This is a genomic window from Rhodococcus sp. ABRD24 (assembly GCF_004328705.1).
Classification (GTDB): Bacteria; Actinomycetota; Actinomycetes; order Mycobacteriales; family Mycobacteriaceae; genus Prescottella.
The window spans coordinates 1,784,178-2,014,863 of sequence record NZ_CP035319.1 but is presented as its reverse complement, the minus strand read 5'-3'; the positions used below and the strand labels follow the sequence as shown (position 1 = coordinate 2,014,863).

Sequence of the window (230,686 nt, the reverse complement as noted above, 5' to 3'; positions counted from 1 at the left end):
TCGGTGGAACGAAGCGGGCCCATGGGGTGTCGATAGCCCAATTCCATTGCACGATCTATGGACTCGGCATCGGCGACACCTTCCTCGAGCATTCGGATCGCCTCGAGTCCGAGACAGACGCCGAGCCGGCTCGTCGCGAAGCCCGGCGAATCGTTGACCAGCACCTGTGACTTGCCGAGCTGGGAGACCCACTCGCACACCCGCGCCACGACGTCGGTGTCGGTCGACGGAGTCCGGATGATCTCGACGAGTGTCGATGCCGGTACCGGATTGAAGAAGTGCATTCCGATCAATCGACGTGGATTATCCAGTACCGCACCGAGTTCGGCGATCGATATCGAACTGGTGTTGGTTGCGATCACCGTCGCCGGATCGACCGTCTTCTCCACGAGGGCGAGCACGCCGAGCTTGAGCTGCACCGATTCCGGAACGGCCTCGACCACAAGATCGAGGCCGGCCGGCAGCTCGTCCGGTGCGCTGACGAGCGACACTCGTCCGAGTACGGTCGCCGGATCGGAGTCGCCGAGCCGGCCACGCTCGTGTGCCCGGTCCAGTCCGTCCGAAACCCGGGTGAGGGCCGCCTGCCGGTCGCCGCTCTCGGCGATGGTGACAGCGGAACCGAGTGTCGCGAATACCTGCGCGATGCCGGCACCCATGCGTCCGCCACCGACGACACCGACGTGGCCGGGGATTGTGCTCATCATTTCTTCTTCTCCAGAAAGGCCGTCATACGGTCGTGTTTGTCCCGGCTCTCGAACAGCACCGCCTGGGCGATGTCGTCGGCGAAGGAGTGAGTTCCGGGTGCATCGGCGATCAGCTTGGTGAGCCTGAGCGCTAGCGGTGCGGAGCGGTTGATGCGATCGACGATGCCGTGCGCGGCGGCGATGTGTTCGCCGGGGGCCACGACGCTGATCACGAGCCCGCTGCGGAGCGCCGCCGCTGCGTCCAGGTTTCGGCCGGCGAGGAGAACCTGCTTCGCGATCGACCTGCCGACCAGTTCCTGAAGGCGATAGCTGGCGCCGGCAGCGGCCATGATGCCGAGACCTGGCTCCGGGTTGCCGAACACCGCGGTTTCCGTCGCGACCCGGATGTCGCAGGCGTACGACAGCTCAGCTCCGCCGCCGAGCGCGAACCCGCTCACCGCAGCGACGGTGGGCATGGGCAGCCCTGCAATGCGGTCGAACAGATTGCGATTGATGCCCGCGAGCGCCTCGTCGCGTCCCCGCTCCCTCAGTTCCGCGATATCGGCGCCACCTGCGAAGTGGTCGCCGGAGCCGCTGATCAGCAACGGCTTCGGTGCATCCTCGAGGAGCGCGCAGACCTGGTGTAGTTCCGAGATCATCTCGGCGTTGATCGCATTGCGTTGCTGGGGGCGATCGAGAGTGACCACCATCCGGTCGGCGCGATCGTCGATCGTCAGGGTGTTCACGGGGCCTCGCTCGGCTGGGCGAGCCCGGCGGGGGTCAGGCCCGAGCTCTCGCAGGGGATGCGGGCTCCACGCATCGGGATTGCTTGCACCACTTTCGTCTCCTTCGCGGCGTGCTCGCTTCAATTAGTAACCGAACCTTCGGTCGGGGCGCAAGGGTAAGTTCGAATCTCGTCGGATGCGTCTCGGTAGCTAGATTATGCGCCAGACCTTGACAATCAGCATCGAGTCTAGCGATTCTGATTACCGACCGAACGTACGGTGGAAAGAGGTTGTTCGTGAGCAGGTTAGTGCAAAGTTACGTCGCCGGGAGCTGGTACACGGCACCCGATGCTGGAACCCCGCTGCTGAGCGCGGTGGACGGCTCCGAGGTGGCGCGCATCTCGTCTACCGGGCTCGATGTCGCGGGAATGGTCGCGCACGCCCGTGAGGTCGGCGGGCCCGCGCTGGCCGAGCTGACCTTCCACGAGCGCGCCGCAGCGCTGAAGGCGTTGGCCTTGACTCTCATGGCCGGCAAGGAGGAGTTCTACGAGCTGTCCACCGCGACCGGCGCGACACGTCGGGATTCCGGTGTCGACATCGACGGCGGCTTCGGAACCCTGCTGAGCTACGCGAGCAAGGCGCGGCGTGAACTGCCGAACGACACCGTCTACCTCGACGGGACCCATGAGCAACTCGGCAAGGCGGGGACCTTTCTCGGTCAGCACGTGTACACCTCGCGTCGCGGTGTCGCCGTCCAGATCAACGCATTCAACTTCCCCGTCTGGGGCTTCCTCGAGAAGCTGGCACCGGCATTCATCGCCGGTGTTCCGTCGATCGTGAAGCCGGCGAGCCAGACGGCCTATCTCACCGAACTGGTGTTCCGCCGCATCATCGAGTCCGGACTGTTGCCGGAAGGGTCCGTCCAGCTGCTGTCCGGCAGCGCGCGGGATCTGCTCGACCACCTCGATGGGCAGGACTCGGTCGCGTTCACCGGATCTGCAGACACCGCGGCGATGCTGCGGGTCCATCCGAGAGTTGTCGCCGAGGGCGTGCACTTCAATGCCGAGGCAGATTCGCTCAACGCCTCGATCCTCGGTGCTGACGTCGAACCCGGCAGCGAGGAGTTCGACCTCTACGTCAAGCAACTCGTCACGGAGATGACCGTGAAGGCCGGCCAGAAGTGCACCGCGATCCGTCGTGCTCTCGTTCCGTCGGGGCTCGTCGACGACGTCGTCGAGGCCGTGCGGGGCCGCTTGGCGCGGGTCGTGGTCGGGGCTCCCGACGCCGAGGGGGTCACCATGGGCGCCCTGGCCAGCATCGAGCAGCGCGACGAGGTGTTGAAAGCGCTTCGTGGACTGACGAAGTCGGCGCAGATCGTGGTGGGGGATCCGGAGGACTTCGAGGTCGTGGGTGCGGACAGGTCGACCGGTGCGTTCCTGCCCCCGATCCTGTTGCGCTGTGATGACAAGGCCGCTGACGAGCCGCACGACATCGAGGCGTTCGGTCCGGTGAGCACGGTGATCGGATACGACGGGACCGACGAGCTGATCGAGTTCGCGGCCCGCGGCAAGGGCAGCCTCGTGGCCTCTCTCGTTACCCGCGACGTCGCGCTGGCCCGCGATATCGTGCTGGGGCTGGCGCCCTTCCACGGACGAGTCCTGGTGCTCAACCGCGACGATGCGCGGGAGTCGACCGGGCATGGTTCGCCGCTCCCCGTGCTCGTGCACGGTGGTCCGGGCCGCGCTGGTGGAGGTGAGGAGCTCGGTGGCATCCGGGGAGTCCTGCATCACATGCAGCGCACCGCGGTCCAGGCTACCCCCGACATCCTCACTGCCGTCGGCAACCGCTGGGTTCCGGGATCGCGTCGAACCGACGACGGGGTCCATCCCTTTCGGAAGAACCTGGCGCAGTTGCGGATCGGTGACACCGTCGTCGGAGGACCGCGGCAAGTCACACTGGCCGACATCGACCATTTCGCAGAGTTCACCGGCGACACCTTCTACGCGCACACCGATCCCGATGCTGCTGCGGCGAACCCGCTCTTCGGTGGCATCGTCGCGCACGGCTACCTCGTGGTCTCGCTTGCGGCCGGACTGTTCGTCGAGCCGAATCCCGGACCGGTCCTTGCGAACTTCGGCGTCGACAGTCTGCGTTTCCTGACCCCCGTGAAGGCGGACGACAGCCTCACCGTGACGTTGACGGCGAAGCTGATCACACCGCGCAGCAGCGCCGACTACGGCGAGGTCCGGTGGGACGCCGTGGTCGCGAACCAGGATGGCGATACGGTGGCGACATATGACGTCCTGACTCTCGTGGCCAAGGGTGCGTCCAGTGATGGAGGGCTCTGAGGTGGGGTGCAAAGTGGTGGTCTGTTACGGGCACCCCGAGGACCCCGAGGCCTTCGAGGCCCACTATCGCTCGATCCACATGCCCCTGGCGCGCAGGGTCCCCGGCCTGTCGGACTATACGTGGGGAAAGTGCCGTGCACTCGACGGCGGCAGCCCTGCCTATCACTCGATTGCGTCGCTGTGCTTCCCGGATGCCGAGACGATGCATGCCGGACTGGCATCGGCGGAGATGCGGGAAGCGGGCCGGGATGTCCGTAACTTCGCCACCGGGGGCGTCACGATGTTCACCCTGGAAGAGGAATCCGTCCAGGAACAGGTAGGAGAGGTATGACCGTCGAATACCGTTCGGCGCGAGAGATGTTCGAAGCCGATGTGGCCTCGCAGGCCTTGGGAATCGAGGTGCGCGAACTCGCTCCGGGCCATGCGGTTGCATCGATGACGGTCCGCGAGACCATGGTGAACGGGCACGGGATCACGCACGGGGGATTCGTGTTCGTCCTTGCAGACACGACATTTGCGCTCGCGTGCAACGGGTACGACGAACCTGCGGTCGCCGCGCGGGCGGACATTCGGTTCATTGCCCCCACGCGGGTGGGTGACGAGCTGGTGGCCGAGGCGGTTGAGCGGGAACGATACGGCCGCAACGGTATCTACGATGTCACCGTGCGGGTTCAGGGTAAGGCCATCGCTGAGTTCCGTGGCGACAGCAGGTCCTTCGCGCGCTCTCGGTGAGCCGGTTTCCCGGCCCGGGATTCCGAGACGCGAACGCACCCGTCATGGCAGGGGGAGCCATGACGGGTGCGTAGTCTGTGGGGCCTGATCAGCCCTGCAGGCCTGCCTCGATCTCGAGGTTGATGGTGATCTTGTCGCCGACCACTGCGCCGCCGCCCTCGAGCGGCATGTCGATGGTGATGCCGAAGTCCTTGCGGTTGAGGGTGGTCGAGGCCTCGAACCCGGCGACCGGGCCGTTGCCCATGCCCGGGTTCACACCGAGGAACTCGAGGGCGAGCTCGACCGGCTTGGTCACGCCGTGGAGCGTGAATTCGCCCTCGACTACGAAGTTCGAGCCGGCCGGGCGCACCGCGGTGGAGACGAACGTGGCTGTCGGGAACTGCTCGACGTCGAAGAAGTCGGCCGACTTGATGTGGCCGTCGCGCTGCTCGTTGTTGGTATCGATGGACGCGACCTGGATCTCGGCCTGGACGGACGGGGTGCCGTCCGCAGCGACCGTGATCGCGCCGGTGAAGTCGTTGAACGTGCCGCGGACCTTGCTGACGACGAGGTGCCGGACCATGAAGCCGACGGTCGAGTGGGTGGGATCGATGGCCCAGGTACCGGAGGACAGGTTGGGCAGGGCGATGGCGGCGGTCATGAGAACTCCCGAGGAAAGTAGTTGAAACTTCAAAGACTGTGTTTACAACGGTGACACTGGTCCCAGCATTCCGCAACCCGTAGTGACGCCGGTCACGCCCTGGTAGGAAGCTCGATGCGGGAGGTTGCCGCCAGCACCGCACGCAGCGCGGACGCCGTCACCGATTGGTCGAATCCGACGCCCCAGCGGGTGACGCCGCCGGCGTTGCACTCGGCATACGTCACGGCCCGGCCGTCGCTGCCCTCGCCCACCGACTGCTGGAGCAGCGACAGCACTTCGACTGGCCGGCCATGATCGGCCAGAATGTTGGTGAGCGCCTCGACCGGGCCGCTTCCGGATGCTTCGCCGCTGATCGTCTCGTCGCCGAAACCGGCCCGCACCCGCAGGTGATCGCCCTCCTCCTGGTGTTCGATCGACCACTGACCGAGGTGGCCGTCGAAGCTGTACTCGGTCAGCAGCAGCTCCCACAGCTGGCCGGCGGTGATCTCGATCCCGCTGTCGTCGGTAGCGCGCTGCACGTGCCGTGCAAAGTCGATCTGCAGTGGTCGCGGCAGGTCGATGCCGTATCCGGTCTGCAGCAGGTAGGCGATCCCGCCCTTGCCGGACTGGCTGTTCACACGGATCACCGCCTCGTAATCCCGGCCGACGTCGTGCGGGTCGATCGGCAGATACGGTACGTCCCATGGTGCCTGCCTCGGGTCGACGCCCGCAGCTTCGGCCTGCGCGTAGTGATGCGTGAAGCCCTTCTTGATCGCGTCCTGGTGAGTGCCAGAGAATGCGGTGTACACCAGGTCGCCGCCGTACGGGTGGCGGGCGTGGACGTCGATCCTGTTGCAGTATTCCACCGTTCGCTTCACGGTGTCGATGTCGGAGAAGTCGATCATCGGATCGACGCCCTGCGCATGCAGGTTCAGTGCCAGGGTGACCAGGTCGACGTTGCCGGTGCGCTCTCCGTTGCCGAACAGGCAGCCCTCCACCCTCTGCGCCCCGGCCAGGACCGCCAGCTCGGCGCACGCGACCCCGGTGCCGCGGTCGTTGTGCGGGTGTACCGACAGGATGACCGACTCGCGGCGCGCCAGGTTGCGGTGCATGTATTCGATCTGGTCTGCGTAGACATTTGGCGTGGAGATCTCAACCGTCGCAGGAAGATTGTGGATCACTGGGCGGTCCAGGGAGGCGTCCCACAGCTCGGTGAGGCTGTCGCACACCTGCAGCATGTAGTCGGGTTCGGTGAGGTTGAACACCTCGGGCGAGAACTCGAACCGCACACCGGGTTGGTTGTCGCCGCCGCGAGCGACTTCCTGGGCTGCGTCGAAGATCAAGCGGTGCAGCGATTCCCGGTCATGTCTGAGCACAACGTCACGCCAGGTGGGCGCCGTCGCGGTGTACATGTGCAGCACCACGTTCGGCAGCCCGCGCACCGACTCGAAGGTGCGCTCGATGAGATCGGTGCGGGCGGCGGTGAACACGACGATCGTGACGTCCTCGGGCACCAGATCCTGCTCGGCGAGGTCGCGGACGAAGTCGAAATCGGTCTCGCTGGCCGACGGGTAGCCAACCTCGATCTCCTTGTAGCCCAGGGAGATCATGAGTTCGAAGAAGCGGCGCTTGCGGGTCGGGTCCATCGGTTCGGCGAGGGCCTGATTGCCGTCGCGCAGATCGACCGGCACCCACAGCGGTGCGGCAGTGGTACGGGCGGCGGGCCAATGGCGTTCGGTCACCGGCACCGGGACCCGCTCGGAGTACGGGCGGTAACGGTGGCTGGGCATGGGCGACGGGCGTTGGCGGTTCCACTTCATGGCGGGACTCCTGGGCGGATCGAATGGGTCGACCGGCGCGACGGAACCCCGCGGCGGGGTGCCGGTCCGGTCAGACCCCGCCGCGGCAGCCGAGGAGCAGTCCGCGAAAAGCCACGAGGCTAAGCTAGAGCAAAACAACTTGTCTGACAACCTGAGGAGTTGGCGTGACCGCCCCACTGAGCCGCAGCCTGCTGGCCGATCAGGCCGTCGAACAGCTGCGGCGTCGGCTGCATGCGGGGGAGTGGGAGATCGGCACGAAAATGCCGGGGGAGACGACCCTGGCGGCCGAACTGGGTATCGGCCGTTCCACGGTCCGCGAGGCGCTGCGGATGCTCGCCGGCCAGGGCATGGTGCGGTCGCGCCAGGGGTCCGGGGTGTTTGTTGAACGGCTCGAACCCGAGGCCGACGGGTGGGAGGCGGTGGTCCGCACCGAGGCAATCGCGGCAGTGATCGAGGTCCGTACCGCTATCGAAGTGGAGGCCGCGCGCCTGGCGGCCCTCCGCGCCAACGATGCCGACATTGCGGCCATGCGCCGAGCGCTGCAGGTACGCGCGGACGCGGTCGACACGCCCGATCGGGGGTTCGTCGACGCCGATATCGAGGTGCACCGTGCCGTCATCGCGGCCGCGCACAATCCCGTCCTGTCGGAGTTGTTCGAGACGTTCGTGCCCCGGCTGGCCGACGCGATGGTGGAGATGATCGGCCTGCTGGGGCTCCGCGATCGGAAGACCGAGCCGAATGCCGACGAGCATCTCGCCCTTGTCGACGCCATCGCGGCGGGGGACGCCACGGAGGCAGTCCGGATCAGCCGGGCACACCTCGAGGGGATGGCGGCAGGCCTGCGTTGACCACGCCGGCTACTCGGCCGGTGGGTGTGCTCGCGGGTTCTCGGTGTGCGGCGGGATGATCGCCCCGGCCGGATCCGCCGCGCTGCGACGCTCCGGCAGCGCCGGGGTCTCGCGACGCTCGAGTTCGGCGTCCAATCCCGAATCCTCGTGCTGCCGTCCGCGGAACAGAAACAGGAAGATGATCCAGCCGACGATCGCCACGAGGATGAAACTGACCCCGCGGTAGACGAATGCGGCCGCGACCGCCTGCGAGGCACTGATGCTCGCCGCCGTCGTGAGGGTTGCGATGAGTGTCGCGTCGACATACACCAGGCCGCCAGGCGCGCCCGGAATGGTCGCGACCGCCTTGCCGGCCGCGAAGGCGATGAGCAGACCGGCGAGAACCGGGTCGGCGCCGATCGCGAAGCACGCCGCACCCAGACAGACCACGTCCGCGAGCCGGTGGACCGCGGACCAGCCCACGGTCAATGCCGCGTCGCGTTTGCCCAACCGAACCGAGTCGAGCTGCTCGATCGTCGCGCGCACCGCGTCCATACCTGTTTCGGCGGGCTTGTCGCGGAGGGAGTTCACCCGGGTGAGCACCCACCGTGCCGCACCCTCGATCGCGTCGGGATGCGCCGAGACGTAACGGCCGGCGTACAGCAGTGCCACCAGGCCGATGACGGAGAACAGCAGAGTGAACGGGCTGACCGAGCCGCCGACCAGCAGCGCACCCGCCCAACCGAGCAGCGCCAGCCCCGCCGCCGCGATCACCCCGGAAATCGCCAGCTGCCACGACGCGACCACCGGGCTCGCGCCCCAGCGCCGCGTCTCCTTGTATGTGAATGCCGTCGAGAACACCTGACCGGCCGGCAACGTCAGCGACATCGCAGTGGAGCCGTAGACCACCGAGACGGACTTGCTCTGGCTCACCGGCACGCCGCCCGCGCGCAGGAGCTGCTTCTGGACCCGGCCATAGCCGCTGAGCGAGACGGCCTGCGCGACGATGCACAGCGCCAACCAGCCCCAATGGATTTCCGAGAGGGCCTTCCACGACTCGTGCAGCCGCGGCCACAGGTAGATGCCCTCACCGATGAGGAGCGCGACGAGCAGGACCGCGGCCACCCACTTGAGCCACCGAAAGCGCCCCCGCGGACGTTCGGCCGGGGGTACGTCCCGCTGGTCGGGGACGCCGCCTCGAGGGTCGGGCTCCGGCTGTGCCACGAGCCCAGCGTAACCAAGGTTCGTCACATCACTCCGGATACAACACTGGCCATGCCAGGTGCGTGTTGCGGCGACGGCCCCGCAACTGCACCTGATCGCCCAGCTCCCAGTGCTCCTGCTCCTCATCGTCCGCGAAGTACAGGGCACTGGTCGACGCCAGGACGCGGCTCGGGCGCAGCTTCGCCAGCTCGGTCAGCCTCGACGCCTCGTTCACCGGGTCCCCGATCACCGTGTACTCGAACCGCTCGGCCGCGCCGATGTTGCCGGCCACCGCGAGACCCGCCGACACGCCGATACCGATGTCGAGCCCGGTGATCTCGTTGAGCGCGAACCTCAGCTCCCGGGCCGCGGCGAGTGCTGCCGTCGGCGCGTCCGGACGGTCCAGCGGAGCGCCGAAGATCGCCAGTGCCGCATCGCCCATGAACTTGTTCACGAAGCCGTGGTGCCGGTCGACGACATCCACGACCACACGGAAGAACTCGTTGAGCAGCTCGACGACCTCGCCGGGTGGCCGTTCCGCTGCCGCGCCGGTGGAGCCGACCATGTCGACGAAGAGCACCGCGACGAATCGGGTCTCGCCGCCGAGCTCGGTACCGAACTGCAGTGCGCGCCGGGCGACGTCCTCGCCGACGTGCTGACCGAACAGCTCCCGCAGCAGCTTGCGTTCGTCGGACTCGCGCATCATCCGGTTGAAGCCCACCTGAAGACGGCCGATCTCGCTGCCGTCGAAGACCTCCACCCGCACGTCCGTCTCTCCTCGCTGCGCCCGCTCGATGGCGCGGCGCAGCTGCCGGATGGGGTCGGAGATCTGGCTCGCGGTGAGCATCGACAGCGCGAACGCCTGGACGATCGCCATGATCGACAGCAGCAGGATTGCCCACGCCAGCGCGCTCGGTGAGAACTTCAAGTCGGTGGTCAGCTGCGTGGCGCACAGCAGGATGATGCCGATGACCGGCATCAGCGTGCCCAGCCCCCACGTCATGGCCATGCGCGTGCCTACGCCGGGCGCCATCGTCCGGTCGAACTGGCCCTCGCTCAGGGCCTGCGCTGCGACGGGCCGCAGGATCCGCTCGCCGAGCATGTAGGTGAAGCCGAATGTCGTGGTCGCCGCCATACAGACAGTCACGACGACCGCGACTGCGAGCTCGGGCATCTCCTCGACGGTCAGGATCACGAACAAGACACCGCCGAGGAACCACAGCCCCAGGTGCACGATCGCCTGCCGCAGCGGCGCGTGCAGCGCCGACATCTGTTCGCTACGGGTCGGCGGGCCGCCGCGCAGCTGCCAGCGGATCACCGACCGCAGCATCATCGCTGCCGCGGTGAGACTGACGACCCCCGCGAACACCAGATAGACACCGAAGATCACGACGTTGCGGACCCGGTCGTTGATGATCCCCGCCGAATCCGGAATCGGGACGCCGTAGCGAACGAACGCGAACACCAGGACCGCGCCGATGACATTGGCGCCGAGCATCGAGAGCATGTAGAGAGGCCAACGACTGCGAATCGTCAGCGCCACTGCTCGGTACGATGCCCACACGATCTCATAATTTAGCGGGACGCCCGACACCGTCCTGCAAGCGCACACTGTTGCCGCGCCGGGCGCCCGTGTTGTCCGTCGCGAACCCGGCTGTCCCGATAGGCTCGCGCGGTGAGCGATAAGCAGCCGGGGGAGGCCGCCGCACCCGCCGCCGAATCGGTGGAACCGTCGAGGCCGATCCGCGCGGCTTCGGAGTCGGTTCATCCCCTCGTCCGCGTCGGCGCCGCATGGACGTGGCGCCTGCTGGTGCTGCTCGCGGGGGTACTCGCCCTGGGTTTCGTAGTCTCCAAGCTCGAGACCGTGGTGATCCCGGTGGCGCTCGCACTGCTGGTGTCTGCGCTGCTGCTGCCCTCCGTGGACTGGATGGATCGCCGCGGAGTCCCGCGCGCGGGCGCTGTGCTGCTCGCTGTCGTCGGCACCATCGGAATCGTCGGCGCGATCCTGTCGTTCGTCGTGGAACAGTTCATCGCGGGCCTGCCTGGGCTCAGCGACCAGTTCACCGCCAGCATCACCAAAGCGCAGGACTGGCTGACCGACGGGCCACTCCACTTCAGCGAGGACCAGATCCGGCACGCCGGCGACAACGTCGTCAAGGCTATCCAGTCCAATCAGGAGGCTCTCACCAGCGGTGCCCTGACCACCGCCGCCGTGGTCGGGGAGATCTTCGCCGGTGCGTTCCTCACTCTGTTCACCCTGGTGTTCTTCCTGTACGGCGGTGCCCAGGTGTGGGAGTTCGTCACCAGGCTCGTGCCGAAGGGCTCGCGGAGCCGCGTGCGGCTGGCTGGCAAGCAGGGCTTCAGCTCGCTCGTCGGCTACGTTCGCGCGACCGTCGCGGTGGCAGCGGCCGACGCGATCGGTATCGGTGCCGGCCTCGCGATACTCGGAGTTCCGCTCGCGCTGCCACTGGCGTCGCTGGTGTTCATCGGTGCGTTCATTCCGATCGTCGGCGCGTTCGTCACCGGCTTCCTCGCGGTGCTGGTCGCGCTCGTCACGAAGGGACTGCTCACCGCGCTGATCGTGCTCGGCATCATCATCGGCATCATGCAGCTCGAGGGACATGTCCTGCAGCCGCTGCTGCTCGGCCGGGCGGTGCGACTGCATCCGCTCGCGGTGGTCCTCGCGATCACCACCGGAATCGTGCTCGCCGGCATCGTCGGCGGCCTGCTCGCCGTCCCGATCGTCGCATTCATGAACACCGCCGTCCGGTCGCTGTGTGCGGAGGACCCGGAGGAGGCCGAGGAAACATACGAGTCCCTCGTCAGCGCCGACCCGTCGGTGCCACTGTTCCCCGCCAGTCCCGACGAGCCGGGCGATCACGATCCTGGCGGTCTGCCGGACCCCCGGGACTGATGCGCTGCCCACTATTCTGGGCGCCATGGAGGCAAGAGATTTGCGGGTGTCCGATGCCGAGCGCGAGCATGTCGGGGAACTGCTGCAACGCGCGGTGGGGCAGGGCATGCTCTCCCTCGGCGAGTTCACCGAACGAATGGACAGCGCACTCGCCGCGAAGACCAGGGGTGAACTCAACGCGGTGCTCGCAGATCTGCCCGGCATGCAACTGAATCCGGCGTACGGCGCAGGCCCCTACCCGCAGCCCGCGGTGCCCAGTGCGCCCGTCCCTGTTCCCGTACCGCCACCTGCACACCCGGCGGTCACGGGACAGTCTGTGCCGTCCAACGTCATTCGCGGGCGCATGTCGACCGTGACCCGCAAGGGACCGTGGCACGTACCGCCCACCCTGTACCTCGACACACGAATGGGCAGCGTCACTCTCGATTTCACCGAGGCGGTGATGCAGACCCAGGTGGTGCACGTGACCGTCGACGACTACTGCAGCAGCATCACGCTGATCGTGCCGCCGGAAGCAACGGTAGACCTCAACGGCGTCGACGCTGTCGCCGGATCGGCATCGAACAAGGTCAGGACCGGTCCGCCCTACGGCCCGCTGCACCTCGTGGTGCGGGGCCGCGTACGGTTCGGCTCGATCACTGCCAAGCACCCGTTCGGCACCGCGCTGCGGAAGATGCTCGGCACCTGAAGCGGACGGATCAGTCCTCTTCCTCGTTGTGCCGGGCCAGCAGCTCACTGACGCTGACCCCGCCGCGGTGACGACCGGGAGTCGGATCCTCGGCCCCGTGGGTGGCGTTGTGCCGGGCCCCGCTCTCGGGTGCGGGCTTCGGCTTCGGCTCCGGCTCGGGTGCGGGCTTCGGCTTCGGCTCGGGCTCGGGTGCGGGCTTCGGCTCCGGCTCGGCTTGCGGCTTCACGATCGGCACGGCGCCCGTGTTCGGCGCGCGTAGCGCGGCGAGCCACGCCACCTCTTCGCCGTCTTCGGATCGCGGCGGCCGCGGCCGGCTCTCGGCCTTTGGTGCGGTCCGCTGGACCTCGACGACCGGGGCGTCAGGAACCTCGGGAGCAGCCTTCGGCGCCGGATCGGCGATCGGTGCGGGAGCGACGCGGGCGCGGGGCGCCGCGGAGATTCGCGGGATCGGCTGGGTCAACGGATCCGAATCGCGTGGCGGTGCGGGTGCGACGGCCGCCATCGCCATCGTCGGAGCCTCGGCCGGTGCCGGTGCTGGGACGGCGCCGTCCGACGCCGTCAGCTGTGGGACATCGCTGGGCACGAGTTCGCTGTCGAGGATCGGCTCGCCGAGCCCGATCTTCCGCTGAATGCGCTTCATCCAGGCCGGCGCCCACCAGCAGTCGTCGCCGAGCAGTTTCATGACGGCCGGCACCAGGAACATGCGGATCACGGTCGCGTCGATGATGAGAGCCGCGATCATGCCGTATGCGATGTACTTCATCATCACCAGTTCGGAGAAGCCGAACGCGCCGGTGACGACGATGAGGATGAGCGCGGCCGCAGTGATGATTCGACCGGTGTGCGCCGTGCCGATACGAATGGCCTCCGTGGTGCTCGCCCCCTGCGAGCGGGCCTCGACCATCCGGGAGAGCAGGAAGACCTCGTAGTCGATGGACAGTCCGTAGATGATCGCGACGATGAGCACGAGCACCGGCGACGTGATGGGCCCCGGAGTGAAGCTGAGCAGGCTCGACCCATGTCCGTCGACGAAGATCCAGGTCAGGATGCCGAGCGTTGCACCGAGTCCCAGCGCGCTCATCAGCACGGCCTTGATCGGTAGCACGATCGAACCGAACGCGAGGAACATCAGCAGCGTCGTCAGGAGCAGGACCGTGACGACCATGAGCGGCAGGTTGTCGAGGAGAGCGTTGATGCTGTCCTGCTCGATCGCCGGCGTACCGCCGACGAGCACCTGCACGCCGTCCGGGGTGTCCATCGCGCGCAGGTAGTCGATGGTGGGAGCCGAGTCGTTGCGGTCGACCAGACCGGCCTTGAGGACCTGGACGCCGTCCTTCGCCGGGCCGGTGATCGAGAACTTCTCGACCAGGCCGGGGGCGCCGCTCGCGGTCTTGAGGATCTGTCCCACCTGGGCGCCCTCGGCACCTTGGATCACCAGTTTCACCGGTTCGGTGCGGCTGCCGGGGAACAGTTCGTCGAACTGCTCCTGCGCGATACGGGTCGGGTTGTCGGTGGGGAGGTACTGCTCGTTGATACCGCCGAACTTGATGCCGGTCATCGGGATGATGAGCAGCAGCAGGCCGACCACGATCGGGATCGTCACCTTGAGCGGGTTGCGCATCACCCAGCGTGTGAGGCGACCCCAGATGCTGGATTCGATCTCCTCGGTCGACTTGGTCTGGCCGAACCGTTTGAGGCCGAACTTGTCGATGCGTGTGCCGATGATGCTGAGCAGGGCAGGCAGCACCGTGACCGACGTGAAGGCCGCCAGCAACACCGTCGCGATCGCGCCGTACGCCATTGATTTGAGGAAGCCCTGCGGGAAGAGCAACAGGCCACCGAGGCTCGCGATGACCATCGTCGCGGAGAACAACACGGTCCGGCCCGCCGTCATCACGCTGCGACGCACCGCCGCTCGGGTGTCGTAACCGTCGCCGAGTTCCTCGCGGAACCGGCTCACGATGAACAGGCCGTAGTCGATCGCCAGGCCCAGGCCGATCAGTGAGACGACCGACATCACGAACGAGTTGACGTCGGTGAAGTGCGTGATCACCCGGACGATGCCGTTGGCGCCGAGGATCGTCAGACCGCCGACGACCAGTGGTAGTGCGGCGGCGATGACACCACCGAACACGAAGAACAGCAGCACCGCGACCGCCGGGATCGCGAGCAACTCCATGCGTTTGATGTCGTTCGCGATGGTGTCGTTGATCGCGCTCGCGACCGGTTGCATGCCGGCGAGTTGCACCTCGACACCGTCGATCTGTAACGAGTCCTTGATCGCGCGGAAGTTGTTGGTGATCGCGGTGTCGTTGTCGCCCTCGAGCGCAATGCTCGCGATCGCGTGCGTGCGGTCTGCGGTCGCCATCGCCGGTAGGCGCGGGGTGTTGGGCAGCGGGAAGTAGCTGCCGTTGACCTTCGCGACCTCGTCCGGATGCTCCGCGAGCAGTCGCTGCAGGCTGTCGACGACCTGCGCGCTGAATGCGGGGTCATCGACGGTCTTGCCCTCGGGTGCCGTGTACATCGCGACGACGTCACCCGTCGTATCCCGGCCGAACGTACCGTCCGCGAGTTTCGCGGCCGCCACCGATTCCGAGCCGGGATCGTCCAGCCCGCTCTGACTGAGGTGGGCGCCGACACCGGATCCGTAGGCACCCAGCGCCAACAGCCCGGCCACCATCACGGCGATGACGGTGAAGCGGGCCCGGTAGACGAGATCTCCCCAGCGAGCGAACACGTATGGACTCCTCAGCGCCCGACGAGCAGCGCAGACAGTGGGCGGAACGGCTGCAACCAGGCACCCTCGTCAGGCAGGGACTCCAGGCTCACCCGCGGCAGCGGCTCACGGAAGACGCCGGGGATGTCCTCGAGGTCGACGAAGTCCAGAATCTCGGAGGAGACCGCCCAGCTGGCGTGCTCGCGGAATCCGAGAACCTGTACCGGCACGCCGGTTGCTGCGATGTCCTCCAACGGCTCACGGAAAGCCTGGCCGTCGGCGGAGGCGACCATGACACCGGCAAGACCCTCACCACGGCGGAGCTCGATGTGGTGGAGCATGTCGGCATCGACGTCGCTGTCCTCTTCCACCTTGGGCTTGGCGAACACCGCGAAACCCACATTACGCAAGGCTTCGACCCAGGGACGGACAACGTCGGCGCTACCAGGAGCGATGTTCGTGAAGACCGTCGCCTCGGGCTCGAGGGTCGCGGTTTCGGTGGCGGACAGCTCCGCTGTGCGGGACAGCAGCCAGCGGCCCAGGGCGTCGAAACGCGGGCGGTAGGCGGCGGTGGGTCGACCACCGAGGATTGCCCCGAGGCCCATGTCGAGATTCGGCGCGTCCCAGACGAGCAGGACCCGCTTGTTCTGGCGATTGTCACCGCCGCCGCCCTCGATGAATGCGGCCGCCGCGTGCGCGGAACCGGGCAGACCTTCGCTGAGACTCATGATTTGATCTTCCCCCAGATGAGTTCGGTGATGGAGCTTCCCACCTTGTGCGCTTTGTCCTCGAACTTCGTCACCGGACGCTCATGCGTCATCGGTGACTCCCAGTCGAGCTCGGTGAGCAGTGGCTCAGCGTTGCCGGCCTCCGCGATCGCCTCGGCGTACTCGGCGTGGTCGGTTGCGACGTGCAGCACACCGCCGGGCTTGAGCCGGCTCGCGATCAGCGCGAAGGTCGGTCCTTGCAGCAGCCGGCGCTTGTGGTGCCGGGCCTTGGGCCACGGGTCCGGGAAGAACACCCGCACACCGGTCAGCGATTCGGGAGCCACCATGTGCTCGAGCACCTCGACGGCGTCGCCGCGCAGGACCCGCACGTTCGGGATGTCGTTTCGATCGACGAGTTGCAGCAGCTGGGCCAGTCCGGGGCGGTACACCTCGACGGCGATCAGGTTCACGTGCGGCTCGGCCTTCGCCATCGCGGCGGTCGCCGTTCCAGTGCCGGAGCCGATCTCGATGATCAGGGGCGCCTCGCGGCCGAACCAGGCGGTGGTGTCGAGCAGTTCGTCGCTCACCTCGGCGCCGATCTTCGGCCACATCCGGTCCCACGCGTCCTGCTGCGGGTCGGTGAGCGAGCCGCGCCGTGAGCGGAAACTCGTCACCCGCGGGTACAAGCGTGAGCCCCGCGATTCTTCCGACGACGAAGAGGTGCCGGACTCCGCCGAACTCTCCGGAAGGTCGGCGGTGGGGTCTTTGCGCGGGGTCTCGGGCGCTTCCTGATCGGCGTCGTTCACCCGACCATTGTCACGTACGTCCTCGACCAGGAGCCTGTCGGTCCAGCGTTAAACTGGAACCTTCAGTCGGTTTGGCAGGATTTGATGCTGCGCGCGGGGGCGTTCCGGCAGGTGATTGCACTTGCGTCCGGCAGGGGGTGGGAATGGGTGCAAGAGATGGTTCCGACGCGTTCGGGCCGACTGCGGGACTGCGCCGGCTCGCCGCGGCGTGCGGTGCGGTGCGGCAGGCCGTTGCCGCGCAGGATGCCCCGATCCGCATCCAGGTCACCGGCCGGTCCGGCGTCGGGCGGACCACCGTCGCGCAGGTTCTGGAGCGGGCCGGATTCCGGGACGTCGCCGAGACGTCGCCGATCGATGCACCGGATGCTCCCGACCCCGTACTGGACGGCGACGTCGTCGTCCACGTCCTCGCCGTCGCCCCGCGTGATGCCGATATCGCAGCACTGCGGCGCGCGCCTCGCGGATCGACCGTCGCGATCCTGGGCAAGGCCGATGCGCAGGGGTCGTCGTGGGCGGCAGCCGTCGAAGCGTCGAACGCATGTGCCGCCGAGACCGGCGTACGGACCGTGCCGATGGTCGGGACCGCCGATGATGTCGAGGCAGGAGCGGAAGCGGTGACCGCGGCAGTCGCGGACTGTATCCGCGTCGCACTGGCGCGACGGACCCGGACCCTGCTCGCCACGCTTGCCGCGCAGGCCGCCCGCGGGCCCGAGCGGGAGATGATCGAGGACTATCTCCGCAGTGACGAGGCGGTGCAGGCGGCGGCGCGCTCCGCGGCCGTGGTCACCGGCCAGGCATCCGCCGAATCTGCTGCTGAACGGCGCCGCGCGGCGCTCGCCGCCGACCGGGCGCAGATTCGGGCGTCCGTCCACGATGGCATCGGCGCGGCGGTACCGCAGTGGTGACCGCCGACGGAGTGCGCGGACTACCGCCGGAGGCCGAACGGATCGTGCAGCGGTGGAACCCTGAGGGACTGCGGCGCCACGGTGCGGGACGGCCCGCCATTGCCGGTCGCGTGTGTGTCGTCGCGGTTCGCGGGATCGATGCGCGCCGACTGATCGCGGACCTGGAAACGCTCGAACCGGAGAGTGTGGCGTTCACGGACTCAGCGGACGGCGCGGCGGCGGTGCTGATGGTGCTCGACGCCGCATCGGTGCTCGGCCGCGAGGAGCTCACCGCGCTCGACGCTGCCGCCGCGTCCGTCGACCGTGTCGTGTTCACGATGGTCGGAACCGGGCGGCATCGGGACTGGCCTTCCGTGCGGCGGCGCGATGGTGACCTGCTGCGAGCGCACTCGCTGCGGTACGCCGAAGCGCGGATCGTTCCCGATGCCGAACCGGGCAGGTTGCTGGCGGAGCTGGTGCATGCGGCGTCCGGCGAGCCCGAGGACATCACCGGCCGCAACGACGCGCGGGGTCGCGAGACCCTGCTCGCGCAGACCCGACGCCTGATCGCGGCAACCGCCGAATCGGTGCGTGACGGCGACACCGCGGCCACGTTGCGTGTCCGGCGGGCCCGACTCGTGGCGGACCGGGACGGCGGCCGCGGTGAGCGGCTCGCACAGCTGCGCGGCGACGTCCAGCGCGCCCGCGTGGGCCTGCTGCACGAGGCGGGCAGCCGGGTCCGGTCGGTATCCACGACGGCCCGCTCGGAGATAGAGCGCGCAGGCCGCAAGGAACTCGCACGGTTCCCGGCCCGGCTGACCGGGTTGATCGGCGAGGTGGCCGAGGAACTGGACGCGGCCATCGACAGCCGGCTCGAGGAGCTGGTGTCGCGGTCCGGGATCGTCGGCTTCGAAGTGGTCGCACGGGGTCCGGCCGAACCGCCGCCGCCCGGGCCCGAGCCGCGGCACCGGGGTGTCGAGGACCGGATGATGGTTGTCGTCGGCGCCTCCGCCGGGGTGGGCCTCGGACGCCTGGTGGTGTCGCCGATTTCGATGGTCCCGGCGCTCGACATCGCCACCATCCCGGTCACCCTGGTGCTCGGTGGGTCGGCGGCGTGGTGGCTGACCCGGGCCCGGAGGCTGGTCGCCGAGCGCACCCATCAGCGGCAGTGGGTGGCGGACACCACGGCGCACCTGCGCTCGCAACTCGAGCAGCGGGTCCTCGGGCGGCTACTCGAGACCGAGGCCGAGCTCGGCGCGCACATCATCGCGGACTGCCGACGGCGCACCCTTGCCGTCGACGAGGAGTTGGCGGCGATCGATACGCAGCTGCGCGACCTCGCGGCTCAGCGCAGCGGAAGGCTCGCGTCGTGCGAGCGGGACCACGCCGCCCTCGGCCGGGTTCTCGCGGTCCCCGCGCCCGGGATGGAACCGATCGGCCCCCACCCACGTCCAACCACATGACGGCAGCGGTAGCCGGACGCGGAATGCGGGAGGAACCATGATCACAACCGAGCAACTTTCGGGGCCCCAGCCGGACTTCGACCCCGACGAGTTCGGCGCCGAGTCCGGGGCGGTCCAGCTGACCGAACTCACCCACGACATCGACGGGGACGGCATCCTCGACACATTGACCGTCGAATCGGACGACGCAATGATCGTTGCCACCGACATGGACGGCGACGGGGATGCCGACCATCTGACGATCGTGCACGGCCACGGCGGCTACTCGGCGTGGGAGTTCCACCGCGACGACAGCGGTCACGAGCGCTGGGAACGGATCGATCAAGGCACACTCGGCAAATAGGAAACCTGCAGGTGAACCGCACGGGATCGAACTGGATGGATTCTGAATCGGTCCTGTGACCGAACCGACTACACCCGGTTCCCACAAGCTGGACGCGCGGCGTTAACCTCTATAGCTAGGACACCCGGCACCCGTGTCCTTCGTTCGTTGTCCGCGGTGACGTTCGTGGCCGAGAGCGAAGTGGGCGGGCTGCACCCCGCCGAGAGGGGGAAATCGGTTTCAACTACCTCTCAGCCCCGTCATGAGCGGGGCTGACGTGGTTCGATCGATTCCCGGCCCCACCCCAGGAGAGTTTGATGACCTCAGCGACCATTCCCGGTCTGAACGGAACTGACGGCACGCCCCCCACTGAGCACAGCGAGCTGCTCGCCTGGGTGCAAGAGGTTGCCGAGCTGACCCAGCCCGACCGGGTCGTCTTCGCGGACGGCTCCGATGAGGAGTGGGAGCGCCTGACCGATCAGCTCGTCGAGGCCGGTACCTTCACCCGGCTCAACGCGGACAAGAAGCCGAACTCGTTCCTTGGCAACTCGGATCCGTCGGATGTCGCTCGCGTCGAGTCGCGCACCTACATCTGCTCGCGTGACGAGATCGATGCCGGCCCCACCAACAACTGGATGGACCCCGCCGAGATGCGGACCCTCATGACGGAGCTGTACCGCGGCAGCATGCGCGGTCGCACCATGTATGTGGTGCCGTTCTGCATGGGCCCCCTCGGTGCCGAGGACCCCAAGCTGGGTGTCGAGATCACCGACTCCGAGTACGTCGTCGTCTCGATGCGCATCATGACCCGCATGGGTAAGGCCGCGCTCGAGAAGATGGGCACCGACCGCCCGTTCGTGAAGGCGCTGCACTCCGTGGGCGCCCCGCTCGCCGAGGGCCAGGCCGATGTGCCGTGGCCGTGCAACGACACCAAGTACATCACCCACTTCCCCGAGGACCGCGAGATCTGGAGCTACGGCTCCGGCTACGGCGGCAACGCACTGCTGGGCAAGAAGTGCTACTCGCTGCGTATCGCCTCCGCGATGGCGCACGATGAGGGCTGGCTGGCCGAGCACATGCTGATCCTCAAGCTGATCTCGCCCGAGGACAAGGCCTACTACGTCGCCGCGGCGTTCCCGTCGGCGTGTGGCAAGACCAACCTCGCGATGATCCAGCCCACGATTCCGGGCTGGCGCGCCGAGACCCTCGGTGACGACATTGCGTGGATGCGTTTCGGTGCGGACGGCCGCCTGTACGCCGTCAACCCGGAGTTCGGTTTCTTCGGCGTTGCGCCGGGCACCAACCACGCCTCCAACCCCAACGCCATGAAAACGGTAGAGGCGGGCAACACCCTGTACACCAACGTCGGTCTCACCGACGACGGTGACGTGTGGTGGGAGGGCCTCGAGGACACCCCGGCGCACCTGATCGACTGGCAGGGCAACGACTGGACCCCCGAGTCCGGCACCAACGCAGCCCATCCCAACTCGCGTTACTGCACCCCGATGTCGCAGTGCCCGATCCTCGCCCCCGAATGGGACGACCCGCAGGGCGTGCCGATCTCGGCAATCCTGTTCGGTGGACGTCGCAAGACCACGGTCCCGCTGGTCAGCGAGTCCTTCGACTGGCAGCACGGCACCTTCCTCGGTGCGACGCTGTCGTCCGAGCAGACCGCTGCCGCCGAGGGCAAGGTCGGCGCCGTGCGCCGCGATCCGATGGCGATGCTGCCGTTCCTCGGCTACAACGCCGGCGACTACCTGAACCACTGGATCAACCTCGGCAAGAACGCCGACTCGGAGAAGCTCCCCAAGATCTTCTACGTGAACTGGTTCCGTCGTGGCGACGACGGCCGCTTCCTGTGGCCCGGTTTCGGCGAGAACTCCCGCGTGCTCAAGTGGATCATCGACCGCATCGAGCACAAGGCGGACGCCGTCAGCACCCCGATCGGTCTCGTGCCGACCGCGGCCGATCTGGATCTCGACGGCCTCGATGTCGACGCCGCCGATGTCGACGAGGCCCTCGCGGTCGACATCGCGGAGTGGAAGGCCGAACTGCCGCTCATCGCGGAATGGTTCGAGTTCCTCGGCGAGAAGGTCCCGTCGGGCGTCCGCGACGAGTTCGAGGCCCTCAAACAGCGCCTCGGCTGATCCCCGTTTCCCAGCCGAATGTCACATCGGTTCAGTGTCAACTGAACCGATGTGACATTCGGCGTCTGAGGGCCTGGTGACACCGCCCACCCGGCGGGTGGTGCAATACATGCAACCAACGCGAAGCCGGTCGCCGTCGCGACCGGGAGGAGGATCGGCCATGAGCAAGATCTACGAGAACGTCACCGAGCTGGTCGGGCGCACCCCGCTGGTGCGTTTGAACCGACTGACCGAGGGCCTGGGCGCCCAGGTGGTCGCGAAGCTCGAGTTCTACAACCCGGCCAACAGCGTCAAGGACCGCATCGGTGTCGCGATCATCGACGCCGCGGAGCAGTCCGGTGAGCTCGAGCCCGGCGGCACCATCGTCGAGGGCACCTCCGGCAACACCGGCATCGCGCTCGCGATGGTCGGCGCGGCCCGCGGCTACAAGGTGATCCTGACGATGCCGGAGACGATGTCGACCGAGCGTCGCGTCATGTTGCGCGCGTTCGGCGCGGAGATCGTGCTGACGCCGGGCTCCGAGGGCATGGCCGGTGCAGTGAAGAAGGCCGAGGAACTGGTTGCGCAGACCGAGAACGCGGTGCTGGCTCGCCAGTTCGCGAATGCGGCCAACCCGGCGATCCACGAGCGCACCACCGGCGAGGAGATCTGGGCCGACACCGACGGCGAGGTCGATATCTTCGTCGCCGGCATCGGTACCGGCGGCACCATCACCGGCGTCGGCCGTACCCTGCGCAAGCACAAGCCGGACGTCAAGATCGTCGGCGTCGAGCCGGCCGACTCGCCCATCCTCAACGGTGGCCAGCCCGGACCGCACAAGATTCAGGGCATCGGCGCCAACTTCGTGCCCGAGGTCCTCGACCGTGAGATCTACGACGAGATCATCGATGTCGAGTTCGATGACGCCATCCGCGTCGCCCGCGACCTCGGCACCGAAGAGGGCATCCTCGGTGGCATCTCGTCGGGCGCGATCATCTGGGCCGCCCTCGAGCTCGCGAAGCGTCCGGAGAACGCGGGCAAGCTGATCGTCGCCGTGGTGTGCGATTTCGGTGAGCGTTACATCTCCACCCCGCTGTTCGAACACATCCGGGGCTGAGCATCGTGAGTGTCCTGCGCACCGTCCGGGAGGATCTTCGGGCCGCACGAGGTCAGGATCCGGCGGCGCGCAGCGACGTCGAGAACGCCGTTGTGTACTCGGGCCTGCACGCCATCTGGGCGCACCGGATAGCCCACCGGATGTGGGCCGTGCCAGCGCTCCGCGGACCGGCCCGTGTAGTCGCACAGTTCACGCGGTTCCTCACCGGCATCGAGATCCATCCCGGTGCCTCCATCGGGCGGCGGTTCTTCATCGACCACGGCATGGGTGTCGTGATCGGGGAGACCGCCGAGATCGGTGACGACGTCATGATCTATCACGGCGTCACGCTCGGCGGCCGGTCACTCGCGAAGACCAAACGGCATCCGACGATCGGCAACCGGGTCACCATCGGCGCCGGCGCGAAGGTGCTCGGCCCGGTGGTGATCGGCGACGACAGCGCGATCGGCGCCAACGCCGTCGTCACCCGCGACATCCCGGCCGACTCGATCGCGACGGGGATCCCAGCGGTGGTGCGGCACCGCAGTGGCAAGCAGCACGAGCAACTCGTCGACCCGACGACCTACATCGACCCGGCGATGTACATCTGAGCGAGCGCCTTCGAGGCGGAACGGTCCCCTGGGGCCAGCCTCGTCGGGCTGCTTGGGTGCGCTTGTGCGAAGGGGTCTTTCAGCTCACTCCGGGGTCGGCGTAACGTGTCGGACTTGACGTCGTCTCCGCCGAGGACGGTCCTCGGTGCCGAGCGGCCGTCGTGGGAGGGTGTACATGGGCGTCTATGCGGTCACCGGTTCGGCATCGGGTATGGGACGCGCGGTCGTGGACAGGCTGACGGCAGCGGGCCACACCGTGATCGGCGTCGACCTCGCGGGTGCTGAGGTGGCCGCCGATCTGTCGACCCATGAGGGACGCCGGCATGCCGTGCAGGAAGTGCTGTCGCGGGCTGCGGGCAAGCTCGACGGCGCAGTGCTGGCCGCCGGGATGGGTCCGGTTCCCGGTGCCGAGCGCCTGCCTCTGCTCGGTTCGGTGAACTATCTGGGAGTGGTCGAACTCCTCGACGGATGGCGAGCCGCACTGTCGGCAGCGGGCAATGCCAAAGTGGTTGTCTTCGGAAGCAATTCGACGACGACGACGCCTGCGGTGCCGCGGCGTACGGTGAAGGCGCTGCTGTCCGGCGATGTCGACAAGGCGGTGCGGTCGGTGCGGCTTTTCGGAAAGCACGCCGCACCGATGATGTACGCCGGATCGAAGATTGCCGTCTCCCGCTGGGTCCGCCGCCACGCGACGACGAAGGACTGGGCCGGTGCCGGTATCCGGCTCAATGTTCTTGCCCCGGGCGCGATCATGACGCCGCTGCTCGAGAAGCAGCTTTCGACGCCGTCGGAGGCCAAGTTGATCCGGCGCTTTCCGGTGCCGGTCGGTGGCTTCGGCGATGCCGGGCAGCTCGCGGACTGGGTGGTGTTCATGCTCTCCGATGCTGCGGACTTCCTTTGTGGAAGTGTCGTTTTCGTCGATGGCGGGTCGGATGCCTACTTCCGTCCGGACTCCTGGCCCAATCCGGTCCCGATCTCCCGCCTCGTTCCGTATGCGTGGCGCTTCCTGAGGTATCGCGGCAACCGGTGAGCCGCGCAGGCTCGCGCCTCAGGGCTTTCCAGGCGGCGGCGGTGGTGCGGCGCGCAGGACGCCGGTGCGGCTGGCGGGGTCGAACGGCACGATGATCGCCACCGCGTGCGGGACATCGCTGATCGCGTGGGCGATGCGATCGGCGGTGCGGTCGTGCAGGACTCGGCCCAGGATGGAGCTGTAGATGCGGCGCGGCAGCAGGACGCTGATCTCGGTTCGCGGCGCGGTGGCGCGGGCGATCATTTCGAGGATTGCGTGATTGAGCCGCCGGTCCGGGCATTCGATGAGCTCGAGCGGCACCGCGAGGTCGCTGTTCTCCCACTGCTTCTTGAGTTGTTCGGCGTGCGCGCTGTCGAGCACGAAGTGCACCGCCCGCAGTTCGCTCGGGCGTAGGCTTCGGCCGTACCGCAACGCCTCGATGGTCGCGAGGTCGAGGGCGTCTACCAGCACGACGACGATGTGATGGGAGTACACCGCCTCGGCGTCGGCCTCGGCGTCACCGAGCTCGCGCAGTTCGGCGGCCTCGTCGCGATACTCGCGATTGAGCCGGATCAGCAGCAGCACCAGCGCCGGGAATACGATCACCACCACCCAGGCGCCCTCGGTGAATTTCGCGATCGCGAAGATCGCGACGACGATCAGCGATGTGATGCCGGCAGCGAGGTTGATCGCGAGGCCGCGGCGCCACCCCGGCGAGCGGGTCTTCTGGTGGTGCCGGGCCATCCCCAGACCGGCCATCGTGAAGCCGGTGAACACGCCGATCGCGTAGAACGGGACGAGTGCGTTGACCTTGGCGTCGGTGGCGATCAGCAGGACGATCGCGATCGCGGTGAGCACGATGATCGCATTGGAGAAGACCAGCCGGTGGCCGCGCCGCCGCAGCTGTCGCGGGAGGAAGGCGTCGTCGGCGACGAAGCTCGCGAGGAACGGGAAGCCGTTGAAGCTGGTGTTGGCGCCGGTGAACAGGATCAGGGCCGTCGCCGTCTGCACCATCACGAACAGGATGTCGCCGATCATGCCGGAGCCGAACACGATCCGGGCTTCCTGGCTGATCACCGACGGGTAGCCGGCCGCATACGGGGTGGCATGGGTGAGGTATGCGAGCAGTGAGACGCCCGCGACGAGGAACGCAAGGACAGACGCCATGATCACCAGCGCCCGGCGTGCGTTGGCGCCCTCCGGTTTCTGGAAGGCGCTCACGCCGTTGCTGATCGCCTCCAGCCCGGTGAGGGAGGTGCCGCCGTTCGCGAACGCGCGCAGGATCACCAGCACTGTCGCGCCCATCACCAGGCCGTCGCCTTGGCCGACCGGGACGGCACCGTCGAGCGTGGTGGGATCGATCCGGTCGAGGTTGCCCAGCAGCGCCTGGATCACTCCGGCGACGATGACGACCCCGATCGATCCGGCGAAGAAGTACATGGGGAATGCGAACGCGCGTCCGGCCTCCTTGAGTCCGCGCAGGTTGCCGTACGCGAGCAGTAGCACCGAGGCGACGGTGATCTCGAGGCTGTACGGTCCGAGAGCCGGTATCGCCGACACCACCGCGACGGTGCCCGCGGCCGACTGCACCGCGACCGTCACGACGTAGTCGATGAGCAGGGCGACCGCCGCGATCTGAGCGGTCTTGGGGCCGAAGTTGTCCCGCGCGACGACGTACGAGCCGCCGGCGCGGGTGTAGAGCATCACCACCTGCCGGTACGACAGCGTCAGCAGGATCAGAATTACCAGAATGACACCGGTGATCGGCAGCAGCAGTGTGAACGCGGCGAGGGCGGCGTATGGCAGCAGTTCGATCAGCACCTGCTCGGGACCGTACGCGGACGACGAGATGCAGTCCGGGGAGAGCACCCCGAGTGCCGTCGTCTTCGACAGCCGCTCCTGGTGCAGGCGTGCGGTGGTCAGCGGTGGGCCGAGGAGACGGCACTTGATCCGATAACTGAGCCTCTCGGGCAGGACGGGTTCGGTGCCGCGAGGGGCCGAACGGGCGAGAGGGTCCACGGGTGCTCCAGGGTTGCTCCGGGTCCGTATCGGCCATGCCCCTCCAGTTCTACTCGCCGACCGCCGGTGGCCGCACCGGAATCCGGCTGTCGGGCTCGGTGCGGGGGAGTACATGTGCCGGAGGAACGTGTCAGGCGCGGCCCCGAATCGAAACGGGGCCGCGCCTGACGGAGTGTCGTGCTCTTCTAGCCGGTGTATCCGGGCGGCATGAGGACGGACTTGAGCTCGCAGTACGCCTCGAGGCCCTCCGGTCCGCTCTCGCGGCCGATGCCGGAGTTCTTGTACCCGCCGAACGGCGATCCGGGATCGAAGGCGTACCAGTTGATCGCGTACGTGCCGGTGCGGATCTGCTTGGCGATCTCGATGCCCTTGTCGATATCGGTGGTGTACACCGAACCGGCCAGGCCGTAGTCCGAGTCGTTGGCGATCTTGACGGCCTCGTCGACGGAGTCGTAGGGGATCACGGACAGCACGGGTCCGAAGATCTCCTCGCGGGCGATGGTCATCGAGTTGTCGACGTCGGCGAAGATGGTCGGCTCGACGAACCAGCCCTTCTCCAGGCCGGCCGGGACGCCGCCACCGAGTACGACGCGGGCACCCTCCGCCTTGCCCTTCTCGATGTAGCCGAGGACCTTGTCGCGCTGCTTCTCGGTGATGATCGGACCCAGCTGGGCGGCCGGGTCGTCGGGCATCCCGACGGGCATGAATCCGGCGGACTGCACCATGGCCTCGAGGATCTCGTCGTAGCGCGAGCGCGGCGCGAGGATGCGGGTCTGGCCGACGCATGCCTGGCCGGTGTTCATCAGGCCGGACATCACCAGCATCGGCATGGTCGTCGCGACGTCCATGTCCTCGAGCAGGATCGCGGCAGACTTGCCGCCCAGCTCGAGGGAGCAGCGCTTGAGCTGCTCGGCCGCGAGTGCACCGATCTTGCGGCCGACGGCGGTGCTGCCGGTGAAGGTGACCTTGTCGACGTCGGGGTGCGAGACGAGGTACTCGCCGGTCTCGGCGCCGCCCGGCACGATCGACAGGACGCCCTCGGGCAGTCCGGCCTCGGTGAAGATGTCGGCGAGCATGTTCGCGTTCAGCGGGGTCTCCGGCGCCGGCTTGAGAACGACGGTGCAACCCGCGAGCAGGGCCGGAGCCAGCTTGTTGATCGCGAGGAACAGCGGCACGTTCCACGCGACAACCGCGCCGACGACGCCGACCGGCTCGCGGTAGACCTTGCTCTGGCCGAACGGACCCGTGCGGGTCTCCTCCCACGGAAACTCGGTGGCGAGCCCGGCGTAGTAGTTGAGCGTCACGACCGACATGGTCTTCTGCATCATCTCGACGCTCGACGCCGGTGCGCCCATCTCGTCCGAGATGGTGGAGATCAGCTCGGCGCTGCGCTCCTCGATCAGCTTGGCGACCTTGGCGAGGATCTCGCCGCGCTGAGCCGGGGTGGTCTCGACCCACGGGCCCGACTCGAGGGCCGCGCGGGCGGCCACGACGGCGGCGTCGATGTCGGCCGGTGCGGCGACGGGAACACTGCCGACGCGCTCCTCGGTGGCGGGGGAGAACACCTCCAACCGCTGGTCGGTGGTCGGAGCGACCCATCGCCCGCCGATGAAGAGTTTGTCGTAGTCCGTCATCTGTCCATCCTCGCTCTCGTGGAGTGCTCCGAGTCACACTAGAACACGTTGCAGAGAACTGGAACAGCCGGAGATCATTTCCCCGGTATCGGTTGTCGAGTGCGCGGGATAACGGGTTTCAGGACAGGTCGTCGGTTGCCAGGATCGCGGCGCCGGCGAGTGTGCCCAGCACGCCGAGTTCGGCGGGCACCAGGCGCAGTCCGGTCAGGAACGACAGCCGAGCGTGATCGGCCGCCGCCGCCGTCATCGGCTCCCACAGCGCGGGCCCGGCCTGCGCGAAACCGCCACCCACCACGACGAGCTCGACGTCGAGGAGCGCCGCCGCCGATGCGAACGCCCGTCCCAGCGCGGTACCCGCGCGCTCGAGTGCGGCAGCCGCGGTGGGTTCGCCGAGCGCGGCGTCGACGGCCAGGTCCGCGCCCGTCGCGCCGACCCATCCGTTGGCCCGCGCCCAGCGCAGGGCAGCGGGGCCGCTCGCGACGGTCTCGAGGCAGCCGTGCGCGCCGCATCCACACGGTTCGTCGGCGCCCGGTGCCACCACATGACCGATGTGCCCGGCGTTGCCGGTGCGTCCGCCCATGATCCGGCCACCCCTGATCACACCGCCGCCGACCCCGGTCGACACGACGACGCCCAGCAGGTCCGAGGTGTCGCGTCCGGCGCCGAGGCGGTGCTCGGCGAGGGCAGCCGCAGCGCCGTCGAGCACGAGGCGAATGGTCGCCTCCGGGAACAGCGTGCGTACCGCGTCGGCAATCGGGAAGCCGCCGCGCCATTCGCCGATGTTGACCGGCGCGACCGTGCCAGTCGCGGTGTCGACGGGTCCCGCGGACGCGATTCCGACGGCGGTGACCGTTGCGCCGCCGGCCACCTGTCGCAGCAGTTTCGCGCCCGCGTCCCATACGCCGGATTGCGGCGTCGAGACGGTCACCGGGTGCTCGAGCGAGCCGTCGGGCAGCGTCCGAGCTGCCGCCATCTTGGTGCCGCCGACGTCGAGTGCAAGTGCGGTCATGGTTCGAGATTAGTGGCCGCACCCGCGTCACGGCCTCCCGCGATTTGCGCACTTGTCGCGCGTTCGCGGCCCGAAATTCAGCGATAAGTGCGCAAAACGCGGGGTGGGGGTCAGCGCTTACGGACGACGAGGACCAGGTTGCTCACCAGCAGCTCGCGCAGCACCGGGATCTTCACCATCCACCACGCCCAGCGCGGGTGGTAGCGGGGGAAGGCGGCGAGGACGTCACCGCCGGTCTGGGTCTTCGCCCAGCGCAGCCCGTCCTTCGCGCCGATGTCGAACAGCGAGACGCCGTACCGGTTCTTGGGTTCCTTGCCCTGCTTGTGCTTGTACCGCTGGGCCGCGTACTCGCCGCCGAGGTAGTGCCACGGGCCGGTTTCGTGGCCGCCGAACGGGCCCCACCACAGGGTGTACGACAGCACCATCAGCCCACCGGGACGCGTCACCCGCAGCATCTCTTCGGCCATCACCCACGGCTGCGCGACGTGTTCGGCGACGTTCGACGAGAAGCACACGTCCACCGACCCGGTACGGATCGGCAGCGCCAGCCCGGAGCCGCGGATCGAGTCGCCGACGGTCAGCCCGGCGGCGTGCATCTCCGACGGGTCCGGTTCGACCGGGATGTAGCGCGCCCCGGCTGCGTCGAACGCGTCCGCGAAGTAGCCGGGTCCGCCGCCGACGTCCAGCACGGTCGTTCCGGTGAGGTCCCGCTCGGTGAGCCCGCGGTACAGGTCGCCGATCAGCTCCACCGAGTCGCGCGCGAGGGCCCCGTAGAACACGTCCGGGGCGGTCTGTTCGTACCGGAAATCGCCGAGCAGTCCGACCGACCGCTTCAGGGTCGCGCGGCGGGCGAAGTGACGTGTGACACGGGGTGCGCGGGTGGGGATGACGCGGGGTGCGCGGGTGGGGGTGATACGGGGTGCGCGGGCGGGGATCACGGGAGAAACCTTAGCGATCGGACATACCGCGCTCCCGTTCGCCGGTTTCCGCTACTTGACGGTAGGGTTCGCCGCCTCCAGCCGATAAGGTGTGTCGCAGGCAACTGTTCGAGCCATAAGGGGGCACGCCCGTGCGAGAGGTTCTCCTGCTGTGCTGGCGTGACACCGGCCATCCCCAGGGCGGCGGCAGCGAGCGGTACCTCGAGGAAGTTGGTGTCGGGCTTGCTCGACGCGGAATCAAGGTCACGTTGCGGACCGCCGGCTATCCGGGGGCGCCGCGTGCGGAGTTCGTCGACGGGCTCCGGATCAGCCGCGGCGGTGGACGTCTGACGGTGTATCCGCGCGCCCTGGGTGCGATCGTCGCCGGACGGCTCGGTTTCGGGCCGCTCGCCGGTCTGCGTCCCGACGCGGTGATCGATACCCAGAACGGCATTCCTTTCTTCTCCGCGACGGTGTCCGGCGCGCCGGTGACGGTGCTGGTGCATCATTGCCACCGTGAGCAGTGGCCGGTCGCCGGCAAGCTGATGGGCCGCATCGGCTGGTGGATCGAGTCCCGGCTGTCGCCGCGGGTGCACCGCGACAGCCAGTACCTGACGGTGTCGCTGCCATCGGCCGACGAACTCACCGAACTCGGTGTCCAGCGCGACCGCATCGCGGTGGTGCGCAACGGTGCCGACGCGATCCCGGCGGGTGTCGAGCCCGGAGACAGCCACACCCGCACCGTGCATCCGAGTGTGTGTGTGCTGTCGAGGCTGGTTCCGCACAAGCAGATCGAGGATGCCCTCGCCGCCGTCGCGGAACTGAGCCGGACCATCCCTGGGCTGCACCTCGATGTGATCGGCGGCGGGTGGTGGGAGCAGAACCTGCGCGAGAGCGCGCACGAACTCGGCATCGCCGACGCCGTCACGTTCCACGGGCACGTGCCGGAGCAACGGAAGCACGAACTGCTCGCGCGGTCCTGGGTGCATGTGATGCCCTCGCGCAAGGAGGGGTGGGGGCTCGCGGTGATCGAGGCCGCGCAGCACGGCGTGCCCACCGTCGGCTACCGCAGCTCGAAGGGGCTGACGGACTCGATCATCGACGGTGTCACCGGTCTGCTCGTCGGTGGGGATACGGAGGACGCCGTGGCAGACCGCACCGCTTCCGTCCCGGCGCTGACATCCGCCGTCGAATCACTCCTGCTCGACGCGGAGCTGCGGGCCGAGCTGGGCGACAAGGCGCGGCTGCGAGCAGCGGAGTTCTCGTGGGCGCAGACCGCGGCCGGCGTGCACGCGGTGCTGGCGGAATCAGCGGCCGGCCGTCATGTTTCGGGCCTCATCGCCGGAATCGAAGCCAGCCCGGTGGCGCCGGCGGGACTCCAGGACGCCTAGACCTTGCGTTGAGCTGCCGGCCTGATCGAGGGCCAGCCCGCTGTGGTGGTCGGGCGGTGACGTCAGTCGATCGGCATAGAAGTACCGGAACGACGCGGTTACCGGACGAACGTCCAACTTCTTCGGTCAAACTCGGCATCCAGGCATAAATGATGTGTTCTACTGCCCTGAGTCCACCTCGTGTCAATCCTCGTGCGCCTCCGAGCTTCGAGGTACTCGAACGCCACTCAAGGAGAAATCATGATGTCGTCATCGGTACGCCGGAGTGTGGCAGCTGCCGCGTCCATGGCCGGCTGCGTTGCCCTCGTGGCGGGGGGAGGGGGCGTGGCGTCGGCCGCGGCCGTGGATCTTCCGTTCACGGCGTCGTGTCATGGATGGCAGTACCCGGGGCCGATCACACACAACGAGACGCGGGATTCCGGTGTTTCCGTCAGTGCCCCAGCCGTGGTCCCGCCGAACTCGTCGTTCACGTACCGCATCCAGCCGAAACCGATGACCGTGCCGAGCGACGGATATGACCTTCGCAAGGTGGTGAACTGGACCCGGCTGAAGTTCGACTTCGATATCCCGGTGGGTACGACATTCTCCGGCGCGGAGATCGTGCCCGGTACGAGCTCGAATCTCGGCGGCGTCGCCCCGACGGTCACCCGGATCAACGACAACGGCTCCCCCGATCCGGCCGGTAGGCATCTGCGCGTCTCGGGCAACAACATCACCGCCGGAAACGGCCCCAACACCGACGACAACAGCGGCGGCGGCATCGAGGTCGGCGGCGGCCAGACGTTCCAACTGCCCGCAGTGGACGTCACGGTCACCTCCGGTGCGCCGGGTACTCAGATCAAGCCGATGCTGCGTGTGTCCGATACCAATTCGGGTTCCTACGACAGCGCCAACAACTACCTGACCTTCCTGCAGCAGGAGACCCTGCTGGGCGGCGTGAAGTACTGGCTGACGACCAATTGTTCGCCGCGTGACAGTCGCTCGGCCGGGCTCAACGCAGGCGGCCAGCCGTTGACCGTCATCAATGTCGACTCGAGCCTGGCGCAGACGCAGACCCGAATCGACGCACCGGGAACGGCCGTCGTCGGTGACTCGGTGGAGCTGAAAGCCACCGTCACGCCGTGGCCTTCGGGTGGCATGGTCCAGTTCCGAGACGGCGGTGCCGATCTGGGTGCACCGGTGCCGGTAGTCAACGGTGTGGCCACCGCGAATCGCACGATGAGCACGGTCGGCGACCATGACATCACCGCGTACTACACGGGAACCGCAGGGTTCACGGAGTCGATCTCGGGTTCGGTGACGATCAGCGTGACCGAGAAGGAGGCCGGCGGCAGTGGCGGCAGTCTGGCCGGCATCGGTTTCGGTTCCTGAGTCCCGCAACGAGAAACGGAGTTTCTGTAGATGAGTAAAGTTTTGCGTCGCGGCACCTCGATCGCGGCCGTGTCTGCCCTCGCGGGCGGTTTGCTGATGGTGGCCGGTAGCGCCACTGCCGCAACCGGATCGGTCACCAACTCAACGTCGTTCACTGCGGCCTGCCATGTGCGGGAGCTCGATAACGTTGCAAGTCCGATCACCTTCAACGAAACGATCGGATCCGGGGTCACCGTGACCGCGCCCGAGACCGTCGAGCCCGGTGAAACCTTCACCTATCGCATCCAGCCCAACGAGATGAAGGCGCACAAGGGCGGCCATGCCAGCCGCAATGTCGTGCACTGGGCCCGTATCAAGTTCGACTTCGACATTCCTGCCGGGACGGAACTCATAGGCTCGCAACTGGTTCAGGGCTCCTCTTACGGGCTCGGCTCCGACAGCGCCACCCCGACCGTGACCCGAATCGATGACGATGGCAACCCGTCGGCGAGTGGAACCCATCTGCGGATATCGGGCCAGAACCAGACCACCGGAAACGGCCCCAGCTCCGCGGGTCGCTCGAGCGGCGGAATCATTGTCGGGGCGAACACGGCATTCCGGCTCCCCGCGGTCGACGTCACGGTCAAGGCCGGCGCGGCCGGCACCGAGATCAAGCCCATGCTGCGGGTCAACGAACCGGGCTCGGCGAAGTACGACGATTACAAGAATGCTCTGACGTTCGTGCAGAGAGAGAAAGACTTCACCGGCATGGAGTACTGGGAGCGCTACAACTGCTCTCCGCGCGACAACAGGTCCTCCGGACTCAACGCCGGCGGTCAGGCACTGGCCACCACCTACGTCACCCAGCCGACCACCACCACCGTCGAGATGCCGTCGACCATCCAGGCAAGCACGCCGACCGAGCTGGTCGCGACTGTCGCACCGGCTCCGGTGATCGGCAATGTGCAGTTCCGCATCGACGGTAGCGATTATGGTGCGCCGGTGGCTCCGGGACCCGACGGCAAGGCGCGCATGCCGTACACATTCTTCACCGCCGGCACTTTCCGAATCTCGGCGGCATTCCAGGGCGTCAACGGATTCCAGAGCTCGAACTCCACCGAAGCCACGGTGACGGTGACGCCGGCGCCCGTGGTCAAGCAGACCGACACCGTCGTCACGGTTCCGGCGGAGGCGAAGACCGGGGCCTCGGTGACGTTGCGGGCCAAGGTGTCACCGACCCCGACCGGTGGGACTCTGCAGTTCAAGGATGGTTCCGTCGACATCGGTAGCCCCGTGGCGGTGGGCGCTGACGGTGAGGCCACGCTCGAACACATCTTCACCTCGGCAGGCGTGCGCCACGTGAGCGCTCAGTACTCCGGAGCGACGGGATTCATGGCGTCGATAGCACCGGCGCGGCAGGTGACGGTTTCCGACCCGGCACCGTCCGACGTGACGACCTCGACTTCCCTCACGGTCCCGGCGAAGCCGACGAAGAACGCTGCGGTGGAACTGTCCGCGACGGTCGCGCCGAACCCCGGCGGCGGTTCGGTCCAGTTCTATGACGGCGCTCAGCCGATCGGCGAGCCCGTCCTGGTCGGTCCGGACGGAGTGGCCCGGATGCAGCACACGTTCACCACGACCGGCGAGCATCGGATCACCGCTGAGTTCGCTGGGCGTACCGGGTTCACGCAGTCGGAGTCGGCCGAATCCATCGTGACCGTCGCGGAGGGTTCCGGAGGCGGAAGTACCGGCGGTGGGACGGGCAGCCTCGGTAGCCTCAGCGGCTTCGGCTCCTGATCTCGGTCCATATCCGACGCACTGCCCCTACTCCTCGTGGAGGAGTAGGGGCAGTGTCGTTTCCGGGAGTCGTTTCCGGGAGTCGTTCCGGACCGGCGAGCAGTCGTCGGCGGGTTGGCCGCTCCGGATCGGCCTTGCGGCCGAGTCGGTCCCGCAATCCCACACTCGAGGTTTCCGTGGAAGCGGTTACGTCGGAACGACGCTCACCGTTGCCGAGATGGAACTCCTGGTCCCGAGGACCGGAAGAAAGTCCTCACCGCATCGAGTCATCTGGCCGAGACGACGGAATCTCAACTCAACCACCCGAGGTCGTTCCCCCTCAGGTGCCCAGTCAAGATCGAAGAGCCAGGTTGATCGGATTTCGACATGACGATGCAGTGGTGATTCAGTCCCCCGAAGATCGCCTCCGGGAGGTTGGGGAGCTCTCGGAGGCGAGGTGCAAGCGGGACTGGCCGATCAACGGATAGTGTCGCCGTCGAACGGGCTGGTCGGGGCAGCACATCATTCGGGTTCGAGGGTGCCCCGTGCTCGCCAGATCAGGGCGTCGGAGTCACCGTGACGGTCACACTGTCGGTGTCGATCGGAGTCCGCACTGTGAGCAGCCGATTCTCCCTATCCCAGCTCACCACGTCAGCACCCTCGACGTGGACACCGCCGGGGAAGCCGCTCTTGGGCAGGTAGATCTCGGTGGGGGCGGTGACTGCCGGGTCGGGGCGCAGCGTCAACTGCAGGCGGTCGGCCGTCGATGACCATTCGGTGGGCGTGCCGGCCACCGCGCGGGGGTACGCCTTGTTCAGGGTGTCGACGAGAAGTGTCTGCGTTCCGTCGGGCAGGTACGGGCCCCAGGGGCCAGGATCGCTGGACCAGTACGACACTCCTGCCCCCAGTTCTCGCGCGGTCCCGTAGACGCGTTCGAGGTAGTCCTGGGCGCCGGGCAGCGTGGTGTCCAGTCCGAATTCGCCGAGGATGATGGGCACGTCGCCGAGCACCTTGGCGGTGTGGGTGGTGTTGGCGCGCCAGGCGTCGATGGTCACGTCGGTGAGCGTCCGTGCAATCCCCTCATGTCCTCCACCGATATCGAGCGGGAGCGGGTACAGGTGCGGGCAGTAGGCGATGCGCTGCTCACCGGCGCGGGGATCGTCGATCTTGGTGAGTCCGCTGGGCAGGCCCTGGTTGACGCCGATTGCCTGCGGTGCCACGCAAACCCAGCTGTCCTGGTCGACCTGCCGAATGGCGTTGGTGGTCCGCTGATACAGCGCGGCGAGGGGACCGGCCTCGAACGGCGACCCGATCATGGAGCCTCCCCAGGGCTCGTTCATCAGGTCGTAGGCTACGACGGCGTCGTTGTCGGCGAAACGCTCGGCAACCGCCCGCCAGGCGTTCGCGTAGTGCTCGGCGAGTTCGGGGTGCTTGCCGGTGGTGTTCCAGAAGTTGTCGAACGCCCGCATCACGCCCGGCTGAATGTAGTACAGCTCCCACCGGTCCTGGGGCTCGACCGAGAGACCATCGGTGTACGTTGCCCACGCCGGCGCACCGTTGCCGATCGGCCCTGCTCCGTTGCCGGTATCGCCGCCGGGAATGGCCGCACCGGAGTACACGTCCTGGTGCATGTCGAGCATCACCTTGTAGCCGCGCTCGGCGTACCAGCCGACCCGTTCCTCGACCCGGTCCAGATATGCCTGGTCGTACTGCCCCGGAGCGGGCTCCACCGAACGCCACGAGATCAGGAACCGCACGAAGTTCGTTCCCATGGCGGCATATTCGCGTTCGAGGTCCGCCTCGGTGAACTTCGGCATGCCGTCCGGCGCGCTCTTCGAACTCGATGCGGTGTTGAACCCGCGCAGGATCAGGGAGCGACCGTCCTCATCCTTCAGGTAGGCCGGCGTCAGTGCGGCGCCACCGCCACTGCCACTCCCCGACGTGGGCAAACTGCTTTGGGCGGCGGCCACGCCGCCACCGAGAACGAGCGAGCCGGACATGATCAGCGATACGAGCCGGATGCGACGCACGGAACCTCCTACTGGATACCTGGTTTGGCTAACGCAACGTCATCTCGCCGGCTTGCGTCGGCTGGCTGACGCTGTCCCGCCCGTTCTCGATGTGTCCGACGAGTCGGCGACGGAAGTCCGGGTCCTCGTCGACGGTCACGGTGGCCTGATACCAGCCGTCCACCGCCCGCACCGTCCACGATTCCCGGCTGCCTGCCGCGACTCGACGGCGCTGACTGTCCAGCGCAACGGTCAGCGCGCGGGTTCCCGGGTTCTTCGCGGTCAGGGTGAGCGTGCCGTCCGCTGAGTCGACTCGGCTGGACAGTTCGAGTGTGGCCGCTGGGCCATCGATCGAACCGGTGAACTCGCGCCGGAAACCATTGGGGCCCAACATGGTCAAGTCGTACTGCGGACCGGACAGGGTAACCGTGTCCTCGGCAGTACCGAGGACGTCGTAGTGCCGGGGTATGTCGAACTCTCCCGCGTACGGATACAGGCTCAGATGTGCCGATTCGGCGCCGGTGTTGACCAGATGTACCGTCAGGGAGCGAGCGCCGGAGTTCACGGACGCGTATGCGTCGGGCTGGTACGGCAGCGCCCGAGCCGGCCGGGTGCCGCTCTCCTGTAGCGGCATTCGCTGCTCGATCGGTGGAGTCGGTGTCCATCTCGGCTCCAACGGCGGGGTCGGCTGCGGGCGGGTGAGGTTCGGCCGGCTACGCGGGTTGCCGAAGTCGAATGCTGAGGTCAGATCCCCACTGACCGTGCGCCGCCACGGGTCGATTTCCGGCTGTGCGATCCCGAATCGCTTCTCCAGGAACTGCACCACCGACGTGTGGTCGAACACCTGCGAGCAGACGAATCCCCCCACGGTCCAGGGCGAGATGATCGTCATCGGCACGCGGGGCCCGAGACCGAGCGGCTGACCCGCGACCCACTCCGTACTGGCCGAGAGCGGGGGACGGGGCGGCGGCACGTGGTCGAAGTAGCCGTCGTTCTCGTCGAAGTTGACGATCACGGCCGTCTTCGCCCAGAGAGCCGGGTCGGAGGCAATGGCATCGAGTACTTGGTAGAGCAGCGTCGCGCTCGCCGCCGGTGACGAGCCGGACGGATGCTCCGAGTCGACCTCCGACGGAACCAGGTAGCTGACCTGCGGCAGCCTGCCCGACTCGACGTCCTTCCGGAACTCGGCGGCGAGCGTGCCGGGTCGCGACCGGTACAGCGCGCGGTCGTAGAGCTGCCGGTCTGCCGGTGAAAGACGATCCGCGGCTGTCTCGAGCGCGCGCACCGCCACGTCCTGGGCGGCGGTCGGCAATTCCGGAAGGGCCAGATAGAAGCCCGCGAGAGTCTGCAGCTCGTAGGGCAGCAGGCTGGGTTGACCGAGCAGTCCGGCCGCTACCTTCTTGAAGGTGGTGAAGTACTCGAGGTTGTTGTCTCCGAAGTTGTCCCACTCCTGGTACGTCTTCCAGCTGATGCCGGCGGCCTGCAGCCGCTCCGGGACTGTGGTCCACCCGTAGCCGGCGTGCCAGGGGTTGTAGGCAGCGTTGGTGACGGCGCGCCCCTCGGGACCGGCCGGTTCCGACGACCCGGACACCCCCAGCGAATCCATCGAGCCGAACGGATTGATGCCGGGGGGTTCGAATCCGGTGTACCCGGACACCCAGTAGTTGCGGTTGGGGCTGGTCGATGTCGGCACCGAGCAGTGGTAGGCGTCGCAGATCGTGAATGCGTCAGCGAGTTCGTAGTGGAACGGAATGTCCTGCCGGTCGTAATGGGCCATGGCCGTGGCGGTCTTGGCTGCGATCCAGCCGTCGTGCCAGCCGTCCGCGAGGGCCTGGTGTCCGCCATCCCAGCTGTGATCGAGGCCGGTGACGTTCTGGACGTCCATGCGCTGTGCGGCGGCGGAGTCCCGGATCGGAAACGGCAGCACCGGACCGTTCGGGCCAGGTTGTTCGAAGACGGGGGCTCCGCCCCGCAGTCGCAGCGCATTGGGATCGGCGAACCCCCGTACTCCGCGCAACGTTCCGTAGTAGTGGTCGAAGGATCGGTTCTCCTGCATGAGGAGAACGACATGTTCGATCGAGTCGAGCCCGCCCGGAGGTACGGGCGCGGCCAGGGCACGTTGCAGTGACGGCGGCAGAAGCGAGCCGGCAGCAACAGCGGCAGCCACTCCGGCACCGGCAGCGAGAAACCCGCGCCGGGAGAGGGTCTTTCGGGTCACGTCGGCTCCACTGTCGCATTGATCGATCCAACACGAGACTGTAGACCAACTGTCCAGTTCTTTCACGAGATCGGCAAATCCGACCAATGAAATAAGGATGGACCCCTGCAACCGCCGAACTCGTGCGGCTCGAAACAGGACCGAGCGCGCCCGCTATTCGCCTGCGAGTTCGATTACGGCACTGAGGAGGACATTGATCCCGTTGGCGCAGGCCTCCGGCGTCGAGTACTCCCGAGGATTGTGGCTGATCCCGTCGTAGAGCCCGGGGACGAAGACCATGCCCGCCGGACACAGTGCGGCGATCTCTCCCGCATCGTGACCGGCTCCCGAGGTGATCACCTCGTGCCGAAATCCCAGGTTTGCAGCGCATTTCGCGACCAGGTCCTGCATACTGTCGGGAAAGCGCACCGGTGGGGTCTTGGCCGTCGTTCGGTGCGTGATCGTCACGCCCACCTGCTGCTCCACCTCGTGGAAGAAGTTGGTGAGGTCGGTCTCGGCCCGCGTCATCTCGGAGTCATCGTGATTGCGGAGGTCGACAGTGAGCAGGACGTGCGAGGGCACGATGTTGATCAGGTTCGGGTGGGTCTCGTGTCGCCCGACCGTCGCCAGCATGGCCCCGTAGTCGCCGGAGGTGACCATTTCGTCGAGCCGCACCCGGACCAGTGCCGCGGCCAGTTCGGCGTCGTGGCGCAGGGCGTTGGGGGTGGCTCCGGCGTGCGCGGCCCGGCCGACAATCTCGAGTTCCAACCAGGTGATCGCCTGGACGCCTTGCACCACGCCGATTTCCGATTGATTCGCTTCGAGAATCGGACCCTGTTCGATATGGCATTCGAGGTAGGCGTACGGCGCGACCGGCATCGGGACGCGCTGGGTGCCCACGAGATCGTAGCGGTCCAGCTCCGCACCGAACGTGACACCGTCCCGGTCGGTCCGGGCGCGGGCGTCCGCGAGTTCGATCCGGCCGGCGGCCGTCGCACTGCCGAGCATGTCCGTGCCGAAACGCGCTCCCTCCTCCTCACTGAAGATGGCTACTTCGATCGGCCGCTGTGTGGTGATGCCGTGGTCGTTCAGGGTCCGGACTATCTCCAGGCCGCCGAGCACCCCCAGGCATCCGTCGAACCGCCCGGCAGTGGCGACACTGTCGATGTGGCTGCCGACCATCACCGGGGCGAGCGAGTCGTCCGCGCCGGCGCGCCGGGCGTAGACGTTGCCGGCCTCGTCGAGGCGGACCGCCAGGCCTGCCTCGTGCATCCAGCCCACTACGAGCTGACGGCCCGCGACGTCGTCATCGGTCAATGCGAGCCGGCGCACGCCTCGCAGACCGGTGTCGGCGTCCTCGAACGCACCGACCTCGCCGAGTTCGCTCAGTGAGTTCCACAGGCGATCGGCGTCCACGCGCAGTGTCGCGGTGTGCGCAGTGTTCGTGTTCATCGGCTCATCCCTTCGCCGGTGCCGTCACTGCCGCCGGTGCGGCGCCGACGATCGTTCGATAGTTGGCCACATCGGTGGCGCCTTCGGTGGAGATCACCAGGACCGAGTCGGAGGGCCCCAGTCCGAGGGCGTCGGCGTGCGCGAGCAATCCGCCGAGTCCGGCGGCACCGCTCTCCCCGGAGACCACTCCGTCGGCCGCCAGCAGTCGCATTGCGTCGGCCGCCTGTTCGTCGCTGATGGTCACGAAGGTCTGGTACCCGGACGAGACGTCCGGCCAGGCAATGATCGATGGTGTGCCGCAATTGAGTCCGGCCATCATCGACAGCTGCGGGCCTGGGATGGTCAGGACTCCTCCGGCCTCGATGCTGGCCGTGACACAGTCGGCCTGAGTCGGTTCCACCCCGACGAGGTGCACGCCGTCGTGTTCGGCGAAGCCGCGGGCGACGGCGGCGGCGAACGCTCCGACGCCGATCTGGGCCGCGACCACGGTCGGTGCGGACAAGCCCTTGTCTCGGTATTGGTCTCGGATCTCGGCGATCATCGTCGAGTACCCGTCGATGACCCACATCGGTGGATCGACGTAGCCGTCCCAGGAAGTGTCGGACACGACGAGGGTGTCGTCCGAAGCCAGTGCGGCGCTGCGCGCGATCGCGTCGTCGTAGCCGCCGTCGACCACCTCGACGTCGGCGCCCTCGCTGCGGATGGCCGCGATGCGTTCGTCGACCATGTCCGCGGGGACCAGGATGATGGCGCGCAGGCCCAGGAGCTGGGCCATTCGGGCAACCGCCCGACCGTGGTTGCCGTCGGTGGCCGCGCACAGGCGCAGGTTCGAGCCGGCCAGTCGGGTGGCGAGGGCATCGAGGGTGGGGATCTCTTCGGGACTCGAACCCAAGTGGCGCAACAGGACTCGGTAGGTGGCCCAGGAAGCGCCGAGCACCTTGAAGGACGGCATCCCGAGCCGCGCGGACTCGTCCTTGACGTGCACCGCGGCGACTCCGAGGCGCCGTGCGGACTGGGGGGACTCGACCAGTGGGGTCGGCTCGTAGCCGGGCAGCGTTCGGTGGAACGCGGTGGGATCGGCAGTCAGCGGGCCGACCTGCGACGGCGCGACGAGGGGGTTGGATACAACTCGGGGTTCACGCACGATTGGGTTCCTTTCGACTGCTCATCACGGTAGATAGTTGTATGACAACTGTCAAGATACTTATTCTGCGGTTCTGTTATGCTGCTTGTACTTCAGGCGCTGCGGGCGCCGCCGTACCCGGCAAGGATCGAGGAGGTGGATACGTGGCGCCCTCGACAACCCGGTCGAAGTCGACGCGATCGACGACGAGCAAGGACATCTCGCGGATCCGTGCCCGCCGTCCATTGCAGTCCGAGATCAGGGAGACGCTCCTCAGTGAGTTCATCCTGTCGGGGCGCCTGGCGCCCGGCGACAAGATGCCCTCGGAGGCGGAGCTGTGCGAGATCTTCGGTGCCTCTCGGGTGACCATCCGAACGGCCATGCAGGGGCTCAAGGACGCGGGGTACATCCGGATCGTGCGCGGGTCGGGGTCCTGGGTGCTGCCCAGGCCGGAGTCGATTCACTCCGGTCTCGATCGGCTCGTCTCGTTCGACACCTTTGCCGCCAACTCCGGTACCCGGATCGACACCGGTGCCGTCGAGATCGTCCATCTCGACCGCGATGAGGACGAGCTCGCCGCGGTATTCGAGTCGGCCATGGGCGTAACGCGGATCAGCCGCACCAAACTCATCGACGGGTCGGTGGTGGCCTGGATCGTGGACTACGTCCCCGACGAGGTGATGAGCACCGACGAGCTGACACGGCACTTCACCGGATCGGTCCTGGATCTGCTTCTCGAACGTGACGGCGCGGCCTACTCCGACTGCACGATCACCCCGGTGGTCGCCGACGCCGAGCTGCAGAAGCACTTCGGCACGACCGAGTCGACGGCCCTGCTCCAACTGAGCGAGCTCACCCGCGACGACACCGGGGAGATCGTCAACCGCAGCGAGGCCTGGCTGCTCCCGGATGCATTCGTATTCCAGCTGCGCCGCCGCCGGGAGGGCTGACGGCGCAGCTGGGCGAACGGAGTCACCGGGACCGCCCACCGCCGCCGAGCACCCCCCGAAAGATCGCCTCGTAACCGTCCACGCCGGAGCGCAGCTCGGCGAGCTCGATCGACTCGTCGGTGGTGTGCGCTCGATCCGGTTGTCCGGGACCGAAACCCACGGTGGGCAGTCCGCGCCGGCCGGCGCTCTCGGATCCATTGGTGCAGAATTGCCACGTCCTCGTTGGACGGTCTACCCCCGCGCGGCGCAACTGATCCCGGATCGCATCGACGGGCCAGGCGCCGGGATCCTGGAACCACGCCGCGGCGAAGACCGGAACATCCACTTCCACGCCCCGCCAGGTCCGCCACTCGGCGCGGGCGAGTCGCACCTGCACCGATGCGCCGGCTGCCGCAGCGATCGGTTCGACCATCCGCCGGACATCGTCGAGAACCTCGACATCCTGCTCTCCGACCACCGTCCGGCGGTCGAACACCGCGACGCAGCCGGACGGCACCGTCGACTGGCTCGGATACGGCGAGGATCGCACACTGGTCAGGGTGAGCTGCCCGGCGCCGAGGTGTGGGTCGGCGCGAAAGGTGAGCTCGCGCAACGCGACTATTGCCTCGGCCATCACCTCGACGGCGCTGACCCCAGCGTCGGGGTAGGCGGTGTGCGAGGACGTCCCGGTGACCTCGACGACGATCTCCGCGCGGCCACGCTGGCCCACGGCCAGCCGGTTGTCGGAGGGTTCGCCGATGACCACCACATCCGGGGTCACCCGGTCCAGGATCTGAGCGAGCGCGGGTCCTTCCGCGAGCTCCTCGTCGACCGACCCGGATATCACCAGGCTCCCGGCGAGCCCGTCAGGGTCGGCGACGAGCCGCTGGGCGGCATGGAGGGCCGCCGCCAGCGGCCCCTTGGTGTCGACGGCGCCCCGGCCCACGATTCTGTCGCCGACCCGCTCGCCGGCCGGATCATGCCGCCAGCGTGCATGATCACCGATCTCGACGGTGTCCAGATGGGCGTCGTAGAGCAGCACCGGACCGGGGCCGAAGTCGATCCGCCCGGTCACGTTGCCCCAGTCGTCGACGGTCACCTCGAACCCCGATTTGGTCAGCAGCTCGGTCAGCAAACGGGCCGCGGGTTCCGCGGAGGGCGACACGCTGGACGCGGCAATCAGCGCCAACAGTGTTGCGGCGACATCTGTTTCCTCGATATCGAAGAGCCTTTCGGTGGTCATCGAGCACCGCCCGCGGCTGGGTTGTGGGTACCTGCCCCACCCTCGACGACGCCGGGACGGCGGCCGGTGTGCCGTCCGGCTTCCACGACGGGCACGCCGCCGACAGTGACAAGTTCGACGCCGGGAGGCTGGGAATGCGGGTGGTCGTAGGTTGCGGTGTCGATGTAGCTTGCGGGGTCTATGAGCACAAGATCCGCACGCTTGCCCTCGGCGATCTCACCGCGGTCGCTCAAACCGAGTACCTGCGCCGGGCCGGTACTCAATCGCCGGACTGCCTCGGTGACGGTGATCAGCTTCTCCCGCAGGGCATAGCGGCCCAGGACGCGGGGTGCCGTCCCGTACAGCCGGGGGTGTGGGTGCGGGTTGAAGACCCCGTCGGAGCCGACCAGCGCGCCGGAGGAAGTGAAGATCTCGCGCACCACCGTCTCGGTCGAGTAGTGGTCGATCATGCAAGCGTCGAGTTCGGTATCACGCAGCAAGTCCATTACCGCGAACGCTGGATCGCTGTCGGTTTCCGCCGCGATCTGGGCCACGGTCTGCGACATCGTCTCGGTTCGCGGTGCGGCCGCCTGGGTGATGACGATGTTGTCGGGGCCGCAGGCTCCGAAGAGATTTTCCCAGTTCGGCAGTCCTTGGTGCATGTCCCTGGCCATCCGGTCGCGTTCGGTCCGATCGCCCAGCCTTTCGAGCGTCGCTTGCGGCCCACCCTCGAAGGCGTAGCCGGGCAGCAGTGCCGACAGCAGCGTGCTTCCCGCGCCGTAGGGGTACTGGTCGCAGGTCAAGCGGATACGATTCTGCGCGGACGAGAGCGTGTCGAGCAGGGCGGTGAGCAGGTGTGGGACCCCGACCAGTTTGACGTGGGAGACGTGCAGCGGGGCACCGGTGAGTTCGGCGACGCGGACGAATTCCGAGATCGAGTCGACCACACCCTCGGCTTCGTTGCGCACGTGCGGGATCAGCGGGACGTTGTACTCGGCGGCGACTTCCGCGATCTGCAGCAGTTCGTCGGTTCCGGCGTACAGACCGGGGGCGTAGATCATGCCGAAGGACACTGCTCTTGCCCCCGCGGCAAGGCATTCGGCGACAAGATCCTTCATCTCGGACATCTCACGCTGGTCGGGAGCGCGGTTCGCATTTCCCATCACGCACTCGCGCACCGCGCTGTGCGGGACGCAACTCGCCATGTTCAGGGCGGGCCCGGCCTCCTGCAATGCTGCCAGGTAGGACGACATCGACCGCCAGTGCCACCGGGCGGCGGCGCTCGGCTCCAGACCCTGCAGGTAGCGACGGCGGGTCGCCACGGTCGTATCCGAGACCGGTGCCGGGCCGAGCCCGTCGGGGCAGATCAGGTCCGTGGTGAAGCCCTGCGTGACCTTTGCCGAGAGCAGTGGGTCGTCGAACGGGCGCAGCGCGGAGTGGGCGTGCAGGTCGACGAAGCCCGGGCAGAGCAGTTTGCCCTCGGCATCGATGCTCCGAGCGGTCGAGCCCACCGGCAGGTTGGGCCCGACGCCGACGATCCGGCCGTTGTCGACGAGAACATCTGCCCGGCGGACGGCGTCCGAGGTCACGACATCGGCATTGCGGATTACCAGTGCGGCATCCATTTTTCTCCTGACTACCTGTAGGACAACTGTCATGTTCATACCATGTGATGTGTCATCTTGGGAAGGGATGGCTGCCGCTTTTCGATCTGATGACAAGGCTCCGACGTGCACCTTTTCGTCCGGTTGCGGATTTACCGAGCAATGACGGGTGGAGATATTTGACTATTGACAGTTGTCATACAAGCGGGCACAGTTGCCGTACTTCCACCGGAGGGCCCCAGTCGCCGAAGAATTCCTGGGCGGTCCGAGGTCGTCGTGGGACGTGAACTCGAGTCGCGGTCGCGTCTGATGTGACGTCCACCCGGCTGGCAATGACTAAGGAGGCCATGTGATGTCCACAGACCTGATCAAGGGGCCGGAGGGCCCCGACTCCGCCGACTGGTCGGGAACCGGCGCCCCCGCCGGACCGAACGGCTCCGGCCTGACGTACGACCCTGGCCTGACGAACGACGACCTGTTACCAGTGCCCGTTCAGCAACGGACCTGGGGCGCTTGGAGCTTCGCCGCGCTGTGGATGGGAATGGTCCACAGCGCATTCGGATTCGCGGTGATCGGCGGCATGATGGCGACGGGTATGTCCGTCGTCCAGGCCCTCGCCGTCGTCTTCGTCGCAAACATCATCCAGATGGGCCTGATGGGCCTGACCGGTCGCGTCGGCTCGCGGTACGGAATCCCGTTCGCGGTCTGGGCCCGCTCGACCTTCGGCGTGCTGGGCGCGAACATCCCTGCTGCCCTGCGCGGAGTGGTCGCCATCGGCTGGTTCGGTGTCCAGTCCTATCTGGGCGCGACGGCCATCAACGTGCTGCTCGAGACCAGCTTCTCGGCCTGGCGGGACTGGAACACCGTGGTCGGCGGGGTTGCAATGAACCTGTGGGTGTCGATGATCATCTACTGGGCGCTGAACCTGCTGCTGATCCGGCACGGTATGGAGACCATCCGTCGCTTCGAGGGCTGGGCAGGCCCGCTGATCTTCGTCGTGATGGTGCCCCTCGTGGTGTGGTCGTTCATGCAGATGGACGGCTTGGGTCCCATCTTCGACCAGGGATCGCAGTTCGGCTCCAGCAGTGACTTCCTGCTGCACGGCCTGCTGCCGGGTGTAGCGCTCTTCATCTCGGCGAGTTGGGCGACGATGGTGCTCAACCTGCCTGACATCACCCGCTACGCGAAGTCGAACCGCGCCCAGGTCACCGGACTGTTCTACGGTCTTCCGCTTGCCACGCTCGTCTTCTACGCGATGGCCGCGATCGTCGTCTCAGGTACTCAGGCCGCGACCGGCGAGCTGCTGTGGAACCCGGCGGACGTGCTGGTCGCCATCGACAACCCGTGGGTGTCGATCATCGGTGCGATCTGCATCGCGGTCGCGACAATGTCGGTGAACCTGGCGGCGAACATCATCTCCCCTGCGTTCGACTTCACGAATCTGTTCCCGAAGTTCTTGAACTTCAAGCGGGCCGCTGTGCTGAGTATCCTCGCCGGATTCGCCTTCATGCCGTGGAAACTCATGGAGTCGCCCGACACGCTGTTCTCCGTGCTCAACAATGTGGGAGCCGTGATCGGCCCTGCCACAGGCATTCTCATCGCTGACTACTACTTGGTCAGGCGAGGCCGGCTGGACGTTCCGGCACTCTATCGCCGGGGCTCACAGTATGAAGGCTACCGCGGATACAACTGGTGGACGCTCGGCGTGCTGATCGCGATGTCGGTATTCTGCATCCTCGGCCAGTGGATCCCGGCAATTGGCTGGGCCTATGAGTACGCTGCGGTGCTGGGTGTCGTCCTAGGCTTCGCCGGGTACTTCGCCATCCTGCCGCTCGCGCGTCGCAGTTCACTGGGGTCGACCTTTGTGCCGAGCGGTACCACGGGTGAAGAACTTGCCGAACTCGAATCGGAACGATCGGAGTCACAGTAATGACGGCACAGGCAGAGGACACCAGGGTCATTCTCCGAGGCGGGACCATCGTGTCCGCCGAGGGCGAGGCCAGGGCCGATATCCTCATCGAAGACGGGCGGGTGCTGGCCCTGGATGTCGACCTCTCGGATGCGGCCGGCCGAGTGATCGACGTGGGTGGGTGTCAGCTGCTGCCGGGCCTGGTCGACAGTCACACCCATCTGGAGATGCCGACGATGGGCACGGTCACCGCGGATGACTTCGACACCGGCACCGCGGCGGCAGCCGCGGGTGGCACCACCTCGATCGTCGACTTCGCGATGCAGACCGACGGGTCGGTGCTCGCGGGAATCGACACGTGGATGGACAACGCGCGCAACAAGGCTCACATCGACTACGGCTTCCACGTTGCCATCACCGATGCGTCGCCGCTGGCGATCGAGGAGATGGAGCAGGCCGTCGCCCGCGGCGTCAGCTCCTTCAAGGTGTTCATGGCCTTCAAGGGGTCGTTCATGGCCGACGACCAGCAGTTGCTGCGCGTCCTGCGCCGTACCGGTGAGGTAGGCGGCCTGGTCCAGGTGCATGCGGAGAATGGTGACGCCATCGATCTCAACATCGACGACGCGCTCTCACGCGGTGACATCTCGCCCTACTCGCACGCGACGACCCGCCCGGACACGACCGAGCAGGAGGCGACCGCGCGCGCCATTCACCTGGCGTCGTGGGCCAAGCGGCCGATCTTCGTCGTCCACGTCTCCTCGGCCCGGGCCGTGCACGAGATCCAGTCGGCGCGCTCGCGCGGGCTTCCGGTGTTCGGTGAAACCTGCGTGCATTACCTGACTCTCACCGAGGAAGAACTCGCGCGACCGGATTTCGACGGCGCGAAGTTCGTGTGTTCGCCGCCGCTGCGCCACGAACATGACCAGGATGTGCTCTGGTCCGCGTTGCGGCAGCAGTCGCTGCAGATCGTCACCACCGACCACTGTCCGTTCAACTTCTGCGGACAGAAGGAACTCGGCCGCGAGGACTTCTCGAAGATCCCGAACGGGCTGCCCACGATCGAGCACCGACTTCCCCTGCTGCACCAGCACGGTGTTCGGACCGGGCGGATGACCATGTCGGAGCTGGTGGCCACCACCTCCACCTCGCCCGCCCGAATGTTCGGCCTGACCTCGAAGGGCCGGATCGCCCCGGGCTTCGACGCGGACATCGTCGTATTCGATCCCGAAGCCACACTGGAAATCTCGGCCAAGAGCCACCACATGGCGGTGGACTACACCCCGTTCGAGAGCTGGACCTGCACCGGGGCGCCGATCCAGGTCTTGAGCAGGGGGACGACGGTGTTCGCCGACGGTGAGGTACTGAGCACCCCCGGCCGCGGACGGTACATCCACCGTTCGACGGGTCCCTTCCCCGCCGGAGAGATCACCCGCCTGTGACCACGAAAACAAGGCTGCTGCTGATCAATCCCAACACCACCTCGGAGATGACGAGGATCATCTCGAGCGCTGCCCACGGGACGCCGGGCGCATCCGCACTCGACATCGTCGCGGTCAATCCCGAGATCGGCCCCTCCGCGATCGAGACTGCGGCGGACGAACAGGTTGCGATCGGAACCATGCTGGCGTCGGCGCGCAGCTGGAGTGCGGATATTGGCTTCGACATCGCAGTCGTCTCATGCTTCGGAGATCCCGGCGTCGACGAGTTACGTTCTGCAACAGGACTTCCGGTCCACGGCATCGCACTACAGGCAATGCGGGCCGCCCAGAACGCGGGCGGCAGATTCTCGATTGTGTGCGCGATGCCCAGTGCCGTCACCCTGATGACGGAGCTGGCTGCGCGATACGGATTCGGGGATGCGTTGGCGAGCGTTCGACCGCTGGGCATATCGGTGCTCGACATTGCACGCGATCCGGCCGCGGCTCTCGAGGAGGCGATCGCAGTCATTCGTAGCTGTGTCGAGGTCGATGGCGCAGGGGCGGTCTGTCTCGGTTGCGCATCGATGGCCCCGTTGGCGCCTGCCATCGAGGCGGAGTCGCCGGTTCCGGTTATCGAGGGCGTCCGCGCGGCGGTGACGGCGGTGCTGGAAGATTCGCTCGACCGATAGGACAGCGGACGGCGATGGTCGACGGTGGCGGTGGGCTGGTGCCGGGTGCGGCACCAGCCCACCGCCGTCCGTCCATGCCGGATCCGGTCGTTCCACGGATGCCGATCGTGGGTGCAGATCACTCAGGTGAGTGAGGCCTTCGGACAACCGCGTATGCGAGCGCGCTGCCGACGAGCAGGATGGCCCAGAGAAGATGAGTCGCCACCGCCAGCCCACGTCCCTCGGCTGAGCTGTCCGTCACGTCGCCCGGAATCCGGTACAGCGCCAATTCTTCGTCTTCCCAGGATTTTTCGAGCTGATCGAGCGTGCGCCGGGAGTCGCCGAGCGGACCGGGTGTGGTGCGCTCGACGAGAACCCATCGCACCTGCTCCTCGGCGAGCGCCTTCGGTGCGGCCCCCGCCAGCAACAGCTGTTCGACGCGAGCCGCCCGCGCGCCCTCTCCGCCGACCGTGGACGCCTGGCCCACCACGAGCTGTCCGGTCTGCAGCACATCTACCGGCAGCATCCGTGGCGCCGGGTCCAGTACCGGTGCGTCCCCGCTGTAGGGGAACTTGCGGAACATGCCTGCGGGCAGCACCGCGATATCGCCCACCTCGGCCGATGCCTCCAGGTCCTCGACGACGTTCTGCCAGGACGACGGATACTGCACCGGCTTCAGCGCGCCGCCGACACCCCACGCCAGGTCGGGCAGCGCGAGCAGGATCGCGACGATCGCGGCGGCGGGGATCGCGCCGGGCAGCCGGATGCGTGAGCCGAGTGCCCGCACCCCGGCCGCGGCGGCCAGTGCGTACAGCGGAACGGCGAGCGCCACCCATTTCTGGGTGTCGCGCAGCAGCCCGGCGCCCGGCACATGCACTACGGCCCACTCGCCGACGGCCAGACCCCACCCGGTCGCCCCCAGCGCGGGCAGCAGCACCGCGGCCGCGGCGAGTGCGGTGAGTGCGACGATCACCGGATCGAGGCGTCGTCCCCGCTCCGCCGACTCGAGGCGGACATGAAGGAGCGCGGGCAGCCCGCAGGCCACGACGGCGAGCAGCAGCACGGTTCCGGCCAGCGCATACAGCGTCGTGCGCGAGTCGGGTACGGCGGTGGAGTTCCAGATTCCGCCCAGCCCGGCGACGCTGCCGAGCGTGCCCAGACCCGGTTCGGCTCGGGACGCGAACGCCGCCACGCCGGCGCGATCGGACGTCGCGCCGCTTCCGGACCCGAGCACCGCGATCAACCATGGTGCCGACGCTGCGGCGAACAGCGCCACCGTCCGCAGCAGCCGGGACGGCACGCGTCCACTGCCTCCGGGCGCGGCGAGCACCACCAGCGCGACGACCACGGCGAGCAGCGCACCGGTCGGCGTCAGGCTCGCCGCCGCGAGGCACGACGTCAGCGCCCACCATCCGCCCGGTCGCCCGCGGCGGATGGAGACGCCCGCGCACACGATCCACGGCAGCGCGGCATAGCCGGTGAGCAGGCTCCAATGTCCCTGCAGTAGCCGTTCGGCGACGTACGGGTTCCACAGCGTCACCGTCGACGCCACGAGTTGCGGCCCCAGACCGGCGTGGGGGAGCAGGACCGCCACCATCCGGGCCGCACCCCATCCGGCCAGCCACAGCGCCGCGCACAGGATCGCCTTGACCACGAGACCGCCGTCGACGACGGAGCTGAGGACCGCGATCACCGCGTCCTGCGGGACTGCGCGGGCCGCGGCGTCGGTGAGACCGAGCGCCGAGTCGGTGAGGTACGAGCGCGGCGTGGTCACCGCGTCGCGCAGCAGCAGATAGCCGGGGCCCAGTATCGGCCCGAGAATCAGCCCGGCCAGCGCCAGGCTGTACAGGGACGGCGCCGCCCGGGTGAGACTCGCGCGCCGTGCTGTCATGTGCGGCACTGTACGTGGTGCGATCATGGGCGGATGCCACGCCAATCCCTGTCCGGCTCCACTGTCGCCGGGATGACGATGGTGACCGCCGGATCCATGACCGCGAACGTCGCGGCCTACGTGCTCCAGCTGCTCGCACTGCGGTGGCTGGGCCCGTCGTCGTACGGCGAGTTCGCGAGCCTGCTCGCGGCGCAGCTGGTACTTGCGGTGCCGGCGCTGGCGCTGCAGAGCGTCGTCGCCCGCGAGGTGGTCCACGGCAAGGGTGCGGCGGCGCTGCGGGCGCTCGGCTACCGTTGCGCGGCAATCGTCGCCGTCATCGCGCTGGTGCTGGTTCCGGTGATCTCCGCAGTTCTCGACACCGGGCTGACCCCGACCCTGTGGGCGCTGGCCGCCGCGCCACTATTGGTGCTACTCGCGACAGAACAAGGCCTGCTGCAGGGATCGGGTCGCTTCGCCGAGTTGAGCATCGTGCTGGCCGGTACCGGTGTCGCCAAGGTGGTGCCGGCGGTGGCCGTCCTCGCAGCCGGGGGTGGTCCCGGGCCGATGCTGCTCGCCGCGGCCATCGGCACAGCCGCGATGGTCGTCGTCGCCCGGCTGCTCGAGCGTCGGCGCGGCGACAGCACTGGCGGCGCCGCAGTGATCGGAGTCGGTACGGTGCTGCGGGCGTCGCAGGTACAGCTCGCGATGATCGCGCTGTCGTCGGTGGATCTGCTGATCGTGCGGATGGTGCTGTCGGACACCGACGCCGGTATCTACGCGGCCGGTGCCGTCGCGACCAAGGCCGCATTCTGGCTGCCACAGGCCATCGGTGTGGTGCTCTACCCGAGGATGGCGAATCCGGCGCACTCGGCGGCTGCGGTGCGATCGGCGCTGGGTGTGCTGTTCGGGCTGGGCGCGGTCCTCGTCGTGGGCGCCGCCCTCGTCGCGCCGGTCGCGACGATGCTGTTCGGCGACGACTACGCACCCGTGCAGGGCATCCTGTGGATGTTCGCGTGGAACGGCGCGGCGCTCGCGGTGTTGCAGGGGGCGCTGCTCTCGGCAATTGCGGGGGAGCGTACGCATCTCGCGATCGTCGCGTGGGTGGGTCTCGCGGTCGAGGCCGTGCTCATGTTCACCGTCGCGGACACGGTTCGCCAGTTCGTCACCGTCGCAGCCTCGGTGGCGACGGTGACCGCCGGTATGGCCGCGATCCTCGCGCTGCGCAGTGCCCACACCGGCGACGTTCCGATCGTCCGTTCGGACAGTTGACGGCACGGTCACCCCGGCGAGAAGGCGCCCCCCGGGCGCTCGGGCGTGACGGTGGTCCTGACGATATGACGGCGAACGACAGAGCCCCCGCGCGGTGATCCGCGCGGGGGCTCTGAGGTTCGGGAGCGCCGGTTACTGCTGGCGCGGCGGCTCGGTGAAGCCGCCCTTACCCATGTCGACCGTGGGGAATTCCTCGGTCTTGTCAGTTGTCCAGTCGCGTCCGGTTCCGGGAGCTGTTCCGGACCCGCTAGGCGGATTCGCCGGGCCGCCCGCAGGTGCACCCTTCGTCCCGCGGCCACCTCGGAGGCCGAGGAAAATACCTGCGATCAGGGAGATGGCGCCGAGGATGCCGGCGACGATCGGCAGTGTGCGGCCGAACAGCGACAGCTTGTCCTGGCCGCTCTTGGCCTGGCCGATCTGGTATTCGATGGTGTTCTCGTCGAACGGCAGCGTCGCCTTGAGCACCGTGACCTCGGGCGCGGCCTTGTCGCGAGCGTAGTACTGGTAAAGCTTCTCCTGGCCCTTGATCACGACGCCGGTGACCGGGTCGACCCACACGTCACGCTCGTTCTGGTACCAGCGGGTCATCGTGATCGGCTGATCGCCACCGGGGACACCCCACGTGGCGGCAGGCAGACTCAGCTTGTTCGTCGGAGCGGCGACCACCTTCGAGAGATCGACCGGGCCGACCTTCTGATTGAAGTGGTAGACCTTCACACCGTTGATCTCGGTCTCTTCGACGAAATTGATGTCCTGGCTGCTGCGCGAGTTCAGGTCGAAGTAGGGGTAGCTCTTCTGCTCCGTATCGAACGGGAACTTGTACTGCAGGCCGGTGTGGCTGACCTCTTCGGCCGGCGCGGTCGACGACGTCTGGATGGTGCCGACGGGCGGCTCGACGGGCATCGAGCTGACGCGGTCCAGCGTCACGCGGTCGACGGTCGCGGTCAGCAGGCCCGTGTCGCCCTGCTTGTCGGTGCGCATCACCGTTTGGCCCGCCTGGACCGAGACGACGTCGGCGTTCGACGGCTCCTCGGTGATGACGTAGCGCTGCGCGACGATCGGCACGTTCGTGTCGACCTTGGCCGTGCCCTTGAGTAGAGCCGCGGAATCGAGCACGTCACCGTTGCCGGTGGCGACGGTGGTGACCTCGAGATCCAGCGGCGTCTTCTTCAGTTTGTCCACGGTGTACGCCGGGATGAGAACCGCGACGGCCAGCAGGAATGCCCCGAGACCTATCAGAATGTAAGCAAGTATCCGGCTCGGGCCTGAGCGCTCGGCCATGCTGTCTCCTAACTCAACGTTCGGCATTGAGAAACCCCCACCGGCAGCGGGCGCGCTGCACGGGTCGAACTGTGCCCTCAATCGTCGGCACTACGTGAGCCCAGACACTAACAGTCCCATCGTCCGATTTGCGTGAACGCGTGCAAATACGACCATTCACGTCACCCTTTCGGTTCCGCGGGTAGCCCGGGCACACTTGACTGCGATGAGCACTTCACATCTGAGTAGATCGGCGCCCGCCGGAAACCCTCGGGCCTTCATTCCTGCGCTCGAGGGAATGCGTGGGTTTGCTGCGCTGGGCGTGCTGGTTACCCACGTGGCGTTTCAGACCGGCGCCGCCGAGGATCCCGTGCTCGGCCGGATCTGGGGGCGGTTCGATCTGGCGGTCGCGGTGTTCTTCGCGCTGTCCGGCTTCCTGCTGTGGCGCCCGCACGCCGCCGCGGCCCGCGGGATGGGTACCCCACCGGCAATCGTCCGGTACTGGATTTCGCGGGCTACGCGCATCCTGCCTGCGTACTGGGTGCTGGTGTGCCTGGTTCTGCTGTTCCTGCCCGCGGCGGGTGGTGGTTGGAAGGTGTGGGTCGCGAACCTCGCGCTGATCCAGGTGTTCGTGCCGCTGACGCTGACCGAGGGCATGACCCAACTGTGGAGCCTGTCGGTGGAGGTCGCCTTCTACCTCCTGCTGCCGATCATCGCGCTCGCGATGGTGCGGATGCGCGGCCCGGCGGCGCGGTACCGGGTGCCGGTGCTGTTCGCGGCGGGGGTGGTGGCGCTTTCGTGGGCGTTCCTGCCGATTCCGGCACCGGACGGCATCCACCACGACAACTGGCTGCCCGGCTATCTTCCGTGGTTCGCGGCCGGCATGTTGCTGGCCGAGCTCGCGATGGGCGGCGGGACGTGGGTGCACCGCCTGTCTCAGCACCGGATGTGGATGGCGGCGATCGCGGTGGTTACGTTCGGCCTCTCGACGACGTGGCTGGCCGGGCCCGAGGGTCTGGTGCGGCCCGAACCCTGGCAATACGCCACCAAGATCGTGCTGGGCGCCGTGATGAGCTTCGCTCTCCTCGCCCCGCTGGTCCTCGCGGGGCACCGGCACCGCATCCTGGCGGGCCCGGTCGCACTGGCGGTGGGACGCTGGTCCTACGGGCTGTTCATCTGGCACCTCGCGGTGCTCTCGATTGTGTTCCCGATGTTCGGTATCGCCCCGTTCAGCGGCGACTTCGTGTTCGTACTCGTCGTCACCACGATCCTGAGCATCGCGGTGGCGTCGGTCAGCTACGCCCTGGTTGAGGAGCCGTCCCGGCGGGCTGTCCTTCGCTGGGAGAAGCGCCGCCACATCGGCGAACCGGCGAGTGGAAGCGCCGCCACACCCACCGCGGCCAGTGCGATCAGCGCCGGCAGCTGAACCAGGAACGAGTGCCCGACGTAGCCGTCGGCGGCTCGCCACGGGCCGGTCGACAGCAGGACGGCGGCAAGCGCGGCCGAGGTTCCGGCGACTCCGACGAGGACGCGGGCCGAGAACGCCGGGCCCCGCCATCGGGCAAGTCCTGCGGAACCCGCCGCCACCAGCAACGCGACGCCGGTGCCGACGGGTCCGGCGACGATGGTCACGACAGCCATCACACCGACGAACCCGGCGACGACGCTCTTCCATGGCCGCGGCGGCGCCCATTGTTCCAGGTCGGGTGTGCGGCGCCGAGGGACCAACGCCAGGAGGATCAGCGGGATCAGCAGTACCAGCCCGAGGACGATCCCGGCGCGGTACCAGCGGTCGGAGGGGAACTCGAGGGTGACGGTGCCGTCCGTCCCAGCGGGCAGGATCCAGCCCTGCTGCCAGCCGTTGACGACCACCGGAGCCAGTTCGCTGCCGTCCGCGCCGGTCGCAACCCAGCCGGAGTTGGTGCTCTCCGGCACCACCAGCAGCCGTTCAGTGTCCGATTCGGTGACGGTGAGCTTCCGCAGATTCGCGGTCCACTCGGTCGCGTCGGGCGACGGCGCCACCGCAGGCGGCGTCGTCGGTGACGCGGTGAGCTGCAGGCTGTCGACGGTGAATGCCTCGCCGGGCGCCACGACGACGTCCTGCCGACCCTGCGTCAGCGGCACCGCGTCGGCAGGCGGACACGGCATCGCGGTCACCGGGGTGCCGGACGCCAGCTGCTGCGTCGTCGCGGTGATCGAGGTCCGTACGACCCTGCCCGCGATCGAGATCGTGGGTCCGGCGTCGCAGCCGACGGTGACGGTGCGCGGTGCGGGGGTCGCGGTGCCGGGTACGGGGCGGCCGTCCGCGCCGAGCGCGACCACCTCGGACAGTCCGGCGGGCTGCAGCTGTAAGAAGCCGAGAGCAGTCCGGTCGAGCACCTCGTGCCACTTGACCAGAGTCAGGACGATGCGGTCGGTCACGTGCGGCTCGAGTGGGATCGTCTGCGGGGCAGACGGATCGGTGTCGTCCAGGTCGCGGGTCTGTGGCCCGTTGCCGAGATTGACCGCGATGCGGCTCGGGGCGGCGGGCAGGTCGCCGAGGCTCGGGGTGAGCTGCAGTCCGGTGACCAGAGTGGGGCGGGGCAGTGCAATGGTCAGCGTCGGTAGGCCACCCTTGCCGCGCGCGGTCTCCGCGGGCGCGGTCCACGATGTGGCGGGGTCGCCGTCGGTGGCGGCGTAGGCGGAGCCACGCACCTCGACGCCGTCGGCTGCGCCACTCGCGGACACCGAATTCGGTTCGGACACCAGGGTTTCGAGGGCAGGACCGGGGCGGGGGCGAACGGTCAGCCCGGGGGTGACCGAGGTGTTGTCGGGCACCGACAGGGTGCGGCTGAAAACGCCCGGCTCCTCCGGCGGCAGGAACAGCGAGTTGCTGCAGTGCACGCGGTCGGGGCCGGTGGCGCAGCCCGACCGCCCGGGCAACTCCTGCCCCAGATCCCAGCCCTGCACGCGGGCGCCGGGTGGCGTGGGCGGCAGCACGGTCCGGTGGACGATGGAGACCGGCGTCGGCGCGCCCGCGGAGTAATCGTCGACGGACAGGTCACTGATCCCGAACTGGATGCCGACCGAGCCGTCCTCGGTGTGGGTGGCAGTGATCCGCACCCACGGTGTGGTGCCCGACGGCAACGACACGTCGAGCTGCTTGCCAGGCTTGTCCACCTTCACCGACGCCGTGCCGTTGGGGGTCTCGATCTCGAGCCATTTGACGGGCGGGCCGAACGCGGCGGGGCTGACGGTCAGGTGCAGCATGCCGCGGGTGATCGGGGTGTCGAAGTCGAGTTGCAGCCACTGGCCGAGCGCGCTCTCGAGCCCGTTGCTGAGCCACGCGGTCGCGGGATCGCCGTCGATGGTGGCGGCCGGTCCGCTGCCGGGTGCGGTACCACCGAGCTGGGTGGCGTCGGCGGCGGAACTCGACACGGTGATCGTCGCGCCCGACCACTCGCCCTGCACCAGGGGCGCGTCGGCAACCGGGTAGTCCGGAACCAGGTTGTAGGTGCGGCGCGGATCGCCAGGGCTGCGCAGCGCCGAACTGTGGTTGTCTACCTGCCCGAAGTCGCTCTCGCGGGCGGTGGGGGTGTCGGTCACGGTGACGGCATCGACATCGATACCGGCCCGGCGGGCGTCGGTCGCGAGCAGCGTGGGCCCGGTGACGGTGCCGTTCTCGGCGAGCCGCAGCAGCGACTCCGGTCCGCCTTGTACGACCGGGACCCGGTCGAGGTCGACGGTGTACGGACCGGCCGGCGGCGTCGTGCCGGTGGGCAGCGTGACGCGGTAGATCTCGATCGCGGGGTACGCGGGCTGTAGGTCGCTGTCGACCACCACGTCCTCCGCCGCGGCGGGGACGATGTCCTCGCCGAACTGGGCGACCTTCTCGAGTCCCGGGGAGCCCTCGATCGTCTGGTGGACCAGCAGCGGGCGCGCCGAGCGGGACGTCTCCGGGTCGAGGTCGTTGCGGACCACCAGGTAGCGGACGCCCTGGCCGAGGAGGGCGGTTGCCAGCCCGTCGGACGGACGGCCGTCGGAGATCAGCCGCTGGACCGAGTCGAGTGCGCGGATCGCGCCGGGCGGCACCAGTGGGACGGCGTCGCGCACCGCCCACGGCGTCGAGGCCAGAGCCTGCAGCGGCTCGTCCCGCGTCAGCCCCCAGACCTGCGCTCCGAACGGTGCGCCCGGCACCACCAGTGCGCGTTCGGCGTCGGCGCCGCCGACTCCGCTCCCGGCCGCATTGTCGGCGAGCCACTGGGCGGCGTCGTGCCAGTACGACGGGACCTCGGCGTAGGCGCCGCGCGGGGCGAGCCGTCCGGTCCATGCGAGCGACGTGGTGAGGGTGAGCGCGACGAGCAGCAGGCTGGTGAGCGCCACCATCGGTTCGCGTTCGGGGTGCGCGAATGCGCTGCGCCAGCGTCGCAGCGGCACGGATCCGGGCAGCGGCACCCTGGCCAGCAGGTGCGCGAGCCCCAGCACCAGCGGAAGCCGGACCAGCGGCTCGAGCTTGTGCACATTGCGCAGTGGTGCGCCGGTGGAGTCGAGGAAGGTGCGGACCTGATCGGCGATCGGGGAGCCGAGTTCGCCGACGTAACCGGCACCGAGCCCGGCGATACCGACCAGCAGGATCAGCGTCAGCCTGCCCTTCGCCGGCATCGCCCGCATGCACAGTCCGGCCAGCCCGGCGGCGGCGATGAGCCCGGTCGCGACAACGGCGATGGGCTGGGTGACGAGGACGGTGCCGGCGACGCGTTCGGGGGAGACGAACGGGGTCCAGCTGCCGGTGCCGCGCAGTACCTCGGTCAGTGACGTCCACTGCGTCGTGACGCCGGCCGACTCGATGTAGTCGAGAAACGGGGGACTGACGCGGCCGAGTAGCAGTAGCGGGATGATCCACCACAGCGTCGCCAGCAGAAGGGACGGGATCCACCATGCGGTGAATACCCACCAGCGCCGGTTGGGCCGGTGCGCCAGCCACCACAAACCGGCTACCAGGCACGCAGCGAGTGTCGCGACGGCATTGACGGCACCCATCAGCGCGACGGCGAGAGCTGACCGGGCGGCCAGCGCCCGTGCGCTTTTAGTGAGTGCTGGCACTCCCGAAACGCGCACGGGCGACGAAGTCGCCACCACCACGACCGGGAGCAGCACCCACGGCGCGAGCATCATCGGCAGCGATTCCGACGAGATGGAGCCGATCGTGGTGAGCACCCGCGGCGACAGCGCGAACGCGACGGCCGCGATGATGCGGGAGCTGCGGCTGCCGATGCCGAGTGCTTCGGCGACACGGATGATGCCCCAGAATCCGGCGACGATCAGCAGTGCCCACCAGAATCGCTGCGTGATCCACGGCGGAATGTGCAGCAGCTGTCCGAGAGCGAAGAACGGTCCGTGCGGGAAGAAGTAGCCGTACGCCTGGTTCTGTACCTGGCCCAGCGGGGCCTGGCTGCTCCACTGGTGGGCGGCGCGGGCGAGGAAGCCGATCGGGTTCTGGGTGAGGTCGTACTTGGTGTCCGCGACGATCAGCCCGGGCGACTGCAGCAGGCACAGGACAAGCGCCACGAACCCGGCGCCGAAGAGCCAGCGCCGGGTCAGTGGTTCAACGGAAGGCCCCTCGGCGGCAGGATCGCCGATCGAGGGGGAAGTGCGGGAACGCGCGATGCCAGCGGGCTCAGCGGCTGCCGTACTCAACCTGGTTCAGCAGGGAGGTCTTGGCGTTGCCCTCGCGGTTGATGTCCGGGCGAGTGTTGTCCTGTGCGGCCGCGGTTACACCGAGGACGGCACCGACGCCGAGGAGAGCACCGACGACAGCGCTGGCAACGCCGGGGACAAGGAACTTCGCCATCTCGGATCTCCCATGGTCTCTGGCGCCGAGCACACCGGTCGAACCCCGGCTACTCGTGCGTATGTGATGTCGGGGTCAAGGTATCACCCGCGGGGCCCGAGGAGGTTCCATTCCCTCCGCGTGGCGCCAGTCCGAGGGCACCGAGCAGCGTGCCCAGCTTGGTGGTGGTCTCGTCCAGCTCGGACTGCGGGTCGGACGCCGCGACGATCCCGCCGCCCGCCCAGGCCAGCGCCGTGGTGCCGGCGGCGTCGATCTCGGCGCACCGGATCGCCACCACCCAGTCGCCGTCACCGGCGGAGTCGCACCAACCGACGGCACCGCCGTAGAAGCGGCGGTCACCCTCGAGTTCGCGGATCGTCTCGAGCGCGCGATCGGTCGGGGTACCGCAGACCGCCGGTGTCGGGTGCAGCAGCGCTGCCAGCTGTAGCGCGCCGACGGCCCCGTCGCGCAGCTGCCCGGAGATGGGGCTGGCCAGATGCCACACTTCGCCGGTTCCGGTGAGCTCCGGTGTGGGCGGTACGGAGAGTTCGGTGCACAGCGGCTCCAGGACGTCGCGGATCCAGTCGACGACGAACGCGTGCTCGGCGAGGTTTTTGCCCGATGCGAGCAGGGCGACGCCTTCCGCGTGGTCGGCGTCGGGGTCGCGTCGGCGCGGTGCGGATCCGGCGAGCGGCCGACACGTCACCGTGTCCCCGCGTCGGCTCAGCAGGATCTCCGGGCTGGCACCCACGAGGGTGTGCCCGACGAATCCGTCGCCGGCCGCACTGAGGTCGACGGCGTAACCGTTGGACGTTTCGTGCCGGGTCACCATCCGGGCGGCCAGTGCTTCGGGAGAGATGGGTGCGTCGGCGACCAGTTGCACCGCCCTCGCTGCGACGACCTTGTCGAGCTCGCCGCGGCGTAGCCGCTCGACGAGAGCTGTCACCCTTGCGACATGTTCTGCAGGAGTGGGTATTTCACGCTCGATGCGGACGCTGGGCAGTGGCGGCACCGACATCGGACGCCACGGCCCCGGGGTGCTCGACGCGGTCTCCGGCGCGGTGAGGGCGGCGGGCGCTGCGGGATCGAACGGTAGGGCCCCGACGACGAGGTCGGTGCGCCCGGCCCCGAGCGCGTCCGTCGCCGCGGCGACGCTGTCGAATCGGTCCCGCGTTCCGGTGGTGCGGAGAGTGCGGGTGGAGCGCGAGAGGAGGAAGCCGTCCATGGTGCAGCCGACGATAGTCGTGCGCCCGGAGCCGCCTGCCCGGTGGTTCGGCCGGCCGGTGGTTCGGCCGGCTACTTGCCAGGCGGGACGATCAGCACCGGGCGGTGGCTGTGTCGCAGCACGTGATCGGCGACGCTGCTCTGCAGCAGTGACCGTAGGCCGGTGGTGCCGCGGGTGCCGGTGACGATGATGTCGGCATTCAGTTCATCGGCGCACTCGACGATGGTGGTCCAGATCGCGGTGGAGGTTTCGCAGCACCGCCCGTCGGCGTTGAGGCCGGCAGCCAGTGCCAGGTCGACGCCCTCGGCGTTGGTGGACTTGGCATCGGTGAGTGCGATGTCCTCGGACTCCTCGTCGGGCACCCACTCCGGCTGCATGACGCCGGACAGTCCGGACATTCGTGCGGCCTGGCGCACCATCGGTTCCCATGCGGTGACGACCATTGCGCGATTCGCGCTGAGGAAGCGGCCCGCGTACTCGATCGCGCGTTTGGCGTTGTCGGATCCGTCGTAGGCGATGAGCATGAGATCTGCGGGCACTGTGACCTCCTGAAATCGGGGTCTGACGATGTTCGGGACCTTCGGCTTTCGTTCTTCGAGATTACCGCGTCATTACCCGTGGCGCTTGGTTCTCGAAACCGCCGTCATCGATGTCGACTACCGTCGAGTGGATGCGAATCGGACATGCCTTGGCCCTCGTCGTGTGCGCCGGGCTGGTGGTCGGCTGTTCGTCGGGAGGCGGCACCGACACATCCACGACCGTCGCGCCCTCCCCGTCGCCGCAAGCGACCTCCGAGACGCCGGAGCCGCAGGCCGCACCCTCGCCCGGTGCCGCGATGTGCGGTGCGGACTTCCTGGCATCGCTCACCGGACGTCAGAAGCTGGCGCAGTTGCTCAACGTGGGTGTGACCGGTACCGCCGATGCGCTCGACGTCGTGAAGTCGGAGCAGATCGGCGGCATCTTCATCGGCAGTTGGACGGACGAGTCGATGCTTGCGAACCGGGAGGTCGGGAAGGTCGCGGCAGCCAGCCCCGTGCCGCTGATGGTGACCATCGACGAGGAGGGTGGCCGTGTCTCGCGCGTCGACCACCTCTTCGGGGCGGACCCGTCCGCGCGGGAGACGGCGCGCACGATGACTACCGACCAGGCGTACCGGATGGCGCTGGCACGGGGCGGGCAGCTGAAGGAACTCGGCATCACCGTCGACTTCGCGCCCGATGTGGACGTGAGCAGCCAGCCGGACGACTCGGTGATCGGGGACCGTTCGTTCTCCGATGACCCCGACGTCGTCACCGCATACGCACAGGCATACGCACAGGGACTGCGCGACGCCGGAATCTTCCCGGTGATCAAGCACTTTCCCGGTCACGGTTCGGCGTCGGGCGACTCGCACACCGGCGCGGTCACCACACCACCACTCGGTCAGCTGCAGAACTCGGACCTGGTGCCTTACCGGACGCTGGTCGCCACCGACGTCGGCGTCATGCTCGGCCATCTCAGCGTGCCGGGGCTGACGACGCCGGGCGTCCCCGCGAGCATGAGCCCGCAGGCGGTGTCGCTGCTGCGTGACGGCACCGGCTACGCCGCGCCGCCGTTCACGGGGCCGATCTTCACCGACGATCTGAGCGGGATGAAGGCGATCACCGACAAATACGACATCACGCAGGCCGTCGAGGCTGCGCTGACCGCGGGCGTGAGCGTCGCGCTGTGGCTCACCACCGACGACGTCCCGCGCGTGCTGGATCATCTCGAGGGCGCCGTCGCGGCGGGGCGGCTGCCGGCCGGCACGGTCGATGCGTCGGTGCTGACGGTCGCGCGCGCGAAGGGTGCTGTGACCTGCTGATCAGAGGCTGGGTCACAATAGAGTGATCGGCAAACTTCTTACCGTAGAGTAAGATGAGCTTTCTTACCTGTGGTTGGAGGAACTATGGCTGGTGGCACCAAGCGGCTGCCCAGGGCCGTGCGTGAGCAGCAAATGCTGGACGCTGCCGTGGAGGTCTTCTCCGACAACGGGTTCCATGACGCCTCGATGGATGCGATTGCCGCGCGGGCGAACATTTCCAAGCCGATGCTGTACTTGTATTACGGTTCCAAGGACGAGCTGTTCGCCGCCTGCATCCATCGCGAGGGTGTGCGCTTCGTCGAGGCCATCTCTCCGGCCGGCGATCCGAATCTTCCGCCGCGGGAGCAACTTAGAGCCGCACTGACCGGGTTTCTGGGCTTCGTCGACGCGAACCGCAACTCGTGGATGGTGCTCTACCGACAGGCGATCGGACAGCAGGCTTTCGCGTCGCAGGTGGGTAGCAGCCGGGACCGTCTGATCGAGCTCACCGCCAAGCTGCTCGAGTCCAGCACCAAGGATCCGGATCCGAGCCTGGATTTCTCGATCATGGCCGTTGCACTCGTCGGTGCCGGCGAGGCCGTCGCCGATCGCGTCGCCGGCGGCGAGATCAAGGTGGATGCCGCGGTCGAGCTGCTCGAGAACCTCGCCTGGCGCGGCCTGGCCGGCCGCAGGAAATAGGCCGCTCAGTCGACAGGAGGGCCCGGACGGTTGACGTCCGGGCCCTCCTCGTTGGGATCAGTACCAGTGTTTGCGGCCGCCCACGGCGCGTCCGGCGGCGCCGAGAATCAGTAGCACAGCGCCAACCACGAGTGCGATGACGCCGAGGGTCCACAGAATCGGGATCTTGATGAGCAGGCCGATCACCAGCAGGATAATTCCGAGGGTAATCATGTTGTTGTCCTTAATTTTTGGAGGCTGTTGAAGTCTTGGATGGGGTCGTTCCGGCTCAGGCGACCCGACTCGCACCTCCGCGTCGCCTGTCCTTGATGAGGATCGCCCGCTCGGATTCACCGACACCGCCCCAGACACCGAACGGTTCGGGAAGCGAGAGTGAGTGCTCGAGGCACTTGTTCAGGACTGGGCACGACGAGCAGATCTGCTTGGCGCGGCGTTCGCGCATCATGCGTGCGTGTCCGCGCTCGCCGGTCGGGGGGAAGAAGACCGCCTCGTTCATGCCTTGGCAGTTGCCGTGCTGCTGCCACTGCCAGACATCGGTCAGGGGGATCAGAGTGGAGCGGGATCCGGTCATCGAAGACTCCTCGTGGGTTTCGCGAGCCCGGCGACGACGGTTCGTGGTCGCCGGCTCTGGCGAAGGGCGCCGAATCGGGTCGGCGCGGTAGGGCGCTGGTTGCGCGGGGTCAGGCAGCGCTGAGTTCGGGTGTCTCGACTGGAGCGTCCGAGTACATCTGCTCGATCCGGCGCTTGATTTCCTCGGTGCTCAGCGACCCTGTCGCTGCACTGCGGTGCGCACTCACGTGTGGTCATCCTTTCTTCTGATACGGCCCACTCGCAGTGGCGATACCCCTCGGCTGGCCACTCGAGTTCGGAAGACCGGTGGAGTCGATGTGCGGTCCCACGGCGGCGATTGCCGTCCAGGTCTGCTTTCTGCGACTCACGCTTCTTCTCGTGCATCTCGAAGTTTTGACTACCTCACCGTATAACAAAATCTATGTGCTTCAAAGCAGATAAGTTGAATTTCCGGCGAACTGTCATCTCCGCACCAGGTGGGAGGGGTGAAATCGATTTGTGTAGATCGGCGTGCGACGGCGATCCCGACTGCCGTGGGTGTCTCCGGAGTGTCTTCGTATCCCCGTGTCCCCGGGTGGCATGGAATCTTTGTCTGCCGCCACACATTCGGTGCGACTCCGGTGATACGGTGAATCGAGCGCGTAGCCGCTCCTACGACGGCCGAGTGTGTAACAGCCGACGTGAACCCGCCGCGTGCACCTCGCACCTGTTACACCTCACACCTGCTACACCCTGACGCGATATGAAGGGCACATGACTCGAGAGTCGCCGCTCCGCTCGACCCGCGGAGTCTACGGAATTTCGGTCACCTCGGAGCTGACCGGAATCGGGCCGCAGACTCTGCGGCTCTACGAGCGTCGAGGTCTGATCACTCCCTCGCGGACCGGCGGCGGCACCCGCCGCTACAGCGAGGATGACATCTATCGCCTGACGCGGGTGTCCGAACTGGTGGCGGCCGGTGTCAACCTGACCGGTATCCGGCAGATCCTCGACCTCGAGGCGGAGAACGCGCGTTTGGCAGCGGAGAACGTGCGCCTGCAGTCCACACTCGAGGGCTGATATGCCAGTGCCCGGCCCCTCGCGGTGCGAGGAACCGGGCAGGGGTCGGTGCAGCTCTACCGGAGCGTGCCGGACAGGTGTGGGTAGCCCTTCTTTGCGTTCTTCAGGGACAGATCCCAGCCCCCTGCCGTCTGCTCGGCGTAGAGGTTCACCGTGGCGGGCAGCAGGATCGGTTTGCCGAATCGCACGCTGTAGGTCACGGCGTCGGGGATCCGGCCCTCGAGCGCCTGCAGCGCGGCCGCCGCGCTCCACATGCCGTGTGCGATGGTGCCGGGGAATCCGAATGCCTTGGCGCCCAGCGACGAGACGTGAATCGGATTGCGATCACCGGACACCGCGGCGTAGCGGCTGATGGTCCGCTGGTCCACCCGAAGTGTGCGGGTCGGCGGCGGCGGAACCTCGTCCTTGTGTTCCGGCTTCGGTTCCTTCGGGGCACCGGTGGGATGCATCTTCAGGAAGGTGCTCACCTGATGCCACACGAGTTCGCGGCCTACCGAGATCTCGCTGACGAGGTCCACCTGGGTGCCCTTGGGATGCCGACGGAGGTTCTCTGCGTGGACCGACAGGTCCAGCGGCTCACTTACCGAGATCGGGCGCAACTGCTCGATCGTGTTGTCGGTGTGCACCGAACCTATTGCCGGGAAAGGGAACTCCCGCGATGTGAGTAGCTTCATCACGGCAGGGAACACCAGTGTGAAGGGGTAGGTGATCGGCAGCGTGTCACCGAAACGCAGGCCACAGACCTTCGCGTACGACGCCAGATTGTCATGCTCCACCCGCAGCCCGGAGAGCGCGAGCGTCTCTTTCGGCAGGGTGCGCTTGTTCGGTGACTTGGTGAACGGCAGCGCGCTCAGCGCCGCGCGGGCGTAGTTGTCGAGGGCGCCGGGCTGAGCGTGCAGCTGGACGAGGGTGCCCTTGCTGCCCGCCATCACGCCCCCAGCAGCGACTGGCCGCACACCCGCACGACCTGGCCGGTGACGGCGCCCGAGGCAGGGCTCGCGAAGTACGAGACCAGTTCGGCGACGTCGACGGTCTGTCCGCCCTGTAGCAGTGAGCTCATCCGGCGGCCGGCCTCGCGGGTCGCGAACGGGATTGCGGCGGTCATTGCCGTCTCGATGAAGCCGGGGGCGACGGCATTGATCGTGATCTTCTTCTCGGCCAGCACCGGCGCGGTGGCCTGGACCAGGCCGATGACTCCGGCCTTCGAGGTGCCGTAGTTGGTCTGGCCGCGGTTGCCCGCGATGCCCGCGATCGAGGAGACGTCGACCACTCGCCCGCCCTCGCGGAGGACACCCTTGGCGACGAGGGCTTCGGTGATCTTCTGCGGGGCAAGAAGGTTGACGCCGATGACGCTGTTCCAGCGGTCCTCGTCCATGTTGGCGAGCGTCTTGTCGCGAGTGATGCCGGCGTTGTGGACGATGATGTCGGCACCGCCGTGGCGCTCCATCAGGTGCTCGGCTAGATTGTCGGCCGCGTCGGGCGCGGTGACGTCGAGCGCGAGGGACGTGCCGCCGACCCTGTTTGCGGTCTCCGACAGCGCCTGGCCGGAGGCCGGGATGTCGGCGCACACGACCTGCGCGCCATCGCGGGAGAGGACTTCGGCGATGGTGGCGCCGATGCCGCGCGCAGCGCCGGTCACGACGGCGACCTTGCCCTCGAGCGGGCGATCCCAGCTCGCGGGAGCGACCGCGTCCTCGGCGCCGACTCGGATCACCTGGCCGTCGACGAACGCCGACTTGGCCGAGAGCAGGAAGCGCAGCGTGGACTCGACGCCGGACAGTCCGGCGGCGGCGTCGGGCGAGACGTAGACCAGCTGGGCCGTCGAGCCGCGCTTGACCTCCTTGCCGACGCTGCGGGTGAAGCCTTCGAGTGCGCGCTGGGCAATCTGCTCGTCGACGCCGGACGTCAGTTCGGGAGTGGTGCCGAGCACGACGACGCGGGCGGACGGCGCGAGGTTGCGGATCACAGGCTGGAAGAACTCGAACAGCTGGACCAGCTCGGTGACCTGGCCGATGCCGGTCGCATCGAACACCAGCGCACCGTAGCGGTCATCGTGCGGTTGCGCCGCAGGATAGTCCGAGAGCAGCTCGCGGATCGGTTCGACGAGCCGTCCCCGGCCGCCGATCAGGACCGGGCCGGCGAGGGGCGGCTCACCGGCCCGGTAGCGGCGCAGTTTCTCCGGCTGAGGCAACCCGGCCTGCTTGGCGATGAATGCGCCCGGCGCGGACGAGAGGAACTGTGAGTAGAGGTCGGGAGCGCCCTTGCTGGCTGCCACGGTCCACCTTCTTTGTCGCAATCGGGCACCCGTAGATCCGGGTGCGGTGTCGACATTTAACTTACTCTGGAGTAAGTTCAATGTCGAGTGCAGAACCGACAGCCGAGGCGGATCTCGAGTGGGATCCCCTACCCATCTGGAGACCGACGTGACCAGCAGAGCCAGTAACCGCAGCAAGGCGCAGCCCGCATCGCAGTCCGGCGGCCGTCAGCAGCGCCCCGTCGCCATCGTCGGCGGTAACCGCATCCCGTTCGCGCGCTCGGACAAGGCATATGCGCGCGCGTCCAATCAGGACATGTTCACCGCGACGCTGGACGGGCTCGTGAGCCGCTTCGGCCTCCAGGGTGAGCGCCTCGGCATGGTCGTCGGAGGTGCGGTTCTCAAGCACAGCCGCGACTTCAACCTCATGCGCGAGTGCGTGCTCGGCAGTGCCCTGAGCCCCTACACCCCGGCCTACGACCTGCAGCAGGCGTGCGGCACCGGTCTGCAGTCGATCATCGCGGTCGGCGACGCCATCGCGGCCGGCCGCATCGATGCCGGTGTCGGCGGCGGTGTGGACACCACGTCCGACGCCCCGATCGGCGTCAACAACGAGTTGCGCGAGTTCCTGCTTTCGATGAACCGCGCTCGCTCGACGGCGGACCGCGTCAAGCTTCTCGGCCAGGTGCGCCCGTCGATGCTCGGCGTCGAGATCCCGCGTAACGGTGAGCCGCGGACCGGCCTGTCGATGGGAGATCACGCCGCGATCACGGCGAAGGAGTTCGGCGTTCGCCGTGAGGACCAGGACGAACTCGCTGCCGCGAGCCATCGGAACATGGCGGCGGCGTACGACCGGGGCTTCTTCGACGACCTCGTCACCCCGTTCCTGGGCCTGACCCGCGATGACAACCTGCGCCCGGACTCGAACGTCGACAAGCTTGCGACGCTTCGGCCGGTGTTCGGTACCAAGCTGGGCGACGCGACCATGACCGCCGGAAATTCCACCCCGCTCACCGACGGGGCATCGACGGTGCTGTTGTCCACCGATGAGTGGGCCGCCGATCGAAACCTGCCGGTGCTCGCGCACCTGGTGGATTCCGAGACTGCCGCGGTCGATTACGTTCACGGCGGCGACGGCCTGCTGATGGCGCCGACGTATGCGATTCCGCGTCTGCTGGCCCGCAACGGTCTCACATTGCAGGACTTCGACTTCTACGAGTTCCACGAGGCATTCGCTTCGGTCGTGCTGGCGACGCTTCAGGCATTCGAGTCGGACGAGTACTGCAAGGAGCGCCTGGGTCTGGACGGGGCGCTCGGGAGCATCGACCGGTCCAAGCTCAACGTCAACGGTTCGTCCCTCGCCGCTGGACACCCGTTCGCGGCGACCGGCGGCCGCATCGTCGCCTCGCTCGCGAAGATGCTGGCTGAGAAGGGTTCGGGCCGCGGTCTGATCTCCATCTGTGCGGCCGGCGGCCAGGGCGTCACCGCGATCGTCGAGGTCTGACCACCGCCGTCGAATCGGTGAGTCCGGCCGACCCGAATCGAATTGAGGTAACAACTCCCGCCCAGGGTCGATAGTCCAATCGACCCCGTGTTGCTGCCTGACCCCCGACCTGGCAGCAGCGCGGGGTCGCTCGGTGTTCTCGGCCGGGTCTGCCGGATGGAATGATGCAGGGGAGGGCCTCCACCGGGGTTCCCGAAGGAATTGGGCGTGTTTCCGGGGTTAGGCTGCATCGGTACGACAGTGATGCGACGGCCCGGCACGGTGTCGATTCGGCAGGAGGGCCAGTGATGAACGACGAGCGCGGCGGCAACGGTTCCGGAGGGCGCGCGGACGGGCCCAGCCCGGACGAGAACCCCACCGAGATCATGCCCGCGGTGCCGTCCGAGCCGGAGGCCGACGCCTCCGAGGCGCCCACCGAGGTCTTCGCTGCGCAGCCACAGGCCGAGCCGGATCCGGCGCCTGAGCCCTCGGATCCCGTCGATGAACCCGTTGAGCACGGTTCCGGGGATTCGACATCCGGCGAATCGGCCTCGGCGGAACCAGCACCGCGTCGCCGCCCCGGCTGGGTGAAGTACGCCACTATCGCCGGCGGAGTCGTCGTGATCGCTGCGGTCGCATATGCCGTGGACTGGGCGGTGTCCGCGGATCGCGTGCCGCGCGGGGTCACGGTCGCCGGGGTGGAGATCGGCGGCGAGAGTGCCGCTGACGCCGAGGCGACGCTACGGGCCGCCCTCGGGCCGCGCGTGGATCGACCGGTGCCGGTGCGGGCCGGGACCACCGAGGGCGAGATCGTTCCGGCGCAGGCCGGTATCGGCGTCGACTGGGCGGCCACTCTGGATCGAGCCGGTGAGCAACCGCTCAATCCGTTCACCCGGATCGCGTCACTGTTCACCGCTCAGGAGATCGGTGTGGTGTCCACGGTCGACGAGGCCGCGCTCAGCAGCGCGATTCTCGGCATCCAGCAGCAGAGCGACCGCGCGCCCCGGGAGGGCAGCATCGTGTTCGAGGGCGCGACGGCCGTCCCGGTGGCACCGCTGCCCGGACAAAGCCTGCGTCAGGCCGCCGCGGAGGACACCTTCGTCGACGAGTGGGCCGACGGGACCACCGTCGATCTGCCGGCCGATACCGTGGATGTGACGGTGACCCAGGCTGGCGTGGACGCAGCATTGCGGGATGTCGCGCAGCCTGCGGTTGCGTCGAATCTCGTGGTGACCGGACGCGAAGGAACAGTGGCGACGCTGCCGCGCGACCAGATCGGCAAGGTCCTCAGTTTCGTGCCGGACGGTGGTGGCGGGCTGTCACCGCAGTACAACATCGAGGCTGCGACGGGGATTCTTGCGCCGCAGCTCGCGAGCACCGAGGTCAAGCCGAAGGACGCCCAGATCACTGTTGCGAGCGGGTCGCCGAAGGTGATCCCGTCGGTGATGGGCGATCTGGTGCAGTGGCCCAAGACGCTCGAACCTCTGCCGGGGTTGCTCACCGCGCCCGGTGAACGCATCACCCCTGCGATCTACGAACCGGCGCCGCCGGCACTCACCACCGAGGGTGCGAACGCGCTCGGTATTCGTGAGGTGATCGGCGAGTACACCACCGGCGGGTTCGAGTACGCCTCGGGCGTCAACATCCGTCTCGCGGCCAGCGAGATCAACGGTGCGTTGATCAAGCCGGGAGAGACGTTCTCGCTCAACGGTTACACCGGCCCGCGCGGTGCTGCGCAGGGGTATGTCGAGTCCGGCATCATCAACAACGGACGCCCGGACAAGGCAGTCGGCGGTGGGATCAGCCAGCTTGCCACCACTCTCTACAACGCGGCCTATTTCGCGGGCATGGACGACGTCGACCACACCGAGCACAGCTACTACATCTCCCGCTACCCGGCGGCGCGGGAGGCGACGGTGTTCGAGGGTTCGATCGACCTGAAGTTCCGCAATCCGTCGAAGACCGGAGTGCTGCTCCAGACCATCAGCACCAGTTCGAACGTCACGGTGCGTCTCTGGGGCACCAAGACTGTCGACGTCCAATCGGTGACCGGCGGCCGCACCAACCAGACGTCGCCGAACACGATCACACTCCCGGCCGGTCCGAACTGTGTGCCATCCAGCGGCGCACCTGGATTCACCACCAGCGACACGCGGATCATCACGGATGCCAAGACCGGTGCCGAAATCTCGCGCGACACCAGGACGGTTCGGTACGACCCGGTGCCGATCGTGAAGTGTCAGTCTGCCGAGCCGGCACCGAGGCCGACTCCTTCGGAAGGTCAGAACGGGCCGCCGTCACCCGCACCGGTCCGCTGACCACACCGGGCCGCTAGGCACCACCTGGCATTTTCGTTTCTTTCGTTTTACAGTTGTGTATGGCTGCCTTGATGAACCACACAGTCTTGCCGCCGGCCACGGACGATCAAGATGGTATCGCCGTGCTGAGGGATGTCCTCGCAGACCATGCGGAGATTGCGCTATTGACCTCTGATGGCGCAGTGGAGCTTCCTGAGAGTGTCCGGCAGCTGTTGGTCGACGCGGTGGATGTGTTGGCCCGAGGGCAGGCCGTCACGATCGAACCACGCCGCAAGGTACTGACGACTCAGGAGGCTGCTGAGTTGTTGGGCATCACGCGGCCGACTTTTGTTCGGTTGCTCGAAAATGGGGTGATTCCATACACGGCGCCCGGGCGGCATCGGCGGGTTGAGCTGACGGATGTGCTGGATTTCCAGCAGCGTGAGCGTGAACGACGGCGTCGTGTTCTCGACGAGATGGCACACGAAGCTGACTCGGATCCGGACGACGCCACTGACCGCTTTTACCCGACTCGTTGAGCCTGGATCAACGCGGATATGACTGCATTTCGGGTGGTGTTCGACGCATGCGTCTTGCTCCCACAGAATCTGAACAATCTGCTGCTCACTTTGGCGGATGCCGAATTGTTCCAACCCGTATGGACGTCGGATCTGCTGGATGAGGTGGAACGGAACCTCTCTGGGGAACGGTTCGGTAAGACCGCGGAACAGGCGGCGCGCCGCGTGGCACAGATGCGCGCCGCCTTTCCGTTCGCTGAGGAAGAGTCGCGAGGGTATCGGGAGTTGATTCCCGTAATGACCAACGACCCGAAGGACAGGCACGTGCTCGCGGCAGCTGTGCGCTCGGGTGCAGGCTTGATCGTCACTTCGAACTTGAAGGACTTCCCGAAGTCGTCGCTCGATCCGTTCGATGTCGATGCTATCCATCCCGATGAATTTCTTTGCGATCAGCTCGATCTGGAACCGGATACCGTGTTCGAATGCATGAACGCAATGGTCGATCGTAACCGATTGCCGCCAAGCACTATTGGAGAGCTACTGCGGTCGATGGAAGGTTTGGTGCCGAACTTTGTCGCTGCGGTCCGCGCCCTGCTGGTAGCGCAGGACGAGGCTGCGAGCGATGTGGTGTCATCGGTGGCCATGTCGTTCCCAGAGTTGACCGATGAAGCGGTTGCTTCGTTGGAACCGGGAATGCGTGAGGCGTACTTGTACCTTCGCGCGTTGGATCCCGTGGAGCGGGTCCGATTCATGGGACACACGGAGTTGGTGAGCGCAGCATGGGCCTTCTTGACTCCGGTATGCGTGCAGGGGGACCTGCTGTCGGTGTGGTCGTTGGTGGACCCGGGGTACCGAACCGTACTCGCGCGCAAGTGGGTGCGAGACAACCATCGGGACATCCTTGCTGATGGGTGGGATGGTGAGGCGGTGGCTTCGGCGCTGGCGGAGCCCGCACCGGATCATCCACTGTGGACGCACTTCGAGCGCGTGCACATCCGCGGAATCCGGTCGCTCGTTCCTGCCCCGGCCTCTTGGGGGATTGGTACGGAGACACGAATGGTGTCGCCGGACCTGGAGTTGCTTTACATCCATGACACCTCGACGCTCGAGGGAGGTGTATGGAGGTCAGGTGAAGCGCAGATCGTTTGTCCGATTTTGTTGCGTCTCGTCGATGGGAAGTGGCTGGTACGGAACCTGGGGTCGGAGGACGATTTGGTTGCTGAATCCTGATGTGCTCTGGGTCGGCCAGCGCATACCTCCGTCGGCGGGTGTTGCCGCATCGGGTTCACGAACGAAAGAACCCCCGTGCACGGCTTGGGTGCACAGGGGTTCTCGGGTCGATCAGGAAATCAGAACGCGGCCTCGTCCATCTCCATGATGTCGTTGTCGAGGTGCGACAGGATGTTGCGGGTCGCGGTCAGCTCGGGCAGCACGTTCTTCGCGAAGAAGGACGCGGTCGCGACCTTGCCCTCGTAGAACGCCTTGTCCTTGTCCGAGGAGCCCGCGTCGAGGGCCTCGATCGCGATCTCGGACTGACGGAGCAGCTGCCAGCCGACGAGCAGGTCACCGACGGCCATGAGGAAGCGCACCGAACCCAGACCCACCTTGTACAGCTCGGTGGGCTGCTCCTGCGCACCCATGAGGTGGCCGGTGAGTGTGGCGGCCATGCCCTGCACGTCCTCGAGGGCGGTGGACAGCAGCGCGCGCTCGGTCTTGAGCCGGCCGTTGCCCGCCTCGCTGTCGATGAACTTCTTGATCTCGCCGGCCACGTGGGCCAGCGCGACACCGCGATCGCGGGCGATCTTGCGGAAGAAGAAGTCCTGCGCCTGGATGGCGGTGGTGCCCTCGTACAGTGAGTCGATCTTCGAGTCGCGGATGTACTGCTCGATCGGGTAGTCCTGCAGGAAGCCGGAGCCGCCCAGAGTCTGCAGGCTCTCGGTCAGGTACTGGTAGGCCCGCTCGGAGCCGACACCCTTGACGATCGGCAGCAGCAGGTCGTTGACGCGGAACGCGGTGTCCTTGTCAGCACCGGACACCAGCTCGGCGACGACGTCGTCCTGATGCGCGGCGGTGTAGAGGTATACCGCACGCAGGCCCTCGGCGTACGCCTTCTGCATCGCGAGGCTGCGGCGCACGTCCGGGTGGTGGGTGATGGTGACGCGCGGCGCCGCCTTGTCCGTCATCTGCGTCAGGTCGGAGCCCTGCACGCGCTCCTTGGCGTAGTCGCGCGCATTGAGATAGCCGGTGGACAGCGTCGAGATGGCCTTGGTGCCCACCATCATTCGAGCGTGCTCGATGACATCGAACATCTGCGCGATGCCGTTGTGGACCTCGCCGACCAGCCAGCCCTTGGCGGGGACGCCGTGTCCACCGAAGGTGAGTTCACACGTGGTGGACGCCTTGAGGCCCATCTTGTGCTCGACGTTGGTGACGAACACGCCGTTGCGCTCGCCCAGCTCGTTCTTCTCGAAGTCGAAGTGGATCTTCGGGACGAAGAACAGGCTCAGACCCTTGGTGCCCGGCCCGGCGCCCTCGGGGCGAGCCAGTACCAGGTGGAAGATGTTCTCGAACAGGTCATCAGACGTGGCGGACGTGATGAAGCGCTTGACGCCCTCGATGTGCCAGGTACCGTCGTCCTGCTTGATCGCCTTGGTGCGTCCGGCGCCCACGTCGGAGCCGGCATCCGGCTCGGTGAGCACCATGGTGGCGCCCCAGCCGCGCTCGACACAGGTTGCCGCCCACTGCTTCTGCTCGTCGGTGCCGTTGCGGAACAGCACGTCCGCGAAGGATGGGCCGGCCTGGTACATGAAGGCGGCGGGCTGTGCGCCCAGCATCATTTCGGCGATCGCCCACACGACAGCGCGCGGAACCGGCACGCCGCCGATCTCCTCGCTGAGGCCCATGCGGTACCACTCGGCGTCCCACATCGACTTGAACGACTTCTTGAAGGACTCCGGCAGAGTCGCCTCGTGGATCTCCGGATCGAATACCGGAGGGTTGCGGTCGGTGTCGGCGAACGCCTCGGCCAGCGGGCCCTCGGCGAGGCGCGCGACCTCGGCCAGCATGTCCTTGATGGTGTCGGCGTCCAGGTCGCCCCAGGCGCCCTCACTCAGCGGCTTGTCCAGACCCAGTACCTCGAAGAGGTTGAACTCGAGGTCCCGGACGTTGCTCTTGTAGTGGCCCATTTTCGCTCTCCCAGTGAGGTTGCACTGCAGGTGGCACTGCGTGGTGCGGTCTGTCTGTCTAGTACCGCCCAAGTGGCTACTCGTCGGTAACTTAGCCGATGTTACTCGCGATTAAGTTAGCTGCCAAGCGCGGGCTTGCGGGCGACGAGGAGCGCGTCGATCGCGGTGCCGCCTGCGACCTCGCGGTAGCGTCGTTCGGCGACGTCGATGTCCAGCCTACCGTCAAGATCATCCTTCAAATCCTCCGGCGTGTAAAGGATTTCGGGGTCCGGCGGGCCACCCGTGCCCTGGGTGAAGTTCAGGGTGTCGTGGCCGAGAATCATGAGGGTTCCATCAGGTTTCAGCGAGTCGATGACGCGTCTCACAAGTGTGCGCCGCTGTGTCGGATCGAGGTGGATGAACACCATGAGAACCAGGTCATAGTCTGCGACGTCCGCGGTGGTGATGTCACCGCAGATGTAGTTCAGGCGCTGCTGTACCGATCGCGGCGCCTGTGTCGCGATCTCGCGGGCCTTCTCGATCGCGACCTTCGAGTAGTCGACGCCGGTGGTTTCCCATCCGCGAGTGGCCAGCCACAGCGCGTGGCGCCCCTCTCCGCAGGCGAGGTCAAGGGCCCGTCCGGCAGGCAGCGACGTCGCAAACTCGACCACCACCGGATTCGGGGGCGTGCCCCACACCATGCCGGCCTGTGAATAGCGTTCGTCCCAGTCGTGTGCATCCATGGGTAGACGGTATAGCTGTGCCGCACGTCGCCGACGGGTGCTCCTGGGCTCCGTAATTCTCTTCCCCGCGGCGTCACACACCGTTTGCCTGCACCACACCCGATTCCCTTCCCGAAGCCGATGTGATGTCGGCAGGAGGTGTGCGGCTCCGGCCACCTCACCCGAACCGGTTCTGTGACGGCGTCGCTCAGCGCTGCAGCGTCGTGTGCATCAGCAGGACGTTGTAGTTGGTGTGCACCGTGGTGAGGAAGTACAGGTCCGGGCCGGACGACCACGGATGCATGTACGCCCCGTACATCGTCGGGAGTTCGCTGCCGTCCACCAGGATCTCGGGTGCGCTCCACGGGCCGGTCGGGCTCGGCGACCGACGCATCACCACCGAGTTGCGGCCATCGGTGGTGAGCATCAGGTACTGCCCCAGGAGCGAGTTGTACTGCACGGACAGCTCGCCGACTCCGCCGAAGACGATCGGTGCCGCGGCATCCGCGTACTTCGGGATCCACTTGTCGCCGTTCCAGTACTCGTAGGCGTCGAGGTCGCGGATCCGCTTCTCCGGGACACGGGCGAGGAACACCAGCCCGCCGCGGCCGGGTGGGGTGCCGTACTGGTAAACGTAGCCGCCGTCCTTGACGAAGGCGCCCATCTGGAAGTTGCCGTTGCCGCCGGTGGCTGGCCGCCGGGTCTCGGGGGCCTCCGTCCAGTTCTCGCCGTTATCGGCCGAGAAGGCGAGCTGCGAGTAGTTGGTCGCCCATCTGCCCGGGTCACCCCAGTCTTTGACGGACATGAAGCTCATGTACTGGACGCCGTCGACGGCGATTCCGGCGGTGGGGATCCGGCTGATCTCCACGGAGGGGATCTTGGGGCTCGGCACCAGTTCCTTGGCCTGCCCGAGAACGTCTCGCGGCGCACTGTCGAAGGTCATGCCGTCGGCGAGGTTGCCGTCGGAGCTGCGCACCAGGATGTTGCTGCGCCACGACCACAGGCTGCCGACTAGCAGGTTGGGGATTCCGACTCCCGCGGTGTCGCCGAACGCAGTGAGGATCTGGCCGTTGCCGTTGTCCCACATGATGCCTAGATCGGTGCCGAGAACGTTGTAGTCCTGGGTGCGGTTGGGGCTCAGCAGTCCGGTGGCCTGGGCTACCGCCTGGGTACGCCCGTGCAGCGCGGGCAGTCCATTCGTACCATTCAGGACAGGGATGGGATTGACGGAATTGGGGTTGGCCCCGACGGGCGTCGAGAGTGCCAGAAAAGATGCGGCCGTACATAACAGCGACGCGGTGACGGTTCGTATTCGGGCTCGTCTCACGGATGCCCCCATCTCTCGTGAAAAGTGTTCTCTTACATGATGTATGCCTGATTTATGACCGTCCGGCTGCCTCTGTGTGCGCTAAATACACTATCGGGTAATTTGATTTCGGAGGCAGGGGATTTGGCATTTCGGTAAAGGGGATTCTTAAATTGTCTCAATTGGATGCGGAGGTGCAATTGTGTAGTAGGTCACGGCTGCTGCCATCTACTGGGGCGACGGATGCCAGGGGGACCCGAGTAACACAGAGGGGCCACCGCGCGAAGTACCGTGTCGTGGGAGACGGGCCAGTGTGGGACCCGTCGCGTGGCGCCCCGCGTCGCGAGTTCTGGCAGTAGAGGAGACCAAACATGGGTGCGCAGATCTCGAACACTACCGAGGTCCGGCAGTCCGCCATCCTCGGTTTGGGGGTTTACCGCCCGCAGCGGGTGGTCAGCAACGAAGAGATCTGCGAGTTGATCGACTCCACCGACGAGTGGATCCAGTCGCGCTCGGGTATCAAGAACCGGCGGTTCGCGAACGACGAGGAATCCGTGCTTGCTATGGCGATCTCGTCCGGCCGCAAGGCGCTCGAGGCCGCAGGGCTCACCGGTGAGCAGATCGGTGCCGTGATCGTCGCGACGTCCACCTACCCGTCGCAGACCCCGCAGTGTTCCGCGATCGTCGCCGACGCGCTCGGCACGGGCGGCGCCGCCGCATTCGACGTCACTGCCGGCTGTGCAGGCTTCTGCTACGCGTTGTCCGTGGCCTCCGACATGGTCCGGCTCGGCACCGAGAACAATGTGCTGGTCATCGGCGTCGAGCGGATGAGTGACAGCACCGAGCCGACGGATCGTTCAGTGCGCTTCATCTTCGGTGACGGCGCCGGAGCGGTGGTTGTCGGACCGAGCGAGGTCGCCGGCATCGGCCCGGTCGTGTGGGGATCCGACGGCTCGCAGTCGCAGGCTATCCGCCAGGAGCCGGACTGGCTCTCATTCGCGAATGATCCGACGCAGCGCCCGTGGATCAAGATGGAGGGCACCGCGGTGTTCCGTTGGGCCGCCTTCGAGATGGGCAAGGTCGCCACACAGGCCCTGGAGCGGGCGGGTGTCGCGATGGAGGATCTGGGCGCGTTCATCCCACACCAGGCGAACGGCCGCATCAACGAGGTCATCGCCCGCAGTATCAAGCTGCCCGAGTCGGTTCCGGTGTCCGATGACATCGCCGAGACCGGCAACACGTCTGCGGCGTCGATTCCGCTGGCGATGGAGGAAGTGATCCGCACGGGTAAGGCGAAGCCGGGCGAGCTGGCGCTGCTGGTCGGCTTCGGTGCCGGCCTGTCCTACGCGGGCCAGGTCGTCACGCTGCCGCCGCTCGCGCAGGACTGACCCTCCACAGGCCCAGACAACGGGGCGCGGGCCCGGCTCTTCGAGGAGCCGGGCCCGCGCCCCGTTTGCCGTGCCGAGGATCCGCACCGGGGGATCACATATTGCATGGGTGTGGATGGCGGGGACTGAACGTTCGAACCATGAAGTTCCACGAGGCCGAATTCCGGTGTGCGGTATCGGGTCGCAGGACCGTCCCCAGGGCTGTCTAAGATCTGTCCTGCGAACGTATGTACGACAGATGAGGATTCGGGTCACCTTCGTGAATGCACTGAAAATCGACAAGGCGTGGGTGGCCGGGTTTGCGGCTGTGACGGTGTTGTTCGCCGGTGGTTGTACCGCGGCAAATCAGTCGGACGAACCGGCTTCCGGCGCCGAACCACCTCTGGGAACAGCGAATCTGCTTGCAGCGCCGCAGCCACAGACCGGCGATCCGGCAGCGGTCGGCGGCGCACTGGCCCAGCTGGCGTCGTTGCCGATCAGAGGCCGCGCACCGAAGGCCGGGTACGACCGGGCCGAGTTCGGCCAGCCCTGGACCGACAATGTGACGGTCGACGGCGGCCACAACGGCTGCGACACCCGCAACGACATCCTCAAGCGCGATCTCGTCTACACCACCACCGATCCGATGACCCGCGACTGCACGGTGATCTCGGGGACCCTAGATGACGTCTACACCGGCAAGTCCATCCGGTTCGTCCGTGGTGCGGAGACGTCCAGCGCTGTGCAGATCGACCATGTCGTCGCACTGTCGGACGCGTGGCAGAAGGGTGCACAACAGCTCGACGACGCGGCCCGCCGCAACCTCGCCAACGACCCGCGCAACCTGCAGGCCGTCGACGGCCCGACCAACCAGGCCAAGAGCGACGCCGACGCCTCGGCTTGGCTGCCGCCGGTCCAGGGCTACCGCTGTACCTACGTGGCCCGGCAGATCGACGTGAAGGCCGCCTATGGACTGTGGGTAACGCAGGCCGAGCACGACGCCATGGCGCGTGAGCTCGGTTCCTGCGGGGCAACCGCTTCCATTGCGCCGGCTTCTGCCGCCCCGACCTTTGCGCCCCCGGCATCCACGCCGGCGGAGGCGGCGGGCGGCGTGCACTACGCGAACTGCAAGGCGGCCCGTGCCGCTGGTGCCGCACCGCTGCGTGCCGGGCAGCCCGGCTACCGTGCCGCGATGGACAGCGACGGCGACGGAGTGGCCTGCGAGTAGCACCGGCACCGGCGGTGTTTCACGTCGAACACGCCCGGCGCGCCCGCTACGCTGCCACATGTTCCACGCCGATGCCGGTGGTGGGCGGGTGATGTGGAAGGTGGAGTGGATGTCCCATCCGGAAGGTGCGCGGCCGGACGCGTCGATCGTGCGGTCGCCGCGGTTCTGGCTGGCGCCGATCGCAGTGGTGACACTGCTGATGTCGCTGCTCGCGGCGCTGTACATGGGCAGCATCCTCGACCCGAAGAGTCACCTGCGCGGGTTTCCGATCGCGCTGGTCGACCAGGACGTGGGCGACGTCGTCGACGGCCCGGACGGGCCGGTGCACCAGAATTTCGGCCACGACATCGCGGCGGGTCTGGTGGCGAACATTCCGTCCGACAAGGTTGATCTGCAGCAGATTTCGTGGGCTGAAGCGTCGTCGCGGCTGGACACCGGCGACCTGTACGGCGCCATCGTCATCCCGAGCGATTTCACGAAGCGGACCGCGATCCTCGCGCAGGCCTCGGTGGTGCCCGGTGATGTCGAGAGGCCGGTCATCACCGCCTACACCAACCCGCGGGCCGGGAGTTTCGGTGTAGGAATCACGCAGAGCATCACCGGTTCGGCGTTGGCGGCCGCGAACGAGACCATGGGCAAGCAGCTCTCTGCGACCGTGACCGAGCGGCTGGCGGCCGTCGCGCCCGACGCCACAGTGTCTGGAGGTGCGGCGATTGTGCTGGCGAACCCGATCGATATTCTTGCGCTGCCGCACAATCCGTTGCCCGACGGTACGGGGAATGGGCTGTCGGCGTTCTATTTTGCGCTGCTGTTGGTGCTCGCGGGATTCACCGGGGCAACAGTTGTCAATACCGTCGTCGACGGCATGCTGGGCTTCGCTCCCACGGAGTACGGGCCCTGGTTCGTGCACCGGGATTCGGTGGGAATCAGTCGTTTCCACACACTGCTCATCAAATGGGCGATCATGGCGATTCTCGCGGCAGTGGTGTCTGCGCTGTACATCTGGATCAGCTCGGCGTTGGGGATGCCGGTGCCGAATGCGCTGGAGCTGTGGGAGTTCGGAGCGTTCGTGATCGCGGCGATCGGGATCACCGCGGTGTCGGTGATGGCCGCGTTCGGCACGGCGGGCCTGCTGGTCAATCTGCTGGTGTTCGTGGTGCTGGCGCTGCCGTCGTCGGGCGGGGCGGTCCCGATCGAGGCGACGCCGCCGATCTACGGGTTCCTCGCACAGTTCGAGCCCATGCATCAGGTGTTCCTGGGTACCCGCGCCATCCTGTACTTCAACGGCAGTGCCGACGCCGGACTGCTGCACGCGGTGTCGATGACGTCGATCGGTTTGCTGATCGGCCTCGTCATCGGCATCGTCGCCACCCGGTTCTACGACCGGCGGGGATTGCATCGGGTTCGGCGGACCCCCCCGTCGGCGCCCGCGGAGGTCTAGAGAGTGTCTCCGATTTCGTGAGGGACCTCAGCCAGATACAGACCGCTGAGAGGGCCACTTCGGCCCGGTAGGTGAGTGCGAGCTTGTTGTAGCGGGTGGCGAGCCCGCGCCACGGTTTGAGGGTGGCGAAGGATCGTTCGACGACGTTGCGGGCCTTGGCTCTCTCGGCATCGAACCCGACCGGGCGGCCTCCGCGGCTGACCCGCCGGAGGCGGTGACGTTTCTGGTCGTTCGGTTCGGCGATGATCGCTTCGATGCCTCTCCCTCGCAGGTGGGCGTTCCGTGTGTCGCGCACCGAATACCTGACTGGTGAACTAGGACAAGAGGACGGCCGTGTCCATCGGCGAGCTGCCATGTCACGGTCATGTTGAGGCTTGCCGTCGCTGCTTATCGCGGTCTGCTTGGAACAGAACAGGGTTCGGGGTGTGCCCGGAGACGATCTCGCCCTGGTTGAATTCCGTCTCCACCGACCCGTCACCGGGTTGACGGCCGTTCGTTCCACTGCCACATCAGGTTCACTTCATCGAGAGTTCTCACGCGCGTGAGCCTGCCCACAAATCACGACATCCGGGGTCACTTTGGCGTCCAACTCGATTCGCTTGGGCGGTGTGGAGGAGACTGGCCATATATCGTTGGCGGGTACGGCTGCCTGGTGTTAGGTTCGAGCTTCCGAGTTCGAGTGGTGCGAGAGATTGGGAGGTGAGTTGATGATCGCGGTGAAGACCGCTGCCTTGTGCAGCGCCCGGACCATCCTCACGTCCCGGGCTCCGGTCTGACTGATTCCCATCGCCGATAGTGACGCGAGCCGTGTCGGCACGTAGTCGCGGTGGATTCAGTGTTCGGACGGGGCCCCTTTTCCAAGGGTCTCACTATGTATTCATCTCAATGTTCCTCATCCCCGTTCGACCTGTCCGCGCTCGGTTGGGACGACTCGTTCGCGGCGCTGTTCGTAGAGCATGCGGCCGATGGTCTGGTTCCGGCTCGCGTCGTGCGGGTCGACCGCGGCCGCTGTGACACGTTCACCGCATCGGGTCCCGTCCGCGCGAACAACGCGGCCGTGGCCTCCCTCGACCCCGCCCATACTGTGTGCACAGGTGACTGGGCAGCGCTGCGCCCGGGTCCGGAACCGGAACTAGTGGCACTGCTGCCACGGCGCAGCGCAATCACCAGGGCCTCCTCGGATCGCACCTCCCACCAGCAAGTCTTGGCGGCGAACGTCGACTCCGTCATCATCGCGGTATCGCTTGCGGCACCGCTGAACGCGGGTCGGGTCGAGCGCCTGCTCGCGCTGGCCTGGGACAGCGGTGCGAAGCCGGTCGTTGTACTCACCAAAGCAGACGTCGTCGACGACCCGGGTGAGGCTCTGGCCATCATCACCGACCTGGCTCCCGGTGTGGACATCGTCGCCACCAGTTCCACGACAGGTGCGGGTCTCGACGTTCTGTCGGAGGTGGCGACCGGGACCGCGGTCCTGATCGGCCCGTCCGGGGCAGGAAAATCCACCCTCGCCAACGCCCTGCTCGGACGAGAACACATGAGCACCAGCGAGGTTCGGGCCAGCGACGGGAAGGGGCGGCACACCACCGTGCACCGCGAGTTGCTGCCGCTGCCCGGCGGCGGAGTGCTCATCGATACCCCGGGCTTGCGAGGTATCGGCTTGCAGGATTCCGCCAACGGGGTCGAGCGGGTGTTCGCCGAAATCGAGGCCTACGCCCGGGGCTGCGCCTTCGGTGATTGCGAACATCGCAGCGAACCAGACTGCGCCGTTCAGGAAGCCATAGTCGCCGGCATGTTGGATGTGGGCCGACTCGATCGGTACCGCAAGCTGCAACGTGAAAGTGAGCGGTCAGCGGCCCGGGGGAGCGCCCGCCAGTCGAGCAAGGGCAGCAAAACCAAGAAGCAGATCACGCGGGACCTCCGCGCGACCTATCGATTCCGCGACCGCCAGCGCTGACGCCGCGGGCACGCACCCGGGGACCTCCCGGCGCCGCCGCCGTCGGCTTGCCACAGGCACCCCGCCAGTCTGCCTGCCGACGCCCGCACCGTACAACCCACCATCACAAACGGAGAAGAACTGCTTTGAGCACTCATACCAACTGGATCACTCGCGCCGAGACCGACGCCGACATTCCAGCAATCCGCGCGATCAACCTCGGCGCATTCGAAACCGCCGAGGAGGCCGACCTCGTCGATGCCCTGCGCGTCGATCCGGCGTGGATAGCCGACCTGTCCATCCTCAGCGCCGGGCCGGACGGCAAGCCCGTCGGGTACGCACTATTGACTCGCTGTCACGTCGACGACACCCCGGCGCTGTGCCTGGGGCCATGCGCGGTCCTGCCCGAGCACCAGAAGACCGGGGCGGGTTCCGCCGCGATCCGCGCCGCTCTCAAGGCCGCAGCACAGGCGGGCGAGCACTTCGTTCTCGTTCTCGGGCATCCGACCTACTACCCGCGGTTCGGGTTCACCCGCGCATCGCAATACCGCATCCGGCTGAGTATCGATGTCCCCGATGAGGCATTGATGGCACTGGGCCTCAACTCCGAACAGCTGCCAAGCGGCACCGTCCGCTACGCAGCACCCTTCGGTATCTAGTTGTATGAGGTCTGACCGTGTTGGTGACGCCGTCCTGCAGGCGAGACGCCGGTGGCCGTCCGACTGCTCCGCTGTGCGGTCGACAGTTGTAGGGGATGTTCCATACTTCGATCGTGGCTGAGCGGGCGTTTTCGCTGGTGAACTACGCCGGCGTAGAAGCAATTCCTCAGAGGGCGCCTGTATGTCTCCGAGGTTCTTTGTTTGTTACTACCGCCCGGCGCCACTACCGCCTTCTCGTCACGCACCGCCTCCCATCAGGTGTCGATCGCGCTATTGGGCTAGCCTTTTCAGTTTTCCCGCACGCAGGGCGGCGCATACAAGCGTGACAATGCCCAGACCTACAGTCAGGCCGATCATCGAGAGACCGACTCCGATCCCTTCTTGACTTGTCACCCCATATGACAAGCCGACAGACATGGCTGTGGAAAATCCCGCTGCAGAAAACAGCGGAGATATCAGAGCTCCGGACGTCACTCTCCTCGCATACATCGAAGTCAGCACAGCGAACACTATGAGCGTCACCCCTAACGCCGCAATCTGCCACGCGGGAAAATTACCCGGAGGTGGATAACTGGGCCCTTGAGCGCCGCCGCCCTTGTCTTCAGCTGTCCAACTCAGCCAGCCCGCACAAGCGATGAATCCCAGAACGAAGGCCAGGACGCCGATTTGGAACCGCGATAGTTTCCCCGGACGGTCCCATCGGGGCCAGAATCCGCGACTCACGGATCCGTCGGGCCATTCGGAAACCTCGAAACTGGGGGACCTGCCCATCCCCCAGATCACCAGAGACGCTACCGCTGTCGGAACTACGACCAGAGGGATTTCCAGGGAGGCAAAGTGGGACGGAGAAAAACCACTCCACGACATTGGGTGATCCCTTCGTTTTTGTGCCCGGACACATGCTGCGTCTTTCAGGGACATTACCGAAGCGAATAGTTCCGCTTATCCTGGAGTTCACTGAAGACGAGATCGACTCGCCGAAAAGGCAGACTCAGGATAAGAGGATCCATGTCCATCACCGCGACGCTCGACTCTGATCCTCCCGTAATCATTCTGGGCCCCAGCACGCTGGAACCGTACGTCCACAACTCCGGGAAGCGTGCATCTTCGCCGCGGGCTGACGACCTCGACGCCGTCGCGCCGCACCAGGCCAACAGTCGCATCACCGACGCCCTGATTCAGACCCTCGGGCTGCCCGATACCGTCGCGGTGGCCCGCGACATCGTCGAGACGGGCAGATGGTCGCTGAGGTGCGCGGTGAGTATTCGTCGGAGTGGGCGGCGATCGAGTCGGTCGCGGCGAAGTCGGGTATCGGGTCAGCGCAGACCTTGTACCTTCTGCCTCCATTAGCGATGCGGCCTCTGGCTTCGGTCCACCACCGGCACCGTTGACTACGTTTGATTATCAAAAAGTACGCTAAAGTGGCTGGTGTTCGCGATTATGGCCGGATTGAGGAGAAGATCGTGTGATTTGGCCGCCGCACCGCACCGAGACCCGGGACTGGAACCCACGGCACCGGCAGGGTTCGCGTGCTGACCGCACCCTCGAGACTGTCGAGGTGTCGATTCCCCCGATGATCGCCGCCCTCGACTGTGACCTGGTCGGCACTGTCGCCCGGGTGCACGAGGAGGCAGTCATCGCAGTCGCGCGTCTCGAGGCCGGCTTCGGTGAGCACCTGGCGCCGCTGTCGGATTTCCTGTTGCGCAGCGAGTCGGTGGCGTCGTCGAAGATCGAGCACATCGACGCGGGCTGGCGGGCGTTTGGCAAGGCCCTGGCCGGGGGGAAAGCCAGTGACGAGGCCAAATCCCAGCTCGCCGCCGTCAAGGCGTTGATCGCGATGGTCGACGCCGCTGGCGACGGCCCGATCACGCTCGATACGGTGCTCGGTGCGCACCGACTGCTGATGGCCCCGGACTTCTATACCGCCCGCGACTCCGGCGAAGTTCGTGACGTGCAGAACTGGATCGGCGGAAGTGACTACACCCCGATCGACGCGCTGTTCGTGCCACCACCACCGGAACTGGTTGCCGAGCTGATGGCGGATCTGCTGACGTTCGCGGGCCGCACCGACTTGCCGATTCTCGCGCAGGCCGCGATTGCGCACGCCCAGTTCGAGTCCATCCATCCGTTCACCGACGGCAACGGCCGCATCGGTCGAGCCCTTATCAGCGCAATTCTGCGCCGCCGGGGCCTGACCGGCCGGGTTACTGTCCCGTTGGCATCGGTGATGCTCGCGGACATCCGCCGCTACTTCGACCACCTGACTCGCTACCGCACCGGTGATGCCGATGGGTTCGTAGAGTACGTCGCCAGCGCCGCGGTCGTCTCGAGCGAGGCCGCGCAGGACTCCGCCCGTGCCCTGGCCGAACTCCCCGGCCACTGGCGGGATCTCGCTCGCCCTCGCAGCAACTCCGCGGATGAGAAGATCATCGAAGCCTTGCTCGATACCCCGATCCTCAGTGCGGATACCGCGCAGCAGATCACTGGCACTACCGACGCGAGCACGTATCGTGCCCTCGGTCGGCTCACCGCGGCAGGGGTACTCGAGGTGCTGTCGGAGAGTAAGCGCAACCAGATTTGGGCGGCCACCGATGTGCTCGCCGAACTCGATGCTCTGAGCACGACCATCGGCAAACGCTCCACGGATCACCTGTCGCCATAAGATTCGAGAGGACTGCGTGGCGGGCCAGGTCGTGAGAATGCAGATGACCCGGCGGCGGTCGACGAGCAGACCTACCTGATCGTCATCGTTGTTTGGTGATCAGCCTGTAGAAGTGGAACCTCACATCGTGCTTTCCTGCGTCCCAGCGGGGGTATCCGAGGAGAGGCGGGAGTGGCTGACCATCGTCGAGCACGGTGAATCCGTGTCGGCGGTAGAACCGGCGGAGCGGTTCTGCGTCAAGGTCTTCGGTGACGCACCCGAACCACACTCGGACACCGGTCTGCGCGAGCGGGTTTCCGCCTCGGCGAGCAGTGGCAACTTGATGGGGGCAGCCGCATTGGTTCGAACGGAGGCCCTCTGGAAGAAATGCGTCGATCTCACCCGGGTTGAATGTCAACTCCTCGTTGCCTTTCAGAGCCTTCTGTGCCTTCTCGTAGGCGGCAGCGCTCGTGTCGGGAGCATGTTGGTAGAGGTCATCGAGTTCCTGCTGCAGCTCGTCTCGCTGGGCACGAACCTCTTCAGGTGATATTCCCGCGGCCGCGTCCTACAGGAGCTCGAGAAGGGGCTGTACCGAATTCGAGTGTCTGTTCGTGGCCGCAATTCGGCAGACGTCGATCCGGAGGCGCTCATCCAGGTGTGGCCGGTCGACGAACGCGAGCCGATCCACGTGTGGAGGTGGACCGACGGCATGGACACCCGGGCGGTGTACAGCGAATCGCAAGAGCTGGTGATTCCCCGGCGCTGCTACTCCGAAAACCCCTGTTCGAGTGGACCATTCCTGTGGATGGCTTCGGATGCCGATCGATGTCGAAACAAGCGCTAGCGACCGGCCGGTTCGCCAGTGCGGGTGCGGTGCCGAACCGTCGAGCTGGGAGTGACGATCAGCGGCGCCGCGATCGCGGAGGACCTCACGTGGATCGAATGCCGACCCGCCGAACACGATCCGACCTGTCGCTCGTGCGGGCAACCGGGTCGATCACGTCGACCGCGTCCTGACGGACCTGCCGGTGGTCGGGCACCCGACCCGGCTGCAGGTGCGTTTGCCCCGCTTCAACTGCACCAATGATGGCTGCGAGGTGAGCATCCTCCGGCAACCCATCGACCCGCGTCGCCGCTCTGAGAGCGACCACCACGCCCGCCGGATCCTGCAGCGCCAGGCGGTCGAGAAGATGTCCGTTTCGGCGGTCACCCGCGAGCTGGTGTTCGACCGGCCCGGCCATCTCGACGGTGTCCGCTACCTCGGGGTGGACGAACACAAGTGGAAAGATCGCCGTGGACAGGGCGACCCGGACTTCGTGACCGTGATCGTCGATCTGTGTCAATCGCGCCGGTGCGGGTGGTCCTCGTATTCGATAGACGTGTGGTTCCAGTCGAGTGTGGAGCCGAGTTCTTCGCGATCAGCGCGACGGACTCCGCGCCCGATCAGCACTGCAGCACCGAAGGCAAGCGCAAGCCAGGCCCCCAGCGCAATCCACAGCCACCACATCATTCTTTTCTAACACTGGAGTCTGTGAAGTATCCAAGGATGAGCTGAGAGGCTGCTCACGTCGGCGACACCAGCTCGGTTGCGATACGGAACTGGTTGCGGGCGTCGTCGACGGTGAGGACGGGGATGCCGAGGCTCCGGATGCGGACCAGCAGCGCGGCCTGCGCCGCTGTGCAGATGCCGTCGAGGACGTCGTCGTCGACCACCGCGCAGTGGAGCTCGCCCTCCGCGGCTACGGCGTGGCCGTAGCCGAGTCCGATGATCAGATCCCGGAGGCCGTCGAGTTCGGCCGCATTGCCGATGAACACGACATCGCCCTTGACGGCTTCGACGGCCTCGGGACCTGCGACTGCGTTGCTCATGTGACTCCTCTGCGACTTGTGGCGGCGCGGTAGAACAAGGCACCGGGATGGGGTGCCCGGCTGAGGATAACCCCCTGGCGCCCAGAGAGGTTGTAACGCTTGTACTCCGAACGGGATCGCGAGAACGGTCTCAGGACGGGATCTCCGGGCGTTCTTGCTGGGAAAACGCCCGGCGGCGGTGCCTGCGTCATCATGTGCCGCCTTCCGTACGTGCGACGGCTCTGCATCGGTCAAGGTGTCGCCGCCCACTGTGGCGAGGCGGAATCGACAATTCGGAAGTTGGGGACAGACCAGCCTGTTTGCCGTATCTTTTGGCTGCCGCTCGGCTGGGGTCGTCGACCCGTGGTGGGTGCGGTCACGAACTGGACGGCACCTAATCGAGGGATGGCATGCACAAGAGTCTGGCGCGATGCGCCGCAGCGGTCGTGGTCGCAGTTGCGGTGGCCGCATTGTCGGTTGCTGGCACGGCGCAGGCCGCACCCAGTGGTCCTTCGCTCTCGGCGGCGGATGGGCTGCCGGCCGACCTTGTCGCGGCCCTGCAGCGGGATCTGCAGCTGACTCCCCAGCAGTACCTGGACCGGGCGGCCGCCGCGCAGCAGGTGGCCGGGTATGCCCGTGATGTGCGCCGAGCGGACCCCGGCTCGTTCGGTGGTGCCTGGCTCGACGCCGACGGTACGCCGACCGTCGCGGTCACGACGCAGGCGGCTGCAGATCGGGTCGTCGCGGCGGGCTACCGCCCCGAGATCGTTCCCTTCTCGGCCGATGGGCTGGAACGCGCACTGGCCCAACCGAATCAGCGGATGGGTACCCCGCCGCCGATGCCCCGATTCCGGGTCGCGTCCGGAACCAGCCCGATCGGCGGCGACGCGTACATCTCCACCCCCGTGCCGATTGCCGATGCAGGCTCCTACCTGGTGTGCTCGTTCGGATTCACGGCTGCGGACAGTGCGGGCACTCCGTTGGCGCTCAGTGCGGGGCACTGCGACCCGAGCCGCGCCACGACGGGCACCGCGAATGCCGCGCAGGTGTACGTGCCCGATTTTGCCGACCTTCGCAGCAGCCAATTGGTCGGCAGCTTCGCCGAATCCGGGATCGGCGAGACGGGCGGAGGCCTGGACTACGCCGTGATCAGGTTGACGCCCGATGCCGCTACCACCGGCCTGGGCCAGCCCACGGTCCGCAGCGTGGGCGGCAGCACCCTCACGATCACCGGGACCGCCGTCCCTGTGGTGGGTGCGCCGGTGTGCAAGTCCGGACAGACGTCCGGCTACACCTGCGGGACAGTCCTGGAGTCCGACTTCACCACCAATCTGGAAGGTGACGCCGGTGAGATCTGGAGCGTGCGCGGATTCACCGACAGCGCATGCACCCTCGCCGGAGACAGCGGCGGCGCGATCATCACCGGCACCCTCGCGCTGGGCATCACCAGTGGGTCCAATGTGGCCGATGCCCCGGACTGTGCGCGTGCCGCCACCGTCAGCGGCGGCACGATGACCTTCGGCATCGCGGTGCGGGACGTCCTTGCCAGGGTCAACGGATCGATGGAGTGCCCCGCAGTACCTGGTATCGGCCTGCGGACCGGTGCGAATCCGGCCGGAAGCTGCGCCACCGAGCCCGAGCCCGAGCCCGAGCCTGAGTCGCCGGCCGGTGGGTTCGGTTCGGGAAGCCTCGGCAGCCTCGGGTCCGCATCGTAGGACGCCGAGTCGTGTCCTAGCCGCGAGTGCGGGACCCGCCGACGTATCGCGCATCGAGGCCGCCGTCGACACGAGCTGGGTCGGCGGCGGGGGTCGAAGCACCGGCGCCTTCGGGTACGTACTTACCGGTGTACGCGGTATCGGGCTCGTGGTTGCCGAAGATGGCCACGATCGCGATCGTGAGACCCGCCGCAGCTGCTATCCCGCTGACAAACATGCGGTTTGCGCGCAGGACGCCTGCAATTTTGCTCTGCTTGCGTGGACGCCTTCGTTTCCCCATGACCGGACATCATGCCGTATCACGCGCGCGGGACAGTCGGGTTGGTCGGTTTTCTGTGGGTTTGCCGATGGTGCGACGGCCGCACTCAGGGCCTCGCGTCGGTCGTGGGACTCGATGACCCGGCCGGGGCCACGCGCCAAGCCGGGGGCCTTCGCCTGTAGCCTCTGATCCAGAAGACTTGTTCCGGTCACCACAACGGCGCAACCCGGCATATTCTCGGGTGCAAGCTCCGGAATTCTGCCCGCGCCATTGCATGTTTCGGCTCTCGCGCGAACACCGGTCCTCGCCGCCCTTCATGACGGGCGTCCCGCGATTCCCGGACCCGGAAACTACAGGCTCCTGCCTGGCATTTCGACCCGCTACTGACGAGAGACAGACACGTGAACAACCCCATCACGCTCGGGGTCATCGGCCATTCGAGCAAACCTGACGAACGCCGACTGCCGATTCATCCAGCGCACTTCGATCGGATCGACGCCGAACTTCGATCGCGTATCTACCTCGAAGAGGACTACGGTCGCGATTTCGGCTACTCGGACGAGTATCTGTCCCGGCTGCTCGCGGGCGTCCGCACCCGCGAGCAGATAATCGCGGAAACCGATGTGGTGCTGCTGCCGAAGCCACTGGCCGCCGATCTGGAGGGGCTGCGCCCGGGCCAGGTGCTGTGGGGGTGGCCGCACTGCGTTCAGGACAGTCGGCTGACCCAGATCGCCGTCGACAAGAAGCTGACGCTCATCGCGTTCGAGGCGATGAACCATTGGAGCCGGGACGGCTCGTTCAATCTGCATGTGTTCCACAAGAACAACGAGCTGGCCGGCTATTGCTCGGTGCTGCACGCGCTGCAACTGATCGGTTCCACCGGAAACTACGGGCGTCGGCTCAGTGCCGCCGTCATCGGCTTCGGTGCTACCGCGCGGGGCGCGGTCACCGCGCTCAAGGCTCATGGGATCCACGACGTCGACGTGCTCACCCAGCGTGGCGTCACGGCGGTGGGTTCCCCGATCCACTCGGCTCGAATGGTCTCGTTCGACAAGGATGGCGGTGACGTCCGGGGCAGCCACGTCATGCTGGACAACCACAGCGTTCCGGTGCCCGGATTCCTGGCCGAGCACGACATCGTGGTCAATTGCGTACTGCAAAACACGGATTCGCCATTGATGTTCCTCACGGAGGAAGACCTCGTGGACTTCCAGCCCGGCAGTCTGGTTGTGGACGTCTCCTGTGACGAGGGCATGGGGTTCAGCTGGGCCCGCCCCACCTCGTTCGCTGAGCCCACCTTCATCGTCGGCGACAACATCACCTACTACGCCGTCGACCACAGCCCGTCGTATCTGTGGAACTCCGCATCCTGGGAGATCAGTGAGTCGCTGCTTCCCTTCCTGCCCGCCGTCATGGCTGGGCCGACCGACTGGGAGAGTGACAGCACCCTGTCCCGGGCCATCGAGATCCGGGACGGCGTCATCGTCAATCCGGCGATCCTTCGGTTCCAGAATCGCTCCGCCGACTATCCGCATCGGGTCATCGAGGGTTTGCTCCCATGAAGGTGGAGGGCGGCTTCCACTAAACTAAGCCCATACCCCGTACCTGTATCCACTCGATCGGAGGGTGGCCGAGATGTCGGCTGACAGTTACTTCAGGAGGCAAGGGGCGGACATCGCCTACCAGTTCAGCGGCAGCGGCTCCGGCCCCGCGGTGGGATATGCACATGGTGTTCTGCTCAGCCGTGCTGCGGTTCGCGATCTGCACCTTCTCGATATCGACGGTGCGGCCCACGGGCGTAGATTGCTGACCTACGATCAGCGTGGGCATGGCCGATCGACGGGGCGCCCGATTGTGGACGACTATCGGTTCGACAACTTCAGCCGAGATCTCCTGGGATTGATGGATTTCGTCGGCATCGAAGAACCGACGGATTTCGTCGGCTCATCTCTAGGCTGTGATGTGGCGCTGCGGTCTTCGATCGCCGCACCCCACCGGTTCCGTCGTCTGGTGCTGATGATCCCACCGGTTGCGTGGGAGAGTGGCCCGGGTTCGGCTCAGCATTGGTACGTCGACGCCGCGGACGCGATCGAATCTGCGGGACCGGACGCATGGATCGATCACTGGGCTCACAGCGATCCGCCAGCCATTTTCGCCGACTACCCGGAGTTCGGCTTCACCCCGGATGTCCCGCACTCGCTGCTCGCTCCGATCCTCAGAGGGATCGGATTGTCCGATCTGCCGGCACCCGAGGCCATTGCGACACTGAGGCATCCGACCCTGATCCTGGCCTGGGATACCGACCCACTGCATCCGGTTTCGACCGCGAGGACTCTGCACAACCTCATTCCGGACTCGATGCTGCACGTATCGTCCTCAGTGGAAGATGTCAGGACCTGGACCGAACGCATCGCCGCATTTCTCGCAATCTGAATCTCCTTCCAGCGTCACCCGTCTGGCGTTGGCAGGGCGATCACTGTGCTGGCCGTGCGCGGCGCCATGCGCTGGCGGCGATTGCCACCGCGGCCACCGACAGGAGGTCGGACATCGTAACGCCGTGGTCTCGGGAGAAGCTCCAGAGGATGTCACCCTCGAGCTTCCCGCTGGCGAAGACCCACACCACCGCTACCGCCGTCAGTGCGAATGCTGCACGTCGATCCGGCTTCGCGAGACACCACGCTGCGAGGACGATCAACAGGTTCATCGTCAGGACGGAATAGAAGAGGTCTCCCACGCGCACCATCCTGACGCATATGCGGCGGTGGGGCATGGAATGCGGGGCGTGGCGAGAAACGAAGTGCCGCATCGCCGTCCTCGATCACACGTGGTCGGTCACTTCCCGGTGCGCAACTGGTCTGTGCGGATGCGGTATTCCTCGGCATCGATCTCACCCCGCGCGAAGCGTTCGTCGAGGATCTGTTGGCCGCTCGGACGTTTCGGGTCCGGAGGAGTTCTGCGATCCTCGCGCATGGTGCGGAACAGCGCCATCACCCCGACGACCACCAGCGTCCAGAAGAGCACCATGACGAGGATCATCAGCGCCCAACCGCCCCATCCCATTCCGTAGCCCATGCCATCGTTCCACCACATCATCACGACTCACCGTCCCTTCACCTCCCACAGTGACCGGCGACCCGAGGTGAATCGATGATGGTTTTGTGAAGATTTACTGAAGGGCGCCCAACGCTGCGTCGTCTGCCGCATCTACGGGCCGAGATACCGGCACGATGGAGACTATGGACAACACGACGGTTCACTCTTCTGGCCGCACCGCCGCGGGATACCGGGCCTTGGTGGTGGACGACGAGCGCCCGTTGGCGGCCATTGTCGCGAGCTACCTCGAGCAGGATCACTTCGAGGTCAGCGTGGCACATGACGGAACGGATGCACTCTCCGCTGCCAAGGAACTCGACCCGGACGTTGTGGTCCTGGACCTTGGGCTGCCCGGCATCGACGGCGTAGAGGTGTGCCGGGAGCTCCGCAGGTTCTCCGACGCGTACGTTGTGATGCTGACCGCGCGGAACAACGAGATCGATACCCTCATCGGGCTGTCGGTGGGCGCTGACGACTATGTCACGAAACCCTTCAGCCCACGCGAACTGGTCGCCCGCATTCGCGCGATGTTGCGGCGGCCGAGAAAGGTCCCGGGGGCCGTCTCAGGTGACTCCGATTCGGGTGCGGGTGAACCGCCGGCTCGGCAGTTCGGCGACCTGCACATAGACGTCACGGGGCGGGAAGTTCTTCTCGGCGACGAGCCCGTAGTCCTGACCCGGACGGAGTTCGATGTGTTGGCCGCCTTGTCTTCTCGGCCCAGGATGGCATTCAGTCGCCGTCAGTTGATCGAGGCCGTCTGGGGCGAGTCCTGGGTCGGCAACGAGCATCTCGTCGACGTGCATGTGGGCCATCTGCGCCGCAAGCTCGGTGACGACCCGGCCTCGCCCCGCTATGTCAGCACCGTGCGGGGTGTCGGGTATCGGATGGGAACCGGGCGATGACGGCTGATTCGTCGGCGTCGCCGCGTGTGCAGGATCGCGTGATACGCCGTCGGCGAGTTCCGGGTCTCGGGGTGCGGCTGCTGTTGGCGCAATCCATGGTCTTGGCGGCAGGGGCCGCGACGTCTTGGGCGGTCGCCGCTTTCGTCGGTCCGCCGTTGTTTCGTGATCATTTGCGCGAAGCAGGGGTGGCGAACTTGCCTGAGGAGCAGTTGCATGCCGACCAGGCGTACCGCTCGGCCACCATTGTGTCTCTGACCGTTGCGATCGTGGTGGCGGTGATGGCCGCGTTGGCCGTTACCTGGTATTTCAGTCGCCGATTGCAACGCTCGGTGACCGAAGTGTCGTCCGCGGCCACGGCCGTTGCTGCCGGTCGCTACGACATCCGGGTCTCACCTCCGCACCTCGGTGAGGATTTCGATGCCCTTGCCCAGGCGTTCAATCAGATGGCCGCACAGCTCGATTCGGTCGAGACCACCCGTCGGCAGCTTCTCGGCGACCTTGCGCACGAGATACGCACCCCTGTCGCGGTGCTCGAGGCCTACATGGAGGCGCTCGAGGACGGCGTCGAAACCCTCGATGCCGACGCGATCACGATGCTCCGTGATCAGACTCACCGGCTCGCGCGCTTCTCCGACGACGTCAACGCACTCGCTCGTGCGGAAGGCGATCGGACGTCGATCGAGTGCACGTGGGTTGCCCCCGAAACTCTGATTTCGACGGCTCTGACCGTCGCGGCCGACCGGTACACGGTGAAGGACGTCTCGCTGACCGCTCACGTTCCCTCGGGCCTTCCATTGCTCTGGGCCGACCCGGAGCGGCTCGGACAGGTACTCGGGAACCTTCTCGACAACGCCCTGCGCCACACCCCACCGCGAGGGCGCGTGGAGGTGACCGCTGAGCAGGGGCCCGAGCTGGTCGTGATCGAGGTGACCGATACCGGCGACGGCATCTCGGCAGACCACCTGCCGCATGTGTTCGAACGCTTCTACCGTGTCGATGCCGCGCGCGACCGCACTCATGGAGGAGCGGGAATCGGGCTCGCGATCGCCAAAGCCCTGGTCGAGGCTCAACATGGCCGCATTGCAGCTCGCAGCGATGGGCCGGGGACCGGATCGACTTTCATCATCACCGTTCCCACTCGTCCGGCGGCATGATGGGAAGTGCTCGCTGACGGCAATCGCGTGCCCCGTTCCACTGCAAGATCGCGCGGTACGTCCTACGTGGCACTAGTGGGCGTGGACTCCGCATGCGTCGGGGCACTGGGTTGTGATTCGGGGGTAGGAAGCGAAAGCCGTTTGAGCATCAGGGCATTGACGGCCACGATGAAGCTGGATCCGGACATCGAGAGCGCGGCAATCTCCGGGCGCAGCACCAGGCCCAGTGACGGCTCGAAGACTCCGGCCGCGATCGGCAGCGCGATCACGTTGTAGCCGACGGCCCATCCGAGGTTCTGGCGCATCTTGCGCAATGTGCCGCGCCCGATCCGCAGCGCGATCGGCACGTCCAGCGGATCCGAGCGCATCAGCACCAGGTCTGCGGTCTCGATTGCGACGTCGGTACCGGCCCCGATCGCGATACCCAGGTCTGCCTGTGCCAGTGCGGGAGCGTCGTTGACACCGTCCCCGACCATTGCGACCTTCCTGCCCGAACGCTGCAACTCGTCGATCTTGGCGGCTTTGTCGCCGGGAAGCACCTCGGCGATGACGGTGTCGATGCCCAGCTGTTCGGCGATTCGCTGAGCGGTTGCCTCGTTGTCGCCGCTGAGCATGACCACCTCTATGCCCAGCTCGTGGAGTTCGGATACGGCGTCAGCAGAGGTTTCCCGTGCGGCGTCAGCCAACGCGATCACCCCGGCCCCGCGGTCGTCGACGGCCACCAGGACAGCAGTACGCCCGCTCGAGGCCAGCTGGTCGCGCCGATCCATCAATGATCCGAACTCGACTTGCCTGTCCTCCATGAGTTTGCGGTTGCCGACGGCGACATTGTGGCCCTGCACCTCGGCGGTAGCGCCGCGGCCAGGAATGCTCTCGAACGCGCTCGAGTGCAGTGACGCGACCTCGCGGCCGGCGGCGTATCGGACGATCGCACCGGCCAAGGGATGTTCGGATTCCCGTTCTACTGCAGCGACGAATGCAAGGAGCTCGTCCTCGCTGATTCCGTCGGTGACCACGTCCGTGACCTCCGGCTCACCCTTGGTCAGGGTGCCGGTCTTGTCCATCACCACCGTGTCGATACGTGCCGACGTCTCGAGCGCAGTGGCGTTCTTGAACAGCACCCCGCGCTGCGCGCCGAGCCCGGTGCCCACCATGATCGCGGTAGGGGTGGCCAACCCCAGCGCGTCGGGGCAAGTGATGACCACGACGGTGATTGCGAACAGCAGCGCCGTCTGGACCCCGGCACCGCCGGCCCACCAGATGAGGAAAGTGCCGGTGCCGCCGATCAGTGCAACGAGGACCAACCAGAACGCGGCGCGGTCGGCCAGTCGCTGCCCAGGGGCTTTGGAATTCTGGGCCTCCTGGACCATCGCGACGATCTGCGCCAGAACGGTCTCGGAACCGACCTTGGTGGCCCGCACGCGCAGGGTGCCGGTGGTGTTGATCGACGCGCCGATCACCTGTGCCCCAGGCGCTTTGGTCACCGGCAGGCTCTCTCCGGTGACCATCGACTCGTCGACTTCGGAGTCGCCGCTTTCGACTGTTCCATCGACCGGGATCTTCGCGCCGGGGCGGATGAGCAGCAGATCCCCGGCCACGACTTCAGCTGTCGGGATCTCGACGGGTTCGCCGCCGCGCAGCACCACCGCCATCGGCGGAGCCAGTTGGAGGAGGGTGCGGATGGCGTCGTTCGCACCTCCGCGGGCCCGCATTTCGAACCAGTGTCCGAGCAGCACGAATGTCGTCAGCACGGAGGCCGCTTCGTAGAACACCTCCCCTCCACCGGTCAGCGTCACGCCGACGCTGTAGAGCCAGCCCGCCCCGACCGCGACGGCGACGAGAACCATCATGTCCAGGGTGCGGGCTCGCAGCGCCCGGTAGGCACCGTCGAAGAAGATCCACGCCGAGTAGAACACGACAGGCAGGCTCAGTAGCAGAGTGAACACGTCGTCGCGCAACCCGAACGGTGCCGGCACGCCGAATCCGAGCATGTCGCGGCCCATCGGGGACCACAACATGATCGGAATGGACAGCAGCAGCGCCACCAGGAAGCGGTTGCGCATGTCCCGGACCATGTCGTCCATCGACATGCCGGCATGAGCGCCGCCGTGACCCATCATTTCCTGCTGTGAGCGACCCTCGAGTGCCTCGTGCTGGGCAGGCATCTCGTGCGGAACCGGTTCGGTGAGCGCCGTGGCAGTCGGTTCGGGGTGCGCGTGGTCGGCCTCGCCGGAGACAGTGACCGGCTCGGACATCGGGTCGCACACGTGATCGGGCACCGAGCGGCCCGAGCAGTGGTAACCGCAGTCCCGCAACCACTTCGACAGATCCTTCACCGAAGTGAGGTCGGAATCATAGCTGACGGTGGCGGTCTGGTTCACCAGATTCGCCTCCACCGATGTGACCCCGGGGCGCCGGGACAGAACGGCCTCGATCGTTGCCGTCGAACTCGCCCAGTGAAGTCCGCCCACCTCCAGAACGGTCGTTCGGTTCATTCGCGCGCGCTCCCTGTCCAGTCGATGGCGCCGGTAGTCGATGGCACCGTCGAGCATGCCCCCACCCGGTATGGCTTGGCTAGTCGTTCGATGAAGATTCGATGAAGAACGCCGCCGCGGAAGGTCAGGCTGGTAGACGAGTGACTTCTGTTACCTGGCGAGAGCGCGTTCAGGGAATCTTCACAGAACTCTCACCGATTTGCAGGTGTAGACCGCCGACCATGGGGCACGAGAGATATCGAATCATGCGAGGAGTTCCGTATCGGAAAGTGCACTGCCCGATGGGGATCGGGCTGCGTTGCCGATGTGTGAAGAGGCCCTTGCTGGAGAGGAGTGAATGAGCAATGTCTGACCAAATGATGGCCATGTGTCACCACATGATGATGTGGCTGCACCATATGGGGGTTCCCATGCCGATGATGCCTGGCATGTGAGCTTCGAGTGCTCCACGGACAGCGATCAGTTCCGGTAGTCGAGGCGGGTCATCATGCCTGCCTCCTGGTGATACCCGTTGTGACAGTGCAGCATCCAATCTCCGGGGTTGTCCGCGACCAGATCCACAGCAATCCGCTGCATCGGTAGCACGATCACGGTGTCCTTACGTGGCCCGGGTGAGCCGTCGGGGCGGATCACCTGGAAGGTATGCCCGTGCAGGTGCATGGGATGCCACATCATCGACATGTTCGTGAAAGTCAGTCGCGCTCGCTGGCCCTGTTGGATTGTCAATGGCTGCATCTGGTCGAAGGTGCGTCCGTTGATGGTCCAGCGATAACTCATCATGTCGCCACCGAGGTCGGCAGTGAGATTCACATCCGGCGGCCCCTGCGGCAGCATCACTTCGCCGGTTGCGACGAAGGTGTCGACGGTACCGACCCGCCCGCCGAGCTCGGTGGGTCGGGAATCCGGGGCGGGCACAGTCCCCGCGCCGGTGCGCAGCAGAGCGCGGGCCTGGGTGTTCTGCCCCTCCTTCCCCTCGGCAGCGGCGACGAAGGGAAAAACCCCGTCCTGTGCCGTGACGATGACGTCGTAGCGTTCGGACATTCCGATCAGCAGGGCGTCGACCTCGGTAGGGGCGACAGGGAAGCCGTCGGTGTGGGTTACCGTCATTCGGTGCCCGGCGAGCGCGACGCGGAATGCGGTGTCGGCGCCTGCGTTGATGATCCGAATTCGGATCCGCTGGCCGGGCTTGGCGTCGAACGAGGTGGGAGCGGTCGGCACCCGGCCGTTGATCAGGTAGAAGGGATAGTCGACGTCACCGGCGTCGCCGCCGAGCAACTCACTGCTACCGGCTCCACCGGACATCATGCCGCTGCCTGGTTGTTCGCTGCTCTGCGTGCTCGAACTCCCCGAGCCGCCCATGCCCGGCATGTTCATCCCAGGCATGGAACCGTGGTCCATGGAACCCATTCCGCCCTGGCCGAGGTCGTCGAGGACCTCCTGCGGGCTAGGGCCCACGCCGTCGGTCCAGTCGTCGAGAACGACGATCCACTCGGCGTCGTAGGCCAGGCTTTCGTTGGAGTCATCGACGATCACTGGCACGTAGAGCCCGTAGTCGGTCTGCAACCCCACGTGTGGATGGGCCCAGTAGGTGCCCGAGTGCGGTACCGAGAACCGGTAGGTGAACGACTCGCCCGCACCGATGTCGGGGCTGGCGGGAGCGGCGCCGTCCATATCGTTGCGTAGCGAAATGCCATGCCAGTGCAGCGATGTCGAGTCCGGCATCTTGTTGTCGACCGTGATGGCCAAGTCGTCCCCGATGTTCGCCCGGATCACCGGAGCCGGAATCGAGTTGCCGAAGGCGAAGGAACGTACCGTCGGGCCGCCGAGGTCGATGTCGGTGAGTTGTGGTGCCAGTGCGCCGGTGACGGTGCGCCCGGTGTGGGGTCGTCGTGCCTCTGCGGCGAGGATGGCGTTGAGGTCGACGCCGGACGCCGGTGTGCTGGTCGTGGTGGTGGACGGTGTGCTGCATGCGGCCAGCGTGAGGCTGCCGAACCCTACCGCTGTCGCGGTGAGGAAGGCGCGCCTGTTCACGACGGGGCCGAGGTTGCCGGAGGTGGTCACGAAAGTCTCCTCATGAGTGTGTGCTGCAACCGAATTGGCGCAGCGAGGACGGGACTGTCTGAGCCCGATGCCGTGCCGGAAGGCACAGGTCGGGGGAGACGGTCACGTACGCAGGACACACTCGAGGCGCAGCACCTGCACCCCAGAAGTTGGTGGGGCCCGCCACTGACCCCACCGGCAATAACTCTGGAGAAGACTGCTGAGTCCGATACTGCTGCCGAGTAGGGCCAGTGCGATGAACCCGATCAGCAGAGGATTCGATACGCCCACCAGACGAGGGAGTGTTGCCATGCACGTCGCGCCAGCGAACTCCGTCGCCGGTGCCGACCGGGCTGCGGGTCCGTGATGATCGACTGCCGGGGAGTCGGCAACCGCCAGAGCGGGATTGCCATGGCAGGCGCCGGTGGAGCCGGTGCTGGCAAGGCCGTGCATCGCGAGCAGCCCAACCAAGATGACGAGAGAGATCAACGCACCGGCCCACATTCGGGTCAGGGCTGCGGTGAGACTCATCGCGACGGACCTTCCGGTTCCGGTGAGGATTGGTCACTTCGACTATAGACCAGTCGGGGAGATACCCCCTATGGGTGTTTTGTGTCAGGAGGTGGACCGCATGGTGGAGCCGTTGCTGACCGTGCCGTACCGACGACTGGGGGCCGGAGGCGCACATCCAGTCTGGCTGTGGTGCTAGACAGTGACGTCGTACTCCACCCAGAGCAGTAGGTCGCGGGCTGCCGCGAGCCGGGTTGCGTCGTTCCCCTTCGTGACCGTGACGACCATCGTCGGAGGGATCGACACTCCGGCAGCGGCATTCAGAGGGAGCGCGGTGAGCGGGTTGCCATCGCCCAGCACGCCTGCATTCGACATGGCCAGGCCATCGTCCAGAATGAACGGGATGGAGGCGCCGCCGCCGGTGCGTAACGTCGCGGCATAGCTTCCACCGTCGACTCCGGGCACGAGGATCGCTAGATTGGTGATCTTTGCGGGGTGCGGAATCGGGAGCTCACCGAGGGGGAAGGTGACCTTCGCAGTCGCGTTCTTCTTTCGCAACGTGGCCAATCCTGGGCTGTCGACAGCGAGCGCCGAAACGAACAGGGATCGTGACGCCGTCGCGGGCGGGTTTGCAACCTCGACGCTGTCAGTTCCATACGCTGCCTGGAGATCGAAGGTGATGAGCACGTCGGTGACCCGGTGAAGGCCGGCAGGGTTGGCGCGTGGCGGCAATTCCAGGGACCATGTGGTCGTGAATGCGGTGCCCTCGAAAGGCAACAAGCTCTCTCCAGGCATTCCGTGTAGGGCCAAGTCGGAGTCGGAGTGGACCCGGAACTCGCTGATGGGTTGGGCGTCGGCGAACCGAAGCAGCGGGACCCGGGCCGCGTCGGAAGCCCTGCGCAGCAGTGAGAAACCTTGGTTCGTGAGGATCCCTCGGGTCTGTTCGACTGTCCCAGGTGTCTCGACTCGAACGTCGACCGCTCGGATGCGGTGTGCGAATGTACCCGGATGACTGGTGGTGAGGTCGTCGTCGGTAAGTGTGAAGGTGCATCGGCCGGACTGCTTGAGTTGACCGAACGCGAGCGGTAGATCGCGGGCCATGGAGTATGTTCGCTTGATCGGGACTGAAACCCGGGCAGCGCCCAAGCGAACGGCCTCGAGCTCAGCCAGGTCCAGCGCAAGCCGATCGACTCCTCCCAGATCCCGCATGCGGGCATCGAAGTAGTCGAGTTTGACAATGCGTATCGGTGTGGCGAGCTGGTAGGCGAGTGCTCGTTCTGCGAACCATGCGGCCTGGCTGGCCAGGCTGAGATATCGGTGCATGCCGCGACGGGCGACACCAGCCAGTGCATCCCAGAAGTCTCGGTTGAGGAACCGCTCGTTTTGGTAGGCGGCCAGATCGCGCGCATAGGCAAGGTCGGTGGCGGCGATTCGACCCTGCAGATCGGCGATCGCGGCGTGCCGCTCCTGGACCTGGACCGCTGCCTGAGCGGCAGGCAGTATCTCGGTTTTCAGTGCGTTCAGTTCAGCCTCGCGTTTCGTGGCGGCATCGGCCATGCCTTGCAGGGCCGTGGTGCTCAGGACCGCGAACGCGGCAAATCCTCCCACCACACCCAGCCCGCCCATGGCGCTGCCGAGCCCACTCGTGTTTGCAGCCGCAGTTGTACCGGCGTTCGCGCCCAGACCAAGCGCTTCGCCGACACCACTGGTACTGACCGCGGTGTATCCCTCGGACGCCGTTTTGCCGACGTCGACCATGGAGCTGACGCTGGACTTCATGCCGCTGAAGTAGTCGGAGAACTGATTGAATATGGAGTTCTTGTCCGCAATCTCTGATTCCTTGGCGGCTATCAGTTTGTCGACGTCCGAAACCAGCTTCTGCGCTACGGCTACACCGGCTTTCGCGATCTCAACCTGCTCGGCAGCGATCACGACCGCAGCTTGGGCCCGACGCTCCTGAGCCTTTGCGGCCATCTGATCGAGGTCAGCTTGCTCAACCCGGCTGAGGTAGGTCAGATAGTCGCTCTGGGCACCTTTGGCGCCCGTCGCCCAGCGGTGCGCGGCACCGAACAGGGTCTTGAAGCGCAGGATCGGGACGGTGTCCTCGCGGTAGCCGTAGAAGTTCAGGCCGGACTCCAGCTGTTGCAGGGCGAGCCGGGCGCGGTCCAGCTGGTTACGCACCCGGGGGTTTTCGGCTGTTACGAACCACGGCACCTGGAACTGGGGCGGCCGGTAGGCGCTGGTGCCCGGATCCTCACCGTGTAGGAATACTACGGCCTTGTACAGTTCCCGAGCCCGCTCGAGGTTGGCCGATTCATCGGTCCGGTACAGCGTTTCCGCCCACGCGAGCAGCGCGTCAGCCTGCACGATGCGGGCGTAGCGCTCTTCGAGAGGGTGCAGGATCTTCGGATCGGCTGTGAGAACGTCGTATCCGTCACGGAATTGAGGCGTGAGCGAATACGGGCCGTCCAGGCGCCGGTCGTTGTCATACACAAGGCGTGCCGTGTAGGGCCGGTCGCCGAGTTGTTCGTTCCAGACCAGCTTGCCGGCTACTACGCGAGTGGCGATCACGGCTCCGGCATTCGGGTGCCGCACCATCCCGGCGGGGGTACCCGGCGTGCCAATCCCGACGAAGAAGCCAGTTACCGATGCGGCGGTATCGACGGCTCCCTGCAGGTCGCCGAGGCCGATGTGGATCTGGACACGCAACATCGGCAGGAGGTACCGCTTCTGATAGACCCGGAGACGGGTCGCCTGGTCGCGTGCTATTCGAAAGTCCACGACATCGCCGTAAAGACCGCCGTCGAGGGCGCTTGGTGTTGCCAGCTCGAAATACTGCTCGAATCCGTCGGGCGGGTAAGACGCCCGTGTGCCGGTGAGCTCGGTGATCGTAGTGACCTTGAGCGCGCGCCGCTTCCCGAAACTCACTGGACGCGGGAAGTTGCCGACGCTCAGGGTGGGTTCCCAGTCCTCACCGGGTTTCGTGGACGGACCCGCGTCGAGCAGGCGGTCGGCCTCGTCGGCGAGTCGCGCTGCAGCCCGGAACTGACCCTTGTCGATCGCCGCGACCAGTTCGAGGAGCTTTGTGTCGGTCGCGCCGTACGCGAGCAGGAACGTCGCCGACCGTCTCACTTCGTCGATCGAGCCGAAGTATGGTTTGTATGCCTCGATGCCCCAAGTGTCTGGCCGGTCGCGGTGATACTCGAGGAAGTTCCTGCGGTCCTCGGTGAGCCATGGACCTACACGGTTGCCGACGATCTGGGTGCGCAGTGCGAAGAGATTCTCGGGAAAGAACGGACGCTGGCGTGCGAGCCACTCTTCGTAGCGTAGGAAGAACGGTGCGGAGCCGACAACCTCGCGCCACAGGAACGGCTTGCCCCTCTCGCCGGGCAACTGTGGGTCAATCACGTTGTCGGATGGTTCGATCGGACCCTGTGCCGTGTCACTCAGGATGCGCGACAAGGTGTGCACGTTGAGTAACACGGGACTTGACATGTGTGAGTCGGGTTCGGCGAGCGGCAGCCGGTAGCGGTTGCTGAACTCTTGGACGTCGACGGGTGCCAGCGCCAGGAGAACATCAAGGTGTTCGCGATCGCTGATGAGCCCCTGGGTGGGGATCGCGTCGGCGGCGATCCCGAACCCGAATCCGCTTCCGGTCGGCGCGGCGAGGATCTTTTGGACGATCGGAATGAGCATCCGGTTGACGGGGATTTCGGTGCGCTCACTGGTGCGGAAGTCCTGGAAGAAGCGGACCTGTAGCTGCCGTTCGACCACTTCCGGGAACTTTTTGGGATCTGCGCTCGGTCCATGCTTCTGTTGGTGTGCGAACAACACAAGGGCGCCGCGTAGGTAGTCACGATACGACTGATCGTCCGGGAGAGACCACGGGAAGCGATCCCAAATCGGCAGGCCGAGGCTGTCCGGGTCGAGCGGGAATGGTTCGAGGTCGAGGTCGAGGTCGAGGTCGAGGTCGCGAACGGGAACCGGTTGTACGGTGCCCTGCCGCAGCGCGTCTGGATCGATGAGGTGGTCGTTGTAGCCGTCAGAGAGGCGGTCTTCCGGGAGGTGTTCGAGTAGGTCATCGAGTATCCGAATCCGCTCCTGAACCGAAAGTAGCCGCACAACGCTGTCGTAATCGGGACGAATCAGATCACGTGCAAGATCGTCGGCGCGAAACCTGCGGCTGGTGACCAGGTGGTCGGCGAGGGTTGCATAGCTACCCGCATCGACAGCGGACGTCGGCATCACGAACAGCTCGGCCATCGCTCTGCCGAGCAGGACCGCGGGTACGACCGGGGTTCCCACGCGGTCTCCGGCGAGACGCGCAGTCAACCCTTGCCTCCACGCGGACGAATCGATCTCGAGTGCGACCAGACCGTCAGCGTTGGTTGGGGCGTCGGCAATCACCAGGTCATCGAGCGCTATCTCGACCGGCGCCTCGGCAATCGGCCAGCCGGTCGCCCGGTGATGTACCTGAACGCGGACGGTGAGTCTGTCGGCATCGGCGCCCATCGAGAATTCCTTTCACAGATTCCACTCATGAGACCTGTTGGGCGTATCAGCCGTACCCACCTGCCGACGCATCACAGCCCGCGCAATGCAACCGGCGGGCTGGTCGGACTTGCCATCCGCCACCACCCCATCATCCTCGGAGCAACGTCTGATCGGTGTCGAAACGAGCTCGCTTGTTTGACGCGCCTCGTGGGTCGATTCCTGATGGGAGTGCGCTCATCTTCTGTTCAAGAAACCTGAACTGGCGCACTACGTCACCGACCCGCCGCGTTCGGGGGATACGACGCAGAAAACGAGGTGCCGTGAGTGCTGCCACCGCGGGACGCGCCAATGCCGGACTCTGGAACCGCCGATTCACCAACCCTTGACGGCAGTCCCGTCCCACCGCGAATCGGCCAACAGCTCCGGTGCCGGACCGACGAAGGCGCGCGCGGCGTCGGTATCGGCGGTGAGGGTGAAGCGCAGCCATGCGGTGAGGTATCCCCGGAATCCGCCTCCGTCGGTGGGCCAGTTGTGCCCCACCCCCAGCAGGCGGCCGCGAGCTGCGGGCCCCGGGCTCACGGCGTGATAGGCGGCTTGCGGTATGGCCGTCGAGACCGGATCCTCGGCGCCGGTCAGGTAGAACACCGGACCTGTCAGTCGAGTCACATCGATCACGTCGACGGGCCTGGAGGCCCACCAGGGATCGGGCAGGTCCAGCACGGCGGTGGAGGTGATGAGTCCGCCGGAGTTGGTGCTGGCATTGATCGAACCCCCGGCGCCCTGCGAATGTCCGACGGCGGCGACGTGAGCGACGTCGATGCGATTGTGAAAGACGCTCTCCGGGTTGTCGTTCTGCGCCAGAATGTAGCGCGCCGCAGCCAGGATCTCGGTCCCGTCACCGGTGACGCTGCTGTCGGCGACCACGACGACGAAGCCCCAGGAGGCCAGGTGGCGTAGCAACTCCTCGTACTGCTCGTACGTCGCGTAGCTGCCGTTGCCGAAGGTGACCACCGGATGGCGCTCGGGGCTGGTGGCGATGTCGGCGGGGTGGAACACCTGGTATCCAGGCACCGCAACGGATGTGACGGCGTGGATGCCGGTGGCCGCGTAGCGTTCGCTGACGGATTGCCGTTCCGGAGCAGTGGGAGCCGCCGGAGTCGTGGGGCCTGCGGCGGGAACCGATGCGATGGCTGGTGCTGAGAATCCGGACGCCAGCGGCATCGCGATGATTGCGGCGAGGAGTAGTGTCCGGGTGCGTCGGGTGCTGGGCAGCGGAGGTCGTCGTAACGTCACGAACCCACCGTACCCAGCGTCGGCGGAGGAAGAGTCTGTCGTCGCGGACCCTTATCTCCGAGGGGCGGCGCTAGAGCGTGGTACCGAGCAGCCAGAAGATGCCGAGACCCACCGCATTCACCACCGTGAACGCGGCCGCCTCGAGCGGTGGATACTGCGCGAACGCCGCCTGTCCGACTTGGTAGAGAGTGTCGAAGTAGGCCGGCAATGTCGTGATCGATGAGCCCATGTCGCTTCTTCTCCCAGTTGGTGTTCCGACATCAGGTACATCGGATACCGGTGGGGGCTGTTACTTCATCTGAATGACATTGCGGTCGAGGTCGATCGAAATGCGGTGCCCGTCGCCGCTCAACTGATGCCGGGCGGCAGCTACGGAACGTAAAAGAATGCGAAGCCCGGGGTGACGATACCGGCCGCTGGTACGACGGCGACGGCGAGTTGCCCGGCCCCGGTCTGCAGGATCGCCCGGGCCGGGATTCCGTTCAGTCCGTCCGACAGCCGGGCGGAACCGGACGCCCCGGTCGACATGTTCAGCCAGCGCACCTCTGACGAGAGCAGGCATCCCCATCGGTCTTCCTTGCCGCCGGTGACCGTCACCGTGCCAGGTTGTTCGCCGACCACCGCCACACAGCGGACCGAGGGGGCGTCGAAGCTGCCGTTGGGGTTTCCGAACGGCGCCGGGTCGATCTGGAACGGGACGGTGACCGCTGCGGATGCGAGGGCCGCCGGCGCCAGAGCCGAGCCGATCACGATGGACCCACAGATGGCCAGTCGGCGAACGAGATTCATCACGGTGACCCTCCGGTAGTGACGACGATGGTGATCCTCCACCGTAAGCGTCACTGCTGCGAAGGGTGGGACTTCTCGGAAGATGCGGCGGTGCTTTCGATGGCGGGACGCGCTGTAGGCGTTGGTTCGTCTACAACGCTGCGAGGTGCTGCTCGAGCAGGTCGAGACTCTCTCCGTGGTCATCGCCGACCTTGGCCAGCACGCCGGTCGCCAGCATCAGCCAGGTCAGTAGGTGCGCACCCGGCTTACCTGCGAACGCGGGGCGAAACCGAATGGTCTCGGTCAGGATGTAGCCGTCGTCGGTGGGATCCATGGTGAGCGTTACGTTCTGGCGGATGCCCCGTTGCTTGCCGGTGAATTCGAACACTCTGTTCGGCACGTGTCGAGTGATGGTCCATCGCACGACATCGAAGTCGCATTCCTCGCCGTGCTTGCTGTCCCAGCTGTGCCCGGCATCCATCGCGAAGTCGGGCGCCAGGACGGTCTCCGTCTTGTGTTCCTCGTACTGCGTCGATTCGGACGGGTGCGTGAATGCGTGCCAGATCAAGTCCGGGTCACCGTTCAGCCGTCGCCAGTTGGTGAAGGATGCGTAGCCCATATCTGCCTCCTCGATGCGCCCCGGCGGCCAACGAACGTGCCGGCCCTGGGCGAGTGCCTCCGAGAAGGGTAGCTGTGCGGCGCGTTGAGCGGCATTCCTCCTCGGGGACGTAAGGGCCCGGCCGACGTCAGGAACCACATTGGTTAACGCGGACGTCAATGGCGTCGACGACCAACCCCGGAGCGTTGGCAGCGCGGCGGCCGAAGTGTGCGCGGGGAGGCCTCCCCGGCGAGTGCGTGCGACATCCCTTGACTCTAAAACAACACATCTGTATGTTTTCGGTGTCGCTTGGATCACACTTCCAGCTGTTCCGGACTGCAGCCCACTTCGGATGCCAGCCGTTGCCGAGCAAGTTTCTGTCCGCGCGTTCCAGCGCGGTGACACAAGACGAAATGTAGGAGGGCGAGATGGCCAATACCCCCGCCGTGATCATCGTCGGTGCCGGAGTATCGGGACTGTCGACCGCGCTGGAACTGGTCGATGCAGGGCTGACGAACGTCACGGTTCTCGAACGCCGCCATCCCGGCGAAGGCTCTTCGGGTCTGTCTGTGGGGATGGTCGAAACGCAGTACTTCGATGTCGGCGATATCGAAACGCGGGTGTATGGCCGGCGATTCTTCGACAGGATGTCCACCGACCACGGCCTCGGCTTCGTCCACGGTGGCTATTTGCGTCTCGCAGCATCGGATTCGGATATCCGCGACTTCGAAGCGAGCGTCACCGCGCAGGCCGATTACGGGGTCGATGACTCATTCGTGCTCACAGCGGACGAGATCACCCGCCGATGGCCTCGGATCGTCATGACCGATCGACTCGGAGGCCTGTTCGGATCCACCGACGGCTACATCGATGGATACGAATTCTGCACGCTTGCAGCGGGTCTGATCTCCGCGAAGGGAGGACTCGTTGTCAACAACGCCGAACTCTTGTCGGCGACCAAGGGATCCGGTCAATGGCAGCTCGACACCACCCGTGGCACGTTCCGGGCCGACGTCGTCGTCAATGCGGCCGGTCCGTGGGCTGGTGTCGTCGGTGACCTACTGGGCGCTCCCGTTCCACTGAATCCACAGTTGCACGGTGCGGTCACGATCGACCTCGGCCGCGACGCCGATACCCTGCTTCCGTTCGTGATGGACTATGTGCCCAACTCGGGCACAGACGGAATCTATTTCAGGTCGGAACGTCCCGACCAGCTCATTGCCGGGCTACACACCGACGAAGACATTCACGAACCGGTTTCCCCGGACATTCCGCTGGGCAAGGTCTCCCACCACTTCCTCGAGCGTCTCTCGGAACTGATGGACGAGCGCCTGCGACTCCCCGAAGATGTTGGCATCAGCGGTAGTTGGCAGGGCATCTACCCCATGAGCCCCGACCACAGACCGATCGTCGGTGCACATCCGGACGCCCCCAGCGTCGTTTGCGCTCTCGGTGCGGGCGGATCGGGCATTCAGCTCGCACCCGCCGTGGGCCGACTGGCCGCCGAGTCGATTCTTCAATGTCCAACTGCTTTCTCCGACGCAGTGAACTGGTCCCCCTCCCGGTTCTCGCACGTCACCGATCTTGTAACAGCACTCTGAAAGGCCACTGATGTCAGTCACTCTCAATTACGGAAGCACCTCTCTCGGGGCAGATCTCGACTCGCTGTTCGACAACGCTCTTCTCCAGGCGCGATCCGAGATCCCGGAACCGCTCGCGCACATCGTGGACGGACAAGCACACGCTGTCGGTGAGGTTTTCGAACGACGTGACCCGGCCGGCCCCGATCGTGTTGTGGCCCGCGCACACACGGCATCCCAGGAACTCGTCGCCGCCGCGGTTCAGGCCGCTCGCGCAGCGGCGAAGAGCTGGCGCGCCGACTACGTGAGCAGGGGCGAACGGCTTCGTGCGGCCAAACCGTTGTTTGCTGAACATGCGGTACGCATCGCGGCAACCATTTCCGCGGAAACCGGCAAGAGTCGTATCGAGGCTCTGGCCGAAGCACAGGAATCGATCGATCTCATCGAGCACTATTGCGCGCAGATGGAGACGAACAACGGTTTCGTCACTCCGCTGCAATCGAAGCCGACGGAGTCCAATACCGATGTGCTGCGCCCCTACGGCGTCTTCGGCGTCCTGGCACCCTTCAATTTCCCGGTGGCGCTTGCCGTCAACATGGCCACCGCAGCCTTGGTGACCGGCAACACGGTGGTGATCAAGCCGTCAGACAAGACCCCGCGTTCTACGGCGCTGGCTGTCGAGCTACTCGCCACCGCTCTCCCCGCTGGTGTGCTGAACCTTGTTCACGGCGGGGGAGAGGTCGGTCGGATTCTGTCCGAATCCGACATCGATGGCTTGGCTTTCACCGGATCTGCGCAGGTCGGGTGGGAACTCGTACGGACTCTCGGCCGAGGTAGCTTCGCCAAACCCGTACTCGCCGAAATGGGCGGACAGAACCCAGCAATCGTCATGGCCAGCGCTGATCTCGACGATGCCGTAGAAGGTATCGTCAGGTCTGCTTTCGGATTCTCCGGCCAGAAGTGCAGCGCCACGCGCCGCGTCATCGCCGACGCCTCAATTCACGATACTCTGGTCAGCAAGCTGACTACCCGCATGGAGCAGCTTGTCGTCGCAGATCCATCCGTCTCGGACATGTTCATCGGCCCCGTGGCAGATGAACACATTGCCGCCCAAGTGGATGCTGCTCTGGATCAGGCCGCAGCCGAGGGAACGATCGTCACCGGCGGTCGGCGAACGGATCTTCCCGGCTACTTCGTGGCACCGACTCTCATTGCACACTTGCCGCGCGGCCATCGCCTCACCAGGAACGAGTTGTTTGCACCGGTCATCACCGTCACGGCCGTCGAAGGCATCGACGACGCGATCAACGAAGCCAACGCCGTCGACTACGGCCTCTCCGCCGGAATCTTCACAGCATCTGCCGTCGAATCCGAGCAGTTCCTCGACGAGATCGAAGCCGGTGTCGTCTATGTCAACCGCCGCGAAGGCGCCACCACCGGCGCATGGCCGGGAGTTCAGTCCTTCTGCGGCTGGAAGGCCAGCGGCTCGAGCGGCAAGGGCGGACTCGGTCCTTGGTACCTGCAGGGCTTTGTCCGCGAGCAGAGCCGCACCCTCGCAATCTCATCGTCGAATCAGGAGACGACCCGATGATCGACCACGCCACGACACCACCCGAAGCTGCGGCCAACCGTAAACTCGGCACCGGCCTGAAACAACGCCACGTCACGATGATCTCGCTCGGTGGAATCATCGGGGCAGGATTGTTCGTCGGCAGTAGTGCCGCAATCAGCACTATCGGTCCCGCCACGCCGGTGACCTACGCACTGGCAGGACTGCTGGTACTTCTGGTGATGCGCATGATCGGCGAACTCGCGGTGAGCCATCCCGGCGTCGGATCGTTCACCGACTTCGTTCGCATCGGCCTCGGCGACCTCGGCGGATTCGTCTCCGGGTGGCTCTACGCCTACTTCTGGCTCATCGTCGTCGCCATCGAAGCCATTGCCGGCGCCGCGATTCTCCAGCGCTGGATCCCCGGTCCCATGTGGGTGATCGCTCTGGCCCTGACGGTCATCATGGTCGGAATCAACTGCTTCAGCGTCAAGTCCTACGGGGAGGCCGAATTCTGGTTCGCCTCCATCAAAGTCGCCGCAATCATCGCTTTCATAGCACTCGGAGCCTCGTACATGTTCGGATGGGGACGCCACGACCTCTCCATCGGAACCAACCTCATGGGTGATGGCGGATTCGCACCTTTCGGTATCGCTGCCATCGTCGCAGGCATCCCCACCGTCATTTTCGCGATCTGCGGTGCAGAGATCGCCACCATTGCCGCTGCCGAGTCCGACGAACCCGCCAAAAGTGTTGCAGCGATGACCAAATCGGTGATCGTGCGTGTGATGCTGTTCTACGTCCTGTCGATGTCTGTCATCGTCTGCATCGTTCCATGGCGCTCCATCGTCCCGGGTGAATCCCCGTTCGTTGCCGCGATGGACGTCATGAACATCCCCGGCGCCGCCGACATACTGACGATCGTGGTTGCCGTGGCCGTTCTCAGCTGCATGAACTCTGGAATCTTCGTGTGTTCGCGTGTTGTGTTCCGCCTCGCCGAGAAGCATGACGCACCACATGCAATGTGCGTGACAACGTCCAAGGGTGTACCACGACGCGCGATCATCGCCAGTGGCCTCGTCGCCTACGCCGCAGTCGGACTGTCCGTCGTTTCCCCTAACGGAGTCTTCCTCTTCCTGGTCAACGCCTCCGGCGCGGTGATGCTGTTGGTCTACGGGCTGGTTGCCGCGGCCCAACTCAGACTGCGCCTCGGCTACACCAAGGAAGAGCAAGACGCTCTTCCCCTGAAAATGTGGCTGTTTCCCGGTCTGACGATCTTCACGATCGTGGCCATTCTCGCCATCCTCGTAGCGATGGGGCTCGACGCGGCACTACGTCCACAGCTGGTCGCCACCTTGGTCGCAACTGCGGCTCTGTTCGTCGTGTACCTCGCCCGACGCACTACGGATCACCGGCAGAGCAAGTCCGACAGCACTACCCATCCCGAGGAAGAAGAAGTTCGATGACCACTGTCGATCCGCTCTACACGAGAGCCGTGGAAGTTCTCCCCGGAGGCAATACCCGCTCAACCGTTTTCGTTGCACCACATCCTCCGTACGCTGTCCGCGGATCGGGAGCCGTGGTGGTCGACTCGACCGGTCACGAGGTCATCGACTGCAACAACAACTACACCGCCCTCATCCACGGCCACGCTCACCCTGAAATTCTCGAAGCCGCTGCCACCGCGGCATCGAGCGGAACTGCATTCGGACTGCCGACGCACTACGAAGTCGACATGGCCGAACTGCTGCGGCACCGTACTGGCGTCCCCCAGTGGCGCTTCTGTAACTCTGGCACCGAAGCGGTCATGATGCTGGTGCGTGCAGCACGTGCACACACCGGCCGCGACCTCATCATCAGGTTTTCCGGTAGCTATCACGGTACGTACGACGGTGTGGTCAGCCAAGGCGCGTCCGGGGTTCCCGCCGCTGTCGCCGACTCGTTCATCGTTCTCCCGCCCAACGACGTCACAGCATTCGAAACCGCGATGCGCGAGCACGGCGATCGCGTCGCTGCCGTTCTGATCGACTTGATGCCCAACCGGGCAGGCTTGGTACCTTCCACGCAGGAATTCGTCGACACGCTCCGCACCTTGTCGACAGCACATGGCGCCCTGCTGGCAGTCGATGAGATCATCACTTTCCGACTCGGGTTCGGTGGTCTGCACCAAAGGTACGGAATCACACCAGATTTGGTATCGCTCGGCAAGATCATCGGCGGCGGCTACCCCATCGGTGCGATCGGGGGAAGTCCCGACGTTCTATCGAGCTTCAGCCCCTTGGCCAACGGCACTGTTGCATGGGGAGGAACGTTCAGTGCCAATCCCGTCACCATGGCAGCAGGAGCGACAGCTCTGCGTCTGTTCGACACCGAGCGCATCGAAGACCTCAACTCCGCAGGTGATCAACTTCGAATTGAGTTGTCTGCTGCCGGACTCACCGTGAACGGCAGCGGATCCTTGCTCCGCCTCGTCGTCGAAGACACCACCGCACTGTGGTGGGAGCTCTACCGACATGGAGTGCTGGTCGGCACGAACGGACTGCTGTCCCTGTCCACTGCCATGAACGACGAACAGATCGAATCGATCCGCCACGCGGTATTGAGAGCGCACTCGGCCCTCGATACCCGCGTGTGACGAAAATGTGGGGCGCACCCGGCTACGACGGCTGGGAGCGCCCCACATTGCTGTCAATTCGCCGACGATCCAGCGCTACGACCGATGCCCCCGACTCGGCTACATCCACCACCATCTGGAGTCCAGGTGACCACGCTTCAAACTCACATTCTGCCCGTGTCCGCCGACCCGCTCGCCGACGCGCACACACAACTGAGATCTGCAATCGACGAACTTGGCTACGACGACAGCATCTTCGAGATGCTCGCCCTGCCACGTAGGGAGGTCGCGGTCAGCGTTCCGCTCCGACGCGACGACGGCTCGATCGAAATACTCCGTGGCTTTCGAGTTCAACACAACCTCTCGCGCGGACCCGGCAAGGGAGGCCTTCGGTACAGCCCCGATGTCACTCTCGACGAGGTCCGCGCCCTGGCGATGTGGATGACCTGGAAGTGCGCCCTACTGGATGTCCCCTACGGCGGGGCCAAAGGCGGGGTCAGAATAGATCCCCGCAACTACTCCACACCCGAACTCGAGCGAGTTACTCGCCGATACACCAGCGAGTTGTCGCATGTCCTGGGACCCGATACGGACATACCCGCGCCCGATATCGGCACAGACGAAAAGACCATGGCGTGGATGATGGACACCTATTCGGTGAGCCAAGGCCGGACCACTCTCGGTGTCGTCACCGGTAAGCCCATTGCTCTGGGGGGCTCGGTAGGGCGGGCGGATGCCACCTCCCGCGGTGTCGTTCATATCGCTCTGTGCGCGCTCGAAACGCTGCAGATCACAACGGATCACGCCACGGCGGCAGTTCAGGGCTTCGGCAAGGTCGGGAGGGGTGCGGCTCGCTTCCTGTGGGATGCAGGGGTCAAAGTCGTTGCGGTGAGCGATCTGTACGGTGCGATCTTCTGCGGAGGCGGGCTGCATATCGAGGCACTCGAAGAGCACGTCGAACGGACCGGCACCGTAGTCGGTTTCAGCGGAACGGACGCCATCGAGTGCAAGGACGATCTGCTGCTCCTCGCGGTCGATCTTCTCGTGCCGGCCGCGGTCGAGGGCGTCATCAACGGGATGAACGCAGGGCAGGTCAAGGCCAAGTTGATCGTCGAAGGCGCCAACGGCCCCACAACCACCGAAGCCGACAGCATTCTCGCAGACAACGGCACGATCGTCGTGCCCGACATTCTGGCCAATGCAGGAGGCGTGATCGTCTCCTACTTCGAATGGGTACAAGCCAATCAGTCGTATTGGTGGACCCTGCAAGAAGTCGATGATCGTCTCAAGGCGCGTATGTACGCCGCCTGGAATCGCGTTCACATGCATGCCCGAACACGCGGTCTGACGCTGCGTACGGCAGCGACGTCCCTGGCGGTACACACGGTTGCCGAGGCCCACAAGCTGCGCGGTCTCTACCCGTAGCAGCGCACGCCGTCAGTCCGGTGGGGTCACGGTCGGAACGTTGTGGTTCGGCGCAGGCCATGACCCCACCGACTGACGATGTAGTGGAGTTTCAGCGTCCGCCTTCATCCAGGTGACGAACAGCGCTACCGGCGCTGCAATACAACGATGGACCATCCGAATTTCGATACTGCACAACGTTGTTCGACTTCGAATATGCTGTCGCTGACGTTCCTCGGCCGTATCAACAAGCCGGTGCTCAGGGTGGGCACAGTAGAGGCCACCACCCGATCGTTCTCGTTGACCAAGGCCATTTCTCTCTCGGACTCCCCGACCGCTTCGGTCCAGGCCTCCACTATCTGGGGGAGGTCGACATCAGCGGCCAGCACACCCGCACAATCGTCATCGGTCAGGACCGGATACGAGACTGTGACCGTGTAGTCATCGGTACCCCAACTGTCGATGAAGGGACCGGAAACGGTCGTTTGTTTCGACTGCTTCGCCGCCGCGAACCAGCGCAGCGATGCGTAGTCATAGAAGCTGTCGGTGTCGGGGTCGCTGCCGTGAGTACGCGCAATCACAGAACCATCCTTGCGTCGCCACCACACCATCGCGGGTGATCTGCCGTCGATGGTGTAGTCCACTGCGAAACCGACGCCTATCGCCAGTTCCATGTTCGGCAAGTCCAAGAGGTTTCGCGTCATACTTCGTATTCGTTCGAGGTCGATTTCCGATGACGCCGAAATGGCTTGTGCCAGCGATGACAACGAACTCGCGATGCCGTCGATGCGCTCGGCGACCCTGGCCGCCAGATCCTCGACTCGGTCGACTGGCATCACGATTACTCCTTCACCGACGAGCTGGGCGACGTAGCTCTGCTGCAATCTCGGCAAGTGCTACAGCCACTTTGGTGGAACCGTCCCGCACCGCAGTGGTGGCGGTTTCGCGGTCACCGTCACGTATAGCCGAGCAGACTTCACTATAGGCGGTCGCGACTTCTTTGCGTAGAGTGTCGGATTCGAACGCCACCGACAAAAGTGGTCCATGCTCGGTGAGAACTGCCACTGCTGCGCGAGTCAGGCGTACCGACTGTGAGGCAGTCGCAATGGCGATGAACATCCGTCCCTCAGCTCGACGCGCTGAAGCCGAAGTGGTGGCGGCGGCTAGTTGTTCGGCTCGGCGATCGAGATCATCGACCTCATCGTCGGTCGAGCGCTCAGCCGCCAGGAAAGTGGCAGCCTCGGCCAGGCTGGTCTTCCAATCCGACAGGTCCCGTAATTCGACCGGTGACATCTGGAGAAGCTGCTGTCTTCCGTGTACGGACGGCTTGTATGCCTTTCGCCTGACGAAGGTTCCACCCGAGCGGCCACGTTTGGTCTCCACCAGCCCTGTCTCCCTCAACAGGCTGAGTGCTTCCCGTAAGGTCACGGGAGAGACCCCGAGCTGCGCTGCAAGGTCTATCTCAGGTGGTAGTTGTTCACCGTCTTTGAATACATCCAGGGCGATCGCAGTTTGAAGGCGTTGGAAAATCACCTGGGTACGCCCGCCCGCGTCTATCGGGGCCAGAAGGACCTGTCGCAAACGGTCCGAGGTCGGCGATGCTCCTGTTGTCAACGCCGTCCCTTCGCCGCGTCTCGTTGGACCCGATTGTAGTGCTTGGAAGGTCTACTCGGTTCTGGGGTCAGTAGCGACATCGTCGTGACACCGCGCGCATGTTCGAACAATTGTGTGACGGGTTGTTGCGATTCCGCTCAGCTGGAGGCGGAGCCGAACAGCAGGTACCCGGAGCCGAACAGCAGGCGTGATACAGCGAGGTCCATCTCGGTGATCGGTCGCAGGGGGCAGGGGCTGAAGTCGGTTGAAACGCCGCCTTCAGCGTCCTCCCGACACTTGGTGATCTCCTGCGCGGTGAAGGTCCGGTTGAACCGATTGGCGTCCAAGAGCGTCTCAGCGGAACCCGATTGGAAGAGGCTGCTGCCGCTTGCGGTCGGGCTCCCGCCACCGATGGAGTCTTGGGCATGGGCCACTGCAGGGGTTGCTGTCAGGAGTAGCCCTGCTGTCAGGATTGCGGATCTGGTCAAGGTATGTCGCATGGTGGTCATCTTCCTACGTAGTCGGAATGATTCGGGGCGTATTCAGCGTTGGGCGATTCTGCGCCCGCCCCGCCGGCGCATGCGCGGGAAGTCTCCGCGATGTCGGACCGGGATTTCGTCGCCTTGTTCTCGATCCCGGCGAACTGCCCGTCGGACTGCTGAATGAATCCAGGCGCCCAGGGGGCGAGCTTGACGCAGTGATCGGCGGTGAGCCGGGACCTTCCATCGATGTAGTTCGCGGTGCAAGAGCGGTAAGAGTAGGCGCCGACAGCGTCGGGACCAGGTAAGCGCCGCAGGTCAGCGCGCTCGGTAGAACAGTATCGACCGAACGGTCCCAGGTGATGAGAACGGACAAATCGGTAGCCGCTCGAGCGCATTGCGGCAGCGCGACTGGACCCTCCTGTGGGAGATCCTCCGCATCATCCCGCCACCGCGCGGACGTCGCCGCGCTGGGTATTCTGGCGGCCGGGTGATTTGCCCGGTTTCGTCAGCTATCCGGAGGTGGCGCAGTGAGTGAGTTGTCCTACCCGAATACGTTCCCGACCTATGCGGTACTGCCCGAGCTTCCCCTCGACGAGGACGGTCGCGCTGAGCTCAGTCGGCTGATTTGGGATCTGCTGATCACCGGCCGAGGCGACATCGACGACTTCATCGACTTCTACGGCGAGGATTACGATCTCACAGAGGAGCAGCTCGGAGCGGCGTTCGTCGCGCTCCGCACTGCCCGGCTGCGCCAGCAGACGGAGATCGGAGCGTATACGTCCCGCACGATCGCCGCGTTCGAGGAGCTCAATGCCAACGGCGTCGTCGCCCGCGTGGATTTCTCCTGCTGCGGTAGCTGCGCGTCCGGCGAGATCTGGGACGAGCGCGACGACAGCCGCCACTGGCAGGGTTTCGTGTACTTCCACCAGCAGGACACCGACCGTCTCGTCGAGGACGGGGAAACCTACATCGGCTATGGCGCGTTTCCACCCGCAGCATTCGACGAGGCTGCCTACGACGCGCTCAGCGAGGACGCGAAGGAAGCCCTCTACTCGGCCGATGTGACGCGCCTGCTCGACGACGTGGTGTTTCCCGTCTTGCGTCGGCACGGCATCGAGCCGGTATGGGATAGGGACTTGGGCACGCGGGTGCTGCTCGAGAACGCCGACTGGTACAGCCCGATCGAGGCGTAGTGGGCTCTTCTGTCCGTCCCGCCGGAGTGTGGCTTCCCGGTCGTCGAGGTCAAGGGGTAGTCCAGGAAGCCTGGTGCGTGAGCGACGAGTCGGGAGTGCGGATTGCCCAGTAGTAGGCCATCGCAGTTCCACATCGCCTTCTGCGTCGAAGCCCTCGGAGGTTGCGAATTCGGTCGTCTCGAAGGGGTCGTAGCGTAACCGACATGACCCTCGACCTCCGCAAGCTCAATCACCTCATCGCGGTCGCTGCAGAAGGCAGCTTCACGCGTGCCGCGGCGCGAGTGCACATGTCGCAACAGGCGCTGAGCAGTTCGATCCGCGCACTGGAGCGCGAGGTAGGGGTCCCGCTGCTCCGTCGTGACGCGACGGGGGTGACAGCACTACCCGCTGGAGAAGCCCTCATCGAGGACGCGCGCATACTCCAAGGGGTCACCCGCGCCGCGTTGGAACGAGCAAGGCGCATCGGCCGCGGGGAAGTCGAGATCTTACGTATCGGGCATACACCCGCCGTCACCAGCGAGGAAATCGTCGCGTTGCTGCAAACGGTCAATGCCCGGTACCCCGGGTTCGCGGTCGAAGCGCATCAACGATTCCCGCACCAACTCGCTGCCGACCTCGCATCCGGACTGCTCGACATCGGGCTGTGCCGTGGGATGGCTCCCGCCCGTGGCCTGTCGCGTGCCACCGTCGCGCGCCATCGGCTTCGTCTCGCGGTCGCGGCGTCACACCGACTCGCTGCGCAATCCTCGGTCGAGATGACCGAGATCGCTGACGAAACAGTGATCGTCTGGGGAGAACCGGGTCGGTCCGGCTACACGGACCTCCTTCTCGAACACTGTCGGCAAGCCGGCTTTCAGCCTTCTTACCTCCGCAACCCGATCCAGGGCACGCCGCCCATCACGGCGGTTGTCGGCACCGATCAGGTTGCTTTCGTTACCTCTCCACCCGGCTCTGTGCTGAATGGCTCCGTCAAAGTTCTTGAACTACAGCCACCGATCCACGCGCCCGTGCATGCCCTATGGCCAACGAACGTCACCCACACGATGCGTGCGCTGTTTCTCGACATCCTGAGTGAGACTGTCTGATTGACGGTTGATCCCATACGTCGACGGCAATCCGTGCGCAACTCGGTATATGGCTCCAGCCGCAAGGCGCATTCCCGCTCACAGCAAACCCAGGTGCCGGGCTGTGGTAACTGCCTCGACGCGTGAGCGTGCTCCGAGCTTGCGGTACAAGCTCTGGCTCTGGGACTTGACTGTGTTCACCGAGACGAAGAGTCGGGTGGCGATCTCTATATTCTTTGCCCCCGTTTCCAGTTCGCGCAACACGGCTACTTCGCGGGTGGTGAGGTCGACGTGATCAATGGCGTCGGGGAACACCGGGCGGGTCGCGGGCGGCAGATCTGTAGGCGCTTCTCGGAGGTGTGCCGACGAGGCCGCCGAGCGGGAGGACATCATGGCGAAGGGGCGCACAACGCCAGTGCGCGAGGAGAGGGTCCGTGCATGACGTACGTTTTTCTCCGCAGCGGCGGTATCGCCGAGTTCGGTGTACGCGGCGGCGGCGATCAAGGCGATCTCGATGGGTGCGCGCAGGCCCCGATTCTGGTTGGAGGGCAGTTGAGTGCATTCACCCAGCGCGCCTTGGGGATTGCCGGTGAGCAGTTCGATGCGTGCGCGGACGGTTGTCAGTCCCGCGAAAGTGCCTGGCGTCGAAGCGATGGTACGAGCCTCGCTTCCGCGTCCGAGTGCGCACAGCAGGTCGGCTTCGGCCGCCGCCAGGAGTTGCGTGGCCAGAGCATCGGATGTGAGCCAGCGACGATAGACGGACTTCTCGTGCCATAGCTCGGACAATCCGGATTCCGCGTTCCCCGTCATCAGCGCATACTGTGAGCGCGCGTAGCTCGCGAAGCTCCACAACTCTTCCTGGTCCGAGACCGTCCCGATTGCGTCGAGCGCTTCACGTGCAGAGTCGAGGTCCATGCGATCGAGAGCCGTCAGCGCGCGAGCCGTCAACTGCCCGAGCGCGGTGATCGACGACATTCCATCCGGGGGTAGGTCGAACTGCTCGCTGGTTGATACCCATTCGCCCGCACGGGTCGGGTCGCCGTGGACGGCGTAGAGCAGTGCGAGTTTTCCGGAGGCGTCGCGCCGGACGAAGTCGAATCCTTCTGCTAGCGTGCCGGATACCGCTTTCAAGAACGCGTCCGCACACTCGTCGAAGTTGCCGTGCAGGAGGTGGTTGATCCCCCATTGAAGGTGTAAGAACGGTAGCCCGTCCCGGGCGGGTGGATGCTCAGCGGCTTCGCGATCGGCGAGTGTCGACAGGCGGGCGCTGAGCGCCGCGGCGTCCCTGAACCGTCCACTCATCCGGAACTGCATCGATCGCAGTGTCTCAGGCGCCAGTTCGCGTTCGAGGCTCCCCGGCTGGGCTGGCCCGCTCTCGTGGAATTCGTGTTCGGCCGTGGTGGGTCGAGTGCGTGCGGCCTGTACAGAGAGACTGCGCCACGCTCCGAGGAGGGGGTTTCGGTCCACAATCTGGGGAGGCAGCGCAAGGAGGGCATCGCGCGTCGATTGCTGCGGCACAGCCATCAACGTCAGCCAGTGCGATTCGATGATCTCGGCGACCCTGGTCCAGTCCTCCGACAAGCGTGCGTAGTCGAGTGCGCGAAGTGGCTGTCGACGCGTGAGCTGCACGGTGCAGAGTGTTGCCGATGTGCTGCGTACGACCTCCGGCGTATCCTGGCATGCCATGCGCAGCAGGGAATCACGAACGCCGTCGGGTATTCGATAGCTGTCCCCTCCAGGGCCGAGTCCCCGCGTGGCGATGCCACACCATTCAAGCTGGGGCAGGTCCAGGTCTCCTCCGACAATCGGGGCCGATGAGTTGTCGAGCTCATGGGCGATGGATAGTCGCGCGAGGTCGAAGTCGGCGAGTTCTGGATCTCGCGCGGAAGCGTCGCGCACATAATCGTCGATGGCTCGCGTGAGCGTAGACGCGAACAGTTTCGGGCCGATCGACAGGTCCTCGGCGAACAGGCGGGCTACCGATGCCGCCACCGCGGTCAGCGCCGCGTGGCCGCCCGTCAGTTCGCAGACGGTGTCGATGTCCCGTGTCGACAGCCGGTGGCCGAACGTTCGCAGCCAGAGACCGGTCTCCTCTGCGGTGAACTGAAGTTGGTTCGGCGTGATGACCTGGTAGCCGCCTGGTGGCCTCGACAGTGTCGGGAAAGCGAAACTCAGGCGCGTCAGGATGATCACGGAGATGCGCCGCCCAGGTTGATCGAGCAAGTCGACCACCCGCTCTTCAAGAGCGGTGTCGTCGAGGCGTTCAGGGAGGTCCAGCACGATGACAGTGGGCGATGTCGACCTGGCGAGGGACTCTTCGGCCGCTGCCCAATAGCCCTGTCGTTGTCCGCGGTTGTGTGGGGGAGCGATGATGACGACCTGATCTGCGGGAAGGCGGCCCGACTCCCGCCATGCCTCAACAACGGCGCTCTTCCCCGACCCTCGTGGTCCCCGGATCACGGTCACTGACGGCATGGAATCGAGAATCTGCGTCAGCCGGGGCCGCGGAAACAACTGTTGCCCAAGTGGGCGCCACCGTCCGCCTTCCGCCGCGACCCCCCTCGACATGATTCGACTCTTCCCTTCTCGAAGATTGCCGGCCTGTCCATTCGGCCGAATGATCTGCACCTCCAAAATCGGGTGCGTCGAGTTTCACGGCTCAGAGCATTCTGACCCGCGCAATGTGAAAGCCGTACCGGATCTCCCAGGCGCACAACGGGGCTGAGGCCGCCCGCCCGCTGATGGCCTCCCTGTATCCGATCAAGTTGTGCCCGCACGCGAAAATTCTGTTCCCCTGCTGCGCCGTCGCTCCGGCCGTGGGCGATTTTCCACCGCTGCTTCCAGGATGAGACAGGGGTGGCGACCGCGAGGCTGGTCAAACAGCTACGACCACTGCGGACTTTCACTCTTCGTCGCATTCCTGGCGCTTGCAGTGGCGGGTGGCTTGGCCGCGCCTGTGCTGGTCGCCCTCGGCGAGCGCATCCGCACACGTAGAGCCGAGCTGGGGTGGAGTCAAGAGCGAGCCGCGTATGAGTGCGGCGTTCACTGGACCTACCTGGGCCCCGGATCGGATCGGCAGCGGTGCGGACACGATCAGGGCTTGGTGGCGAATTTTTCGCAGGTCGGAGCGCCTCACACCGGCTGGCGTGCGTGATCTCGCCCGGCGGGTGCGGCAGGCCCGCGACGAGCTTGCCGCCGTCAGACGCACCCTGACCGCCCTCGCCGCCGCCTACGACCGGATCCCCGACGAGGACCTGAGTGAGGCGGGCCGCGCCGCCCGCATCGAGATCATCGACTCCCTCGCCGACGTCGGACTGGACCGGGGTGATGCCGCCGAGTCGTTCGAGAGCGGGGCTGCCTGGTAGTGGTTCAGCCCCAGAAGATCGGGCCGCCGCTGCGGTCGATGTGGTCGAGCAGATCCTGAACGTAGGGGCTGGGCGCGAGTGGGTCGTACCGGTGGAACTTCAGGTTCCGGTCCCGCCAGTACAGCGTCCACAGCGGCTACTACCGTCCGGGCATGCTCATCGGGTGAGAACCCACGATCGTCGGTTTACGCGCTCAGCGCCAGTGGGGTGATGGCGTCCAGCTGAGGCGCGAGGCGCTCGCGCTCGACATCGATGTCGTAGCGGTCCTGCAGGTTCATCCAAAACCGCTCGCTGGTCGAGAAATACCGGGCCAATCGCAGGGCGGTATCCGGAGAGATGCGGCGCTTTCCGTGCACACTCTCGTTGATGCGGCGCGGCGGCACTACGATCGCGACAGCCAGGTGGTGCTGGGTGATCCCGAAGGGCTTGATGCACTCCTCGTTGAGGATCGCGCCCGGTGTGATGATGTCGAAAAGTGGTTCATCCTGGGCGTTCATGGTCCAGACGAAACAGATCCGCCATTGATCGTTGATTCGGATGCTGTGCTGTCCCTTCCGGTCTCCTTCCAGCTTTTCCAGCCGGTTCTCTGGCGGAACTCGAAGGTCGTTGATGTCGTCCACGGCGTCGAGGATCAGCAGCTTCCGGTATGCCGATCGCTGAACCTCCGGGCCGAGTTGGCGGCTGTGGCGACGACCCCATCAAGGCGATCGTCCTAATGAAGGAGCTTTCCCGCAACACCGTCCGTTCGGCGCTCGCCGCTGAGGGTCCTCCGAAATACCAACGCGCCAAGGCTGGTTCGATCGCCGACCCCTTCGAGTCCCGCATCCGGGAGTTGCTGAGACAATTTCCGGCGATGCCTGCGACCGTGGTCGATGCCCTTCATCCGCACGGATCGGGGGACGGTATGGAGCAGTGCGAGCGTTCTGGGGCTTCGCGCCGGGCGAAGTCGATTCCTCTGCCAGCGTGCCGGATACCGCCTTCAAAAACGCATCCGCGCACTCGCAAAAGCTCCCGCGCAGGAGGTAGTTGATCCCCCGTTTGCAGGTCATCGCAGACTGTGTCTACGAAGATGTGAGGGAACGAGCGGTTCGCACTCCCGGTGTGGCGGCTCGGATGCACCGGGATATCGACGGCGACCCCTGGTCGAGATCGGATTGTCCGTTTCAGGAGTCGACTGAGAAGGCATCAAAAGTGTTGTGCGCGAGCATCACTGGACGTGGAAAGTCGGCTCGCTGACAATCGGACGGATATCCGCATGTTGCGTTCATGAAAGTCCGATCGATTGGACCGGCTCGGGCATATTCAGGGATCGGAGCGCAGTCATCGCGGAGGTCTCGATCACCGCGATGTCCAACAGTTGCTCGCTCGCTTCGGCCAGGAGTTGCGAGTTCTCTGTGGCGCCCGCGCGCTCGATGAGCTGCGCGACGCTTGTCCACATCTGTGCCGAGTCGGCGAAGCACTGCCTCCCCTGCATGATGAACTCCGCCTCCGGTCTCCCCCCAAGCAATTCGAGGCACTCGGTCAGGAAGTCCCGGTACAGATTGCGGAACAGTGCGCCTCCGGTGCCTGCCCGTTCCATCAGCGTGCCGATGACAGCGAGATCACGTTTGGGGTCTGCGACTCGATCGAGCAACGAGCGTATGCGCGTTGCGGCCGTACGAATGCCACGATTGCCTACGTTGGAAATCGGTGGAGTGAGGAACTCCTCCGCGCAGGCTGTGATCGCGGAGATGGTCGCCGGGACGAGCTGCTCAGCGTCGATGCAGGACGCTGGGCCCTCCACGGTGAACGAGCGGTGCCGGGCCGACATCGGCCCCCGTGCGGCTCGTGCCCTGGCCAGGCTCTCCAGGCTCGTCGACACGCGGCTGCCTTGCTGCGCGGTATCCACCAGGTAGGCCCTCTCGTCGTCATAGCCGTACATGGCGACGACGTGGCCGGCGAAGTGTACTCGGGAGCCGAAGTAGTCCAGGTCGTGGCTGTCGAGCTGCAGGCCCACCGGGATCCCCTCGTCGATCGACGCCCGCACCTGGTCCCACGCCTTCCGTGCGGAGGTGGTCTCCTGTGTCCGCAACTTCAGGCCAAGTCGTGTGGTCAGGTTCTGCGTGAGGGCGAAGGGCTTCACCCTGCCGCCGAGAAACGGCAGCTCCTGCTTCTTCGAATCCCAGTAGATGAACGACAGTCCGCTCCCTAGCCCGAACAGCATGGGTTCAGAAAGCTCGACTCCGGCGTGCTCGAGGAGCACGCCTAGCGCCGTCGTCTCGCAATGCAGCCCGCCGACGGTAGGGATTCTGTCAATGATCGCCTTCTTGTTGTGCGGCCTGAGTTCGCTCATATCAGTCACCGGATACCTGGACTCGCTCTGCGAGCCACGACCTTTCTGCTTCTAGGAGACAGAGGGAGTAGGAGAAGACTTCGCGGGCGGAAGCCGGAAGGGGGGCTTGCCTCTGCTCGGCGTTCATGACGGATGCGATCCTGGCGTCGATCTGCGTCAACCTGCTGCGCAGTGCGTCGTCGTAGGACTGCTCGGAAAGCAGCGGCAGGTTGGCCAATCCGACGAGGACCGGATGCGGAACCGATCGGAGAACGGCGACATAGGCAAGAGCCTCGCTCGCCGCAGCGTGCCGACCTTCCTCGGTTGCTCGGAACACTCGTCGTGACCTCGCGCTGGAACGTCCTTCTTCGGCACTGACAAGGCCACGCTTCTCCAGCTTGGTCAGCACGTAGTAGATCGACGAGAAACCGATGTCCGTCCACTCCCGGATACCGCGCTGCTCGATGACTTGCTCCAGGTCGTAGCCATGCCGAGGCTGCTCGACAACCAGGCCCAGGACAGTCAGCTCCGCGGCAGTCAAACCCATTGGCTTATTCTAGTACTAGAATATGTAGATAGGTCAAGCGGCGAAGTGGGATCGGGCACGCCGTCGATCCGGTGAACTCTGACGCCGCTTCTCCACAACATCCACCCGACCGTGTGAGCGCGATCGACGCGGTGGGGCTGACACCGGGTAGCCAGGCGATGAGCCCAGGGCTGGCGCTGAGCGCCATCAGCGCCAATAGCCAGCGTGATCGCAGCGTCGTCGTCATCGCGTCGTGAGTCGTGTCCCGCCCGGAGTCACCACCGGTCGCCCGCGTCCTGGGCCGCGGGCCCCGCACCATCGACGCGTTCCTGCAGGAACACCTGGGCCGCTTCCGCCGATCGCGTGCCGTGCGCGAGGTGCGAGCGCGTCCGTCGAGGTGTGACAGGCCACAGACATGCGAGTTTGGTGTGGTCGAGTTGGAGGCCGTCAAAGTTCGGTGATGGTTGTGGCTTGTCGTGGAGGGCGGATGTGTCCCTACACTGCGATCACTCACATTCATTGGATCACCGGAAGGTCGAACGGAGTTTCTTGTGGAGCGACCTGATGCCCTGGCGGCCACCGCCTATCGCTGGGGTCGCGACCATGCGTTGCTCCTGGACTCGATGTTCGCCGGTGTGCTGCTTGTGTTGCTGGGCACGGCGAGCGTATTCATCGCGGGATGGCCGGGCCTGATCGTCGCTGGTCTCACGATCTTCCCGCTCGCCGTGCGCCGCCGATGCCCGACTCTTGTCCTGGCGTGGACCCTGGCGATGTCGGTCGTTCAACTCATCTTCATCCCGATCCCGCTGCCGGGCAATGTCGCCCAGGCGATCGTCGTCTACACCGTAGCCGCAAACGTTCCGTCACTCGGCGTACGGTTGTTCACGCTCGCTGCCGCGCTCGTGGGCAGTCTGCTCGCCGGGTTCAGGTGGAGCACCCCGCCCGCCTATGTTCAGAACGCGCTTGGAGCGGCGGCAGTGCTCGCGGTGCTTGCTGCGCTCGTGTGGGTCATCGGGAATCTTGTGCGAGGGCGGGAGGAAAACCTGCGCCAGCTCGGCAGTGCCGTCATTCAGCTCGAGGAGGGGCAGCGGCAGCTCGAACGATTCATCGCGCAGCGTGAACGGGTGTCCGCTGCCCGTGAGATCCATGACATCGTCGCGCATTCACTGACTGTCGTCATCGTTCAAGCGGACGGCGCCGCTTACGCCGCCGAGAATGCTGCCTCCTGGCACCGCACCGAGGCTCGCGACATCCTGAGCGTTATCGGCGGAACGGCGCGTTCGGCACTCGCCGAGGTGCGCGCCGTCGTAGACGTGCTCCGTGACGTGGACGCGCACGATGTCGACACCGAATTCGCCGCGTCGCACATCGGCCAGGCCACGGGCGCGGAGCTGCGGCGTCTCGTCGACTCCGTTCGTGCTGCGGGCCTGCCGGTCGAGTTCCACAACCATCCCGCAACCTTCGACACCCTCCCGTTCCGGCTGAGATTCGTTGTGTTGCGCGCGGTCCAGGAGGCGCTCACGAACGTCCTCAAACACGCGGGCTCGCCGGTGAGCGCCCGCGTCGCCATCGAGTACACGCCGGACGCTCTCCGTGTGCGTGTCGACGACGACGGACCAGGCCAGCACGGTGCACGCGCCATGGGTTCTCAATCCGGCTGCGGGCACGGACTCGCCGGCATGCGAGAACGGGTTCGCGAGCTCGGCGGGGAGTTCTCGGCCGAGCGCCGTCCGGTGCGAGGATTCGAGGTCACAGTGGAGATTCCGTTGGATACCGTGGTCGGCGAGCGGAGCGCATCGTGAGCGTGGGTGCGACGATCCGCGTGTTCCTCGTCGATGACCAGGAACTCGTGCGAACGGGGTTCACGATGATCATCGATGCGACGACCGGTATGAGTGTTGTCGGCGGCGCTGCTGACGGCGAGGCCGCTCTCGAGGCGCTCCGGCGACCCGAGTGCCGGTCCGACGTGGTGCTCATGGACATCAACATGCCTGGGATCGACGGCATCGAGGCGACTCGCAGGCTGCTCGCCGCGCCCGGCGCGCCGCGCGTGGTGATGCTGACCACCTTCGACACCGAAACCCTTCTGGTCGAGGCGCTTCAGGCCGGAGCATCGGGGTTCCTCGTGAAGGACGCCGGCGCGATGGAGCTCGTTGCCGCCATCCGGGCGGCGGCGGCGGGCGAAGCTCCGATCGCGCCGAGATTGATGCGACGACTGGTCGATTCGTTCGTCCTCACCGCGCGGGCACCACACGAGGGCCCGACGGGACCTCCACCCTGTGATACGAGCCTCGACACCCTGACCGCCCGCGAGCGCGAGATCCTGGCGGCTGTCGGTCTCGGCCTCACCAACTCCGAGATCGCCGTGCGATTCCATGTGGCGGAGTCGACGGTGAAGACCCATCTCGGCTCCGTTCTGCGCAAGCTCGGCCTGCGGGACCGTGTGCAGGCCGTCATCCTCGCCAGGACTGTTGGAGGAAGCGCTCCGAAGGACGCGGAGTGACCGTCCTCGCGCGGAGTGCGATTGCGAGTGCACATATCAGGGTGCCGATGAGTACGAACAGGCCGGTGTCTCCGGCGAGGTACTCGTTCACGAGGACGGGTCGGTCTGTCGTGATCGCGTAGGTCGCGAGGACGGCGAACGTCGCGTTGTGCGCGAAATGCGCGAGTACGGCGGGCCACACACTGTCGGACAGCAGGCGCAGGTAGCCGAACACGAACGAGAAGGCGATCACGCTACCGCTGAAAAGCGTTAGTACGATGAGACGTTCACCCTCGGCGTGGTAGGACGACGTCAGGAGGATGTACGGAAGGTGCCAACCGATCCAGATGACACCCACCGTGAGCATCGCCCACCGTTTGCCGAGAAAGGCGAGGCGCGGTTGCAGGTATCCGCGCCAACCGATCTCCTCGGCGAAGGCGAGGATCGGGCCGGTGATGCACAGCACGAGAGTCGTCTGGAGCCAATCTCCCGACAGCATTGTGAAGCTCGCGGCGCCGACCCCGACGACGCCGACGATTGCCAGCGCCGACACACCGGCCGTGGTAATCAGTGCGAGCGGCCAGTATCGGAGGCCCAGCTTGCCCATGCCCAGACGGCGCCACCCGGCGCGTCCGTAGCCCTCTCGGGTGACGACGAGCAGCATGACCAGCACCGCGAGCAGTGGCGAGATCGCGAGGACCAGGCCTTCGGCGACGTTCGCGGTGCAAAGCGAGATCGCGAGGACCAGGATGCTGAAGATAATCGCGGAGGTGCGATCGGAGAGGCGTTCGAACACGCGGGGACCTTCTTTCAAGAGACCGACCGACCAAGCCTCATCGAGCGGGCGCCTGGAAACATCCACCCCGGATCGGGTCTTCACGCGTCGACGGCGGCCGTCCTCGCACCACGGGTCTAGTACCCCGAGATGAGACTCGGCAGCACTTCCTCTGTTCTGAGATTCCCCAAAGCCAGTGGGCCCTGCGGTCGTGGCGTCGATCCGAGTGGGCCCGATTCTGGAGATCAGCCTTAGTCGAGTGAGGCTGGCTGATAGTCGCCGTACAGCCCATCGTCTTTGCCGGCGAGGTACTCCTGGTGTTGTTCGTCGGCACGGGCGGACAGGGCCGCGTTCTCGGCTTGCCTCTTCGCAGTCTGTTCCTGGTGTTTGCGTACCGCGGTTGTGATGCCCGCATATGCGCCCCAGATCACTAGGCACACCGCGGCGAACCCGACGATCCACTTCCAGTACGCGAACACCAAGCCGAGCACGATCAGGATCGCAATCCCGCCAGCCTTACTGTTGCCCTTCACGATTCCCCACCTGATTCGATCGCCACCGCGCTAGCAGAGTTTCAAACCCGCATTGATTACCGGACCCAGGTTGGCTTTCAGACCGGATCCGCTGGACGCCCAGATTTCGTTGATGTCGTCGAGGCCGCCCGCTTGCTTCGCGGCACCGTTGAGGGCATACATGGTCCGGTTCGCTGTGAAGGTTACGCGCGATGGCGAGGCACACATGAGAGTGCCTTCATCGACGGTGAACGGCCACTCGCCGGACCAGGTGTCGCGGGTGATGTAGCCCGCCGGCATGTTCCGGCCCGAAGGGAGATCGCGGGCCGTCGGTGTTGCCGCCGGCGTCGTCACAGCAGCGCGAACTGGCGCGGTCACATCAACCGTGGTTTTCGATGGGGTCGTGGATCGCGGCGCGGGAATGGCGTCCGAGTCACTGTCTCCACACGCGACAGCAGTCAGTGCGACGGCCACGGCGACGAGCGCGAAGGTCTTTCTCACGCTGAGCCTTTCGAGGAGAGGAATGTTCATTCGCAAGCGACCCCGTCACCGTCGCGGTCGAGTTTGCTGCTGTAGCCGGGCTGTCCGGCGTAAATCGGAGCAGCGTCGGCTGCTCGTGCTGCTGCGCAGTTCTTGTAGTAGACGCCGCCACTGGGCGCTGGGGCAGGAGCCGGGGCTGGGTCCGGCGCAGGCGCGACCAACGGCGCCGGAGCCGGAGCTGGCGCCTGCGCTGGTTCGGGTGAGACCTGGGGGCGGGCTGGCCGGTTCGAAGCGACGGCGGTCGGCTCAGCCACTGCAGGAGCTGTCGCCGGTGCCGAGGCTGGGGCCGTCGCCCCGCACTCGCCGAGCACGCGGGCAATCGCGTCCCGCTCAGCTTCCGTCACCCACAAGCTATAGGCGGATTTCACCTCGACTTGACGGGACACGTACGTGCACCGATAAGCCTTGTTCGACGGCAACCAAGTCGCTGCATCACCATCTGACTTCTGCTGATTCGCTGGCCCAGCGACCGCCTGGAGGTTGCGGGGATCGTTCGCGAAGTTGCGTCGCGTCACCTCATCCAGCTGTTGGGCGCCCTTCTGCCACGCATCCGACAGGGCCACAACATGATCGATCTGCACCACAGTGGACGTGCCCTCGCCGCGCGTGAACGCGATCTCAGTGCCCGTGTAGGCGTCGTTGAGCGTGCCTGTCACGACGGTGCAGTTGTTTGAGCCCGGCTTCACCGTGATGTGCGTCAGGTCGCGGCGAAGAATGTCATTGCGAGTGTCGCAGCCGTTGTGACCGCCGTCGACCGACACGTCGTCCGTCCACGCGGATCCGAACAGTTCCTGGCCGTACCCGGTCTTTGGTGCGCGTCCCTTCACTGGCAGTGTTCCAAGGGCTGCGAGTGCCGTGTTGGCCTCTTCTCTGGTGGTCGCGCTTGCGGGCTTGGCGCCAGCGGTCGTGGTGGTGGGCGCAGCCGTCGAGGTGGTTGTCGAGGTTGCGGTGGGGTTGGTGTCCGCTGTCACGTCGTCGCCTCCGCATGCGCTCAGTGCTGCGATGGCTGCAACAGCAACTGATCCCGCAATCAACGACATGCGAGTGCGCTGCCCGCGAGTCCGCTGTGGGCAGGGTTCAGTCGGAAAGGTGATCGGCATGGCGAATTCCTTCGTCAGGGCGGGGGCCAGCGCCACGCACTGAACCGGAAGCGAGTTTGCAGCGCCTACCCCGACGATGGCGCGAACCGCTATGTCTACCAGGCTCTCCCGATTGTCGTGTCGGGAACCTCAAGAGTTTCAAATTGCACTTGAGTACAGAGTTTCATTGGCGGACAAGGATCCGGCAAACCCGCCGACAGCGTGGTGTCGGCGGGCGGCGGATGTGAGGTGGGCAGCGTTGCGGCGCTCGCGGCCGGTTGCTTGCGCCGCCGGTTGAGCCAAATTCCACGACCGCAGGGACTGATCCGGCCGCTGTCGATGGCGTTCGCGATGGTGCGCCGGTACTCGAGTTCCTGCTTGGGGGCGCGGCTGGGCGGTCATGTCACCCCACCAGCCCGGTGAGCTTTTTGCTCGCGGGAGGGTTGGCAACCGCGATGGCCGACACCGCGTACGACTAGCTCACGGCGTGACAACTGATCGCGACCGCATGTTTGCGGGGTACGCCGTTCTCGGTGGTTTCGAGTGCCCTGCCGGATCAGGCTAGGATCCCAGGGCTACGCGCTGTAGGTGCGCGTGACATTTCCCGGGGGGATTCCATAATGCTCGATCGATCGGCCTTGTTCTCGCGCGCACTAACCCTGCTCGCGATCGGCGCCCACTAGATATTTGGGCGACTAACCTGTCGAGTCCAGTTCGCCAACGTCTGCTGACGTTCACTGTCCTCGGAACGAGCACGCTCAGTGACACATCCCCGAATCATCAAGTACCAATGAAAGGAACAACGTTGCGCAAGATCGCTGCCGCTGTCGTATCCGCGGCCGCCGCCACTGGGCTGGTCCTCGCCAATGCGGGTACCGCCCACGCCATCACAGACCGCTTCGGCGCAGGATGGTGGCACGTCCATGAGGACATCTACACCGGCATCTACGAGGCCCAGAACCCCAGCGATTGGCTCACCTGCCGGGTCAGCTTCTACAACAAAGACATCAACCAGGTTGGACACCACGAAAGTGTGAACCAGCGTGTTCGCATGACTGTCGGGTGGAACGACCACATCGTCAGCACCTCGTCCGGCTGTGGGATGTGGACGCGCGTGGGCGATGTGCCACCGCCGCCTCCGATCGACTATGTCACGCCCCTGCTAGTCGTTGGTGGGCTCGGTTCGGCAATGGTAGGCAGCACCATGCTCCCAGGCCTCATCAGCATGGGAATGATGGGATCCGCTGCCGGGTACTGACCGATCGTTGGTCCGGGGTCTGGATGTGGGCCACGGACCAATAGGATCGCTTTCGAAAATACCGCTGATGAAACCTGCCGGCGGTGTCGCCGTCGCTTCACCCTGCTGGTCGGGTTCACCCTCGCAGCACTGAACTTGCTCAATCTGTACGACTGGTATTCCAAGCGTGAGCGTCTCGATCCGTGGGGCCGGTTCCTTGGTGACCCGGAACCGGCGCGCACAACCTATAAGCGGCCGCATCGCATCACCTCCCGGCGCCGCGAAGAATCTTCGGTGTCCACTTGAGCCGGTAGATAGTCTCCCCGCACCACGGCGAAATCCACGGATTCCGCGGCTCGACCTCGACCGCATCACGGGAGTTGCCCGTTCAAGGCGGCCGTGAGCGTGCACGCGGCTCACCTCGCCCTGAATTCAGGCCGGAGCTCGGCCGAATTTGTCGAGGCGGGCGGAGTTGTGGGGGAATCGAATGCCGATTCCGTCTGAAGATTCAATAGGTGAACACAATGGGCGGGTGAACACCCTCGTCGCGTCGTAGATGGAGCCGATGACGGGAATCGAACCCGCGTATTCAGCTTGGGAAGCTGATGTTCTACCATTGAACTACATCGGCACGCTGGGCTTTTGCGGTGATCTGATCATCGCGCCCTGCAAGCGGCAACTGTAGCAGAACGCCCCGGACGAGTTCCCGAAGTGGCCCCGAAAGTGCTCTGGATGTGCTGAATGGCGAGGTCCGCGCCTGCCGCCGAGTCGGCCCCGGTAGCCTCCTCCTGTGCTGCTCTCCGATCGTGACATCCGTGCCGAGGTTTCTTCCGGACGATTGGGCATCGACCCATTCGAGTCGGAGATGGTGCAGCCCTCGAGTGTGGACGTGCGGCTCGACAGCCTCTTCCGTGTCTTCAACAACACGAAGTACACCCATATCGATCCGGCGCTGCGCCAGGACGAGTTGACGACGCTGGTCGAGCCGGCCGCGGGTGAACCGTTTGTGCTGCACCCGGGAGAGTTCGTGCTGGGCTCGACGCTCGAGGTGTGCTCGCTGCCCGACGACCTGGCAGGTCGGCTCGAGGGTAAGTCGAGCCTCGGGCGCCTCGGTCTGCTGACCCACTCGACGGCGGGATTCATTGATCCGGGATTCAGCGGACACATCACGCTCGAACTCTCGAATGTGGCGAACCTTCCGATCACCCTCTGGCCGGGGATGAAGATCGGCCAGCTGTGCCTGTTGCGGCTCACGAGCGCGGCGGAGCATCCCTATGGCAGCTCGGCCGCTGGCTCGAAGTACCAAGGGCAGCGCGGGCCGACTCCGTCCAGGGCGTATCTCAACTTCCCGACGCATCCGAGCGTGCACTGAGCCGGATCCATTTGCTCGCTCGCCGAATGGCCGGTTCGGGGGCCGTCCGGTGTAGTCGAGTGGCGTTGCCGCAGTCGCTAGGCGTTGCCTAACGGTAGAATGGTTGAAGTTTCAGGTAAATTTTAGCCTTGCTCGCCGGATCGTGAACCGCGGTCCACAAACCGACCATTATGTGTTGTTCATCACATTGAATTTCTGTTCAGTTCGTGGCCTCCGTGCTGCCGGATCGCGTCTTGTGCATCGATTCAGCGCGCGGCGCGAATCGGGAGAGAGCGCGCCGACGCCGACGCCGAGGTTTCGGGTCGGATGTGCGCTCGCGCCGACGGCGCTCGAGAGTCCTGCGGCGGGGATGTTGTTGCAGGTCTGTGCAGTTACTCGGGAGTAGTACCCGCGGACCGTAATCTGGCCGCAATGTCAGCCGTCCAGTCCTTTTCTCGCGATTGGGTTGTCAGGGTGTCAGCTATGTGGACGGATGTCCAATGCAAGCCGGTTTGGTCCTGGACGTACGCCCATCTCACGGGGCCTCTCCTACAGCTTTTGGCGAACACAAAGCCGTGCTAAAAACATTCCATACATCGGAGGATGCACTGGCAGTTCGCATCCGACGCACATCTGCTCCAGCGGTCTATTGACGGTCTTGGGTCGTCAGACCCGAGGTGTACGGCCGCCGCGGTGGTTGTCGCCTTCGGGCTCCGAAGTCGGGGGATCGGGGTGGATTGCCCGTGCGGCGGACTCGCCTGTCGAGTAACGCGGTGCGGGTTCAGCTTCTCGACCCGTCGGGGGTCATTTCATGTGAGTGGTCGATGGAGGTGCAGGTATGACGGCTTCGCGTTACCTGGAATCAGGGGCGGGACAGCAGATCGAAGCGGGGTTCCCTCCGCTACAGCTGCTGAATCAGAACCCGCCGCAGCACAATTCGCGCAGTCTGTGGCAGCGGTGCTATGTCAACAGGCTCGTGGTGCTGGACGCCGCGGTTGTGTCGCTGGCTGTCGGTGCGGCGCAGATCGTTCGATTCGGAATGGGATCTGAGGTCGTCACTGCAGGCCTCAGCTACACCGCGACATCGGTGCTATTGGCCGGTCTGTGGATGGCACTTCTGGCGATCCACCGCACGCGGTCGACGCGGGTAATTGGAGCCGGCGCCGAGGAGTACCGCCGTATCGGCATCGCAACATTCCAGCTGTTCGGGCTCATCGCGATCATCAGCCTGCTTTTCCGGGTCGAGATCGCCCGCGGGTACCTCGCTATCGCCTTCCCGGTGGGCCTGCTCGGGCTCCTGGCCGGACGCTGGGTGATGCGGAAAGTGGTCACGCGTATGCGTGCTCGCGGTGATTGCACCACGTCGGTACTCGTCGTCGGAAGCCGTCAGTCGGTCCTCACAATGACGCGAAACTTCGAACGCGAAGCCGGGTCGGGATATCGGGTGGTCGGTGTCTGCCTGCCAGGTCGTGGTTTCGGGGACGAAGAGCACGTAGTGGTGGATGGACGTGAGATTCCGGTGCTCGGCAATGAGTACTCGGTGGTCGATGCCCTTCAACGAAGCGGTGCCGACACCGTCGTCGTTACGGCTACCGAGCAGCTCGGTCATGATGGAATCCGCAGTCTCGTCTGGGAACTGGAGCCGTATGACATCGATCTCGTAGTCGCTCCGGGTGTTGTCGATGTGGCGGGTCCCCGGCTCGTGATGCGTCCGGTGGCCGGATTCCCGCTGATCCATGTGGAGAAGCCCCGGTATCACGGCGCCAAACGGTTCGGAAAGACCGCTTTCGACGCGTGCTTCTCCCTGGCTGCGCTGATGTTCGTGTCGCCGGTGTTGCTGGTGGCGGCGATCGCTGTGAAGGCGACGAGCAAGGGGCCGATTCTCTACAAGTCGGAGCGAATCGGTCTGAACGGCAGGTCGTTCCAGATGCTGAAGTTCCGCACCATGGTCGACGGCGCAGACAAGCAGGTTGCCGCGTTGTTTGGTCAGAACGAGGGCTCTGGCGTCTTGTTCAAAATGAAGCATGACCCGCGTGTTACTGCCGTCGGCAGGTTCCTGCGCAAGTACAGCCTGGATGAGCTTCCCCAGTTCGTGAACGTTCTGCGTCGTGAGATGAGCGTGGTGGGTCCTCGTCCGCCGCTGCGGCGCGAGGTCGAGGCATACGACGGCACTGTTCGCCGGCGGATGCTGGTGAAGCCGGGGCTCACAGGGCTGTGGCAGGTGAGTGGCCGCAGTGACCTGTCTTGGGATGAGACTGTGCGCCTGGATCTTTCCTATGTCGAAAACTGGTCAATGGTTGCCGATATGCTGATCATCGGCAAAACACTTAGGGCGGTAGCGGTAGGCCGGGGCGCCTACTGATATCTGGTAATGGTCGCCCAGAGCGTAAATCAGATAGAACACTCCCGAAAAAAGGCAAACCTGCATGGTGGTCATAGTCGGAGTATTCAGTGGAGCTACTTGTCTCATTCGAACCGCGCATTCAGCAGATGATGTGTCGAGCGATCGGACCGCGCAATTTGGTCGGGACTGGTAGCAGTACCTCGCAGCGGCATGCGGCGAGAGAACGCAGATTTCATCAAGCGCCGCATGAGGCGGGAGGTCCGGCAGCTATGGGGAGTTACATCGTGACGAGGGTCAATGGACGGTGTCTATGGCGGGCTTGATTGTGCATGAATGGATCGAGGCAAACGGGGGCGCGGAACGAGTGCTCGATTCCATGGCATCTACATTCCCTGATTCTGACATCTTTTGCCTGTGGAACGACGCTCCCGGACGCTACCCAAAGGAGAGGGTAAGCGAGTCACGCCTGGCTCGGTCGCGAGTTCGCCGAAGTAAGGCACTCGCACTGCCATTAATGCCGAACGTATGGAGTAGCGTCGATATCGAACACCATGACTGGGTCCTGGCGAGTTCGCATCTCTTTGCGCATCACGTCGGCAGTCGGCGGGGTAGTAGGGCGACCACGGTCTTCGCCTACGTGCATACTCCAGCACGGTACCTATGGGAACCAGAACTCGATAGTCGCGGGAAGCACCCGCTTGCACAAATCGCAGCGAAATATTACCGGAATCTGGATCGGAGACGTGCTGCGGAAGGGGTGAATTTTGCAGCAAATAGCAACTTTGTGCGGAAGAGGCTAGCGGACTTCTGGGACCAGGAAGCAGAGGTAATCCCGCCGCCAGTCTCGGTCAGCCACTTGCAGTCAACGAGCCGATGGGTAGACTCTCTCAGTGGAATCGACATGGAACGATATGAACGTCTCCCAGAAGAGTTCATTCTAGGAGCTTCCAGGCTAGTCCCGTACAAGCGACTGGATACGGTTATTGACCTCGGAAACCGAGCGGGTGTTCCCGTTGTTATAGCGGGCGGCGGCCCAGAACTAAACCGGTTGAAGTCGCAAGCTGCTGATGCGGGTGTTCCGGTGTTCTTTTTGGAAGACCCCAGCGATGTTCTACTGTATGCAGTATTCCAAAAGGCATCGGTATACGTATTCCCTCCGGTCGAGGACTTTGGAATCATGCCAATTGAGTCGATTGCGCTCGGCACCCCCGTCCTCGTCAATACTGAAGGCGGAGCCTCCGAGAGCGTCGCACGACTTAGAGGCGGATTGGTTGTAGAAGACTTCAGCAGCGTGGAGGCAATAACGAAGTTGCATGAAGCTATTGAGCAAGATATGACGAACGCCCGGGCGCAAGTTGACTACTATTCAGCGGAGCAATTCGCCACGCGCCTAACATCGTGGATGGCGCCCTACCTCGGAAGCCTTCGTGGAGACGGCGCTCTAGGACACGGGGACGCGCCTTGTCGGTGAAAGCCACTGCGATACGTGGCGGCGCAATCACGATCGTGGCGCAATTCCTAAGGATACTAATCCACTTTGGTTCGGTCGTAATTCTCTCACGCCTGCTGGATCCCGGAGACTTCGGCCTGTTCGCCATCGTCATGTCAATCGTAGGCGTATCCGAAGTGATACGTGATCTTGGATTGTCTGCGGCAGCACTGCAAGCCGAACGCCTGACTCAGAAACAAAAGTCAAATCTGTTCTGGATCAATACGGGCGCCGGCGCCGTCTGCGCAGTCCTAGTAGTAGCTATCTCCTTCCCGCTTGCGTCATGGTATGACGACGACAGACTCACCATGCTCTGTCAGTCCACGGCAATAGTCTTTGTGCTAAACGGGATTTGCACCCAATTCAGAGTTGAATTGAATCGCGACCTGAAATTTCAAAAGCTAGGCCTCCTGGATACCCTGCCGCTTGCGCTAGGATTGGTGAGCGCGATTGCTGCCGCAGTCCTTGGACTCGGGTACTGGGCGCTACCAATACAAGCTATCACGGCTGCCATTATCGGCCTCGCTCTCGCTGTTGCAATGGCGCACTGGTGCCCGAGTAGACCCTCATACAGAAGCGAAACGGTTGGGCTTGTAAGGTTTGGTTTGGATGTAAGCGGAACCCAAGTGATCGGCTATCTGACCAGGAACATAGATACCGCAATAGTGGGGCTGGTTTCTACAATCCAGACCGCCGGTGGCTACAACAGATCCGCCCAGCTCCTCTTGGCTCCAGTAAACCAAATCAGCGCTCCATTGACCCGGGTAGCGCTTCCTGTCCTTTCAAAGATCCACCGCGATGGTGACCGGTTCGAATCGGCCCTAGTAAAGTCACAAACCATTTCCTGCTATGCCGTCTCGACCATATACCTCGTGGCAGCTGCACTCGCTGTGCCGATCGTGGACATTTCATTGGGTAGAAATTGGGGATTCATAGCTCCAATTTTCGCTGTGCTCGCGATCTCCGGGATATTTAGGGCGCTAAATCAGGTTCTGTATTGGGGGTATTTGGCCTCTGGTCAGACACGGAAGCTACTCGTCAATTACGTCATATTCCAGCCCATTATCGTTATAGGCGCCGTCGTTGGTTCGCGGTATGGCGCGCTTGGGGTCGCATATGGAGTGGCGTGCGGAAGTGCGGTTTACTGGACAGCTTCTGCGCTCAAGATGAAGAGGGATTTGTCGCTTCACTCATATTCAATCCTGACCGGCGCGGTCAGATCCGTAGGATTCTTCGGCGCACCTATCGCCATTGGAGCGAGTATTGCCTCCAAACTCTCCACCGAAACATGGACATCGCTTCTGTTCGGACTTGCAGGGGGAGTATGTGCGGCCCTCGTATGCGTGATACTGATTAAGTCCGTGAGACGTGACCTCTCCTTGCTATTCAATTCCGGAAGGACACTTTTGCGTAAGGAGTCTTCCTCACAGAACTCCAGACCATCCACTACGGAAGGTGTTGAAACATCGATATGAGTTCCGGATCTTTGCCTGACCAGGAGATTTATATCTGGGCCACAGGTCAGTCAGACAACGTTGGCGACTCAGTGCTGCGTCGTGTCTACATTGACGCCTTGCGCCCGTTCGGCATAGTCGCGGTGTGGGTGGGCAAATCAGGCGCCGGATATACCGCAGGACTACGATTGCAAGACTGCGATCAGTTGTACGAGAGCTTCTTTCGTTGGATGTTCGGGATCTATCGGTCCATGCTTAGAGGTAAGCCGACGCTCGCGATCAATGCCGGCGAATTTACCCTGACGCGGCGATACTTCCTTTGGGGCTTATTCCTATTTCCAACGGCGGCATTAATAAGGCTTCGAGGAGGTAATGTTCTCTGGTTGGGCGCAGCGATACCAGAACGGCGAAGACTATTAGGGCTTCCATACCGACTCATCGCAAGAGTCAGCCATATTCTACGGTGGAGAGAGCCGGAGTCCTCAAGTATGCTTTGCGAGGCTCCCATGATGCCAGACTGGGCGTTCGCAAGCGCCACAGAAGATTCCAGTATCGCGCAAGTTGAAAGTACAGTTCAGAGAGAATTTATCGCTGTGTCTGTGCGGTTCGATCGATCATTTCCGTCGAATAATTGGATAGAAGCTGTTCAATCGCTTGCGGTGCGTCACAACAAGTCGATTGTTTTGGTTCCTCAGGTTCAACGCGATCATATTCCAGCGCGCAGAATCGCCGAAATATTGGGAGCGCAGGTTATTGAATGGCGGAATGATAACCATGCAGATCAGGAAGCGATAGTTCGCAGTTGGTACCGTAGGTCAGATATGGTTATTAGCGATCGGCTTCATGCACTGATTATTGGCATGACAGAGGGCGCCGTTCCGCTTGGCTGGACGGAGGTCGCAAGTGGTAAGATTCTTCGCCACTTCTCTGGGCTAAATATGCCGTGGGTCGGTAGTTCGGGAGACAAAGCTGCAGATCAATTGCAGGGGTTGTCACCAGCGCTTCTAGCGGATTTGCGCCAGCAAACTATCGAGAATTTGGACCGAGCATTGTCGGGCATCCGGGATGCCCGAAGCTCAATAGGAATCGTTCTCCTTCCGGGCGTTCGGAATTACTCGGATTGTGTTGAAACTGGACCCGAGAAGGTCAGCGGATGACAGTCATTGGGTTGATCTTCGTTCCCCTGTTCCTCTACTGCCTGGCCGTTGACCCGCGCAAGTTCCCATGGGTGTTGTCAGCATGTGTTCCGTTTCCTCAAACGGCGGCACTGTATATTTCGGGCTCTGGTGTGAGCCCATTCTACGTCGGGATCATATTCCTGGCGCTTCATATGATGTTGCGCCACCTCGGAATTGCTCTCTACCCTGCCGTGAACCGTGAAGATGTTGGCCGCCGTGCGCCGATGGTGAGCTTCGTTTTGTTTGCGACGTACTCGCTTTTGATCACTGCCGTTGGTCCATGGCTTTTCCGTGGATCGCCAGTTTTCGCCGCGCGTGGCGGAATTGACAACCAGTTGGGCGCCGATGGATCCAGTACGGAATTGAACTACACGATCTCAAATGCAGCTCAGGCTGTTTACCTTGTGCTAGGTATCATCATTGTCGCCTATTTCGTCAGGCTGAATCACGTCAATCCTCGAATATTTGAGTTAGCAATCGGAATAGGACTGGCGCTGGCGGCGGCTCGTTATGCCCTGGGATCTGCTTGGCCGGCCGACATTTTTGATAACATGCCAAATATTCATTATGATGTGTACGGAAGCCGATTGAGGGGGACCTTTGCGGAGCCTTCGGTGTTCGGGGTATTTCTCGGCGCATCGGTCGCTTATCTGGTCAGCGCGCTAACGCGGTCGCGTGGAGCAATGACATGGGCATACATAGCCGCGCTCGCCTTGGCGCTTCTTGAGTACGTATTGTCCTATTCTGGCACGGCATTCATCTCCTTGGCTGTGGTAGGGGTTATTGCGGTGATCGCCTTTGCTGTCCGTGCCCGGGCTACTACTGGAAAGCTAGCCGGTCCTGTGTTTGTTGCGGCGTGTGCTATTCCAGTACTCGTTGCCGTGGCGTGGCCGGCGCTAGTAGATGTGACGACTGGGCTGACTTCACAAAAGCTTGAGAGTGAGTCGTTCTTCTATAGGAGTCAGGGTGACATTGAGAGCCTCCGCTTGTTTGTCGATACAATAGGATTGGGCTTGGGCCTAGGAAGTAATCGGCCGTCGAGTCTTATTGTGATGATGCTCAGCTGTGTCGGCGTGGTCGGGACAGTAGCTTTTGGTGTCGTATTGAGCCGCGCAATCCGTGGAGGACTGCGCATGCCAGCCCAGCGAGCCAGTGTGTGGGCATTGGTCGCAACAGTAGTAGGGCAGGTTGCTGCGAAACCCGACCTTGCGATGCCGGTTATGTGGCTGCTGCTAGCGATTTGTCTTCATTGCTGGAACAAAGTGAAGCTGGCGTCAGATACTGCATTTTCGACAGAGTTTGTTGCAAAACAAAATAGCCTACTCCGAGAATAGTTGTTTCGAAAAGCTGTATGTTCGATTGGCATGTTGAGGCTATTTAGTGGCGCAGGAGGAGATCGAGGGTGAACAGAGTTTTTAGTGCCTGGCGAGTCACTAGGCGTCTCGGCATCCGGCAAGGGGCGGCAGCAAGCGCTGCACCGTCATGGATCTTTGTGAGTCATACGGCCTCACCGGGAGGTGCAGAACTTGCACTCAGTCGCTATCTGTTAAGGAGTGAGCTTAGAAATAAGAAGCTCCTGACATTAGAGAGCGGTTCGACGTGGAGCGGACTCAATGATTCCGATGTTGAGATTATGGCTCCGCTTGATGCATCTATTTGGTCGAGAGTGCGATTACTTGTGCAGGCATTGCGCGGAGAATCGTGTCAGGTCGTAGTTGCAAATTCTATGCGTGCGGCGCTGTACTCGGCAATCTGTTGCCCGCGGTCGTCTATATTGATCTATTGGGTTCGTGACGGGCTTTCGGAATCGAGTGTGTCTCGTGTTGGATTGCTCCTGACCAAGCTCATCACCATGCGACGTGTAGATGCATGCATTGCAAACTCTCAGTGGACCGCTCGGTCTGTGCACGCGGTTAAGCCGGGAATTCCCATGCGAGTTGTGCCCAGCCCCTGCGGAATTGAAGCATCTTTTCCTCTCTCCGACGAGATGGAATGGGATCGCTTTAGATCCGCTGAGGTCAGGATTCTCTTCCTTGGAAGAATTTCGCATTGGAAAGGAGTTCATGTTGCTATCGAAACGGTGAAGATTTTGAACGAAGCTGCGTCGGACTGCGTCTACAGCCTCGACATCGCGGGTGCGGCCCTGTTTGGAGAAGACGAGTACTTCGCTGCGATTCAGGAGCTTGTCGCAGGAAATGACAACGTGCGCTTGCTTGGGCATGTTGACCAGGTGGCCGAGCTCCTTCGAGGTTACGATGCCCTATTCCACTGCTCGTTGATTCCTGAGCCTTTTGGCCAAGTGATCGTACAGGGTATGTCGGCCGGGCTCGCGGTGTTTGCCACGCGAGGCGGGGGTCCCGACGAGATCATCAACGACGGTGTGGATGGTGTTTTGGTGCAGGCTGGTGATTCCGCCGCCTTGGCGGAGCGCGTTTTAGAATTGTTTTCGCGTCCAGATCGCGTTCGTGTCCTAAGGCACGCGGCGAACCGGTCGGCAGGCCGATATTCGGACGAGGTTGCTGTGAGAGAAATTGATTCGGCCGTTCGGGAGCTTGTTCATCAGGTGAATGTCTAACTCTCGTCAAGAATACTGAATTCTGTTCCGATTTCTTCACTAACTAATTAGATTGGGGTTTAGGTGCGCATATCTGTTTTCGGGACTGGCTACCTCGGTGCTACCCATGCCGCCTGCATGGCGGAACTTGGGCATGATGTTCTTGGTATCGACGTGGACGCGTCGAAATTGTCCAAGTTGGAGGCTGGAGATTTGCCATTCTACGAGCCCGGCCTCGAAGAAGTTCTGAGAAGGAACGTAGCGTCCGGTAAGCTCCGCTTCTCGTCTTCGTACGACGATGCTGCAAGCTGGGCTGATGTGCACTTTATTGGCGTGGGAACGCCTCAGAAGAAGGGTGAACATGCGGCGGACTTGCAGTATGTGCACGGTGTTGTTGACAGGCTTGCGCCGCTGCTTGTCGAGTCCGCTGTCATCGTTGGAAAGTCGACAGTTCCCGTTGGTACCGCGCATGAGCTTGGGGTGAGGGCTCGCGCACTTTCCCCGGCGGGGACAGCTGTCGAGGTGGCGTGGAATCCTGAGTTTCTGCGGGAAGGATTTGCGGTTCAGGATACGTTGCGTCCCGATCGATTGGTTCTAGGTCTTGATGTTGAAAACCCCGGTGTAGCGGAGTCTGTTGTTCGGAATGTTTACTCTTCACTTATTGAAGATGGCATTCCGTTCATAGTGACTGATCTAGCCACTGCGGAGCTTGTAAAAGTATCCGCAAATGCTTTTCTTGCCACGAAGATATCCTTCATCAACGCAATATCTGAATTGTGTGATGTGGCCGGGGCGGATGTAACCGTCTTGGCGGACGCCATTGGTATCGATGAGCGAATTGGCAGAAAGTTTCTGAACGCTGGAGTTGGCTTCGGAGGTGGTTGTCTACCGAAGGATATTCGTGCATTCATGGCACGTGCGGGAGAGCTCGGGGCCGACAAGGCCCTAGCCTTCCTTCGGGAGGTAGACAACATCAATATGGGCCGGAGGACGCGCATGGTTGAATTAGTGCGGAAAGAATGCGGCTCGCTTGTGGGTGCGCGAGTAGCGGTTCTGGGTGCGGCGTTCAAACCCAATTCTGATGATGTGCGGGACTCGCCTGCCCTTAATATTGCCGGTCAGATTCAGCTTCAAGGAGCGACTGTCACGGTCTATGACCCGAAGGCAATGGAGAATTCTCGGGCAATTTTCCCAACCCTCGATTACGCGACATCTGCGCGAGAGGCATGTAGCGGTGCGGATGTCGTGCTTGTGCTGACAGAGTGGAAGGAGTTTGCTGAACTACGTCCCTCGATACTGGATCCGCTCGTGAGGAGGAAGCTCATTATTGACGGGCGAAACTGTCTAGACCCGAGTGTTTGGCGGAGTTGTGGCTGGCAGTATCGGGGTATGGGACGTCCTTAGTCTTGGTTTTCTCGTGCCATCGGTGCCGGCCTGAGCGGTTTTGGATTGGGTATTTGGACGGGGGTCGGCGAGGGCTCGGGCAAAGTCAAGTAGTCGCACGTCATATCAGATGTTGCGAAGTGGGTCGGTCGGCCGGTGTGGGTTGCGGCTGTGGCGCCGTAGTCCGGGCGGACGTACCTCGGCGTCGGTGACCGACTGGCTCGATGCTTGGGAGAGGCGTGGACGGCGCAGATCACCCGCGTCGCGATCGACATGTCCGAAGGCCTTGTGGATACGACGCTGAAGGGCGCGTCCGAGAGGGGGCTTGGGTTGCCGAGCCGACCGGTCCACTCGATGTTTCAGGCTGGCCGAAGCGATGCGGGTGGTCGTCCGGAAAGAACGTCCGCACCACGGTGCGGAGCTGAGGGTCTCCCACCACGACGGGCTCCGGCTGACCCGGTTTTTCACCATCACCGCCCACGGCCATCTGCCGGATCTCGAGCTGCGGCACCGGCGTCGGGCCCGCCGCAAGGACAGCATACGAACCACGAAAGAGTCTGGCCTGCAGATCTTTCCGCGACGTGGATTCGATTGGAACCGGATCTGGCTGGCGATCCTGCGGCTGGCCTGCGAGTTGACGGCATGGACGCAGATGCTTGCCTTCGGCGCCGATCTGGCCCGGGGGTGGGAACCCAAACGGCAACGGCTGCGGGTCTTCTCCATCGCCGGACGGATCTCCCGCAACGCACGCCGGACACACCTCGGGCTGTCCGGGCGCGCGCACCACGCGTCGACCTACTGGCGACCGGACTCAGACACCTCGCGGCGCTGCCGCCGCCGCCCTGACCAGCATCAACTGGCACAATCGGAACGAAGGGGCCACCCACCCGCATTCGGGGCCATGGACCCTGACTCCACCCGACCGAGTCGGGCACTCGCTTGTTGGCCGATGGCCGGATCCCCGGCCGAGGTACACAATCCGAAGCAGCTCAGGTCCTGCACGCGGGACTCAAGGAGGATCGAAGTTAGATCTAGCTAACGGTTATGCGCTCGACGTCGAGGTGGTTGCGTCGATTGAGACTCCCGTTCGCAAACGGTGGGCCTCGGTGATAGCCGAAAAGGACCCCACAGCTGGTTCTCCGATTGTGGAACCAACGGCCCGACGTACCGTGTACCTGTTTGAAGCTGTCGCCACACGCCCCGCTGCGCCGCATGATCCCCGGGGCTGACGGCACCACGATTATTGGCTACACGTGGTGACCTGAACATCGAGGGGAACTGCCCCCACCAACGCCTGCACCGGCACCCGCGCCTCTCCCGCCACCGTCGGCTCCGTCAGCTCGTACTTCACCTCGACCGTCTTCCCCTGCCGAATCTGCGTTTGAAGATCGAACACCGGATGTCCCCGCTCGGCACCGGTGAACGCGAACGCCGGCTTGCCGTCGACGGTGACCTTGTTCAGCTTTGCGCCCTGGGTGGCCACCAACGACAGGTTGGTGAGGTTGGTGCCGATGGGTGCGCCCATCGGGTTGTCGAACATGCCCGCCACGTACTTCGTGTAGTCGCCGGGGGGCAGTGTGTTCGTGAGGCGAACCGTCACTTGTGATGTGCGCGTGTCGGCCTCGCAGCTACCGGCCGTGTACTCGATCTCGCGCTCCAGGTAGTAGTCCAGCTTGTTGCCACCCAGGTTGTTCACCACGACGCCGGCGTAGGGCGCCGGATCATCGGGGACCGTGTGCCCCAGGGCGGTGCCTTCCAGCACTGCCTGCTCGGCCGGGTTTGCGCTCCAGACGGCGATGCGCCCCTCGCTTGCCGCGCGGCCCAGCGCCTCGAGCAGTCCCTGCGGGTTCGAGATCTTGCCGGTCATCTTCTCGACCACCTTGGCGGCGACGGTCTGCAGGTACGCCTTGCGGGCGTTGTTGTCGTTTGCGAAGCGGGCGTAGGCCGTCGACTCCGTCAGCTCGACGACGTTGTCGGCGGTGATCTTCTCGCCGTCCGGCATCGTCACCGGACCGACCACCGCGAGGATGTAGCTGAGCGCCACCGGGTCGGTCGCGATCGCGCCGTCCACCTGCCGGCCCGATTCCTGCGCCCACAGTGATCGCCAGATCTGCGCGGCGTATGGAAAGTGCGAACTGACGTTGCTGTTGCGGAAATCTGTTGTGGGACGACTGTGTCCGTACTGCTTCTCGAAGTCCGGCCCCAGGTCGATCGGCTTCTTGTCGTCGATGGACAGTTCCTTGTTGCTGCCCAGATCCTCCAGGCGGATTGTGCCGTCGACGGCTCGGAACTCCCCGAATCCGCCGAGCAGGCCACCGGTTCCGCGCGCCTCGGCGTTTGTCTGGAAGCCGATGAAGTAGCTGCGGGGACCGTCGGCGCCGAGCATCGCCGGCGCGATGTCGGCTGCGGTCGAGACGTTTCCGAGCAGCCCCGACAGTTCCGCGGTCTGGTCCTGTAGCTGGATGCGTGCCGTGTCGACCGCGCCCAGGAACGAGCTGTCGACGGCCTGCGCTTGTGCAGCCAATGCGGCTGCAGCCGCAGCGGTATCGGCGAGGGCTGGCGCGGCGTCACGCAGGGGTTGGAGGTTGATTCGCGCACCGGCCTCAATCAGCTGATCGGGCGACATCGCAGCACCTGTCGTAACCGCCGGCATCAGCACGTCGGAGGTGAGGCCCTGGACCACATCGGCGATCTGGCCGGTGGTCTTCAAGGGCCCTCCCAGGCCCGGGATCGCAGCAGCCAGACGCCATCCGGCCGATCCGGTCGCGTCCTGGGCGCGATCGGCATATGTCACCGCATCACGCGCCGCCACCGAGGCCGTGTCGGAGTTACCCGCCAGTAGTGCGTCTTTGGCCTGCGTCGCGAAGTCGCGCGCGCGTTCGAGATTCGTCTTCACCTGCGTCGCCTCGTACGCCACGTAGCCGCCCCACGCGAGGAGGGCGACCGCGACGCAGGACGATCCGATCACGATGCGGCGGCGTCGGTTTCGGGCCTGTATCGCGGTCTGCGTGCTGCGCCGCCGCCTGGTGCGGCGGACGGTGGCCGCGCCGTCCGTCGTGGTCGGTGCGGTTTCTTCCGAATCGATCTGCGCCACGCGGCGAACCCCCTTCAATCGTCGTGCACGTGCAGGCTATCCCGAGATGGAATAGGGCAATCGTCCAAGTGGTGGGACGCGCTCGGACAAACTAGGTTAGGGAAGCCGGATCCAGACTTATAGGATCGGTAGATCTCGGCGCGCGGTCCCTGCGCCGTGGATTGTCGGTGGGAATTCACGAGATGTCGAGGGGGGTGGAGTTTGCGCCCGTTTCCTCTGTCGTCGGCGCAGCGTGCCCTCCTGCTCGCTCAGCAACTCTCGCCCCAGGTCCCCCTCACGATCTCGTACTTCGTGGAGCTCCGCGGCGAGGTCGACTGCGACGCCGTCATGGCGGCGTGCGAACAGGCCGCACGCGAGCTCGAGTCGGCCACCATCGTGCTCGTCGAGACCGATCGCGGCACCGAGCAGATGCCGGTCCCGGACATCGAGGATGCGCCAGCATTCCTCGATCTCACAGGCGCCGCCGACCCCGAAGCTGCGGCAAGGCGTTGGATGGCCGAGCGATACACCCGTCCGATCGACCCACTTCGGGATCGGCTCATCGCCGCCACGCTGATCAGGCTGCGCGAGGGGCATCACTACATCTACGGCCACGCCCATCACATCGTGCTCGACGGGTACGGCGCCGATGTGATGACGCAGCGCATTGCCGAGACCTACACGTGCCGGGTGCGCGGTCTCGAACTATCGCCGTTGCACGCGATCCCACTCGAGAAGCTCGCCGAATCGGAGGCGGAGTACCGGGGCAGCCGTCGAGAGGCGCTGGATCGTGCCTACTGGCTCGATCGGTTGGCAGCGCTTCCTCCTGTCGTCTCCCTCGCCGATCGTGCCGGCCCGCTCGCGGTTCCGGCCCGCCTCGCCGCCGAGGCACTTCCGGGTGACCTCGCCGACGTGTTGTCCCGGCAGGGACCGGATGTCCCGGTCGTCGTGGCGGCATTTGCCGCGTATCTTGCCCGGGTGTCCGGGGCCCGCGACATTGCGCTCAGCCTGCCGGTGTCGGCCCGGACCACGGCGGCGCTGCGGCATTCGGCCGGCTCCGTCTCCAACGTCGTGCCACTGGTGGTGCACCTCGACCCCAGCGACACGGTCGACGACCTGGTGCGCCGGGTGCAGCTGGAACTGACCGGCGCGCTGCGGCACCAACGGTTCCGCTACGACGCCATGCTGCAGGCGATGCCCGACAGTGACGGCCGGGGGAGCGTCGGTGGAGTGTTCGGCCCCGTAGTCAACGTCATGCAGTTCTCCCGTGAGCTGCGGTTCGGCGACGTCGTCGGCGAGATGAGCATCCTCTCGACAGGGCCGGTCGACGACCTGTCGCTCACGGTGTATCCGGGTGTGGCCGGCCGCAGCACTCGCGTCGATTTCGAGGCCAATCCGTCGAGGTACACCGATGCGGCGCTCGGCCGGCACCACAGCCGGTTCCTCGCCTTCCTCGCCGAGTTCGCGGCCCACCGGTCGAGCCCGGTCCAGGATCTGTCCTTCGGCGTTCCGGGCGAGATGGACGGGCTGCTGCCGGCCGAAGGCCGCGCCGGCCACGGTGCGGTACTCCTGCCGGAGGCGCTGACGCGGCACGCGTCGTCGGAGCGGGTGGCGCTGCGCAGCGGCGACACCGAGATCACGTACACGGACTTGGACGCGCGCTCGTCCGCTCTTGCCCGGCGGCTGATCGCGCTCGGCGCCGGTCCGGAAACCCGGGTGGCCGTCGCCCTGCCACGTTCGGTGGAATCGGTGCTCGCGCTGTGGGCGGTGGCCAAGACGGGGGCGGCGTATGTGCCCGTCGACCCGGAGCTGCCGTCGAGCCGGCTCGCGCAGCACCTGGACGGGGTGACGGTTGCTCTTTCCCACGCCGAAACCGTTCTGCCGCAGGATATCGCCCGGATCTGCGTCGAATGGGACGAATGGGACAGATCGGACGGCACCCCCGTCACGGACGCCGACCGGCTGCGCCCGGTGCGCCTGGACAATCCGGCCTGGATCGTGCACACCTCGGGTTCGACCGGACAGCCGAAGGGAGTGGTGGTGGGCCACGGCGGGCTCGGGCCGCTGATCTCGACCCTGCGCTCCCGCTACGCCGCCACCGCGGACTCGCGGGTGCTCCACCTGGCGTCCCCGACGTTCGACGCCTCCCTCCAGGAGATCCTGCTCGCCGCGGACGCGGGTGCCACCCTCGTGATCGCCGCTCCGGACATCGCCGGAGGTGAGCGGCTACGCAGCTTCCTCGAGGCGGAGTCGGTGACGCACTTCATCTCGGCCCCCGCGGTTCTCGCGACCATGCCGCCGGAATCGTTGCCGCACCTGACGATGCTCGACGCGGGCGGCGAGGTTCTGCCGGTTCCGGTGGCGCGACGGTGGTCCCACGGCCGGACGATGGTCAACGCCTACGGTCCCACCGAAACGACGATCCTCGCGACGGTGAGCGCACCGCTCGAGGGCGCCGCCCTGGACGCCGCGGTGTCGGTCCCGATCGGCCGGCCGGTGGACGCGGCGTCGGTGGCGGTGCTCGACAGTCGTCTGCGCGCCGTGCCACCGGGAGTCACCGGGGAGCTGTACGTCGCCGGGCCGGCCCTCGCCCGGGGATACGCCGGACGGCCCGGGCAGACGGCCGAACGGTTCGTCGCATCCGTCTTCGGCGCCGGCCGGATGTACCGGACCGGGGACCTGGTGCGGTGGGGCGACGACGGGCAGCTGGTATTCGTCGGCCGCGCAGACCATCAGGTTCAGGTTCGGGGCGTCCGCATCGAACTCGGCGACATCGAATACGCGCTCGACGAGCATCCCGGGATCACCGGCTCCGCGGTTGTCGTCGTGGACGGGCGCCTCGTCGCGTATGTGCACGGCACCGTCCAGTCCGGCGTGATCCGCGACTGGCTCGTGGACCGGCTTCCGCGACAGATGGTTCCGGACTCGATAGTGCCGCTCGACGCACTGCCGCTGACTCCGTCCGGCAAGATCGACCGCACTGCGCTCGCGGCGGTGCCGGTGCCGGACACCTCCGGGCCCGGGCGGGCGCTGCACGGTCCGGTGGAACTGGCCATCGCCGATGCCATCCGAACGGTGCTGGGTAGCGAGCAGGTGGACGCGTCCTCGGACTTCTTCGCGCTCGGCGGAGACTCCCTCACCGCATCGCTGCTCGCCGCCCGGATCTCCAGCACGATCGGTCGGCGCGTCCAGGTCCGGGACGTCTTCGTCCACCGCACGGTTGCCGATCTGGCCACGGCCGCAATCGGCCGGGGAACCCGTCCCGCTCTCGAATGGACCGGCGTCGAGGAGGCGCCGCTTGCGCCGGCGCAGCAGCGGCTGTGGCTGCACGCGCGCACCCGGCGCACCAGCACCGCCTACCACGTGCCGTTCGCCGTCGAGCTGGAAGGCGACCTGCCGGTAGCCGCGTTGCAGGAGGCGATCCGTGACGTCCTGGGCCGGCATGCGGTGTTGCGTAGCATCATCAGGGAAACGGCCCTCGGTCCCCTGCAGACGGTGCTGCCCGTCGACGCCGCCTTCACCGGTCTCGTTGTCCAGGAGACGGACTCGGATGAGCAGTCATCGCGAGAGGCAGTCGCGTTCGCCGCCGAACCCTTCGGTCTCGAAACCGGCGCACCCATCAGATTCCGGCTCCACCGGCTCGCCGCCGACCGGCACGTCCTCGTGATCGTCGCGCATCACATCGCGATGGACGGGCTGTCCTTCGTGCCCCTGCTGCGCGACCTCGCCGCCGCATGCCGCGCGCGCTGGGCGGGCGAAGCACCGGCCTGGCCCGCGCTGCCCGTCCAGTACATCGACTACGCACTGTGGCATCGCTCGCTACTGCGATCCGTGCCCGATGCGGTGGCCGGATCGAGCGTCGAAGATCAGGAACTCGCCTACTGGGGCCGGGTTCTCGCCGGTGCCGCCGCGGTCCCGGGCCTACCCGCGGACCGCCCCCGCACCAGCACTCCGGGCGCCCCCGCCCGCGTCTCGTTCGCGTTCGACGCCGAATTGCGCGAGGCGCTCGGCCGGCTCGCACGTGACCATGACGCCACCACGTTCATGGTGCTGCACGCCGCGCTCGCCGTCGTCATCGCGGCCGTCACCGGCACCCCCGACACTGTCGTGGGAGCGGTCACCGCGGGACGCAGCGATCCCGCCCTCGATCCGCTGGTCGGCATGTTCGTGGGCACGGTCGCGCTCCGCACCGCGGTCGGCGTCGGCCAGTCGTTCGCGGACCTGCTCGCGACCACCCGCGTCACCGACATCGATGCCTTCGCGCACAGCGACACCCCCTTCGAGCGGGTCCTCGAGCATGTCGGTGGTCAGCTTCCGCTGCAGGTCGTGCTGGCCTACGAGAGCTTCGTCGACCCCACCGTGGATCTGCCCGGTCTGGTGGTCCGCGGGCGCGAACTTCCGGCGACCGAGGCCCGTTTCGATCTCGAGCTGGTGGTGCGCGAGCTGCCCGGTGCCGGGTTCGAGGGGCACTTCGCCTTCGACACGGGACTCTTCGATCGCAGCACGGTCTCCGGCTGGCTCACGCTGCTGCGCAACGTGCTTCGTGCCGCGGTGGCGGATCCCACCGCCACCGTCGCGGACCTCGTCGCCGGGCAGTCCGCAGCGGCGAACCCGCAGCCGTGCGAGGCCGAGACGCTGCCGGAGATCGCGGACGGTCCTATCCGGGTTGCCGACCCGGACGGCGGCGTCGCCGACATCCGTCCGCGGGCCGCGGCACTGGCCGCGCACCTGCGCGAGCGGGGGATCGGTACCGAGGACTTCGTCGGCATCCTGCTGCCCCGATCGGTCGAATCGTTCACCGCGGCAATTGCTGTCGCGTACGCCGGGGCTGCTTTCGTTCCGCTCGACCCAGGCCAGCCGACCCAGCGGACGGCCGCGATCCTCGGCGACGCCGGAGTGCGCTACGTCATTGCCGCAGACAATGCTCCGCTTCCCGCCGGTGTGGTCCGGATCGATCCGGCTGTCGGCGACGACGCCCGAACCCCCACCCGCGAGGCGATCGTCCGCCCGCATCCGGACAACCCGGCGTACGTGATCTACACGTCCGGCTCCACCGGCGCCCCCAAGGGGGTCGTCGTCACGCACCGCGGGCTTTCGCCACTCGCGTCGGCGTTGCGCCGAACCTTCGGGGTGGGAGCCGGCTCGCGGGTACTGCTCGGGGCCGCACCGGCATTCGACGCATCCATTCTCGAGTACCTGCTGGTGCTCGGCACCGGCGCGACGGCGGTGGTGGTCCCCGCCGAGATCTACGGCGGCGAGGATCTCGCCGACTTCGTTCGGGCGCAACGCATCACCCACTGGTTCTCCACCCCGGCGGTGCCCGCACAGCTCGACGCCAGCGGGTTCGACGACCTCCGCGTGCTCGGAATGGGCGGCGAGGCATGGCCTCCCGACCTTGCGGCACGCTGGGCCGGTGGACGCACCGTCCTCAATCTGTACGGCCCCACCGAGGCCACCGTCGCGGTGACCGTCAGCCGGCCACTGGATGCGGCCGGGGCCGTGCCCATCGGCGATGCCATCGAGGCGACGTCGGCCGCGGTGCTCGACGCGGACCTGCGCCCGGTGCCCACCGGTGTGGTCGGCGAGCTGTACGTCGCCGGCCCCGGCCTGGCCCGCGGCTACCTGGGCCGCCCCGGCCACACCGGCGAGCGGTTCGTCGCGTCGGTGCTGGGCCCCGGACGGATGTACCGCACGGGCGATCTGGTCCGCCGGCGCGCGGACGGGCAGCTCGAGTTCGTCGGCCGCGCCGACCAGCAGGTCCAGATCCGCGGGTTCCGCGTCGAGCTGGGCGAGGTCGAGGCCGCGCTCGCCACCCACCCCGATGTCGACACGGCCGTGGTGGTCGCGCACGACGGCGCGCTCGCCGCCTATGTCCACGGCTCCGGCGCCCTCGAGCCCGATGCCGTCCGCGGCTTCGTCGCCGACCGGCTTCCGCGCTACATGGTTCCCGCGTCGGTGACCGTTCTCGACGAGGTGCCGCTCACCGCCACCGGCAAGGTCGACCGGTTCGCGCTGCCGCGTCCGGCCGCGGCGCCGTCCGGCGATGGCGCGGTCTTCCGCAGCCCCGTCGAAGAACTCGTCGGCCGCGTCACCGCCGATCTGTTCTCCCTCCCCGCGGTGGGGCCGGACACCGACTTCTTCGCGATCGGCGGCAACTCGCTGCTGGCAACGCAACTCGTCTCCCGGCTCGGCAAGGCCCTCGGCCGACGGCTCGACGTGCGCGACGTGTTCGAGCACCCCACGGTGGCGGGTCTGGCCGCGGTGCTGGCAGACCGTGCCCCCGACGAACGCCCGGCCATCACGGCGGCCACGCAGCCCGGCCCGGCGCCGCTCTCGCCGGCCCAGCAACGCATGTGGCTGCTGGGCCGCGCGGACCGCGGCGGGACCGACAATGTCGCGTTCGCGATCGACCTCGACGGGCACCTGGACGTCTCGGCCCTGACCGTCGCCGTTCTCGACGTGCTGGAACGGCATGCCGTGCTGCGTACCGTGTTCCCCGAGACGCCCGAGGGACCCGTGCAGGTGACGCAGGCGGCGTCCGTCGACCTCACACCGGTGGACGCGCCGGAGAACCTCGACGAGGTTCTCCGCGCCGCCGCGTCAGCTCCCTTCGACCTCACCGTCGAGCAGCCGATTCGGCTGCGGCTGTACCGGGTTTCCGACGACCGGCACACCGTCTCGGTGGTTGCCCATCACATCGCGCTGGACGGGTTGTCACTGCTGCCGCTGACCCGCGACTTCACCGATGCGTACCGAGCGCGCGAGGCCGGGCAGGCCCCCGGATGGAGTCCGCTGGTCATCCAGTACACCGACTACGCGCGCTGGCATCGTGCGGTTCTCGGCGAACCCGCCGACCCCGGCAGTCGGGCGCGCCGCGACCTCGACTACTGGCGGTCGGCGCTCGACGGTGCCCCGCCGCTGCTGACGCTGCCCACCGACCGGTCCCGGCACCTCGACGCCGACACCGGCACCGCGGCCACCGTCGACTTCTCGATGACCCCGGATCTGCGCGACGCCGTGGACAAGGTTGCGCGGGAATATGACTCGACGCCGTTCATGGTGATACACGCCGCCCTGGCGGTGCTGCTGGCCAAGCTGGCCGGAACCGACGACGTCAGTATCGGCACCCCCGTCTCCGGCCGGGTCGATCCGGTCGTCGACGATGTGGTCGGAATGTTCGTCGGGACCGTCGTCCTGCGGAATTCGATCGACCCGCGGTGGTCGTTCGCGGAACTGCTCGGGGAGGTCCGGCGCACCGATATCGCGGCCTTCAGCCACACCGAACTGCCGTTCGACGAGATCGTCGCCGAACTGGCGCCCACCCGCACCGTCGCGCACCACCCCCTGTTCCAGGTGATGTTCTCGCACGAGAACTTCGTCCCGACCGTCTTCGAGCTCCCCGGCCTCGTGGTCCGCGGACGCGAGCTGTTCACCGGCCACACCAGATTCGACCTCGAGCTGGCGGTCCGGGAACGCGATCCGGGTGGCGCGGGCGCCGGTGACCTGGACGGACGGCTCACCTATGCGCGGGACCTGTTCGATCACGACACCGTCACCCGCTGGGCCCAGTGGTTCGTGCAGGTCCTGACCCTCGTCGCGGACGATCCTGCGGTCACGATCGACCGGATCGACCCTGCCGCACTACATGTCCCGGGCGGCCGCCCGGTTAGGCGGTCTCTCGCGGCAGCGGCCACCGACGCCGCGGCGCAGTCGCTGGGCGAGCTGTTCGCACTCCGGGCCCGTGAGTTCCCCGGCAACATCGCCGTGGTCGCCGGCGAGGAACGCCTGACCTACGCCGAGCTCGACGCCCGTTCCGGGGCGCTCGCCGCGCTTCTCGTGGCGCAGGGGGTGGGCGCCGAGGACCTCGTCGCGGTCGCACTGCCCCGCTCGGCACAGCTCATCGTCGCGGTGCTCGCCGTCGCCCGGGCCGGTGCCACCCTCCTGCCGCTCGAGGTGACACAGCCGGTGGACCGGCTGTCGCGACTGATCGACGATGCGCGACCGGCTTGTGTCATCTGTATCGGCGGATTCGACAGCTCCGCAACGATTGTCGATCTCGCCGATGCCGACGTGCGCGCGCGGCTGGGTCGCGGCGGGCGGCACGATTCAGCCGTGCGGGCCGGGCAGGCGGCGTACGTCGTCTACACGAGCGGCTCCACCGGCACGCCGAAGGGCGTCATGGTCTCGCATGCGAGCGTGCTCGCACTGCTGGCGAACACGTGCCCCGGGTTCGGCTTCGGTCCGTCCGACGTGTGGTCGATGTTCCACTCGCCGGCGTTCGACTTCTCGGTGTGGGAGATCTGGGGACCGCTCACCACCGGAGGCCGCGTCGTGGTCGTCGACCACTTGGCCGCCCGAAGCCCCGCCGAGTTCCGGGACATTCTCGTGCGGGAGGGCGTGACCGTCCTCAACCAGACGCCCACGGCATTTCAGCAGCTGGCCGAGATCACCGACGGCACCGACAGCACCGGCGAATTGGCCGTCCGGCTACTGGTCTTCGGGGGCGAGGCACTCGAGGCCCATCGGGTCCGAGACTGGCTCGAGCGGCATCCGGCGGTCCGGGCCGTCAACATGTTCGGCATCACCGAGACCACGGTGCACGCCACGTGCGCCGAGGTGGGATCGGATCCTGCGGGTCGCAGCGACATCGGCACGGCCCTGCCTGGCGTCCGGGTCGATCTGCTGGACGGCTCGCTGCGCCCCGTCCTGCCGGGCGCCGTCGGCGAGATGTACATCAGCGGCCTCCAGGTGGCCCGCGGTTACCACGGCCGTCCGGAGCTGACCGCGCAGCGGTTCGTGGCCGCACCGCACGGCGGCGTCATGTACCGCACCGGCGATCTGGCACGTCTGCGGAACGATGGCGGCCTCGAATACCGGGGCCGGGCCGACGACCAGATCCAGTTGCGGGGCTACCGGATCGAGCCCGGCGAGATCCGCGCGGCGCTCACCCGCCTGCCGGGGATCTCCGCCGCGGTGGTGGCCGTGCGCCGCGAACGGCTGGTCGGCTACGTCGTGCTCGACGCCGGGCACGACGGAACGGCCGACGGCACCGCGCTGATTCGCGCGCTGCGCGGGATGCTCCCCGACTACATGGTGCCTGCGGCCATCGTCACGGTCCCGGCACTGCCGCTGACGGCCAACGGCAAGCTCGACGGGTCGGTGCTGCCGGACGCCGAGCCGGCCGACCGCTTCGGGCCCGAGCCGCGCCGCCCCCTCGACGACCTGGTGGCGGACGCCTTCCGGGAACTGCTCGGTGTGCACCGCATCGGCTCGGACGACGACTTCTTCGAGCTCGGCGGACACTCTCTGCTCGCAACACAGCTCGCCGGGCGGATCTCTGCCCTCACCGACGCATCCATCGGGGTTCGTGACGTGTTCGAGGCCGCGACGGTGAGCGATCTCGCCCGTGTCGTCGAGGAACGGATCGGGGGACCGCGCCTGCGCAGCCGGCTGACGGCCTCCGAGGGGCCGGCCCCGGAACGGGGGCCGCTGTCCCCGGCGCAACGGCGGCTGTGGTTCCTGCACCGGTTCGACCCCGAATCCACCGCGCACAACCTGCCTTTCGTGGTCCATCTCGACGGGTCGCTCGACGTTGTCGCGCTCGCCGCCGCGGCCCGTGACGTGCTCGAGCGCCACCGCACCCTGCGCACGGTGTATCCCTCCGACGTCAGCGGGCCCGTCCAGGTAGTCGCGGAGGTCCCCGAACTCGATCTGACGCCCGTCGCCGTGCCGGCTACGGCGCTGGACGATTTCGTCGCGGCCTTCGCGGCCACGCCGTTCGTCCTGGCGTCCGAGCCGCCGGTCCGGTCCCGGCTCTACCGGATCGGGGCCCGCCGCCACGCCCTGGTGTTCGTCGTCCACCACATCGCGGCCGACGAATGGTCGCTGGCGCCGATGCTGCGCGACATGGCGGACGCCTATCGGGCCCGGTCGGCCGGAATCGCGCCGAGCTGGCCGGCCCTGCCGGTGGAGTACATCGACTACGCGGCCTGGCATGTCAGCAACGCCGACCAGGACGTGCAGAGCTGGCTCGACGTCCTGGACGGGCTGCCCGAGCAATCGACGCTGCCGCACGACCACCCGGTCCCCGCGGCCGGCTCGTCGCAGGCGGACAGCGTGCGGATCTCGTTGGATGCGGCCCTGGCCACCGGTATCGGGGCGGTGGCGCGGCAGCACCGGGCCACCGCGTTCATGGTCCTGCACGCGGCGCTCGCCGCGGCGCTGTCCCGCCACAACGGTTCTCGCGACATTCCCATCGGGACCGTCGTCGCCGGGCGCGGCGATCCGCGCCTCGACGAAGTGGTCGGCATGTTCGCGTCCACGCTGGTGCTACGCGCGCAGGTTGCTCCCGACGCGTCGTTCGCGGAGCTCCTCGAGCACGTACGCGGACGGGACCTCGCGGCGTACACGCACTCGGAGACCCCGTTCGAGACGCTCGTCGAACGTCTTGCACCGGTGCGTGATTCCTCGCACCACCCGCTGTTCCAGGTCGCGCTGTCGATGCGGCGCCCGATGCTTCCGAGTATCGACCTGCCCGGCCTCGTGGTCACCGCCGCCGCAGCCTCGGTGGAAACGACGCACTTCGACCTGCAGCTGACGGTCACCGAGACGCCCGCCGGGATCGAGCTCGAATTCACCTACAAGCGGGACCTGTACGAGCGCGCCACAATTGCGGCCTTCGCATCGCGATTCGTCGCCCTGCTGGACGAGGTGGTGCGCGATCCCGCAGCCGAGGTGGGCCGGATCGATCTGCTGACGGATGGCGAGCGTGCTGCGCTCGTGCCGGCCCGGGGCGGGGCGAGCGCTCCGGCCTCCCTGTGGTCGCTGCTGTCCGGCGGAGCTGCGATCGATGGCGGCGCCGTGGCCGTGGTGGCCGGCGGTGAGACGCTGACCTACCACGAACTCCGCACGCACGCAGAGGCACTCGCGGCGGTCCTGTGCAGTCGCGGAGCCGTGCCCGGCGTCGCGGTGGCGTGCGCGCTGCCGCGCTCGCTCGAATCCGTCGTCGCGGTGTGGGCCATCGCCCGGACCGGTGCCGCGCCCGTCATGATCGATCCGGCCCACCCCGTCGCCCGCATCGAGACGATGCTGCGGACGTCCGGTGCCGTGATCGGTGTCAGCTCCGCCGATCGCCTCGGCGGGCTTCCGGCTGTGACGGGCTGGGTGGACGTGGCCGCTGCACCGGGTGAGGCCGTCGGCGTTCCCGCCGCCCCCGACGTGCTGCCCGGCCAGCCGGCATATGTGGTCTTCACATCGGGTACCACCGGCCGACCCAAGGGGGTCATCGTCACGTCGCTGGGGCTCGGCGCGCTCGCGCAGGATCTGCGCGAGCTGTTCGCGGCCGGACCGGGATCGCGCATGCTGCATCTCGCCGCACCCGGATTCGACGCGGCACTGCTCGAGATCCTGGTGGCGGGAGCCTCCGGCGCCGAACTCGTCGTGGCACCCGAGAATGCCTACGGCGGAGAGGAACTGGCACGTGTCCTCGAGGATCAGCGGATCACGCACGCGTGCATGACGCCCTCCGCACTGGCGACCGTGCCGGTCCGTGAGCTGCCCGATCTGGCGGTGCTGATGCTCGGCGGGGAACGCGTGCAGCCCGAGCTCGTGCAGCGCTGGGCGCCCGGACGCCGCCTGTACAACGGATACGGGCCCGCCGAGTCGACGGTATTCGCCACCTGCTCCGCACCGCTGCGGCCGGGACATCCCGCGGTGATCGGCTCCCCGGCCCGGGGAATCGACGCGCTGGTGTTGGACGCCTGCCTGCGCCCGGTGCCGACCGGAGTCACGGGTGAGCTGTACCTCGCCGGGCAGCGGATGGCCGCCGGTTACGCGGGGGCTCCGGCTCGGACCGCCGAACGCTTCGTCGCCGGTCCGGACGGCACCCGCTGGTACCGCACCGGCGACCTGGTCCGGTGGGTCGACGGCCCGAGCGGATTGGTGCTGGACTTCCGTGGCCGCAACGACGAACAGGTCAAGCTGCGCGGCATCCGAATCGAGCCGGGGGAGATCGACGCCGTTCTCGGTGGTGTTCCCGGTGTCGAGCATGCGGTGACGGTGCTGCGTCAGAGCGCGCGCCGTGCGGCGCTGGTGTCCTACGTCGTGCCCAAATCGCTGGACCCGGCCGCGGTGCGGCGCGCGCTGGCCGCCCAGCTGCCCTCGTACATGGTGCCCTCGTCGCTCGTGCTGCTCGACGCCCTGCCGCGCACCGAGAACGGCAAGCTCGACATGCGGCACCTGCCCGTCCCGGAGCTGCCGGACACCTCGGCCGAACCGGCGACCCCCACCGAGAGGATCGTCGCCGACGCCTTCTCGGCCGTGCTGGGGGTCGAGGTCGGTGGTACGGACGACTTCTTCACCGCCGGCGGCGATTCGCTGCTCGCCACCACTGTGGTAGCCCGGCTACGAGAGTCGACGGGGCAGGATCTGCCGCTGCGGCTCCTCTTCGCGGATCCGACGGTGTCCGGTCTCGCCGCCGCCCTCGATGCGGGCGACTTCGCCGAATCCGAGGCCGGCCCGGTATCGGCACCCCGACCCGCTCGGATCCCGTTGAGCCGCGCCCAGAATCGGCTGTGGGCGCTGCGCCGTACCGGCCGCGACTCCGACTACCGGCTGTCGGCACAGGTCACGCTGCGCGGCCCCCTCGACACCGGCGCCCTCGCTGCGGCCCTCGCCGATGTCGTCGACCGTCACGAGGCGCTCCGCAGCGGTGTCGTGACCGATGAGCGCGGCCCTCACCTGGTGATCGCGGACGGCACCACCGCCGGGGCGTCCGGCATCTTCTCGGCGCAGCTGCGGCCGGAGAGCCCCGACGTCCACGTGCTCGACGTGACGATCGACCACCTGGCGGCCGACGGCGAATCCGTCGCGGTTCTGCTCCGGGACCTCGGCGCGGCATACGGTGCGCGCGTGGCCGGGGCTGCGCCCGAGTGGTCTCCGCTCCCGCTGCAGTACGCCGATTTCGCGGTGTGGGAAAGGGGCCGAGAAGTCTCCGCCGATGATGTCGAGCACTGGCGCCGCGAGCTCCTGGACTTCGATCCTGCTGTCCTGCCTATGGATTCGGTGCCGGATGCACAGATCGGTGCCGCCGAGTCGATCGAGTTCACCATCGCGCCCGACGTGGCGCGATCGCTGGGGGATCTCGCCCGGCGGCACCGGGCCACCGAATTCATGGTGGCGCACGCGGCACTTGCCGCGGTGCTCGCACGGCTCACCGCGAGCGGTGACGTCGGAATTGCCGCGGTGGTCTCCGGCCGGAGGTTCCCGCAGCTCGAGCCGCTGGTCGGATTGTTCCTGGACACGCTGGTCCTGCGGGCCCGCGTGCAGCCCGACATGCCCTTCGCAGGCCTGCTGGCGCAGGTGCGCGATACCGATGTGGCGGCGTTCGATCATGCCGGCGTGCCGCTGGAAGAGGTGCTGTCGGCGGCGGGCCTCCGCGTTCCCCAGGTGGCGCTGGCCTTCCAGGACTTCACCCCGCCAGTCCTGCGGATGGGGGACCTGGAGGTGCAGGCCCGCGAAACAGGCTCCGGCACCGCGAAATTCGATCTCCAGTTCACGTTGTCCGGTTCTGCGTCCGACGGGCTGGACGGGGTGCTCACATACGACGTGTCCCGGTTCGAGTCCGCGACCGCGCTGGCACTGGTGGACCACTTCGTCGCCGCGCTCGCCGCCGTGGCCGACCGGCCGGATGTGGCGGTGCGCGACCTTCCGCTGGCTACCGCAGCGGTGCGGACCGGCGGCCGCGCTGCCGAACCGCGAACCCTCGCGGAGCTGCTCCGCGAGACCGCCGCGGCGCACCCCGACCGGATAGCCGTCGTCGCGGAGGAAACGAGCGTCACCTATCGCGAACTCGACGCGCAATCCGACGCCCTCGCGGAGCGTCTGATCCGTGAGGAGGGCTACGCGGCCGAGGACGTGGTTGCGCTCGACCGGGCCCGCTCGCTCGATCGTCTGCGGATGCTGTGGGCGGTGGCCAAGACCGGTGCGGCCTTCGGGCCCGCCGGACTGCCCTCGGGACTGGCCGGGGGGCGTCGGCAGTCGGTCGACTCCATCGCGTACGTCATCGCGACGTCCGGCTCGAGTGGTGAGCCGAAACTCGTTGCCGTCACTCATCGAGGCCTGGCCGCCCTCGCCGCCGAGGCCCGGCACCGCTACCGCGTCGAGCCGGGCGATCGTGTGCTGCACGGCTACAACCCGGCCTTCGATGCCGCGATGCTCGAGATCCTGCTCGCCCACACCTCCGGCGCCACGCTCGTCGTGGCACCGCCGGACGTCTACGCCGGGCCCGCGCTGCACGAGTTGCTGCGCGAACGCCGCGTCACCCACTTCCTGTCCACCCCGGCCGTGCTCGCCACGCTCGGACCAGTAGGACTCGACGAGCTTCGGGTGGTCGCGAGCGGTGGAGAGACACTGCCCGCCGAGCTCGCCGCGCGGTGGCGCACCGGCCGGTTGATGCTCGACGCCTACGGCCCCACCGAGTCCACGATCGTCGCGACTGTCGGTGAGGTGGACGGACGTGGCGGCATCGGCACCCCCATCCCGGGCACCACGGTGCTGGTGCTCGACGGGGAGCTGCGCCCGGTTCCCGTGGGCGGGGTCGGTGAGCTGTATCTGGCGGGCGACGGCCTGGCCCGCGGCTATCTCGGCGCGCCCGCACTGACGGCCGAGAGATTCGTCGCGAGCGGTACCGGCCGCATGTACCGCACCGGCGACCGCGTCCAGGTGCACGCCGACGGGCGGTTGATCTACCGCGGCCGCAACGACCGTCAGCTCAAGGTGCGCGGCGTGCGCGTCGAGCCCGGGCACGTCGAGGCCGCGCTCATGCGCGGTACAGGCGTCCGGAACGCCGCGGCGCTGGTGCGCGGCGGAGCACTGATCGCGTTCGTCGTCGGCGAGGACATCGACACCAGCGCGTGCTCGGCCGAACTCCGCGACCGGCTGCCCCTCGAGTTGATCCCGTCGAAACTGATTGTGCTCGAGTCGATCCCGACAACGCCGAACGGCAAGGTGGACGTCGCGGCGCTGTCCGCGACCGCCGGTGAACTCGCGGTGGGCCCCGCCGGCCGGGCGATGACGGCTGTGGAACAGCTGGTCGTGACGGTGGTCGGCGACGTGCTGGGTGCGGCCGTCGATCCCGACTCCGGCTTCTTCGCACTCGGCGGGCATTCTCTGAGCGCCGTCGAGGTCGCGGGACGGCTCAGCGGCGCCCTGCACCGGGACGTTCCGGCGCGGGCCGTCCTCGAGGCCCCGACGCTGGCGGCACTCGCCGAACAGCTGTCCGGGCCGTCGACGCTCCGGCCGCAGCTCGGTCCCGCCGCCCCGGGGCCGGATCCGATGGCCCCCGCCCAGCGCCGTCTCTGGCTGCTGCACCGGGCCGATCCCGTCCGGGACATGTACGCGATGCCGATCGTGCTGCGCCTCGCCGGTGATCTCGACGCCGATGCGCTCGCCGCTGCTTTCCGCGATGTCGCCGAGCGGCACGCGGCGCTGCGCACGATCTTCCCGGACGAGCGCAGCCAGCGGGTGGTGGAGGTCGGCGACGTGGAGATCGCGGTCGACCCGGCCCCGTCGTCCGAGCTGGACCGGCGGGTGCGAGCGGTGCTCGATCGGCCCCTCGATCTCGTCGGCAGCCCGCCCGTCCGGGTGAGCCTGCTGCGGGTGAGTGACACCGAATGGCTGCTGGTGGCAGTGGTCCACCACATCGCCGTCGACGGTGCGTCGATCGCTCCGCTGCTACAGGACGTGAGCGTCGCATACACGGCCCGGCGGGCGGGGGATGCGCCCGAGTGGACCGCGCTGCCGCTGCAGTACCGCGACTTTGCGCACTGGCAGGTGCGGGCTCTCGGCGATCTCGACGACCCCGAGAGCATCGGGGGCCGTCAGTTGGCGTACTGGACCGAGGTGCTGGCCGGCACGCCGGACACCCCACTGCCGCTACCGACCGATCGACCGCGGCCCGCGCAGCCCTCCCACCGCGGCGGCCTCGCGCATGCGGACATCGGCCCGGACGTCCACGCGGCCCTGCGCGCCCTCGCCCGGGCCCATGGCGTGAGCGTGTTCATGGTGCTGCACGCCGGGCTGGCGGTGCTGCTCTCCCGATTCGCCGGACGGTCCGATATCGCAATCGGCACAGTGGTGAACGGCCGTTCGGACAATCGGCTGGCCGCGCTCGCCGGGATGTTCGTCGGCACGGTTGCGCTGCGGACGCAGATCGATCCGGCCGAGTCCTTCGCCGAGCTCCTCGAGCGGGTCCGTGGGGTCGACCTCGGCGCGTTCGCCCACGCGGACGTTCCCTTCGACGATGTCGTCGCACGCGTGGCACCGGCCCGCAGCCCCGCTCATCATCCGATTTTCCAGGTGCTGCTGGCACATTCGGTCGGTGTTCCCGGGCAGCTCGTCCTGCCGGGGCTGGAGATCGACGACCATGCTTCGGGAGCTTCCGGACAGTCCGAGGTGGCTGCGCAATTCGATCTCGCGTGGGATGTCGTGGAGAGTTCCGGCGGGGCCGGGATCGGCGTCCGGCTGCTGTACGCCACCGACCTCTTCGACGGCGCCGCTGCGGAGGATCTCCTGACGGCGTGGATCGATCTGCTCGCGCACGCGGTTGCGGGCCCGTCGACGGCCGTCGGCGATCTCCCGCTCGGTTCGCCGGACGCGGCGCTGCACGGGATCGACGCGCCCCAGGCCCGCACGCTGCCGGAGATCCTGGCAGCCAGTGTCCGGGCCCATCCGGAGCGGATCGCGCTTCGTGCCGGTGCCGAGCAATGGACGTATGCCGAACTGGATGCGGCCGCCGCGGTTCGAGCAGCGCAGTTGCAGTCGGCGGGAATCGGGGCCGGCGACATCGTGCCGGTCGACGCGGTCCGCGGCCCGGCCTGGGTGCTCGACATCTGGGCGATCACCCGGATCGGGGCGGCGTGGGTGCCGATCGATCCGTCCCAGCCGGACGAGCGGAAGCGACTGCTTCTCGAGGACTCGGGTCGACGACGCGTTCCCGAGACGGCGGCCGGCGTCGACGCCCTCGCCTACCTTCTGTACACATCCGGGTCGACCGGTACGCCGAAGGGCGTCGCCGTCACGCATCGGGGACTGTCGGCTCTGGTCGACCTGCAGACGCGCGAGCTCGGCGTGACACACGAATCCGTTGTGCTGCAAGCGGCGTCTCCTGCCTTCGATGCGGCGGTGTTCGAGCTGCTCGCCGCGCATGCGCACGGCGCGGTCCTGGTCTGCCGGCCCGATCTGGCATATGCCGGTCCCGATCTGCAGGCCGTGATCGTCGGCGATGCGATCACGCACCTCAACCTGACGCCCACGGTGCTTGCGACCCTCGATCCGGACTCGATGCCGCGGGCACTCACCGTCGTCTCCGCCGGTGAGGTGCTTCCGGACACGCTCGCGCGGGCCTGGGCGCGCCACCGTCTGCACAACGGATACGGACCCACCGAAGTCACGGTCGGTGCCACTTGCAGTCCTCGGCTCGGTGATGGCCCGGTCACGATCGGGACGCCGCTCGCGGGCGTCCGGGCGCAGGTGCTGGACTCGCGTCTGCATCCCGTTCCTGCGGGTGTCGTCGGGGAGCTCTACCTCGATGGCGACGGCCTGGCCCGTGGATATCACCGCCAGCCGGGGCTCACCGCAAGTCGTTTCGTCGCGGATCCGGGCGGACGGCCGGGTGCGCGGGTCTACCGGACGGGTGACCTCGTTCGTCGCCGCCGGGACGGCAGCCTCGACTATGTCGGGCGCAGCGACGAGCAGGTGCAGATCCATGGAGTGCGGGTCGAGCCGGGGGAGATCGACGCCGCGTTCGCTGCCGACGCCGACGTCCAGTCCGCGGTCACCGTGGCGCATCCCGTCCCGTCGGGCGACGTGATCCTGGTGACGTACGTGCAGGCAATACCCGGACGCCGGATCGACGCGGGCGCCCTGCGTGCGCGCACCGGCCGCCTCCTGCCCCGGCACCTCCTCCCGTCCTCCGTGCATGTACTCGACGAGCTGCCGTTGACGATCTCCGGAAAGGTGGACAGGCGATCGCTGCCGGCACCTGTCCTGGAGTCCGCCAGAGCGAGCGACGCACCCCCGGAAGGACCTGTCGAACAGTCCATTGCGGCCGCCATGGCCGAGGTGGTCGGGATGGACGCGGCGGCAACCGTGCCGCGGGACGTCAGCTTCTTCGAACTCGGCGGAACCTCGATGAGCGCGGTGCGCCTGGCCACGACGCTGCGGGACGAGTACGGCTATGCGGTAGAGCTCGGGTGGCTGTTCACCGATACCACCGTGGCCGCACTCGCCCGACGGATCGAGCAGGGCGCTGTCGCGGCCGACCCCCTGGCGACGCTGGTTCACCTGAACACGCCCGCGAAGGCCGTGGGTGAGCCGCTGTTCTGCGTGCATCCGCTGAGCGGGATCGCTTGGTGCTACGCGGGGCTCGCGGACCGGCTCGCGGACCGTCAGCTGTACGGCTTGCAGGCCACCGGCGCCGCCACGCTACCTGCGTCGCTCGCCGAACTCGCAACCGCCTACCTCGACGAGATTCGGGCCGTGCAACCCGAGGGTCCGTACCACCTGTTGGGATGGTCGCTGGGTGGCAACATTGCGCACGAGATCGCAGTTCAGCTGCGTGCCTGCGGCGCCGAGGTGGCCACCCTGGCGATGCTCGATTCGCGTCCACCCGATGTCGTCGAGCGAGATATGCTCGCCGCGGGGGAGAATGCGCCGGAGGATTTCGACGGTCTCGACTCGGATGCAGTTCGCCGAGTGATGGCCGCCGGTGAAGCCCTCGAGGCTGCGGCCCACGCACATCGACCCGAGATCTTCCACGGAGATGCTCTGCTCTTCGTCGCGGAGCGCGAGCCCGGAGGCGGCCGTGAACTTGCGGGTTCATGGGAGCGGTACATCACCGGAACGATCTCGGAGACTCCGATACCGTGCTCGCACGCGCAGATGTGCGGGCCGGAGGTTCTGCGCCGTGTTGGAGAAGTCCTTGTCGAGTCGACCGGGGAAGACCCGTGATGTGCACGCGCGCATAGGGTGTTGGCAGCTTTGAGGAAAGAGGACGGGGTTATGGAAGTACAGGACTACCTACGCATCTTGCAGACGCGGTGGCGAATCATTGCGCTGGCAACGGTCGTCGGACTACTCGGAGCGCTGACCGCCTCGCTCGTGTCGACACCGATCTATCAGGCGTCGGCGCGTCTGTTCGTGTCCACGTCGTCCGCGGCCTCGGTCAACGAGGTATACCAGGGCAACCTGTTCTCGCAGCAGCGTGTCGCGTCGTATACCAAGCTACTGACCGGCACTACGCTGGCGCAGCGCACGCTCGACCGGCTCGGGATCACCAACCTCTCGGCCGGCGACCTCGCCGCCAAGATCAAGGCCACGTCGGCGCCGGACACCGTGCTGATCTCCGTGACCGCCGACGATGCCTCGCCTGAACTGGCGCGCGACCTCGTCAATGCGCTCTCCGACGAGTTCGTCGTCATGGCAGCGGAACTCGAGACGTTCGATCCCAGCCGTCCGCCGACCGCCCGGGTCGTGGTGGAGCAGCACGCGTCCACACCGTCCACTCCTGTCAGCCCCAAGACCAAGCGCAATCTCGCGTTGGGATTCGCCGTCGGCCTGTTGGTCGGCATCGGCCTCGCCGTGCTGCGGGACCGGCTGGACAACACCGTGAAGACCCGCGAGGCCCTCGACGAGCTTGCCGGAGTGGGTCTGGTGGGCACGGTGCCGTTCGACAAGGAACGCGAGCAGAAGGCGGCCATCGCATTCCAGGACGGCTACTCGGGCAGCGCGGAAGCCTTCCGCGAGCTGCGGACCAACCTGCAGTTCCTCGAGGTCGACAATCCGCCCCGGGTGATCACGGTCACCAGTTCTCTTCCGGGAGAAGGCAAGACGACCACGGCCATCAACCTGTCCCTTGCGCTCGCCGAGGCGGGATACTCGGTGGCGTTGATCGAGGGCGATCTGCGCCGGCCTCGAATCTCGAAGTACCTCGGACTCATCGGCTCCGTGGGAATGAGTACGGTCCTGTCCGGCCAGGCCGAGTTGGACGACGTCCTGCAGTCCACGCCGTTCACCAACATCTGGGTGCTGGCCTCCGGGGCGATTCCGCCGAATCCGAGCGAGCTGTTGGGCTCGACCCATGCGACGGAGCTGTTCACGCAGTTGCGGTCGCGTTTCGACTTCGTCATCGTCGACGCCTCGCCGCTGCTGCCCGTGACGGATGCGGCAGTGCTGGCAAGCAAGGTCGACGGGGCGCTCGTCGTCGTCCGGCACGGACACACCAAGCGTGATCAGATATCCCGTGCGATCGGCAATCTGAGAAGCGCGGGGGCCACGGTGCTCGGCACGATCCTCACGATGACGCCGGCGAAGGGCGCGGGCGCATACGAGTACAAGTACTACTACGACTCGGACGCTTCCGGGTCCACACAGTCGTCGACCACGACCAGGTCTGTGCAGCCGCCGGCCAAATCCGGCGAAGCACGGCCGTCGGCGACGACCACCGGCGGATAGGACAGATCACGGCCGGCATCGGATGGGCCCTCGTCCTAGCCCGTCCGATGCCGACCGTCGGCGAGTCCGGTCAGCACGGTCAGCAACGCCTCGGAGATCTGCACGCTGACATCCTCGAACACGCTCGCGCTACGGCCGATCGGGTCGGGGACATTGGCGCCGCCGGGTGGCGCCGGAATACGCCCGCGCGCGTCCGCCATCTCGGCGACGGTGGTCGATCCCGCGGCGCGGATGAGGTGTGCGGCCTCGAGAAGCGTGAAGGTCCGCTTGAGCTGGCGCGGCGACTGCCGGAGCACCGCATCGCGATGTGCCTCGGTCATTGTCAGGATCAGATCCGCCTCCGCGGCAATCGCGGGAGTCAGACGTCGGGCGACGAACCCGTCCGGATGTCCGCCGAGTTGCGAAAGGAACTGCGCTGCTGTCGGTTCCATTCCAGATCCGACGACGGCATGGGTACCTGCACTGGAAGCCTGCAGATCGTGGATCCCGTGGTTCGCCGACCACGCGGTGGTGAGACGCTCCGCAGTGGGAGACCGGCAGATGTTTCCGGTACAGATGAACAGCAGTTGCATGACCGAGAGTGTAGGCGCGGCTGTATACACTCGGCTCGTTCGGAACGCACCGAGTTCGAGTGTCTGCTGGACGAGACGACGATCGAAGGCGGCTCATGGGTGGGGTTCTAGGTGTTTCGGTGGGGGCCGGATTCGTTCGGCTCGCGCGTCCCCTCAAGGGCAGTGGCGGATTCGGTGATACCGCCGTCGGGGACAGTGCAGTGTTCGAACACCAGGCGATCGAGGTTGCCGGGCAGGTTCCGGAGGTACTGGCCGCCCAGGTGGTGGGGGTGGTCCTTGCGGACCGGGCGGAATCGGGTTCCGCGACCGGCGTCGCCATCACCTACCGCGACGAGGCGCAGGCCGCGGCCATCGACGCGGCGTTGAGCAGGCAGGGCGTCGACCACTTCCTGCTGGTGCCGGAGCTGACGGCGGTGCTCGAGCAGTTGCATCGCAGCGGCGTCGTCGCCGAGTACCGCACCCTCGTGCTGTACGACGTCGGCAGCTCCGGACTGATGATCAGTGTGGTCGAACGGTTGACAGGTGTGGTCGCAGCCTCCGAGCGGATCGACTTCCTGCGCGGTGGTGATCCGGGCGGTCACCCACGTGAAACATTCGACGGCATCACCGTTCCCGCGATCGAGGAGTCGGTCTGTCTGGTCGCGGAGCTGATCGAGCAGTCGGGCCGATCGGCGGATGCGCTCGTGCTCCTGGGCGGCGGCGCGGTCCATCCCACACTGCGCGATGCGCTCCACGGCAGTTTGGGGCTGCCGGTCGTGACCCCACCCAATCCGGAGCTGGTGGCAGCCCACGGCGCCGCACTGCTTGCTCGGCCGCCGGCGTCTCCGGCCGCAACAGCCCGGGGCGGCAGGTCTGCTCCGGCGACGGCACGGCGGCTGCGGTCGGCGTCCTCCACGCGCGCCCGCCGAACCGTATCCCGGCGGCAGATCGTCGGTGCCGTGCTGGCCGGCGCGGCGCTCGTCGTCATTGCCGCGATCGGGATCGGACTGGGCTACGGCGACAGCATCTTCGGTCAAGTACAGGTCCCACCGACATCTTTACCTGCGGGACCGTGACGGTCGGTGTCAGCGGGCGTGCCGCCCGCTGCGGCGGGGTCCGGGTACCGCCGCGGAGCGGTAGGCCGGTGGGCGCGCCAGTAGTGCGGCGATCGCCGTGGTGAGCGGCACCGACAGTGCCAGGGCGATACCGCCGACGGATGCCCGGACGATCTCGATCGCGACCGCATCGCCGGTCAGCACGTCACCGATGGACCCACCCGCGACGGAGAACAGCAGCAGGAGCGGCAGCGCCCCACCTGCGTAGGCCAGGACCAGCGTGTACACGGTGCTCGCGATGTGATCGCGTCCCACTCGCATGGCGGACGCGAATACCGTGCGCCGGGTTGCGGTTTCGTCGATGGCCGCCAGCTCGAAGGCGGCCGAGGCCTGCGTGATCGTGACGTCGTTGAGCACGCCGAGCGAGCCGATGATGAATCCGGCGAGCAACAGTCCGGTGATACTCACGTGCTGGATGTATGCCTGCACGTCGGCGTTCTGTTGCTCGGACAGGCCCGTCAGGTGCGTCATCCGAATCGCGACGACCGACAGCACGGCCGCCACCACCATCGAGGCGAGGGTCCCGAGCAGCGCCGAACTGGTCCGCAGATTCACCCCGTGCGCCAGGTACAGCACGGCGTAGAGGATCGCCGCGCCAGAGACCAGCGCGACGGGCATCGCCGGCTTACCGTCCAGCAGTGCGGGCAGGGTAAACACCACCAGGACGCCGAACGCAATGCCGAGTCCCAGTAGCGCACGCAGTCCGCGCCACCGGGCCACCGCGACGATCGCGACGGCGAACGCGGCGACGATGAGTCCCAACGGCAGCGCCCGTGAGTAGTCGTTGAACGAATAGATGGTGGCGCCGCTGGAGTCGGTCTGCCGCACCAGCCGGACCTTCTCCCCGACACGCAGGTCGGGCTGTCCCGGACCGGGCACGATCTCGAGGAGTGTCCGCGTCCCCTGGTTCGGGCCGGACTCGATCGTGACGATGCTGCGCCGGCACTCGTAGGCGTTGCCGGGCGGCGGTGCGGGATCGCCGGTGAAGGCACGCCCCGCGGAGGGGCTTCCGCACGGGGCGAGGTCCTGCGCGATGATGGTGCCGGCCTCGGTGGTGACGGCGCCGCCACCCGCTGTCTGGAAGGGGAGCGGGATCTCGATGTGCGCCCGGCTCGGCCACAGGAAGGCGGCCCCGGCCAGGACGGCGATCGCGATCGCGACGAGCAACCCCACCACGACACGCGCAGCGATCGGACCCACTGGAGTGGGACCACTGAAATGACCGTGACCGTGGCCGCTGTGAGGACCGGGATCGGATGTCATCGGCTTCGTCTCCGCACCGGATGAGGGTAGCGGGGGCCGACAATAAGCGGCGGTGGCGGGGAGCAGGGGGGGTCGTCCCCGCCACCGGACCTCGCCGCCCAGGGGGGGCGGGCAGGCGAGGCGCTTATGGGCACTCAGCGGTGCCAATCGGTCAATCTACCCATACCGAGGAAATTCTGCTCGATTGGGGTCGATTTTTTGTCGTGTCACTTTGCAGCGACCCGGATTCTGTTCGGATACACGAATTTCCGATATCCGCTCCGGGCCGCGCTACTGCTTGTAACTCGAGAGGAAATTGCCGAATCGTTCGATCGCGACGGCCAGGTCGCGGGCCCACGGCAGCGTTACGATTCTCAGGTGATCGTGGTCGGGCCAATTGAAGCCCGTGCCCTGAACCATCAGGATCTTCTCGTGCAGCAGTAGGTCCTGCACCAGCTTCTCGTCGTCGTGGATCTCGTAGACGTTCGGATCCAGCCGCGGGAAGGCGTACAGCGCCCCGCGCGGCTTGACGCATGAGACGCCGGGGATCATGTTGAGCCGCTCCCAGGCGACATCGCGCTGCTCGAGCAGTCGGCCGCCGGGCAGGATCAGATCCTCGATGCTCTGGTGGCCGCCGAGCGCCACCTGAATGGCGTGCTGGCCGGGAACGTTGGGGCACAGGCGCGTCGACGCGAGCAGATCCAGCCCTTCCAGGAAACCGGCGGCGTGATCCTTGGGCCCGGTGATCGCAACCCACCCGGAGCGGTAGCCCGCGACGCGGTAGGCCTTGGACAAGCCGTTGAACGTCAGGCACAGCAGGTCCGGCGCGAGCGTGGCCAGCGAGATGTGCTTGGCGTCGTCGTAGAGGATCTTGTCGTAGATCTCGTCGGACAGCAGCAGCAGCTGGTGCCGCCGGGCCAGATCGACGAGCTGTGAGAGCACCTCCGCCGAATACACCGCGCCCGTCGGATTGTTCGGGTTGATGACCAGCAGTGCCTTGGTCTTGTCGGTGATCTTGGACTCGATGTCCGCGATGTCCGGGTTCCAGTCGTTCTGCTCGTCACACAGGTAGTGCACGGGGGTACCGCCGGACAGGCTGGTCATCGCCGTCCACAGCGGGTAGTCCGGCGCCGGGATCAGCACCTCGTCACCATCGTCGAGCAGGGCCTGCATCGTCATCGTGATGAGCTCGGAGACGCCGTTGCCGAGGTAGATGTCGTCGACGTCGAGCTCCGGGAAGCCGGGAACCAGCTCGTATCGGGTGACGATCGCGCGCCGCGCCGAGAGGATGCCCTTGGACTCCGAATAGCCCTGCGCGTACGGCAGCGCCGCGATCATGTCGCGCATGATCACATCGGGGGCCTCGAACCCGAACGGCGCCGGATTACCGATGTTGAGCTTGAGGATCCGATGCCCCTCCGCCTCCAGTCGCGCGGCATGCGCGTGTACCGGGCCGCGGATTTCGTACAGGACGTTCTGCAGTTTGGTGGACTGCTCGAGAGCGCGCTGCGGCCGACGAGTGCGGACTGGATCTGGAGTGCTCACGCAACCATGATCCCACTCGCGCGCAAATGGAAATCGAACGGTGCTGCTGCAGCTGCGTCAGCACGCTCGGCGGGGGCGCGCAGTGTTGCGTACGTCACTCTCGCACTCGGGTAGTGCACACGCGTCGGAGCTGGGTTAGATGCAGACCGACCACACCAGCGAGCCCAGCGGGAGGGAGAGACACACCCCCACCGAGGAGCCCTGCACGGGTGATGGCTCCGCGGCCGACGCCGAGGGCGCAGCGACAGCGCCCAGGGAGAGTGTGAGGGCGAGAGCGGCGAGTGTTCCGGCGATCCTGCGTGTCATGGGAGAACCGTCCCTTCGGATGACATGTGCAAATCCGGACTCTTTCAGCGTGATCCAATGTGTTGTACGCCACAAGATCGCCGAATGAACGTTTGAGTCACGGACAGGTGGCGGGCGTCGGCTTCGGCGCCGTCAGGACGCCGTCCACCCGCGCCACTGCAGGTCTCGGATCGCGATCACCGGCCCGCCCGGGCGCAGCGCGGAGTACTGCGCGTACTTGGCGGTCAGAGCGTCGATCGCGGCCGTGCCCTCGGCGCTGTCCGCGGGCAGCACCGAGGCGTCGCCGTCCACACGCACCCACCACAGCCGGGACCAGTCCTCGTCGTAATGGTCGACGAGCAGGCTGACGCGTCCGGTGGCGGCGATGTTGTCGAGCCGCCGCAGCCTCCGGGTGGTCTTGGGTTTGTCGTCCACGGCGGTGTACACCGTGTCGCCGGCCACCGCGAATACCACCGGCACCACGTGGGGCGCACCGTCCGCCGTCACCGTCGCCAGGCGGGCGATCCGGGCGTCGGTGAACCGGTTTTGCAACCGCGATTGCATGGGGAAACCGTACGTCGGCGGCCCCCGTCCGTGACTAGGGTTGTGCGCATGACCCCTTCCTCGCAGACCGTCGCCCCGTACGGATCGTGGACGTCGCCCATCACCGCCGCCGACCTCGCCGCGAGCGGGCACCCCGTGGACAGCGGTTGCTTCGTCGGCGACCAGGTGTGGTGGTCGGAGCTGCGCCCCACCGAGAACGGGCGGATCGCGATCCGGCGCCTCGACGACGACGGCAGGGTGATCGACGTGTTGCCCGCGCCGTGGAATGCGCGCACTCGGGTACACGAGTACGGCGGCGGTGCATGGACGGTCACCGACGATGCGACGCTGGTCTTCACCGAGTTCAGCAATCAGCGGCTCTACCGTCTCGACGGTGCCGCGGGCGGCACCCCCAAACCGCTGACACCGATCCCGTCCGCACCGGCGTCGGTCCGCTTCGCCGACCTCACCGTCGTCGGCGCCGACGTGTGGTGCGTGCGCGAGAGCCATACGGACGGCAAGGTCGTTCGCGATATCTGCGTAGTCCCACTCGACGGATCGGCCGCCGATGATGCGACCGAGATCCGCCCGATCGTCGGCGGCTCCGACTTCCTCGCCTACCCGCGCCTGTCGCCGGACGGCGCCCGGCTGGCGTGGATCGCCTGGGACCACCCGCAGATGCCTTGGGACGGAACCGAACTGCGCGTCCTGACGCTGTCCTCGGGTCGGGTGGACGTCCTGATCGGCGGGCCCGAGGAGTCGGTGCTGCAGCCGGAATGGGACGGAGATATGGCGCTGCACGCGATCAGCGACCGCAGCGGATGGTGGAACCTGTACCGAGTGCCGCTGTCCGGTGAGCCGGTTCCGCTGTGCCCGATGGATGCCGACTTCGGCGGCCCGCTGTGGCAGCTCGGTGCTGCCTGGCACGCCGCGCTCGACGACGGCACCCTGCTCACCGCGCGCACCGTCGGCACCGACACCCTCGCCGTGCTCGATCCGGGCATCGGAAAGCTGCACGACATTGCGCTCGAAGGGATTTCGTCGGTCGTGATCGGAGATGTCGCCGGTCGACGAGTCCTCCTTCGCTGTGGGGGAGCACGCGTCCCTTCCGGCCTGCGCGTACTCGACCTCGACACCGGTGCGCTCACCGACATCCGGTTGGGGGTCGACGACCTGCCCGATGCGGCATACCTGCCGGAGGCGCGGTCCCTGACCTTCGAAGGGCCGGACCGCGAGGTTCATGCGATCGTGTACGCGCCTGCCAATGTGGACTACCGCGCGCCGGACGGTGAACTGCCGCCGTACATCGCATTCGTGCACGGCGGACCCACCGCGCACGTCGCGCCGGCGATGAACCCGGTCTACGCGTACTTCACCAGTCGCGGTATCGGCGTCATCGACGTCAACTACGGCGGCTCGAGCGGATTCGGCCGCGAGTACCGGGGCCGGTTGCGTGGGCAGTGGGGAATCGTCGATGTCGAGGACACCGTCGCGGCCGTCCGGGGACTCGCCGCCGCCGGACTCGCCGACCCCGATCGTCTTGCGATCGAAGGCGGTTCGGCCGGCGGATGGACCGTATTGTCGGCGCTCACCACGTCGGACGTATTCGCTTGCGGTGTATCGTATTACGGTGTCGCCGAGCTGGTGGAGTTCGTCAAGGAGACCCACGACTTCGAATCCCGGTACATCGACGGACTCATCGGGCCGCTGCCCGAGGCCGCCGACCTCTATACCCGCCGCGCCCCGGTCGGCAACGTCGACGGCCTGTCCTGCCCGGTGCTGTTGCTGCAGGGGCTCTCCGATCCGATCGTGCCGCCGTCGCAGGCCGAGCGTTTCCGGGAAGCGCTGCTGCGCAAGGGAATACCGCATGCCTACCTGGCCTACGAGGGGGAGGCGCACGGCTTCCGCAAGCTCGAGACCATCGTCAGCGCCCGCGAGGCCGAAATGTCGTTCTACGGGCAGGTGCTCGGGTTTCGGACGCCCGGCATCCCGCAGCTGGAGCTGTGGCGGCCGTAGTGTGAGCCGCCGCTGCCGCCGCTGCCGCCTCGCTGCCGCCGCCCCGCTGCCGCCGCCCCGCCGCTGCCGCTGCCGCTGCCCGCACACTTTCTGCCGACGTATCAACGGAATTCATGCCCAACCGGTGTGTGGTGCGGACAGGCGGCGTGTGACTCGTGGTCAGGTTCACGGCCGTGGCGTGTGGACGATGCGGCCGCGAGGTGGCGGGCACTTGCGCGCCAACTCGAACTTCTCGGTGATGCGGTCGACGATCACGTGCGGGGTCTCCAACTCGTCCCAGGTCCACCGTGCCACCTGCCAGCCCGCGTCGCGGATCGCGTCCTCACGTTGCTTCTCCGCCCACACCACGTCGGCGGGGGTGTCACCGTCCGGCACCAGCCGGCCGTACTTGACCTTGCCGTCGAACTCGCCGATCGTTCCGAACTCTTCGAACAGGAAGTCGACGCGCCCGAGGCGGGTTCCATCTGCGGCGTACAGGACCGCCTGACAGTCGGGGATCGGCAGCTGTTCGCGCACCATCAACACCCGACTGCGCGATTCGCCGACGCTCTCGGAGCGTCCGTCCAGCTGTGTTACTACGCGCAGCGCCCGGCTGCGTCGTGCATGGGTCGGCAGACTGTCGGCCGTCGCGGCCAGTTCGGTGGAAGTGAGGCCCTTCGCCTGCAGCGCGTGATCCCCGGCCACGACTGCCTGCTCGAACGGGAGCGACCGGGACAGGTCGAGCACAGTGCGCGCCAGGGTCGTGACCCGTACTCCGCCGACCTCCGTGGTTTCGTTCGGCGGCAAGATCGCTGAGTGGACGTGCCGGTGGCGGGTTCGTCGGCCGCCGTTCGGTCGGTTGCGGGTCAGATGCGCGGCGGCCAGTGGGGTGTTCCACAGGTGCAGGTCGTGAACCACCGCCGCCGACTGGTGGCTCAATACTGCGTCGGGCGACGCGGCCCGTACCGTCGCCTCGGCGAGCAGACGGTGCACCTCAACGGCGTTGAGCTCGTCGAGTTCCGCGCGGGATGCGTACGTGCCGGGCCGAAGCCGCTGCCACGTTCCGGTTCGGCATTGCCGCTGCAGTTCGTGGTCGGTGGCGCCGCGGCTCAGGGCCTCGCCCCGTCGGATGATGTGTGCTCCCATGCGGTCATGGTGCCGTCGACGTGCGGGTCCCGAGATCTGGTCTGCTGGGCCGACGGGCTGGCCTGTGCACAACTACCGACCTGTGGACAAACCCTTCCGCGCACTCTTTGTGGCGGCATCACAGACGAATTGGGCGCCAACGTGTGTGTGACGCGGAGAGAAAATGTGCGGCGGGGGTGCGGCGCCCGACTTCGCGGCGGCGACGTGCGGCGACGGCGGCGGGGGTGCGGCGGCGGACTTCGCGGCGGCGGGGCTTGCCGACGAGCGCGCCGCGAACACGGAAGCGCCCCCACCGCGAACGGTAGGGGCGCCACTCGTGTTGCCTACTTGCGGCGGACTACTTTTTGCGGCCCGGTGCCTTCGCGCCGGCCTTGAAGCCCAGCCCGCCCGGCTTAGCCTGCGGCGGAGCGGGGGTAGCGGCTTCCTGCTTCGGCGCAGGCGGCTCGACCGGTGCGGATTCGGCGGGTGCCTCAGGTTCGGCAGCTACCGCAGCCGTCGGAGCAGCCGGAGCCGCCTTCCGGGCGCCCGGTGCCTTGGCGCCGGCCTTGAAGCCGAGTCCACCGGGCTTGGCTGCCGGTACGGCCGTGGCCGCGGGCTCAGCCGCCGGAGCCGCGGGCGTGGCCGGAGCCGCCGCCGGTGCCTCCGCAGCGGGAGCTTCGGTGGCCGGTGCGGAGGGTGCCGGCGCGGCTGCCTTGGTGCCGGGTGCCTTGGCGGCGCCCTTCATTTGCAGGCCCTTGCCGCCCGGTGCCTTGGCGCCGGACTTCATGCCCAGTCCGCCAGGCTTGGCAGTCGGGGTCGCGGCCGCCGCCGGTGCCTCCGCAGCGGGAGCTTCGGTGGCCGGTGCGGCGGGTGCCGGTGTGGCTGTCTTGGTGCCGGGTGCCTTGGCGGCGCCCTTCATTTGCAGGCCCTTGCCGCCCGGTGCCTTCGCGCCGCCCTTCATGCCGAGTCCACCGGGCTTGGCGACCGGGGCGGCCGGTGCCTCGGCAGCCGGAGCCGCTTCGGCAGCGGGGGCCTCGGCCTTGGCGCCGGGTGCCTTCGCGGCGCCCTTCATTTGCAGGCCCTTTCCACCCGGGGCCTTCGCGCCGGGTGCCTTGGCCAGACCCTTCATCTGCAGGCCCTTGGCCGGAGCAGCAGCGGCCGGAGCCGCCTCGGCAGCCGGGGCAGCCTCGGGTTCGGCAACAGGGGCGGGCGCTGCGGCGGCCGGAGCAGCAACAGCCTCGGCGGCAACCGGCGCCTTCTCACGGGGCTCGACCTTGAGATTCGCGGTCAGCTGCGCGGGATCGAGACGGGTGACGGTCTCGAGCATCATCTGCGCGACGTCGACGACCTCGACACCCTCGCCCTGGCCCTGCTCCTGGCGGGCAGTGACGCCGTCGGTGAGCATGACGCGGCAGAACGGGCAGCCCGTCGCGATCTTCTTGGGCGAGGTGGTGAGGGCTTCGTCGACGCGATCGATGTTGATCCGCTTGCCGAGCTGCTCCTCCATCCACATGCGGGCACCACCGGCGCCACAGCACATGGACCGCTCGCCGTGACGCGGCATCTCCTTGAGATTCGCGCCCGACGCCTCCATGAGCTCACGCGGCGCGTCGTACACCTTGTTGTGACGGCCCAGGTAGCACGGGTCGTGGTAGGTGACGTCCTCGTTGAGCTTGGCGACGGGGATCAGCTTCTTCTGGCGGACCAGGCGGTTGAGCAGCTGCGTGTGGTGGACCACCTCGTAGACGCCGCCGACCTGCGGGTACTCGTTGCCGAGCGCGTTGAAGCAGTGCGCACAGGTGACGACGATCTTGCGCTTGTTGTCCGCAGTGCCGTCGAACACCGTGTTCAGCAGTTCGATGTTCTGCATCGCGAGCTGCTGGAACAGGAACTCGTTGCCCGCGCGGCGAGCCGAGTCACCGGTGCAGGTCTCGTCGGCGCCCAGGACCATGAACTTCACGCCCGCGGTTGCGAGCAGCTCGGCGACGGCCTTGGTGGTCTTCTTCGCGCGGTCCTCGTAGGCGCCCGCACAGCCGACCCAGAACAGGTATTCGTAGTCCTCGAAGGAATCCGCATCCTGGCCGTAGACCGGGATCTCGAAGTCCATCTCGTTGATCCAGTTGAGGCGGTCCTTGGAGTTCTGGCCCCACGGGTTGCCCTTGTTCTCGAGGTTCTTGAACAGACCCGCGAGCTCGGACGGGAACTCCGACTCGATCAGCACCTGGTAGCGGCGCATGTCGATGATGTGGTCGACGTGCTCGATGTCGACCGGGCACTGCTCGACGCATGCGCCACACGTGGTGCACGACCACAGCGTCTCGGGGTCGATGATGCCGCCGAGTTCACCCGGGGCGGACTCGCCGATCAGCGGACGCTCGGCCTCGGCGCGGGCGGCCTCCGGAATGGCCGCAAGCTTGTTCTCGAGAACGTTGCCCTCGGCGTCGACCAGGCCCACCTCGTCGCCGCCCATATCCTTACGGCCGCCGGCCAGCAGGTACGGGGCCTTGGCGTAGCCGTGGTCGCGCAGCGACATGATGAGCAGCTTTGGCGACAGCGGCTTGCCGGTGTTCCAGGCAGGGCACTGCGACTGGCAGCGGCCACACTCGGTGCAGGTGGTGAAGTCGAGCCAGCCCTTCCAGGAGAAGTCCTCGATCCGGCCGGCGCCGAGGGTGTCGGTGTCGGGGTCGACGTTCTCCATGTCCAGGGCGCGGCCCTTGGACATCATGGGCTTGGCTGCGCCGAGAGCGACGTCGCCGTCGTCCTCACGCTTGAAGTAGATGTTCGGGAATGCGGAGAAGCGGTGCCACGCGACACCCCAATTGACGTTGCGACCGACGACGAACAACCAGACCATCGCCGACATCAACTTCACGAAGGCGAATACGGACACCATGTTCGGGCTCGCCGGAAGCAGTTCGGCGACGCGCATCGTGAAGAAGTCGGTCCACGGATTGGCATGACCGTACGTGGCGATTTTGCCCGACTTCACCAGGATCATGCCGAGGCCTTCGATGAGGACGACGGCTTCGACGAAGTAGGCGGCCTTGAAGTTCGAGCCGGTGAAGCGGGACAACCTGCCGGGCTCGCGTGGATGGTTCCGCTGCCGAATGATGATCAGGGCGATGATGCCGATCACCGTGCCGATACCCAGAAGCTCGTCGATGAAGTGGTAGACCGCAGTGCCGCCGATGAGTGGCCAGTGGAACTGGGGGTTGAACGTCTGCCCGTACGCCTCCATCGCCACGATCGCGCCCAGGAGGAAGCCGACCATCACAAGCCAATGTGCCCAGCCGACGGTGCGGAACTTGGTCATGCGCGTGTGCGCGATGAACTCGACGCAAAGCTGTTTGAAACGCGGAAGGAACGGACGCCACCGGTCGGGGGCCGGCTGGCCGATCCGGACGACGTTGACCATCTTCCACACGGCACTGAAGAACGATCCCCACGCAGGGATACTCAGCAGCACGCCGATGGTGCCCAACGTAATCGTCAGCGGACTCATCTCGCGGCCTTTCGTTTCGGGGCAGCAGTCGTGCCGCCGGGGGTCAGCCCACAGATCCTAGCTCCTCATATGTTACCCATCGGTAACTTGAGGCTCGTACCTGTCGGTAACTTAGCGTGCGCCCGTGCATCCTGCACGTTTGATTCCGAAATTCTTCGACATCGGGCGAGCGACCGCTTGGTTCAAGGGTTCGTATTCGGGCCGGTTCGCCCGGTTCCGGGGGCTTCGCGTTCACGGTAGGGGGTGGCCGCGAGAGTGTCCCAGCGCAGGTCGCCCTAACTCGACATTCGTGGGCCTTCTCGTATTCGGGCAATTCTCATTTCTTTGGACTCTTGTCCCGAATGGAATTGGATACGAATCGGTCACGCCGGCCCATAGTGCTGGGCTATGCTTCGGCCCATATCGGTCGTTTGTCGGTTGTATACCCGCAGGTGGATACGGCTCGAGTCTGTTGCCCTTGTCTGGGTCTGGGGGGCCTTGGGTCAATCACAGAATGGAAATTCGGTCTATGAAGCTCACGAAGCTTGCCGCGTCGTCGGTGCTGGTGATTGCCGCCATGGGAATCGGCGCGGGCACCTCGTACGCGGCGCCGGCCCCCACCCCGGACGCCATCGGTTATGCCGCGCACATCGACGGCCGTTCGGTCGTCACGGTGCTCGACGCGGGTGGATTCCAGGTCACCTCCGACGGTCGGTTCGTCGAGATCAAGAACGACACCGGAACGGTGCTGCAGACGCTGCCGCTGTCCTACCGTCTCGGTGACCGCGAATTCTCCATCGCCCCGCTCATCGAGGGCCGCCAGCTCACGCTGACACCCGAGACCGATCCGGCGAAGGCCACTTTGGTGGATGCCGCGTTGCCGAACCCTGCTGATCTTCCGATCTCCGCGGATCTGCCAATACAGCGGGTTCTCTCGGACGAGGACGTCAACAAGGCGATCGAAGAGATGAGTAACCAGGTGAGCTCGGCCGTCACCGTGGGCAGCCTCGTCGGAACGCTCGTCGGCGCCGTGGCCGGCTGCGCGATCGGCGGGACGCCACTCGCGCTTACCGGGATAGGAATTCCGGCGAGTGTCCTCACCTGCCTCGGCGGCGCCTCCGCGGGTGCGGGTGTCGGCGGCACGATCGGAATGATCGTCGCCGGCGCTCCGGTTCTCGCGTACAACGGCTGGCAGGTCTTCGAGACCATGGCCGCTGCACCGGGCGGCGCGGAGTTGTTCGGCGCGAAGTAGACCGCCCCACCCGCACACTGTGGCCCGCCCTCCGGATCCGGAGGGCGGGCCACAGACGTCTCGGCAACGAGAAGGCGGGGCCGGCTTCCGGGAGGGAAGCCGGCCCCGCTATGTCGTTCGTAGTTCTACGAGGTGCGGATCCGGACTCCGGGGTTCTCGCGCAGGATCGAGTTTATGGGGGTGGCGTAGAGCTCCGGGGTGTCGCCGAAGATGGAGCTGACGAATCCGGCAATCTCGCACATCCCGTAATCACCGACGTTCGACGCACTCGAGATGCCGAGCGCGAGCGTGCCTGTGACGATGGTGCCACCGCTGTCACCCTGCAGGGCGCAGAGGTTGGTGGCGAAGCCGTCGGCCAGGACCCGTTCGCCGACCTTGACCGTCTGGCCGGCGGCGGTCACGACGCCGCAGTTGAAGCCGGACGTGTCGCCCGCCTTGCACACCGGCGCACCGACAACGGGGTCAGCGGTGCCGGTGATGCCGATCGGGGCCGCGCCGGGAACACGGACACCGTTGTTCGCGAAACGCTGCGCGGTACCCGCTGCCGGCCGGATGACCGAGTAGTCGAGCCGGTCCAGACTGGTCTTCTCGACGGTGCCGATCATCGCTCCGCTGGCGTCGCCGAACATTTCGTACACCTTGGATGCGTGCTCGGTTCCGGCGAATGTCCGGTTGGGATCGCAGTGCCCGGCGCTGATGTTCACGGGCGCGCCATTCCGGTCGGTGGCGTTGAAGCCGAGCGAGCAGCGCAGTCCGACGCCGCCGCCGACCGCGGCGAACGGGTCGCCGCCGAGCAAGGCGTCGGGCCCGTATGTTGCGGCGGCGGGATCCTGCGACCCGGGCGGAAGGAAGGGCTGGATGAGCGGCTGCACGAATGGGAGCACGGGCCCGAGCACCACGCGAGCGGCGCCGCGCAGGAACGGCGGCAGCAGATCGATCAGATCTCCTGCTGTGTCGTCGACGCGCAGTACGACGTTGTTGCCCGCGATATCGACCGCGACGCCCTGCACCAGATTACGGAGATCGGCCGGCAGTGTGTCGAGCCAGTCGTTCAACGCCTCCCGATCGGCGGCGAGCTGATTCTCGCTCCGCTGGACATTCTTGCTCGTGAAGCCGGCCTGCTCCACGGCTGCACGCGCGGCGGCACTGTCCGTGCCTGCCAGCCCGACGGTGGCGATACCAGCCTGGTCGATCCAGGCCCCACCGAATGCATCCGGGAACTGCGTCCGTGCCATCGTCGCGAACTCAGCGAGCTTCTGACCGAGTTCCGACTGCGCGAGGTACTGGTCCGGGGTCAGCCTCAGGTCTCGCTGCAGTGCTTCCACCAACTCCGCCGGCAGCAACGCGGCCTGGGCGGATACACCGGTCGAGGGTTTCTCGGCGGGGTCGGCCTGCGCGACAGCGGTGGCGGGTGCGAGGAGGAGGATCGCGGTCGAACCGAACACCGCGGCACGACGTGCGAGAGCGCTTCGCATGTGGGCCTTTCTATTGTCTGCCCTGCACACGAGAATCGAACGTGTGCAGAGAAGAGCACCCGGCAGCTGCGGGCGCTCGGAGTCGGACTCGACTATATGGGGTCGATACTCCGATGCCCACCCGCTTCGGCGAATTTGCGGTGAACGCCCGGTCAGTCGCTGGCGGGGGCGGTGCGCACCGCAAGTCCTGCGCCGAGACCGCCGCCGGAGGACGCGCTGGCGGAGGCCAGGATCGACCGGATCGGTATGCCCAGATTCGCGGTTCCGCCGTCCGGTGCGAGGACGAGGTTGGCCTCTGTGCAGTTGGGCGCCCCACTGCTGTTGGATCCGCTGGTGATGCCCAGCGCCAGGGTGCCGGTGACGATGGCGCCGCCGCTGTCACCGCCGAGAGTGCATGCGGTACCGGCGAAGCCGCGTACGGTCCGGCTGCTGCCGTCGAACATGACCAGCTGCGCCTCGACCCGGTCGGCCGAGACGACGCCGCACGTGAACGACGACGTCTGCCCGGATTTGCAGATCGGCGCGCCGACGACGGGTGAGGCCGTGCCGGTGATGGTGAGGGTGGTGCCGCCCGCGCCGCGGATCGCCGGACGATCGAGGCCGGCCTTGACGCCGGCGTCGTTGATGCGGATGAGCGAGTAGTCGAGGCTGTCAGCGGTGTTGCCGACCTCGGAGCGCGCGAAGGTGCCGACCTGCAGGCTGTCGACGATGTTCGCGTGGTTCGGCAGGAAGACGCCCGCGCCGTTACCGCCCGGATCGCAGTGGCCAGCGCTGATGTTGACGGGGTTGCCCTTGCCGTCGACGCTGTTGAACCCGAAAGAGCAGACACCGATCTCGCCCGCCGGAGTCTCGGCCAGCGGCTTGGCTGACGTCACGTACGTATCGCCACCGAGCGGTGCCTGCTCGATCGGCGTCGGCCCGCCGGGGCTGAGCCGGACCTTGACGTCGGCGATCAGTGTCGGCAGGTTCAGGGCGTGGCCGACGGGGCTGTTGACTACGTCGACGACGATCTGATTCTCGAGGACGTCGATGGACGCGGAACCGATCTGTGCCGCGATTTCGCGCGGCAGTGCGGCGACCCAGCGGTTGAACTCCGCGAGAGACTGTTCCAGTCCGTTCGCCGATACCGGTGCGAGCTGTGTGCGGTAGCCGTCGCTCGCGGCGGCGCGTGCGGCCTCGGTGGAGGTCACCGCGACCACCGGATGGCCGTCGAGTCCCATCCACGCGCCGGCGAATGCGCCGGGGTGCTCGGCACGGAAGTCCTGTGCGTACGAACCCAGTTCCTGTGCCCGCGCGGCCCGGTCGAGGTATTCCTGGGGGCTGAGCCCCAGATCCCGGGAGATGGCCTCGACCAGTTCGGTGGGCAACTGGTCTGCCGACAGCTGGGTCACGGATGAATTGGAGGCAGGCGCCGGGTCTGCCGCCGCCGACGCGGAGAGCGGAGCGACCAGCAGGAGCGCTGACGATCCGACAACGGCGACTCGCCGGGCCAGCAGATTCACTGCGGCGCGCGGCGCCAGCGAGGTTCGCATTCAATTCCTTAAGGGTCTTCGGGATCAGCTACCCACAATAGGGCAACCTCGCGTTCGACACGCCCGGCATCAACGCGAACCCTCGGCACGAGAGGCGAAAGACTCACTGTTCCCGTGCCCTATGGCCCGCAGCATCGACATCAGTTCCGAGCGGGAGCTCGCGCCGAGCCGACGACGAATCCGCGCCACGTGGTGCTCGACGGTCTTCGGCGCGATGTAGAGCCGCGCCCCGATCTCGCGGTGGGTGAGGCCGAGTACCAGAAGTTCGGCCACCTCCGCCTCCCGATCCGTGAGCGACCCGCCGGTGGGTTCGGTGGCCGGATCGGTACCGGATGCCGGCTGTGTGCTCGGGGTGCTCGGTGCGCCGCGCAGCGACCGGGCCACCTGGAGCAGCGTGGTGGCGCCGCTCGTGTCCGAGACCCGCAGAGCCGCTTCGCTCGCCAGCCGCGCGCCGTCCCACGGCAGCCCGATCCGCTCGAGCGTCCGGGCGGCAGACTCCACCTCGGCCGGCTCGGCCTCGCCGCGCAGAACCCGCAGCCAGACTCGTCCCGCCGCGGCGAGACCGGCCGCATACGAGCTGACGGCGGCGGAGGCGGCGAGTGCCCGCGCGTGTGGCAGTAGCTGCGTGGGATTCTCGCCGAGGATCGCGGCCTGCACGCCGTACCAATGGAGCGAGGCGCCCCACAGTGCCGGTTCGCCGAGCCGGCGTACCAGCTCGAGGGCGTCGTCGACAAGATGCGCGATGCGTGCCTCGTCGCCGATTCGGACTGCCGCGAGCCATAATTCGCCGAGCGGGAGCAGGCAGAACAGGTCCACCGAGTAACCGGCTACCACGGGCTGGGCATCGGCCCACTCGCGATGAAGCGTGCCGATGTCCCCGTGCCGTCGCGCCAGCCCGACGCGGAGCCCGTGCACGAACAGCGCTTCGCGCGGGTGCACGGGCTGGTCCGCCGGAAGGGACTCGAGAATTGCGGCAGCATTGGCCAGCTCTCCGCCGGTCATCGCGGTCCATGCGGACAACACCAGGTGCCGGGTGCGGGCGGTGCTTGTGGAAGCAGCGCCGGTGAGCGCCTTCGCCAGAATCGATTCCGCGTGTGCGAGTTCACCGGAGTGCAGGCACAGCAGTGCCGTGACCGCGGTCGCGGTGTCCGGCAGCATGCGTGACCGGGTGCTGGTGGACAGCAACGCCAGCGCGCGCGTGAGTGAGTTCATCGCGACTGCGCCTGTTCCGGCGATGGACTGCGCGAGGCCGTCCGCAAGCAGCGTCACGCCCGCCGCTCCCGACGTCGGTGGACCGGACCGTTCTCCGGTGAGCACTCCCGCGGCCGCTTCGGGGCGTCCCGCAGCCAACAAAACCGTGGCGGCCACCGGTGCATCGGCGCCGACGCGCCCCGGGCCCAGCCATTCGTACAGATCGGCACTGCGTCCGATCTCCCCACGACATGCTGCGATACTGGACGAGATACGCACGGCAGCAGCCAGTTCGGCTGCATCGAGCGAATCTGCGCGCGAGAGCAGTGAATCGGCTAGCCGCTCGGCGGCATCGAGGTCCCCGCACAGTGCGCTTGCCTCGCAACGACGCAGCGCGAGCACGTCCGGGTCGGCACCCGCCTGCAGTGCGCTCTCGTACAGTTCAACGGCCTTCGCCGGTTCGGCGGAATCCGCACGGGCACTGAGGAATACCGCGAGCCGAGGATCGTCCAATCCGGCAGCCGCGAGGGTCCGTGCGGTTGGCAGGTCGAGGGCTCCGCCGTCCAGGCGAGCCGACAGCAGGCGCTGCTGCAGTTCCCGGAGACGCCCGACTCCGACGACCGCCGTGAGTGCGGGCCGGGCGGCGTCGAGCAGCACATCGGATCGGGTCACGACAGCGCTGGCGCGGGCGCGATCTGCCACCCGGTGCGCGTGGGATGTCGGGATCGACAGTGCGGCAGCAAGATCGGTTGTGTCGAGACTGGAGCAGCACATGCACACAGCGAGCGCGCTGAGGAGTTCGCCGTCAAGATGCCGAAGCCGGTCGTGCAGGTGGGTGGCTACCGCGGCGCGAATGCCCGCGCCGGTCATATCGGCGGTCACGGCGGTCGCCGCGAGGCCGGCATCGACTGCGGCCAGGACGCCACCGGTGAGCTGGTGCAGCAACTCGAGCAGACCTGGAACGAGGGTGATGCCGCGATCCCGGGCACGTGCGTCGATGTCGTCGATGGTGAGCGCGCGTAGATCGAACGCAGGTCCGAGCGACTCCATGGTCGCGGTGAGCGCGCGCAGCTCGGCATCGTGGGGACGTGGCTCGGTCGCGACGACGAGGGTCAGATCGTTGCGTCGGGCCAGCGCAGTCAAGGCCGTGATCTCGTCGCCAGGCAGGGAATGTGCGCCGTCGAGTACCAGGGCCCCGTCGCCGCGTTCGGCGGAGGCGACGGTGGAGTGAATCCGGGTTCCGTCGGCGTGGAGGCGTTCGCGTACCGCTGCGAGCAGGAGTGACTTGCCGCCCCCGGCATCGCCGCGGACGAGGTGGCAGCCGGGACCGGTACCGATCCTGTCCAGGAACTGTTGGGCAGCAGCGATTCCGGCGAGCGAAATCGGTACCCCGGACTCGCCCCCGAACATCGATGCTGCCCTGACAGCCGGTGTGGTCGGCATCGGCTACTTGCCGATCAGAAGGCCGGTGACCGGGTCGACGACTGCGCCGACGACGTTGCCGAGGCCTGTGACCACGCCGCCGACACCGTTGCCGATGCCGGTCACGACGCCGCCGACACCGTTCCCGATCCCGGTGGCAGCCTTACCGATGCCTTCGCCGATCTGGCCCGCGGTGTTGCCACCGGGCGCCGGGGCCGGAGGTGGGCCCGCCGGGGGTGTGTAGGCCGGTGGAGCGACGGCAGCGTCGCCCGCGGGAACATCGAGGTCGGGGGCCGTGGTCCGGGGATCCGGTTGCGCCGAAGGTGCCTGAGTTCCTGGTGCTGCGGGCTGGCCGGCCGGCCGCACCGTCGCATCGACGGTGTCGCCGCGGGTGCCGGGCACGGATCCCGCGGAGGCGGGTGCGGCCGTACCGGAGCCGAGGGTGCTGCCGAACACGGTGATGGCGTCCACGACGCCGTCGGGGGAGGCAGCCCCGGTGCTGCTGCCGCCCGCGGTGGTGGTGACCGGTGTCGCGGAGGTCGGCGCCGACTGGGCGGGAACATTGTCGACGACGGTGCCGATCGACAATCCGCCCGCGGCAAGTACGGCGATTGCCGCGGCGGAGGAGGCGATGATTGCCATCCGCCGGCGGACATTCGGTCCTCCGCGGTCGGCGGCGTGCATCCGGGACGGGAAGCTCGCCGTCACCTCACCGGCGTGGCTGCTCTTCGGTCGGATGGCGTCATAGTCCGAAAATATGCTGGCGGCAAAAGTGTTCGACTTCTCGGTGTCGCCGGCGATGTGGGCGGCGCCGAGAGCCGCGGTCAGACCCGGCGTGGGTGCGGCGATCACGGTGAGCCCGAGCTCGGACGAGATGAGTTCCGCGATGAGGGGAATCGAGCCGCCGCCCCCGGCCAGCAGGACGTGCGTTACGTCGGAGACCTCGAGCCCCGCGAACCGCAGCGAGTCCCGGACTAGTTCGAGCGATGCCGACAAAGGGGTGCGGATGAGGTCCTCGAGTTCGGACCGGATGAGCCGGACATCGGTGTCGACACCGGGTAATGCCACTGGGATCACGGCCTCGGTGTCGGTGGACAGTGCCTCCTTGGCCGCCGCGCAGTGAGCGCGCAGGGTCGAGAGTGCGGCGGTCGTGTCGGGGTCGAACGGATCGAGTCCGTCGACCCTGTCGGCGAGCGCACCCAGGACGTACTGCGTCACGAGGTGGTCGAACTGCGCACCGCCGAAATCCTCGGAGCGGATCGGCTTGCCGAGCATCGCCGGCTCGGTGCCGGTCCGTATCAGCGTGATGTCGAGCGTGGACGCGCCCAGGTCGTACACGACGACGAGTCCGTCCTGCAGCGGCCCGCGCGATTCCTCGAGCCAGCGCATGCACGCGTCGGCCTCGGAGACCAGCACCGCCTCGGACAGCCCGGCACGCGCGAGGGCCGACTCGAGTGCCCGTGCGGTGTAGCTGCTCCACGCGGTGGGACGGGTGACGACGACGGTGGCCGGCTCGTCGGTATCGGAGTCGGCTTCGGGGTTGTCGGCTTCGGGGTGGTGGCAGGCCTCGTCGATCAGGCACGAGACTGCGGTGGCGAACAGGTCCGCACCGGGGTGGACCTGTCCGGCATCGTCGAGGATCCCGACCGGGTCACCCACACGGGGGACGAACCCGGCCAGTGTCCTCTCGCCGGGGGCGGCGGGGGCGCCGCCGATCCGGGCCGCGCCGTCCGGCGGCAGATACAGAACGGTCGATCGTGATGTCGTCACACATTCCGCGTCGTCGGTGGACGATATGGCCGCCGTGCCCGAATTAGCCGTTCCGACAGCAATTCCGAGCCGTGCAGCCATTCGCTTCTCCCATGTGTTCGGGCGGATTGCGGCACCGCCGGTGTTACGGCGATTGTCGGCGCATGCGCACCCGGCGTTACGGGAAACCGGCGGTGAGCGGGCATCGAGGGGGCGATCCCCCTAATGGGGCAGCACCCCCCAACCGGCGTCCCCGGGGAACCCCGACCCGGTGTCGGGGGTCTGGCCCCGTTGGGATCGATGCGCCGAATTCGTAGCGTGGATGTCAATCTCGCCGCACTGCGCCGCACCTTCAACTGCGGGCCGCGGCAGCGTGCTTCCCGAATCCCAGGAGACATCTCATGGCCAGCAACGCAGTTCTCGATTTCATCCTCAGGCTTCTCCGTGACGAGGACGCGGCCGCGGCGTACTGTGCCGACCCGCAGGGCGCCCTCGTCGCCGCCGGACTCGGCGACGTGTGCCACGCCGACATCGTGGCCGTTGCGCCGATGGTCGCCGAGTCCGGACTGTTCGGCACCGCGGCCTGCGATCTGTCCGCGATTCTCGCCGCGGGCACGGGTGCCACGGGTTCACTCGGTGCGGCGGCGGGGGGCGGCCTGGGCCTCGGCGGCGGTCTCGGTCTGGGCGGCGGTCTCGGTGGCAGCCTGGGCGTCGGCGCCGGTGCCGGCCTGGGTCTCGGTGCGGCGGTCGGTGGCGGCTTCGGCAGCAGCGTCATCGGTGACATCGACCTCGGCGCCGATCTGGCGGCGGCCCTGGCTGCCGCACTCGCGGTGGGCGGATCCATCGGCGCGCAGCTCGGTGCCGCGATCGGCGGGGCGCTTGAAGTGGCCGTCGGGCTCGGCGGCGGGCTGGACCTCGGCAGCCTGGTGGATGTCGGCGGTTCGATCGACTTGGGCGGCGCGCTCGCCGGTGCGCTGGGCGGCGCCCTGAACGTGAGCGGTGCGCTCGTGACCGAGCTCGGCGTGGCGCTGAACGCGGCGCTCGCGGGTGTGACCAGCCTGGACCTGGGTGGACTGCTGTCAGTGGACGGCGGGTTGAGCGCCGCCCTGGAAAGCGTGTTCGCCATCGGGGGCGAATTGGGCGGCGAGCTCGGGCTTGCCCTCGGAGCACTCCTGAGCGCGGCGGTCGACGCAGGCGTCGAGCTCGGTGGCGAGCTCGGTGCCGGTATCGACGGTCTGCTGGGCCTGGGAGGGTCCCTCGGTGCGGCGCTCGGCGGTGGACTCGGCATCGGCGCAGAACTGACTGCCGCGCTGTCGGGCGCGCTGGAGTCGGCGCTGTCGCTCGGGGGCTCGCTCGGTGGCGTGCTCGACGGCAACATCGCCGGTGAGCTGAGCACCGCTCTCAGCGGTCTGCTCGAGTCGGCGCTGTCGATCGGTGGTTCGATCGGCGGTGATCTGGGGGCGGCACTGGGCAGTGCCCTCGACCTCGGCGCCGCAGTGGATCTCGCGGGCGCCCTGAATCTCGCGAGCGCGCTCGATCTCGGTGCGTCCCTCGGCGGTCTGCTGGGCGGTTCGCTCGGCGTCGACGGCGCCCTGACGGCGGAGCTGGGCGCTGCGCTGGGCGCCGCACTCGAGGGTGTGAGCAGCCTGGACCTGAACGGTCTGCTCGGGGTGGACGGCGGATTGACCGCAGCGCTCGAGAGCGCGTTCGGTATCGGCGGCGATCTCGGTGGCGCGCTGGGGGCGGCGCTGGGCGGCGTGCTGGGTGCGGCTGTCGAGGCGGGTGGGGAGCTCGGCGCCGGCCTCGGTGGCCTGCTGGATCTGAGTGGCTCGCTCGGCGGGGTACTCGGTGGTGCGCTGGGTGCCGGTAGTGACCTCTCGGCGGCCCTGTCGGGCGCGCTGGAGTCGGCGCTCTCGGTAGGCGGCAGCCTCGGCGTGGAGCTGGGCGGCAACCTCGGGGGCGACCTGACCACGGCGCTGTCCGGCGCGTTGGAGGCGGCGCTCGGTGCGGGCGGGTCGATCGGCGGTCAGCTCGGCGCCGCGCTCGGCAGCGCACTCGACGGCGGCCTGGGCGGCGGCCTCGACCTCGGCAGCCTGACGGGTGTCGGCGGCGATCTCGGGGCCGCGATCAGTGGTGCGCTGGGCAGCGCCCTGGACGTGGACGGCACGCTCACGACGACGCTCACGTCCGCGCTGAACACCGCGCTCGCGCTCGGCGGCACCCTGCAGGTGGGGGCCGACGCGGACCTCGGCAGCCTGCTCGAAGGCGCGTTCAGTGTGGGCGGTTCGGCCGGCGCCGATCTCGGTGCGGCGCTCGGTGGCGTCCTCGGTGGGGGCCTCGACACGGGAGGCTCGCTGGACCTGGGGGGCATCCTCGGCGGCGAGGGCGGATTCGGTACCGAACTCGGCGGTGCGCTGAACGGACTCCTCGGTACAGGCGGCTCGGTGGGCGGCGACCTGGGCGCGGCGCTCGACGCGGCTCTCGGTGCGGGCGGCGGCCTGGCAGGCAGCACCGGCCAGGCCGCCGGTCTCGGATCGACCGGTGACATCGGCGGCGGGGTCGACGCCGGTCTCGGTGGCGGTCTCGGTGCGGGCCTGGGCACGAGCCTGTCCGGCGCGCTGGGCTCCGTCTCCGACCTGGGTGGTCTCGGTGCTGGCCTCGGCGCCGATCTCTCGGGCGCACTGTCCGGTGCCGTCGACGCAGCTTCCGCGGCGGTCGGCGGCCCGCAGGTCGCGGGCGGCGGGATCGACGCCGGTCTCGGCGGCGGGTTCGGGTCCAGCGGCGGCGTGGTCGGCGGTATCGGCGGCGACCTGGGCGGCGATCTTGTCGGCGGGTTCACCGATGGTCTGACGTCGGCGCTGCAGGGCGCGATCGACGCGACCGGCAACCTGGCCGCAGGATTGACCGGCGCCGCGTCGCCCAATGCGTGGTCGTCGATCGACGGCGACGCGTTCGGTTCGGCGCATTCGGACGCCGGTCTGTTCGGGAACGGCGTCGGCGCAGCCGGCCATGCGGGCTCGATGGTGACGGACCCCGCTCCCGTCCACACGGACCTCGGTCACGATCTGCTGCCCTGACCGCATCGACGGCCTGTAACGAACCGGGCTCCGTTCACGCTAATGCGAACGGGGCCCGCTTCGTATCTGTCGAAGCGCGGGACAAGTCAGTGCCCGCACCCCAGTGCGCGCAACAGGTCGAACAGAGAAGTGGGGCAGCGAAACTCATGGACAGTGCGACCGCAGAAGTTGTGAAGGTTCCGGAGGCCGCGTTGATAGACCTCCTTGATCCGACGGTCGAGATCGCGCGCGCCGCGGGCCGAACCGATCTGGTGGAGCGGCTCGATCTTGCGCGATCCCGAGTGCTCGATCCGCGTCTGCGCATCGTGGTGGTCGGTCTTCTCAAACAGGGCAAGAGTCAGTTCGTGAACGCGCTGCTCAATCTGTCGGTGTGTTCGGTGGGCGATGACGAGACCACCGCAGTGCCCACGGTGGTGCAGAACTCGGAGCAGGCTTTTGCCGAACTGGTGCTGGCCGAACCGGGCGCTGCGCCGCGGCGGGTGGACATCCCACTCGGTGAGCTGGCGGCCGTCAGCCCGACGACCCCGCGAGCGGAGGGCCGCGAGGTGCTCCGGCTCGAGGTGAACGTGCCGAGCCCGCTGCTCGCGGACGGCCTCGTGTTCGTCGACACCCCTGGCGTCGGAGGACACGGAAACCCCCATGCGGCATCCACTCTCGGTTTGATACCGGCTGCGGATGCAGTGCTGGTCCTGTCCGATGCGAGTCAGGAGTTCACCGAACCGGAGCTCGGCTTCCTGCGCCAGGTGATCGGGCTGTGCCCGTCGGTGGCCTGTCTGATCACCAAGACCGACCTGTACCCGCACTGGCGGCGGATCGTCGATGCCGACCGCGGCCACCTGCAGCGGGCCGGGCTCGACGTGCCGCTGCTGCCCGTCTCGTCGCTGCTGCGCTCGCACGCGCTGCGCCTCGACGACGCCTCGTTGCACGCCGAGTCCGGATTCGAGGCCCTGTACGACTTTCTGCGGGAACGGGTGATCGAGCGCAACGAGGGCAGCGTCCGCCGCGCAGTGTCCCTCGATGTCCATGCGGTCGTCGAGCACCTCACCCTCGCGCTCGGCAGTGAGCTTGCGGCGCTGCGCGACCCAGCGAAGGGTGCGGCGGCGGTGGTGGAGCTGCAACGTGCGAAGGCAATCACCGAAGAACTGCACAAGAAGACGTCGCGCTGGCAGCAGACCCTCGCCGACGGGATCGCGGATCTGGCATCGGACATCGATCACGACCTGCGGGACCGGCTCCGCCAGGTCACCCGCGAGGCCGAAAGGGCGGTCGACGAGGGCGATCCCGGAGCGGAGTGGGACGCGCTGGGGGAGTGGCTCGAACAGCAGATCGCGCAGTCGGTGGGCGACAACTTCGTGTGGGCCCACGACCGTGCGCTGTGGCTGGCGGAGGTGGTGGCGGAGCACTTCGCGGACGCCGGCACCGTGGACCTGCCGCAGCTCGATGTCGCTGATCTCGATGGTGTGCTCGAGCCGGTGGCGTCACTGTCGGATCTGGAATCCGGCCGTATCGGCATCACCCAGAAGGTGCTGGTCGGGATGCGCGGATCGTACGGTGGAGTGCTGATGTTCGGCCTCATCACGACGCTGATGGGCATGACGCTGCTCAATCCGATCTCGGTCGGCGCGGGTGTGCTGCTGGGTACCAAGGCATACCGCGACGACCGTGAGGCGCGAGTGATCAAGCGTCGCGGCGACGCGAAGATCGCGATCAGGAGGTTCACCGACGACGTCAGCTTTCAGGTGGGCAAGGAGTCCAAGGACCGGCTGCGGCTGATCCAGCGTTTGCTGCGTGACCACTTCACGTCGATCGCCGAGCAGACGCTGCGTTCACTGGGTGACTCGCTCCGGGCGGCTCAGGAGGCGGCCAACATCGAAGCGTCCGAACGCGCGCGGCGGTCCGCGGAGGTGGAGCAACAGATGAAGGTTCTGGCGGCGCTGAATGAGCGTGCGGCACAAATACTCCCCGTAGAGGAAGGTTCGACCGCGGCGGTGACGGCATGACGGCCCCGGCGCTGGTGCGGGCGCGGGAGTTGATCGCTTCGGCGCGGGACGCCTATGCGGGCAATGCGGTCGCACGCGCGCAGCTCGCCGAGTGCGCGTCCCGGCTCGATCAGCCGCTGCGTGTCGCGCTGGCCGGATCACTCAAGGCGGGTAAGTCCACGCTACTCAATGCGCTTGTCGGGCAGGATATTGCGCCTACCGACGCGACCGAGTGCACGCGAGTCGTCACGTGGTACCGCAGCGGTTCGACCCCGGCAGTCACCGCCTGGTACGACGGCGGCGAGAGCGCAACCATCGCGGTGCAGCGGCGCGAGGGCCGGTTGACGTTCGACCTCGAGGGTCTCACCGCGGATCGGGTGGACCGGCTGGACGTCGAGTGGCCGGCCAGCGCGCTGGCGCAGACCACGATCGTCGATACCCCGGGCACGTCGTCGTTGTCGAAGGACGTTTCGGCCCGCACCCTCGAACTGCTGACGCCGGAGAACGCGGCGTCGGGTGCGGACGCCGTGGTGTATCTGCTGCGCAGTCTCAGCGCGACGGATGTCCAGTTCCTGGGGCGGATCGGCGCGCATGTGGGCGGCGAATCGGGTCCGCTGGGGGTGGTCGGCGTGGTCTCGCGGGCCGACGAGGTGGGCGCGGGGCGAGCCGATGCGATGATGTCGGCGAAGGATATGGCGGCGCGGTTCACCGCGGAACTCGAGCTCACCGGGCTCTGCCAGGCGGTGGTGCCGGTCGCGGGCCTACTCGCACTGGCGGCCCGGACGTTGCGGCAAAGCGAGTTTGCGGCGTTTGCGGCACTCGCATCGGTGCTCCCGGAGGACCTGCAGCTGGCGATGCTCTCCGCCGACCGGTTCGCGCGCGAGGACGCGTCGTTGCCGGTGGAGGCGGCGATGCGCCGTCAGTTGGTGGAACGGTTCGGACTGTTCGGAATCAGGTTGGCGGTGATGCTGATCCGGCTCGGCGTGCAGGATTCCCCCAGCCTGGCGGCGGAGCTGGTGGCACGGAGCGGGCTCGACGAGCTGCGTCAGGTGCTCGACGTGCAATTCGGCCAGCGAGCCGACCAGCTCAAGACGCACTCGGCGCTGGTCGCGCTCGAACGGGTGCTCGAAGCGCATCCCACCGCGCAGACGCCGCGTCTTCTCGACGAGGCCGGACGCCTGCTCGCGGACGTCCACGGGTTCCAGGAACTTCGGATGCTCGGCCGGCTCCGCAGCACCGAGACCAGCCTGTCCGGCGACGAGCTCACCGAACTGCAGCGACTGATCGGTGGATTCGGAATCGGCGCCGCGCAGCGGCTCGGGCTGGATCCGGACATCGCTGTCGAGGAGGGCCGGGCCGTCTCGCTGGCCGCTGTGCACAAGTGGCGAGCGCGGGCCGCGCACCCATTGGTAGATCAATTCACCGCCCGTGCCTGCAGCGTCGCCGCCCGCAGTGCGGAGGGGGTGCTGGCGGAACTGGGCGAGACGGGCATCGCCATCGCGGACCAGGGGAGTCCCGGCCACCGCGGACCGGTGGCCGAGCCGTGCAGAGCTCGGTGAAGTCCGCAATACTCGCTGTAGGCCTCGACCTTTGCTCGCGGGCAGGATCTCGTGGGCGGCGTCGCGGGCATCGACAGGGCTAGGAGGTCTTTCTTTGCTGCTCCGATTACCCGGTGTCTATCCGCCGCAGGCAGACAGCTTCTTTCTGGCGCAGGCACTACAGCTCGAGAGTATCGACGCCGACACGCGGGTCCTGGACCTGTGCACGGGAACCGGGGTGTTGTCCGTCCAGGCGGCGTCCGCGGGTGCCCGTGATATTACTGCGGTCGACATCGGCCGCCGCGCCCTCACCACCGCGTGGATCAATGGGCGACTCAACCGGGTTCCGATTCGCGTCGCCCGCGGCGATCTCACCGCGCCCGTCCGGAACAGTCGGTTCGACCTCGTGTTGTCCAACCCTCCCTATGTGCCGGCGGAAGACGATGCGCTCCCCACCCGCGGCCTCGCGAGATGCTGGGACGCTGGACAGGACGGGCGGGCGCTGCTGGACCGCATCTGCGTCGAGGCACCGGACGTGCTGGCGCCCGGTGGAGTGCTGCTGCTCCTGCAGTCGGCTCTGAGCGGGGTGGAGAAGACTCAGGCGATGCTCGAGGAGCAGGGGCTGGATGTCGAGATCGTTGCGAGGACGGATATACCGTTCGGTCCTGTGATGTCGATGCGGCGGGAGCTTCTGCGACGTCGTGGACTGATCGACGAACTGGAGCGGCGCGAGCAGCTTGTCGTGTTCCGGGCAGTGAAGTGACGGCGGTGGCATGACGAACGAGTCCGAAACGCGCGATGACGTGACGGTGACGGTGTGTCCCGACGGACCGCTTCTCGTGCGCGGCCCAGTCACGGTTCTGGATGGTGACGGCCGCGCGATTGCCAACCAGCGGAACACGATCGCGCTGTGTCGATGCGGTAGAACGAGGCGGCCGCCCTTCTGCGACAGCTCTCACAAACGTAAGAAGCGCCCTTCGGACGAAGGTGACTGATCCCGACGAATCTGATCCGTGCACAACTCTATCCACACCTTGTGGGTAAGCCCTCGTAGAAAACTCGTTGCCGGCCAACGATCTTCACCGGGCGGTGGAATTCGGCCCGCGGTCCCCGGCAGGATCTGGATACTCCGGGCAGGATGGAGGCCATGGGGTTGACGTCGAGAGCCGGGGCGTGGGCCGGCAACGGAACGGAGTCCGCATGACATCGGTGCACCATCGAACCTCGAGCACGGCGATGCCCGTGCCGTCGCCGCGTGGACCGGCGAGCGCAGCCCTGCTCTCGGTGCTCCGTGGGGACGCCGCGCCACGGATCTTCGTCGCCGCCGCACGGATGGCCACCGCACCGGGCCGAGGGCTCGGCGTTCTGGTCGACGACGACATCCAGCTGTGCCTGACGCTGCTGTACGAGCTCCACCTGCAGGGAATCGACGGTGTCGACGACCGCTGGGGCTGGGACGCCGAGCTGCTCACGGCGCGGGCGGCGCTCGAGGCGCCCTTCGACAGCGAGATCCGGGCGCTCGCCGCGCCGGTGGTCGATCGTGTCGCGGGGCCGGACGTCGTGGCCGCACTGTGGGACATGACCGCACCCAGCACGTCACCCGGACTGTCCGGTTTCATGGCCACCGAGGCCACCGTCGAGCAGTTCCGGGAACTGCTGATCCACCGCTCCCTGAACCAGCTGCGTGAGGGCGATGTCCACACCCTCGGGATCCCGCGCCTGGCCGGACGGCCCAAGGCCGCGCTGGTGGAGGTGCAGGCCGACGAGTACGGCGGCGGACGCCTGGAACGGATGCACTCGCAACTGTTCGCGATCACGATGCGGGAACTGGGGCTGTCGGATGCCTATGCCCATTACGTGGACGCGGTCCCGGCGGTGACTCTCGCGTCGTTGAACGCGCTGTCCTACTTCGGCAGTCATCGCAGCATGCTGGGTGCGCTTGCCGGACACCTGTGTGCGGTCGAGACGACGTCGGCGCTGCCGAGCAAGAAGTATGCCGCCGGCCTGCGACGGCTCGGTTTCGGGGACGCGGCCGCCCTCTTCTTCGACGAGCACATCGAGGCCGATTCGGTGCACGAGCAGATCGTGGTCCGCGACCTGGCCGGTGGCCTGGCGGCCGCGCGACCGGAACTTGTCGACGACATCCTGCTCGGGGCAGCGGCCTGTCTGGCGTTTGACGACCTCATCGGCGATCACATCGCGGAATGCTGGGCGCGGGGGAGCAGTTCGCTGAGGTCCTGAGGCCGCTGTTGTCCGGGGCTTACGAGGCGGATCGCTCACGTGCGTTGTAGCCAGCGCTGATGCCACTTTCGGGCTGGTTGATTTCGGCCCACACCGCATCGAGGGAGAGGCCGAGGACATCGGCGATCGCCGCGATGGTCGGGAAGGCGGGGGTGGCCACGCGGCCCGTCTCGATCTTCCGGAGTGTCTCCGGTGAGACACGGGCGTCGAGCGCGGTCTCGAGCATCGAGCGTTCACCTCTGGCGCGCCGCAGGAGAGCGCCCAGGCGCTGTCCACGTTCGACCTCTGCGGATGTTAGCGGCAACCTGACCATGCCACCTATTCTAGTACCGGGATAATATGGACGGGATAGTTATTGGTCGAACGAGATGGGAAGCGCATGATCGAGATCCTCAGCCCCAAGGAATTGGCCCGAGCGAGAGAGGCAGGTGCCCTGGTCGCTCACATCTTGCAGACGCTGAAGAGCCGCAGCGCAGTAGGCACGAACCTGCTGGACATCGACCGGTGGGCCAAGGCCATGATCATCGAGGCCGGAGCCCTGTCCTGCTACCTCGACTACGAGCCGTCGTTCGGGCGCGGGCCGTTCGGCCACTACATCTGCACGGCCGTCAACGACGCCGTGCTCCACGGACTGCCCCACGACTACGCCCTGGCCGACGGCGACCTGCTGACACTCGACCTCGCCGTCTCCACGGGCGGGGTGGCTGCAGACTCCGCCATCAGCTTCATCGTGGGCGACTCGAAGCCCCCGGAGAGCGTCGCGATGATCAATGCGACCGAACGTGCCTTGAGCGCAGGCATCGCCGCTGCCGGCCCCAAAGCTCGTCTCGGCGACATCTCCCACGCCATCGGCTCGGTCCTCAGCGCCGCGGGGTACCTGATCAACACCGAGTTCGGAGGGCACGGCATCGGATCGACGATGCATCAGGATCCGCACGTGTCGAACACCGGAAGGCCCGGCCGCGGATACAAACTGCGCCCTGGGCTGCTGCTCGCACTGGAACCTTGGGTCATGGCGGACACCGCTGAACTCGTCACCGATGCCGACGGGTGGACGCTTCGAAGTGCGACAGGGTGCCGGACGGCGCACAGTGAGCACACGATCGCTGTCACCAGCGACGGAGTCGAAATCCTCACCTTGCCGGAGCGGGCGCGACCGTGAGGTCGAAGGTCACGTCTGTCCCGCTGCTATCGGCCAGCGCTCGAGTGGTTTCAGCGCTCGAGTGGTTTCAGCGCTCGAGTCGTTTCAGCGCGGACCGTGCCGCGTGGTAGCCGCCCATCCCGTGCACGCCGCCGCCGGGAGGTGTCGCGGCGGAACAGATGTAGACGCCCGGAATGCCCGTCGAGTACGGGTCCAATGCAATGCGCGGACGTGCGAGCAGTTGCAGTGGATCGTTGGCCCCGGTCGCGATGTCGCCGCCCACGTAGTTGGCGTTGTACACCGGCATCTCGACCGCGGAACGGCTGAAGCTGCCGACGATGCGCTCCCGGGTGCGCGGCGCGAACCGCTCGATCTGCCGCAGGATTGCCTCGGTCGCGTCGCCCGTATACCCGTGCGGCACGTGCGCGTACGCCCACACGGGGTGGATGTCGCCGACCGACCGGGACGGGTCGGCCAGGTATTGCTGACCCAGTAACACGAAGGGGCGCTCCGGCATCCGGCCGGCATGCACCGCCCGTTCGGCGGCGGTCATCTCCTCGAGCGTGCCGCCGAGGTGGATGGTGCCGGCCCGGCGGCATGCGTCGTCGCGCCACGGGATGCCGCCGTCGACGGCGAGATCGAGCTTGAACGCGGCGGGGCCGTACCGGTAGCGGCGGTATGCCCGCGCGACCCGTGCCGGCAGCCGATCGCCCGCCACCTGTGCGACTCCGGTCGGGGACAGGTCCAGGATCGTCAGTTCGGTGCGCGGCAGCTCGCCGAGGGACCGCACGCGCACCCCGGTCTCGATCCGGCCGCCGTGATCGCGCAGCAGTGAGGCCAGTGCGTCGGTGATGGCACGGGATCCGCCCTTCGCGACCGGCCATCCGTACCGATGCCCGGCACCGAGCAGCATCAGCCCCACCGCCGATGTCGTCGGGCGGGTCAACGGATAGAAGGAGTGCGCGGCGACGCCGCCGAACAGAGCACGCGCCTGCGCCGTGCGCCAACGTCTGGCGGTCAGGGTTGCCGGGGCGAGGGCATCGATGCCGAAGCGTGCCAACAGGACCGGGTGCGTAGGCACATGCGCGATCGGGCGCAGCAGTTCCTCGGCCAGGATGTCGAAGCTGTCGGTCAGTGGCCCGAACAGTCTCCGCCAGGCGTTGCCGTCCGGGCCCAGTCGGTTCGCGGTCTGCTCGATCGAGCGGGTGAACACACCGGCGACCGCGGAGTCGAGGGGATGCGCGAGGTCGATCTCCGGCTGCAGCCACTCGAGTCCGTGCTCGGTCAGATCGAGCGACCGGAAGAGCGGCGATGCGACGCCCATCGGGTGCACCGCGGAACAGTCGTCGTGCAGCAGTCCAGGGAAGAGGCGCTCGCTGGTACGGGTGCCGCCGCCGATCGTGTCCGCGGCCTCGAGGACCGTCACGTGGACGCCGTGCAGCGCCAACGTGACCGCTGCAGCCAGCCCGTTGGGGCCGGACCCGACGACAATGGCTTCGGTCATTGCGCTGCCGTGGTCCTGCGGCCGAGCCACTCCGATATGGATGGGGTGAACAGCAGCGCCGTGGCCGCTGCGACGAGGGCAGCCTGCAGTGGAGGGGCCCAGGTGAGGACTCGGAACGAGATGTCTCCGGCGTCGGACAACAGACTCCAGGAGCCCACAGCGGCGGCGACGGTGAGCACGCCGACGACGGTGAGCCACACACGCGCCCGCGCATGCCCGGCCCGGAGGCGCACGATCCCGAGCACTGCCGCCAGCACCAGCAACACCCCGACGCCTCCCACACCCAATACGGTCAGTCCGGCGACCAGATCCACCGTCGTGGGATCGGCCGTCGGATTCCGGGTGGAGAGACTTGTCTCGAGAGCGTCTACGACGGTGTCGAACCCGAGGCCCAGGGCTGAGGCGAGACTCGCGAACGCAGCGAACGATGCGGCCCAGGCGGTGATCGCCACGGTCAGGCTCCGCGGCGCGGGACCGGGGTCGGTGCCGGGGCTGTGTAGGGGCGCGACTACGACATCGGGCCGTGGCGGCCGTGGTCGGTGCTGCGCGGATGCGTGGGTGTCGCCGGTGGTTTCCACGTCCGAATCGTATCGAGCGGACGGCCTGGGACGAGGCGATCCGGGTGGCGCGGGAACCGGTGGGAACAAACCGCGCGCATCCTCCGTTGACCATTTCGTGAACCTGAGTGTGGGTGGCTCAAGTTTCAAGTTGACTTCGATCGGAGTCGAATGCAAACTTGAGTCGTATACGCTCACCTGAGGCGAATCAGCATCAGTGTCGAGAATAAAAGCGCAGCTCGAGAAGCTGCAAAGAGGGAAGTGAGGGATCACTATGGCTCGTGCGGTCGGAATCGACCTCGGGACCACCAACTCGGTTGTGTCTGTACTCGAAGGCGGCGAGCCTGTCGTGGTCGCCAACTCCGAGGGCTCACGCACCACCCCGTCCGTCGTGGCTTTCGCCAAGAACGGTGAAGTGCTCGTCGGTCAGCCCGCCAAGAACCAGGCGGTCACCAACGTCGACCGCACCATCCGCTCGGTCAAGCGTCACATCGGCACCGACTGGAACGTGGAGATCGACGACAAGAAGTACACGCCGCAGGAGATCAGCGCCCGCACGCTGATGAAGCTCAAGCGTGATGCCGAGGCATACCTCGGTGAGGAGATCACCGACGCCGTCATCACCGTCCCCGCCTACTTCGAGGACGCGCAGCGCCAGGCCACCAAGGAGGCCGGGCAGATCGCAGGCCTCAACGTCCTGCGTATCGTCAACGAGCCCACCGCGGCCGCGCTCGCGTACGGCCTCGACAAGGGCGAGAAGGAACAGACCATCCTGGTCTTCGACCTCGGCGGCGGCACCTTCGACGTGTCCCTCCTCGAGATCGGCGACGGCGTTGTCGAGGTCCGCGCGACCTCCGGTGACAACCACCTCGGTGGCGACGACTGGGACGAGCGCATCGTGACCTGGCTCGTCGACAAGTTCAAGGCGCAGAACGGCATCGACCTCACCAAGGACAAGATGGCGCTGCAGCGTCTGCGTGAGGCGGCGGAGAAGGCGAAGATCGAGCTGTCCAGCTCGCAGAGCACCTCCATCAACCTGCCCTACATCACCGTCGACGCGGACAAGAACCCGATGTTCCTCGACGAGCAGCTCTCCCGCAGCGAGTTCCAGAAGATCACCTCCGATCTGCTGGACCGCACCCGCGCGCCGTTCCAGGCCGTGGTCAAGGACTCGGGCATCGCCGTCAAGGACATCGACCACGTCGTACTCGTCGGTGGCTCCACCCGTATGCCGGCGGTCTCGGATCTGGTCCGTGAGCTCACCGGTGGCCGTGAGCCCAACAAGGGTGTGAACCCTGACGAGGTCGTGGCCGTCGGTGCTGCCCTCCAGGCCGGCGTCCTCAAGGGCGAGGTCAAGGACGTCCTGCTGCTCGACGTCACCCCGCTGTCTCTCGGTATCGAGACCAAGGGTGGCGTGATGACCAAGCTCATCGAGCGCAACACCACCATCCCGACCAAGCGCTCCGAGACCTTCACCACTGCGGACGACAACCAGCCGTCGGTGCAGATCCAGGTGTTCCAGGGTGAGCGTGAGATCGCCTCGCACAACAAGCTTCTCGGATCGTTCGAGCTGTCCGGTATCCCGCCGGCCCCGCGTGGTGTGCCGCAGATCGAGGTCACCTTCGACATCGATGCCAACGGCATCGTGCACGTGACCGCGAAGGACAAGGGCACGGGCAAGGAGAACACGATCAAGATCCAGGACGGCTCCGGTCTGTCCAAGGACGAGATCGATCGGATGATCAAGGACGCCGAGGCACACGCTGAGGAGGACAAGGCTCGCCGCGAGGAAGCCGAGGTCCGCAACCAGGCCGAGTCGCTGGTGCACCAGACCGAGAAGTTCATCAAGGACTCCGACGAGGGTGCCGCCAAGGTGCCCGCCGACGTCAAGGAGAAGGTGGAGGCTGCGATCACCGAGGTCAAGACCGCTCTCGCCGGACCCGACATCGCCGCTGTCAAGGCTGCGGTCGAGAAGCTGTCCACCGAGTCGCAGGCCCTGGGCCAGGCGATCTACGACGCGCAGGCCGCTGACGCAGCCGCGTCCGGCGACGGCCAGGCCCAGGACGGCGACGTCGTCGACGCCGAGGTTGTCGACGAGCCGACCGACCAGGACAAGAAGTGACCGCGGAGAACCCCGACCGCGAACCGGTGATCACCGACGGCCAGGTAGTGGACGCCTTCGAGAATTTCGACACCGCTGCCACACCGGCCGCCTCCGATGAGGTGGCGGCCGGGGCTGGCACGGACGAGCTGGCCAAGGTCGTTGCCGAACTGGATCAGGCCAACACCGAGTTGGGATACGCGAAGGCGGAAATTGCCAACATCCGCCGCAACGCGCTGTCCCGGATAGATCGAGCAGTCGAGGACGAGCGGGTCGCCGTGGTGAGCCGCTTCCTCGACATCGCGGACGATCTCGACCGGGCACGGGCCCACGGCGACCTCGATGCGGGGCCGCTGAAGGCGCTGTCGGACAAGCTCTCCGGCGTACTTGACGGGCTGGGCCTGGTTGGCTTCGGTGCTGAGGGCGACGCCTTTGCCCCGGATCTGCACGAGGCTGTGCAGATGGAGGGCGACGGCGACAACCCGGTTCTCGGGGCGGTCCTGAGGAAGGGCTACCGGCTCGGCGAGCGCGTGCTGCGCACGGCGATGGTCACCGTTACCGACGGTGAGTCGGCGTCCGGTGCCGCAGCCGAGTAGTTACACAGAAACAACGAGAGGAGGAGACGCCCAGTGAGCCAGCGGGAGTGGATCGAGAAGGACTTCTACAAGGAACTGGGTGTCTCTTCCGACGCATCCGCCGACGAGATCAAGAAGGCGTACCGCAAGCTGGCCCGGGATCTGCATCCCGATGCCAACCCCGGTGACACCAAGGCGGAGGAGCGTTTCAAGACGGTCAGCGAGGCGCATGCCGTCCTCTCCGACCCGGCCAAGCGCAAGGAGTACGACGAGGCCCGCCGCTTGTTCGCGAGCGGTGGCTTCGGTCCGGGCGCCGGATACTCCGGTGGCGGCGGTGGTTTCGGTGGCGGTGGCGGATTCGACATCAACGATTTGTTCGGAGGCGGCGCCGCAGCCGGCGGCGACAGCGGTCTCGGTGATCTGTTCGGCGGACTGTTCAACCGTGGCGGAGGCCGAACCACGGCGTCACGGCCCCGCCGTGGCAGCGATGTCGAGACCGAGATCACGCTCGAGTTCCGGGAGGCCGCGCAGGGCGTGACGGTGCCGCTTCGGCTCACCAGCCCGTCGCCGTGCACCACGTGCCATGGCAGTGGTGCCAAGCCCGGCACCAGCCCGCGGGTATGCCCGCGCTGCAACGGAACCGGGATCGTCAGCCGCAACCAGGGCGCGTTCGGATTCAGTGAGCCGTGCGACGACTGTCGCGGCACCGGATCCATCATCGACGATCCGTGCACCGACTGCCACGGCAACGGTGTCACCAACCGCACCCGTACCATCACCGTTCGCGTCCCCTCGGGCGTGAGCGACGGGCAGAAGATCCGCCTTGCGGGTCAGGGTGAGGCCGGGCTGCGGGGTGCGCCGTCCGGCGACCTGTACGTGACCGTCCACGTCCGGCCGGACAAGGTTTTCGGGCGTAACGGCGACGATCTGACGCTCGTGGTGCCGGTCAGTTATGGCGAACTGGTACTCGGGACCACGGTGTCGGTTCCGACGCTCGACGGCCGTGTGGGCGTGAAGGTTCCGGCCGGAACCGCGGACGGACGAATCCTGAGGGTGCGTGGGCGCGGTGTGCCCAAGCGCGGCGGAGGCGCAGGCGATCTGATGGTCACCGTGAAGGTTGCGGTGCCGCAGAAGCTCGACGACCCCGCCACTGAGGCTCTGCAGAAGTACCTGGAGGCCGAGAAGGCAAGCGGATTCGATCCGCGCGCCGGATGGGCAGGCGCCTGAGCGGCGCAAACCGATCGAACGGGTGAACCATCATGAGCGACAGGCAACGCAAGGCATCGGAGGTCCCGGCGGACCCTGATGCGCGGGTGTTCGTCATCTCGGTGGCCGCCGAACTCGCCGGCATGCATGCGCAGACGCTGCGCAATTACGACCGGCTCGGTCTGGTCACCCCGCACCGCACTACCGGTGGCGGACGCCGCTATTCGCCGCGGGACGTCGCGCTGCTGCGTGAGGTGCAGCGCCTGTCCCAGGACGAGGGCGTCAACCTCGCCGGGATCAAGCGCATCATCGAGCTGACCAATCAGGTCGAGGCGCTGCAGCATCGCGTCGAGGAGATGGCCGCCGAGATTGCGCGCGTGCACGCGAGCTACCGGCGGGATCTCGTCCCGATTCCCCGCAGTAGCGCGCTCGTCGTCTGGAAGCCTCGCAACCAGCGCTGACCCAGCGGGCCACCCCTGAACGGGAATTCACGGCACATCTCGGAGTCTGAGGTGCCGTGAATTCCCGTTTGTGCGTTACGGGGCATGTGAGCATCCACACTTAGCATCTGAATACCCCTGGGGGTATATTTGGAGCGTACCCGACCTCGAGGAGGATCACATGTGTTACCCCGTCATCTGCCCCAGCTGCCGGAAGACGACCTGGGACGGCTGTGGAGCGCACGTCGACAGCGTGATGGCGTCGGTTCCCGCGTCGAGCCGCTGTGTCTGTCAGGAGAATCCCGCCTACTTTGGCGGATCGGAAGTCTTCGGCTCGTCCCTCGATCGCTGATCACTCCCGGGTGTGCCGCACACGGCCGGGGATAAGTAGCAAGCGGCCGGTGCCGGGCCGCCCATCGCGGGCCGTGCGCTCGAGTGCGTGGGAGCGGGTCGGCGCGCGACGCCTCGGGGGCGAGGGCTGGGGAGCTCAGCTCGTCCGCTTCGCGCTCGTCGGCGGGTCGAGTAACGCCCTTTATGCCCTTTCGTTCGTGACCCTCGCCGAGTACGGAACCTTCGTTGCCAACACTGTCGGTGTCGCTGTCAGTACGGTCCTCGCCAATGAACTGCACCGCAGGCGCACCTTTCGTGCCGCTGACCGGGTGCACTGGTTCGCGGCGCAGTGGGAAGCCGGCGCGCTGGCGGTGCTCGGCTTGATCCTCAGCTCGGCTGTTCTGGCGCTGATGCACCGCCTCTTTCCTGCGGCTTCGGGCGCGATCCAGGTGCTCATGGTGATCGGGGTCAGTGCCGTCGTCGGGGGCATGCGGTTTCTCGTCCTGAGGGGCGCGGTTTTCGCCCCTTCCAGATAACCTCCGCGCTGATCGAGATGCGCGGATCGTGAACGGCCTCCGCTCTGCGGGTGGCCATGGGTACCCCTGGGGGTATATTATCCAGGGGTTGACCGTCCCGGGGTGCTGACATTTCGTCGGTGGTTCCCCGTTTCATCGAAGGCGCATTGCGCCCGTTTGTATACCCCCACCGGTATAAGGAGTTTTGCGCATGACCAGCAAGAACCCTGTCGGCGGCGATCGGTCGTCGACGACAACGAAGAATCCAGGTGCAGCGCCGCCATCCGTGCACGGCGGCGTGTTGGCGCGCATGGGTGCTGCCATGACCACGCGTTCGAGATGGGTGTTCGGCACCTGGCTCATCGTGCTGGTCGCGCTCGGGGCGGCGGCACCGTCCGTCTTCAGCTCGCTCGCCGGGGCCGGCTGGCAGGCCAACGGCTCGGAATCGGTGCAGGTCCGCGAGCTTGCTCAGGAACACTTCGGCGGTAACTCCTCCGCGGCCGTGCAGGTGGTGGTGCACTCGGACACCAAGTCGGTCTCCGATCCCGCGGTCCAGCAGGTCCTCGGTGAGGCCACCGCCCTGTTCGCGGCGGACGACCGGTTCGGTGAAGTGATCGCGCCGCAGCCCGGGATGTCGATCAGCCCCGACGGGCACACCGGCATCCTGATCGCCGGCGCCAATGCGAGCACGGACGAGATGGTCAAGGCCGTCGATGACCACAAGGACGAGCTCACTGCATTGTCCGGCGATGGCATCGAGGTCTATCCGACCGGTGCGTCTGCGCTGTGGAGCGACTTCAACAAGGCCAACCACGAGGCGATGATCAAGGCGGAGATGTTCTCCTGGCCGGTGACCCTGGCCATCATGGTTCTCGCATTCGGTTCCCTCGTCGCTGCGGGGCTGCCGCTGCTGCTGACCCTGGCGGGACTGGTCGCCTCCGCGGGCGGATTGGTGCTGCTCAACGAAGTCACCCCGATCTCGGTGTGGGCGATGAACTTCGCAATGATGTTCGCTCTCGCGCTCGGCATCGACTACGCACTGTTCATCGTCGCGCGGTTCCGAGATGCGCTGAGCAAGAGCGGTAACCCGCGTCTGGCGGTGGCCGAGACGATGGACACCGCGGGCAAGGCTGTCGTGCTGTCGGGCCTGACGGTGCTGGTGAGCCTGTCTGCCGTGCTCCTGGTCCCGGCTCCCGCGGTTCGGACCATGGCGGTCGGCATCATGCTCGCGGTGACGTTCGTCCTCGCCGCCACCCTGACGCTGCTCCCCGCCGTCCTCGGCAAGCTCGGATCCAAGGTCAACGCCGGCTCCCTGCCGTACGCCAAGCGGCAGAAGCACCGGTCGCCGGGATTCGAAAAGTGGGGCAACCTGCTGCACAAGCATCCGTGGCCGTTCGCAATCGGCGCCGTCGTGGTGCTGGTGGGTCTGTCGATTCCGGTATTCGGACTCAAGGTCGCGATGCCGTCCATCGAGGTGGTTCCGACCGACGCCCCGGTCCGTCAGGGTTACGAACTGGTTCAGGCCCAAATGGGCGAGGGTGCACCGGGCATGCTGCAGATCATCGCCCCCACGTCCGAGGCCGATGCGACCGCCACCGCAGCCATGTCCACGGAGGGGATCGCGATGGTCACCCCGCCGATGCCGGCGATGGACGGCTCCGACTACGTCATGTTGCAGGCGATCCCGAATGTCGATCCCTCGGACGACGCGATGGGTTCGATCCTGAACCAGTTGCGTTCGGATCTGCCGTCGCAGGCTTTGGTCGGCGGCGCCCCCGCCGAGAATCTGGATCTGCAGCAGGCGCTGAACGACTACCTGCCGCTGATCATCGGCGTCATCCTGACGCTCGGGTTCATCCTGCTGCTGGTGGCGCTGCAGGCGCCGCTGATCGCAGTCCTGGGAACGGTGGTGAGCCTGCTCTCGACCGCTGCGGCGTTCGGTGTGGCCAAGCTGATCTTCCAGGACGGACACGGTGCGGGACTGCTCGGCTTCACCCCGCAGGGCTTCCTGGACGGCTGGGGTCCGGTGTTCTTCTTCGCGATGATCTTCGCTATCGCGATGGACTACACGGTGTTCCTGCTCTCGACCGCGAAGGAGCACTACGAGGAATCGGGTGATCCGAAGGTGGCGCACGTGATGGGTCTTGCGCACTCGGGTCGAGTGATTGCCGCCGCTGCCGCGGTGATGGTGGCGGTGTTCTTCACCTTCGCGTTGGCCGAGCCGCTTCCCCCCAAGGAAATGGGCATCATCCTCGGTGTCGCCGTCCTGCTCGACGCGGTGCTCATCCGCCTCGTGCTGCTGCCCGTGCTGTTGCGTCTGACCGGGCACGCAGCCTGGTGGTCACCGGCGTGGCTGCGCCGGGTGCTGCCGAGCATCAAGTTCTCGCACTGATCCGAAGGGGTATGCGTGGTGGGCGATCACACAACCGCCACGCATACCCCCACGGGTATGCTGGGAGAAGATCTGCGGAAGGGAATCATCATGGTCGGCAACGATGAAAGCAACGCATTGGTGCTCAACAGATTGCGCCGCGCCCACGGGCAGCTCGCCGGTGTGATCGCGATGATCGAGAGCGGCCGCGAGTGTAAGGACGTGGTCACTCAGCTCGCCGCAGTCTCCCGCGCTCTCGACAGGGCGGGCTTCAAGATCGTCGCCAGCGGGCTACGCGAATGCCTGGTCGGCGAGACCGCGGACGGCCATGCGCCCATGAGTGAGGCCGACCTGGAAAAACTGTTCCTTACGCTCGCCTGACGGACCCGAGGAGAGAACCGTGAAAAACCTTCCCCGCCATCAAGGTTGGAACGTCGAACGAGTGGTGCCGCTGATGGCCGGCGTGGTCGTTCTGTTGAGCGTGGCTCTGACGGTCGCCTTCACGCCGTGGTGGCTGCTGCTCACTGGATTCGTGGGCGCCAACCTGATCTTCTACTCCGTGGCCGGATGGTGCCCCGCCAGTTTGATCATGGAGAAGATCGGCCTGGAGCGGGCGAGCTGCCGTATCCCGCTCGATGCCAAGCAGACAACCTGAGGGCCTCGAATCGCTCGCGGCGGCGGGTCTGAGTGTTTCCGTGGACGCGCGCAGGTGGATCTCGTGTCGGCGATGCTGTGGCGCGGTGACGTGAACCCGGTCCGTTCGGTGTAACAGGTTTCAGTTCGGGGAAAATCCGGTTATCGTGTCGGTGACCCGGACCACACTGGCCGAACGTGGCGCGGCGGGCGCACGCAGCGCGGCCGTCGCGCGTCGTGCACGCAGAAGGAACACACATGACCGATGAGTTCGCCGACGTTCTCCACCGCCCCCGCTTCCTGGCGGACCTGCTGATCACTGCGCTCGATCGCAACGCCGACCGGCCGGCTCTCTACCTCGGCGATGTCGTGCTCACCGGCGGCCAGATGCGCGACCAGATCAGCTGTTTCGGGCAGGCGCTCGAGTCGCTCGGTATCGGCAAGGGGTCGACCGTGGCGATGCTGTCGAAGAACCGGCCCGAGGTTCTCATCAGTGTGGGCTCGCAGATGATCCGCGGCTGCCGCAACACCGCGCTCGCGCCGTTGGGTTCGCTCGACGACCATGCCTACATCGTCGGCGACGCGGAGATCGAGACCCTGATCTTCGATCCCGGCGCATTCGAGGATCGTGCCGCCGAGCTGAAGGCCACCGTGCCGACGCTGAAGAACCTGTTCTCGCTCGGGCCGTCGTCGGTGGGCATCGACATTCTCGAGCTTGCGAAGACCTTCACTCCGCAGCGTCTGATCGCGGCGGACGTCGACGGCGACGACCCGTCGAGCATGGTCTATACCGGCGGCACCACGGGTAAGCCGAAGGGCGTGGTCAACACGTTCCGGTCGGGTGTGACGCTGCCGCAGATCCAGATGGCCGAATGGCAGTGGCCCGACGAGATGCGTTTCCTCGCGTGCACCCCGCTCTCGCACGCCGGTATGGCGTTCTTCGTTCCTACCCTCATGCGGGGTGGCTCGCTCGTGGTGCTGCCGGCGTTCGAACCCGGCGCGGTACTCGAGGCCATCGAGAAGCACAAGATCACGGCAACCATGCTGGTGCCCACCATGATCTACATGCTGCTCGACCACCCGGATTTCGAGACCCGTGACGTGTCGAGTCTGCAGACGCTGTACTACGGCGCCGCCGCTATGTCGCCGACGCGTCTCAAGGAGGGAATCGAGAAGCTGGGCCCGATCTTCTTCCAGTACTTCGGCCAGAGCGAGTGTGGCATGACGATCTCGGTGCTGCGCAAGGAGGAACACGACATCGACGACCTCGAGCGTCTCGCGTCGTGCGGACGCCCCGTCCCATGGCTGGACGTGCGGCTGCTCGATGACGACCTGGCCGAGGTTCCGCAGGGCCAGCTCGGCGAGATCTGCGTCCGCGGCCCACTCGTGATGAAGGAGTACTGGAAGAAGCCGCAGGAGACTGCCGAGGCGCTGCGCGGCGGCTGGCTGCACACCGGCGACATTGCCCGCGCGGACAAGGACGGCTTCCTGTTCATCGTCGACCGCAAGAAGGACATGATCGTGACGGGTGGGTTCAACGTGTTCCCGCGCGAGATCGAGGACGTCATCTCCGGACATCCGGCCGTCGCGAGCGTCGCGGTCGTCGGCGTGCCCGACGAGAAGTGGGGTGAGGCGGTCAAGGCATGCGTAGTGCTGCGCGACGGCCAGGCTGTGGAGACGGCCGAGCTGGTCGAGCGTGTTCGCGCTGCAAAGGGATCGGTGCACGCGCCCAAGACCGTCGACTTCGTCGACGCCCTGCCGCTGACCCCGCTCGGCAAGCTCGACAAGAAGGCGCTGCGCGCCAAGTTCTGGGACGGGGCCGCTCGCTCCGTCTGACGCCAAGCCGTCGAACTGTTCGGCCCCCGGATCAGCTCGGGTCGAACCGGATCGCGTCGGCGGGAGTCCCGGTGGCGACCAGGCGATCCCGGGTGGTCTGCACCATCGCGGGCGATCCGCACAGCAGCACCTGGTGATCGACGAACGCGCCGTGTGCGGCGACGACATCCGCGAGGGTGCCCTCGATCAGGTGGTCCTCGCCGAACCCGATCTCGCCTAGCTCGTCGCGGATACGGTCGTACCACTGGTCCGGGATTCCTGGGTCGGTGACGTCCTCGACGACCGGAATCGTGGTGAGCCAGGGCAGATCCTGTGTGAGCAGCCACAACATGTCCGACGCATACAGGTCCGCGACGGTGCGGCCGCCGATGAACAGGTACACCTTCGGCGGGTCTTCCACCCGGATCAGATCCAGGAGGATCGCGCGCAGCGGAGCAAGCCCGGTGCCGCCGGCCACCATGACCACCGTCGGCCCGGTCTCGTCGACGTGGAGGTCACCGCCGCGTGGGTCGAAGATCTGCCAGCGGTCACCGGGTTGGGTGTCGGCTACGATACTGCCGCTGACCCAGCCGCCCGGTACCGCGTGGACGTGGAATTCGAGCTTGCCGTCGAGCGAGGGCGGTAGCGCGGGGGAGAGTCGGCGCCGTAGCCGCGGGTGCTGTGGAACGCTCACGTCCACGTACTGACCGGCGCGGAACGGGACGGCGTCGCCGATCAGCCGGACCACCGCGAGATCCTTACGCAGGCGGTGGTGTTCGACGACGGTTGCGGTCCAGGATGGCTGCGGCATGTCGCCATTGTTCCCGGTTCGGACGGGGGTTTCACATCGTCGTCTCAGGTGGCCTCGACGCGGCGGTTGTGCAGGGCCTGGGCGAGGGACGCGGTGACGGTGACCAATGCCACCGCAACGAGGGGGACCACCAGGCTCGGCAGGGTTTCCACACAGCGGCCCAACAGCGTTGCGCCGAAGGCGACCAGCGGAAGACCTGTTCCTTGCAGCAGGTCCAATTTGCGTGGTCGGCGCGGAGGCGGGCCCCACCACGGGATTCGCTGGCCGTCGTTCTCCCGGTGGACCCGGGCCGTGCCTGCGGCCGCGGCAGCGACCCCGATCGCAACCATGGCGGAGCCGACGATCGCGGCTGCGGCCGACGGCGCCGGGAGAACCGGTACCGCGGCACCTGCGGCCACGATCGTCACGAACCACAGCGCGATCACCCAGAAGGGCGCGGCTTTGGGCGGGTTCTGCCCGACATTGTCTACCGGTCGCATCGGTGGAAGATCGTCCATGGGCACATCATCGCCTCAGCGCAGCGGATCGTGGATGATCGACTCGACCGGCGTCCCGGCCCGCTGCAGGGCGTAAGCGGTGGTCTTGACCATCGACGGCGACCCGCAGATCTGTACCTGCCGGTCGGCCCAGGACCCGAACTGGCCCACCACCTTGCCCAGTGGGCCGAGTAGGCGCTGGTGCAACCCGGGCGGCGGCTCGGGGCTGGGATACGGATGCCACCAGGGATTGTCGTTCTCCTCCGTGACGGGTACGACGGTGAGCCAGGGGTTGCTCAGCGACAGCTGCCACAGCGTCTCGATGTCGTAGAGATCGCAGGGGTACGTGCCGCCGACGAACAGGTGCACTCGCGGATTGATACCCCGCTGCGCCATATCCATCACCTGCGCGCGCAACGGCGCCAGGCCCGTGCCGCCCGCGATCATCAGCACATCCTTGCCGCTTTCGCGATCGACGTGCAGGCCACCGAGTGGCGAGCCGATCCGCCACCGGTCGCCCACTGCGGTCTCGTTCACCATGGCGGGGCTCACCCACCCTCCGGATACGCGCCGGACGTGGAACTCGAGTTGCCCGAACGGGTTCGACGGGATCGCCGGCGACAGGTACCGCCACATCTGCGGACGCTGCGGGATCTGGACGCTGACGTACTGACCGGCGGCGTAGGGGATGGGAGAGTCGGTCTCGAGGCGGATGACCGCGAGGTCGCGCAGCACCCGCTCGTGGCTGACGACGGTGCCTTCCCACAATGCGGGGTAGTCGTCGGCGTCGGCGGCATCGGACATCGTGGTGGTGATCAATGCGACCAGTTCGCGCCACGCGGCGTCGCGGTCCGGGCTCCATGGCTCGTCGGAGTCGGTCTCGCGCATCGCATCGAGCAATGCGTTCCCGGCGGCCGCATAGTGCTCGCGTTCGACGCCGTACTTGCGGTGGTCGCGCCCGAGCTGGGCGAGGAACGGGAGCATGGATTCGGTGTCGTCGAGTCCCCGGACGATGTACTCGAGTGCCGCGACCAGCTTGGCGCGCTGGCCATCCATACCGGCCGGGAACAGCGACCGGCAATGCGGGACGCGGGCGAAGAACTGGGCGTAGAACGTGCGGGCGAAGCGGTCCCGGTGGCTGGCGGACGCGGTGACGGTATCGAATTGTGAGCGGATGAGCCTGATCTCGGCGGTGTCCACGTCGTCCTCCCTCGGGTGCTGCACGGCTGCCGGATGTGCGCGCACACCGGGAGCCGACCACTAGTGTGCACCGGGGTGGCGTCGGTCCGGTTCGGGGCCTCGCCGAACCTGCATGAAAATTCCCGAAGAAGTTCAAAGTTGAGCGGAACAGACTCAATGCTTTGTTCGTTGAGTAGAACGACAGTGCCGTGAGGGGTTCGCTCCGCGCGGCACGATCTCCGTTCCGTTCGTCGCAAGGAAGGTGCCAAGTGGACTCGTTCTCTCCCACCACCAAGACCCAGGCCGCGCTGACGGCTGCGCTGCAGTCGGCGTCCTCGGCGGGCAATCCCGACATCCGTCCCGCGCACCTCCTGGTTGCGCTGCTCGACCAGACCGACGGCATCGCCGCGCCGCTGCTCAAGGCCGTCGGCGTCGACCCGACGGTGGTGCGACGCGAGGCTCAGGTTCTGGTGGATCGGCTGCCACGCGCCACCGGCGCCACCACGCAGCCGCAGCTCGGCCGCGAGGCGATCGCCGCGATCACCGCGGCACAGCACCTGGCCACCGAACTCGATGACGAGTACGTGTCCACCGAGCACGTCATGGTGGGGCTCGCTGGTGGACTGGGTCGCGCCGCGGGCTCCGCTCCCGCCGGCGACTCGGACGTCGCCAAGCTGCTCGTCGACCACGGCGCCACCCCGACCGCGCTGCGGGACGCATTCACCGCGGTCCGTGGCAGCGCACGCGTCACCAGCCCCGACCCCGAGGGCAGCTACCAGGCGCTCGAGAAGTACTCGACCGACCTCACCGCCCGCGCCCGCGAGGGCGAGCTCGACCCGGTCATCGGACGCGACACCGAGATTCGACGCGTCGTGCAGGTGCTGAGCCGGCGCACCAAGAACAACCCGGTGCTCATCGGTGAGCCCGGCGTCGGCAAGACCGCGATCGTCGAGGGCCTCGCGCAGCGCATCGTCGCCGGTGACGTGCCGGAGTCGTTGCGCGGCAAGACCGTCATCTCCCTGGACCTCGGGTCGATGGTGGCCGGCGCGAAGTATCGCGGCGAGTTCGAGGAACGTCTCAAGGCCGTCCTCGACGACATCAAGAACTCGGCCGGTCAGGTCATCACGTTCATCGACGAGTTGCACACCATCGTCGGCGCGGGTGCCACCGGCGAATCGGCGATGGACGCCGGCAACATGATCAAGCCGATGCTCGCGCGCGGTGAACTGCGGTTGGTCGGCGCGACCACGCTCGAGGAGTACCGCAAGTACATCGAGAAGGACGCCGCGCTCGAGCGCCGCTTCCAGCAGGTCCTCGTCGGGGAGCCGTCGGTGGAGGACACCGTCGGCATTCTGCGCGGACTCAAGGAGCGGTACGAGGTGCACCACGGTGTGCGCATCACCGACTCGGCTCTCGTTGCGGCGGCGACCCTTTCGGATCGGTACATCACCTCGCGCTTCCTGCCGGACAAGGCCATCGATCTCGTGGACGAGGCCGCGTCGCGCCTGCGCATGGAGATCGACTCGCGCCCCGTCGAGATCGACGAGGTGGAGCGGGTGGTCCGCCGGCTCGAGATCGAGGAGATGGCGCTGGCAAAGGAGACCGACGCGGCGTCCCAGGACCGGTTGGTGAAGCTGCGCGAGGAGCTGGCCGACGACCGAGAGAAGCTGCGCCAGCTCACGGCCCGGTGGCAGAACGAAAAGAACGCCATCGACTCGGTTCGCGAGGTCAAGGAGCAGCTCGAGGCGTTGCGCGGCGAGGAGGAGCGGGCCGAACGCGACGGCGATCTCGGTAAGGTCGCCGAGCTGCGCTACGGGCGGATCCCCGAGTTGCAGAAGCAACTCGAGACCGCCGCAGCCGCATCGGACGGTGCGTCCGACGGCTCCGTCATGCTCAAGGAGGAGGTCGGACCCGACGATGTCGCCGACGTCGTGTCCGCGTGGACCGGCATTCCGGCCGGCCGGATGATGGAGGGCGAGACCGCCAAGCTCCTGCGCATGGAGACCGAACTCGGCAAGCGCGTCGTCGGGCAGGCCGAACCCGTGCAAGCGGTCTCGGATGCGGTGCGCCGCGCCCGCGCCGGCGTCGCCGACCCCAACCGTCCCACCGGCTCGTTCCTGTTCCTCGGCCCGACCGGCGTCGGCAAGACGGAGCTCGCGAAGGCGTTGGCAGGCTTTCTGTTCGACGACGAGCGGGCGATGGTCCGAATCGACATGTCCGAGTACAGCGAGAAGCACTCGGTGGCACGGCTCGTCGGTGCCCCTCCCGGCTATGTCGGCTACGAGTCCGGCGGCCAGCTCACCGAGGCGGTACGCCGCCGTCCGTACAGCGTCGTGCTGTTCGACGAGGTGGAGAAGGCGCACCCGGATGTGTTCGACATCCTGCTGCAGGTGCTCGACGATGGTCGGCTCACCGACGGTCAGGGACGCACGGTCGACTTCCGGAACACGATCCTGATCCTCACCTCGAACCTCGGTGCGGGCGGTGACCGGGATCAGGTGATGGCGGCCGTGCGGTCGGCGTTCAAGCCGGAGTTCATCAACCGGCTCGATGACGTCGTCGTCTTCGATCCGTTGTCGGAGGAGCAGCTCGAGTCGATCGTCGACATTCAGCTCGAGCAGTTGGCGTCGCGGCTGGCGGCACGGCGGCTCACGCTAGAGGTGTCCGACGCGGCGCGGCTCTGGCTCGCTGTGCGCGGCTACGACCCGCTCTACGGCGCACGTCCGCTGCGCCGCCTGATCCAGCAGGCGATCGGCGACCAGCTGGCCAAGCTGCTGCTCGCGGGCACCGTCCGTGACGGTGACACCGTGCCGGTGACGGTGTCCGAGGACGGGGATCACCTGGTTCTCGGTTAGGCGCTTCGCGCCCGTGCGCGTTTGCGGTAGTACCTACTACTGCAAACGCGCACGGGCGTCAGCCCGTGAAGGGTGGGACGAAGAAGCACGGGATCGGACGCGGATGCGCCGGATCCAGGGCGTTGAGCACGTGCGTCGCGGCGATCGGGTCCGCGGCGATGCCCGCGTGCTCGGCAAAGTCCAGTGCGCAGCCGTCCTGCACGACGATGTTGGTGGCGTTCGGGGCCGGCACATAGCCGCGGGTGTAGGGAACGATGGCCTCGTCGTATCGGGTCATGATGTTGGTGTAGGTCACCTGCGGGACGTACGGGCCACCCTCGTTCAGCTTCGTCATGAACTCCGAGTCGGCGGCCATCTGGAAGCAGGCCCCGCAGAGCTTCTCGACGGTTTCTTCCCATGCCTGTTCGAGCCCTAGGCGTTTCACCAGCGCTTGCATTTCCGCGACTCCCGGCGTGGCGATGCCCTGCCACAGCGGCGCGAGGGAGACGTACTTGTCGACCTTGTCGGCGCCGCCGAGGAACTTCAGGTAGTAGCTCGGCATGAGTGTGCCCTGCGAGTGCCCGACGATGTTCACCTTCGCCGCCCCGGTCGATGCGAGCACACGGTCCACGAAATCGCCGAACTGTCGGGCGCTTTCCTCCATCGGGCGCATCCCGCCGATCGCGCTGACCGGCCACGGCGTCCCCGGTACGTTGCCGTACGTCAGCGAGAAGACGCAGTATCCCTCGTTCGCGAGCATCGGCGCATACTTGCCCCAGTTGGTCTGCTGCCCACCGCCGGTGCCGTGCACCAGGATCACTGGTTCGGGGTGCTCCGCTGTCGGTTTGCACGAGAAGTCGTTGGAACCGGGCAGCGACCCGGCGGGGTTGGTCAGCTCCGGCAGGATGCCGGCGAAGAACCCGTCCGGAACAGGCAGGGGCGCCGCCGACGCTGTGCCACCGGCGCTGATCAGGAGTGCTCCCGATACCGCTGAAACTATTCCTGCGAACAACTTTCGCACGAGTGGAGCCCCTTCATCCGGTATGAGATCCCGACCGATTGAGGAACGTAACACAGCCGGTACCGACGGTAACGCGAAAGCGGAAAGGCCAGAAGGGCCAGAAAGGACGCTGAGGGTCGATGCTCGGCGAACCTGTTGTGGGACAGGGTTTCCGCGACACAACCTGCGGCGGCCACCAGCGCGGTGCGGGCAGGTCGAACCGGCGCAGTCGGGTCGCTTCGGTATCCTGGACGGCGTGCCTACCCCGACCATCGACGCAACAAGCGTTCGCGTCGACAGCTGGACCTGGGCGGTGCGGCTGTTCAAGACCCGGTCCCAGGCCGCTTCCGCGTGTCGATCGGGACATGTGCGGGTCAACGGCGCCCCCGCGAAGGCCTCCGTGCAGGTCAAGGCCGGTGACGAGGTGCGTGTCCGGGTGTCCGGGCTGGAGCGGATCGTGGTCGTGGTGCGGCCGATCGCCAAGCGCGTCGGCCCGCCGGTGGCCGCCGAATGTATGCAGGACAACAGTCCGCCGCCGCCCCCGCCGGAGGTGCTCGCGTCACTGCCCCGCCGTGATCGCGGTGCGGGCCGGCCCACCAAGCGGGAGCGACGCGACCTGGAGAAACTCCGCGGTCTGTAGGCCGGATCCGGGATTTCCTCGAGCGCGGCAGGCAGCTCTTCTGGGGTTTCAGACGGATCTCAGAGTCCGGCTCTACCCTGAACTGTCAGCTCGAATCGCCGCCCGCCGGAAGAACAGGTCCGCATCATGACGAACCCCGACGATCCCCGCACCCCGCAGGAACGCGCCTACGATCCCGCCGAACAGGGAGACGGCAGTGCTGCCGCCGAGCAGTGGGGGCGTCCGGCAGGCGGTGACACCGAGCAGATCGGGCCGGTGCAGCAGCCGGATCAGCCGACCGAGCAGTACTACACGGCCGACCCCTACCAGGCGTACGGGGGTCCACCGCCGAACCCGACGCAGGCCCTGCCCACCTATGACCCACGGTTCGATCCGCAGTCCTTGCCGCCGAACGCGACACAGGCATACCCGACCTACTACGGTTCCGGCGGCTACCCACCGCCCGGATCGCTGCCGCCCGGATCACCGCCGCCCGGCGAGGCGCCGTTCATCGAGAACACCCCCGACCACAAGCCCGGACGCAAGGTGGGACTGTGGGCGGCGGTCGCGGCCGGAATCCTGCTGCTGGCGCTCGGTCTGGGCATCGGGTTCCTGGTGAACGGAGCTGGTTCGGACACGTCGGCAACGGCCGCAGCGCCGTCGACCCGGATGACTGCGCCGCCGACCGTGCCGCAACGCTCCGGGCCTCCGACGACCGCCCCCGACACCACGTCTCCGCTGGACGGCATCCCCGGCGGTGTCGGTGACCTGATCGGGAAGGCGGGCACCGCAATGGGCACCATCACGGCCAACAACGGCGGCACGTTGACGATCGACGGGCTCGGCGGATCGACTGTCACCGTGCGGACCACGCCCGATACGACGCTCATCTCGCTCACCGCGGCGACCGTCGCCGACCTCGAGCCAGGCGAGTCCGTTCTGGTGCAGGGCGACAAGGTCGAAGGCGGCGAAGTCACCGCAAAGCTGATCATCAACACGACGCTTCCCGGGTTCGGGAACTGACGCGCGGCACCGGATGCCCGGATCGGGCTCCCGAGTAGCTAGGCTGACGCACGATGACGGCTATGTGGTTCGGATTGGCAGTGATAGCACTCGCGGGCGCTGTCGCGCTGCTCTATGTCGATCGCACGCGACGCGACCAAACCGGTCGGGTCCGGCAGATCTGGGCGAAGGCGCAGGGCTACACGTACAACGCATCCGACGAGAACCTCTCGTCGCAATGGCACCGCGCCGCGCTTTCGAAGCAGGAATACCTCGGGGCCGTCGACGTCGTGCGGGGCATCCGCCGGGGTGAGGAGTTCGTACTCTTCGACCTGGAGGAGACGGCCACGATCGTCGCCGTGCACCGTGAGATCGGGTCGGATATCGATATCGACCTGCGTCTGAAGTCGACGCCGCCGCCGCGCGACGCCGATCTGAACCTGCTCGGTGCAATCGGTCCGCGCGTCGTGTTCGCGACCGACCTCGAGATCGCCCGCCGGGTGTGCGACCAGCGCATGGTGACGTTCACCGAGTCGGCGCCGCCGCAGCTGCAGATGATGTGGAGCGAGGGTGAGTGGACTCTCGGCTCGCTGCCGATCAACAGTGTCGGACGCGACTGGGACGCTGCGATCGAGGCGGTTGCCCGGCTGTCCGGGATGCTGCGTGTGCTGCCGCCCGCGGTCGAGCCGCAGACCATGAACCTGAATCCCGTCGCCCACGATCCCGGCCGTCCGTCGGCCCCCGAGACCGTCGAATAGCGGCTGCAGTCTCCTCCCAGTAGATTCCGCACCTGTGGTTGTTGTGTCGGGTGTTTCTCTCGTTCTTGTTGTGACTGCCGTGGTGTGGGTTGTGTCGATGGTTCGTCGGCTGCGTCGTACCGAATCGACCGCGCGGGCCGCGCTCGCGCTCGTGCATGTCGAGTTGGATCGCCGGTACGAGTACATCCCAGGGCTGGTCCTCGCGTCCGCAGAGACGGTGGGGCGGGACCTCGTGAGCACCGTGTCCGGTGCCCGCGCCCTGGCAATGCGGGTTCGCGAGGAGAATCTCGATCTGTGCCAGCAGGCCGGTGCCGAGAGTGCGCTGTCCGCGGCGCTGCAATCCCTGCTCGGCACCGCGCGCTGCTATCCGGCGCTGCGTCACGACTGGGCATTCGTCCGGCCAGCGGGGGAACTCGAGCTCACCGAGGAGCGGCTCGCCGGCGCGGTGCGCGTCTACAACGACCTGGCGCGTCGACTGAACCACGCCGTGTGCACGCCGCCCACCAGCGTCGTTGCGCGGTTCGTGGGGGTGAAGCCGGCGCAGCTGTTCGAGGCGACGATCCTCACGGTTTCGGGGGCGCCGGAAGACGACGTCGCCGACGCCGCGGCGTGAGGGCCGGGAGGGTCGGGGCTCGGTCGTCTCGCTAGGCTTTGCCTGACGAAATGTGACTGACCTCGAATGGTGATGGGAGCGGCCGATGACGGATCGCGAAGAGCTCGCTGCGCTGGTGCGTGAGCTGGCGGTGGTGCACGGAAAGGTCACCTTGTCCTCGGGCAAGGAGGCCGACTACTACGTGGACCTGCGCCGCGCGACCCTGCATCACCGGGCCGGCCCGCTGATCGGCAAGCTGTTGCGCGAGCTGGTCGCCGACTGGGACTTCGCCTCCGTCGGTGGCCTGACGATGGGCGCCGACCCGGTCGCGATGGCCGTCATGCACGCCGAGGGACGCCCCATCGACGCGTTCGTGGTCCGCAAGGCCGCCAAGGCGCACGGCATGCAGCGTCAGATCGAGGGCCCCGACGTCGTCGGCAAGCGTGTCCTCGTGGTCGAGGACACCACCACCACGGGTAACTCACCGCTGACTGCAGTCAAGGCGCTGCGTGACGCCGGTGCCATCGTCGTCGGTGTCGCCACCGTCGTCGATCGGGCGACGGGCGCGGACGCCGTCATCGCCGCCGAGGGCCTCGAGTACCGCTCGCTGCTCGGACTCGGGGATCTGGGCCTGGGCTAGCCAGTTACGGCGTTCGGAGACCAGTTCATCGGGCGCGGGGACGCCGATGGGGCATGCCATTGGCATATCGTGATCCGATGCCGATTCGGAAGACGCGGGCCACCCTGTCCGACGGTCGCGCGCTGCTGTACTTCGATGACACCGAGCCGTACGTGGGCGGTACCGCGACCCGCGAACTCCACGACGGCCGGGACCTGAAGCCGGTCGCCGCGTCGTCGACCATGCGCTACGACGCCCTGACAGGCGAGTGGGTGACTCTCGCTGCGCACCGGAACACCCGCACTTTCCTGCCGGCGGTGGACGCGTGTCCGCTGTGCCCCACCCGGCCGGGGCGGGCCGCCACCGAGATTCCGGCCGCCGATTACGACGTCGCGGTGTTCGAGAACCGATTCCCCTCCTTGGCTGCGCCGTCGGCGACAGGTGTGGCGAAATACGTTGACGGAGAAACACTGTGGCCCCAGCGGGTCGCCGACGGTCGGTGTGAGGTGGTCTGCTTCACCAGCGATCATGATCGCAGCTTCGCACAGCTGACGCCGTCCCGGGTCCGCACGGTGCTGGCGGCGCTCGTCGACCGGACCCGTGAGCTGTCGGCACTGCCCGGTGTCGCGCAGGTCTATTGCTTCGAGAATCGCGGGGAGGAGATCGGGGTGACGCTGGCGCATCCGCACGGCCAGATCTATGCGTACCCGGAACTGCCTGCACGCACCGCCGCCCTGCTGCGGCAGGCCGAGTTTCACCGGACGCGCACGGGCCGCTCACTGCTCCGCGACGTGCTCGAAGCCGAGCGACGTTCGGGCACAAGGATGATCGTCGACAGAGAGTACTGGACGGCCTACGTTCCCGCGGCCGCGCGGTGGCCGGTGGAGCTGCATGTGGCGCCGCGCCGGGACGTTGCGGACCTCACCGAACTCGACGATGCCGAACTCGACGAGCTCGCGCAGGTGTACCTCGACGTGCTCGGGCGGCTGGACCGGTTCTTCGACGGCGTTGCCCGGCTGCCGTACATCGCGGGCTGGCACCAGGCGCCGACCGGTACCGGCCGCGAGCTGGGTCGGCTTCACCTGCAAATCTTTTCGCTGATGCGCTCGCCGCACCGGATGAAGTACCTGGCGGGCTCGGAGTCCGGAATGGGGGCGTGGATCGGCGACACCACACCCGAGCAGATCGCAGCCCGGTTCCGTGAGGTGGCGCCGTGAGCGTCCGATGGTTCCGTCCCGTACCCGACGCCGAGATGGCAGTGGCGGGCACGGACCTGTTCCATGCCGAGTTCGGCACGGAGCCGGAAGGGATATGGGCAGCACCGGGGCGAGTGAACCTGATCGGTGAGCACGTCGACTACGCGGACGGTCTGTGCCTGCCGATCGCGCTGCCGCACAGCACTGTTGCCGCGATATCGTCGCGAACGGACGGGTTGATCCGGTTGCGGTCGGCAGACGGGGAGCCGTGGGAGGGGAGGATCGCCGATATCGGTCCGGGACGTCCGACGGGCTGGGCGGCCTATCCCGCCGGCGTGATCTGGGCTCTGCGCGAGGCGGGCATGCTGGCTGGGGATTTCGCGGGCGTCGATGCGGTGTTCGTCTCGACGGTGCCGATCGGTGCGGGCCTGTCGAGCTCGGCCGCGCTGGAGTGCTCGCTGGCACTCGCGCTGGCACCCGACCCGGATCGGGCGTCGCTGGCTGCTGCCTGTGTGCGCGCCGAGAACGAGGTGGCGTTGGCACCCACCGGTGGAATGGATCAGGCGGCATCGCTGCGGGCGACGGAAGGTCATGCGCTGCTGCTGGATTCGGCGTCCGGCGCGGTCGCGCAGGTTCCGTTCGATCCGGCGTCGCATGGTTTGGCGTTGCTGGTCACCGATACCCGCGCGCCGCACCGTCTCGTCGACGGACAGTACGCGAAGCGCCGGGACACGGTGGAGCGAGCAGCACGTCGGCTCGGTGTCGGCTCGCTGCGGGAACTCGCCGATTGTGGTCGCGACGGCATGGACGCGGTGCGTGCATTGAGGGACGGCGAGTTGCGCCACCGAGCACGGCACGTGATCAGTGAGATCGCCCGCGTCCGCCTCGCCGTGCAGGCGTTACGGTCCGGGGACTACGCCGAATTCGGCAAGCTGCTGTATGCGTCGCACCTGTCACTGCGCCTGGACTTCGAGGTGTCGTGCCCAGAACTCGACAACGCTGTCGAATGCGCCCTCGTCACAGGGGCTCTGGGGGCCAGGCTGACGGGAGGTGGTTTCGGAGGATCGGCGATCGCGCTGATTCCGGCCGGACGGGTCGACGAGGCCGTCGCGACGACTCGGACGCGGGCCGCGAACCTGGGTCTGCCGGAGCCGTCGTTCGCAGTCGTCGCCGCATCGGCGCCCGCCCGTCGCCTGGCCTGACCGAGCTGAGTCAGAAGGATTCGGGGGTGGTCGGGGGTGAGTGGCGGTACGGTCGAGCCGGAATCCGGACACGAGGGAGTAGGCATGGCGTTCGCGAGCATCAGGAACTGGGGAATCGAGCACGCGGTGTTCGTGGGCGCGACCGCAGCGACCGTCTACGGCGCGGTCACCGGGCGCGAACGGGTGCAGCAGGCCGCCAAGCCTCTGATGGCCCCGGCTCTCGCGGTGCGGGTGCTGCGCCGTCGCGGCGACCTCGATACTGCCGATGCCACACTGCTCGTCGCCGGACTGGCGGCCGCCACCGTCGGCGATGTGTTCATGATCGACCCCGATGTCGACGCCCGTCTGCGCCGCGGGGCGACATCATTCGGCGTGATGCAGATGAGCTATTCGTCGCTGCTGACCCGGCGCGGAGCCCGACCCCGCCTGGCCGCCGCGCTCCCGCGTCTGGGCGCGTGGCTGGGCGTGTCCGGGCTGCTGCGTGCGAAGGCGCCGGCAGTCGCGCAGACACTCACCGGTTACGGCGCGCTACTCGGCACCACCGCTACTCTCGCCGCGGATCCCGCGCTGGCGCCTGGCGCCGCCGACATCGCCGGGCTGCCGATGCCGAACCGGCGCGACCGTCGTAGCTGGCTCGGTCTCGGCGGGCTGCTCTTCACAGGCTCGGATGGACTGATCGTGATGCGCAAGCTGTTCCTGCGCGGGGAGAAGCCGCGGGCCGCCGCGGAGGGCGTGATTCTCGCGTCGTATGCGGCGGCGCAGCTGCTGCTGGTGGAAGGGATGCTCGCGCTCGGACACCGTGCGAAGGCGCAGCGCCTCTAGGGGCAGATCATGATTCGGTCGCGGTTGTGCGGGTCGACGCGGATCGAGATGGTCTCGCCCGGTGCGAAGCGCGGCGCGTCCCCGGGGAACACCTCGTAGACGATGCGACCGGTGTAGGACTCCGACCCGGGGACGGTGAGGGCGAGGTCGAGTTCGGTGAGCTCTCCATTGTCGACGGTGCGTCCGATCCGATGGGTGTGCTCGATCTTTGCCCATCCCTCGATGCCACGCTTGGCGAGCCGGCGTTCGGCTCGTGTGGGCCGGTCGGCCCACATCATGCCCAGCCCCAGCGCCGATCCGTACGCCGCGAGCAGGCCGCCGATCTGATACGGGACGGTGCCGGGCGGGGTGTGCTCGACGAGCCAGCCCAGCCAGAACGCCAGCACGGCGACATAGCCGACACTGATGACACAGACGGTGCGAACGATGCGTGGATGATTCATGGCCTCACTCCCACCCCAGCCTATCCATCCAGCGCCTAACCTGACGGCATGACTCCGACCTCTCAGCCGACAGTGTTCATCACCGGTGCTGCCGCCGGAATTGGGCGGGCGACCGCGTTGAGGTTTGCCCGAGCGGGTTACCTCGTCGGTGCCTACGACATCGACGAGGACGGCCTCGATACTCTGCGTGCGGAGATCGAGGGCCGGGGCGGCCGCGTGCGGACCGGTCTCCTCGACGTCACCGACCGCGGCGAGTGGCAGGAGCGGCTCGCGGAGTTCGCCGCGGACCATGGCCGGCTCGACATTCTGGTCAACAACGCCGGCGTGCTGTCCGCGGGACGCTTCGAGGACATCTCCGCCGATGCGCACCACCGGATGATCGACATCAATGTCGGCGGCACCGTCAACGGGATGCTCGCGGCCTTCACGTACTTGAAGGAGACCCCTGGGGCTCAGGTGGTGAACCTGTGTTCGGCGTCGGCGATCTACGGTCAGCCCGAACTGGCCACGTACAGCGCCACCAAGTTTGCGGTGCGTGGACTCACCGAGGCCCTGGATCTCGAATGGCGGGTTCACGGCATCCGGGTGATGGATATGTGGCCGCTGTTCGTCGGCACCGGCATGGTGCACGGCGTATCCATCGGCACCACTCGAGCACTGGGCGTCCGGCTGAACGCGGAGGACGTCGCTGAAGCGATCTTCGAGACGACGCGGGGGCGCCGCCGAGTGCTGCCGAAGGTGCACTATCCCGTGGGCCGGCAGGCGAAGATCATGGCGGCGGCCGCGCAGTTCTCCCCGCAGTGGCTCGCCCGGCTCATCAACCGGTTGCTCAGCGGCAACTGAGCAGACTTGTCCGCAGCGGCGACTAGAGTTCGGTATCGACCAATTGCCGTGTGAATGTGGAGGAGTCAACTGTGCGCCGGGTATCGCTGCTGTGTCTGGGAGTCGGCGCCGTGCTGACGCTGACCGCGTGTGGGGGATCGCCCGATGCCCCGGCCGCAGCGGAGTCGAGCACCACCACCGCCGCTCCGACCACGACGACGCCCGAGGCTCCCGCGCCCACTACGACGCAGGCGCCGGTCGCCACGACGACGGAGACCACCACCAGCGCCGCCGGCACTTCGACGCTCACCGATGTGCAGTTCCAGCGCAACGAGTCGTACTACTTCACCTCGCCCGACGGCGGATTTCGCTGCGGCATCGTGAAACTGCCCAGCCGGACCGAGGCGGGCTGCGAGGGCGTCACGCGTCCGCTGCCGCCCAAGCCGGACGACTGCATGGTCAGCTGGGGCAACGGGATCCGCGTCGAGAACGTCGGCCGCGGCGGGTTCATGTGCTCCGGCGGGCAGGTCTACACCTCCGGCTCCGGCGCCGATCCGGTGCTGGCGCCGGGAGTGAAGCTCGCGAAGCTCGGGTACACGTGCGAGACCACCGCGAGGTCGGTGACGTGTACCAACGACGGGACCGGGCACGGGTTCACGGTCGCGCCCGATTCGAATGAGACGTTTTGATCACCGGTGACGCGGGTGCGACGGCATCGGATCCCGCGGACGACGTGGATCAGCCGGGGCCCACCGAGTGGGGTGAGCACCCGTACGGCGTCGGCCCGTGGCGCGAGGAGTACGGCACCGAGCCGCCGCAGGATCCGCGGTACGACCCGCAACTGCTGGCCGAGGGTGACCGCCGCAACGTCGTCGATGCGTATCGCTACTGGACTCGTGAGGCCATCGTCGCCGACATCGACGGCCGACGGCATCCGCTGCACGTCGCGATCGAGAACTTCGGGCACGACGCCAACATCGGCACGGTCGTGCGCACCGCGAACGCGTTCGCGGCGGCCGCGGTGCACATCGTCGGGCGCCGACGCTGGAATCGGCGCGGCGCGATGGTCACCGACCGTTACCAGCACCTGGCGCACCACGCCGGCCTCGACGAGTTGGCGGCCTTCGCGCGGGACAACGGCCTCACCATCGTCGCCGTCGACAACACGCCCGGGTCGGTGCCGATCGAGACGGCCGCGTTGCCGCGCGAGTGCATCCTGCTGTTCGGCCAGGAGGGGCCCGGGGTCACCGAACAGGGCCACGCGGTGGCGTCGATGACCGTATCCATCGCCCAGTTCGGGTCGACTCGAAGCATCAATGCGGGCGTCGCCGCTGGCATCGCGATGCACACCTGGATACGTCAACACGCGGATCTCGGCCGCGCCTGGTAGCGGAAGTGTCCACGCCGGGGCAAGATCGGTAGGCATGCAGCGCGAATGGTCTGCTCGTGCGGACGCCGCCGAGGACGCGGTGATCACCCGGCACATTCGTCGGGTCTGGGGGATGCCGGGCACTGCGCTCGCTGTCGTCGCGTGGCCGGCGGTGCGCCGGGAACGGGTATTCGTGCACTGGCACTACTGGTGGCAGGCCATTCTCATCAACACCACCGTCGACGCCTGTGAACGTGATCCCACAGCCAAGCGCCGTCGACGGCTCATGAGATTGATTCGGGGCCATCGCATACGGAACATCTCGGGTTGGACCAACAGCTACTACGACGACATGGCGTGGCTCGGCCTGGCGCTCGAACGCGCACAGCGGATGCAGCTCATCGATAATCGTAAGGCCCTCGCGACGCTCGAAGCGCAGCTGTTCGATGCGTGGTCCCCGGACGCCGGTGGCGGCATCCCGTGGCGGAAGCACTCCGATTTCTTCAACACGCCCGCGAACGGCCCGGCCGCCCTGATGCTTGCCCGTGCCGGCCGGCTGTGGCGGGCACAGGCAATGGCGGACTGGATCGACGCCACACTCCGTGATCCCGACACCGGACTGATCTTCGACGGCATCCGCGCCGACGGAACTATCGAGCGCAACTTCTATTCGTACTGCCAGGGCGCGGTGCTCAGCCTCGAGACCGAGCTGGCGGTGCGGATGGGCGACCCGCGGCACCGCGAGCGGGTGTACCGGCTGGTCGACGCCGTCGACGAGCGGCTCACCAAGGGCGGTGTGATCCGCGGCGGTGGTGGTGGTGACGGCGGGCTCTTCAACGGTTTGCTGGCCCGCTACCTGGCGCTGGTCGCGTTGATGTTGCCCGGTGACGAACCCGCGGACAAGCGGGCCAGGCAGCTCTCGGCGCAGCTGGTCCTCGGGTCGGCGGAGGCCGCATGGGAGAACCGGTTGCAGGTCGAGGGGCAGCCGCTCTTCGGTAAGGACTGGAGTGTGCCCGCGCAGCTGCCCGGGCTGGGCGCCGGCATCGCGACCTTCTCCGGCGGCTCGGTGCGTTCCTCCGATATCGCCGAGCGGGACTTCTCGGTGCAGTTGAGCGGCTGGCTACTGACGGAGGCGGCCTACCTGGTCTCGGCAGCGGGGTATCCGCGTCGCAGGTAAGGGAGCCGCCGGTAGTGGAGTCGCCGGGTGATCGGGCTCAGTCGTGAACCTCGTCGACGACGACGTCCTCGGCGGGTTTTGCCATCTCGCGGCGGTAGCTGTGCAGGCCGATCGCGGTGCCGATCACGAGCAGTGTCACCATCGCCACGAGCACGGCCGGCATCAGCCACGACACCTTCTGCAGCAGCGAACCGCAGTAGAACCCGATGAGCAGCAGCACCGGCGCCCACATGACAGCGCCGATGCTGCTTGCGATCGTGTACCGGCGGTGATCCATGTTCGCGGCGCCGGCGACCAGCGGGCACAGAGTCCGCACCCAGGGGATCCACCGTGCCATCAGTACCGCCCAGAAACCGTGCCGGTCGAGCAAGGCGTTGACCTTGTGCAGGTTCGCGGCATTGACGTACTTGCCGTTTCGGCGCGCGATGAGGTGGTGGCCGCTGCGCTTACCGATTGCGTAGCCCACCTGGTTACCGGCGATCGCGGCGCCCATCGCGCCTGCGGACAGGGCCCAGGTGTGCTGGGCGCCCGCCTCGTGGGTGGCGAGCACGATGCCAGCGGTCACCAGCATCGAGTCGCCAGGCAGGAACAGTCCGACGATCAGTGCACATTCGAGAAACACAAAGGTGAGGACGATGATCCACACCAGTGCGGGACCGGCCGTTTCGAGCGGACCGAAGGTTCCGGCCGCGGAGATCATCGTCAAGCGGTCGGATCATTCGGGGTGGTGACGGTCTCGGCGGGGGTGGTGCCACGGACGGCCCTGCGGGAGCCGAAGTAGCGCTTGCCGATCTCGACGATGATCGGGATGACCGAGACCAGGACGATGCCGATGAAGATGTAGTCGATGTTGTCGGCGATGAACTGGATCTGTCCGAGCCAGAAACCGAGCAGCGTGACGCCCGCGCCCCACACGATGCCACCGATGATGTTGTAGGTGATGAACACGGAGTACTTCATCTTCGAGGCGCCCGCGACCAGCGGAGCGAAGGTGCGCACGATGGGCACGAAGCGTGCCAGGAAGATCGTGATGGGTCCGTGCTTGTCGAAGAATTCCTGGGACTCGTCGATGTAGCTCTTCTTGAAGAGCTTCGCGTCGTCGGACTTGAAGAGTGCCGCGCCGCCCTTGGCGCCGATGAGGTAGCCCACCTGGTCGCCGAGGATCGCGGCGATGGGGATGGTCACCATCAGCACCCACAGCGGGGCGAACGGTTCGACCTCGGTGGACTTCGATGCCGCGATCAGGCCCGCTGTGAAGAGCAGCGAATCGCCAGGCAGCAGCGGGAACAGCAGGCCCGACTCGATGAAGACGACCAGCAGCAGACCGACCAGCATCCAGGTGCCGAACGAGTTGAGCAGGTTGACGGGATCGAGGAATCCCGGCAGCAATGCCAGATTCGTGGTCACGGACTCTGAGGCTGCCAGCACATTCACGCGGACCAGACTACCGGCGGCCGCTGAGAGCTCGCTGAGCCGACCGCGTCTGGCGAGCCGACACGGAGCCGACACGGCGCCGACACCAGGGGAGGCATTCACGCGCTGGGGTTGCCATACTGCATAGACCACCGGCGCGCCGTCACAGTCGGCCGCGCCCCCAACCGTCACATGGAGGACAGCCGCCGTGCCTATCGCAACTCCCGAGGTCTACGCCGAGATGCTCGGACGGGCCAAGGAGCACTCCTTCGCCTTCCCCGCCATCAACTGCACCTCTTCCGAGACCATCAACGCGGCCATCAAGGGCTTCGCGGACGCCGGCAGTGACGGCATCATCCAGTTCTCCACCGGTGGCGCGGAGTTCGGTTCGGGCCTCGGCGTCAAGGACATGGTGACCGGTGCGGTCGCGCTCGCGGAGTTCGCGCACGTCATCGCAGCCAAGTACGGCGTGACGATCGCGCTGCACACCGATCACTGCCCCAAGGACAAGCTGGACACCTTCGTCCGCCCGCTGCTGGCGATCTCGCAGGAGCGCGTCAACAACGGCCAGAACCCGCTGTTCCAGTCGCACATGTGGGACGGCTCGGCCATTCACATCGACGAGAACCTGGAGATCGCCCAGGAACTGCTGAAGCTGTCGAAGGCCGCGAACATCATCCTCGAGGTCGAGATCGGCGTCGTCGGCGGCGAGGAGGACGGCGTCGAGGCCGAGATCAACGACAAGCTGTACACCTCGCGCGAGGACTTCGAGAAGACCGTCGACGCGCTCGGTGTCGGTGAGAACGGCAAGTACCTGCTGGCCGCGACGTTCGGCAATGTGCACGGCGTCTACAAGCCGGGCAACGTCGTCCTCAAGCCGGAGGTGCTCAAGGAGGGCCAGGAGGCCGCCATCGCCAAGCTGGGCCTGGCCGCCGGCTCGCAGCCGTTCGACTTCGTCTTCCACGGTGGCTCGGGCTCGCTGAAGTCGGAGATCGAGGACTCGCTGCGCTACGGCGTCGTGAAGATGAACGTCGACACGGACACCCAGTACGCATTCTCGCGTCCGATCGCCGGTCACTTCTTCACCAACTACGACGGCGTCCTCAAGGTCGACGGCGAGGTCGGCAACAAGAAGGTCTACGACCCGCGCAGCTACCTCAAGAAGGCCGAGGCCGGCATGACGGCTCGCGTCATCGAGGCCTGCAACGACCTCAAGTCCGCGGGACGTTCCGTCTCCGCCGGCTAGTCGTTTCGCTCCACCGCGTTTTGCGCACTTGGCGCTGTTTTCCCAGCTCGGGAACAGCGGTAGGTGCGCAAAACGCGTTTGAGGGGAGGACTATTCGGGGTCGCACACCTTCCAGACGCCGTTGAGGCGTTCGAGGTCGAACGTGCGCGGTGAGGCATCGTTCGGGTTGGCCTGGGTGTGCGCGGTGACCTGAGCGATGGCGGAATCCCCGGTGATCTGGACCGTGTCGATGCCGGTGACCACTGGGACGTTCCCTTGCGCGACGGCGTCGCGGTGCACGTCCGCGAACTCGGTGGGCGGGATGTCGCGGTAGAAGTCGGCGAGCGTGCCGCAGGTCGACGACTGCAGCGTCGCCAGGTCGCCGGACCCGAGTGCGCCGACGAACGTGTCGACGGCGTCGCGGACCTTGGATTCGTCGGCGTTGTGTGCGCCGCCGCGGGCGATCACGAACCCGGTTACCCCGAGCGCGGCGAGCACACCGACCACGGCGACGACCGATGCGATGATCCATCCGCGACCGGGCCCACGCCGGCGGGTCCGCTCCGCGGGCGCGACCGGATCGATCCGGCGGGGGCCGCTGCCGGCAGGTGAGGTGCTCGGCTGAAAGTGGTTCGGGTCGGGCACGTGACGCCTCTCGGTCCGGGAGTCGGGTCAATTGGTGGGCAGCCTATCGGCCCCATGCCCCTACCGGCACAATGGACACCATGACGTCTTTCGGTGATCTTCTCGGCCCGCAGCCCACCCTGCTCCCCGGCGACGAGGACGCGGAGTCGGCCCTGCTCAACCACGAGGACCCAGCGAAGGTTGCGGCGGAGCATCCCACCGCGTCGATCGCGTGGGCCTACCTCGCTGAGGCTGCACTCGAACAGGACCAGACCATCACCGCGTATGCGTACGCCCGCACCGGCTACCACCGCGGGCTGGACCAGTTGCGCCGCAACGGGTGGAAGGGCTTCGGCGCCGTCCCTTACAGTCACGAACCCAACCGCGGATTCCTGCGCTGTGTCGCGGTTCTGGCGAAGGCGGCCCGGGCAATCGGCGAGACGGACGAATATGCCCGGTGCCTGGACCTGCTCGAGGACAGCGATCCGCGAGCGGCCGAAGCACTTGGTCTCGGCTAGCCGTTTCGTTCCCACTCCAGCAGCGGGTCGAGAGCGCGTAGCGGCATCGATCCGCCGACTGCGCGCATCGGCGCTGCCGGTGCTGCAGTGCGCACTGGCGGCCGGGCTCGCGTGGTGGTTCGCCACCGAAGTCGTCGGCCACACCCGGCCGTTCTTCGCGCCGATTGCAGCGGTGGTTTCGCTCGGGCTCTCGCTGGGTGCGCGCCTGCGCCGGTCGGTGGAGCTGGTCTGTGGTGTGACCGTCGGCATCGGTGTCGGCGATCTGCTGATCTCGCTGATCGGTACCGGGGCCTGGCAGATCACGCTGGTCGTCGCGTTGGCGATGTCGACGGCGGTGCTGATCGGCAGCGGGCCCATCTTCTCGATCCAGGCCGGCACATCGGCGGTGCTCGTCGCGACTCTGCTCCCACCTGGCGATGCCGCCGGATTCGACCGGATGGTCGACGCCCTGGTCGGCGGACTCGTCGGGATCGCGGTGGTGGCGATAGTCCCGACGCATCCGGTGCGCCGGGCCAGGCGGGACGCCGCGGGGATCCTCTCCACGTCGTCCGAGGTACTGCAACTCGTCGCGGACGGCCTTGTTGCGAACGACCCGAAGCCGATCGAGGAGGCACTGCGCAAGGCACGCGCGACACAACCGGCGATCGACTCGCTACGCGGCAACCTCTCCGGCGGCAAGGAGATCAGCCGGATTTCTCCGCTGTACTGGGGAAGTCGTGCGCGGCTGGCCCGGCTGAATGCGACCGCGGACCCGATCGACAATGCGATGCGCAACATCCGGGTGCTGTCCCGCCGCTCGCTCTCGCTGGTGCGTGACGACGAGATCCTCGATCCGCGACTGGTCGACGAGATCGAGAAGCTCTCGCATGCGCTGGATGTGTTGCGCCGGATGATCCTGGCGGAGCCGGGGGAGCAGCCCGACCAGGCGGAGGCGGCGCGGGTGTTGCGGACCGTCGCGACCGGAGCCCGTCCGGAACTGGTGGAGAACGCGGGGATCTCGGCGACCGTGGTGTTTGCTCAGATCCGTTCGTTGATCGTGGACCTACTGCAGGTGGCGGGGCTCGAACGCATCTCGGCGATCGCGACGCTGCCGCCGACGGTGCCGAAGCCCGCCTACCCGCCGGA

General features: G+C 66.6%; 179 protein-coding genes, 1 tRNA gene and 5 pseudogenes (2 of these 185 only partly in view). 101 read left to right on the top strand and 84 right to left on the bottom strand.

Going from position 1 to position 230,686, the window contains the following annotated elements; genetic code table 11:
* Both ERC79_RS08930 and ERC79_RS08925 read right to left on the bottom strand, forming a co-directional pair.
* Positions 1–704, bottom strand: partial view of a 3-hydroxyacyl-CoA dehydrogenase family protein gene (locus ERC79_RS08930; RefSeq protein WP_131577490.1) — the 5' portion only. Its footprint begins 151 nt before the window's first position; the window shows 704 of its 855 coding nt (coding positions 1–704); its start codon is at positions 702–704; its stop codon lies off the left edge, out of view.
* Entirely contained in the window at positions 701–1,429 is a 729-nt protein-coding gene (locus ERC79_RS08925; protein ID WP_131577488.1) for an enoyl-CoA hydratase/isomerase family protein, read from the bottom strand. The genes ERC79_RS08930 and ERC79_RS08925 overlap by 4 nt, the downstream gene beginning before the upstream one ends.
* A gap of 275 nt (positions 1,430–1,704) precedes the next feature.
* Here ERC79_RS08925 and paaZ point away from each other — a divergent pair, with 275 nt between their 5' ends.
* The 3 genes from paaZ to paaI are packed head-to-tail and all read left to right on the top strand — an operon-like array spanning position 1,705 to position 4,488.
* Positions 1,705–3,756, top strand: a complete 2,052-nt coding sequence (gene paaZ / locus ERC79_RS08920) for a phenylacetic acid degradation bifunctional protein PaaZ (RefSeq protein ID WP_131577486.1) — start codon at positions 1,705–1,707, stop codon at positions 3,754–3,756.
* A 1-nt stretch (position 3,757) separates the two neighbouring features.
* On the top strand, positions 3,758–4,087 hold the full coding sequence (locus ERC79_RS08915) for an EthD family reductase (protein WP_131577484.1): 330 nt from the start codon (positions 3,758–3,760) through the stop codon (positions 4,085–4,087).
* Entirely contained in the window at positions 4,084–4,488 is a 405-nt protein-coding gene (gene paaI / locus ERC79_RS08910; protein WP_131577482.1) for a hydroxyphenylacetyl-CoA thioesterase PaaI, read from the top strand. Before ERC79_RS08915 ends, paaI begins: the two co-directional genes overlap by 4 nt.
* Before the next feature lie 88 nt (positions 4,489–4,576).
* Here paaI and ERC79_RS08905 read toward each other — a convergent pair whose 3' ends face one another.
* Both ERC79_RS08905 and ERC79_RS08900 read right to left on the bottom strand, forming a co-directional pair.
* Positions 4,577–5,128 (bottom strand): YceI family protein, encoded by a 552-nt coding sequence (locus ERC79_RS08905; protein ID WP_131577480.1) that lies wholly within the window; start codon positions 5,126–5,128, stop codon positions 4,577–4,579.
* A gap of 92 nt (positions 5,129–5,220) precedes the next feature.
* Positions 5,221–6,927, bottom strand: coding sequence for a 2-isopropylmalate synthase (locus ERC79_RS08900; RefSeq protein WP_131580909.1), 1,707 nt, complete (start codon positions 6,925–6,927; stop codon positions 5,221–5,223).
* 164 nt (positions 6,928–7,091) lie between these two features.
* Here ERC79_RS08900 and ERC79_RS08895 point away from each other — a divergent pair, with 164 nt between their 5' ends.
* The gene (locus ERC79_RS08895) at positions 7,092–7,775 is read left to right on the top strand and encodes an FCD domain-containing protein (RefSeq protein ID WP_131577478.1); all 684 of its coding nucleotides are present in this window, start codon (positions 7,092–7,094) and stop codon (positions 7,773–7,775) included.
* Positions 7,776–7,784: 9 nt separating this feature from the next.
* Here the strand turns inward: ERC79_RS08895 and ERC79_RS08890 are convergent, their stop codons facing one another.
* Together ERC79_RS08890 and ERC79_RS08885 are read right to left on the bottom strand one after the other, a co-directional pair.
* A complete protein-coding gene (locus ERC79_RS08890; RefSeq protein ID WP_131577476.1) occupies positions 7,785–8,978 on the bottom strand; it encodes a YbhN family protein in 1,194 nt (397 codons plus the stop codon).
* A 28-nt stretch (positions 8,979–9,006) separates the two neighbouring features.
* Entirely contained in the window at positions 9,007–10,464 is a 1,458-nt protein-coding gene (locus ERC79_RS08885; protein WP_131580905.1) for an adenylate/guanylate cyclase domain-containing protein, read from the bottom strand.
* Between the two features lie 216 nt (positions 10,465–10,680).
* Between ERC79_RS08885 and ERC79_RS08880 the strand changes: the two genes are divergently transcribed.
* Both ERC79_RS08880 and ERC79_RS08875 read left to right on the top strand, forming a co-directional pair.
* Positions 10,681–11,871: an AI-2E family transporter gene (locus ERC79_RS08880; RefSeq protein WP_131580902.1), complete on the top strand. Its 1,191-nt coding sequence runs from the start codon at positions 10,681–10,683 to the stop codon at positions 11,869–11,871.
* A gap of 25 nt (positions 11,872–11,896) precedes the next feature.
* Complete coding sequence (locus ERC79_RS08875; protein ID WP_131577474.1) at positions 11,897–12,559, top strand: DUF1707 domain-containing protein; 663 nt, start codon at positions 11,897–11,899, stop codon at positions 12,557–12,559.
* A 10-nt stretch (positions 12,560–12,569) separates the two neighbouring features.
* On the opposite strand, the gene ERC79_RS08870 is transcribed toward ERC79_RS08875, so the two are convergent.
* The 3 genes from ERC79_RS08870 to trmB are packed head-to-tail and all read right to left on the bottom strand — an operon-like array spanning position 12,570 to position 16,818.
* Positions 12,570–15,296, bottom strand: coding sequence for an MMPL family transporter (locus tag ERC79_RS08870; protein ID WP_131577472.1), 2,727 nt, complete (start codon positions 15,294–15,296; stop codon positions 12,570–12,572).
* Between the two features lie 11 nt (positions 15,297–15,307).
* A complete protein-coding gene (locus ERC79_RS08865) occupies positions 15,308–16,003 on the bottom strand; it encodes an NYN domain-containing protein (protein ID WP_131577470.1) in 696 nt (231 codons plus the stop codon).
* Positions 16,000–16,818 (bottom strand): tRNA (guanosine(46)-N7)-methyltransferase TrmB, encoded by an 819-nt coding sequence (trmB, locus tag ERC79_RS08860; protein ID WP_242676864.1) that lies wholly within the window; start codon positions 16,816–16,818, stop codon positions 16,000–16,002. Before trmB ends, ERC79_RS08865 begins: the two co-directional genes overlap by 4 nt.
* Positions 16,819–16,931: 113 nt before the next feature.
* On the opposite strand from trmB, the gene ERC79_RS08855 reads away from it, so the two are divergent.
* The 7 genes from ERC79_RS08855 (at position 16,932) to ERC79_RS08825 (ending at position 24,320) form a co-directional block, all read left to right on the top strand.
* Positions 16,932–17,693 carry a hypothetical protein gene (locus tag ERC79_RS08855; protein WP_131577467.1) on the top strand — a complete coding sequence of 254 codons (762 nt, stop codon included), beginning with the start codon at positions 16,932–16,934 and terminating at the stop codon, positions 17,691–17,693.
* Positions 17,690–19,135 (top strand): hypothetical protein, encoded by a 1,446-nt coding sequence (locus ERC79_RS08850; RefSeq protein WP_131577465.1) that lies wholly within the window; start codon positions 17,690–17,692, stop codon positions 19,133–19,135. The genes ERC79_RS08855 and ERC79_RS08850 overlap by 4 nt, the downstream gene beginning before the upstream one ends.
* 37 nt (positions 19,136–19,172) lie before the next feature.
* Positions 19,173–19,478 (top strand): DUF6802 family protein, encoded by a 306-nt coding sequence (locus ERC79_RS08845; protein ID WP_131577464.1) that lies wholly within the window; start codon positions 19,173–19,175, stop codon positions 19,476–19,478.
* Positions 19,479–19,774: 296 nt separating this feature from the next.
* On the top strand, positions 19,775–21,604 hold the full coding sequence (locus ERC79_RS08840) for a phosphoenolpyruvate carboxykinase (GTP) (protein WP_131577463.1): 1,830 nt from the start codon (positions 19,775–19,777) through the stop codon (positions 21,602–21,604).
* A 160-nt stretch (positions 21,605–21,764) separates the two neighbouring features.
* Entirely contained in the window at positions 21,765–22,700 is a 936-nt protein-coding gene (gene cysK / locus ERC79_RS08835) for a cysteine synthase A (RefSeq protein WP_131577461.1), read from the top strand.
* A 5-nt stretch (positions 22,701–22,705) separates the two neighbouring features.
* Positions 22,706–23,290, top strand: a complete 585-nt coding sequence (gene epsC / locus ERC79_RS08830) for a serine O-acetyltransferase EpsC (protein ID WP_131577460.1) — start codon at positions 22,706–22,708, stop codon at positions 23,288–23,290.
* A gap of 175 nt (positions 23,291–23,465) precedes the next feature.
* Complete coding sequence (locus ERC79_RS08825) at positions 23,466–24,320, top strand: SDR family oxidoreductase (RefSeq protein WP_131577459.1); 855 nt, start codon at positions 23,466–23,468, stop codon at positions 24,318–24,320.
* 18 nt (positions 24,321–24,338) lie between these two features.
* Here the strand turns inward: ERC79_RS08825 and ERC79_RS08820 are convergent, their stop codons facing one another.
* From ERC79_RS08820 to ERC79_RS08805, 4 genes are all read right to left on the bottom strand, one after another.
* Positions 24,339–26,273 (bottom strand): APC family permease, encoded by a 1,935-nt coding sequence (locus tag ERC79_RS08820; protein WP_242676863.1) that lies wholly within the window; start codon positions 26,271–26,273, stop codon positions 24,339–24,341.
* 230 nt (positions 26,274–26,503) lie between these two features.
* Positions 26,504–27,952, bottom strand: coding sequence for an aldehyde dehydrogenase (locus ERC79_RS08815; RefSeq protein ID WP_131577456.1), 1,449 nt, complete (start codon positions 27,950–27,952; stop codon positions 26,504–26,506).
* Positions 27,953–28,070: 118 nt separating this feature from the next.
* Entirely contained in the window at positions 28,071–28,961 is an 891-nt protein-coding gene (locus ERC79_RS08810; RefSeq protein WP_131577454.1) for an ROK family protein, read from the bottom strand.
* 110 nt (positions 28,962–29,071) lie between these two features.
* Complete coding sequence (locus ERC79_RS08805) at positions 29,072–29,848, bottom strand: class I SAM-dependent methyltransferase (protein WP_131580899.1); 777 nt, start codon at positions 29,846–29,848, stop codon at positions 29,072–29,074.
* A gap of 182 nt (positions 29,849–30,030) precedes the next feature.
* On the opposite strand from ERC79_RS08805, the gene ERC79_RS08800 reads away from it, so the two are divergent.
* The 3 genes from ERC79_RS08800 (at position 30,031) to ERC79_RS08790 (ending at position 34,416) form a co-directional block, all read left to right on the top strand.
* The gene (locus ERC79_RS08800; protein ID WP_131577453.1) at positions 30,031–31,269 is read left to right on the top strand and encodes a glycosyltransferase family 4 protein; all 1,239 of its coding nucleotides are present in this window, start codon (positions 30,031–30,033) and stop codon (positions 31,267–31,269) included.
* A 240-nt stretch (positions 31,270–31,509) separates the two neighbouring features.
* The gene (locus tag ERC79_RS08795) at positions 31,510–32,640 is read left to right on the top strand and encodes an Ig-like domain-containing protein (protein ID WP_131577451.1); all 1,131 of its coding nucleotides are present in this window, start codon (positions 31,510–31,512) and stop codon (positions 32,638–32,640) included.
* Between the two features lie 30 nt (positions 32,641–32,670).
* Positions 32,671–34,416, top strand: coding sequence for an Ig-like domain-containing protein (locus tag ERC79_RS08790; protein ID WP_131577450.1), 1,746 nt, complete (start codon positions 32,671–32,673; stop codon positions 34,414–34,416).
* Between the two features lie 536 nt (positions 34,417–34,952).
* Here ERC79_RS08790 and ERC79_RS08785 read toward each other — a convergent pair.
* The 4 genes from ERC79_RS08785 to ERC79_RS08770 form a co-directional block, all read right to left on the bottom strand.
* Entirely contained in the window at positions 34,953–36,425 is a 1,473-nt protein-coding gene (locus ERC79_RS08785) for a cellulase family glycosylhydrolase (RefSeq protein WP_131577448.1), read from the bottom strand.
* A 28-nt stretch (positions 36,426–36,453) separates the two neighbouring features.
* Positions 36,454–38,622 (bottom strand): phospholipase C, phosphocholine-specific, encoded by a 2,169-nt coding sequence (locus ERC79_RS08780; protein WP_131577447.1) that lies wholly within the window; start codon positions 38,620–38,622, stop codon positions 36,454–36,456.
* A 153-nt stretch (positions 38,623–38,775) separates the two neighbouring features.
* Entirely contained in the window at positions 38,776–40,053 is a 1,278-nt protein-coding gene (locus tag ERC79_RS08775) for a hydantoinase/carbamoylase family amidase (RefSeq protein ID WP_131577445.1), read from the bottom strand.
* 4 nt (positions 40,054–40,057) lie between these two features.
* Positions 40,058–41,197 (bottom strand): diaminopropionate ammonia-lyase, encoded by a 1,140-nt coding sequence (locus ERC79_RS08770; RefSeq protein WP_131577444.1) that lies wholly within the window; start codon positions 41,195–41,197, stop codon positions 40,058–40,060.
* Between the two features lie 143 nt (positions 41,198–41,340).
* On the opposite strand from ERC79_RS08770, the gene ERC79_RS08765 reads away from it, so the two are divergent.
* Positions 41,341–42,126, top strand: coding sequence for a GntR family transcriptional regulator (locus ERC79_RS08765; protein ID WP_165497065.1), 786 nt, complete (start codon positions 41,341–41,343; stop codon positions 42,124–42,126).
* 22 nt (positions 42,127–42,148) lie between these two features.
* Here ERC79_RS08765 and ERC79_RS08760 read toward each other — a convergent pair whose 3' ends face one another.
* Together ERC79_RS08760 and ERC79_RS08755 are read right to left on the bottom strand one after the other, a co-directional pair.
* A complete protein-coding gene (locus tag ERC79_RS08760; RefSeq protein WP_131577441.1) occupies positions 42,149–43,348 on the bottom strand; it encodes a M20/M25/M40 family metallo-hydrolase in 1,200 nt (399 codons plus the stop codon).
* Positions 43,345–44,952, bottom strand: a complete 1,608-nt coding sequence (locus tag ERC79_RS08755) for an amidohydrolase family protein (RefSeq protein ID WP_165497064.1) — start codon at positions 44,950–44,952, stop codon at positions 43,345–43,347. The genes ERC79_RS08760 and ERC79_RS08755 overlap by 4 nt, the downstream gene beginning before the upstream one ends.
* Positions 44,953–45,283: 331 nt before the next feature.
* Between ERC79_RS08755 and ERC79_RS08750 the strand changes: the two genes are divergently transcribed.
* The 3 genes from ERC79_RS08750 to ERC79_RS08740 are packed head-to-tail and all read left to right on the top strand — an operon-like array spanning position 45,284 to position 48,947.
* Positions 45,284–46,861: an NCS1 family nucleobase:cation symporter-1 gene (locus ERC79_RS08750; RefSeq protein WP_131577437.1), complete on the top strand. Its 1,578-nt coding sequence runs from the start codon at positions 45,284–45,286 to the stop codon at positions 46,859–46,861.
* The gene (gene hydA, locus ERC79_RS08745) at positions 46,861–48,279 is read left to right on the top strand and encodes a dihydropyrimidinase (protein WP_131577435.1); all 1,419 of its coding nucleotides are present in this window, start codon (positions 46,861–46,863) and stop codon (positions 48,277–48,279) included. The genes ERC79_RS08750 and hydA overlap by 1 nt, the downstream gene beginning before the upstream one ends.
* On the top strand, positions 48,276–48,947 hold the full coding sequence (locus tag ERC79_RS08740; RefSeq protein ID WP_131577433.1) for an aspartate/glutamate racemase family protein: 672 nt from the start codon (positions 48,276–48,278) through the stop codon (positions 48,945–48,947). Before hydA ends, ERC79_RS08740 begins: the two co-directional genes overlap by 4 nt.
* Positions 48,948–49,065: 118 nt before the next feature.
* Here ERC79_RS08740 and ERC79_RS08735 read toward each other — a convergent pair whose 3' ends face one another.
* The gene (locus ERC79_RS08735) at positions 49,066–50,817 is read right to left on the bottom strand and encodes a hypothetical protein (protein ID WP_131577431.1); all 1,752 of its coding nucleotides are present in this window, start codon (positions 50,815–50,817) and stop codon (positions 49,066–49,068) included.
* A 33-nt stretch (positions 50,818–50,850) separates the two neighbouring features.
* On the opposite strand from ERC79_RS08735, the gene ERC79_RS08730 reads away from it, so the two are divergent.
* Positions 50,851–52,065, top strand: a complete 1,215-nt coding sequence (locus tag ERC79_RS08730) for a polysaccharide biosynthesis protein (RefSeq protein WP_131577429.1) — start codon at positions 50,851–50,853, stop codon at positions 52,063–52,065.
* 132 nt (positions 52,066–52,197) lie between these two features.
* Here ERC79_RS08730 and ERC79_RS08725 read toward each other — a convergent pair whose 3' ends face one another.
* A complete protein-coding gene (locus ERC79_RS08725; protein ID WP_131580896.1) occupies positions 52,198–53,346 on the bottom strand; it encodes a DUF3068 domain-containing protein in 1,149 nt (382 codons plus the stop codon).
* Between the two features lie 205 nt (positions 53,347–53,551).
* On the opposite strand from ERC79_RS08725, the pseudogene ERC79_RS08720 reads away from it, so the two are divergent.
* Positions 53,552–54,550, top strand: a pseudogene (locus ERC79_RS08720) (acyltransferase); the annotation flags it as partial.
* 71 nt (positions 54,551–54,621) lie between these two features.
* Here the strand turns inward: ERC79_RS08720 and ERC79_RS23830 are convergent.
* From ERC79_RS23830 to ERC79_RS08700, 4 genes are all read right to left on the bottom strand, one after another.
* Positions 54,622–58,944 (bottom strand): alpha-(1->3)-arabinofuranosyltransferase family protein, encoded by a 4,323-nt coding sequence (locus ERC79_RS23830; RefSeq protein ID WP_347563595.1) that lies wholly within the window; start codon positions 58,942–58,944, stop codon positions 54,622–54,624.
* Positions 58,945–58,981: 37 nt separating this feature from the next.
* Positions 58,982–59,155 (bottom strand): DUF2613 domain-containing protein, encoded by a 174-nt coding sequence (locus tag ERC79_RS08710; protein WP_131577425.1) that lies wholly within the window; start codon positions 59,153–59,155, stop codon positions 58,982–58,984.
* A gap of 49 nt (positions 59,156–59,204) precedes the next feature.
* Positions 59,205–60,359: an isochorismate synthase gene (locus ERC79_RS08705; protein WP_131577423.1), complete on the bottom strand. Its 1,155-nt coding sequence runs from the start codon at positions 60,357–60,359 to the stop codon at positions 59,205–59,207.
* Between the two features lie 71 nt (positions 60,360–60,430).
* Positions 60,431–60,898, bottom strand: coding sequence for a universal stress protein (locus ERC79_RS08700; RefSeq protein ID WP_131577421.1), 468 nt, complete (start codon positions 60,896–60,898; stop codon positions 60,431–60,433).
* Positions 60,899–61,029: 131 nt separating this feature from the next.
* Between ERC79_RS08700 and ERC79_RS08695 the strand changes: the two genes are divergently transcribed.
* On the top strand, positions 61,030–62,202 hold the full coding sequence (locus ERC79_RS08695; protein WP_131577419.1) for a glycoside hydrolase family 3 N-terminal domain-containing protein: 1,173 nt from the start codon (positions 61,030–61,032) through the stop codon (positions 62,200–62,202).
* A gap of 84 nt (positions 62,203–62,286) precedes the next feature.
* Positions 62,287–62,880, top strand: a complete 594-nt coding sequence (locus ERC79_RS08690; protein ID WP_131577417.1) for a TetR/AcrR family transcriptional regulator — start codon at positions 62,287–62,289, stop codon at positions 62,878–62,880.
* 57 nt (positions 62,881–62,937) lie between these two features.
* Here ERC79_RS08690 and ERC79_RS23000 read toward each other — a convergent pair whose 3' ends face one another.
* Together ERC79_RS23000 and ERC79_RS08685 are read right to left on the bottom strand one after the other, a co-directional pair.
* Complete coding sequence (locus ERC79_RS23000; RefSeq protein WP_164877538.1) at positions 62,938–63,093, bottom strand: DUF6131 family protein; 156 nt, start codon at positions 63,091–63,093, stop codon at positions 62,938–62,940.
* 55 nt (positions 63,094–63,148) lie between these two features.
* Positions 63,149–63,451 carry a WhiB family transcriptional regulator gene (locus tag ERC79_RS08685; RefSeq protein ID WP_131577415.1) on the bottom strand — a complete coding sequence of 101 codons (303 nt, stop codon included), beginning with the start codon at positions 63,449–63,451 and terminating at the stop codon, positions 63,149–63,151.
* A gap of 752 nt (positions 63,452–64,203) precedes the next feature.
* Between ERC79_RS08685 and ERC79_RS08680 the strand changes: the two genes are divergently transcribed.
* Positions 64,204–64,509 (top strand): helix-turn-helix transcriptional regulator, encoded by a 306-nt coding sequence (locus ERC79_RS08680; protein ID WP_131577413.1) that lies wholly within the window; start codon positions 64,204–64,206, stop codon positions 64,507–64,509.
* 56 nt (positions 64,510–64,565) lie between these two features.
* On the opposite strand, the gene ERC79_RS08675 is transcribed toward ERC79_RS08680, so the two are convergent.
* Together ERC79_RS08675 and ERC79_RS08670 are read right to left on the bottom strand one after the other, a co-directional pair.
* A complete protein-coding gene (locus tag ERC79_RS08675; RefSeq protein WP_131577411.1) occupies positions 64,566–65,438 on the bottom strand; it encodes a MaoC/PaaZ C-terminal domain-containing protein in 873 nt (290 codons plus the stop codon).
* Complete coding sequence (locus tag ERC79_RS08670; RefSeq protein WP_131577409.1) at positions 65,438–66,784, bottom strand: 3-oxoacyl-ACP reductase; 1,347 nt, start codon at positions 66,782–66,784, stop codon at positions 65,438–65,440. Before ERC79_RS08670 ends, ERC79_RS08675 begins: the two co-directional genes overlap by 1 nt.
* A 148-nt stretch (positions 66,785–66,932) precedes the next feature.
* On the opposite strand from ERC79_RS08670, the gene ERC79_RS08665 reads away from it, so the two are divergent.
* The 4 genes from ERC79_RS08665 to ERC79_RS08650 all read left to right on the top strand — a co-directional run bounded on the left by ERC79_RS08665 (position 66,933) and on the right by ERC79_RS08650 (position 72,291).
* Complete coding sequence (locus ERC79_RS08665) at positions 66,933–68,267, top strand: acetyl-CoA C-acetyltransferase (RefSeq protein ID WP_131577407.1); 1,335 nt, start codon at positions 66,933–66,935, stop codon at positions 68,265–68,267.
* A gap of 287 nt (positions 68,268–68,554) precedes the next feature.
* Positions 68,555–70,564, top strand: coding sequence for a VanW family protein (locus ERC79_RS08660; protein WP_131577405.1), 2,010 nt, complete (start codon positions 68,555–68,557; stop codon positions 70,562–70,564).
* Between the two features lie 59 nt (positions 70,565–70,623).
* Positions 70,624–71,082 carry a helix-turn-helix domain-containing protein gene (locus ERC79_RS08655; protein WP_131577403.1) on the top strand — a complete coding sequence of 153 codons (459 nt, stop codon included), beginning with the start codon at positions 70,624–70,626 and terminating at the stop codon, positions 71,080–71,082.
* 18 nt (positions 71,083–71,100) lie between these two features.
* Positions 71,101–72,291 carry a PIN domain-containing protein gene (locus tag ERC79_RS08650; protein ID WP_131577401.1) on the top strand — a complete coding sequence of 397 codons (1,191 nt, stop codon included), beginning with the start codon at positions 71,101–71,103 and terminating at the stop codon, positions 72,289–72,291.
* 119 nt (positions 72,292–72,410) lie between these two features.
* Here the strand turns inward: ERC79_RS08650 and ERC79_RS08645 are convergent, their stop codons facing one another.
* The 3 genes from ERC79_RS08645 to ERC79_RS08635 form a co-directional block, all read right to left on the bottom strand.
* Complete coding sequence (locus tag ERC79_RS08645) at positions 72,411–74,246, bottom strand: acyl-CoA dehydrogenase (RefSeq protein WP_131577399.1); 1,836 nt, start codon at positions 74,244–74,246, stop codon at positions 72,411–72,413.
* A gap of 116 nt (positions 74,247–74,362) precedes the next feature.
* Complete coding sequence (locus tag ERC79_RS08640) at positions 74,363–74,968, bottom strand: class I SAM-dependent methyltransferase (RefSeq protein WP_131577397.1); 606 nt, start codon at positions 74,966–74,968, stop codon at positions 74,363–74,365.
* A 187-nt stretch (positions 74,969–75,155) separates the two neighbouring features.
* The gene (locus ERC79_RS08635) at positions 75,156–76,286 is read right to left on the bottom strand and encodes a DUF4185 domain-containing protein (RefSeq protein WP_131577395.1); all 1,131 of its coding nucleotides are present in this window, start codon (positions 76,284–76,286) and stop codon (positions 75,156–75,158) included.
* A gap of 338 nt (positions 76,287–76,624) precedes the next feature.
* Between ERC79_RS08635 and ERC79_RS08630 the strand changes: the two genes are divergently transcribed.
* The 3 genes from ERC79_RS08630 to ERC79_RS08620 all read left to right on the top strand — a co-directional run bounded on the left by ERC79_RS08630 (position 76,625) and on the right by ERC79_RS08620 (position 80,289).
* Positions 76,625–77,641 carry a beta-ketoacyl-ACP synthase III gene (locus ERC79_RS08630; protein WP_131577393.1) on the top strand — a complete coding sequence of 339 codons (1,017 nt, stop codon included), beginning with the start codon at positions 76,625–76,627 and terminating at the stop codon, positions 77,639–77,641.
* A 259-nt stretch (positions 77,642–77,900) separates the two neighbouring features.
* A complete protein-coding gene (locus ERC79_RS08625) occupies positions 77,901–78,848 on the top strand; it encodes a DUF1524 domain-containing protein (RefSeq protein WP_242676784.1) in 948 nt (315 codons plus the stop codon).
* 109 nt (positions 78,849–78,957) lie between these two features.
* Complete coding sequence (locus tag ERC79_RS08620; protein ID WP_131580893.1) at positions 78,958–80,289, top strand: DUF3533 domain-containing protein; 1,332 nt, start codon at positions 78,958–78,960, stop codon at positions 80,287–80,289.
* Here ERC79_RS08620 and ERC79_RS23250 read toward each other — a convergent pair.
* Positions 80,201–80,644, bottom strand: coding sequence for a transposase (locus ERC79_RS23250; protein WP_131577388.1), 444 nt, complete (start codon positions 80,642–80,644; stop codon positions 80,201–80,203). The two genes, ERC79_RS08620 and ERC79_RS23250, sit on opposite strands and share 89 nt — an antisense overlap.
* 516 nt (positions 80,645–81,160) lie before the next feature.
* Here ERC79_RS23250 and rsgA point away from each other — a divergent pair.
* The 5 genes and pseudogenes from rsgA (at position 81,161) to ERC79_RS22990 (ending at position 86,069) form a co-directional block, all read left to right on the top strand.
* On the top strand, positions 81,161–82,243 hold the full coding sequence (rsgA, locus tag ERC79_RS08610) for a ribosome small subunit-dependent GTPase A (RefSeq protein WP_131577386.1): 1,083 nt from the start codon (positions 81,161–81,163) through the stop codon (positions 82,241–82,243).
* A 125-nt stretch (positions 82,244–82,368) separates the two neighbouring features.
* Positions 82,369–82,881, top strand: a complete 513-nt coding sequence (locus ERC79_RS08605) for an N-acetyltransferase (RefSeq protein ID WP_131577384.1) — start codon at positions 82,369–82,371, stop codon at positions 82,879–82,881.
* Between the two features lie 1,119 nt (positions 82,882–84,000).
* A pseudogene (locus tag ERC79_RS23385) lies at positions 84,001–84,117 on the top strand (3-oxoacyl-[acyl-carrier-protein] synthase III C-terminal domain-containing protein); the annotation flags it as partial.
* Between the two features lie 229 nt (positions 84,118–84,346).
* The gene (locus tag ERC79_RS08595) at positions 84,347–85,543 is read left to right on the top strand and encodes a Fic family protein (RefSeq protein WP_131577382.1); all 1,197 of its coding nucleotides are present in this window, start codon (positions 84,347–84,349) and stop codon (positions 85,541–85,543) included.
* A gap of 112 nt (positions 85,544–85,655) precedes the next feature.
* Entirely contained in the window at positions 85,656–86,069 is a 414-nt protein-coding gene (locus ERC79_RS22990; protein ID WP_165497063.1) for a hypothetical protein, read from the top strand.
* Positions 86,070–86,451: 382 nt separating this feature from the next.
* Here ERC79_RS22990 and ERC79_RS08585 read toward each other — a convergent pair whose 3' ends face one another.
* Genes ERC79_RS08585 through ERC79_RS08580 form a run of 3 tightly spaced genes read right to left on the bottom strand, consistent with a single transcriptional unit; the run spans position 86,452 to position 87,391 of the window.
* The gene (locus ERC79_RS08585) at positions 86,452–86,865 is read right to left on the bottom strand and encodes a hypothetical protein (RefSeq protein WP_131577381.1); all 414 of its coding nucleotides are present in this window, start codon (positions 86,863–86,865) and stop codon (positions 86,452–86,454) included.
* The gene (locus tag ERC79_RS22985) at positions 86,862–87,029 is read right to left on the bottom strand and encodes a hypothetical protein (RefSeq protein WP_165497062.1); all 168 of its coding nucleotides are present in this window, start codon (positions 87,027–87,029) and stop codon (positions 86,862–86,864) included. The genes ERC79_RS08585 and ERC79_RS22985 overlap by 4 nt, the downstream gene beginning before the upstream one ends.
* A 56-nt stretch (positions 87,030–87,085) precedes the next feature.
* The gene (locus ERC79_RS08580; RefSeq protein ID WP_131577379.1) at positions 87,086–87,391 is read right to left on the bottom strand and encodes a hypothetical protein; all 306 of its coding nucleotides are present in this window, start codon (positions 87,389–87,391) and stop codon (positions 87,086–87,088) included.
* Positions 87,392–87,780: 389 nt separating this feature from the next.
* Between ERC79_RS08580 and ERC79_RS08575 the strand changes: the two genes are divergently transcribed.
* Positions 87,781–89,085, top strand: a complete 1,305-nt coding sequence (locus tag ERC79_RS08575) for a S1 family peptidase (RefSeq protein ID WP_207390446.1) — start codon at positions 87,781–87,783, stop codon at positions 89,083–89,085.
* Between the two features lie 16 nt (positions 89,086–89,101).
* On the opposite strand, the gene ERC79_RS08570 is transcribed toward ERC79_RS08575, so the two are convergent.
* Positions 89,102–89,365, bottom strand: coding sequence for a hypothetical protein (locus tag ERC79_RS08570; RefSeq protein ID WP_131577378.1), 264 nt, complete (start codon positions 89,363–89,365; stop codon positions 89,102–89,104).
* 380 nt (positions 89,366–89,745) lie between these two features.
* On the opposite strand from ERC79_RS08570, the gene ERC79_RS08565 reads away from it, so the two are divergent.
* Positions 89,746–90,906: a N(5)-(carboxyethyl)ornithine synthase gene (locus tag ERC79_RS08565; RefSeq protein WP_131577376.1), complete on the top strand. Its 1,161-nt coding sequence runs from the start codon at positions 89,746–89,748 to the stop codon at positions 90,904–90,906.
* A 73-nt stretch (positions 90,907–90,979) separates the two neighbouring features.
* A complete protein-coding gene (locus ERC79_RS08560) occupies positions 90,980–91,777 on the top strand; it encodes an alpha/beta hydrolase (protein ID WP_131577375.1) in 798 nt (265 codons plus the stop codon).
* A 40-nt stretch (positions 91,778–91,817) separates the two neighbouring features.
* Here ERC79_RS08560 and ERC79_RS08555 read toward each other — a convergent pair whose 3' ends face one another.
* Both ERC79_RS08555 and ERC79_RS08550 read right to left on the bottom strand, forming a co-directional pair.
* Entirely contained in the window at positions 91,818–92,087 is a 270-nt protein-coding gene (locus ERC79_RS08555) for a hypothetical protein (protein ID WP_242676783.1), read from the bottom strand.
* A gap of 89 nt (positions 92,088–92,176) precedes the next feature.
* The gene (locus tag ERC79_RS08550; RefSeq protein WP_131577372.1) at positions 92,177–92,437 is read right to left on the bottom strand and encodes an SHOCT domain-containing protein; all 261 of its coding nucleotides are present in this window, start codon (positions 92,435–92,437) and stop codon (positions 92,177–92,179) included.
* A gap of 134 nt (positions 92,438–92,571) precedes the next feature.
* Between ERC79_RS08550 and ERC79_RS08545 the strand changes: the two genes are divergently transcribed.
* Both ERC79_RS08545 and ERC79_RS08540 read left to right on the top strand, forming a co-directional pair.
* The gene (locus ERC79_RS08545) at positions 92,572–93,339 is read left to right on the top strand and encodes a response regulator transcription factor (protein ID WP_131577370.1); all 768 of its coding nucleotides are present in this window, start codon (positions 92,572–92,574) and stop codon (positions 93,337–93,339) included.
* Positions 93,336–94,493: a HAMP domain-containing sensor histidine kinase gene (locus tag ERC79_RS08540; RefSeq protein WP_131577369.1), complete on the top strand. Its 1,158-nt coding sequence runs from the start codon at positions 93,336–93,338 to the stop codon at positions 94,491–94,493. The genes ERC79_RS08545 and ERC79_RS08540 overlap by 4 nt, the downstream gene beginning before the upstream one ends.
* 62 nt (positions 94,494–94,555) lie before the next feature.
* Here the strand turns inward: ERC79_RS08540 and ERC79_RS08535 are convergent, their stop codons facing one another.
* The 8 genes from ERC79_RS08535 to ERC79_RS08505 all read right to left on the bottom strand — a co-directional run bounded on the left by ERC79_RS08535 (position 94,556) and on the right by ERC79_RS08505 (position 106,712).
* On the bottom strand, positions 94,556–96,988 hold the full coding sequence (locus ERC79_RS08535; protein ID WP_131577368.1) for a heavy metal translocating P-type ATPase: 2,433 nt from the start codon (positions 96,986–96,988) through the stop codon (positions 94,556–94,558).
* A gap of 459 nt (positions 96,989–97,447) precedes the next feature.
* On the bottom strand, positions 97,448–99,049 hold the full coding sequence (locus ERC79_RS08530) for a multicopper oxidase family protein (protein WP_131577366.1): 1,602 nt from the start codon (positions 99,047–99,049) through the stop codon (positions 97,448–97,450).
* Between the two features lie 102 nt (positions 99,050–99,151).
* Complete coding sequence (locus tag ERC79_RS08525) at positions 99,152–99,559, bottom strand: hypothetical protein (RefSeq protein ID WP_131577365.1); 408 nt, start codon at positions 99,557–99,559, stop codon at positions 99,152–99,154.
* 174 nt (positions 99,560–99,733) lie between these two features.
* Complete coding sequence (locus tag ERC79_RS08520; RefSeq protein ID WP_131577363.1) at positions 99,734–104,050, bottom strand: hypothetical protein; 4,317 nt, start codon at positions 104,048–104,050, stop codon at positions 99,734–99,736.
* Positions 104,051–104,404: 354 nt separating this feature from the next.
* The gene (locus ERC79_RS08515) at positions 104,405–105,325 is read right to left on the bottom strand and encodes an alpha/beta hydrolase (RefSeq protein ID WP_242676782.1); all 921 of its coding nucleotides are present in this window, start codon (positions 105,323–105,325) and stop codon (positions 104,405–104,407) included.
* 70 nt (positions 105,326–105,395) lie between these two features.
* Positions 105,396–105,554 carry a hypothetical protein gene (locus tag ERC79_RS22980; protein WP_165497061.1) on the bottom strand — a complete coding sequence of 53 codons (159 nt, stop codon included), beginning with the start codon at positions 105,552–105,554 and terminating at the stop codon, positions 105,396–105,398.
* 140 nt (positions 105,555–105,694) lie between these two features.
* The gene (locus tag ERC79_RS08510) at positions 105,695–106,114 is read right to left on the bottom strand and encodes a hypothetical protein (protein ID WP_131580888.1); all 420 of its coding nucleotides are present in this window, start codon (positions 106,112–106,114) and stop codon (positions 105,695–105,697) included.
* Between the two features lie 130 nt (positions 106,115–106,244).
* Positions 106,245–106,712, bottom strand: a complete 468-nt coding sequence (locus tag ERC79_RS08505) for an SRPBCC domain-containing protein (protein WP_131577362.1) — start codon at positions 106,710–106,712, stop codon at positions 106,245–106,247.
* A 407-nt stretch (positions 106,713–107,119) separates the two neighbouring features.
* Between ERC79_RS08505 and ERC79_RS08500 the strand changes: the two genes are divergently transcribed.
* The 5 genes from ERC79_RS08500 to ERC79_RS08480 all read left to right on the top strand — a co-directional run bounded on the left by ERC79_RS08500 (position 107,120) and on the right by ERC79_RS08480 (position 113,859).
* On the top strand, positions 107,120–108,292 hold the full coding sequence (locus ERC79_RS08500) for an FAD-binding oxidoreductase (protein WP_131577360.1): 1,173 nt from the start codon (positions 107,120–107,122) through the stop codon (positions 108,290–108,292).
* A gap of 10 nt (positions 108,293–108,302) precedes the next feature.
* Positions 108,303–109,862 carry an aldehyde dehydrogenase family protein gene (locus tag ERC79_RS08495; protein WP_131577359.1) on the top strand — a complete coding sequence of 520 codons (1,560 nt, stop codon included), beginning with the start codon at positions 108,303–108,305 and terminating at the stop codon, positions 109,860–109,862.
* The gene (locus ERC79_RS08490; protein WP_131577357.1) at positions 109,859–111,286 is read left to right on the top strand and encodes an amino acid permease; all 1,428 of its coding nucleotides are present in this window, start codon (positions 109,859–109,861) and stop codon (positions 111,284–111,286) included. The genes ERC79_RS08495 and ERC79_RS08490 overlap by 4 nt, the downstream gene beginning before the upstream one ends.
* A complete protein-coding gene (locus ERC79_RS08485) occupies positions 111,283–112,455 on the top strand; it encodes an aminotransferase class III-fold pyridoxal phosphate-dependent enzyme (RefSeq protein ID WP_131577356.1) in 1,173 nt (390 codons plus the stop codon). Before ERC79_RS08490 ends, ERC79_RS08485 begins: the two co-directional genes overlap by 4 nt.
* 126 nt (positions 112,456–112,581) lie before the next feature.
* Entirely contained in the window at positions 112,582–113,859 is a 1,278-nt protein-coding gene (locus ERC79_RS08480) for a Glu/Leu/Phe/Val dehydrogenase (protein ID WP_242676781.1), read from the top strand.
* A gap of 125 nt (positions 113,860–113,984) precedes the next feature.
* Here ERC79_RS08480 and ERC79_RS08475 read toward each other — a convergent pair whose 3' ends face one another.
* The 3 genes from ERC79_RS08475 to ERC79_RS08465 all read right to left on the bottom strand — a co-directional run bounded on the left by ERC79_RS08475 (position 113,985) and on the right by ERC79_RS08465 (position 115,778).
* Positions 113,985–114,512 carry a cache domain-containing protein gene (locus tag ERC79_RS08475; RefSeq protein WP_242676780.1) on the bottom strand — a complete coding sequence of 176 codons (528 nt, stop codon included), beginning with the start codon at positions 114,510–114,512 and terminating at the stop codon, positions 113,985–113,987.
* Between the two features lie 175 nt (positions 114,513–114,687).
* Positions 114,688–115,452 carry a GntR family transcriptional regulator gene (locus ERC79_RS08470; protein WP_131577351.1) on the bottom strand — a complete coding sequence of 255 codons (765 nt, stop codon included), beginning with the start codon at positions 115,450–115,452 and terminating at the stop codon, positions 114,688–114,690.
* Positions 115,453–115,589: 137 nt separating this feature from the next.
* Positions 115,590–115,778 (bottom strand): hypothetical protein, encoded by a 189-nt coding sequence (locus ERC79_RS08465; protein ID WP_131577349.1) that lies wholly within the window; start codon positions 115,776–115,778, stop codon positions 115,590–115,592.
* Positions 115,779–116,440: 662 nt separating this feature from the next.
* Between ERC79_RS08465 and ERC79_RS08460 the strand changes: the two genes are divergently transcribed.
* Together ERC79_RS08460 and ERC79_RS08455 are read left to right on the top strand one after the other, a co-directional pair.
* A complete protein-coding gene (locus tag ERC79_RS08460) occupies positions 116,441–117,106 on the top strand; it encodes a hypothetical protein (RefSeq protein WP_131577347.1) in 666 nt (221 codons plus the stop codon).
* Positions 117,107–117,309: 203 nt separating this feature from the next.
* Positions 117,310–118,191 (top strand): LysR substrate-binding domain-containing protein, encoded by an 882-nt coding sequence (locus tag ERC79_RS08455; RefSeq protein ID WP_131577345.1) that lies wholly within the window; start codon positions 117,310–117,312, stop codon positions 118,189–118,191.
* Between the two features lie 78 nt (positions 118,192–118,269).
* Here the strand turns inward: ERC79_RS08455 and ERC79_RS08450 are convergent, their stop codons facing one another.
* Complete coding sequence (locus ERC79_RS08450; RefSeq protein ID WP_207390444.1) at positions 118,270–120,645, bottom strand: LuxR C-terminal-related transcriptional regulator; 2,376 nt, start codon at positions 120,643–120,645, stop codon at positions 118,270–118,272.
* 671 nt (positions 120,646–121,316) lie between these two features.
* Between ERC79_RS08450 and ERC79_RS08440 the strand changes: the two genes are divergently transcribed.
* A complete protein-coding gene (locus tag ERC79_RS08440; RefSeq protein ID WP_131577341.1) occupies positions 121,317–121,535 on the top strand; it encodes a hypothetical protein in 219 nt (72 codons plus the stop codon).
* Between the two features lie 4 nt (positions 121,536–121,539).
* On the opposite strand, the gene ERC79_RS08435 is transcribed toward ERC79_RS08440, so the two are convergent.
* From ERC79_RS08435 to ERC79_RS08420, 5 genes and pseudogenes are all read right to left on the bottom strand, one after another.
* A complete protein-coding gene (locus ERC79_RS08435; protein WP_242676862.1) occupies positions 121,540–121,638 on the bottom strand; it encodes a DUF3024 domain-containing protein in 99 nt (32 codons plus the stop codon).
* Positions 121,639–121,720: 82 nt separating this feature from the next.
* The gene (locus ERC79_RS08430; RefSeq protein WP_347563594.1) at positions 121,721–122,050 is read right to left on the bottom strand and encodes a HigA family addiction module antitoxin; all 330 of its coding nucleotides are present in this window, start codon (positions 122,048–122,050) and stop codon (positions 121,721–121,723) included.
* Positions 122,033–122,191, bottom strand: a pseudogene (locus ERC79_RS23375) (type II toxin-antitoxin system RelE/ParE family toxin); the annotation flags it as partial. The gene ERC79_RS08430 and the pseudogene ERC79_RS23375, both read right to left, overlap by 18 nt.
* 608 nt (positions 122,192–122,799) lie before the next feature.
* Positions 122,800–123,867, bottom strand: coding sequence for a BtrH N-terminal domain-containing protein (locus ERC79_RS08425; RefSeq protein WP_131577337.1), 1,068 nt, complete (start codon positions 123,865–123,867; stop codon positions 122,800–122,802).
* Between the two features lies 1 nt (position 123,868).
* Positions 123,869–124,393, bottom strand: a complete 525-nt coding sequence (locus tag ERC79_RS08420; RefSeq protein ID WP_131577335.1) for a PadR family transcriptional regulator — start codon at positions 124,391–124,393, stop codon at positions 123,869–123,871.
* Positions 124,394–124,506: 113 nt separating this feature from the next.
* Here ERC79_RS08420 and ERC79_RS23700 point away from each other — a divergent pair, with 113 nt between their 5' ends.
* From ERC79_RS23700 to ERC79_RS08405, 3 genes are all read left to right on the top strand, one after another.
* Positions 124,507–124,629 (top strand): hypothetical protein, encoded by a 123-nt coding sequence (locus ERC79_RS23700; protein ID WP_278249726.1) that lies wholly within the window; start codon positions 124,507–124,509, stop codon positions 124,627–124,629.
* A gap of 294 nt (positions 124,630–124,923) precedes the next feature.
* Positions 124,924–126,174 carry a histidine kinase gene (locus ERC79_RS08410; protein WP_131577333.1) on the top strand — a complete coding sequence of 417 codons (1,251 nt, stop codon included), beginning with the start codon at positions 124,924–124,926 and terminating at the stop codon, positions 126,172–126,174.
* Positions 126,175–126,239: 65 nt separating this feature from the next.
* Positions 126,240–126,875, top strand: coding sequence for a response regulator transcription factor (locus ERC79_RS08405; RefSeq protein WP_242676860.1), 636 nt, complete (start codon positions 126,240–126,242; stop codon positions 126,873–126,875).
* Here ERC79_RS08405 and ERC79_RS08400 read toward each other — a convergent pair.
* From ERC79_RS08400 to ERC79_RS08385, 4 genes are all read right to left on the bottom strand, one after another.
* A complete protein-coding gene (locus ERC79_RS08400) occupies positions 126,826–127,650 on the bottom strand; it encodes a CPBP family intramembrane glutamic endopeptidase (RefSeq protein ID WP_131577329.1) in 825 nt (274 codons plus the stop codon). The genes ERC79_RS08405 and ERC79_RS08400 overlap by 50 nt on opposite strands.
* Positions 127,651–127,880: 230 nt before the next feature.
* On the bottom strand, positions 127,881–128,162 hold the full coding sequence (locus ERC79_RS08395) for a hypothetical protein (protein ID WP_131577327.1): 282 nt from the start codon (positions 128,160–128,162) through the stop codon (positions 127,881–127,883).
* 30 nt (positions 128,163–128,192) lie between these two features.
* The gene (locus ERC79_RS08390) at positions 128,193–128,642 is read right to left on the bottom strand and encodes a DUF2511 domain-containing protein (RefSeq protein ID WP_165497059.1); all 450 of its coding nucleotides are present in this window, start codon (positions 128,640–128,642) and stop codon (positions 128,193–128,195) included.
* Positions 128,643–128,668: 26 nt separating this feature from the next.
* On the bottom strand, positions 128,669–129,721 hold the full coding sequence (locus ERC79_RS08385; protein WP_131580885.1) for a DUF1524 domain-containing protein: 1,053 nt from the start codon (positions 129,719–129,721) through the stop codon (positions 128,669–128,671).
* Between the two features lie 844 nt (positions 129,722–130,565).
* Here ERC79_RS08385 and ERC79_RS08380 point away from each other — a divergent pair.
* Positions 130,566–131,018 (top strand): hypothetical protein, encoded by a 453-nt coding sequence (locus ERC79_RS08380; protein ID WP_131577323.1) that lies wholly within the window; start codon positions 130,566–130,568, stop codon positions 131,016–131,018.
* A gap of 536 nt (positions 131,019–131,554) precedes the next feature.
* Here the strand turns inward: ERC79_RS08380 and ERC79_RS08375 are convergent.
* Positions 131,555–131,628 (bottom strand) — tRNA-Gly (locus ERC79_RS08375).
* A 159-nt stretch (positions 131,629–131,787) separates the two neighbouring features.
* On the opposite strand from ERC79_RS08375, the gene dcd reads away from it, so the two are divergent.
* The 10 genes and pseudogenes from dcd to ERC79_RS08330 form a co-directional block, all read left to right on the top strand.
* Positions 131,788–132,369, top strand: a complete 582-nt coding sequence (gene dcd / locus ERC79_RS08370; RefSeq protein WP_131577321.1) for a dCTP deaminase — start codon at positions 131,788–131,790, stop codon at positions 132,367–132,369.
* Between the two features lie 817 nt (positions 132,370–133,186).
* Entirely contained in the window at positions 133,187–134,710 is a 1,524-nt protein-coding gene (locus ERC79_RS08365) for a sugar transferase (protein ID WP_131577319.1), read from the top strand.
* A 292-nt stretch (positions 134,711–135,002) separates the two neighbouring features.
* Positions 135,003–135,482: pseudogene (locus tag ERC79_RS23825) on the top strand (glycosyltransferase family 4 protein); the annotation flags it as partial.
* Between the two features lie 111 nt (positions 135,483–135,593).
* A complete protein-coding gene (locus ERC79_RS23370; protein WP_242676779.1) occupies positions 135,594–136,163 on the top strand; it encodes a glycosyltransferase in 570 nt (189 codons plus the stop codon).
* Positions 136,160–137,656, top strand: coding sequence for a lipopolysaccharide biosynthesis protein (locus tag ERC79_RS08355; RefSeq protein ID WP_242676859.1), 1,497 nt, complete (start codon positions 136,160–136,162; stop codon positions 137,654–137,656). The genes ERC79_RS23370 and ERC79_RS08355 overlap by 4 nt, the downstream gene beginning before the upstream one ends.
* On the top strand, positions 137,653–138,792 hold the full coding sequence (locus tag ERC79_RS08350) for a polysaccharide pyruvyl transferase family protein (protein WP_131577313.1): 1,140 nt from the start codon (positions 137,653–137,655) through the stop codon (positions 138,790–138,792). The genes ERC79_RS08355 and ERC79_RS08350 overlap by 4 nt, the downstream gene beginning before the upstream one ends.
* The gene (locus tag ERC79_RS08345) at positions 138,789–140,147 is read left to right on the top strand and encodes a hypothetical protein (RefSeq protein WP_131577311.1); all 1,359 of its coding nucleotides are present in this window, start codon (positions 138,789–138,791) and stop codon (positions 140,145–140,147) included. Before ERC79_RS08350 ends, ERC79_RS08345 begins: the two co-directional genes overlap by 4 nt.
* Before the next feature lie 596 nt (positions 140,148–140,743).
* Complete coding sequence (locus tag ERC79_RS22975; RefSeq protein ID WP_165497057.1) at positions 140,744–141,388, top strand: glycosyltransferase family 4 protein; 645 nt, start codon at positions 140,744–140,746, stop codon at positions 141,386–141,388.
* A 117-nt stretch (positions 141,389–141,505) separates the two neighbouring features.
* Positions 141,506–142,771 (top strand): UDP-glucose/GDP-mannose dehydrogenase family protein, encoded by a 1,266-nt coding sequence (locus tag ERC79_RS08335; protein ID WP_242676778.1) that lies wholly within the window; start codon positions 141,506–141,508, stop codon positions 142,769–142,771.
* Between the two features lie 272 nt (positions 142,772–143,043).
* Positions 143,044–143,596, top strand: a pseudogene (locus ERC79_RS08330) (transposase); the annotation flags it as partial.
* 394 nt (positions 143,597–143,990) lie between these two features.
* On the opposite strand, the gene ERC79_RS08325 reads toward ERC79_RS08330, so the two are convergent.
* Positions 143,991–145,844, bottom strand: a complete 1,854-nt coding sequence (locus tag ERC79_RS08325; protein WP_131577304.1) for a DUF4012 domain-containing protein — start codon at positions 145,842–145,844, stop codon at positions 143,991–143,993.
* 201 nt (positions 145,845–146,045) lie between these two features.
* Between ERC79_RS08325 and ERC79_RS08320 the strand changes: the two genes are divergently transcribed.
* Complete coding sequence (locus ERC79_RS08320; protein ID WP_131577302.1) at positions 146,046–164,831, top strand: non-ribosomal peptide synthetase; 18,786 nt, start codon at positions 146,046–146,048, stop codon at positions 164,829–164,831.
* Between the two features lie 51 nt (positions 164,832–164,882).
* The gene (locus tag ERC79_RS08315) at positions 164,883–166,334 is read left to right on the top strand and encodes a polysaccharide biosynthesis tyrosine autokinase (protein WP_131577300.1); all 1,452 of its coding nucleotides are present in this window, start codon (positions 164,883–164,885) and stop codon (positions 166,332–166,334) included.
* A 35-nt stretch (positions 166,335–166,369) separates the two neighbouring features.
* Here the strand turns inward: ERC79_RS08315 and ERC79_RS08310 are convergent, their stop codons facing one another.
* On the bottom strand, positions 166,370–166,906 hold the full coding sequence (locus ERC79_RS08310) for a low molecular weight phosphatase family protein (protein ID WP_131577298.1): 537 nt from the start codon (positions 166,904–166,906) through the stop codon (positions 166,370–166,372).
* A gap of 95 nt (positions 166,907–167,001) precedes the next feature.
* Between ERC79_RS08310 and ERC79_RS08305 the strand changes: the two genes are divergently transcribed.
* Positions 167,002–167,961, top strand: coding sequence for a hypothetical protein (locus ERC79_RS08305; RefSeq protein WP_131577296.1), 960 nt, complete (start codon positions 167,002–167,004; stop codon positions 167,959–167,961).
* A 9-nt stretch (positions 167,962–167,970) separates the two neighbouring features.
* On the opposite strand, the gene ERC79_RS08300 is transcribed toward ERC79_RS08305, so the two are convergent.
* The 4 genes from ERC79_RS08300 to ERC79_RS08290 all read right to left on the bottom strand — a co-directional run bounded on the left by ERC79_RS08300 (position 167,971) and on the right by ERC79_RS08290 (position 171,636).
* Positions 167,971–169,263 carry a YibE/F family protein gene (locus ERC79_RS08300; RefSeq protein WP_131577294.1) on the bottom strand — a complete coding sequence of 431 codons (1,293 nt, stop codon included), beginning with the start codon at positions 169,261–169,263 and terminating at the stop codon, positions 167,971–167,973.
* 270 nt (positions 169,264–169,533) lie between these two features.
* Positions 169,534–170,787 (bottom strand): pyridoxal phosphate-dependent aminotransferase, encoded by a 1,254-nt coding sequence (locus ERC79_RS08295; RefSeq protein WP_131577292.1) that lies wholly within the window; start codon positions 170,785–170,787, stop codon positions 169,534–169,536.
* Between the two features lie 135 nt (positions 170,788–170,922).
* Complete coding sequence (locus ERC79_RS22970) at positions 170,923–171,093, bottom strand: hypothetical protein (RefSeq protein ID WP_165497056.1); 171 nt, start codon at positions 171,091–171,093, stop codon at positions 170,923–170,925.
* A 132-nt stretch (positions 171,094–171,225) separates the two neighbouring features.
* Entirely contained in the window at positions 171,226–171,636 is a 411-nt protein-coding gene (locus ERC79_RS08290) for a TIGR03668 family PPOX class F420-dependent oxidoreductase (protein WP_131577290.1), read from the bottom strand.
* 48 nt (positions 171,637–171,684) lie between these two features.
* Between ERC79_RS08290 and ERC79_RS08285 the strand changes: the two genes are divergently transcribed.
* Positions 171,685–173,631, top strand: a complete 1,947-nt coding sequence (locus tag ERC79_RS08285; protein WP_131577289.1) for a prolyl oligopeptidase family serine peptidase — start codon at positions 171,685–171,687, stop codon at positions 173,629–173,631.
* Positions 173,632–173,796: 165 nt separating this feature from the next.
* Here ERC79_RS08285 and ERC79_RS08280 read toward each other — a convergent pair whose 3' ends face one another.
* Positions 173,797–174,756, bottom strand: a complete 960-nt coding sequence (locus ERC79_RS08280) for a hypothetical protein (RefSeq protein WP_131577287.1) — start codon at positions 174,754–174,756, stop codon at positions 173,797–173,799.
* 337 nt (positions 174,757–175,093) lie between these two features.
* Positions 175,094–178,237, bottom strand: coding sequence for a (Fe-S)-binding protein (locus ERC79_RS08270; protein ID WP_131577284.1), 3,144 nt, complete (start codon positions 178,235–178,237; stop codon positions 175,094–175,096).
* A 508-nt stretch (positions 178,238–178,745) separates the two neighbouring features.
* On the opposite strand from ERC79_RS08270, the gene ERC79_RS08265 reads away from it, so the two are divergent.
* Positions 178,746–179,468, top strand: a complete 723-nt coding sequence (locus ERC79_RS08265; protein ID WP_131577283.1) for a hypothetical protein — start codon at positions 178,746–178,748, stop codon at positions 179,466–179,468.
* Between the two features lie 125 nt (positions 179,469–179,593).
* Here the strand turns inward: ERC79_RS08265 and ERC79_RS08260 are convergent, their stop codons facing one another.
* The 4 genes from ERC79_RS08260 to ERC79_RS08245 form a co-directional block, all read right to left on the bottom strand.
* Positions 179,594–180,943: a S1 family peptidase gene (locus ERC79_RS08260; RefSeq protein ID WP_131577281.1), complete on the bottom strand. Its 1,350-nt coding sequence runs from the start codon at positions 180,941–180,943 to the stop codon at positions 179,594–179,596.
* Positions 180,944–181,095: 152 nt separating this feature from the next.
* On the bottom strand, positions 181,096–182,475 hold the full coding sequence (locus ERC79_RS08255; RefSeq protein WP_131577280.1) for a S1 family peptidase: 1,380 nt from the start codon (positions 182,473–182,475) through the stop codon (positions 181,096–181,098).
* 69 nt (positions 182,476–182,544) lie between these two features.
* Entirely contained in the window at positions 182,545–185,109 is a 2,565-nt protein-coding gene (locus tag ERC79_RS08250; protein ID WP_242676777.1) for a LuxR C-terminal-related transcriptional regulator, read from the bottom strand.
* A gap of 3 nt (positions 185,110–185,112) precedes the next feature.
* A complete protein-coding gene (locus ERC79_RS08245) occupies positions 185,113–186,939 on the bottom strand; it encodes an Hsp70 family protein (RefSeq protein WP_131577278.1) in 1,827 nt (608 codons plus the stop codon).
* Between the two features lie 299 nt (positions 186,940–187,238).
* Between ERC79_RS08245 and ERC79_RS08240 the strand changes: the two genes are divergently transcribed.
* From ERC79_RS08240 to ERC79_RS08215, 6 genes are all read left to right on the top strand, one after another.
* Positions 187,239–189,914 carry an IniB N-terminal domain-containing protein gene (locus ERC79_RS08240; RefSeq protein ID WP_131577277.1) on the top strand — a complete coding sequence of 892 codons (2,676 nt, stop codon included), beginning with the start codon at positions 187,239–187,241 and terminating at the stop codon, positions 189,912–189,914.
* A gap of 146 nt (positions 189,915–190,060) precedes the next feature.
* Positions 190,061–191,914, top strand: coding sequence for a dynamin family protein (locus ERC79_RS08235; RefSeq protein ID WP_131577276.1), 1,854 nt, complete (start codon positions 190,061–190,063; stop codon positions 191,912–191,914).
* Positions 191,911–193,452, top strand: a complete 1,542-nt coding sequence (locus tag ERC79_RS08230) for a dynamin family protein (protein WP_131577274.1) — start codon at positions 191,911–191,913, stop codon at positions 193,450–193,452. Before ERC79_RS08235 ends, ERC79_RS08230 begins: the two co-directional genes overlap by 4 nt.
* 94 nt (positions 193,453–193,546) lie before the next feature.
* Positions 193,547–194,194: a HemK2/MTQ2 family protein methyltransferase gene (locus ERC79_RS08225; RefSeq protein ID WP_131577273.1), complete on the top strand. Its 648-nt coding sequence runs from the start codon at positions 193,547–193,549 to the stop codon at positions 194,192–194,194.
* Positions 194,195–194,204: 10 nt separating this feature from the next.
* Complete coding sequence (locus ERC79_RS08220; RefSeq protein WP_131577272.1) at positions 194,205–194,426, top strand: CDGSH iron-sulfur domain-containing protein; 222 nt, start codon at positions 194,205–194,207, stop codon at positions 194,424–194,426.
* Between the two features lie 205 nt (positions 194,427–194,631).
* On the top strand, positions 194,632–195,672 hold the full coding sequence (locus ERC79_RS08215) for an iron-containing redox enzyme family protein (RefSeq protein WP_131577270.1): 1,041 nt from the start codon (positions 194,632–194,634) through the stop codon (positions 195,670–195,672).
* Between the two features lie 19 nt (positions 195,673–195,691).
* Here ERC79_RS08215 and ERC79_RS08210 read toward each other — a convergent pair whose 3' ends face one another.
* Complete coding sequence (locus tag ERC79_RS08210; protein WP_131577269.1) at positions 195,692–195,985, bottom strand: helix-turn-helix transcriptional regulator; 294 nt, start codon at positions 195,983–195,985, stop codon at positions 195,692–195,694.
* A gap of 66 nt (positions 195,986–196,051) precedes the next feature.
* Here ERC79_RS08210 and map point away from each other — a divergent pair, with 66 nt between their 5' ends.
* A complete protein-coding gene (gene map, locus ERC79_RS08205) occupies positions 196,052–196,834 on the top strand; it encodes a type I methionyl aminopeptidase (protein WP_131577268.1) in 783 nt (260 codons plus the stop codon).
* A gap of 67 nt (positions 196,835–196,901) precedes the next feature.
* Here map and ERC79_RS08200 read toward each other — a convergent pair whose 3' ends face one another.
* Together ERC79_RS08200 and ERC79_RS08195 are read right to left on the bottom strand one after the other, a co-directional pair.
* The gene (locus ERC79_RS08200) at positions 196,902–198,317 is read right to left on the bottom strand and encodes an NAD(P)/FAD-dependent oxidoreductase (RefSeq protein WP_131577266.1); all 1,416 of its coding nucleotides are present in this window, start codon (positions 198,315–198,317) and stop codon (positions 196,902–196,904) included.
* Positions 198,314–198,895: a hypothetical protein gene (locus tag ERC79_RS08195; protein WP_131577265.1), complete on the bottom strand. Its 582-nt coding sequence runs from the start codon at positions 198,893–198,895 to the stop codon at positions 198,314–198,316. Before ERC79_RS08195 ends, ERC79_RS08200 begins: the two co-directional genes overlap by 4 nt.
* Positions 198,896–199,148: 253 nt before the next feature.
* Here ERC79_RS08195 and dnaK point away from each other — a divergent pair, with 253 nt between their 5' ends.
* The 9 genes from dnaK to ERC79_RS08150 all read left to right on the top strand — a co-directional run bounded on the left by dnaK (position 199,149) and on the right by ERC79_RS08150 (position 208,881).
* A complete protein-coding gene (gene dnaK, locus ERC79_RS08190) occupies positions 199,149–200,996 on the top strand; it encodes a molecular chaperone DnaK (protein WP_131577263.1) in 1,848 nt (615 codons plus the stop codon).
* On the top strand, positions 200,993–201,571 hold the full coding sequence (grpE, locus tag ERC79_RS08185; protein ID WP_131577262.1) for a nucleotide exchange factor GrpE: 579 nt from the start codon (positions 200,993–200,995) through the stop codon (positions 201,569–201,571). The genes dnaK and grpE overlap by 4 nt, the downstream gene beginning before the upstream one ends.
* A gap of 33 nt (positions 201,572–201,604) precedes the next feature.
* Complete coding sequence (gene dnaJ / locus ERC79_RS08180; protein WP_131577260.1) at positions 201,605–202,777, top strand: molecular chaperone DnaJ; 1,173 nt, start codon at positions 201,605–201,607, stop codon at positions 202,775–202,777.
* Positions 202,778–202,809: 32 nt separating this feature from the next.
* A complete protein-coding gene (locus ERC79_RS08175) occupies positions 202,810–203,217 on the top strand; it encodes a helix-turn-helix transcriptional regulator (protein ID WP_131577258.1) in 408 nt (135 codons plus the stop codon).
* A 404-nt stretch (positions 203,218–203,621) separates the two neighbouring features.
* On the top strand, positions 203,622–204,062 hold the full coding sequence (locus ERC79_RS08170; protein WP_131577256.1) for a GtrA family protein: 441 nt from the start codon (positions 203,622–203,624) through the stop codon (positions 204,060–204,062).
* A 190-nt stretch (positions 204,063–204,252) separates the two neighbouring features.
* Positions 204,253–206,433, top strand: coding sequence for an MMPL family transporter (locus ERC79_RS08165; RefSeq protein WP_131577254.1), 2,181 nt, complete (start codon positions 204,253–204,255; stop codon positions 206,431–206,433).
* A gap of 90 nt (positions 206,434–206,523) precedes the next feature.
* On the top strand, positions 206,524–206,793 hold the full coding sequence (locus ERC79_RS08160) for a metal-sensitive transcriptional regulator (RefSeq protein WP_131580879.1): 270 nt from the start codon (positions 206,524–206,526) through the stop codon (positions 206,791–206,793).
* A 19-nt stretch (positions 206,794–206,812) separates the two neighbouring features.
* Positions 206,813–207,067: a DUF2892 domain-containing protein gene (locus ERC79_RS08155; protein ID WP_131577252.1), complete on the top strand. Its 255-nt coding sequence runs from the start codon at positions 206,813–206,815 to the stop codon at positions 207,065–207,067.
* A gap of 236 nt (positions 207,068–207,303) precedes the next feature.
* Entirely contained in the window at positions 207,304–208,881 is a 1,578-nt protein-coding gene (locus ERC79_RS08150; protein WP_131577250.1) for an AMP-binding protein, read from the top strand.
* 31 nt (positions 208,882–208,912) lie between these two features.
* Here the strand turns inward: ERC79_RS08150 and ERC79_RS08145 are convergent, their stop codons facing one another.
* Genes ERC79_RS08145 through ERC79_RS08135 form a run of 3 tightly spaced genes read right to left on the bottom strand, consistent with a single transcriptional unit; the run spans position 208,913 to position 211,347 of the window.
* Entirely contained in the window at positions 208,913–209,671 is a 759-nt protein-coding gene (locus ERC79_RS08145) for an FAD-binding oxidoreductase (RefSeq protein ID WP_131577248.1), read from the bottom strand.
* A gap of 44 nt (positions 209,672–209,715) precedes the next feature.
* Complete coding sequence (locus ERC79_RS08140; protein WP_131577246.1) at positions 209,716–210,168, bottom strand: hypothetical protein; 453 nt, start codon at positions 210,166–210,168, stop codon at positions 209,716–209,718.
* A gap of 15 nt (positions 210,169–210,183) precedes the next feature.
* Complete coding sequence (locus ERC79_RS08135) at positions 210,184–211,347, bottom strand: FAD-binding oxidoreductase (protein WP_131577244.1); 1,164 nt, start codon at positions 211,345–211,347, stop codon at positions 210,184–210,186.
* Between the two features lie 248 nt (positions 211,348–211,595).
* Between ERC79_RS08135 and clpB the strand changes: the two genes are divergently transcribed.
* Positions 211,596–214,181: an ATP-dependent chaperone ClpB gene (gene clpB / locus ERC79_RS08130; RefSeq protein WP_131577242.1), complete on the top strand. Its 2,586-nt coding sequence runs from the start codon at positions 211,596–211,598 to the stop codon at positions 214,179–214,181.
* Between the two features lie 58 nt (positions 214,182–214,239).
* Here clpB and ERC79_RS08125 read toward each other — a convergent pair whose 3' ends face one another.
* Positions 214,240–215,181, bottom strand: coding sequence for an alpha/beta fold hydrolase (locus ERC79_RS08125; RefSeq protein WP_131577240.1), 942 nt, complete (start codon positions 215,179–215,181; stop codon positions 214,240–214,242).
* Between the two features lie 235 nt (positions 215,182–215,416).
* On the opposite strand from ERC79_RS08125, the gene ERC79_RS08120 reads away from it, so the two are divergent.
* From ERC79_RS08120 to ERC79_RS08085, 8 genes are all read left to right on the top strand, one after another.
* Positions 215,417–215,800 (top strand): RNA-binding S4 domain-containing protein, encoded by a 384-nt coding sequence (locus ERC79_RS08120; protein WP_131577238.1) that lies wholly within the window; start codon positions 215,417–215,419, stop codon positions 215,798–215,800.
* A gap of 126 nt (positions 215,801–215,926) precedes the next feature.
* The gene (locus ERC79_RS08115; protein WP_131577236.1) at positions 215,927–216,802 is read left to right on the top strand and encodes a hypothetical protein; all 876 of its coding nucleotides are present in this window, start codon (positions 215,927–215,929) and stop codon (positions 216,800–216,802) included.
* A 53-nt stretch (positions 216,803–216,855) separates the two neighbouring features.
* Positions 216,856–217,539: a hypothetical protein gene (locus tag ERC79_RS08110; protein WP_242676776.1), complete on the top strand. Its 684-nt coding sequence runs from the start codon at positions 216,856–216,858 to the stop codon at positions 217,537–217,539.
* A 70-nt stretch (positions 217,540–217,609) separates the two neighbouring features.
* Complete coding sequence (locus ERC79_RS08105) at positions 217,610–218,152, top strand: LemA family protein (protein ID WP_131577234.1); 543 nt, start codon at positions 217,610–217,612, stop codon at positions 218,150–218,152.
* A gap of 85 nt (positions 218,153–218,237) precedes the next feature.
* Positions 218,238–218,771, top strand: a complete 534-nt coding sequence (pyrE, locus tag ERC79_RS08100) for an orotate phosphoribosyltransferase (RefSeq protein ID WP_131577232.1) — start codon at positions 218,238–218,240, stop codon at positions 218,769–218,771.
* 77 nt (positions 218,772–218,848) lie between these two features.
* Positions 218,849–219,967, top strand: coding sequence for a galactose-1-phosphate uridylyltransferase (gene galT / locus ERC79_RS08095; RefSeq protein ID WP_242676775.1), 1,119 nt, complete (start codon positions 218,849–218,851; stop codon positions 219,965–219,967).
* Positions 219,964–221,148, top strand: coding sequence for a galactokinase (gene galK / locus ERC79_RS08090; RefSeq protein ID WP_347563583.1), 1,185 nt, complete (start codon positions 219,964–219,966; stop codon positions 221,146–221,148). Before galT ends, galK begins: the two co-directional genes overlap by 4 nt.
* A gap of 84 nt (positions 221,149–221,232) precedes the next feature.
* Positions 221,233–221,970, top strand: coding sequence for a lysoplasmalogenase family protein (locus ERC79_RS08085; protein ID WP_131580872.1), 738 nt, complete (start codon positions 221,233–221,235; stop codon positions 221,968–221,970).
* Here ERC79_RS08085 and ERC79_RS08080 read toward each other — a convergent pair.
* Positions 221,967–222,413, bottom strand: coding sequence for a hypothetical protein (locus tag ERC79_RS08080; protein WP_131577228.1), 447 nt, complete (start codon positions 222,411–222,413; stop codon positions 221,967–221,969). The genes ERC79_RS08085 and ERC79_RS08080 overlap by 4 nt on opposite strands.
* 48 nt (positions 222,414–222,461) lie before the next feature.
* Between ERC79_RS08080 and ERC79_RS08075 the strand changes: the two genes are divergently transcribed.
* The 4 genes from ERC79_RS08075 to ERC79_RS08060 all read left to right on the top strand — a co-directional run bounded on the left by ERC79_RS08075 (position 222,462) and on the right by ERC79_RS08060 (position 225,781).
* Positions 222,462–223,256, top strand: coding sequence for an SDR family oxidoreductase (locus ERC79_RS08075; RefSeq protein WP_131577226.1), 795 nt, complete (start codon positions 222,462–222,464; stop codon positions 223,254–223,256).
* 71 nt (positions 223,257–223,327) lie between these two features.
* Positions 223,328–223,924, top strand: coding sequence for a DUF6636 domain-containing protein (locus tag ERC79_RS08070; RefSeq protein WP_131577225.1), 597 nt, complete (start codon positions 223,328–223,330; stop codon positions 223,922–223,924).
* The gene (locus ERC79_RS08065; RefSeq protein ID WP_131580870.1) at positions 223,924–224,625 is read left to right on the top strand and encodes a TrmH family RNA methyltransferase; all 702 of its coding nucleotides are present in this window, start codon (positions 223,924–223,926) and stop codon (positions 224,623–224,625) included. Before ERC79_RS08070 ends, ERC79_RS08065 begins: the two co-directional genes overlap by 1 nt.
* Positions 224,626–224,659: 34 nt before the next feature.
* Positions 224,660–225,781 carry a glycoside hydrolase family 76 protein gene (locus ERC79_RS08060; protein WP_131577223.1) on the top strand — a complete coding sequence of 374 codons (1,122 nt, stop codon included), beginning with the start codon at positions 224,660–224,662 and terminating at the stop codon, positions 225,779–225,781.
* A 37-nt stretch (positions 225,782–225,818) separates the two neighbouring features.
* On the opposite strand, the gene ERC79_RS08055 is transcribed toward ERC79_RS08060, so the two are convergent.
* Positions 225,819–226,481, bottom strand: coding sequence for a DedA family protein (locus ERC79_RS08055; RefSeq protein ID WP_131580867.1), 663 nt, complete (start codon positions 226,479–226,481; stop codon positions 225,819–225,821).
* A gap of 2 nt (positions 226,482–226,483) precedes the next feature.
* On the bottom strand, positions 226,484–227,188 hold the full coding sequence (locus tag ERC79_RS08050; RefSeq protein ID WP_131577221.1) for a VTT domain-containing protein: 705 nt from the start codon (positions 227,186–227,188) through the stop codon (positions 226,484–226,486).
* Positions 227,189–227,402: 214 nt separating this feature from the next.
* Here ERC79_RS08050 and fbaA point away from each other — a divergent pair, with 214 nt between their 5' ends.
* Positions 227,403–228,440 (top strand): class II fructose-bisphosphate aldolase, encoded by a 1,038-nt coding sequence (fbaA, locus tag ERC79_RS08045; protein ID WP_131577219.1) that lies wholly within the window; start codon positions 227,403–227,405, stop codon positions 228,438–228,440.
* Positions 228,441–228,530: 90 nt separating this feature from the next.
* Here fbaA and ERC79_RS08040 read toward each other — a convergent pair whose 3' ends face one another.
* The gene (locus tag ERC79_RS08040) at positions 228,531–229,064 is read right to left on the bottom strand and encodes a hypothetical protein (RefSeq protein WP_131577217.1); all 534 of its coding nucleotides are present in this window, start codon (positions 229,062–229,064) and stop codon (positions 228,531–228,533) included.
* A gap of 80 nt (positions 229,065–229,144) precedes the next feature.
* Here ERC79_RS08040 and ERC79_RS08035 point away from each other — a divergent pair, with 80 nt between their 5' ends.
* Together ERC79_RS08035 and ERC79_RS08030 are read left to right on the top strand one after the other, a co-directional pair.
* Entirely contained in the window at positions 229,145–229,561 is a 417-nt protein-coding gene (locus ERC79_RS08035; RefSeq protein ID WP_131577215.1) for a DUF3151 domain-containing protein, read from the top strand.
* Positions 229,548–230,686: the 5' portion of an FUSC family protein gene (locus tag ERC79_RS08030; protein WP_242676774.1), read on the top strand. Its footprint extends 7 nt past the window's final position; the window shows 1,139 of its 1,146 coding nt (coding positions 1–1,139); it begins with the start codon at positions 229,548–229,550; its stop codon lies beyond the right edge, outside the window. The genes ERC79_RS08035 and ERC79_RS08030 overlap by 14 nt, the downstream gene beginning before the upstream one ends.

Coding starts and splice junctions, on each gene's coding strand:
- ERC79_RS08735 (WP_131577431.1), bottom strand. CDS start 50,817: ATGACAGCACGGCGCGCGAGTCTCACCCGGGCGGCGCCGTCCCTGTAC.
- ERC79_RS08265 (WP_131577283.1), top strand. CDS start 178,746: ATGAAGCTCACGAAGCTTGCCGCGTCGTCGGTGCTGGTGATTGCCGCC.
- ERC79_RS08230 (WP_131577274.1), top strand. CDS start 191,911: ATGACGGCCCCGGCGCTGGTGCGGGCGCGGGAGTTGATCGCTTCGGCG.
- ERC79_RS08455 (WP_131577345.1), top strand. CDS start 117,310: ATGACCCTCGACCTCCGCAAGCTCAATCACCTCATCGCGGTCGCTGCA.
- ERC79_RS08150 (WP_131577250.1), top strand. CDS start 207,304: ATGACCGATGAGTTCGCCGACGTTCTCCACCGCCCCCGCTTCCTGGCG.
- ERC79_RS23370 (WP_242676779.1), top strand. CDS start 135,594: ATGGAACGATATGAACGTCTCCCAGAAGAGTTCATTCTAGGAGCTTCC.
- map (WP_131577268.1), top strand. CDS start 196,052: ATGATCGAGATCCTCAGCCCCAAGGAATTGGCCCGAGCGAGAGAGGCA.
- ERC79_RS08575 (WP_207390446.1), top strand. CDS start 87,781: ATGCACAAGAGTCTGGCGCGATGCGCCGCAGCGGTCGTGGTCGCAGTT.
- ERC79_RS08525 (WP_131577365.1), bottom strand. CDS start 99,559: ATGAGTCTCACCGCAGCCCTGACCCGAATGTGGGCCGGTGCGTTGATC.
- ERC79_RS23250 (WP_131577388.1), bottom strand. CDS start 80,644: ATGGCAGCTCGCCGATGGACACGGCCGTCCTCTTGTCCTAGTTCACCA.
- hydA (WP_131577435.1), top strand. CDS start 46,861: ATGACGGCACAGGCAGAGGACACCAGGGTCATTCTCCGAGGCGGGACC.
- ERC79_RS08385 (WP_131580885.1), bottom strand. CDS start 129,721: ATGTCGTTGATTGCGGGATCAGTTGCTGTTGCAGCCATCGCAGCACTG.
- ERC79_RS08520 (WP_131577363.1), bottom strand. CDS start 104,050: ATGGGCGCCGATGCCGACAGACTCACCGTCCGCGTTCAGGTACATCAC.
- ERC79_RS08685 (WP_131577415.1), bottom strand. CDS start 63,451: ATGACCGGATCCCGCTCCACTCTGATCCCCCTGACCGATGTCTGGCAG.
- ERC79_RS08495 (WP_131577359.1), top strand. CDS start 108,303: ATGTCAGTCACTCTCAATTACGGAAGCACCTCTCTCGGGGCAGATCTC.
- ERC79_RS08635 (WP_131577395.1), bottom strand. CDS start 76,286: ATGGGGGCATCCGTGAGACGAGCCCGAATACGAACCGTCACCGCGTCG.
- ERC79_RS08510 (WP_131580888.1), bottom strand. CDS start 106,114: ATGAATCTCGTTCGCCGACTGGCCATCTGTGGGTCCATCGTGATCGGC.
- ERC79_RS08535 (WP_131577368.1), bottom strand. CDS start 96,988: ATGAACCGAACGACCGTTCTGGAGGTGGGCGGACTTCACTGGGCGAGT.
- ERC79_RS08760 (WP_131577441.1), bottom strand. CDS start 43,348: ATGACCACCGAAAGGCTCTTCGATATCGAGGAAACAGATGTCGCCGCA.
- ERC79_RS08540 (WP_131577369.1), top strand. CDS start 93,336: ATGACGGCTGATTCGTCGGCGTCGCCGCGTGTGCAGGATCGCGTGATA.
- ERC79_RS08270 (WP_131577284.1), bottom strand. CDS start 178,237: ATGAGTCCGCTGACGATTACGTTGGGCACCATCGGCGTGCTGCTGAGT.
- ERC79_RS08620 (WP_131580893.1), top strand. CDS start 78,958: ATGTCCCATCCGGAAGGTGCGCGGCCGGACGCGTCGATCGTGCGGTCG.
- ERC79_RS08875 (WP_131577474.1), top strand. CDS start 11,897: ATGGAGGCAAGAGATTTGCGGGTGTCCGATGCCGAGCGCGAGCATGTC.
- ERC79_RS08865 (WP_131577470.1), bottom strand. CDS start 16,003: ATGAGTCTCAGCGAAGGTCTGCCCGGTTCCGCGCACGCGGCGGCCGCA.
- ERC79_RS08555 (WP_242676783.1), bottom strand. CDS start 92,087: ATGGTGCGCGTGGGAGACCTCTTCTATTCCGTCCTGACGATGAACCTG.
- ERC79_RS08825 (WP_131577459.1), top strand. CDS start 23,466: ATGGGCGTCTATGCGGTCACCGGTTCGGCATCGGGTATGGGACGCGCG.
- ERC79_RS08060 (WP_131577223.1), top strand. CDS start 224,660: ATGCAGCGCGAATGGTCTGCTCGTGCGGACGCCGCCGAGGACGCGGTG.
- ERC79_RS08725 (WP_131580896.1), bottom strand. CDS start 53,346: ATGGCCGAGCGCTCAGGCCCGAGCCGGATACTTGCTTACATTCTGATA.
- ERC79_RS08730 (WP_131577429.1), top strand. CDS start 50,851: ATGCCACGCCAATCCCTGTCCGGCTCCACTGTCGCCGGGATGACGATG.
- ERC79_RS08145 (WP_131577248.1), bottom strand. CDS start 209,671: ATGCCGCAGCCATCCTGGACCGCAACCGTCGTCGAACACCACCGCCTG.
- ERC79_RS08425 (WP_131577337.1), bottom strand. CDS start 123,867: ATGAGCGAACTCAGGCCGCACAACAAGAAGGCGATCATTGACAGAATC.
- ERC79_RS08305 (WP_131577296.1), top strand. CDS start 167,002: ATGGGTGGGGTTCTAGGTGTTTCGGTGGGGGCCGGATTCGTTCGGCTC.
- ERC79_RS08570 (WP_131577378.1), bottom strand. CDS start 89,365: ATGGGGAAACGAAGGCGTCCACGCAAGCAGAGCAAAATTGCAGGCGTC.
- ERC79_RS08550 (WP_131577372.1), bottom strand. CDS start 92,437: ATGATGTGGTGGAACGATGGCATGGGCTACGGAATGGGATGGGGCGGT.
- ERC79_RS08165 (WP_131577254.1), top strand. CDS start 204,253: ATGACCAGCAAGAACCCTGTCGGCGGCGATCGGTCGTCGACGACAACG.
- ERC79_RS08075 (WP_131577226.1), top strand. CDS start 222,462: ATGACTCCGACCTCTCAGCCGACAGTGTTCATCACCGGTGCTGCCGCC.
- ERC79_RS08290 (WP_131577290.1), bottom strand. CDS start 171,636: ATGCAATCGCGGTTGCAAAACCGGTTCACCGACGCCCGGATCGCCCGC.
- ERC79_RS08240 (WP_131577277.1), top strand. CDS start 187,239: ATGGCCAGCAACGCAGTTCTCGATTTCATCCTCAGGCTTCTCCGTGAC.
- ERC79_RS08630 (WP_131577393.1), top strand. CDS start 76,625: ATGGGTGCGCAGATCTCGAACACTACCGAGGTCCGGCAGTCCGCCATC.
- ERC79_RS08110 (WP_242676776.1), top strand. CDS start 216,856: ATGACGGCTATGTGGTTCGGATTGGCAGTGATAGCACTCGCGGGCGCT.
- ERC79_RS08650 (WP_131577401.1), top strand. CDS start 71,101: ATGACTGCATTTCGGGTGGTGTTCGACGCATGCGTCTTGCTCCCACAG.
- ERC79_RS08175 (WP_131577258.1), top strand. CDS start 202,810: ATGAGCGACAGGCAACGCAAGGCATCGGAGGTCCCGGCGGACCCTGAT.
- ERC79_RS08310 (WP_131577298.1), bottom strand. CDS start 166,906: ATGCAACTGCTGTTCATCTGTACCGGAAACATCTGCCGGTCTCCCACT.
- ERC79_RS08055 (WP_131580867.1), bottom strand. CDS start 226,481: ATGATCTCCGCGGCCGGAACCTTCGGTCCGCTCGAAACGGCCGGTCCC.
- ERC79_RS08405 (WP_242676860.1), top strand. CDS start 126,240: ATGATCATCGATGCGACGACCGGTATGAGTGTTGTCGGCGGCGCTGCT.
- ERC79_RS08140 (WP_131577246.1), bottom strand. CDS start 210,168: ATGGACGATCTTCCACCGATGCGACCGGTAGACAATGTCGGGCAGAAC.
- ERC79_RS08485 (WP_131577356.1), top strand. CDS start 111,283: ATGACCACTGTCGATCCGCTCTACACGAGAGCCGTGGAAGTTCTCCCC.
- ERC79_RS08810 (WP_131577454.1), bottom strand. CDS start 28,961: ATGACCGCACTTGCACTCGACGTCGGCGGCACCAAGATGGCGGCAGCT.
- ERC79_RS08640 (WP_131577397.1), bottom strand. CDS start 74,968: ATGGATGCACACGACTGGGACGAACGCTATTCACAGGCCGGCATGGTG.
- ERC79_RS08885 (WP_131580905.1), bottom strand. CDS start 10,464: ATGCTCTCGATGCTCGGCGCCAATGTCATCGGCGCGGTCCTGGTGTTC.
- ERC79_RS08845 (WP_131577464.1), top strand. CDS start 19,173: ATGATCACAACCGAGCAACTTTCGGGGCCCCAGCCGGACTTCGACCCC.
- ERC79_RS08235 (WP_131577276.1), top strand. CDS start 190,061: ATGGACAGTGCGACCGCAGAAGTTGTGAAGGTTCCGGAGGCCGCGTTG.
- ERC79_RS08250 (WP_242676777.1), bottom strand. CDS start 185,109: ATGCCGACCACACCGGCTGTCAGGGCAGCATCGATGTTCGGGGGCGAG.
- ERC79_RS22970 (WP_165497056.1), bottom strand. CDS start 171,093: ATGACACGCAGGATCGCCGGAACACTCGCCGCTCTCGCCCTCACACTC.
- ERC79_RS08645 (WP_131577399.1), bottom strand. CDS start 74,246: ATGGGCCACTACAAGAGCAACGTCCGGGACCTCGAGTTCAACCTCTTC.
- ERC79_RS08750 (WP_131577437.1), top strand. CDS start 45,284: ATGTCCACAGACCTGATCAAGGGGCCGGAGGGCCCCGACTCCGCCGAC.
- ERC79_RS08255 (WP_131577280.1), bottom strand. CDS start 182,475: ATGCGAACCTCGCTGGCGCCGCGCGCCGCAGTGAATCTGCTGGCCCGG.
- ERC79_RS08280 (WP_131577287.1), bottom strand. CDS start 174,756: ATGGGAGCACACATCATCCGACGGGGCGAGGCCCTGAGCCGCGGCGCC.
- ERC79_RS08035 (WP_131577215.1), top strand. CDS start 229,145: ATGACGTCTTTCGGTGATCTTCTCGGCCCGCAGCCCACCCTGCTCCCC.
- ERC79_RS08245 (WP_131577278.1), bottom strand. CDS start 186,939: ATGGCTGCACGGCTCGGAATTGCTGTCGGAACGGCTAATTCGGGCACG.
- ERC79_RS08705 (WP_131577423.1), bottom strand. CDS start 60,359: ATGGACGGCTTCCTCCTCTCGCGCTCCACCCGCACTCTCCGCACCACC.
- ERC79_RS08855 (WP_131577467.1), top strand. CDS start 16,932: ATGGGTGCAAGAGATGGTTCCGACGCGTTCGGGCCGACTGCGGGACTG.
- ERC79_RS08545 (WP_131577370.1), top strand. CDS start 92,572: ATGGAGACTATGGACAACACGACGGTTCACTCTTCTGGCCGCACCGCC.
- ERC79_RS08695 (WP_131577419.1), top strand. CDS start 61,030: ATGCGAATCGGACATGCCTTGGCCCTCGTCGTGTGCGCCGGGCTGGTG.
- ERC79_RS08690 (WP_131577417.1), top strand. CDS start 62,287: ATGGCTGGTGGCACCAAGCGGCTGCCCAGGGCCGTGCGTGAGCAGCAA.
- ERC79_RS08365 (WP_131577319.1), top strand. CDS start 133,187: ATGACGGCTTCGCGTTACCTGGAATCAGGGGCGGGACAGCAGATCGAA.
- pyrE (WP_131577232.1), top strand. CDS start 218,238: ATGACGGATCGCGAAGAGCTCGCTGCGCTGGTGCGTGAGCTGGCGGTG.
- ERC79_RS08655 (WP_131577403.1), top strand. CDS start 70,624: ATGGCTGCCTTGATGAACCACACAGTCTTGCCGCCGGCCACGGACGAT.
- ERC79_RS08660 (WP_131577405.1), top strand. CDS start 68,555: ATGAACGACGAGCGCGGCGGCAACGGTTCCGGAGGGCGCGCGGACGGG.
- ERC79_RS08285 (WP_131577289.1), top strand. CDS start 171,685: ATGACCCCTTCCTCGCAGACCGTCGCCCCGTACGGATCGTGGACGTCG.
- ERC79_RS08675 (WP_131577411.1), bottom strand. CDS start 65,438: ATGGCGGGCAGCAAGGGCACCCTCGTCCAGCTGCACGCTCAGCCCGGC.
- paaI (WP_131577482.1), top strand. CDS start 4,084: ATGACCGTCGAATACCGTTCGGCGCGAGAGATGTTCGAAGCCGATGTG.
- ERC79_RS08500 (WP_131577360.1), top strand. CDS start 107,120: ATGGCCAATACCCCCGCCGTGATCATCGTCGGTGCCGGAGTATCGGGA.
- rsgA (WP_131577386.1), top strand. CDS start 81,161: ATGTATTCATCTCAATGTTCCTCATCCCCGTTCGACCTGTCCGCGCTC.
- galT (WP_242676775.1), top strand. CDS start 218,849: ATGCCGATTCGGAAGACGCGGGCCACCCTGTCCGACGGTCGCGCGCTG.
- ERC79_RS08260 (WP_131577281.1), bottom strand. CDS start 180,943: ATGCGAAGCGCTCTCGCACGTCGTGCCGCGGTGTTCGGTTCGACCGCG.
- ERC79_RS08905 (WP_131577480.1), bottom strand. CDS start 5,128: ATGACCGCCGCCATCGCCCTGCCCAACCTGTCCTCCGGTACCTGGGCC.
- ERC79_RS08300 (WP_131577294.1), bottom strand. CDS start 169,263: ATGACATCCGATCCCGGTCCTCACAGCGGCCACGGTCACGGTCATTTC.
- ERC79_RS08490 (WP_131577357.1), top strand. CDS start 109,859: ATGATCGACCACGCCACGACACCACCCGAAGCTGCGGCCAACCGTAAA.
- ERC79_RS22985 (WP_165497062.1), bottom strand. CDS start 87,029: ATGTGGTGGCTGTGGATTGCGCTGGGGGCCTGGCTTGCGCTTGCCTTC.
- ERC79_RS08775 (WP_131577445.1), bottom strand. CDS start 40,053: ATGAACACGAACACTGCGCACACCGCGACACTGCGCGTGGACGCCGAT.
- ERC79_RS08680 (WP_131577413.1), top strand. CDS start 64,204: ATGACTCGAGAGTCGCCGCTCCGCTCGACCCGCGGAGTCTACGGAATT.
- ERC79_RS08450 (WP_207390444.1), bottom strand. CDS start 120,645: ATGCCGTCAGTGACCGTGATCCGGGGACCACGAGGGTCGGGGAAGAGC.
- ERC79_RS08505 (WP_131577362.1), bottom strand. CDS start 106,712: ATGGGCTACGCATCCTTCACCAACTGGCGACGGCTGAACGGTGACCCG.
- cysK (WP_131577461.1), top strand. CDS start 21,765: ATGAGCAAGATCTACGAGAACGTCACCGAGCTGGTCGGGCGCACCCCG.
- ERC79_RS08115 (WP_131577236.1), top strand. CDS start 215,927: ATGACGAACCCCGACGATCCCCGCACCCCGCAGGAACGCGCCTACGAT.
- ERC79_RS08085 (WP_131580872.1), top strand. CDS start 221,233: ATGGCGTTCGCGAGCATCAGGAACTGGGGAATCGAGCACGCGGTGTTC.
- ERC79_RS08795 (WP_131577451.1), top strand. CDS start 31,510: ATGATGTCGTCATCGGTACGCCGGAGTGTGGCAGCTGCCGCGTCCATG.
- ERC79_RS08335 (WP_242676778.1), top strand. CDS start 141,506: ATGGCGGAACTTGGGCATGATGTTCTTGGTATCGACGTGGACGCGTCG.
- ERC79_RS08580 (WP_131577379.1), bottom strand. CDS start 87,391: ATGAGCAACGCAGTCGCAGGTCCCGAGGCCGTCGAAGCCGTCAAGGGC.
- ERC79_RS08755 (WP_165497064.1), bottom strand. CDS start 44,952: ATGGATGCCGCACTGGTAATCCGCAATGCCGATGTCGTGACCTCGGAC.
- ERC79_RS08900 (WP_131580909.1), bottom strand. CDS start 6,927: ATGAAGTGGAACCGCCAACGCCCGTCGCCCATGCCCAGCCACCGTTAC.
- ERC79_RS08315 (WP_131577300.1), top strand. CDS start 164,883: ATGGAAGTACAGGACTACCTACGCATCTTGCAGACGCGGTGGCGAATC.
- ERC79_RS23000 (WP_164877538.1), bottom strand. CDS start 63,093: ATGATTACCCTCGGAATTATCCTGCTGGTGATCGGCCTGCTCATCAAG.
- ERC79_RS22975 (WP_165497057.1), top strand. CDS start 140,744: ATGCGAGTTGTGCCCAGCCCCTGCGGAATTGAAGCATCTTTTCCTCTC.
- ERC79_RS08080 (WP_131577228.1), bottom strand. CDS start 222,413: ATGAATCATCCACGCATCGTTCGCACCGTCTGTGTCATCAGTGTCGGC.
- dnaK (WP_131577263.1), top strand. CDS start 199,149: ATGGCTCGTGCGGTCGGAATCGACCTCGGGACCACCAACTCGGTTGTG.
- ERC79_RS08840 (WP_131577463.1), top strand. CDS start 19,775: ATGACCTCAGCGACCATTCCCGGTCTGAACGGAACTGACGGCACGCCC.
- ERC79_RS08475 (WP_242676780.1), bottom strand. CDS start 114,512: ATGGAACTGGCGATAGGCGTCGGTTTCGCAGTGGACTACACCATCGAC.
- ERC79_RS08420 (WP_131577335.1), bottom strand. CDS start 124,393: ATGGGTTTGACTGCCGCGGAGCTGACTGTCCTGGGCCTGGTTGTCGAG.
- ERC79_RS08345 (WP_131577311.1), top strand. CDS start 138,789: ATGACAGTCATTGGGTTGATCTTCGTTCCCCTGTTCCTCTACTGCCTG.
- ERC79_RS08210 (WP_131577269.1), bottom strand. CDS start 195,985: ATGGTCAGGTTGCCGCTAACATCCGCAGAGGTCGAACGTGGACAGCGC.
- ERC79_RS08220 (WP_131577272.1), top strand. CDS start 194,205: ATGACGAACGAGTCCGAAACGCGCGATGACGTGACGGTGACGGTGTGT.
- ERC79_RS08815 (WP_131577456.1), bottom strand. CDS start 27,952: ATGACGGACTACGACAAACTCTTCATCGGCGGGCGATGGGTCGCTCCG.
- ERC79_RS08710 (WP_131577425.1), bottom strand. CDS start 59,155: ATGGCGAAGTTCCTTGTCCCCGGCGTTGCCAGCGCTGTCGTCGGTGCT.
- ERC79_RS08350 (WP_131577313.1), top strand. CDS start 137,653: ATGAGTTCCGGATCTTTGCCTGACCAGGAGATTTATATCTGGGCCACA.
- ERC79_RS08790 (WP_131577450.1), top strand. CDS start 32,671: ATGAGTAAAGTTTTGCGTCGCGGCACCTCGATCGCGGCCGTGTCTGCC.
- ERC79_RS08160 (WP_131580879.1), top strand. CDS start 206,524: ATGGTCGGCAACGATGAAAGCAACGCATTGGTGCTCAACAGATTGCGC.
- ERC79_RS08200 (WP_131577266.1), bottom strand. CDS start 198,317: ATGACCGAAGCCATTGTCGTCGGGTCCGGCCCCAACGGGCTGGCTGCA.
- ERC79_RS22980 (WP_165497061.1), bottom strand. CDS start 105,554: ATGGGCTCATCGATCACGACATTGCCGGCCTACTTCGACACTCTCTAC.
- ERC79_RS08215 (WP_131577270.1), top strand. CDS start 194,632: ATGACATCGGTGCACCATCGAACCTCGAGCACGGCGATGCCCGTGCCG.
- ERC79_RS08560 (WP_131577375.1), top strand. CDS start 90,980: ATGTCGGCTGACAGTTACTTCAGGAGGCAAGGGGCGGACATCGCCTAC.